This is a genomic window from Pseudomonas fontis, from assembly GCF_028656955.1.
Taxonomy (GTDB): domain Bacteria; phylum Pseudomonadota; class Gammaproteobacteria; order Pseudomonadales; family Pseudomonadaceae; genus Aquipseudomonas; species Aquipseudomonas fontis.
Genome location: NZ_JAMDGY010000020.1, coordinates 1 through 230,686, shown reverse-complemented (window position 1 = coordinate 230,686; position 230,686 = coordinate 1). Strand labels below are relative to the sequence as shown.

The window sequence follows — 230,686 nt, the reverse complement described above, 5'->3', positions numbered from 1 at the left end:
GGGGGCTAGAGCATGAACTGAGGTATGAAGCCATCACCATGCTTCGCTCCAGCAAGACCTTCACTCTGGCGGATGGGTCAAGCTTTCAAGCCAAGCCTCCGCGTGGCGGCCTTTGGCTGGAGCGTTCCGATGAGGCTCGCACAGGAGACGTGACCCCAGCTGCGACGATCTTCAAGAACCTAAATGGGGAGATCGTGCTCAAGACTTCAAGTACAAGGATCGAGGACGCCCTCAATTTCTTTGCTTGCGCCGTCGAGCAATTTTCCTTCGATGTCCAGGTCACGAAGGACATCGAAAACCCCATCGTATCGGTGGGGATGACCGTGACCATCGGTGTGGTCGAGCGAGTGATCGCGAAGATTGGCATAAATCTGCTGGCCTATTACTTGGGACGAGATTATGTGACTGATCCTGGTTTTCGGCAGGTCAAGGGCAGCATACTTACGGGGAGTCCTCGCTTGGGTGGCCACATCGTGGAGGACGCTACGATAACGGCGATACTCAACGCTGCTCCTGACAATCATCACGTGTTCTTTCTCAGTAAAGTCAACCAGCCCGGAGGACGAGCAGCAATCATCATGGTAGCGAAGCTGTACGGTGCTGCTCAAAGCATATCCTTGGCGTTGGATGCGCCAGCGCCTCACCTGCCGTTTCCGGTGTTTTTTCTGGTCGACTACGTCAATCATGAGGTGAAACAGCGATCGCTCGTCGAATACGCTGAATACCTGCTTGAAATGGGTTCTGCGGGTCAATAGTGACGTCGCGCTGCCCGCACTCGGACGACATCGCTTTCGATAGCGCACGCACGGGCGTCAACCTCGCTGGTAGTATGCGTTCAGGTTGACGCTTGAGCGTTTCGAGTGTTGTTGATCCCATTTTTATAAGAGAACTGCATGCGTTCGTTTGTTGGTTGTAGTGTGGTGCTGGCTATGGCCACGCTCACTGGTTGCACTAACTGGGGAGGCGCCGATAAAGGGCCTGTTGTCGTCGACTATTATGCTGGAACGACCGATCTTTCCGGCTATCCCGGTATGGGGACTGGGGCAGGCAATGTGCTTTACGGCATTGCTGGCGCCGCAGACGGTTATCGATACCAGCCTCTTGAAGTACGGCAATGCAATGCCCAGAAATCGGCATGTGCGTTGGGTATTGTGAACCTGGTCAGCCAGATCCAGATACTTTCGGTCGGCGATACAGTTGCGAAGCTTCGAGTCGACCTTAGCTACCAGGTTGGTGCTGAGGGGCGCCGACAGTGGCCAGGAAACACCTATATTGAAAAGCTTTCCGTGCCTGAGATCATCAACGATAAGGGCGCGGTTTCGCGTACTGCGGAGGTTCCCTATGGCGAAGTTCGGCACATCGAACTCCCTTATGGAGTGAACTTTACGTTATGTGTCTCTCCGCCAGGCGTGTCGAACATGGATACCAGGTCATGCGAAGGGCGGTTGAAAGTGAGGGATACAACCGACGTTGCGGTATTTTAAATGACGAGAGCAGCCCCGACATGTCGGGGCGGACCTAGTAAAGGGACGTGCATTTTCGCGTCCGCGAAATCGAGGGAACGAAGGTATGGGTAAAATATCCGACCCAATGAATGCTCTGATCAGTCTGTTAGCTGCGGTCGAATCGTTACATGACTGTCTCGAAGAGCATGAGGCTGCATACGAGGATGGCCGTTTAACCGCCGCCCGCGCAGTACTCCGTGCTTCATCGAATGAAGCTCGCGTCGTAGTCGAGCGTCACCGCGCTGTCATTGCAGCCCGCGAGTCGACGAAGCGTAGTAAACCTTCAAAAGCGGAGGTGCTAAAGGTGGCAATTGAGGCTCTCGAATGGCAGGCTGTTAAGCAAAGTGCTAATGGTGATGCTCATGGAGCGATTCAGTCAGCCCTGAATGCAAGGTTGCTGCGCGAGGAGGCTGGTGAGAGAAGCGTTATCGATCGCAGAAATGCCATGAAATTGGTTAGCATTGACTAGCTATGGAGAGGTTTTATGGATCTTGAGACATGCATTCGTCAGCTCGCCGACGCAGGTGTAGGTTTCACGGTGAAACATGTCAGCCCAAGCGGTGAGGTGATGGCTGAAATTGAGGCTGCGGATGTAGTGCGCTACTGCGCAGATCCCGACGCATTTTGGGGGGCGCGCTATGGAGTGACCCCGCGCCAGTACCGGCTCTGGCATGACAGCAAATATGCAGTAGTTTGTTCTGGTTATACGGTTCGTGGTGAACCCTGCAAGGCGATTGTAACCGGTGGATCGCTCGTCGATTCACCTTATAAGTGGGTAGCTCTGCAAGGCCTTTATTGTCACGTCCATGAGAATGGCCGTTAGGGAGACGACCGACCGCCTACCTCCTTTGTGCAACCAAGCTCAGCTTTTTGTGACCTCCTGAGGCCGCTTTCGACTTAGCAAAATAATCTTACCTTGGTCCCACTCCTTCTCTGCATACAAGCAGTCTAGATACCTGCCCCATAATTCCAGTGCAGCCCTTTTCTCTGGCAGATAGCTGTATCGGTCGTAGTGAACCGATTGCACATCGCTGCGTCCGTGAGACAAAAGCCAGCTGCGGATTTCTTTAGTAATCCCGAGTGAGGCCATCAATGTTTCGGTGCTGACCCGAACATTCGCGTAGCTGAAGTACTGCGTCTTACCAGCTCCACTCAGAGCTTTTCCGGCATTACTGAAGCGCTTACCTGCAGTGTCAGGGCGGATGCAGCGTCGGCCAATACAGAACGGACCTGGTCCGATTTTGCTTTCAAACAAAGGCTTCAGGATTTCTTTAACCCGGTCGGTGAGGGGCAGCAGGTGATCCCAAGCCTGAGACTTTTTTCCTTTACCGTCGGTAAGGTGCAAAAGGTCATCGGATGTATCCTCCCAGGTCACGCGGAGCAACTGTTCCATTCGTTGACCACCTAGATAAATTAGGCCCTTACAGATCGCCATTTCCCGCACAGGCAAGGTATCCAGGTAGCGCAAAAGCTCACCCAGTTCCTCTGGATTCAAGGATTCTGTCTGGCCACCGCGGGTGTTAGCTAGGGTAGGGACCTTGGTAGCCGGATTGACCCCGATGTCGAAAATTTTCGAATCGCTTACATCTCGATCCAAGGAGAGATGTGCCTTGCTGCCATAGCTGAATGCAGCCTTTAGATATCTGTGGACGCTGGCAGCTGTTGATCGCATGTCAGTATTGGCCGTTTTCGCTTTGTTACCGATACCACGACCTTTAGGCTTGCGTGCGAGTAGCGCGCTCATTACTAAATGAATGTCTTCGCCGGTGACGGACTTTGCTGGACGCGTCATCAGATCTGGGTGGTGCTGGATTACGTGTGTCTGAAATAGGCGCTCGACTTCTTTCGCCTTGACCTTGCCGCGAGCGGTCAGATCTTTGACGTATGCATTTAGCAGTTCTTCGAAGCTTCCTTGTCGGGTCGCAAGCTGCTGCGCGAGTACTACGGCCTGGCGTTGTGTTTTCTCTGCGGCTGCTCTGGCCGCCAAGTACGCCTTAACGTCGCCGTGCTCGGACGCAATCAATGCCATCTCTGCCGCTTTGTCGCGTAGTTCAGACAGCCCCAGTCCCGGGGCTCTGGCGCTCAAGCGATATTGACCCAGAGAGATCATTGTGTCCTTTGTATTGAGCCGGTAGCGGAAGTAGGCGCTGATCGCACCACTTTGGCTGCGCTTGAACAAAAGGCTACCCCGGGAACGGCCAGGCAAGCTTTCCGTCAACTTGGATGCTGGCGGCATGCCCTTGAGCTTTTGATCGTTCACGCTTTTGTCAGCAGTATTGGTGGCCAATTCTAGTCCCCACTTCGGTCCCCACTTCTCATGATGCAGAACGCTACAAGGAGAAACCTCAAGACACAAGTAGAATAGATAGGTCCTTTAAAAACAGAGGTTTGTGGGGTTTCAGGGCGCGATCGGAATCAAGCTGACTCACCAAAGCATATGCCTCCTAAGGGGAAGGTTGGCCGTTCGAACCGGCCCTGGGACACCACTTTTCTCCTCTCCAGCTTCCCTCCTTCGGCAACACTTCCTGACGATCCCTCGATTGACGCTTCCGTTTGATCCTTACGTAATACATGCAGCGCAACTCAGGCGATTTTGGCCGGGATGCCGAGACGATTGAAAGATTCAATCAATGGTTTGTCTCTTTTAGGGTACAGTCCTGCATGTATGAAGTCACTCACGTGTTGTCTGCCAATGGCGTGGATATCTATCAATCCTGGCTCGACAGCCTGCGTGACAACCGCACCAAGGCGCGGATCACCAGCCGAGTGGACCGGGCCGAGCAGGGGTATTTCGGGGTGACCGAACCTGTGGGTGACGGCGTTTTTGAAATGAAGCTCGATTTCGGTCCTGGCTACCGCATCTACCACGCGACTCACCAGCGAAGGGTGATTCTGCTGCTGGGTGGCGGGTCTAAAGACAAGCAGTGCATCGATATCGAGCAGGCCAAGTCACTCTGGAACAATCAGAAGGTGAAGCTATGACAACCCTTACGCGTCCTCATGAAGACAGCGTCCTTGAAATGCTCCGCGCCGACGAGGCGTTTGCCCTCGAGTACCTGTGCGTGGCGCTTGAAGAGATTGATCAGGAAGGTGGTGAAGCTGCGTTTCTGACGGCCGTCAGACGCGTCGCCGAAGCACGCGGGGGCATGACCTCGTTGTCCCAGGCCACCGGCCTGGCCAGGCCAAACCTCTATCGAGCGCTGGCGGCTGATGGCGACCCACGCTTGTCGACCATTCTCAAGGTGCTGCAGGCGCTGGGTGTGGGCTTGTCGAAAGTAGTCACGCATCGTCCTTGAGCGAACCCGCGCCCGCACCTACTCAGATTTCCTGCACGGGAATGGTCGAGGCGCCGGCCTTTTTGTCCCGGCGTTCACTCATCCAGTCATTGATCTGGGTGCCGAACTCAGCAGGTGCCTTGCGGCTGACCTTTCGCGCCAGGTCAAGAATCGTCTGCTGGGCAAGCGCCTCTTCCATGCGTTTCTGTGCGGTGAGCATCGCACCGTGCACAGCACAACCGCCTTCCAGTGCCCAAGCGGGCGGGGCACCTTCAAAAATCGCGCAGCGCCCGCGAATTTCCCGACAGTCAAAAATCAGCTTCTGCCCGTCGATGGCATTGACGATGTCCAGGATGCTGATTTCATCTGAAGGCCGTGCCAGGCGAAAGCCACCGCGCACACCTTCAGTGGCGGCAACCAGCTTGGCCTTGGCCAGCTTGGTGAAGATCTTCGCCAGGTAGTCCTGTGGCACCCCTTGCAGGTCGGCGAGATCACGCACGCTGGCTTCACGGCTTTCGCCGCCGTCTCCAACCAGGAAGATCAGGCAATGAATGCCGTATTCGACCCCTGCACTATAAAGTGACATCACATATCTCCGACTACATTAGTCGCAAATACTAGCAGGGATGGCAGCTATCAGCAAAGTTGTGTTGGTGTTCGCTAGGACCTTCTGTCGGCAGTATTTCTTATAATCCACCGATTTATAGCGAGATAGAGCGGTTGCTTCGATTTCGGCCGTATTGGAATTCAAAAATCACTTGCGATGAAAAACTACGATCAATATAGTCGTAGATATCGAGTCGACGTGACCTACCAAGACTCAAGGTCGATTCCCGCAGGCTATTTCTTTGGAGCGAACAAGATGAAACAGCAGATTCTGATTCTCGGCGCAGGTTTTGGTGGCCTCTGGAGTGCATTGAGCGCCACGCGTCTGCTCGACATGCACGGGCGCAGCGATATCCAGGTGACCGTACTTGCCCCGCAAGCTGAGCTGCGCATTCGTCCGCGCTTCTACGAGCCAGACGTTGAACAGATGAAGGCGCAACTGGGCGAGTTGTTCGATGCCGTCGGTGTCGAATTCATCCAGGGTGCGGCCCAGCAGATTGATGTTGCCGGCAAGCGCGTCGAGTACACCGACGCACAGGGCAATACCGTCGTACGCACCTACGACAAGCTCGTGCTCGCCACAGGCAGCCGCTTGAGCCGCCCGAGCATGGCAGGGGTTGTCGAGCACGCGTTCGATGTTGACCAGATTGAAGAGGCCGCACGCTTGGAAGCGCACCTCAAGTCGTTGGCTGATCTGCCGCCTTCCAAGGCGCGCAATACCGTCGTGGTCGCCGGTGGTGGCTTCACCGGGATCGAAACCGCGACCGAGATGCCTGCCCGCCTGCGCGCAGTACTTGGCGACGACGCGCAGGTCGAGGTGATCATCGTAGACCGAGCAGAATACGTCGGCGCATCCATGGGCCGCGAGATGGGCGAGACCATCGCCGCCGCCAGTGATGAACTGGGCGTAAGCTGGCGTCTGCAAGCCACTGTCGCATCGGTCGATGCGTGTGGCGTGACCTTGGGCGATGGCCAGCGGATTGAAGCAAGCACGGTGATCTGGACCACGGGTGTACGTGCCAGCACGCTGACTGAGCAGATCCCGGCCGAGCGGGATGCGCTGGGGCGCCTGCATGTAGAGGGCAGTTTGAAAGTCATTGGCCAGGACGACATCTTTGCCACCGGCGATGTTGCCTATGCCGCCACGGATGAGCTGGGCAACCATGCGCTGATGACCTGCCAGCATGCACTATCGCTGGGTCGCTATGCCGGGCATAACGTGGTCGCGCAGATGCTGGGGCTGGAGCTGCTGACCTATCGCCAGCTCAAGTACGTCACCTGCCTGGACCTTGGCGCCTGGGGCGCGGTGTACACCGAGGGTTGGGATCGCCAGATCAAGCTGGTGCGCGAAGAGGGCAAGCAGCTCAAGTCGCAGATCAACGGCGTCTGGATCTACCCGCCGGCAGCTGACCGTACAGCGGCCTGGGCCGCTGCAGACCCGGCGACCCTGATCGTCGCCTGATCCCTCAGGCCAGCGCCCGAGTCGCGTTTCAATAGGCGGCTCGGGCGTTGTTGCATCAACTCAGCGGGTCTTCGATCTTGTGTGGATCTTTCCATTCACCCGCTTTGCGCAGGGCTTCGCTTTCCTCCACCGAAGTCAACGATGCCGTCAGCTCTTGCGATGCCATCACCGCCTCCATGTGCGGCTGAAGATTGGCCATCGACTGTTGCTGGATCTCCTCCTTCATGCGCTGGGCAATCTTGCGGTCAACCTCGTCCTTCTTCTCTGGCGGCAGGTTGTTGTAGTCCTCTTCGGTCATGCCCAGTTCATTGAGCAATTTCAGGCGGATCTTTTCCGCCGGTGACAGGGCCATGTAGTCATGGAACTCCTGAGTTGCAGTTTTGGGCGCCGCTTGCGACTCTGCTTTCTCAATGGTCTCCGGGTTCTGCAGCGCTACCTTGAGCTTGGCGAACGCCTCGTCCTGCGCATCTTGGGAGGACTGCTGCGAGGCGTCATTGCTCGACTCGGCCTTCGATGCCGCAACCACGGCGGTCATCGGTTGCGCTAGGTAGTTTACCGAGGGTTCTGTCGCGCTAGTCGCCGGAGCAGGGCGTGGCTGGGTGATCGCCGAATGCGGCCAACCGTTGGCATTGATGATACTCACCTGATCGTTCTCCTTGATGGATGCACGGTGTTTGCCGTGAGTAAGGGGCAAATCCTGTGCCAGTCGCCTGCTACGCGGTTGTGCACCCGTAAACACAGGGCACGATGCCTCAGGTCGATTTGTCGGATGGGTCGACCATTGCCTTGAAGGGGAATTTGTTTGCCGGCTGCGGCAACGTCCTTCGTACAAACAAACAGGCCGCCCATTAGGCGGCCTGTTTGCTCAAGCGCGTATCACATCAAAGGTGCAGGGCGTGGCCCAGTGCGCGCAAGGCGGCTTCCTGCACGGCTTCACCCAGTGTCGGATGCGCGTGGATGGTGCCGGCCACGTCTTCAAGCCTGGCGCCCATTTCCAGGGATTGGGCAAAGGCGGTGGACAACTCGGAAACCCCTACACCCACCGCTTGCCAGCCAACAATCAGGTGGTTGTCGCGGCGCGCTACCACACGTACGAAGCCACTTTTCGATTCCAGGGTCATGGCCCGGCCATTGGCGGCAAACGGGAACTGCGCAACGATGCAGTCCAGCCCGTCCTGCTGCGCGCTCTCCGGAGTCTTGCCGGCCACCACCAACTCAGGGTCGGTGAAGCACACCGCCGCGATGGCGGTCGGGTTGAACTCGCGCTGTTTGCCGGCAATCAGCTCGGCAACCATTTCGCCCTGGGCCATGGCCCGGTGCGCGAGCATCGGCTCACCACTGAGGTCACCGATAGCCCAGACGTTGCGCATGCTGGTCTGGCAGCGCGCGTCGATGGCAATGGCCGAGCCGTTCATCTTCAGTTCCAGGCTTTCCAGGTTGAAGCCCGAGGTACGCGGCCGGCGACCCACGGCGACCAGCACCTGGTCGGTAGCCAGGGGCAGTTGCTCACCATTCTCGGTGCGCACCTGCAAGGTATTGCTGGCCGCATCGAAGCCTTCGACGCTGTGCTGCAGATACAGCTGGATGCCGAGTTTTTTCAGCGACTCGGCGACCGGCTGGGTCAGTTCACTGTCGTAGGTTGGCAAGATGCGCTCGCGCGCTTCGATCACGCTCACCTCAACGCCCAGCTTGCGATAGGCAATGCCCAGCTCCAGGCCGATATAGCCTGCGCCGACCACCGTCAGGTGCTTGGGCAGGCTGCGCGGTGCCAGGGCTTCGGTAGAGGAGATGATCGCACCGCCCAGTGGCAGCATCGGCAATTCGACGCTGCTGGAGCCGGTGGCGAGCAGCAGGTGCTCGCACTCGATGCGGATGTCCTGGCCGTCGATCTCCACGTGCTTGCCGTCGACGATCTTCGCCCAGCCATGGATCACCTGCACGCCATGCTTTTTCAGCAGCGCCGCAACGCCGCTGGTCAGGCGGTCGACGATGCCGTCTTTCCAGGCCACGCTCTGGCTGATGTCCAGGGTCGGTGGCTGCACCTTGATGCCCAGGTTCGACTGCTGGCTGTGCTGTTGGGTCTGGTGGAACTGCTCGGCAACGTGGATCAGCGCCTTGGACGGAATGCAGCCGATGTTCAGGCACGTGCCCCCCAGCGCCTGGCCTTCGACCAGCACGGTCGGAATGCCCAGCTGGCCTGCGCGAATGGCGGCCACATAACCGCCGGGGCCGCCACCAATGATCAGCAGGGTGGTAGTCAAATTCTGCATGGTCACTCCACAAACAGGCTGGCAGGTTGTTCGAGCAGGCCGCGAATGGCCTGGATGAAGAGCGCGGCGTCCATTCCATCGACCACACGGTGATCGAACGAGCTGGACAGGTTCATCATCTTGCGGATGACGATCTGGCCGTTGATCACCATCGGGCGCTCGACCATGCGGTTGACGCCGACGATGGCCACTTCCGGGGTGTTGACCACCGGGGTGCTGGCAATGCCGCCCAACGCGCCGAGGCTGGTCAGGGTGATGGTCGAGCCGGAAAGCTCATCACGGCTGGCCTTGTTGTTGCGGGCGGCGTTGGCCAGGCGCGAGATTTCGCTGGCGTTGGCCCACAGGCTGCCGGCTTCGGCGTGACGCAGCACCGGTACCATCAGGCCGTTGTCGCCCTGGGTGGCAATGCCGACGTGCACCGCGCCGTGGCGGGTGATCAGTTGCGCTTCATCGTCGTAGGTGGCATTGATCTGCGGGAAGTCGCGGGCGGCGACAACCATGGCGCGAACCAGGAACGGCAGCAGGGTCAGCTTGCCGCGGCTATCGCCGTGCTTCTTGTTCAGGTGAGCGCGCAGCTCTTCCAGCGCAGTCATGTCGATTTCCTCGACATAGCTGAAATGCGCGACGCGGCGTTTGGCGTCCTGCATGCGCTGGGCGATCTTGCGACGCAGGCCGATGACCGGGATCTGCTCGGCGTCGGAACGCTTGGCATAGCCGCCTGGCGCCGACTGGGTATGTGTCGTTGGCTGGGCCAGGAACACATCGAGGTCTTCATGCAGGATGCGCCCGGCCGGGCCGCTGCCATGTACGTAACGCAATTCGATACCGGCGTCCCAGGCACGCTTGCGCACGGCCGGGGACGCCAGTGGGCGCTCGTTGGCCTCGCGCGGCACGATGGCGGCAGCGCGGTGTTCGCTGGCCGTTGCCGGCGCGGCAACCACTGGCTTGGCTTCAACCTGGGGCTGTGGCGCGGGCGCGCTGGCGACTGCAGGGGCAGCTGGCGCAGCCGCTTTGCTGGCGCCTTCCTGATAGTTGCCGGCACCTTCCACTTCAATGCGGATCAGCTCGCTGCCCACGGCCATGACTTCACCGGGCTGGCCACCCAGGGCCAGCACCTTGCCGCTGACCGGGGTGGGGATTTCCACGGTGGCCTTGTCGGTCATGACATCGGCCACCACCTGATCTTCGGTGACGATATCGCCAACCTTGACGAACCATTCAACCAATTCAACCTGTGCGATGCCTTCGCCAATGTCCGGCATCTTGATGACGTGCGTGCCCATTCAGACCTCCATGACCCGTTTCAATGCCGCGCCCACTCGTGAGGGGCCGGGGAAATACGCCCATTCCTGAGCGTGCGGGTAGGGGGTGTCCCAACCGGTCACACGCTCGATCGGGGCTTCGAGGTGATGGAAGCAATGCTCCTGAATCAGCGCTACCAGCTCGGCGCCAAAGCCGCAGGTGCGGGTGGCTTCATGCACGACCACGCAGCGGCCGGTCTTCTTGACCGAGGCCACGATGGTTTCCAGGTCCAGCGGCCAGAGGCTGCGCAGGTCGATGACTTCGGCATCGACGCCGGTTTCTTCGGCAGCCACCTGGGAGACATACACGGTGGTGCCATAGGTCAGCACGGTGACGTCCTTGCCGGGGCGGGTGATCGCCGCCTTGTCCAGTGGCACGGTGTAGTAGCCGTCTGGTACGGCGCTGGCTGGGTGTTTCGACCACGGGGTTACCGGGCGGTCGTGATGGCCGTCGAACGGGCCGTTGTACAGGCGCTTGGGCTCCAGGAAGATCACCGGGTCGTCGTTCTCGATCGAGGCGATCAGCAGGCCTTTGGCATCGTACGGGTTGGACGGCATGACGGTACGCAGGCCGCAGACCTGGGTGAACATCGCCTCTGGGCTCTGGCTGTGCGTCTGGCCGCCGTAGATACCGCCACCGCAAGGCATGCGCAGGGTCAGCGGGGAGACGAACTCACCGGCCGAGCGATAACGCAGGCGGGCCATTTCCGAGACGATCTGGTCGGAGGCCGGGTAGAAGTAGTCGGCAAACTGGATTTCCACCACCGGGCGCAGGCCGTAGGCGCCCATGCCCACGGCGGTGCCGACGATGCCGCTCTCGGAGATCGGCGCATCGAACACGCGGGACTTGCCGTATTTGGTCTGCAGGCCTTCGGTGCAGCGGAATACGCCACCGAAGTAGCCCACGTCCTGGCCGTACACCACGACGTCCTCATCGCGCTCAAGCATGATGTCCATGGCCGAGCGCAGGGCCTGGATCATGGTCATGGTGGTAGTGGCCATGGCGGTTTCCAACTGGATTTGGTTGTTGTGATCGTTCATCTCAGATCCCCAGTTCCTGGCGCTGCCGACGCAAGTGCTCCGGCATTTCCTTGTACACGTCCTCGAACATCGAGGCGGGGCTTGGCATCTGTCCGCCGGCCAGGGTGCCGTACTGCTCGGCCTCTTTCAGCGCGGCGATGATCTCGGCTTCCAGCTCGGCGGTGACCGCCTGGTGCTCTTCCTCGGACCAGTGGCCGATGGCGATCAGGTGCTGCTTGAGACGGGCGATCGGGTCACCCAGCGGGAAGTGGCTCCAGTCATCGGCCGGGCGGTACTTGGACGGGTCGTCCGAGGTCGAGTGCGGGCCGGCGCGGTAGGTTACCCATTCGATCAGGCTTGGGCCCAGGCCACGGCGCGCACGTTCGGCTGCCCAGCGCGAGGCAGCGTAGACGGCGATGAAGTCGTTGCCGTCGACCCGCAGCGAGGCGATGCCGCAACCTACGCCACGGCCGGCAAAGGTAGTCGATTCACCACCGGCGATGGCCTGGAAGGTGGAGATCGCCCACTGGTTGTTGACCACGTTGAGGATCACCGGCGCGCGGTAGACGTGGGCGAAGGTGAGGGCGGTGTGGAAGTCGGATTCGGCGGTAGCGCCGTCGCCGATCCAGGCCGAGGCAATCTTGGTATCGCCCTTGATCGCTGAAGCCATGGCCCAGCCGACGGCCTGGACGAACTGGGTCGCCAGGTTGCCGCTGATGGTGAAGAAGCCGGCTTCACGTACCGAGTACATGATGGGCAGTTGACGGCCCTTGAGCGGGTCGCGCTCGTTGGACAGCAACTGGCAGATCATCTCCACCAGCGACACGTTGCGCGCCATCAGGATGCTTTGCTGGCGGTAGGTCGGGAAGCACATGTCGGTGCGGTTCAAGGCCATGGCCTGGCCGCTGCCGATGGCTTCCTCGCCCAGGCTCTGCATATAGAAGGACATCTTCTTCTGGCGCTGGGCGACCACCATGCGGCTGTCGAACAGCCGGGTCTTGAGCATGGTGCGCATGCCTTCACGGAGGATGTCCGGGCCGATGTCTTCGGCCCATGGGCCAACGGCATTGCCCTTGTCATCGAGCACACGGATCAGGCTGGAGGAGATATCCGCAGTGTCAGCGGCTTCGACATCGATAGGTGGTTTGCGTACCTGGCCGGCATCGGTAAGCCGCAGGTAGGAGAAATCAGTCTGGCAGCCTGGCCGGCCGGTAGGCTCGGGCACATGCAAACGCAGGGGGGCGTACTCGTTCATGCTTTTTTACGCTCGCTCTGTCTTGTGTTTTTGTTGAGCTTTGAAGCGGTCGCTACTGAGACCCGGCTTGTGACCAGGAAGTCAGTCTTGTCCTACATGATATGTCGCTCTTGGGAGAATATTTCTCTCATGTTGATTGCCTTTGTCGACGCATGCGGATAAATAATCTGCAAAAGAACAAGAATCAGGTGAATTTGTCTCATGCGCAAACTCGATCGCACCGATATCGGCATTCTCAACAGCCTTCAGGAAAATGCCCGTATCACCAACGCTGAGCTGGCCCGTTCAGTGAATTTGTCGCCGACCCCGTGCTTCAACCGGGTCAAGGCGCTGGAAGAGTCGGGGGTGATCCGCCAGCAGGTGACCCTGCTGGCGCCGGACGTCCTTGGCCTGGACGTCAACGTGTTCATTCATGTGAGCCTGGAGAAGCAGGTGGAGCAGTCACTGCACCGCTTCGAGGAGGAGATTGCCGAGCGCCCGGAGGTGATGGAGTGCTACCTGATGACCGGCGATCCGGACTATTTGTTGCGGGTGCTGCTGCCGAGCATCCAGGCGCTGGAGCGCTTCCTTGATTACCTGACGCGCCTGCCGGGGGTGGCCAACATCCGTTCCAGCTTTGCCCTCAAGCAGGTGCGCTACAAGACCGCGTTGCCGCTGCCGGCCAACGGGCTGACCTTGCGCGGCTGAGGCCTAGCTGCCCAGCAGGCGGATCGGTTGGCCGGCATGCCAGGCCAGGATGCTTTCAATCATCTGCGTGTAGAACATGGCGTAGTTGTTTTCAGTGACGTAGCCAATATGCGGGGTTGCAAGCACGTTGGGCAGGCTGCGCAAGGGGTGCTCGGCCGCCAGCGGTTCTTGCGCGAAGACATCCAGTGCGGCGCCGGCCAGGCGGCCGTTGACCAGCGCATCGATCAACGCGGCTTCGTCCACGATCGGCCCGCGCGCCGTATTGATCAGCCGCGCCTGCGGTTTCATCCAGGCCAGCGCCTGGGCATCGACCATGCCAAGGCTGCGTTCGCTGAGTACCAGGTGAATGGTCAGGTAGTCGGCTTCGCTGAACAACGTCTGTTTATCTACGCGGGTTACACCGACGGCAGCGGCACGTTCGTCCGTGAGATTTTCGCTCCAGGCGATCACCCGCATGCCGAACGCCTGGCCGAAACGTGCGACCTTTTCGCCGATGCTGCCCAGGCCGAGGATGGCCAGGGTCTTGCCGTGCAGGTCGCTGCCGATGCCGATCTGCCAACCGCCGCTGCGCAGGGAGTTGGCTTCGCCCAGCAGGTTGCGGCTCAGGGCCATGAGCAAGGCCCAGGTCAGCTCCGGCGCCGCGTGTTTGTAGCTGTCGGTGCCGACCACGTGGATGTTCAGGCGCGCGCAGGCGGCCAGGTCGAGGGCAGCATTGCGCATGCCGCCGGTGGCGATCAGCTTGAGATTGGGCAACCGGCGCAACAGCGCATCGTCGAATACGGTCCGCTCACGCATCACGCAGATGACGTCGAACGGGGCCAGGCGCTGGGCGAGGGTGGCCGCGTCTGCCGGGTAATCGTGAAGAAAATGCAACGTGCCGAGTGCACGTAGCGGCGTCCAGTCCACAGCCTTTGCGGCCACCCGTTGCCAGTCATCGATCACAGCTATCTGCATTGTCAGCTCCTTGGGTGTTTTCCGGAGTGGGGGCAACATCAGTACAAGTGCTTGAAATTTTAAACACCCCCAGCCTATGTTGTGGATGTCGCCGATAACGGCATGCGAAACAAAAAGGATAAGCGTCATGACGACCAATGGCCAAGGTTCACTCGCCGAGCGATTGACCGGCATTGATGAGATCGAATGTGTCACACCGGACCTCAACGGCGTGCCACGCGGCAAGGTAATGACCGCCGAGGGTTTCCTCGAAGGGCGGCGTCTGCAGATGGCGCGCGGCGTGCTGCTGCAATGCATCATGGGCGGTTATCCAGCGGCACGCTTCTATGGCAGCGACGATGGTGACCTGGCCCTGGTCGCTGAACCGCAGCAGATCCACCGCCTGCCCTGGAGCAACGAGCCCCGCGCCCTGGCCGTGTGCGATGCGGTCGAGTTGAACGGTGAAAGTTCCGGTCTCTCCAGTCGTGGCTTGCTCAAGGCGGTCATCGCCCGCTACGCAGCGCGTGGCCTGGCGCCGGTGGTTGCCACCGAGCTCGAATTCTTCGTCTTTGCGCCCAATCCCGACCCGACCCAGCCGTTCCAGCCACCGCTGGGGCTCGATGGTCGCCGCGAAGATGGCTGCTCGGCCTTCAGCGTCAGTTCCAACAACGGTCTGCGCCCTTTCTTCAGTGAGGTCTACCGTTGCATGGAGGCCCTGGGCCTGCCGCGCGATACCTTCATGCACGAGATGGGCGTCAGCCAGTTCGAAATCAACCTGCTGCACGGCGACCCACTGCTGCTGGCCGACCAGACGTTCCTGTTCAAGCACCTGCTCAAGGAGGTCGCGCTCAAGCATGGCGTGACCGTGGTGTGCATGGCCAAGCCACTAGCGAAAACCCCGGGCAGCTCGATGCATATTCACCAGAGCGTGGTGGACATCGACAGCGGACGCAATGTCTTCAGCGACAGCGAAGGCCAGCCGACTCCAACCTTCTATCACTTCATCGGTGGCCAGCAGGCCTGCATGGCCGATTTCACCGCGTTGTTCGCGCCGAACGTCAATTCCTACCAGCGCCTGTGCCACCCCTATGCCTCGCCGAACAATGCCTGCTGGTCTGAAGACAACCGCGCTGCCGGCCTGCGCATCCCCGCCAGTGCGCCGGTGGCGCGCCGGGTCGAGAACCGTTTGCCGGGTGCGGATGCAAACCCTTACCTGGCGATTGCCGCAAGCCTTGCTGCCGGCCTTTACGGGATCGAACAGCAGTTGCAGCCGACCCCGGCCATTCAGGGCGAGTTCGAGGTGCCGGACAATCTTTCCTTGCCATGTACCTTGCACGCGGCATTGGAACGTCTGAAACGCAGCCAGTTGGCCAAGGAACTGTTTGGCGCCGAATTCATCGAAGGCTACATCGCTTCCAAGACCATGGAGCTGACCAGCTTCTTCGATGAAATCACCCCATGGGAGCGCCGTGTGCTAGCCGCACAGGCGTAACCCGGCAGGGCAGGAGGCTCCAGGGCAGGTGGCAGACAATGATCAAGGTCAGGTCTGCCACCTGTTTTTTTATCCGCAAGGACAGCATCGAGGTTTTTTTCACATATGCTTTCAAGCAGATTTTCCACCTGCTCAAGGGGCCGTTAGGGACGCTGATGCGCAATATCTGGAAGTCTTTTCGCGCGTTGTATTTCGCCGCACTGATGATGTTGATCGGCTCCGGCTTGTTGAGTACCTACCTGGCCTTGCGCCTGGCTGCCGATCAGGTCGACAGCCTGTGGGTGGGTGCGTTGATGGCCGCGAACTATTTCGGCCTGGCTCTGGGCGGCAAGATCGGCCACCGGCTGATTGCCCGGGTCGGGCATATCCGCGCCTATGCCACCTGCGCCGGTATCGTCGGCGCGGCGGTGCTAGGGCACGGCCTGGTCGCCTGGCTGCCGGCATGGATCGTGCTGCGGATGATCGTCGGCCTGGGGATGATGTGCCAGTACATGGTCATCGAGAGCTGGCTGAACGAGCAGGCCGATGCCAAGCAGCGCGGGGCCGTGTTCAGCGGCTACATGATCGCCTCCTACCTCGGGCTGGTGCTGGGGCAGCTGATTCTGGTGGTGCACCCGCAACTGGGGCTTGAGCTGCTGATGCTGGTCGCCATGTGCTTTGCCTTGTGCCTGGTGCCGGTGGCGCTGACCCGACGCATTCACCCGGCGCCGCTACACCCGGCGCCGATGGAGCCCCGCTTCTTCATCAAGCGTGTGCCGCAGTCTTTGAGTACGGTGCTGGGGGCGGGGCTGATCGTCGGCTCCTTCTACGGCCTGGCGCCGCTGTATGCCACCAAACAGGGGCTGAGTACCGAGCAGGTCGGTATCTTCATGGGCTGCTGCATCTTTGCCGGGCTGCTGGTGCAGTGGCCGCTAGGCTGGCTGTCTGACCGTTATGATCGGGCCTTGCTGATCCGCAGTGTGGCGGTGGGCTTGGCGGTGGCGGCGTTGCCGCTGGCGCTGATGCCGAGCGTGCCATTGGAGGTGTTGTTTGCCGCAGGCTTTGTGGTGTCGTTGTTGCAGTTCTGCCTGTATCCGCTGGCGGTGGCGTTTTCCAACGACCACGTGGAAGGCGAGCGGCGGGTGTCGCTGACGGCGATGTTGCTGGTTACCTACGGCGTGGGGGCGAGCATTGGGCCGTTGGTGGCCGGTGTGCTGATGAAGACCCTCGGCGACCAGATGCTCTATGCCTTCTTTACCTTCTTTGCCCTGGTACTGGTGTGGCGGATCCGCCCGAAAGCCGTAACCGGCCTGCATCAGGTCGACGATGCACCGTTGCACCACGTGGCGATGCCGGCGGCCAACTCGCCGTTGGCGGCAGCGCTGGACCCTCGGGTCGACGAGCAGGTGGTGAAAGATCAGATGCAGGCGCCGGTGGGTGGCGAGGATACCGAGGCGGAAGAGAAAGAGGCGTCGCAGGAGGAGCCGGTGAAGCCGAATCAGATGTAACTGGGGCCGCTGTGCGGCCCATCGCTGGCAAGGCCAGCTCCCACAGGTGTCATGCAAGGCAATTGATGCCATGGCATCACTGTGGGAGCCGGCCTTGCCGGCGATGAGGCCCTGAAGCCGAACTCAGTAGTCGCCTTTGTCGAAGCGTCGCGTTTCACGTTGCGGCTGGTGCACAAAACTCTCTTGCCTTGGTACTGGTGTGGCGGATCCGCCCGAAAGCCGTAACCCGCCTGCATCAGGTCGACGATGCACCGTTGCACCACGTGGCGATGCCGGCGGCCAACTCGCCGTTGGCGGCAGCGCTGGATCCTCGGGTCGACGAGCAGGTGGTGAAAGATCAGATGCAGGCGCCGGTGGGTGGCGAGGATACCGAGGCGGAGAGAGCCGGTGAAGCCGAATCAGATGTAACTGGGGCCGCTGTGCGGCCCATCGCTGGCAAGGCCAGCTCCCACAGGTGTCATGCAAGGCAATTGATGCCATGGCATCACTGTGGGAGCCGGCCTTGCCGGCGATGAGGCCCTGAAGCCGAACTCAGTAGTCGTCTTTGTCGAAGCGTCGCGCTTCACGTTGCAGCTGGTACACAAAACTCTCGATCTTGCGCTGCATTTGCCCGTTCAGGTTGTGGAAGCGTATCCCGGCAAAGGTAGCGTTCAAGCGCTCTTCGAAGTGCAGGTGACGTAACTCCACCATCACATCGACCAGGCCCAGCTGTCCGCCGGCCTTGAACTTCTCGTACACCTGGCCCAGTTGCAGGCGTTCTTCTACATCGCCTTCAAAGCGCAGCTTGCAGCCGGTAGCGGAAATATCCAGCAGCTTGCCCCTGAGCGCGCCGGAGCCCTTGAGCTTTTCACCATCAAAGAACACATCCACCAGTTGGGTCAGCTTGAGCGCGGCACGGAAGGCATTGCGGCGCTGGTGGTAGGTGATGGATTGCGGCAGCACGCCACGGTAGCAACGAGTGCCATCGGCACTGGTGCTGATGGTCATCGGCTGGTCGTACTCCCAGGCGATTCTCACCCCGTCGTGGAAGCCTTCAATGCGGAACGGCTCACCGTTCTCAAGGTACTTCTCACCATCACGGGGGATCATTTCATCGAGCGCAAAGCTGTTGCTGTCACGGTCCACTTCAACCACGTAGCTCTGGAAGCGCTGGCTACGTTCATGGAAGGTGATGATCAGCGGATCATGGCTCTCTAGCAGCGTCCGCAAGTTGGCGGCAATTTCCAAAGGGGTTTCAAAAACCTTCGGAGGCTGCGGAGCTTCTACGTCATTGAACACGGTTGATGAATCTCCAGGCAAAAACGACACACGCAATTGCCAGCATTCTGCCAGCATGTTCCGTGTCTTGATAGAGGATCACGCCTGGCTGAGTGCGCGATTCTGGGCGAGCGGCGAGGTGGTGCCACGGCTGTCGTAGAGAGTGGGCGCTTCGCCACCCTGCAGGATCTTGATCTGGTTGGCCGTGGAGCTCTGCTGCAGCTGGATCAGGCGACCGTTGTGTTCATTCACGGTCTGACAGTCGGCCATCAAGGTGGCCAGGACTTCAAGCTGTTCCAGCAGTTGCGGGCCCAGGTGTGATTCGCTGGCCAATGCCTCGAAACCGCTGCGGTCCGGGCTGTAGCCAAGGCTGGCGAGCAGCTCGCTACGACGACGACCCTGTTGATCGAGCAGGACGATCAGCGATTGCTTGTGTGCCAGGATATTTTCCAGCAGAGGCAGGTCCCGGCCGTTGAGCGCGATGGACTCTTCCCGAAGCAATTCCAGCAGTTGTTGCGCTGGCGCAATATCGTGTTCGATCAGTTGCAGCAGAGTAGTGTCGTGCATGGCTGGCTCTTGGTCTCTAGCGTCCTGAAGTCAGCGCGCCAGTGGGCTAGCGCTGGTCTTCGAAATTAAGCAGTTTGCTGGCAACGCGCGCGCTATCGACCTGATAGCTGCCGTCGGCGATAGCCTGCTTCAACTCGGCCACACGGGCGCTGTTGACGACTGGCTGGTCGCGCAGCTTGTCGCTGACCTGTTGCAACTGCTGGGCCTCGTGGCTCAGGTGTACGGTTTCGCCGCTCTGGCGGGTGCCGGTCGTAGTGCTGGCAGCCTCCGGCTCGACGCTGTTGGCGCCGTCCTTGGTGCTGCCGGTGCGGACACCGCCCGTCACGGACGGGGAATTATTCAAACGACTGAAGTCGATGACCATGATCAGAAAACCTCTGGGTGTTTGGACGCTTGCCTTGTTTTCGGCCAACCCGAAAGAAACTTTAGGCGCAAATGCACCGTTGCATGCGCCGCAAGCCCAATGGCCCCAACTGGGACACAGTTTAGGAAAAGCGCCCCCTGATCGCTAGTTTTCATTGCCTTCTATTGTCACATCGCAACTTCTACCTGCCCCGGCCCGGTTACCCTGGCCTTGACCACTCGTTTGGAGTTCAGGTTGCGCACGCGGATCTGCTCGCTCAGGCCGCCCTTGCTCAGGGCCTCGCCGGGCATGCGCACGCTGAGTGTGCCGCTGCGGGCCGTGATGACCACGTGGTCGCCTTTGCGGATGACTTCGGCCTGTTCGAGGTGCGCGGGTGTCAGCACTTGGTCGATGACCGTTGGTCGGATTACTTTCTGCCCGATGGCCTGGTCCAGTGATGTCAGATAGCCCTGGTTGAGCAGGCCTACATCGCGCTCGCGCAGGCCTACGTCCTGCTCGCCGACGATGCTTTCACGCTTGAGCGGGCGGGTGACCGTGACAATATTTCGAAAAAGACGTACCTGGGCGGGCACGAACACCGTCCATGGAGAGCTGCCGTCGCAACGGACCCGCACGGTAACCCGGCCCAGAGGTTGTGCCGGACTCTCCAGCGAGGCCCCCAATTGCTGGTCGCACAGCGGCATGCGCAAGCGTGGATCGAGGCTGTTGACCTGGATCTCGTAGCGGCCTTCGGTCTGGCTGGTTGCCAGATAGTCCTCTACGGTGAATTCAAGAAACCCCTGGGTGACACCGATAAGCTGTTCAGGCAAGGTAAAAGCGTCAGCCAGTGTTCGAACGCCAGGGGCCAACAGCAGGCACAGCGCAGCAAGGAAGCCGGGTAGGCAGGTCAGGCGTCGGAAAAATGTCGTTTTCGTGTTCATACAGTTAAAAAAGCAAGGCGCGTGCCGACTGGGTACGAAGGCCCAAGCTTTGGTGAAGGAGTCTGGCATGGCTGGTGTAATGGATTCAGTGAACCAGCGCACGCAACTGGTAGGGCAAAACCGTCTCGAACTGCTGTTGTTCCGCCTCAATGGCGACCAGCTCTACGGGATCAACGTGTTCAAGGTGCGGGAGGTGCTGCAGTGCCCGAACCTGACCATCATGCCCAAGTCCAACCCTGTAGTGCGCGGTGTTGCAAATATTCGCGGGGCAACCATCCCGATCCTGGATCTGGCGATGGCGACCGGGCTACCCGGTCTGAGTGAAGACTCCAGCAAGAGTTTCGTCATCATCACCGAGTACAACACCAAGACCCAGGGTTTCCTGGTGCACTCGGTGGAGCGCATCGTCAACATGAACTGGGAGGAGATCCATCCGCCACCCAGGGGCACCGGGCGTGATCACTACCTGACGGCAGTGACCCGGGTTGACAACAAGATGGTTGAAATCATCGACGTGGAGAAAGTCCTCGCCGAAGTGGCGCCGACCTCCGAGTCGATCTCGGCCGGTGTGGTCGATGCCGAGGTGCAGGACAAGGCCGTGCTGCTGCGGGTGCTGACCGTGGATGACTCCTCGGTGGCGCGCAAGCAGGTCAGCCGTTGCCTGCAAACGGTAGGGGTCGAGGTGGTGGCGCTCAACGATGGCCGCCAGGCGCTCGAATACCTGCGCAAGCTGGTGGATGAGGGCAAGCGTCCGGAGGAAGAGTTCCTCATGATGATTTCCGACATCGAGATGCCGGAGATGGACGGCTACACCTTGACCGCAGAGATCCGCAGCGACCCGCGCATGCAAAAGCTGCACATCATCCTGCATACTTCGTTGTCCGGGGTATTCAACCAGGCGATGGTCAAAAAGGTCGGTGCAGACGACTTCCTCGCCAAGTTCAAACCGGATGACCTGGCCCAGCGGGTGGTCGACCGGATCAAGGCGACACACTAACGGCCCGGGGCTTTGCCCCTGGCGTTACACATGATTTAAGAGGCGGCATCTTTGTCTACGGGTAATTTGGATTTCGAACAGTTCCGGGTCTTCCTGGAAAAAGCCTGTGGCATCCTGCTGGGCGAAAATAAGCAGTACCTGGTTTCCAGCCGTCTCAACAAGCTGATGGAGCAGCAAGGCATCAAGTCGTTGAGCGAGTTGGTGCAGCGTATCCAGAGTCAGCCGCGCAGTGGTCTGCGCGAGATGGTCGTGGATGCCATGACTACCAACGAAACCCTGTGGTTTCGTGACACCTATCCGTTTGAGGTGCTGAAGAACAAGGTATTGCCCGAGCAGATCAAGGCCAACCCAGGCCAGCGTCTGCGCATCTGGTCGGCGGCCTGTTCGTCGGGGCAGGAACCGTATTCGATTTCGATGGCCATCGACGAGTTCGAACGCAGCAACATCGGCCAGTTGAAGATGGGCGCGCAGATCGTTGCTACTGATCTTTCGGGTTCGATGCTGGCCAACTGCAAGACCGGCGAGTACGACAGCCTGGCGATTGCCCGTGGCCTGTCGCCGGAGCGCCTGCAACGTTACTTCGACCCGAAAGGGCCGGGGCGCTGGGCGGTCAAGATGCCGATCCGTAGCCGGGTTGAATTCCGTTCGTTCAACCTGCTCGACAGCTACGCCGCCTTGGGCAAGTTCGACATCGTGTTCTGCCGCAACGTGCTGATCTACTTCTCGGCCCAGGTCAAGAAGGACATCCTGTTGCGCATTCACAGCACGCTCAAGCCCGGTGGCTATCTGTTCCTGGGCGCTTCGGAAGCGCTCAACGGTTTGCCGGACCACTACCAGATGGTCCAGTGCAGCCCAGGCATCATCTACCAGGCCAAGTAGGCTGGCAGGATGAAAAAAAGGCCGGTGTCCAAGGACACCGGCCTTTTCATTTGCGCTTTCAACTGCATCGCGGGGGAATCAAGCTATCGCGCCTGTACTCCCACAGGGGTACAGCAATCCCTGTGGGAGCGGGCTAGTCCCGCGATCGACCTACGCTCGATCAGAAGTCGTAACGGACCTTGGCCGAGAACACGTCGGCATCGAAGCCCGACTTGCCAATGTAGTCGTAGTTGACGCCCAGGGTCACTGCGCCCAGCTTGTAGTCGGCACCCACGCCGGCTTCGTAGCTGTTGCGTGCGGCCTTGGCACCGCTGGTGACGAACGGCGTGCTGCCGAGCAGGAAGGTCGAGGTGCTCTTCGCTTCATCAGCCGCGAAGTCGTGGAAGGCCATCAGCTTGGCTTGTGGTTCCAGGATGCCAGCGCCCAGCGGGAAGCTGCCTGCAACACGTACACCGGCGCCCAGCTCGATTGCTTCATAACGCTGGTCTTCAACTTTCAGCGCTGCCGAAGAACCTTTCTCGCGGTAGCCGTCGATGTTGACCAGGCTGTAGCGTGCCGCCACGCGCGGTTCGACCAGTACCTGAGGGTTGATCTGGTAGGTGTAGCCACCGATCAGGTTCAAGCCCAGCAGGTCGCTGTCATAGCTTGCCTTGGCCTGGGTGCCGGCAATGGAGCGCTTGCTGTCGTTGTCGTTGACGCCGTAAGTCAGGCTGGCATCGACGAAGTAGTTGCCTTCCTCGAACCCGCCGTACAGCGTGAACGCATGGCTGTCGACTTCAGTGTTGTTGCCGCTTTTGCCGTTGACGTCGGTGTTGATGAAGCTGTACGCCAGGCCCAGGGTCAGGTTGTCGTTGAGCTTGCCATCAGCGCCGACCGCGATGCCGCGGCTGTAGGCGTTGTAGCCGGCAACACCGTCACGCAGGTCCTGGGAGGCGTCGCTGTACAGCGTCTGTACCCATACGCCGGTTTCCGCCAGGCCTTCACCGGAGGACGCGCCACGCAGCGAGCTGGTGCGGCTGCCAGTGACATTGCTGACCAGGGTCTGGCTGGTGGTGGCTGCCTGGGTGGCGCCGCCGTTGGTTTCCGGGGTCAGTTCGCTGGCCAGTTTGGCCAGGTCGGCTTCGCCGGCATTCATGAAGGCTTGCTTGAGCGGATCGTGGTCGGCCAGTTTGCCGAGCACGTAGTCGCCGGCCAGGCTGCCCAGGGCTTTCTGGCTGTTGGCCGAACCGCCGTGCTGGCCGATGATCTGGTCAATTTCGTCCTGGCCCTTGCCGGTAACCGTTGCCACGACCTTGTTGCCGTCGACGGTGTAGCTGTCGATCTTGAGCAATGCCGAGCTGCTGACCAGGTTGAGCTTGATCGACGGATCGACGGTATCGCCGACGGCGCTGAGCATCTCGATCTCGCCGGCTTCGATCAGATTGTAGGTGCTGCCGTTGGCGGTGAAGTCCGCACCTTTGGCGGCCAGTTGCACCTGCGCGCCGTAACCGAACTGGGTAGTGCCGGTGATTTTCAGCACTGGTGTGTTGGCGTTGGTGGCGCTGCTCAGGTTCAGGGCCACTGCCGAATTGCCCGCGACGTACATATTGCCGTCGATGCTGGTGTGCGGCGCTTCAAACGTCAGCGTGGTTTTCAGGTCGTCGGTGACGCTGCCGACATCGACCCAGCCGTTGTCTTTCATGCGGATGTTGTAGCCATCGGCACGGCTGTCGGTGCCGGTGAAGGAGGTGTCACCTTCAAGCTCGATATTGCGCAGGTCGATCAGGTTGCCGACGATGACGCTGCCCTTGCGCAGGATCAGCTCGACCGGACGGTTGCTTTCCGAAGCGTCAATGGCTTCGTCTGCGGAGATGATCGTGCCGCTGTTGAAGATGTTGAAGGCACCGTGCTCTTTGAACCAAGGCTGCGTGCCTGGCATGTCGAAGTCGACGCCGCCAATGACGATGGCAGCGTCGGTGGCGCGGATGGTGCCGGTATTGAGCAGTGCGCCGGAGGTGCCGGTAAAGCTTGCACCGTCGATACGGATGCCTTCGGCGTCATCACCGGTGGCAATGATGGTGCCGTGGTTCTCGATGCCGGCCAGGTCGACCATGTCGGTGAAGCGGCCAGAGCCGCTGGAGGTGGCGTCGATGGCGGTGGCGCCACTGCCGGTGACTTCGATCAGGCCGCGGTTGATGACCTTGCCGACGATGGTGCCGCCTTCGAGGTTGATGCCCTTGGCATCTTCGCCTTTGGCGATGATCTTGCCGGTGCTGGCGTTGACCAGGTCGCCGCCAATTACCGAGGAGCCCGAGAAGTCCAGGGCGCGTGCGACATCACGGCCGCCGTCGTCGATCAGCGGGGCACCTTCGGCGTAGAGCAGGCCTTCGTTGATGACGCTGCCGCCGATTTTCGCCGGGTCGATCATCAGGGCATTGGCGCCGCCACCGATGGCGGAAATGTTGCCCTTGTTGATGACGTTGCCGCCGACGCTGTTAGGCGTCCATGGGTTGCCACCTTCCCAGACATCCATGTCGACACCGCCGGCAAAGTTGCCGGTGCTGTTGATGGTGGCATTGAGGATCAGGTCTTTCTCGATGCTGGAGCCGTTGAGCTCGATGGCGTCTTCAGCGGTACCGCCGGTGTAGGAGCCAGTGATTTCGAGATTGCCGGTGTGGGTCTGGTGTTCACTTACGTAGCCAGCATTGGTCAGCTGGACGGTTTCAGCGAAAGCGGGCAGGGCGGTGGCGGTTACGGCCAGGGCGAGCAGGGTCTTGCGGAACATCACAGGGGTCACGGTTCAATCCTTAAACAGCTTGAGAGGGCTCGTCGCTTCCATGCGTGGCTGGACCTTGCTGCGACGTTGGATGGCGGAGTGCCACGCAGAAAGCGCGGCGATGGTAAAACAGTGGCCATCAAATTGACACCAATCGTTGGCGCCAATTTTTTGCTGAATCTATCAAGGATGATCTCGGTCAAGGCGGATGCCAGCTGGCATTGCTGTGCCTGATCCTTGCCTGTTGCTTGCCGCTTTGCCGGCGCCAGGCGGAAGCCTTTTGCCGCTTTTCTGGCATTGCCGCTGCCGGCAATCGGCTAAAGTCCCCGGTTTTATTGGGTTTGGTATTTTGGCACGGACATTGCTCTATCTCCGTCAACGAACCCTCTGGTCAACCTTCAAGGTTTCCCCGACATGAGCATCAGTTTCGACAAAGCGCTCGGCATCCACGAAAAAGCCCTGGGCTTCCGCGCCCAGCGTGCCGAGGTGCTGGCCAACAACATCGCCAACGCCGACACGCCGAACTACAAGGCGCGGGACGTGGACTTCTCTTCGGTGCTTGCCGCGCAAAGCCAGAAGACCAACAACGGTCACTTCGCGCTGGACCGGACCAACAACCGGCACATCGAGGCTGAAAGCCTGGCCATGGCTGACGAGAGCCTGCAGTACCGCACGCCGATGCAGCCGTCGATGGACCAGAACACCGTCGATGCCCAGCTTGAGCAATCGAGCTATGCCGAGAACGCGGTGGGCTTCCAGGCCAGCTTCACGCTGCTCAACAGTAAATTCAAAGGGCTGGTGTCAGCCCTGCGCGGAGAGTAATCCATGTCCCTCGCCAGTGTTTTCAATATCGCCGGTAGCGGCATGAGCGCGCAGACTACCCGTCTGAACACCGTTGCCTCGAACATCGCCAACGCCGAGACGGTCTCGTCGAGCATCGACCAGACCTACCGCGCCCGCCACCCGGTGTTCGCCACGACTTTCCAGCAGGCCCAGGGCGGCATCGGCCAGTCGCTGTTCCAGGACCAGGACGCCGCCGGTCAGGGCGTCCAGGTGCTGGGTGTGGTCGAAGACCAGGGCAACCTTGAAGCACGCTACCAGCCAAGCCACCCGGCAGCGAACAAGGACGGCTACGTCTTCTACCCGAACGTCAATGTGGTCGAGGAAATGGCTGACATGATTTCCGCCAGCCGCTCGTTCCAGACCAATGCCGAGCTGATGAATACGGCCAAAACCATGATGCAGAAGGTTCTGACCCTGGGTCAGTAACAAGGAACCAAGCCAATGGCCAGTGTTAACGATCCGACCTCCGGGGTGAACCTCAACGACGTGATCAAGTCGTCCGGGGCCAAGAAGAGCTCCGATGAGAGCACCATTGCTGCGGCAACCAACAGCAAGACCGGCGCCAACAAGCAGGCGCTGGGCAAGGACGCGTTCCTGCAGCTGCTGGTAACCCAGATGAAGCACCAGAACCCGCTTGATCCACAGGACAACAGCGAGTTCGTGGCGCAGCTGGCGCAGTTCAGCAGCCTGGAAGGCATCACCAGCCTCAATGAGTCGGTGACCGCCATTTCCGGCAACTTCAAGTCGTCGCAGGCGTTGCAGGCTTCGTCGCTGGTGGGTCGCTCGGTGATCGCCCAGACCGACAAGGCGGTGGTCGACACCACCAAGAGTTTCAACGGTTCGGTCACCGTGCCGCAGTCGCTCAGCAACTGCACGGTCACCATCACCGACAAGGATGGCAAGGCCGTCAAGACCATCCAGATGGGCGAGCAAAAGGCCGGCAACGCTGCCTTCGTCTGGGATGGCACCAACGATGCCGGGCAAAAAGTCGACCCGGGCGCGTACTCGTTCAAGGCCACGACCAAGGTCGATGGCAAGGCGCTGGAGATGTACACCATGCTGCCGGCCACCGTCAGCAGCGTGACCCTGAGCAAGACGGGCGGCGAGATGATGCTCAACCTCGCCGGCCTGGGCAGCATTGCCCTGTCCAAAGTCCAAACCATCGGTATATAGAGCCGGCTAATGCGGCACAAGGAGTGAAAGATGTCATTCAATATCGGCCTTAGCGGTCTCTATGCAGCCAACAAACAACTGGACGTGACCGGCAACAACATCGCCAACGTCGCGACCACCGGCTTCAAATCGTCCCGTGCGGAATTCGAAGACGTGTACTCGGCCAGCAAACTGGGCGTCGGCAGCAAGACCATCGGCAACGGTGTGCGTCTTGCGGCGGTTTCCCAGCAGTTCGGCCAGGGTGACGTGAACAACACCGGCAACGTGCTGGACCTGGGCATCAACGGCCAGGGCTTCTTCGTCCTGAGCGACAACGGCTCGCTGAGCTACACCCGTGCCGGTGCGTTCCAGACCAACAAGGACAATTTCGTCGTGACCTCTGACGGCGTTCGCCTGCAGGGTTATGCCGCTGATGAGAACGGCAAGATCATCAAGGGTGTGCTGACCGACCTGAAGATCGACACTTCGGCGCTGGCGCCAAAGGCCACTTCGCTGATCGATCAGGGCATCAACCTGAACTCCTCTGAAAAGTCGATTCCGCTCACCAGAATCGAGGGCACGCCGCCGGCGCCTGTGCCGAACTTGCCGTTCGACCCGTCTCTAGATACCACCTACACCAAGAAATTCGAAACGCCGATCTACGATAGCCAGGGCAACCAGCATGTCGTCCAGCAGTACTACCGCAAGACGGGCGACAACCAGTGGAGCATGTATACTCTGGTGGATGGTCGCAATCCAAAAGATGCAACCCAGGCCACTCCGTTTGTCGGGACCATTTCCTTCAACGCTGACGGCAGCGTCAAGAAAATGACCGGTAGTGAGTCCTGGACTCCGCCAAGCACTGACTTCGAAGTCGCCAGCAACACCTTCACCCTCAAGGGCTGGGTGCCGTCGGTGTACAACGCTACCACCAAGACCTGGGGGCCGAACGGCTCGGAAGGCAATGCTGCAGGCATGCGCCTGAGCATGGGTTCGACGACCTCCTACAACACGGATACGACCCGCTTGTCGCAGTCGCAAGACGGCTACGCCACCGGCATCCTGTCCAACTTGAGCATCGACTCCACCGGTGTCATGTTCGCCAGCTTCAGCAACCAGCAGTCGCGCGCAATCGGCCAGGTGGCAATCGCCAGCTTCGCCAACGAGCAGGGCCTGGAGCAGATGGGCGGTACGCGCTGGAAGGAAACCTTCTCCTCGGGTATCCCGGGCATCGACGCACCGAAGACCGGTACCCTGGGTTCGATCTCGTCCAACTCCCTGGAGGCTTCGAACGTCAACCTGACCCAGGAGCTGGTCGAGCTGATCAAGGCGCAGAGCAACTACCAGGCGAACGCCAAGACCATCTCCACGCAAAGCACCATCATGCAGACCATCATTCAGATGACCTGATGGGTCGCTGAAACGGTCGTGATGCACAAACCCCTTTCTCGAAAGGGGTTTGTTGTTTGCGAGGTAGTAGCCATGTTGAAAAAACTCAGTGTCGTGGCTTTTTTGCTGTCAGTGCTGACGAGTCTGGCCTGGGCCGATATGGCGTCCTGGTACAGCTGGGAAAGCCAGGCCGATGGTCGCCTGGTATGCGCGCAGTGGTCGCCGGGTGATGGTTGGAAGCGTTTTGCGGGCCCGTTCAACAATGGCGCTTGTCGCCCTTGATGTGGCCAGGCCGTTGAGCGATGATTCGCGGGTTTTCATGCCTGCTCCCGCACGGCAGTAGTACCCCCTAAATCGCATTCCCTCGTGGTGGCCGTCCTGGTTGCTACGGGTACACGGAAGTCGTTGTTTTTCTAAGGATGGAATCAGATGAGACAGGCGAATAGCGCCCGCACTCCGGTGCTCGCGGCGCAGCTGGCTGTGGCCCTGCGCAAGGGCTTGATCGGTGCCCTGGTGTTCTCCGGGGTGATCAATCTGCTGGCCCTGATCGGTCCGCTGTTCATGCTTGAAGTCTATGACCGGGTCATCCCCAGCCGCAGCGTGCCAACGCTGGTGGCGCTGAGCCTGTTGGTGCTCGGGGTCTACGCTGTCTTCGGCTTCCTTGACATCATCCGTGCCCGGGTCATGACGCGCATCGCCGCCTCGCTCGATGCGGCCTTGTCGGCGAAGGTCTATCAGGTCATCGCCGGTGCTTCGCTGAAAACGCCGGTGACGGGCGACCCGCTCAAGCCTGCTCACGAGCTTGATCAGATCCGCAACTTCATCGGCGGCCCAGGCCTGATTGCCTTCTTCGATTTGCCATGGATGCCGGTGTACCTGGCGGTGTGTTTCTACATCCACCCGCTGCTGGGGTGGTTGGCCCTGGGCATGATCGTGGTGATGGTCGGCCTGACGTTGCTCACCGATCGCAAGACCCGCCAACTGATGCGTGACAGCGCACAAGCCTTGAGTGCACGTAACCAATTGGGCCAGCAGACGCACCTGGGGGCCGAGTCGCTGGCGGCCATGGGCATGGAAGGCCGGGCGCGAGCGCTGTGGCAGGATCAGCACGTGCGTTTCTCCACCTTGCAGCGCCAGGCCGCGGATGTCGGCAGTTTCTACGGCGGGATCACCAAGGCGCTGCGCCAGTTGATCCAGTCGGCGTCGTTGGGCCTGGGCGCCTATCTGGTGATTCGCGGTGATTTGAGCGGCGGCGCCATCATTGCCGCCTCGATCATCGTTGCGCGCACCCTGGCGCCGGCGGAGCAGATCATCGGCACCTGGCGCAGCCTGATTTCGGCGCGTCTGGCCTGGACGCAATTGCGCGAGGTGTTCGATCTGTTCCCCGAGCAACAGCCCAGGACGCGCCTTCCGGCCGCGCACCAGCGCGTGCAGGTTGAGTGCCTGTTTGCTTCACCGCCGGGTGTGCAGCGCCTGACCTTGCAGAACCTCAATTTCGCTCTTGCCGCAGGCAGCGCCCTGGGCGTTGTCGGCCCGAGTGCGTCCGGCAAATCGACGTTGGCGCGGGTGCTGGTAGGGGCCTGGCAGCCGGCGCGTGGGCAGGTCTGCCTGGACGGTGCGCCATTGGAATTGTGGGAGCAGCAGGCACGCGGCGAGCTGATCGGTTATTTGCCGCAGAGCGTCGATCTGTTCAATGCCTCGGTGGCGCAGAACATCGCCCGGCTGGACCCTGACGCCGATGATGCGGCAGTTATTGCCGCTGCGCGGCAAGCGGGTGTACACGAGTTGATCTTGCAGTTGCCGCAAGGCTACGACACGCCGGTCGGCGAGGGCGGCGTCAACCTTTCGGCGGGGCAGCGGCAACGTGTGGCCTTGGCGCGGGCGTTGTATGGCGAGCCGTTCCTGGTGGTGCTCGATGAGCCGAACTCCAACCTGGATGTCGAGGGTGAGCGCGCGCTGGCCAAGGCCATCCTGGCCATCAAGGCACGGGGTGGGGTGGCTGTGGTGATTGCTCATCGCACCGGCATCCTCTCGGTGCTCGATCAAGTGCTGGTCCTGGAAAATGGCATGCAGGTGGCATTCGGACCCAAGGAAACGGTGCTGGCACGACCGTCACCAGCGGCCAAGGTCGCGCCCATCGTGGCGGTAGCCGGAGGTGCCCAATGATGCGTCAGGACAATCCCGAAGCACTGGTCCGCTCGCTGAATGGGCATCTGCGTCTGGGCGCCGTGGCCATGGTGATACTGCTGGGTGGCGGCTTGTGGTGGGCGGCTGGCACGGACCTGGCCAGTGCCATCATTGCCCCAGGCGTGGTCGCCGTGGAGAACAGCACGCGCAAGGTGCAGCACCCAAGCGGTGGCGTGGTGGCGCAGTTGTTGGTGCGTGAAGGGCAAGAGGTTGAGGCCGGGCAAGTATTGCTGCGCCTTGATGCGACTTTGCAGCAGGCCAGCCAGTCCATCGTCAGCAAGGCTCGCGACCAGTCCATGGCGCGCCAGGCGCGCCTTGAAGCCGAGCGCGACAACCTGCGTGTGGTGGCTACGCCGGTCTTGTTGGTTACTCGCCTGGGTGAGCCGCAGGCGCAGGCGGCGATGGTCAGTGAGCGGCAGTTGTTTGTCGATCGCCAGCAGTCGCGTGAAGGCCAGAAAAAGCAGCTGCGCGAGCGCATCGAGCAGTTGAAGCAGACCATTGGTGGTCACGACCTGCAGCAGCGCACCAAGACTGAAGAGATCGTGCTGATCGAGCAGGAGTACACCGCGGTCAAGACCCTGCTTGAGAAGGGCATGATGACCATCGACCGGGTCAATGCCCTGGCCCGCGGCATCGCGCGGCTGCGGGGTGAGCGTGGTCAGTTGGTGGCCTCGATTGCCGAGGCCCGTGCGCGGATTGCCGAGACCGAGCTTGAGCTGTTGCAGGTCGACCAGAAATTCCGCGAGCAAGTGTCGCAGGAATTGCGCGACTTGCTGGTGCAGCAGGGCGAGTTGGTCGAGCGTGAGATCGCCGCCAATGACCAGCTCAAGCGCATCGACATCACTGCGCCGAGCAAGGGGCGCGTCCAGCAGTTGGTGGTGCACACGGTGGGTGGGGTGATTTCGCCGGCAGAGCCGTTGATGCAGATCGTGCCGCTGGATGAAGACCTGCTGGTAGAGGCGCGCATTGATCCGCAAGACATTGACCAGGTCGCGCTCGGCCAGGCCGTGCGGTTGCGCATGAGTGCGTTCAATCGCAGCACCACGCCGGAACTCAATGGCACCCTTTCCCGGCTGTCGGCAGACCTGGTGGTCGACCCGCAAACCGGAGTCGGTTCCTACCGTGCGGGTATTCGTATCAACAAAGACGAGCTGAGTCGATTGTCGGGATTGACGGTGCTGCCGGGCATGCCGGTGGAGTCGATGATCCAGACGGGCCAGCGCACGGTTCTTTCCTATTTGCTCAAGCCGCTAGGGGATCACGCGCAGCGCGCCTTCAGGGAAGGCTAGGCACCGACGCGGAGCGTCGTGGTGCCGGACAGGATTGTTCAACCAACCAGCAAGGAAGAAGTGCGATGGCAGTTATTCAAGGAACGGAAGGTCCTGACAATCTGGTCGGTACCGGCGCGGATGATCAGCTTTACGGGAAGGGCGGGGACGATACCCTAAGCGGTGGTGCCGGCAATGACACGCTGTATGGCGGTGCCGGTGCCGACCGCTTCTTCGGTGGTGATGGCACCGACACGGTCAGTTATGACGATGGCGCTGCAGTCACCCTGAACCTCAAGACCGGCGTGCATGTAGGTATCGCGGCGGGCGATACCTTTGACAGTATCGAGGTGTTCCGTGGCTCGAACGGCGACGATACGTTCGTCAGCAGCGTTGCCGCACAGACCCTCATCGGCAGCGGCGGCGTTGACACCCTGGACTACTCGACGTCCGCCCAGGCCGTCACCATCACTATTGATGCGACTGGCGCTGGTGTGGGGGCGGGCGGCGATGCCGAAGGTGACAAGTTCTCGCTGTTCGAGCGGGTTGTTGGTTCGTCTTATGCTGACCAATTCACCTCGTTGGCCAACGGCTACAAACTTGAGGGCGGCAGTGGCAACGATGTGTACGTGATCGGTCATGCTGGCAGTGTGGTTGTCGAGGCGGCTGGTGGTGGCATTGATGAAGTGCGTACAACGTTGACGACGCACACATTGGCAGCCGAGGTCGAAAAACTGACCTACACCGGTGTGGCGAATTTCAACGGTCAGGGCAATGCCAGCGACAACGTCTTGACGGGCAGCATCGGCAACGACCTGCTGAACGCTGGTGCTGGCAACGACATTCTCAACGGTGGTGCCGGCAATGACATGCTGTATGGCGGTGCAGGTGCCGACCAGTTCTTTGGTGGTGATGGCATCGATACGGTCAACTACGAGGACGGTGGTGCGGTCACCCTGAACCTCAAGACCGGTGTACACGTGGGCATTGCGGCAGGCGATACCTTCAACAGCATCGAAGTGTTCCGCGGCTCGAATGCTGATGACACCTTTGTCAGTGATGCCACCGCGCACACCTTTATTGGTAGTAATGGCACCGACACTCTGGATTACTCGACTTCTGCCCAGGCTGTGACCATCACTATTGATGCGACCGGCGCTGGTGTCGGTGTTGGTGGTGATGCCGAAGGCGACAAATTCTCGTTGTTCGAGCGGGTTGTTGGCTCGTCATACGACGATCAGTTCACCTCGTTGGCCAACGGCTACAAGCTTGAAGGCGGCGGTGGCAACGATGTGTACGTAATTGGTCACGCTGGCAGCGTGGTGGTTGAAGCTGCTGGTGGTGGTTATGACGAAGTGCGCACAACGCTGACAACGCATTCATTGGCAGCCGAGGTCGAAAAGCTGACCTATTCCGGCGCGGCGAACTTCAATGGCTACGGTAATGCCAGCGACAACGTCCTGACGGGTGGCATCGGCAACGATGTGCTGAATGCTGCCGGTGGTGACGACATTCTCAACGGTGGTGCAGGCAATGACATGCTGTACGGCGGTGCGGGTGCCGACCAGTTCTTTGGTGGTGATGGTACCGACACGGTCAACTATGAGGACGGTGGTGCGGTCACCCTGAACCTCAAGACCGGTGTACACGTAGGCACTGCGGCAGGCGACACCTTCAACAGCATCGAAGTGTTCCGCGGCTCGAATGCTGATGACACCTTTGTCAGTGATGCCACCGCGCATACCTTTATTGGTAGTAATGGCACCGACACCCTGGATTACTCGACTTCTGCCCAGTCTGTGACCGTCACTATTGATGCGACCGGTGCTGGTGTCGGCGTTGGTGGCGATGCCGAAGGCGACAAGTTCTCGTTGTTCGAACGGGTTGTTGGCTCGTCGTACGACGATCAGTTCACTTCGTTGGCCAACGGCTACAAGCTTGAGGGCGGCAGCGGCAACGACGTCTATGTGATCGGTCATGCCGGTAGTGTTGTGGTCGAGGCCGCTGGCGGTGGCTACGACGAGGTGCGCACGACACTGACTACGCACTCGTTGACAACTGAAGTCGAGAAACTGACCTATACCGGTGCAGCGAACTTCAACGGCTACGGCAATGCCAGCGACAACGTCCTGACGGGTGGCATCGGCAACGATGTGCTGAATGCTGCCGGTGGTGACGACATCCTCAATGGCGGCGCCGGCAATGACATGCTGTACGGCGGTGCAGGTGCCGATCAGTTCTTTGGTGGTGATGGCATCGATACGGTCAACTACGAGGACGGTGGTGCGGTCACCCTGAACCTCAAGACCGGTGTACACGTAGGCACTGCGGCAGGCGACACCTTCAACAGCATTGAAGTATTCCGCGGCTCGAATGCTGATGACACCTTTGTCAGTGATGCCACCGCGCATACCTTTATTGGTAGTAATGGCACCGACACCCTGGACTACTCGACTTCTGCCCAGTCTGTGACCGTCACTATTGATGCGGCCGGCGCTGGTGTCGGTGTTGGTGGCGATGCCGAAGGCGACAAGTTCTCGTTGTTCGAACGGGTTGTTGGCTCGTCGTACGACGATCAGTTCACTTCGTTGGCCAACGGCTACAAGCTTGAGGGCGGCAGCGGCAACGATGTGTACGTGATCGGTCACGCTGGCAGCGTAGTGGTTGAATCCGCTGGCGGTGGTTATGACGAAGTGCGCACAACGCTGACGACGCATTCATTGGCAGCCGAGGTCGAAAAGCTGACCTATTCCGGCGCGGCGAACTTCAACGGCTACGGTAATGCCAGCGACAACGTCCTGACGGGTGGCATCGGCAACGATGTGCTGAATGCTGCCGGTGGTGACGACATTCTCAACGGTGGTGCAGGCAATGACATGCTGTACGGCGGTGCGGGTGCCGACCAGTTCTTTGGTGGTGATGGTACCGACACGGTCAACTATGAGGACGGTGGTGCGGTCACCCTGAACCTCAAGACCGGTGTACACGTAGGCACTGCGGCAGGCGACACCTTCAACAGCATCGAAGTGTTCCGCGGCTCGAATGCTGATGACACCTTTGTCAGTGATGCCACCGCGCATACCTTTATTGGTAGTAATGGCACCGACACTCTGGATTACTCGACTTCTGCCCAGGCGGTGACCGTCACTATTGATGCGACCGGCGCTGGTGTCGGTGTTGGTGGCGATGCCGAAGGCGACAAATTCTCGTTGTTCGAACGCGTCATCGGTTCATCGTACGACGACCAGTTCACTTCGTTGGCCAACGGCTACAAACTTGAAGGCGGCAACGGCAACGACGTCTATGTGATCGGTCATGCCGGTAGTGTTGTGGTCGAGGCCGCTGGCGGTGGCTACGACGAGGTGCGCACGACACTGACTACGCACTCGTTGACAACTGAAGTCGAGAAACTGACCTATACCGGTGCAGCGAATTTCAACGGCTACGGCAATGCCAGCGACAACGTCCTGACGGGTGGCATCGGCAACGATGTGCTGAATGCTGCCGGTGGTGACGACATTCTCAACGGTGGTGCAGGCAATGACATGCTGTATGGCGGTGCGGGTGCCGACCAGTTCTTTGGTGGTGATGGCATCGACACGGTCAACTATGAAGACGGTGGTGCGGTCACCCTGAACCTCAAGACCGGTGTACACGTAGGCACTGCGGCAGGCGACACCTTCAACAGTATCGAAGTGTTCCGCGGCTCGAATGCTGATGACACCTTTGTCAGTGATGCCACCGCGCATACCTTTATTGGTAGTAATGGCACCGACACCCTGGATTACTCGACTTCTGCCCAGTCTGTGACCGTCACTATTGATGCGACCGGTGCTGGTGTCGGCGTTGGTGGCGATGCCGAAGGCGACAAGTTCTCGTTGTTCGAGCGCGTCATAGGTTCATCGTACGATGACCAGTTCACCTCGTTGGCCAATGGTTACAAGCTTGAAGGCGGCAACGGCAACGATGTGTATGTGATCGGTCATGCCGGCAGTGTGGTGGTTGAGGCGGCTGGCGGTGGTTATGACGAAGTGCGTACATCGTTGACGACGCACTCATTGACCTTCGAGGTCGAGAAGCTGACTTACACCGGCAGCGTGAACTTCAACGGTTACGGCAATGCCAGCGACAACATCCTAACGGGTGGCATCGGCAACGATGTGCTGAATGCTGCCGGTGGCGACGACATTCTGAACGGCGGTGCCGGCAATGACACACTGTACGGCGGTGCGGGTGCCGACCAGTTCTTTGGTGGTGATGGCATCGACACGGTCAACTATGAGGACGGTGCGGCTGTCACCCTGAACCTCAAGACCGGTGTGCACGTGGGCACTGCGGCAGGCGATACCTTCAACAGTATCGAAGTGTTCCGCGGCTCGAATGCTGATGACACCTTTGTCAGTGATGCCACCGCGCACACCTTTATTGGTAGTAATGGCACTGACACCCTGGACTACTCAACTTCTGCCCAGGCGATTTCGATCAGCCTGGATGCGACCGGCGCTGGTGTAGGTGTTGGCGGCGATGCTGAGGGGGACAAGTTCTCGCTGTTCGAACGCGTCATCGGCTCTTCGTACGATGACCAATTCACCTCGTTGGCCAATGGTTACAAGCTTGAAGGTGGCAGCGGCAACGATGTGTATGTGATCGGTCACGCAGGCAGCGTGGTGGTTGAAGCCGCTGGCGGTGGTTATGACGAAGTGCGTACATCGTTGACGACGCACTCATTGACCTTCGAGGTCGAAAAGCTGACCTACACCGGCACCGTGAACTTCAACGGCTATGGCAATGCCAGTGACAACCTCCTGACGGGTGGCGTCGGCAACGACATGCTCAGCGGTGCCGGTGGTGACGACATCCTCAACGGCGGTGCCGGTAATGACACGCTGTACGGTGGCGCCGGTGCCGATCAGTTCTTTGGTGGTGATGGCAACGATACGGTCAACTATGAAGACGGTGCTGCGGTCGCCCTGAACTTCAAGACCGGTGTGCATACTGGCACGGCGGCAGGCGATATTTTTGACAGCATCGAAGTGTTCCGTGGCTCGAACGGCGATGACACCTTCGTCAGTGATGCCACTGCGCACACCTTCATTGGCAGCGGTGGTGCCGATACCCTGGATTACTCGACGTCCGCCCAGGCCGTCACCATCACTATTGATGCAGCGGGTGCGGGTGTCGGCGTTGGCGGCGATGCCGAAGGCGACAAGTTCTCGTTGTTCGAACGTGTCGTTGGCTCATCCTACGACGACCAGTTCACCTCGTTGGCCAACGGCTACAAACTTGAAGGGGGCAACGGTAACGATGTGTACGTGATCGGTCATGCTGGCAGCGTGGTGGTCGAGGCCGCTGGCGGTGGCTACGACGAAGTACGCACATCGCTGACGACGCACTCATTGGCGTTCGAGGTCGAGAAACTGACCTACACCGGCACCGTGAACTTCAACGGCTATGGCAATGCCAGTGACAACCTCCTGACGGGTGGTGTCGGCAACGACATGCTCAGTGGTGCCGGGGGTGACGACATCCTCAATGGCGGTGCAGGCAATGACACGCTGTACGGCGGCGCCGGTGCCGACCAGCTCTTGGGTGGTGATGGCTACGACACGGTCAACTATGAGGACGGGGCTGCGGTCACCCTGAACTTCAAGACCGGTGTCCATACCGGCACGGCGGCAGGCGATACCTTTGAGAGCATCGAAGTGTTCCGCGGTTCGAATGCTGATGACACCTTCATCAGTGATGCCACGGCGCATACCTTCATCGGCAGTGGTGGTGCCGATACCCTGGACTACTCGACCTCCGCCCAGGCCGTCACCATCACTATTGATGCGGCGGGTGCGGGTGTCGGCGTTGGTGGCGATGCCGAAGGTGACAAGTTCACGCTGTTCGAACGTGTCGTTGGCTCATCCTACGCTGACCGGTTCACCTCTTCTGCCAACGGCTACAAGCTTGAAGGCGGGGCTGGCAATGATGTTTACGTCATTGCGCATCCCGGCAGCGTTGTGGTCGAGGCTGCTGGTGGCGGTGATGACGAGGTGCGCACTGCGCTGTCTACCCATTCGTTGGCGGCCCAGGTTGAGCGCTTGAGCTACACCGGTACCGGCAACTTCACCGGCTACGGCAACGCCATCGACAACATCATTGTCGCGGGCAATGGCAACGACACCTTGCTGGGCGGCGATGGTGCTGACCAGTTCTTCGGCGGGGCTGGCATCGATACGGTGTCTTACGCTGACAGTGTCGGTGTCACCCTGAACTTCAAGACGGGTATACACAGCGGCTTTGCTGCAGGTGACACCTTCGACAGCATCGAGAAGTTTGTCGGCTCCAATGCCGCTGATGTCTTCGTCGGGGATGCCGGTTCGAACACGTTCGATGGCGGTGGCGGCGTCGACCTGCTCAGTTTCGCCAGCGAGACGGCGGGCATCGTACTGAACCTGAGCGCGCCCCTGACCTCGGGGGTGGCGGCGGGCGATATCTATACCAACATCGAGAGCTTCGAGGGCAGTGCTTTCGACGACTCGCTGACCGGTAGTAGCCTCAACGAGAACTTCATTGGCGGCGCGGGCGCCGACACCATCAACGGCGGTGCGGGCAAGGATGCGGCCTGGTACGTCAATAGCGCCAGTGCGGTGCAAGTTGACCTTGCCGCCCGCACCGCAACCGGTGGTGATGCCCAGGGTGACGTGCTGAGCAATATCGAAGGCTTGGCGGGTTCTGCCTACGATGACGTGCTCACGGGTGATGCGGGCGCGAACACGATTTTTGGTGCTGAAGGCAACGACATCATCAACGGTGGGGATGGCAACGATTTCCTCTATGGCGATGGTATCTACTACCCGGATTTCGGGTCCTATATGCGCCCTGAAAGCCGTGCTTTCGCCCAGGCTGACATCATCAATGGCGGCAACGGTGACGACAACATCTATGGGGGCGGGGTCAATGACACCGGTGCCATTCTTCATGGTGATGCTGGCAACGACTTCATTCAAACGGCAAACGGCAAGGCCTATGGCGATGAGGGTAACGATCGCCTGGCGGGCAACGGTGTCGCCTACGAACTGTATGGCGGTGCAGGTGCCGATCGTATGGAGTTGATGTCGTCCGGCTTTGCTTTCGGCGGTGAGGACAGCGATGTCTACAACGTCTATTCAAGGTCAACCGTCACCATCCAGGACACCGGCACCATGGGGATCGATGTGGTGGTTCTGAAAAATATCCAGACCTTCCAGGATGTGGTCGTGCGCAATGATGGTGCGAACGCGTTCATCTTCTCCAAGGCCGACTATGACAACGGCAACCTCGGATCAGCGGTGATACTGAGCAACTGGTATGTCGGCGCGAACACCATCGAGTCGTTCCAGACCAACAACGGCGACACCTTCACTATCAGTTGATCGAGCGTGAACTGAGCAGAAGCGCGGCGGGGATTGACTCGCCGCGTTTTTGTTTACGCAAGGCGTGGCGTATTGCTGCCCGCGACGGAGTTCCATCGAGTGATGACTTGTGCAGGTGCGCTGAACCTCGGCCCAGGGCGGTCGAGTGCAGGACAGGATTGTTCAACCAAGATGCAATGAAGGAGTAGCAATGGCGATTATTCAAGGAACGGAAGGTGCCGACAACCTCGTCGGTACTGCGGATGGCGACCAGATTTATGGCAGGGGAGGCAATGATGTCCTCGATGGTGGCGCTGGCGATGACGTTCTGACTGGGGGTGCTGGGGCCGACAAGCATATTGGCGGCGCCGGCAATGACATTGCCAACTACACCGACAGCGGTGCTGGCGCCATTACCCTGAACTTCAAGACCGGCGTGCACACGGGCATTGCCGCTGGTGACACCTTCGAAAGCATTGAGCGTTATGTCGGCACCAACTATGACGACACCTTCGTCAGCGATGCCAGCGCCCACGCCTTCTTTGGCGGCGTTGGCACCGACACGCTGGACTACTCGGCGTCGGCCCAGGCGGTCAGCCTGACCATCGATTCTTCCGGCAACGGCACGGGTGCAGGCGGCGACGCCGAAGGTGACACCTTCAGCCAGTTCGAGCGGGTGATCGGCAGTGCGTTGAATGACACCTTCGTATCCTCTGCCAATAACTATCGCCTGCAAGGGGGCGCCGGTGATGACGTCTATATCGTCAACAATGCCGGCTCCCAGGTCGTGGAAGCCGTGGGCGGTGGCAACGACGAGGTGCGCACCTCCCTCGCCGGCTACTCGATGACGGCGGAAGTGGAGCGCCTGACCTTTACCGGCACCGGCAACTTCGTCGGCTACGGCAACGCCAGCAGCAACATCATTACCGGCGGCGACGGCAACGACACCCTGCTCGGTGGTGCCAGCGGTGACCAGTTCTTCGGCGGCGCCGGCACTGACGTGGTGGCCTACACCGATAGCGGCGTTGCCGTTACCCTGAACTTCAAGACCGGCGTGCACTCCGGTATTGCCGCTGGCGATACCTTCAACAGCATCGAGCGCTTCGCCGGTTCGAACTACGACGACACGTTCATCAGCGATGCCAGCGCCCAGGTCTTCATCGGCGGCGGCGGGCAGGACAGCATGGACTACTCGACGTCGGCCCAGGCAGTCAGCCTGACCATTGACAACACGGGTGCCGGTGTCGGCGTTGGCGGTGATGCTGAAGGTGACACCTTCACCCAGTTCGAGCGGGTGATTGGCAGTGCCTTCAATGACACCCTGACCTCCAACGCAGTCAGCTTCAAGTTGCAAGGCGGCGACGGCGATGACGTCTACGTGATCCAGAACGCCACTTCGCAAGTGATCGAGGCTGCCGGCGGCGGCAACGACGAAGTGCGCACGGCGTTGTCCAGCTATGCCCTGGCCAATGAAGTGGAGCGCTTGACCTACACCGGGACTGGCAACTTCCAGGGTGCCGGCAACCGTTCCGACAACATCCTTAACGGTGGTGCCGGCAACGACATACTGTCGGGTGGCGCTGGTGCGGACAAATTCATCGGTGGCGCCGGTATCGACATGGTCACCTATGTGGACTCCGGTGCCGCTGGCGTCTCGCTGAACTTCAAGACCGGCGTGCACAGCGGTATCGCTGCCGGCGACACCTTCGAGAGCATCGAGCAGTTCACCGGTTCCGGCCTGGACGACACCTTCGTCAGTGACGCGACCGCGCAGCAGTTCTTTGGCGCTGTCGGCTCCGACACCATGGACTACTCCACCTCCGCGCAGGCCATCAGCATCACCATTGATGGCGCAGGTATCGGCAGTGGTCGGGGTGGCGACGCTGAAGGCGACAGCTTCTCGCAGTTCGAGCGGGTCATCGGTACCGACGGCAATGACACCTTCGTCTCCAGCGCCACCGGCTACAAGCTGCAGGGCGGCGCGGGTGACGATGTCTACGTGATCAACAACACCGGATCGGTGGTGGTGGAAGCCGCCGGCGGTGGCAACGACGAAGTGCGCACCTCACTTGGCGGTTACCGTCTGACTGACAACATCGAGCGCCTGACCTTCACCGGTACCACCGGCTTCCAAGGCTACGGCAACGCCAGCGACAACATCATCACCGGCGGCAACAGCAACGACACCCTGTATGGCGGCGCGGGTGCTGACCGCTTGGTGGGCGGCAATGGCATCGACACAGTGTCCTACTTCGATGCCACCGGCAATGTCGGGGTAACCCTGAACCTCAAGACCGGCGTCCATACCGGTATTGCGGCAGGCGACACCTTCGACAGCATCGAGCTGTTCGTCGGCTCGGCCTTCGATGATGTGTTCGTCAGCGATGCAACCGCGCACACCCTGTACGGCAACGGCGGGGTGGATACGATGGACTACTCCAGCGGCACCCAGGCAATCAGCGTGACCATCGACGCGGCAGGTGTAGGTACCGGCAGTGCCGGTGAGGCGCAGGGCGACAGCTTCGCGCAATTCGAGCGGGTCATCGGCACGGCCTACAACGACACCTTCACCTCGGCCTCCACCAGCTATCGTCTGGAAGGCGGCGCGGGTGATGATGTCTACGTGATCACCCATGCCGGCTCGGTGGTGGTGGAAGCGCAGGACGGTGGCATCGACGAAGTGCGTACATCGCTGGCGCAACTGCGCCTGGCCGATGGTGTTGAGCGCATGACCTTTACCGGCACCGGCACCTTCGTTGGCTATGGCAACAGCCAGGACAACATCATTGTCGGCGGCAGTGGCAACGACCAGCTGTCCGGCGGTGCGGGTGCCGATCAGTTCTTCGGTGGTGCCGGCGATGACCTGGTGTCCTATTGGGATGCCAGCTTTGCCCCGATCACCCTGAACTTCAAGACCGGCGTGCATGGCGGCATTGCGGCCGGTGACACCTTCGACAGCATCGAACGGTTCGTCGGTTCGGGCCGTGACGACATTTTCGTCAGCGACGCCACCGCCCACAACTTCGACGGTGGCCAAGCCAACGACACCCTGGACTACTCGGGTTCGGCACAGGCCGTGACCCTGAACGTTTCGCTCGAAGCCAAGGGCACTGGTTCGGGTGGCGATGCTGAAGGTGACACCTTCGTGCAGTTCGAGCGTTTCATCGGCACGGCGTTCAACGACACCTTCAACATGGCCCACTCCAACGTCACCTACGTTGAAGGCGGCGCGGGCAATGACGTGTACGTCCTCAACTGGCAGACCACCCAGGTCATGGAGCTGGCAGGCGGCGGTGATGACGAAGTGCGCACCAGCGCGTCGACTTTCCGCCTGGCCAACGAAGTCGAGCGCCTGACCTATACGGGCAATGCGGCATTCACCGGCTACGGCAACAGCGGTGACAACATCCTCACCGGTGGCGCCGGCAACGACACCTTCTTCGGCGGCGCCGGGGCCGACCAGTTCTTCGGTGGTGCGGGTACCGACGCGGCGTCGTACACCGACAGCAAGGCGGTGGTCATCAACCTGCAGACCAACGTGCATGGCGGTTCGGCAGTCGGTGACAGCTTCGACAGCATTGAGAAGTTCATTGGTTCCTACGAGGGTGACCTGTTCATCGGCAATGCCGGTGCCAACATCTTCGACGGCAGTGATGGCGTGGATGCGGTGTCGTTCGTCAGTGAAACCTCGGGCATCGTGCTGGACCTGAGCAAGCCTGCCATCACCGGCATCGGCGCAGGTGATACCTACACCAGCATCGAGACCTTCGAAGGTACGGCCTTCAATGACTCGTTCGTCGGCAGCGTACAGAACGAGAACTTCATTGGCGGTGCCGGTGCCGACACCATCAATGGTGGTGGCGGGGTCAAGGATGCGGTCTGGTACATCAACAGCAGCGCAGGCGTGCGCGTTGACCTGGGTACGGCGACCGCCAGCGGTGGCGACGCCGATGGCGACGTGTTGATCAGCATCGAGGGCGTGGCGGGTTCCGCCTACGACGACGTACTGACGGCCATGGCGTTCGGCAGCACCATTTATGGTGGCGAAGGCAACGACATCATCAACGGCTCGGACGGCAACGACATCCTCTATGGCGATGGCATGTCGGACAAGGCCTTCGGTGCCTACGCGCGGGCCGAAGACGGTGTTATCCAGAGCGACATCATCAACGGCGGCAAGGGCAACGACTCGATCCTCGGTGGCACGCGCTTCGACAAGGGCTCGATCCTCCACGGCGACGATGGCAACGATACCGTCAGCACCGCCAGCGGCAAGGCCTATGGCGACCTGGGCAACGACACCTTGATCGGCACCGGTACCGGTTACGAGCTGTACGGTGGTTCGGGCTGGGACATCATGACCATGATGGGTTCCGGCGGTGCCGACGGTGGCCAGCATGGCGACACCTACAACGTCTTTTCCAAGTCGGCGGTCGTCATTCTCGACACCGGCACCGATGGGGTCGATGTGGTGGTGCTGAAAAACATCCAGAATGCTCGGGATGTGTACATCCACAATACCGGCACCGACGCCCATATCTTCTCCAAGGCGGATTGGGCGGCCGGTAACCTCGACACCGGCGTGGTACTTGCCAACTGGTATGCCGGCTCGAACACCATCGAGCAGTTCCAGACCAACAGCGGTGAGACCTTCACCATCACCTGATCCAGGGTGAGTTGAACAAAGACGCGGCCGGGGCAACCCTGCCGCGTTTTTGTTTTCGCCAGGGGCGGGTTATTGCCGCCGACGGCAGAATGCCGCCGAGTTTTTGTCTTCCTGGCGCGTGCTGTGACGCGACCTATTCGGCAAAGGCCCGCAAATAGGGCGCTTTGCCTGGTTGCTGAACACTTGGTTCGAAAATTGCTTCAGCCAGCCCAGAGCAGCGGCGGACGGCAAGTGTTCGCCAGCGCAGGGGAGAAATACAGTGGACAAGATGCTTTACGTGGCCATGACCGGCGCCAGTCAGAACGCGCTGGCGCAAAAGGCCCATGCCAACAACCTGGCGAACATTTCCACCAGCGGTTTTCAGCGTGACCTGGAGCAGGCGCGTTCGATGCCGGTGTTCGGTGACAGCTTTCCGGCGCGCGCCTATGCGATGACCGAGCGCCCGGCCACTGACTTCAGCCCCGGTGCCATGCAGGAAACCGGCCGTGACCTGGACGTGGCCATCGGCGGCGATGGTTTCATTGCCGTGCAGACACCCGATGGCGGCGAAGCCTATGTGCGCACCGCCAGCCTGAATATCGACGCCTTGGGCGTGCTGCGTGCCGGCAACGGCATGCCGGTGATGGGCAACGGTGGCCCGATTGCCGTGCCGCCTGAGCAGAAGGTCGAAGTCGGCGACGACGGCACCATCAGCATCCGCGCCATGGGCGAAGGCCCGCGGGTGATGGCCGAAGTCGACCGGATCAAGCTGGTCAACCCGGACCTGAAGAACATGACCAAGGGCCCGGACGGCATGATCCATACCCTGGATGGCCAGCCTGCGGTTGCCGATGCCAACGTCAAGGTGGTCTCCGGCTTCCTTGAGGCGAGCAACGTCAATGCCGTTGAAGAAATGACGGCGGTGCTGGCGCTGTCCCGTCAATTCGAAATGCACATCAAGATGATGACCACGGCCAAAGAAGGCGATGAAGCCATGGCGCGTGTTTTGCAAATCGGCTAATTACACAGACGTAGCGCCGTAAAACAGGCGCACGAGGAGAACAGCATGCTTCCGGCTCTTTGGGTCAGTAAAACCGGCTTGTCCGCCCAGGACACCAACCTGACCGTTATTTCCAACAACCTGGCCAACGTCTCGACCACCGGTTTCAAGCGTGATCGCGCCGAATTCCAGGATCTGCTGTACCAGATCAAGCGTCAGCCTGGCGCCCAGTCGACCCAGGACAGCGAGCTGCCTTCGGGTCTGCAGGTCGGTACCGGTGTGCGCATCGTCGGCACCCAGAAAAACTTCAGCACCGGCAGCCTGCAAACCACCGAAAACCCGCTGGACATGGCGGTCAACGGTCGTGGCTTCTTCCAGATCCTGCAGCCGGACGGCACCGTCTCCTACACCCGTGACGGTACCTTCCACCTGAACTCCGACGGCCAGATCGTCACCGCCAACGGTTTTGCCCTGGAGCCGGCTGTTGTCGTTCCGCCAGAGGCGCAGACCTTCACCGTTGGCCAGGACGGCACCGTGTCGATCACCACCGCCGGCAACCCGGCGGCACAGATCATCGGCAACATCCAGACCGCCGACTTCATCAACCCGGCCGGCCTGCAAGCCATGGGCAGCAACCTGTTCCTGGAAACCGCTGCCAGCGGCGCGCCGCAAATCGGCACCCCGGGCCTGAACGGTTTCGGCGTGGTCGCGCAGCAGACCTTGGAAAACTCCAACGTCAGCACCGTGGAAGAGCTGGTCAACATGATCACTACCCAACGTGCCTACGAGATGAACTCCAAGGTGATTTCCACCGCCGACCAGATGCTCTCGTTCGTTACCCAGAACCTGTAAGCCTGTCAGTAAAGTCTTCGAGGTCGCCGTACAGCGCCTGTTACACCGTGAGGTCAGAGTCATGAGCCGTTTGTTATCCGTATTCGCCCTGGGTGGGGTGGTGTTGCTGGCCGGTTGCGTCGCACCGACGCCCAAGCCCAACGACCCGTACTACGCGCCGGTTCTTCCGCGTACCCCTTTGCCGGCGGCGGCCAACAACGGTTCGATCTACCAGGCCGGTTTCGAGCAGAACCTGTACGCCGACCGCAAGGCTTTCCGCGTGGGTGACATCATCACCATCACGCTGAACGAGCGGACCCAGGCGAGCAAGAACGCCAACTCGCAGATCGCGAAGAACAGCAAGGCCGACATCGGCCTGACCTCGCTGTTCGGTTCAAGCCTGACCACCAACAACCCGCTCGGCAGCAATGACCTGAGCCTGAGCGCTGGCTACAGCGGCGACCGCGCCACCAAGGGCGACAGCAAGGCGGCCCAGGGCAACACCCTGACCGGTTCGATCACCGTGACGGTGGCCGATGTACTGCCCAACGGCATCATTGCCGTGCGTGGCGAGAAGTGGATGACCCTCAATACCGGTGATGAACTGGTGCGCATTGCCGGCATGGTACGTGCCGACGATATCGCCACCGACAACACCGTATCGTCGACCCGGGTGGCCGATGCGCGCATCACCTATTCGGGGACCGGATCGTTTGCCGATGCCAGCCAGCCAGGTTGGTTCGACCGCTTCTTCCTCAGCCCGCTTTGGCCTTTCTAGGTTCGGATGACCATGTTCAACTTCAAGCAGCTGATTGCCGCTACGATCCTGTTGTCCACCGCGTTCGGCGTTCAGGCCGAGCGCCTGAAGGACATCGCCAGCATTTCCGGCGTGCGTACCAACCAGCTGATCGGCTATGGCCTGGTGGTGGGCTTGAACGGCACGGGTGACCAGACCACCCAGACCCCGTTCACCTTGCAGACCTTCAACAACATGCTCTCGCAGTTCGGCATCAAGGTGCCGCCTGGGTCGGGCAACGTGCAGTTGAAGAACGTCGCCGCGGTGTCGATTCATGCCGACCTGCCGCCGTTCGCCAAGCCGGGGCAGGTAGTCGATATCACCGTGTCCTCGATCGGTAACTCCAAGAGCCTGCGCGGCGGCAGCTTGCTGATGACCCCGCTCAAGGGTATCGACGGCAACGTCTACGCCATTGCCCAGGGCAACCTGGTGGTCGGCGGTTTTGACGCCGAAGGTCGCGACGGCTCGAAAATCACTGTCAACGTGCCATCGGCCGGGCGTATCCCGGGTGGTGCGTCGGTTGAGCGTGCCGTGCCGAGTGGTTTCAACCAGGGCAACAGCCTGACGCTGAACCTCAATCGCCCTGACTTCACCACCGCCAAGCGCGTGGTCGACAAGGTCAACGAGTTGCTCGGCCCGGGTGTCGCCCAGGCCGTGGACGGTGGTTCGGTCCGCGTCACTGCGCCCCTGGACCCAAGCCAGCGTGTCGACTACCTGTCGATCCTGGAGAACCTCGAGATCGATCCGGGCCAAGCGGTGGCCAAGGTCATCATCAACTCGCGTACCGGGACTATCGTCATCGGCCAGAACGTCAAGGTGTCGCCGGCAGCGGTGACCCACGGCAGCCTGACCGTGACCATTACCGAAGACCCGATCGTCAGCCAGCCTGGGCCGTTCTCCAATGGCGAGACGGCAGTAGTGCCGCGTTCGCGGGTCAACGCCGAGCAGGAAGCCAAGCCGATGTTCAAGTTCGGCCCGGGTACCACGCTTGACGAGATCGTCCGTGCCGTCAACCAGGTGGGTGCAGCCCCCGGTGACCTGATGGCGATCCTTGAAGCCCTGAAACAGGCCGGCGCCTTGCAAGCCGACCTGATCGTGATCTGAGGCATTGGCCATGGATATGCCTAAAAGCACTTTCAATGCCGCCGACAGCGGTGCCTACACCGACCTCAATCGCCTCAACTCGCTGAAGGTCGGTGACAAGGACAGTGACGCCAACCTGCGCAAGGTCGCCCAGGAATTCGAGTCGCTGTTCCTCAACGAGATGCTCAAGTCGGCACGCTCGGCCAGCGATGTCCTGGCCAAGGACAACCCGCTCAACACCGAGACCACCAAGCAGTATCAGCAGATGTACGACCAGCAGCTGGCGGTGAGCATGTCCCGCGAGGGTGGTGGTATCGGTTTGCAGGACGTGCTGATGCGTCAGCTGTCCAAGCAGAAGGGCAGCACGGCTGGCAATACCAGCCCGTTCCCGCGCATCGACACACCGCAGCGCGCGTTGTGGGCCAGCAAGGTCGACGAGCCAGCGCGTGCCGACGCCGGTACGGCAAGCACCCGCAACGACATGGCGGCGCTCAACTCGCGGCGCCTGGCGCTGCCGGGCAAGCTTACCGACCGCCTGCTGGCCGGCATCGTGCCTCCAGCTGGTGCCGTGGCGGCAACCGCCAACACCCAGTCCATGCCGCAGCGCACCACGGCGATGACCGATGCCGTGCTCAAGGGCGACTGGCAACCGGCCCAGGCCTTTGCCGCGCCGGGCGGGATGCGCATCTACGGCCGTGCCGTGGCCCAGCCGCCGCTGGCGCCGGCCAAGCGCGCCTTCAGTTCCAGTGACGACTTTGTCGCCACCATGCTGCCGATGGCCGAACAGGCCGCCAAGCGCATTGGTGTCGACCCACGCTACCTGGTGGCCCAGGCGGCGCTGGAAACCGGTTGGGGCAAGTCGGTCATGCGTCAGGCCGATGGCAGCAGCAGTCACAACCTGTTCGGCATCAAGGCAACTGGCAACTGGCAGGGTGAGCAGGCGCGGGCGATCACCAGCGAGTTCCGCGACGGCCAGTTCGTCAAGGAAACGGCAGCGTTCCGTTCCTACGGTTCCTACCAGGACAGCTTCCATGACCTGGTCAGCCTGCTGCAAAACAACTCGCGCTATCAAGAAGCGGTGAAGTCGGCCGATAAGCCAGAACAGTTCGTGCGTGAACTACAAAAGGCGGGTTATGCGACGGATCCGGACTACGCCAGCAAGATCTCTCAGATCGCAAAACAGATGAAGTCGTACGAAAGCTATGCAGCGATCGCTACCACTACGAAACTATAAGGTTTGAACCATGGCGAGTTTGATCAATATCGGGATGTCTGGGCTTGGAGCCGCGTCGTCCGGGCTGTATACCACTGGTAACAACATTACCAACGCCGATGTAGCCGGTTATTCACGCCAGCAGAACCTCCAATCGACCAAGGGTTCAATCCGTACAGGCGACGTCTTCATCGGCACCGGGACCACCCTGGCCGACGTGCGTCGGGTGTACAACACCTTCCTTGAGAACCAGCTGCGTACCACCACCTCGCTCAACAGCGACGCGGCTGCGTACCTCAGCCAGGTCAAGCCGCTCGACGGCCTGCTGTCGGACCCCAACACCGGGATCACCGCCGCGCTCAAGAGCTTCTTCACGGCAATGCAAAGTGCCGGTGCAAAACCCAACGAAGACGCCTCGCGTCAATTGCTGCTGACCAGCGCACAGTCGCTGGGCAAGCGCTTCAACACCATCGCCTCGCAGCTCAACGAGCAGAACACCAACCTCAACGGCAACTTGAAGTCGATGACCGAGCAGGTCAACAAGTTGTCGGCGACCATTGCCCAGTTCAACGAGCAGATTTCCCGCATTGCTGCGGTGGGTGGCGCTCCCAACGACCTGCTCGACCAGCGCAACGAGACTGTGCGCCAACTGAGCGAACTGGTCGGTGCCGATGCCGTCGAGCGCAATGGCAGCGTGGATGTCTACCTGAAGAATGGCCAGGCCCTGGTGCTGGGCAATACGGTCAACACCCTGTCGACCAAGGCCAGCCCGTCCGACCCGACCCGCCTGAGCATCGTGCACAACAGCGGCCCGATGCAGACCGACATCACCAGCAGCGTGACCGGTGGCGAAATCGGTGGCCTGCTGCGTTATCGCAGTGAAGTGCTTGATCCGTCGCTGAACGAGCTGGGCCGCGTGGCCATGGTCGTTTCCGATGCCATCAACAGCCAGCTGGCGCAGGGCATCGACAAAAATGGCGAGTTCGGCGCCGCACTGTTCAACAACATCAACAGTGCCGAATTGATCAGCCAGCGCAGCATTGCCAAGCAGGGCAACAGTACCGGATCGGGCAACCTGAACGTGACCATCAAGGACACCGGCAAGCTGTCCACCAGCGATTACCAGGTGACCTTCACCAGCGCCACCGGCTACAGCGTCAAGAAGCTGCCGGAAGGTACCGACATGGGCGCGTTCGACCTGAACGACAACCCGCCCAAGGTCATTGACGGCTTCAGCCTCAGCCTCAATGGCGGGGCCATGCAGGCCGGCGACAGCTTCAAGGTGACCCCGACCCGTGGTGGCGCAGGCTCCCTGGACACCGTCCTGACCGATCCCAAGCGTATTGCCCTGGCGGCACCCCTGGGGGCTACCAGCGGGGCCAGCAACAAGGGCACCGGGGTGATCACCCAGCCGACGCTGACCTCCAAGCTGGATATCTACAATTCGGCCCAGCGCCTGGAATTGCAGACCGGCCTGAAGTACTCCACGCCGGTCAAGCTGGTGTTTGGTGATGAAGGCACCAGCCCGCAAACCTACGAAATGTACGACGCCAAGGGCACCAAGCTGAGCGCCGGCACCATCATTCCAGGTGAAGCGAACAAGTTGCAGCTCAACGTGCCGATGGTTGACGCCAGTGGTGCGCCGATCAAGGACGGTGCCGGCGTTCAGAAGACCTTTGCGTTCGAGATGACGGTGTCCGGTGCGCCGAAAAAAGGCGATAGCTATACCGTCGCGCTGACCGGTTCCGGCTCCAACGACAACCGCAACGGCCAGTCGGTGATCGACCTGCAGAGCAAGGGCACCGTCGAAGTCGGCGCCAATGGCGTCGGGATCAGCCTCACCGATGCCTACGGCAAGCTGGTCGAGAACGTTGGCGGCAAGACCGCCCAGGCGCAGATGGACAGCAGTTCGACCACCGCGTTGAACAAGTCCGCCCAAGCCGCACGCGATTCGCTGTCGGGCGTTCAGCTCGATGAAGAAGCGGGCAACCTGGTCAAATACCAGCAGTACTACACGGCCTCGTCGCAGATCATCAAGGCGGCTCAGGAAATTTTCAGCACGTTGATCAATAGTCTTTAAGGAGTCGTAGACCGTGCGTATCTCTACTGCCCAGTTCTACCAAACCAGTTCCTCCAACTATCAGACCAACTTCTCCAACGTGGTGAATACCGGTCAGCAGGCCACTGACAATATCCGTGTGCGTACTGCTGCCGACGATCCGGTTGGCGCTGCGCGCCTGTTGCAGCTGCAGCAGCAAAGCAGCCTGCTCGACCAGTACAGCGGCAACGTCACCAATGTGCGCAACAGCCTGGGTACCTCCGAGTCGACGCTCAATGGCATCACCAACATCCTGGCGCGGGTCAAGGAACTGGCGATTGGTGCAGGTAGCGGTGGTTTCACCGACACCGACCGCAAGGCCAACGCCCAGGAGCTGGCCCAACTCGAAGAGCAGCTCTACAGCCTGATGAACAGCCGTGATGAGAACGGCAAGTACCTGTTCTCCGGCTCGCGCGCCGACACCCCGCCGTATGCGAAGAACGCCGATGGCACCTACACCTACCAGGGCGACGAGGGCTCGCTGAACCTGCAGGTAGGGGACATGCTGAGTATCGCCGCCAACGAAAACGGCTACCAGGTGTTCGAGCAGGCGCTAAACACCAGCCGCAGCAAGGTCACCATGACCGCGCCAACGGTCAACGACGGTCGTCTGGCCCTGTCCAATGGCCAGGTTTCCGGCAGCACCGTGTACAACGACCGCTTCCGCAGCGGCGAGCCTTACACCATCACCTTCGTCAGCGGTACGCAGTACAAGATTACTGACGCCGGCAACAACGACGTGACCCTGGACGCGGCCGGTGGCGGCACGTTCAATGGAAAGTCTGGCACCATCAACTTCCGTGGCGTCGACATGCGTATGGATGTCACGCCCAAGCCGGGTGACACCGGTGCCGAACTGGCTGGCCACACCTTCACCCTGGCCTCCAAGCCCGACGATATCAGTGGTTCGCGCAGCCCGGGCAACCCCTCGCAAGTACAGAACACCGGTGCCCAGATTGTCGACGCCGACCTGTACCACAAGGCTTTCCCTGGGGGTGGTGCGGTGTTCAAATTCACCTCGCCGACCGACTATGAGGTCTATGCGCAGCCGATGGGCCCGAACTCGAGCCCGGTTGCCACTGGCACCATGACGGGCAACACCACCACGGTTGCCGGTGTCCAGTTCACCTTTGACAACAATGCTGCCACCAACCCGATGAAGGCCGGTGACCAGTACGCGATCAAGGTCGACGCGCACCAGACCCAGAACATCCTTGATTCCGTCTCCGAGTTCCGCAAGGCCCTGGCCATGCCGGTTGACAACGACCAAGCCTCCCGGCAGAAGTACCTGGCGGCGCTGGATTCGGCGATCGGCAACCTGGAGAGCGGCGCCAACAAGGTCGCCGAAGCCATCAGCTCGATCGGTGCCCGCGGTGCGGCGCTGGACGTGCAGGCCGAGACCAACGAAAGCCTGAAGATGGCCAACACCATCACCCAGAGTTCGATTCGCGATGCAGACCCGGCTGAAGTGCTGACTCGCCTGAGCTTGCAGAAGACCATGCTGGAGGCCTCGCAGCTGGCATTCACCAAGATCTCATCGCTGAGCCTGTTCAACCGGCTCTGATTGACCCTCACATGCTGCATCTGACCAGGTGATGCCTTTCACGGGCATCACCTGGGCTTCCCGCCAGGTTTTCCATCATGATCGAACAGCCTCTCGTCAGTATTGCCATCCCGGCCTTCAGTGCCCAGTTCTTGCGCCGTACCTTGTACAGTGCGATCTCCCAGTCTTACCCGAACCTTGAGGTGATCGTCTGCGACGACAGCAACGCCGATGAGGTCAAGGCCATCGTCGACGAGTTGATGCCGAAAGCCAACTGCACCCTGCGCTATGTGCGCAACCCGCAGACCCTGGGCTTTGCGCGCAACTTGCAAGTGTGCCTCGAGCAGTCCCGTGGCAACTTCATCAAGTTTCTCTGCGACGACGATTGGTTGATGGATGGCTGCATTGATCAGATGGCCCAAGTGCTGGTCGACTGCCCGGACGTCAGCCTGGTGGTCAACCACCGACTGATCTGTGCGGCCAACGAGATGCTGTTGCCCATGCGCCCGGCCAACTGCATTATTGCCCCTTGCAGTGCGGTCATGAATGGCGGCGACCTGCTTGAGTCGCTCGAGACCAACCTGCCGGACCTGTTTGGTGGCGTCAGCCACTCGATGATGCGCCGGGACCAGGTCGAGGCCGTCCTGGCGCAACTGGTTCAGGGCGGTGATGGCTTCCGCGCGCGTCTGGTTGAAGCGCTGTACATCTGCTTGCTGCGTCGGGGGCACCTGGCCTACCTGAACACCATGCTCAGCCTTGAGCGGGTACATGTCGGGCGCCTGAGCCACCAGTCCTGGATGCTCCTGGCGCACAAGGCCGAGACCGAATGGCTGGCGCAGATGCTCGCTTCGCGCACCAGTGAGCCGGCGCCGGCGCCAGGCTGGGTACGTTACCTGTCCATTGAAAAGTACGACGAAGGCGACGACAAGGCCTGGGAAGAGTTCGAGCTGAACCGGGTGCACGGTCGGCAGATGGCCGGGTTCGAGCGTCAGGTGGGTACGCGCAGCCTCAGCTTTGATGAAATGTACAGCGAGTGGCTGAGCTGCCGTGAGTTGTCGTCCGGGCAGCTCGGTCTGTTGTCCAAGCGCATCTCGCAGTGGCCACGGCGACCGCCGATCCTGGTCGTCGTGCTCGCCCCTCGGGAGGACGCCGCGGCGCTCAAGGCTACCCTGGCAAGCCTCGAACAGCAGTCCTACGCACCAAGCCGTGTCTGTGTGTTGGCCGACGCAGGCCTACGCCCATCGTCAAGCCTGGCGGTGGACTACCTGACGCTGCAGGGCAATGGTATTGCTCAGCTCAACGCCTGCGTGGCGCAGGCAGGGCAGGGTGACTGGGTATTCCTCGTGGAGGCGGGCGACAGCCTGCACCCGCATGCCCTGGTGGTCATGGCTGAGCGTATGGCACTGCAGGCCAACAGCCTGTGCCTGTATATCGATGAAGGCACTGACGACAACCTGCAAGCCAGCCAGCCGATCTTCAAGCCGGACTTCAATCTCGACCTGATGCGCAGCTTCCCCTTTGTCGGGCGCCTGCTGGCATTCGATTGCGCCACCCTGCTTGAGGAGGGTGGCTTTGATCCGGCATTCGACGTACTGGCCCCGCAGGACATGCTCTGGCGGATCGTCGAGCGTCAAGGCTTGCGCGCCATTGGGCATATCGCCGAATTGCTGGTGCAGTGCCGTGATGGCTACGGTGCCTGGCAGCGGGCCCCGGCCTGCGTGGAGCAGGCTCCACGCATCCTGCGTGCGCACCTGCAACGCCTGGGGGTCGAGGCCGAACTGGTCAGCGCCGAAGGATCGACCTTGTCCCGTGTGCTGTATCAGCATGCGGACACGCCCGGCGTCTCGATCATCATTGCGGCAGGGCAGGACCTCAATGCACTGCGTCGTTGCGTTGAGTCGGTGTTCGAGTTCACCGACTATGGCAACTACGAAATCCTGATCGTCGCCGACGGTCAGGAACCTGCCGATGTGCAGGGCTGGCTTGAGGCAATGCGCGGCCTGGGCAGCGATCAACTGAGAATCCTCGAGCTGCCTGGCCACTGCGGCCCGGCCCTGTACAACCAAGCCAGCCTCCAGGCGCGCGGCAGTTACCTGCTGTTCCTCAAGTCCAACAGCCTGTGCTTCGATGCCCAGTGGCTCGGTGAGTTGGTTCGCCAGGGGCTGCGTCCGGAAGTGGCAGTGGTGGCGCCAAAATTCTGCAACTCGAGCGGCGTCGTGGTTGAAGCCGGGCTGATCCTGGGCCTGCATGGTATCGCTGCCAGCCCGTTCATCGGCCATACGGCCGATTCCAATGGCTACATGAACCGCCTGGCGTCGGTGCAGAACCTGAGTGCGGTGAACGACCATTGCATGTTGGTGCGCCGCGAGCTGTTCAGTGAACTGGGCGGGCTGGATGCTGCTGCCCTGCCTGACGAGTTTGCCGATGCCGATTTCTGCCTGCGGGTCCGCGAGCAGGGCTACCTGGTGGTCTGGACGCCTTTTGCGGTGGTTGCGCAAATGGCCACACCGGCACCGGTCAAACCATCAAGCGACTCGCAGAAGCTGGAACGGGACCAGGACATTTTCTATGAGCGTTGGCTGCCAACGGTAGCCGACGACCCGGCCTACAACCGCAACCTCAGCCTGCGCATGTCCAGCTTCAATATCGAGCCGGGGCTGCGCAGTGGCTGGGACCCGTTCCTCAATCGCGTGCTGCCTTTCGTCACGGCACTGCCGCTCAATACCAGCGCCGTGGGTCACTACCGGGTCACGCAACCGCATACCGAGCTTGAGCGGGCGGGCTGGATCCAGGGGCAACTGAGCTACACCTTCCCGAACCTGATCGAGCTGGAGCGGCAAAAGCCGGATGTGATCATCCTTCAGTGTCGCTACATGGCTGAATCGCTCGACGAGTTCGAACGTCTCAAGCGCTTCTCGTCGGCCCGACGGATCTACGAGATCGATGACTACATCATCGAAGTGCCGGAGCGTAACGAGCACCGGCGTAACATGCCGGACAACATGCGTGAGCTGGTCAGTCGCGGCATCGCCATGTGTGATCGCCTGGTGGTGTCGACCCAGCCATTGGCTGATGCCTTGTCCAGCATGCACCACGACATTCGGGTCGTACCCAACATGTTGGCCCGTGAGCTCTGGGATGGCCTGAAAAGCAAGCGCCAGACCACTGCCCGGCCACGCGTTGGCTGGGCCGGGGGCTCCAGCCATCGGGGCGACCTGGAACTGTTGGTGGATGTGATCAAGACCCTGGCCGATCAGGTCGACTGGGTGTTCTTCGGCATGTGCCCGGCGTTGCTGCGCCCCTATATCAAGGAATTCCACGCCGGCGTGCCGCTGCACCTGTACCCGCAGAAGCTCGCCAGCCTCAACCTCGATCTGGCCCTGGCGCCGCTGGAGGTCAACCTGTTCAACGACTGCAAGAGCAACTTGCGGTTGTTGGAATATGGCGCCTGCGGCTTCCCGGTGATCTGCACCAATACCAAGGCCTATGGCGGGTATCTGCCGTGCACGCGGGTGGCCAGCAACGCCACGGAGCACTGGCTGGAAGCGATCCGCATGCACCTGGCTGATCCTCAGGCGAGCTATCGCCAGGGCGACGCGTTGCGCGAAGTGGTCCTGCGTGACTACGTGCTCAATACACACAATTTGCAGCAATGGGCCAACGGCTGGTTGGCTGATTGATATACGCCGGCCGGGTGCTGTCCGGCCGGATATCCAACATTAGGGTTAGGTGCTTTATGACTGAGAATGCAAGCGGGTTGCGCAAGGACGTTACGGTCGTACTGTTGGGGCATGCAGAGCCCGGTTTCCGGGCGCGTGCCGCCCACTATCACCAGGGTCTGGGTGTGGCCTGCGTAGCCCTTGACGAGGCCTTGCCGACATTGTCCGGCGAAGCATGCACGCAGCGCTTGCAGGGTGCCTTGGCCCAGGTGGCTTCGCCGTTCGTGGCGCTGGCCCTGGATGCCGACTTCCTGTTGGCGGCTGCGCTGGACGCTGCCGTCGGCTACCTGCGGGCACACCCGGATTGCCGGATGGCCCAGGGTCATGTGCTGGGTTACAACCCAGGCAACAGTGTGGTCGAGTACTACAAGGTTGGTTCGGCGCTTGAAGCGCCGCGCAGCCAAGGCGTGCGCGGGGTGCTTGAACAGTATGCCAATGCCGGGCAATCGGCCTGGCGTGCGGTGGTTCGGGTCGACGCCCTGCAAGGCGCACTGGACAGTCTGCCGGCCGGTCTTTCCTTTGATGCCTGGCTGGTCGCCCTGTCGTACGCATTGCTGGCCCAGGGCTCGGTTGCGCGCCTGGATCAAACCGACGCCGTCAGCCTCTATACACCCAGTGTGCTGACCCAGGTGGAGCGTGACGAGCGTGTGGCCTCGACGGTTCGTCTGCTGCGCCAGTGGGACGCCGAACAGTTGCGCCTGTGTGCCGACGATGACGGTTTCTCGATCATCAACGAGCTGGTACGCAACACCTTTACCGGCGGCGAAGATGCACTGCTCTTCACCTCCCAATGGGGTGGCATGACCACCGAGCCGGAACGCAATTTCGAGCCGCGCCAGTTCGTCAGCCTGCCGTACTACAACGCGCCGCTGTTCGAGTGCCTCACTGACCTCGAGTTCCTGCTGCATGCCTGGCCATCTGCACAGCGCCACCAGCATGCCGTCGAAGGTACCTGGGTCAGCCAGCTTGAGCTGTTGGGCGAACACCCCAACGACAACGCCGAGAGCCAGCAGGCGCGTTACTGGCAGGCGCTTTCACTGAGCCTGTTCAATCCTGAAGTGTGCCGTCGCCTGGCCTCTACCCTGACCGCCAAGGCCGACGCCGCCAAGGCGAGGGAGCTGCGTGAGTGGATGGCGCGTCTGGACGCATTGCCGGGCATCGACCCGCGCGCCTGGTTGAACGCCACGGCATCCGGCCAGGTGCTGCAGGCCATTGCTGCCGCCACCCCGGATGCGGCCGCGCAACAGCGTATTGCGGCGCACCTGGGCAAGCAGCCAGCGGCGCAGATCGCTTTCGTCGTTGTCGATCTGGAAGATGACGATACCGGCCTGCAAACCACCTTCGACAGTCTGCTGGCCAGTGGTCTGCGCGACTTCAAGCTGGTGGTGCTGAAAGCCGGCGAGCTGCCGGCAATCACCACGGCCCGCGATACCCTGCACTTCATTCAGGTGTCGGCGAGCAACCTGGTGTCGCACTTGAACAAAGTGGTCCAGCAACTGCCAAGCGAATGGCTGATGGTGCTGCGCGCAGGCGACATGCTGACCACGGGCGGCCTGTTGCGCTTGCAGGTGGAGCTGGCCTCGGCCCCTGGCTGCCAGGCCATTTCTGCCAACGAAGTACAGCGTGACAAGGAAGGGCGCCTGGTCAGCGTGGTTCGCGAAGGCGGCAACCTCGACCTGTTGCGCAGCCGTCCGGACCTGATGGCCCAGCACTGGCTGGTACGTCGCCAGGCGGTGCTGGATCTGGGTGGGTACAGCGATGCGCACCCTAAAGCGCTGGAATTCGACCTGCTGCTGCGACTGATCGAGCAAAGCGGTCTTGGCTGCCTGGCGCACATGGACGAGTACCTGGTGATTGGCCAGGCAATGCAGGCCGAGATGGCCAGCGATGCCTTGTCCACGCTCAACCGTCACCTGGCACTGCTGGGCTATCGTGGTCAGGTCAGCGACACCGGGGGTGGCCGCATGCAGGTCGACTTCCGTCATCAGTCCACGCCGCTGGTCAGCATTCTGGTCGCCGCCGAGGAGGACCTCGAAGACCTCAAGCTGTGCCTGGTCAGTGTCCTGCAACGCACCCGCTACCCGCGCTATGAGTTGCTGGTGGCGTGCCGCGAAGCGGCAACCGAAAAGACCGCCGCAGCCCTGCAGGGCTTCGGCACCCGGGTGAAACTGCTGAGCGGCGCGCAGGACGAGTCCCACGCTGGCTTGATCAACCTGGCTGCCGTCAATGCCAAGGGCGAGTACCTTGCGGTGCTTTCCAGCCACTCCCAGGTGGTGACACCGGCCTGGATCGAGGCACTGCTCAACCATGCGCAACGCCCTGAAGTCGGTGTGGTTGGTGCCCGCCTGATCGACCGCCAAGGTGCAAGCAGCCATGCTGGCTACGCCTTGCTGGACGGTGCGCGCGTGCAGACCCCGTGGGTCGGCTTGTCTACCCAGGCGAGCGAACGCGCGCTGTGGCCAGCGGTAGTGCGCAGCTGCGCGGCGGTATCCGCCGACTGCCTGATGGTGCGCAAGGCCGTGTTCGAGCATTGCGATGGGCTGCAGGACATCGCCGGGGCTGACATCGAGCTGTGCCTGCAGGTCGCTGAAGCAGGCCTGCTGGTGATCTGGACGCCGTTGGCGCAAGTGTTCAATGAGCACGTCGTGCAATTGCAGGCTGCCCAGGCCCAGGCCATTGCCGCGCGTTGGCCGGGTGCCTTCAGCAGTCGGGTCGAGATTGACTCGCACTCTGGGGTGGACGTCTCGCGTTCGGGTGCAGCACCGCTGCTGGAGTGGCTCGCTGATCTGAGCTGATGGCGCGGGATTTGCAAAAGCCGGGTTCTATACCCGGCTTTTTTTTGCCTGACGTTCAGCGGCGGCAGCGTTGACGGCCTGGTACCGCGAATCCGCGACCAGACAAGGCGCTGCGGGCGTCAGGATCATGCCGGAGCACGGCGGATTATTGACAGGAACAGAAGGGATCATTGCCATTGAGCCAGCGGCCGATCGCAGGGGTTACCTGAAACTGATGAATTTTGCTCGAGCCAGCGGCTCGGGTACTGGAGGCGCTATCTTGGACAAGCACGTTATCCCGTTCAACAAGCCGTTCGTGGTCGGCAAGGAGCTGTTCTACATTGCCCAGGCAGTGATGAATGGCGTGATCGCGGGTGACGGTCAGTTCACCGCATTGTGCCAGGACTGGTTGGAGCACAACCTGGGCTGCAACAAGGCCTTGCTGACGCACTCCTGTACGGCAGCGCTGGAGATGGCTGCGATTCTGGCGGACGTCGGGCCTGGCGATGAAGTGATCATGCCGTCCTTCACCTTTGTCTCCACCGCCAATGCCTTCGTGCTGCGTGGCGCGGTGCCGGTGTTCGTGGATATTCGTGATGACACCCTGAACCTGGATGAGCGCCTGGTCGAGGCAGCCATCACCGAGAAGACCAAGGCAGTGGTCGCCGTGCATTACGCCGGTCAGCCCTGTGACATGGATGCCTTGTTGAAAATCTGCGACAAGCACGGCCTGTTCCTGATTGAGGACGCCGCCCAGGCGATCCTGGCCCGGGACAAGAAACGCGCGCTGGGGACCATTGGCCACCTTGGCTGCCTGAGCTTCCACGAAACCAAGAACGTCATCAGCGGCGAAGGCGGGGCGTTGCTGATCAATGACCCACGGCTGATCGAGCGCGCCGAGATCATTTGGCAGAAGGGCACCAACCGCAAGGCCTTCGCCCGTGGTGAAGTGAGCAAGTACACCTGGGTGGACGTGGGTTCGTCTTTCCTGCCCAGCGAGCTGACGGCGGCGTTCCTTTACGCACAGCTGGAGCACGGCGAGCGCATCAACAAGCATCGCCGGACGCTGTACGAGAAGTATTTCAGCTTGCTGCGCCCGCTGGCGAATGACGGCTTCTTCGAGTTGCCGAGAACAGAAGATGACAAACCGGCCAACGCACACATCTTCTATCTGTTGATGCGCAGTACTGAGGAACGTGCAGCGTTGATCAGTTTCCTGCGTGAGCGCGGTATCTACGCGGTGTTCCATTACGTGCCACTGCACGACTCGCCGGCAGGCCTGCGTTATTCGCGCACCAGCGGTGAGCTGTCGGTGACCGAGGATGTATCGCAGCGCTTGTTGCGCCTGCCGTTGTACTCCGACATGCGCAGCCGGCAGGTCGCGCACGTGAGTGCCTGTGTTGCACGTTTTTTCCAGGCTGACCGTTCGGGCGTCTGAATTTGAGTTGCACCCCTAATTCGAGAGTGGAGTTTTACGATGTCCGACGCGTTGCAGGTCGACGAGCGGGAGCTTGAGCAGGCGATGTTTCGCCACAACCTGATGTTCGCCAAGCCTGAGAATCCCTATTACATCCTGGCTCCCGATTACCGGGAAACCTCTTCGGGGATCGTGTCGCTGCACTATCTGTGTCACATCCTCAATCTCAGTGGGCGCGAGGCCTACCTGTGCGGCGCCAAGTCGCTCAATCCGAACCTGAAGACCCCCGTGCTGGATGCGCTCATCGAAAAGCGTCACCGCGACGCTGGCAAGGTGGCGATCGCCGTCTACCCGGAGGTCGTGGTCGGCAACCCACTGGGTTGCCAGGTGGTCTCGCGCTTCCTGCTGAATTTCGAGGGCCTGATTTCGGGCAAGAGCATGGAGGCGGCCGCCACTGACCTGATGTTCTACTACGGCCCGAAACTGGCGGAACAGCGGGGTCATGCCAACCCGGACCTGCTTTGCCTGCCGGTGATCGACATCTCCCTGTTCAATCCACCGGCAAGCGATGCGCCCAGAAAGGGGCGCTACCTCTACCAGAACCGTTATCCGCTGGAGCAGATCGATCACTCGCTGTTCCCCGCCGACACGCAGATGCTCAGCATGGCCAGCGCACTGTCGCTGCAAGCGCTTGCACAGGTGCTGCGCTCGGCAGAGGTGCTGTATTCGTACGAGTGGTCGATGACCTGCATGATCGCCGTGCTGTGCGGGTGCCCGGTGGTGTTCGTGCCCGGCCACAACGTCGACCAACAGTTCCTGGAGACCAGTTTCATTGGCAGTTCCGGCTTTGCCATGCTGGATCAGCCCGATGCATTGGCTACCGCCCAGGCAGGCTTGGGCGGTGCGCTGCAGCGCTACGTGGTGGCGACGCTGGCGTTCTGGTCGCAACTGGATGTGTTCATTGCCAAGACCCAGGCTGCGGCTAATCAGGTGGCGACCGAAGACCGCCTGGGGGGGATTTCCTGGCTGCGCAATCGATACCCGGACGCGCAGCAGTTGCAGCTGATAAGTGCGCGCCTGGACAGCCCGCAGGCGCCGGTCATTGGGGTGCTGGTGCTGGACAGCGGCAGCCAGCCGCATTTGCTGGCCAGGACCCTGACCAGCCTCGAGCCGCAGCGCTGCCTATACCCGCACGTGCACATCCGTGTGCTGGCGGCGAGTGACGCATCGGCAGTGTCGGTCGATGCGCGCGTCGAGTCGGTGACGTGCGAGGTGTCGCAACGTCCCGAGATGATCAATGCACTGTTGCGTGATAGCCGCTGCGACTGGTTCATCGTCGTTGAGGCGGGCGCCGAGTTTACTGCGAGCGGCTTGCTGGTGGCGGCGCTGGACCTGATGGCCGCGCCGCAGACCTGCCTGGCGGCCTATGGTGACGAAGCGATGCGCATGGGCGATGGTGTTGTCGACCTCGCATTGCGCCCGGACCTGAACCTCGACCTGCTGCTGAGTTTCCCGGCCAGTACCTCATCGCACTGGTTGTTCCATCGTCAAAGCTGCGTACAGCTGGGTGGCTTCGACGCAGGGAGTGGTGAGGCTTTCGAGCTGGAATACCAGCTGCGCTTGATCGAGCAGCAAGGCCTGGCGAGTGTCGGGCATATTGCCGAGCCGCTGTTGATCGGCGAAGCCCCGCGTCTGCGTGATTGTGCCCAGGTGCGTGCAGTGATCGAACGGCACCTGCAAGCGCGTGGTTACCCGCAAGGGCAAGCTTTGCCGATACCTGCCTTGCCGGGGCGCTACCGGATTGACTATGGGCACGCCCAGGCGGCTGCCGTCAGCATCCTGGTCGTGCTGGAGGGGCGTCTTGGGCAATTCCAGCGTTGTGTCGAGTCGCTGCTGGAGAACACCGAGTTGCCAGGTGGCTTTGAAATCGTCTTGATTGCGCAGGGCAATTCGGATGAAGCCACCGGGCAATGGCTGGATGCCGTGGAGCAAATCGGCGGGGAGCAGATTTGTGTCTTGCGCTATGACGCCGGACACTCGCGCGCCGCGGTCTGTAACCATGCGGCGCAGCAGGCTCGGGGTGATCTCCTGCTGTGGCTGGGCGCGGGTGCCGGTATTCTCGGGCGCGGCTGGCTACAGCCACTGCTCAACCACGCCTTGCGTCCTGAGGTGGGGGCCGTAGGCGCCAAGCTGCTGACAGCCGAAGGCAAGATCCAGCATGCGGGCCTGGTGTTGGGCCTGGGCGGATCGGTCGGGCGGGCTTTCCAGGGCATGTCCCATCAAGATGGCGGCTATATGGGCCGGTTGCAGGTAGATCAGGGCTATTCAGCATTGAGCGATGAGTGCCTGATGCTGCGCCGGGAGCTGTTCCTGGAGGCGGGGGGCTTTGTCGAAGACCCGCTGCTGGCGCGTTGGGCCGACGTAGACCTGTGTCTGCGGCTGCGGGAGGCGGGCTACCTGAATGTCTGGACGCCCCATGCCCAATTGCTGATGGACCCGCGTGACACGGGCCCGGTGACGCTCGAGGATCAGGATGCCTTGTACGCCCGCTGGCTGGCGCAACTGGCCCTGGACCCGGCCTACAACGCCAATCTGTCGCTACAGGCCGGCGGCGGTTTTGCCACGGCAAGCAATGCCCTGGCCTGGCGCCCCTTGCAGAGCTGGCAGCCACTGCCGTTGGTGCTGGCTTATCCAGCCCCTCAATCGGTCGCCGGGCAGTTGCGCGTGCAGCAGCCGCTCAAGGCACTGTGCGACGCGGGTCGGGTGGAGGCGATGACTGCGCCGAGCCTGCTGACCCTGGTTGAGCTGGAGCGTCTCAAGCCAGACAGCATCGTGCTGCAACGTCCGCTTGACGATGCGCAGTTGCAGAACATGCGCCAGATGCGTGCCTTCTCTCGGGCCTTCAAGGTGTATGACCTGGACGGTTATCTGCCGGACATGCGGTTGCAAAGTGCAGATGGCCAATACACCAGCGAGGACATCCTGCAACGCCTGCAGCATGGCCTGATGCATGTTGATCGGGTGATTGTGGCGACGCCGTCGCTGGCAGAGGTGGTTGCCGGTCAACATGATGACATCCGTGTGCTGGAAAACTGCCTGCCCAGCGTGTGGTGGAGCCAGGTTAATGGTCGTCGGCAGATGGGCCGCAAGCCGCGTGTCGGTTGGAGCGGTGCGGTCGATGCGTACCTGTTGGTCGAGGTGGTCAAGGCACTGGCTGGGGAGGTCGAGTGGGTGGTGCAGGGCGACTGCCCGGACGCCCTGCGGCCTTACGTCAGCGAGCATTATGGCAACGTTCCCCTTGATCAGCGTGCGGCTGCACTGGCGGGGATGAACCTGGACCTGGCGCTGGCACCCATGGCCTCCAGCCTGCTTACGGCCTGCTCAGGCAATAGCATCCTGCTGGAAAACGCGGCGTGCGGTTACCCGGTGGTGTGCAGCAAGGTACCAGGGTTTGCCGGTATCGACGTGCTGCCGCTGACGCGGGTGGAGAACAGCGTGGCGCATTGGCTGGAAGCCATCCGCATGCACCTGGGCGATCCGCAGGCTTCTGGCAGCCTGGGCGAAGTGCTGCAAGGCACCGTGCGGCGTGACTGGATGCTTGAGGGTGTGCGCCTTGAGCAGTGGCGCAATGCCTGGCTGGCAGACTGACGAAAGGTCAGCGCAGCGACCGGTTCTTCCCGAACGGATCGCTGCGGTGCTGGTGCTGACTGCAAAGTCCTGTGTACAGGCATTGAGCGGCTTCGCGTACAATGCCGTGACTTGGCAGTCGAAACGTGCATCTCTAAGCTAATGAATCAGCGGGCGGTGCCGGTGGCCAGGAGCGGCGCTGCGTAAGATCCCTTGTCAGCAGGGGACGGGTGCCCGCGAAAATCCGTCATGTCTATCGGGAAGCCACAATGATTGGCATCAAAAGTATTGCGAGCTACGTACCTGTCGAGGGCGTGAACAATTACGCCCAGGGTGCGAAATTCGGCAAGGATCAGGATTTCATTCTCGGCAAGATCGGTTCGACCTTTCTGCCGCGCAAGGAAGCGGGTCAAGAAACCTCGGACTTGTGTGTAGAGGCTGCCAAAGCCTTGTTCGCTGCCAATCCTTCGTTGTCCCTTGAGTCAATCGATGCGCTCATCGTGGTTACCCAGAACGGTGATGCCGAGGGCCTGCCGCACACGGCGGCAATCGTCCAGCACAAGCTGGGCCTGCCCACGCACGTGGCGGCGTTCGATATCTCCCTGGGTTGCTCCGGCTACGTTTATGGCATTTATGCCATGAAGGGCTTCATGGAGGCCGCAGGGCTGAAGAATGGCCTGCTGATCACAGCTGACCCGTACTCGAAGATTGTCGACCCGGAAGACCGCAACACCACCATGCTGTTTGGTGATGCTGCCACGGTTACCTGGATGGGCGAGGATGCGCCGTGGCAGCTCGGCAAGTCGAGCTTTGGCACCGACGGTGGTGGCGCCGAGCACTTGAAGGTGAATGACGGGGTGTTCTTCATGAACGGTCGTCAGGTTTTCAACTTTGCCTTGCTCAAGGTGCCGGCGCACCTGCGTCAGTTGCTCGAGGCCAGCAGCCTGGCGGCGGACGATGTTGACCTGTTCTGTATTCACCAGGGCAGTGCAGCGATTGTCGATGCCGTGGCGCGGCGCTTTGAAGAAGACAAGACGGTGGCGGCCGACAAGTTCGTCAAGGACATGGTCGAGACGGGGAATACCGTTTCTTCGAGCATTCCGCTATTGCTGGAGAAACATGTGCTGGGCTCGGCGCACAAGCGTGTGGCCTTGAGCGGGTTTGGCGTTGGGTTGTCGTGGGGTTCTGCGATTATCGAGCGCGCGGACTGATCTGTCCGTGCTGAAAAGCAGCGCTGCCTTATGGGTGGCGCTTTTTTTTGCCTGGGTGTTTTGCGTGCGAAGGGTGAAGGGTGGCGCCAAAAGTGGACGGGCGGTTCAGGAATGCGGCTGGTTTATTGACGTCAATCCCTTGATTTCATTGGGGTGGCAGGGTGCCAGTAAAAATTTTGCAAAAACCCCTAAAGCAACCGCGCCAGACGACGATAACTATTACGAAGGTTCTCTAGGCCACACCCGGCGGTTGCCAGGGCCGGAAGCCGCAGTATCCACTAACGAGGAAATCGTCATGGCATTAACCGTAAACACCAACGTCACTTCGCTGAACGTTCAGAAAAACCTGAACCGCGCTTCCGACGCTCTGAGCACCTCGATGACTCGCCTGTCTTCCGGCACGCGTATCAACAGCGCCAAAGACGACGCTGCTGGCCTGCAGATCGCTACCCGTATGACCTCGCAGATCCGCGGTCAGACCATGGCTATCAAAAACGCCAACGACGGTATCTCGATCGCCCAGACCGCTGAAGGCGCGATGCAAGAGCAGGTCAACATCCTGCAGCGTATGCGTGAACTGGCTCTGCAATCGCGAAACGACTCGAACGACTCGAGCAACCGTACTTCCCTGGACGGTGAATTCCAGCAGATGGCTCTGGAACTGACTCGTATTGCTCAGTCCACCCAACTGAACGGCAAGAACCTGCTGGACGGTTCGGCTAGCGTCATGACCTTCCAGGTTGGCTCGAACACTGGTGCAGAAAACCAGATCACCATCGACCTGACCGGCAAGTTCACCGCTACCGACCTGGGCGTTACCGCTGGCATCACCATCTCCGGTAGCGACAGCACCGCAGCCCAGGGCAACTTCTCGGCCGCAATGAGCGCCATCGACAAGGCACTGAGCACAATCGGTAACGCCCGTGCCGACCTGGGTGCCAAGCAGAACCGTCTGAGCAGCACCATCGCCAACTTGCAGAACATCAACGAAAACGCTGATGCTGCTCGTGGTCGCGTACAAGACACCGACTTCGCTGCTGAAACTGCCCAGCTGACCAAGCAGCAGACTCTGCAACAAGCGTCGACTTCGGTTCTGGCCCAGGCCAACCAACTGCCATCCGCTGTACTGAAACTGCTTCAGTAATCAGCTCATGGTTGTCGGCGGAGGAGTGCACTCGTGGCACTTCTCCGCCTTTTGCATTGAGAGGTGGCTGACATGGATATGAGCGTAAAGCTGAACCTGTCTTACCCGACGGTGAAAGCGGTCGAACCAGTCAGCGAGCGCCCGGCAGTCAAGCCGGTTGACGCGGTTGAGTCGGTCAAGCCGGTAGAAAAGGCCGCCGATAATGGTGTGTCTGAAGCAGAAAAGGTGAAACGAGCGGTTAAGGATATCGAGACTTTTCTCGCCTCCTCGCGTCGTAACCTTGAGTTTTCCACGGATGAAGAATCCGGCAGAATTGTCGTCAAAGTCATCGCCACGGAAACCGGTGAGCTGATTCGTCAGCTGCCGTCGGAAGAGGCGCTGAAAATCGCTCACAGCCTGAGCGACGTGAACAGCCTGCTGTTCGATGCCAAAGCCTGAGGCTGGCGGTCGAGCAGAGACTTCGCTAGTCTTGATGGGCTAGGGTGGCGCGTAACCAAGAGGGAATAGCAATGGCGATTACAGCTTTACCATCGAAGGGCATCGGTTCTGGCGTGGACTTGAACGCGCTGGTTACCACGCTTGTGAAGGCGGAAACCGATCCCAAGTCGAATCAGATCAAGCGCCAAACGGCTGATAACAAGGCCATGCTGTCCGGTGTTGCGTCGCTCAAGAGCGCCCTGGCCACCTATCAGGCGGCAATGAAAAAGCTGAATGACCCAAAAGCGCCGTCCTTCAGCGCTTTCAGTGCGACATCCAGCAGCGACACCAACGTCAAGGCTACCTCGAACAACTCCGCCGTGCCGGGTAGCTACACGGTGCGGGTCAATGCGCTTGCTTCCTCGTCCAAGGTCGCCAGCCAGAACTTCCCTGCTGGTGCCAGCACCCCGATCGCTGCGGGCGACCTGACCATCGAGCAGAACGGCAAGGTCTACACCGTGAAGGTTGGGGCGGGTGCCACGCTGCAGAGCGTGCGTGACAGCATCAACTCCTCGCTTGCCGAGCAAGGTATCAGTGCCAACGTCGTCAATGGCTCGGATGGTTCGCGCCTGGTGTTCAGTTCGACCACTACAGGTGCTGGTAGCGACCTGAAGATTGGTGGTATCCCTGCGCTGACAGTGGATGGCACGCAGAAAATGGTGGGGTCGGCGGGTGGTTATATTGACAAGCCAGCGCAGAATGCCGAGCTGACGATTGACGGCCTGCCGGTCAGCAGCAAAACCAATACCGTCGATGATGCAATCAGTGGCATCAGCCTGGAGTTGGTGAAGGCTGATCCCGCCGCCGACATCAAAGTGACTGTGGGCGAGAATACCGCCGGCCTGAAAACCTCGGTTCAGGCCTACGTCGATGCTTACAACACGCTGGTGAAGACGGTAAACAGCCTCACGGCCGTGACCAAGAACGCTGATGGCAATAGCGAGTTGGGCCCGTTGACGGGTGACCCGACGTCGCGTTCGTTGCTGGGTGATCTGCGCAAGCAGCTGGCGACCCAGGGTTCTGGTGACCGCTTGACCACCTTGAGCCAGCTGGGCATCAACACCCAGAAGGACGGCACCCTGGAGTTCAACTCCACCAAGTACGATGCGGCGATGAAGGAGAAGAAGCTCGGCCCTGAAATCCAGGAGCTCTTCGTCGGCACCAATGGCGTATTCGAACGGATGAACAAGGCCATTGATCCTTACCTGCAAACCGGTGGGATCCTTGATTCGCGCAAGTCCGGCCTGGACAAGCTGCAATCGGATCTCGACAACCAGAAGCTGGCCCTGGATCGTCGTGTCGCTACCCTGACCGAGTCGCTGACCAAGCGCTATGTGGCCATGGATACCCTGGTTGGCAAGCTTGAAGCGCAGCGCAAGAACATCGTGTCGATGTTCGCCTCGATCGAGGCGCAACAGAGAAACTCCTGATCGACCGGTTCGCCAGAAGCCCGGCAGTACCCTCAACGGGGCTCCGGGCTTTTTGCTATGCACGCTAAAGTTTTTTGACGGGCAGGCGATACAACCGGTATACGAAACCTTTTTAGCGGTGACGAGGTAGAACATGAATCCGATGTTGGCCCTTCGGCAGTACCAGAAAGTCAATGGCGTAGCGCAGACCTCCGAGGCCAGCCCGCATCGATTGGTACAAATGCTGATGCAAGGTGGTCTTGATCGTATTGCCCAGGCCAAAGGTGCCATGGCGCGCAATGACATTGCCCAGAAGGGCATTCTGATCGGCAAGGCCATCGGCATTGTCGGCGGCCTGCGCGAGGGCCTCGACCTGGAGAGCCAGGCTGAGACGCTGGTCGACCTGGACAACCTGTATGCCTACATGAGCAAGCGCCTGGTAGAAGCCAACGTGCAGAACGACCCGGAAATCCTCAACGAGGTCGCGCGTTTGCTGATTACCGTCAAGGAAGGTTGGGATGCTATCGGCGATCAGCCTGCCGAGGCCTAGGAGGGTGTCATGAGTGTCGTGCTCGAACGAATCGAACAAGCCCGCGAAGCCTTGCAGGGTGCCTTGGCCAGTCGTGACTGGGAGGCCATCGGCGAGCTCGACATCAATGCCCGCCTGTGTATCGAGGATGTGCTGGCAGAAGCGTCGGTGAACGAGACCGAACTGCGTGGCAAGCTTGAGGAGCTGCTCGGTGTTTACCGGGAGTTAATTGAGGTTGCAAGTGGGGAGCGTCAATCAATAGTCGACGAGATGTCACAGATCCGCCAAGCGCAGAACGCGGCAAAGGTATACCATTTGTTCAGCTGACCCTGGGCAAAACCAACAAGCAGTGCGCCATAAATTTGACTGTGTAAGGTTTTTTGACTTAACTAGTGGCTAGTTTCTAATTTAAGACGTCCGAACACTGACCTTTCAGTTGGTAATGATGTCGAGCATGCCCTTGATGGGCGTCGAGTTGACTAGGGAAGTTGCTATTGCATGTGGCGTGAAACCAAAATTCTCCTGATCGATGACGATACCGCTCGCCGCCGTGACCTGGCGGTGGTGTTGAATTTTCTTGGCGAAGAAAATCTACCCTGCTCCAGCCATGATTGGCAGCAGGTTGTCGAATCGTTGTCGTCCAGCCGCGAAGTGCTCTGTGTCCTGATCGGGACCGTGAACGCTCCAGCAAGTCTGTTGGGCTTGCTTAAGACAGTCGCTGCCTGGGATGAGTTCCTTCCGGTTCTGCTTCTGGGCGAAATTTCTTCAGCCGAGCTGCCTGACGACCTGCGCCGTCGCGTTCTCTCCAACCTGGAAATGCCGCCCAGCTACAGCAAATTGCTGGATTCGCTGCACCGTGCCCAGGTTTATCGCGAGATGTACGACCAGGCCCGTGAGCGTGGCCGTCAGCGCGAACCCAACCTGTTCCGCAGCCTTGTCGGCACCAGCCGGGCGATCCAGCACGTACGCCAGATGATGCAGCAGGTGGCCGATACCGACGCCAGCGTGTTGATTCTTGGCGAGTCGGGCACCGGTAAGGAAGTGGTCGCGCGTAACCTGCACTACCACTCCAAGCGCCGCGAAGCGCCGTTTGTACCGGTCAATTGCGGGGCCATCCCGGCTGAGCTGCTCGAGAGCGAGCTGTTCGGTCACGAGAAGGGCGCGTTCACCGGGGCAATCACCAGCCGTGCCGGGCGTTTCGAGCTGGCCAATGGCGGCACGTTGTTCCTCGATGAGATCGGCGACATGCCGCTGCCGATGCAGGTCAAGCTGCTGCGCGTGTTGCAGGAGCGGACTTTCGAGCGGGTGGGCAGCAACAAGACCCAGAGCATCGATGTACGGATCATTGCCGCGACCCACAAGAACCTCGAAAGCATGATCGAGGTCGGGACCTTCCGCGAAGACCTGTATTACCGGCTTAACGTTTTCCCCATCGAGATGGCCCCGCTGCGCGAGCGCGTAGAGGACATCCCGTTGCTGATGAACGAGCTGATCTCGCGCATGGAGCACGAGAAGCGTGGCTCGATCCGCTTCAATTCCGCAGCGATCATGTCGCTGTGCCGACACGGCTGGCCGGGCAACGTTCGTGAGCTGGCCAACCTGGTCGAGCGTATGGCGATCATGCATCCGTATGGCGTGATTGGCGTCTCGGAGCTGCCGAAGAAGTTCCGCTATGTCGATGATGAAGACGAGCAGTTGGTCGATAGCCTGCGCTCGGACCTCGAAGAGCGGGTGGCAATCAATGGCCACACGCCGAACTTCAGCAACCACGCGATGCTCCCGCCTGAAGGCCTGGACCTCAAGGACTACCTCGGTAGCCTGGAGCAGGGCTTGATCCAGCAGGCGCTGGATGATGCCAACGGTATCGTGGCGCGGGCGGCTGAGCGTTTGCGCATTCGTCGTACCACGCTGGTTGAGAAGATGCGCAAGTACGGCATGAGCCGTCGCGATGGGGACGAACAGGCGGAGGATTGACGCCTGGTCAGTGGCGGCGAGTCGGTAAAGTGGCTCGCCGCGGCTAATTCCCTTTTCTTTTGTAAGGCTGAAACGCCTGCCCTGGCTCGATTTCCTTCCTCTCCTGCGCCGCTTGGCGCAACTCGATAAAACTATCCGGCACGCGTATTGCTATATCGCAGGCAACATACCGTTTTATGACGGTGAGCCACGCGAGAGAGCACGATGCCCCACGCCGCCCCCACCTCCAGTGTGACCGAGCTCAAGCGCCCGGACGCCATCGAACAGCAGAGCCGAGTCGGGCTTGAGCAGGCGTTCGCCTTGTTCGACCAGATGTCGACCCAGCTCAGCCAGTCCTACAGCCTGCTTGAATCCCGGGTAACCGAGCTCAAGGGCGAGTTGGCGGTGGTCAGTGCCCAGCGCATGGAGGAATTGGCCGAGAAAGAACGCCTGGCCAACCGCCTGCAGAACCTGCTGGACCTGCTGCCCGGTGGGGTGATCGTGATCGATGCCCAGGGCAAGGTGCGCGAGGCCAATCCGGCAGCGCGGGATCTGCTGGGTGAGCCGCTGGTGGGCGAGCTGTGGCGTCAGGTGATTGCCCGCAGCTTTGCGCCACGTGATGACGACGGTCATGAAGTGTCCCTGCGCGACGGTCGTCGCTTGTCCATTGCCACGCGCTCACTGGATGCCGAGCCTGGCCAATTGGTACTGCTGACCGACCTGACTGAAACCCGTCACTTGCAGGACCAGTTGGCCCGCCACGAGCGGCTTTCCAGCCTCGGGCGCATGGTTGCCTCCCTGGCTCACCAGATTCGTACACCCCTATCCGCCGCGCTGCTGTATGCCAGTCACCTGGCCGAGCAGCAGTTGCCGGTGGAAACCCAGCAGCGTTTTGCCAGTAACCTCAAGGAGCGCCTGCATGAGTTGGAGCACCAGGTGCGCGACATGCTGGTGTTCGCCCGCGGCGAGCTGCCATTGACCGATCGACTGACCCCCAAGGCGCTGTTCCAGGCCTTGCAGCAGGCGGCGCAAACCCAGGTGCAGGGTCATGCGGTGCGCTGGCAGTGCGACAGCCACCTGGGGGAGTTGCTGTGCAATCGCGACACCTTGGTCGGTGCAGTGCTCAACCTGATTGAAAATGCCCTGCAGGCCTGTGAAGGGCCGGCGCAGGTGAAGATTCATCTCTATCGTCGCGGGCAGAACCTGCGGCTGTGCATCAGCGATGCCGGCCCGGGGATCGACGCGGCCTTGCTGGTGCGCCTGGGCGAACCCTTCTTGACCACCAAAGCGACGGGCACCGGCCTGGGGTTGGCGGTAGTCCGGGCGGTGTCGCGGGCTCATCAAGGTGATTTGCTCTTGCGTTCGCGGCCTGGGCGCGGCACCTGTGCCATCGTGACATTGCCGCTGATTGGCGGGCTGCTGGAGGCGGGGGCATGAAAGGCGTCAAGGTTTTGCTGGTCGAGGATGATCGCAGCTTGCGTCAGGCGCTTGGCGACACCCTCGAGTTGGGTGGTTTCGACTACAAGGCCGTCAGTTGCGCCGAAGACGCCTTGGCGGCTGCGGCTGCCGAGGTGTTCAGCCTGGTGGTCAGTGACGTCAATATGCCGGGTATGGATGGTCACCAGTTGCTGGCTGAGTTGCGCGCGCGTCAGCCGCAGTTGCCGGTGTTGCTGATGACCGCCCATGCGGCGGTAGAGCGTGCCGTCGATGCCATGCGCCAGGGCGCCGCTGATTATCTGGTCAAGCCCTTTGAACCGCGCGCCTTGCTCGATCTGGTTGCACGCCATGCGCTGGGTGCCAGCAGCGGGGCGGATGCCAATGGCCCGGTCGCGCAGGAGCCAGCGAGCGCACAACTGCTGGAACTGGCTGCCAGGGTTGCGCGCAGCGATTCGACCGTGCTGATTTCCGGCGAGTCCGGCACCGGCAAGGAAGTGCTCGCACGCTTCATTCACCAGCAGTCGCCAAGGGCCAGTCAGCCTTTTGTCGCGATCAACTGTGCGGCCATTCCCGACAACATGCTCGAGGCGACCCTGTTCGGTCACGAGAAGGGCTCCTTCACGGGGGCCATTGCCGCGCAGGCGGGCAAGTTCGAGCAGGCGGATGGCGGCACCTTGCTGCTGGACGAGATTTCCGAAATGCCATTGGGGTTGCAGGCGAAGCTGCTGCGCGTGTTGCAGGAGCGCGAGGTCGAGCGGGTTGGCGGGCGCAAGCCCATTGCCCTGGACATCCGTGTGGTAGCGACCACCAACCGTGACCTGGCCGGTGAAGTCGCCGCCGGGCGCTTCCGTGAAGACCTGTTCTATCGTTTGTCGGTCTTCCCGCTGGCCTGGCGTCCACTGCGCGAGCGAAGCGCCGACATTCTGCCGCTGGCCGAGCGCCTGCTGGCGCGTCACGTCAATAAAATGAAGCACGCCCCCGTGCGTTTGTCGGCACAGGCGCAGGCCTGCCTGCAGGGTTACCCGTGGCCGGGTAACGTGCGCGAGCTGGACAACGCCATTCAACGGGCGTTGATCCTGCAGCAGGGCGGGGTGATCGAGGCGGCAGACTTCTGCCTGGCGGGCGTTCTGCCTGTCTTCACGGCGTCGGTGTGCGTGGCGCCGGTAGCTGTGGCACCGGTTGTAGAGGTGCAAGACGCCGGCGGCCTGGGCGATGACCTGCGCCGTCACGAGTTCCAGATGATCATCGACACCTTGCGGGCCGAGCGTGGCCGGCGCAAGGAAGCGGCCGAGCGCCTGGGCATCAGCCCGCGCACGCTGCGCTACAAGCTGGCGCAGATGCGCGATGCCGGCATGGATGTAGAGGCGAGCCTGTACGCTGCCGGGTACTGAATCGTTGCGGTTTTAGAGTTTTTGTTCGGCTGGCTGGTAGAGCTGGCACTCTTGTTGCTATGTCCTGCCTATCCGCTGCGTGAGTGTCAAAAAAATGCGGGCCGTCGGAGAGAGAAGTCCATGAGCCAAGGTGTTGAATTTAATCGATTGATGTTGGACATGCGGGCCATGCAAATGGACGCCATGTCGATGCCGAAGGCTGCCTCGGCGCCGGAGCTCGGTTCCAGCAGTTTTGCCGACATGCTTGGCCAGGCGGTGAACAAGGTCAATGACACCCAGCAGGCTTCCAGCCAACTGGCTACCGCGTTCGAAGTAGGCAAGAGCGGCGTTGATCTCACTGACGTGATGATTGCCTCGCAGAAAGCCAGCGTGTCGTTTCAGGCGCTGACCCAGGTACGTAACAAGCTAGTACAGGCGTATCAAGACATCATGCAGATGCCGGTATAAGGGCGAGATTGAGTCATGGCCGAAGCAGTCGTCGATAACGTGCCCGCCAAAGGCAGCCCGCCAGCACCCAAGCCGCCGCTGTTCGGCATGTCATTCCTGGAAAATATTTCGCAGATGCCCATGCTGCGTCAGGTCGGCCTGTTGGTTGGTCTGGCAGCGAGCGTGGCCATCGGCTTCGCCGTGGTGCTGTGGTCGCAACAGCCCGATTACCGTCCGCTGTACGGCAGCCTCGCCGGCATGGACACCAAGCAGGTCATGGAAACCCTGGCCGCTGCCGACATTCCCTATACCGTAGAACCCAATTCCGGCGCGTTGCTGGTCAAGGCCGACGATATCTCCCGTGCGCGCCTGAAACTTGCTGCCGCCGGTGTTGCGCCGGGGGACGGCAACGTCGGTTTCGAAATTCTCGACAAGGACCAGGGGCTGGGTACCAGCCAGTTCATGGAGGCCACCCGTTATCGTCGTGGCCTGGAAGGCGAGCTGGCGCGGACCATCTCCAGCCTGAACAACGTCAAGGGTGCCCGTGTGCACCTGGCCATTCCGAAAAGCTCGGTGTTCGTGCGTGACGAGCGCAAGCCAAGCGCGTCCGTACTGGTCGAGCTGTATCCGGGGCGTGCGCTGGAAGCCGGTCAGGTCATGGCCATCATCAACCTGGTGGCGACCAGTGTTCCGGAGCTGAACAAGTCCCAGGTCACCGTGGTCGACCAGAAGGGCAACCTGCTCTCCGATCAGGCGGAAAACTCCGCGCTGACCATGGCCGGCAAGCAGTTCGACTACAGCCGCCGCATGGAAGGCATGCTCACCCAGCGTGTGCACAACATCCTGCAGCCGGTTCTGGGTAACGACCGCTACAAGGCCGAGGTCTCTGCTGACCTCGACTTCAGCGCCGTCGAATCCACCTCCGAACAGTTCAACCCTGACCAACCGGCACTGCGCAGCGAGCAATCGGTCAACGAGCAGCGCTCCAGCAGCATGGGGCCACAAGGCGTACCGGGTGCCCTGAGCAACCAGCCACCTGGCCCGGCCACTGCGCCGCAAACCACGGGTGGTGCTGCAGGTGCCACGGCGGCGATCCAGCCTGGCCAACCGCTGCTTGATGCCAATGGCCAGCAAATCATGGACCCGGCCACCGGCCAGCCGATGCTTGCGCCTTACCCGGCCGACAAGCGTCAGCAGTCGACCAAGAACTTCGAACTGGACCGCTCGATCAGCCACACCCGTCAGCAGCAGGGTCGCCTGAACCGTCTTTCGGTGGCCGTGGTTGTCGATGACCAGGTCAAGCTCGACCCGGCCACTGGTGATGCGACTCGCACGCCGTGGGCGGCTGAAGACCTGGCGCGCTTTACCCGCCTGGTCCAGGACGCAGTCGGCTTCGATGCCAGCCGGGGGGACAGCGTCAGCGTGATCAACGTGCCGTTCGCAGCCGACCGTGGTGAAGTGATCGCCGACATTCCGTTCTATTCGCAACCGTGGTTCTGGGACATCGTCAAGCAAGTGCTGGGTGTGCTGTTCATCCTGGTGCTGGTGTTCGGTGTGCTGCGTCCGGTGCTCAACAACATTACCGGCCATGGCAAGCAAGGCTCCGGTACCGACCGTGACATGGAACTGGGTGGCATGCTGGGTCTGGATGGCGAACTGGCCAACGACCGTGTCAGCCTGGGTGGTCCGCAAAGCATTCTCTTGCCTAGCCCGAGCGAGGGTTACGATGCCCAGCTCAATGCAATCAAGAGTCTGGTGGCTGAAGACCCGGGTCGAGTGGCCCAGGTCGTGAAAGAGTGGATCAATGCCGATGAGTGATAATCGAGCCCTTACCGCCAAGCTCACCCGCGTCGACAAGGCCGCGATCCTGCTGCTGTCGCTGGGTGAAACCGATGCCGCGCAAGTGCTGCGCCACATGGGCCCCAAGGAAGTGCAGCGGGTCGGTGTAGCCATGGCGCAGATGGGTAACGTCCATCGCGAGCAGGTCGAACAGGTGATGAGCGAGTTCGTCGAGATCGTCGGCGACCAGACCAGCCTGGGCGTCGGTTCCGACGGATACATCCGCAAGATGCTGACCGCAGCGCTGGGCGAAGACAAGGCCAACGGCCTGATCGACCGGATCTTGCTGGGTGGCAACACCAGCGGCCTGGACAGCCTGAAATGGATGGAGCCGCGTGCAGTCGCCGACGTCATCCGTTATGAGCACCCACAGATCCAGGCGATTGTGGTGGCGTACCTGGACCCGGACCAGGCCGGCGAAGTGCTGGGCAATTTTGACCACAAGGTGCGCCTGGACATCATCCTGCGCGTGTCTTCGTTGAACACCGTGCAACCGGCGGCGCTCAAGGAGCTGAACCAGATCCTCGAGAAGCAGTTCTCCGGCAACTCCAACGCGGCGCGTACCACCCTGGGTGGTATCAAGCGGGCGGCGGACATCATGAACTTCCTCGACAGTTCGGTCGAAGGCCAGCTCATGGATGCCATTCGCGATGTCGACGGTGACCTGTCCGAGCAGATCGAAGACCTCATGTTCGTCTTCAACAACCTGGCCGACGTAGACGACCGCGGCATCCAGGCGTTGCTGCGCGAAGTGTCTTCGGACGTGTTGGTGGTCTCGCTCAAGGGCGCGGACGAGAAGGTCAAGGACAAGATCTTCAAGAACATGTCCAAGCGTGCCTCGGAGCTGTTGCGCGACGACCTGGAGGCCAAGGGCCCGGTACGTGTCAGCGACGTCGAGACAGCGCAGAAAGAAATCCTCACCATTGCCCGTCGCATGGCCGAAGCCGGCGAAATCGTGCTCGGCGGCAAGGGCGCGGAGGAGATGATCTAAGATCATCTTCCCCGGGTCGGTCGCATTACCCTCCGTGGGAGCCGGCGTTGCCGGCGATGGCTCTGTGCGCCCACGGGGCGGTTGTCTGGCTACGATGGCTAGCCAATTATTTTGAGCGTGTGGAATCATGTCGACCAACGAGCACCTGAGTGAACTGATCCGCGCCAGCGACCTTGAACAGGTCGATCGCTGGGCGCTGCCCAGTTTCGATCCAGAGCCGGAACCCGAGCCTGAACCCGAGCCGGAAATCGTCGACGAGATCGAGGAAGTACCGCTGGAAGAAGTCCAGCCGCTGACCCTCGAAGAGCTCGAGAGCATCCGTCAGGAGGCCTACAACGAGGGCTTTGCCACCGGCGAGCGCGAAGGTTTCCACAGCACCCAGCTCAAGGTCCGCCAGGAAGCCGAAGAGGCCCTGACGGCGAAGCTTGCCAGCCTTGAACAGCTCATGACCAACCTGCTCGACCCCATTGCCGAGCAGGACGGCCAGATCGAAAAATCCCTGGTGCACCTCGTCGCCCATGTCGCCCGCCAGGTCATCGGCCGCGAATTGCGCAGCGATTCCAGCCAGATTACCCACGTGCTGCGCGAAGCCTTGAAACTGCTGCCCATGGGCGCTGAAAACATCCGCATCCATATCAATCCGCAGGACTTCGAGCTGGTAAAGGCACTGCGCGAGCGCCACGAAGAAAACTGGCGCCTGCTTGAAGGTGAAGCCCTGCAGCCCGGCGGGTGCCGCATCGAAACCGCGCACAGTCGCATCGACGCAACCATGGAAACCCGTATCGAAAAGGCCGTCGCACAACTGTTTGATCAGTTGCACGACCAGGGCCTGCACGCGGCGACACCGGACATGGTTGTCGAGCTGGGCAGCCCCGATGCGCCTTGAACGCACCAGTTTCGCCAAGCGCCTGGGCACTTACGCTGAAGCCGTCGACCTGCCGGGCCAGCCGGTGGTTGAAGGCCGCCTGCTGCGCATGGTCGGTCTCACCCTGGAGGCGGAAGGCCTGCGCGCTGCCGTGGGTAGTCGCTGCCTGGTGATCAACGACGATAGCTACCACCCGGTGCAGGTCGAAGCCGAAGTCATGGGCTTTTCCGGCGACAAGGTATTCCTGATGCCGGTTGGCAGTGTCGCCGGTATTGCGCCGGGCGCGCGCGTCGTGCCTCTGGCTGACAGTGGCCGGCTGCCGATGGGCATGAGCATGCTCGGGCGCGTGCTTGATGGCGCCGGGCGAGCCCTGGATGGCAAGGGCGGGATGAAGGCCGAGGACTGGGTGCCGATGGATGGTCCAACCATCAACCCGCTCAACCGCGATCCGATCAGCCAGCCCCTGGACGTTGGTATCCGCAGCATCAATGGCCTGCTCACGGTCGGGCGCGGTCAGCGTCTGGGCCTGTTCGCCGGTACCGGCGTCGGTAAGAGTGTGCTGCTGGGCATGATGACCCGCTTCACCGAGGCCGACATCATCGTGGTGGGGCTGATCGGGGAACGGGGTCGTGAGGTGAAGGAATTCATCGAGCACATCCTTGGTACCGAAGGGCTGAAGCGTTCGGTGGTGGTGGCATCGCCCGCCGACGATGCGCCGCTCATGCGTCTGCGCGCCGCCATGTATTGCACGCGCATCGCCGAGTATTTCCGCGACAAGGGCAAGAACGTACTGTTGTTGATGGATTCGCTGACCCGTTTCGCCCAGGCCCAGCGGGAGATTGCCCTGGCCATCGGCGAGCCGCCGGCGACCAAGGGTTACCCGCCTTCGGTGTTCGCCAAGCTGCCCAAGCTGGTGGAACGGGCCGGTAATGGCGAGGCCGGCGGTGGCTCGATCACCGCGTTCTATACCGTGCTTTCCGAAGGCGATGACCAGCAGGACCCGATTGCCGACTCGGCGCGGGGCGTGCTCGACGGCCATATCGTGCTGTCCCGGCGCCTGGCCGAGGAAGGGCATTACCCGGCCATCGATATCGAAGCCTCGATCAGTCGGGTCATGCCGCAGGTGGTCAGCCCCGAGCAGATGACCCAGGCGCAGCAGTTCAAGCAGTTGTGGTCGCGCCTGTCGCAGAGCCGCGACCTGATCAGTGTGGGCGCCTATGTGGCGGGCGGCGACCGCGAGACCGACCTGGCGATTTCCCTGCAACCCAAGCTTGTGCACTTCCTGCGCCAGGGGCTGGACGACAACGTCAGCATGGAGCAGAGCCGCGAGCACCTGGCGAGCGTCTTTGCGCCCGCCGCTTCGGGCTGATAGGCCATGGCCCAGCCCAGTCGTGCAGCGCGCCTTGCGCCGGTGGTCGAGATGGCCGAGGAGGCTGAGCGCACTGCCGCCCAGCGCCTGGGGCACTTCCAGCAGCAGGTCAACCTGGCGCAGTCCAAGCTGGTGGAGCTTGACCAGTTTCGCAGCGATTATCAGCAGCAGTGGATCGACAAGGGCGGGCAGGGCGTTTCCGGCAACTGGCTGATGGGCTACCAGCGCTTTCTCAATCAGTTGGAAACTGCGGTCGGCCAGCAGCGCCAGAGCCTGAACTGGCACCAGACCAACCTCAACAACGCCCGCGGCACTTGGCAGCAGGCCTATGCGCGGGTCGAAGGTTTGCGCAAGCTGGTGCAGCGCTACATGGATGAAGCGCGCCAGCTTGAGGACAAGCGCGAGCAGAAGTTGCTGGATGAACTGTCCCAGCGCCTGCCGCGTCACGATCGCTATTGAGGCGGAGTTTGGTCGGATCAGGTTGCTGTGCAGGCTGCGGGCTGCTAAACCTTTTTTGACTGCATTCGCCATTACCGAAGGAATCGCCTACATGGCAGTTGAAATAGCGTTGTCCCAGGATGGGCAGGACCTGACGATCAAGGTCAAGGGTCGTTTCGATTTCGGCAAGCATCAGGAGTTTCGTGATGCCTACGAGCGCCAGGGCAGGACCTTCAAATCGGTAGTGGTCGACTTGAAGGATGCAACCTACCTCGACAGCTCTGCGCTCGGCATGTTGTTGCTCTTGCGTGATCACGCCGGTGGCGACAGCGCGGATGTTCGAGTGCTCAACACCAGCTCCGATGTGCGAAAGATTCTCGCCATCTCCAACTTCGACAAGTTGTTCAATATCAGTTGACCGCCCCGATGGTTGATCATCAGCCACTGACCGTGTTGATTGCCGAGGACGGGGCGGCTGACCGTCTATTGCTGGCCCGCATTGTGCGCAATCAGGGCCATGCGGTGCTGACGGCTGAAAACGGTGAAGAGGCTGTCGCGCTGTTCGCTGAAAAGCGCCCGCAATTGGTCCTGCTTGATGCGCTGATGCCGGTAATGGACGGCTTCGAGGCGGCGCGGCGGATCAAGAAGCTGGCCGGCGAGACCATGGTGCCGATCATTTTCCTGACTTCGCTGACCGAGGAAGAGGGTTTGGTCCGTTGCCTGGAGGCGGGTGGCGATGACTTTCTGGCCAAGCCCTACAGCCCGGTGATTCTCTCTGCCAAGATCAACGCCATGGACCGCTTGCGCCGCCTGCATGCCACCATGCTGCAGCAGCGCGACGAGATCGCCCGCCACCACAATCACCTGCTCAACGAGCAGCGGGTGGCCAAGGCGGTATTTGATCAGGTGGCCCATGCTGGTTGCCTGAGTGCGCCGAATATCCGCTATTTGCAGTCACCGTATGCCCTGTTCAATGGTGATCTGCTGCTGGCGGCGTTTACCCCCACCGGCGAGATGCATGTCCTGCTTGGCGACTTTACCGGTCACGGCCTGCCGGCGGCGGTTGGTGCCATGCCGCTGGCGGAAGTTTTCTATGGCATGACCGCCAAGGGGTATGGGCTGGCCGAGACCTTGCGCGAGATGAATGCCAAGCTCAAGCGCATTCTGCCGGTCGACATGTTCTGCTGCGCGCTGTTGCTCAATCTGAACTTCGAGCGCCGTATGGTCGAGGTGTGGAACGGTGGCATGCCGGATGGCTACTTGTTGTCGGCGTCCGGGGGTGAGCCGTTGCCGCTGGTTTCCCGGCACTTGCCGTTGGGGGTGCTGGACTCGGCGCAGTTCGATGAGCAGACCGAAGTCTGGCCGCTGGCACCGGACGACCGCCTGTTCCTGCTGTCCGACGGGGTTGTCGATACCTGCGATGAACACGAGCAACTGTTTGGTGTAGAGCGCCTGAAGCAGGCACTGGTCGCCAACCGGCAGCCGGAACGGCTGTTCGAGGACGTGTTGCAGGCGCTGGAAAGGTTTGGTGGGCAGTCGCGTGATGATGTCAGCCTGCTCGAGATTCGTGCGGTCGCCCCGCAAGTCCTGGCGCCACCGCCGGTGGTCTACTCCGATAGCGGGGAGTCGAGCCCGCTGGACTGGTCGCTGTCGTTCGAATTCCGGGCGCAGACCCTCAAGCGTTTCAACCCCTTGCCCTACCTGATGCAGGTATTGCAGGAGATTCATGGGTTGCGAATTCAGAGCGGGGCATTGCACAGTGTGCTGAATGAGCTTTACTCCAACGCCCTGGAGCATGGTGTGCTGGGCCTGGACTCCAGCCTCAAGCGCGACGCCTCGGGTTTTGCGGCTTACTATCAAGAGCGCAGCAGGCGTTTGCAGGGGTTGCAGGAAGGGTTCATCCGCCTGCACTTGCATGTGGAGCCGCAGGAGGGTGGTGGGCGTTTGATTATCGAGGTCGAAGACAGCGGCAAGGGCTTCGATGTCGGTAGAGTGCTGGCCAGGCCTCTGGTGGAGCAGCGTCTGTGCGGGCGAGGGTTGAGCCTGATACGGCGTTTGAGTCGGCATGCCGAGTGGGCCGACGAGGGGCGACGTGCCCGCGTGGAGTTTGCCTGGGAGGCTCTGGCATAATCCAACTTGATCAAGGAGTGAACAAGTGTCCGACAATCATATCGATCAAAAGGTGCTCGGCGAGTTGCAGGAGGTCATGGAAGATGACTACCTGCGGCTGCTGGAAACTTTTCTGGAAGACTCCGAGTTGCGCCTTGGCGAACTGCACAAGGCCAAGAGTGCGGACGAACTCGGGCATGCTGCGCACAGCTTCAAGGGCAGCTGCGGCAATATGGGCGCGGTGGTGCTGGCGGAGTTGTGCCGACAGCTGGAGGACCGGGTAAAGCAGCAGCCGCTGTATGGTATCGAAGACCTGATCAACCAGATCGACCGTGAGTACGATGCGGTTCGTCAGTTGTACCGTGACGAATGCCGGCGGGTTTCAGTCGGTTGATGGGCTTGTTGTAAGCGCCAGGGCAAACCTGGCGCGAGTTTTGCGTAAGTTTCGCTAATTGCGTTCACGTGCGTTATTAGCGGAGACCCTTTCCATGCCCGTCGCTTCCAATCCATTGCTGCAAACTGGCGCTGCGGCCAAGCCTGCGCGCGCTGTTGCCGGCACCCCGGACAAAGCGCCCCAGGCCTTCAACGACAAGGCGCCGGGCTTTTCCCAGGTGTACTCGCAGCAGTCACGGGACAAGGCCGCACCGGCCAACAACCTGCCTGCAAACGAGCGCAGCAAACCCGTGGCCGCGCCGGCAAGCAACGGCAAGGTCGACGAGGGCAAGGCCGACAAGGTTGCCGATAGCGGCAAGACTTTGCCTGATGATCAGGATGTTCCGGTTGATGACCCCGCCCAGGCGGGTGATGCGCTTGCCACCGATCCGCAGGTACTCGATCAAAGCCTGGTAGCTGGTCAAGTGACTGACGCACAGCCAGGTGCCCAGTTGATCCAGGCCCAGGCCGAGGCAGTGGCGCCGGTGGTGCAGGCCGCGGCGGCGCAGTTGCAGGCCCAGGCAGCCGTCGCCACGACAGCAGTGCCTGAAGAGCCGCCATTCGACCCGGCCAGCGATCCGCTGGCCGATCTGCCGGCCGTGCGCCTGGCCCTGGAGCAGAATGCCCAGGCCCAGGGTACGACCTCGGCACATGCCAAGGGCGCCAACACGCAGCCTGATCCGGCGGCAAGCCAGCCAGCCGTCAATACACTGGCGGCAATGCTGGGCAAGACCGATGCCGAACCGGGCCAGGACGAGCCGGGCGAGAAGGCGTTTTCCGGGTTGCTGGAGGATGGCCTCAAGGATCTCAAGGGCGCTGCCAGTGACACCCGTGTCGATGATTTCGCCAACCGCCTGAGTGCCTTGACCCAGGCGGCAACGCCCAAGACTGCCAATGCCGTGCCTGTAGCTGTGCCGACGCCGTTGGGCCAGCCGTTGGCGATGCACCAGGGTGGCTGGACCGAGGGCCTGGTCAATCGTGTGATGTACCTGTCGAGCCAGAACCTGAAGTCGGCGGATATCCAGTTGCAGCCTGCTGAGCTGGGGCGTCTGGACATCCGTGTCAATCTGTCGCCGGAGCAGCAGGCGCAGATCACCTTCACCAGTGGTCATGCTGGTGTGCGTGAGGCGCTTGAAGGGCAGGTCGGCCGGCTCAAGGAGATGTTCGTCCAACAGGGGCTGGGGCAGCCGGACGTGAACGTCGCCGACCAGCAGCGTGGCCAGCAGCAGGGGCAGCAGGATGACAGCCCACGCCTGAGCGGCGTGGCCGCGCGGCGCAACGAGGCTGGCACTGCCGGGGAGGCGGACGACGCCCAGGTAGCGGCCGCCATGCCGGTCGAGCAACAGTCGGTGGTTGGCTCCAGCGTGGTCGACTTCTACGCTTGATCCCGGCGTGAAACACCTGTGGGAGCCGGCCTTGCCGGCGATGAGGCCGGTACTGCTGGCTGCAGGCTCTCATGAGGTGACATTTCGGCCGATCGCTGGCAAGGCCAGCTCCCACAAAAGTACGTTGCTGCCTGCTTCGTACGCGCTCCAGACAAATCTGGCATAACACTTGCTCAACCCTCGCCATGTGGGACAAACCTCTTGTGAGTGACGGATTATTGGCATGGCGAAGAGCGACGCAGTGAAAGACCCCGCCGTAAAAGGCAAACTCAAGCTGATTCTGCTGCTGGTGCTGGCATTGCTGCTGGCGGTCGGTTTGTCGGTGGGCGCGACCTGGTTCTTCCTGCACCAAAGCGAGAGCAAGCCGCAAGTCGACCCGGCGCTAGCCGCCAACATCAAGCCTGTGGCCATCTACGAGCCCTTGGCGCCGGCCTTCGTGGTCAACTTCAACCAGAACGGCCGTCAGCGCTACATGCAGGTGAGCATCACCATGCAGGGGCGCGACCAGGCTGCGCTGGACGCCTTGAAGGTGCATATGCCGGTGATCCGCAACAACCTGGTCATGCTCTTCTCCGGCCAGCCGTTCGAAACCCTGGCGACTCCGGTCGGCCAGGAAATGCTGCGCCAGAAGGCCACCGCGAGTGTCCAGGAAGTGGCGCAGAAGGAAGTTGGCAAATTGGTCGTCGACCAGTTGCTGTTCACCAATTTCGTATTGCAGTAGGAGCCCGATATGGCCGTGCAGGACCTGCTGTCCCAGGATGAGATCGATGCCCTCTTGCATGGCGTCGACGACGGTTTGGTGCAAACCGAAAGCAACGCCGAGCCTGGCAGCGTCAAAAGTTATGACCTGACCAGCCAGGACCGGATCGTTCGCGGGCGGATGCCGACCCTGGAAATGATCAACGAGCGTTTCGCCCGCTATACCCGCATCAGCATGTTCAACCTGCTGCGTCGCTCTGCCGACGTGGCGGTTGGCGGCGTGCAGGTGATGAAGTTTGGCGAGTACGTGCATTCCCTGTACGTGCCGACCAGCCTCAACCTGGTGAAGATCAAGCCGCTGCGCGGTACCTCGCTGTTCATCCTTGACGCGAAGCTCGTGTTCAAGCTGGTGGACAACTTCTTCGGTGGTGATGGTCGTCACGCCAAGATCGAAGGCCGCGAATTCACCCCGACCGAACTGCGGGTCGTGCGCATGGTGCTGGAACAGGCCTTCGTCGACCTCAAGGAAGCCTGGCAGGCGATCATGCCGGTCAGCTTCGAGTACGTGAACTCGGAGGTCAACCCGGCCATGGCCAACATCGTCGGGCCAAGCGAGGCGGTGGTGGTCTCGACCTTCCACATCGAGCTTGATGGCGGTGGCGGCGACCTGCACGTGACCATGCCGTACTCGATGATCGAGCCGGTACGCGAAATGCTCGACGCCGGCTTCCAGTCCGACCTCGATGACCAGGACGAGCGCTGGATCAAGGCGCTGCGCGAAGACGTGCTGGATGTCAGCGTGCCGATCAGTGCCACGGTGGCCCGTCGGCAACTCAAGCTGCGTGACATCCTGCACATGCAGCCGGGGGATGTGATCCCGGTCGAGCTGCCGGATGAGCTGGTGCTGCGCGCCAATGGCGTGCCGTCGTTCAAGGCCAAGCTGGGCTCGCACAAGGGCACGCTGGCGCTGCAAGTGACCGAGGCGATCGAGCGCCGCTGAGCGCCGAGTGCTTTTTAATTCCCGAATTGATTGCCCCGTCGAGGACAAGATGGCTGACGAAAACAACCTCACTTCCGCAGAAGACCAGGCCCTGGCCGATGAGTGGGCCGCTGCGCTGAACGAGACTGGCGATGCCGGTCAATCCGATATCGATGCGCTGTTGGCGGCGGATGCCGGCAACAACGCCGGTGGCGCCAACCGCCTGCCGATGGAAGAGTTCGGCAGTTCGCCGCGCTCCAACGAGCCAGTGACCCTGGACGGCCCCAACCTGGATGTGATCCTCGACATCCCGGTGAGCATTTCCATGGAAGTGGGCAGCACCGAAATCAACATCCGCAACCTGCTCCAGCTCAACCAGGGCTCGGTGATCGAGCTTGATCGCCTGGCTGGCGAGCCGCTGGACGTGCTGGTCAACGGCACCCTGATTGCGCACGGCGAAGTGGTGGTGGTCAACGAGAAGTTCGGCATTCGCCTGACCGACGTGATCAGCCCAAGCGAACGCATCAAGAAGCTGCGCTGAGTGAAGCGCTCGCTCTCGGCGGTGCTGGCGGCTGCCAGTAGCCTGTGGGTTGAAGTCGCCGTTGCGGCGGCCCCGGCGGCTGCGCCGGTGGCCGCAGCGGCCGCCACTGAAAGCCCGACCGCTCAACTGACCCAGCTGGTGCTGGGTTTGTTGCTGGTGTTGGGGCTGATTTTCTTCCTGGCCTGGCTGTTGCGCCGGGTTCAGCATGCGACGCCCGGCAGCAAGCAGGTGATCGAGGTCGTCGGTGTGCGCACGGTCGGGCCACGTGACCGGCTGCTACTGGTGCAGATCGGTGACGAGCAGATCCTCATCGGCCATACCCCCGGTACGCTGACCGCCCTGCATGTGATGAAACAGCCCGTTGCCATGCCGAGCACTGTGCGCCCGGCCACGCCAGAATTCGCCCAGCGCCTCATGGAACTGCTGGGCAAGGATCAGAAGGACAAGTCGTAATGGGCGCATGGCGCATTTTGTTGACGCTGCTGCTGGTGCTGGCAGCGCCATTGGCAGTGGCAGCCGACCCGCTGTCGATCCCGGCGATCACGCTGTCCAGCGGTGCGGACGGGCAGCAGGAGTACTCGGTCAGCCTGCAGATCCTGCTGATCATGACGGCGCTGAGCTTTATTCCGGCGTTCGTCGTGCTGATGACCAGTTTCACCCGGATCATCATCGTCTTCTCCATCCTGCGCCAGGCGCTGGGCCTGCAGCAGACGCCGTCGAACCAGATCCTCAACGGCATGGCGCTGTTCTTGACGCTGTTCATCATGGCGCCGGTCTTCGAGCGGATCAACACTGACGCCGTGCAGCCCTACCTGGCCGAGAAGATGGCAGCGCCGCAGGCCTTGGAAAAGGCCCAGGTGCCGCTCAAGGAGTTCATGCTGGCGCAAACCCGGCAGAGCGACCTGGAGCTGTTCGTGCGCCTGTCCAAGCGTACCGATATCGCCACGCCTGACCAGGCGCCGCTGACCATCCTGGTGCCGGCCTTCGTCACCTCGGAGCTCAAGACCGCGTTCCAGATCGGCTTCATGATCTTCATTCCGTTCCTGATCATCGACATGGTCGTGGCCAGTGTGCTGATGGCCATGGGTATGATGATGCTGTCGCCGCTGATCATTTCGTTGCCGTTCAAGATCATGCTGTTCGTGCTGGTGGATGGCTGGGCGCTGATCATGGGCACCCTGGCGAGCAGTTTCGGCGGCGTCTAGCGCCCAGGAGAACCACATGACCCCTGAAGTTGCAGTCGATCTGTTCCGTGATGCCTTGTGGTTGACCACCCTGATCGTCGCGGTGCTGGTGATCCCGAGTTTGTTGATCGGCCTGGTGGTGGCAATGTTCCAGGCTGCCACGCAGATCAACGAACAGACCCTGAGCTTCCTGCCGCGCCTGCTGATGATGCTGGTGTCGCTGATTGTTGCCGGGCCCTGGCTGGTGCAGACGTTCATGGAATACATCCTGTCGCTGTACGGCAGTATTCCGCAGATGATCGGCTGAGCCGGCGATGCTCGAGCTGACGAATGCGCAGATCGGCACCTGGGTGGCGAGTTTCATCCTGCCGCTGTTCCGGGTGGGTGCGCTGTTGATGACCATGCCGATCTTCGGCACCACCTTGCTGCCCAAGCGTATCCGCTTGTATTTCGCCGTGGCGATCACCGTGGTGATCGCGCCCAACCTGCCGCCGATGCCGGTGGTCAATGCCCTGGACCTCACCGGGATGTTGCTGGTTGCCGAGCAGATCATGATCGGTGCGCTGTTCGGCATGGCCCTGCAGCTGTTCTTCCAGATATTCGTGGTGGCTGGCCAGGTCGTGGCGATCCAGATGGGTATGGCCTTCGCCTCGATGGTCGACCCGGCCAACGGCGTTAGCGTAGCGGTGGTCAGCCAGTTCCTGACCATGCTGGTGACCTTGCTGTTCCTCTCGATGAACGGCCATCTGGTGGTGTTCGAGGTGCTGACCGAGAGCTTCACCACGCTGCCGGTGGGTGGCGGGCTGCTGGTCAACCATTACTGGGACCTGGTCGGGCACATGGGCTGGATGCTGGCGGCGGCGCTGTTGCTGGTATTGCCGGCGATCATCGCGCTGCTGGTGGTCAACGTGGCCTTTGGTGTCATGACGCGGGCAGCGCCGCAGTTGAACATTTTCTCCATTGGTTTCCCGCTGACCCTGGTATTGGGGCTTGGCATCTTCTGGGTCGGCCTGGCCGACATTCTTTCCCATTACCAGACATTGGCCTCCGAGGCGTTGCAATGGCTGCGTGAATTGGCACGGGCGCGCTGAGCATGGCTGAGAGCGAGAGTGGTCAGGACAAAACAGAAGAACCCACGGACAAAAAGACCAAGGACTCCCGTGAGAAGGGCGAGATTGCGCGCTCCAAAGAGCTGAATACCGTGGCGGTGATGCTGGCCGGTACCGGTGCCTTGCTGGCATTCGGTGGCGCGCTGGCGGAAGTGTTGATGGAGTTGATGCGGGTCAACTTCACCCTGTCACGCGAGGTGGTGCTGGACCAGCGTTACATGGCCACCTTCCTGCTGAACTCGGGCAAATTGGCGATCTTCGCTACGCAGCCGATTCTTTTGGTCCTGCTGCTGGCGGCGCTGGTCGGGCCGATTGCCCTGGGCGGCTGGTTGTTCGCGGCGGGTTCACTGGCGCCCAAGTTCAGCCGGATGAACCCGCTGTCGGGCGTGAAACGGATGTTTTCGCTCAATGCGCTGTCCGAGCTGCTCAAGGCGTTTGCGAAGTTCTGCGTGATCCTGATCGTGGCGCTGGTGGTGTTGGCCGCAGACCGCGATGACATTTTGGCGATTGCCTATGAGCCACTGGACCAGGCGGTGGTGCATGGCTTGCAGGTGGTGGGCTGGAGTGCGCTGTGGATGGCGGCGGGTTTGCTGCTGATTGCAGCGGTGGATGTGCCCATCCAGCTGTACCAGGCCAAGCAGAAGCTGATGATGACCAAGCAGGAAGTGCGCGACGAGTACAAGAACTCCGAGGGCAAGCCCGAGGTCAAGCAGCGCGTGCGCCAGTTGCAGCGCGAGGTGTCGCAGCGGCGCATGATGGCGGCGGTGCCGGATGCCGACGTGATCATCACCAACCCGACGCACTATGCCGTGGCGCTCAAGTACGACGCGGAGAAGGGCGTGGCGCCGCTGTTGCTGGCCAAGGGCACGGACTTCATTGCCTTGAAGATTCGCGAAATTGCCAACGAGCACAAGATCCAGGTGCTGGAGTCGCCGGCGCTGGCGCGTTCGATCTACTACTCCACGGAGCTGGAGGAGGAGATCCCGCAGGGCTTGTACCTGGCGGTGGCGCAGGTGTTGGCGTATGTCTACCAGATTCGCCAGTACCGCGCGGGCAAGGGCAAGCCGCCTGACCCGCTCAAGGACTTGCCGATCCCCCCGGACCTGCGCCGGGATACCTGATTCCATAAAGCTCGGGGTCTGTGGGAGCCGGCCTTGCCGGCGATGGGCCGCAGCGCGGCCCTGATTGGCAAGGCTGGCGCCTTGCATCGCTGGCAAGGCCAGCTCCCACAGGGATCAATACAAGACAGTTGCTGCCATAGGGATTTGTGTCAGGCAGGCTCTTGAAAAAGCACATCAGCGTGTGAAATGCAAAAGTTGGAAAGCTTCTTGCAATAACAGCGCCACGCGCCTGTGTGGCGTCAAAAGTTTGCTTGAAGAGGAAAACCGGTGGATCGCTCTCAGTTAATCAACAGCGCCCGTAACAACCTGGCCGGCCTGGGCCGGGGCAACCTGGGCGTGCCGCTGTTGCTGCTGGTGATGCTGGCAATGATGATGTTGCCGATCCCGCCGTTCCTGCTCGACGTGTTCTTCACCTTCAACATCGCCCTGTCGATCGTGGTCCTGCTGGTCTGCGTGTACGCCCTGCGCCCCCTCGATTTCGCCGTGTTCCCGACCATTCTGCTGGTTGCCACGCTGTTGCGGCTCGCGCTCAACGTGGCCTCCACGCGGGTGGTCATGCTGCACGGCCATGAAGGCCATTCCGCTGCCGGTAAGGTGATCCAGGCGTTTGGTGAAGTAGTGATCGGTGGCAACTATGTCGTCGGTATCGTGGTCTTCGCCATCCTCATGATCATCAACTTCGTCGTGGTGACCAAGGGTGCCGGGCGGATTTCCGAGGTCAGCGCGCGTTTCACCCTCGACGCCATGCCCGGCAAGCAGATGGCCATCGACGCCGACCTCAACGCCGGCCTGATCGATCAGTCGCAGGCCAAGGCGCGGCGTGGCGAAGTCGCCGCCGAAGCCGAGTTCTACGGCTCCATGGACGGCGCCAGCAAGTTCGTGCGCGGTGACGCCATCGCCGGCCTGCTGATCCTGTTCATCAACCTGATCGGCGGCATGCTGGTCGGCATGTTCCAGCACGGCATGACCTTCGGCGACGCCGGCAAGGTCTACGCCCTGCTGACCATCGGTGACGGTTTGGTGGCGCAATTGCCATCGCTGCTGCTGTCCACTGCCGCCGCGATCATGGTGACCCGAGCTTCCGGCTCCGAGGAGATGGGCAAGCAGATCAACCGGCAGATGTTCGAATCGCCCAAGGCGCTGGCAGTGTCAGGCGGCATCATGATCGTCATGGGCCTGGTGCCGGGCATGCCGCACGTTGCCTTCCTCAGCCTGGGTGCGATGGCCTGTGGCGGTGCCTACCTGGTGTGGCGCAAGCAGAACGAAGTCAAGGTCAAGGCCTTGCAGGAGGTCCAGCGCCAACAGGACCTGCTGCCATCCCCGCAACGCGCTGCCGAAACCAAGGAGCTGGGCTGGGACGACGTTACCCCGATTGACATGATCGGCCTGGAAGTGGGCTATCGCCTGATCCCGCTGGTCGACCGCAACCAGGGTGGCCAGTTGCTCGCGCGGATCAAGGGGGTGCGCAAGAAGCTCTCCCAGGACCTGGGCTTCCTGATGCCCACGGTGCATATCCGCGACAACCTCGACCTCGCGCCCAGCGCCTATCGCCTGACGCTCATGGGGGTGATCCTGGCGGAAGCGGAGATCTATCCCGAGCGCGAGATGGCGATCAACCCGGGCCAGGTGTTCGGCGCCCTCAACGGTATCGCCACCCGCGACCCGGCTTTCGGCCTGGAAGCAGTGTGGATCGACGTCAATCAGCGGGCACAGGCACAGTCGCTGGGTTACACCGTAGTGGACTCCAGCACCGTGGTGGCCACCCACCTCAACCAGATTCTCTACAAGCATTGCCATGAGCTGATCGGCCACGAAGAAGTGCAGCAATTGCTGCAAGTGCTGGCCAAGGGCTCGCCAAAACTGGCTGAAGAACTGGTGCCGGGCATCCTCTCCTTGTCCGGGCTGCTCAAGGTGCTGCAGGCACTGCTGGCCGAGCAGGTGCCGGTGCGTGATATCCGCAGCATTGCCGAGTCGATCGCGAACAATGCCGGCAAGAGTCAAGATACCGCCGCGTTGGTTGCTGCAGTGCGCGTCGGATTGTGTCGCGCAATCGTGCAAAGCATTGTCGGCGTTGAGTCTGAGCTGCCTGTGATCACCCTTGAGCCAAGGTTGGAACAGATTTTGCTCAATAGTCTGCAAAGGGCCGGGCAAGGTCAGGAAGACGGTGTTCTTCTTGAACCTAGCATGGCTGAAAAGCTTCAGCGTTCGTTGATCGAAGCTGCCCAGCGTCAGGAGATGCAGGGGCAGCCGGCGATTCTGCTGGTCGCAGGACCAGTACGAGCGATGCTGTCGCGCTTCGGCCGCCTGGCTGTACCGAATTTGCATGTTTTGGCGTATCAGGAAATACCTGACAACAAGCAAGTCACCATCGTTGCCACAGTAGGCCCCAACGGCTGAGGTAGTGGGTTATGCAAGTTAAGCGTTTTTTCGCCGCCGATATGCGTCAGGCCATGAAGCTGGTTCGTGATGAGCTGGGGGCTGATGCCGCCATCATCGGCAACCGCCGGATTGCTGGCGGTGTCGAACTCACGGCAGCGCTGGACTACAAGCTGTCCGCCCTGGCGCCACGGGTACCCAACGTCGCGCTGGAAGACGAGTTGCGCAAGACTCAGTCGCGCATCGTTACCGCGCAGGCCGAGCTGAACAACCGTGCTGAGGCCGAAGAGGGCAACCGTCAACTGTTCGCCGGCTTGCCGCTGACCGCTTCCGAGCCGTTGGTTGAGCCGCTGGCCGGCGAGGCGCCTGCTGCGCCGGTCGCACCCGCTGCACCAGCGGTCGATCAGCGCATGTTCGACTCGATGCGCTCGGAGCTGTCCGGCTTGCGCGAACTGCTGGAAGTCCAGCTGGGTTCGCTGGCCTGGAGCCAGTTGCAGGGCAGCAAGCCGCAGCAGGCGAACCTCTGGCGTCGTTTGCAACGCATCGGCCTGTCCGGCCCGCTGGCCAGCGAACTGCTGGAAATGACCGCTGGCATCGAAGAACCACGTCAGGCCTGGCGCATGTTGCTGGCGCACCTGGCGCGGATGATTCACGTGCCGGAAGTCGAACCGATTGAAGAGGGTGGCGTGATTGCCATGGTCGGCCCTGCCGGCATGGGCAAGACCACCACCCTGGCCAAGCTGGCAGCCCGCTATGTGCTCAAGTACGGCGCGCACAACCTGGCGCTGGTGAGCATGGACAGCTTCCGTATTGGTGCTCAAGAGCAGCTCAAGACGCTGGGGCGCATTCTCAATGTGTCGGTGACCCACGTCGACCCGGGGCAGTCCCTGGCCCAGGCGCTGGAGCCGCTGCTGCGCAAGCGCGTGGTGCTGATCGATACCGCCGGCCTGCAGGCCAGCGACCCGGCCTTGCGCATGCAACTCGAAACATTGGCCGGTCGCGGCATCCAGGCCAAGAACTACCTGGTGCTGGCGACCACCAGCCAGAAGCAGGTGCTCACCGCTGCCTACCACAGCTACAAACGCTGCGGCCTGGCCGGGTGCATCCTGACCAAGCTCGATGAAACGGCCAGTCTCGGCGAAGTCCTGAGCCTTGCCATCAGTCATGAATTGCCAGTGGCCTACCTTACCGATGGCCCACGCATTCCTGACGACCTGCACCTGCCGCGCCGGCACCAGTTGGTCAGCCGCGCAGTCAGTGTGCAGATGCAGGACGATCCGAGCGAAGAGGCCATGGCCGATATGTTCGCCGATCTCTACCACAGCAACGGCAAGCGAGTTGGCTGAGGTGGATGTGTATCTGTTGCAAAGTACCTACATCAAGGGTCTGCCAGGCATTTTTCAGGTGTTTGAAAGCGCAGCCCAGTCATGTGGCCTCGGTCTAAGCAAGACAAGGTAAAGAACAAACATGGGTAGCATGCATCCCGTACAGGTGATCGCCGTAACTGGCGGCAAAGGTGGCGTTGGCAAGACTAACGTGTCGGTGAACTTGTCACTGGCGCTGGCCGAACTCGGCCGTCGAGTCATGCTCCTGGATGCCGACCTGGGCCTGGCGAATGTCGACGTATTGCTCGGGCTGACGCCCAAGCGCACCCTGGCTGACGTCATTGAAGGCCGTTGCGAACTGCGCGACGTGCTCTTGCAGGGGCCCGGCGGTGTGCGCATCGTCCCGGCCGCCTCGGGCACCCAGAGCATGGTGCACCTGGCGCCTGCGCAGCACGCCGGGTTGATCCAGGCGTTCAGCGAGATTGGCGACAACCTTGATGTGCTGGTCATCGACACCGCTGCGGGTATTGGCGAGTCGGTCGTCAGCTTTGTGCGCGCCGCCCAGGAAGTGCTGCTGGTGGTTTGCGACGAGCCGACCTCGATCACCGATGCCTATGCGCTGATCAAGCTGCTTAATCGCGATTACGGGATGAATCGTTTCCGCGTGCTGGCGAACATGGCGCAGAGCCCACAAGAGGGGCGCAACCTCTTCGCTAAGTTGACCAAGGTCACGGATCGCTTCCTCGATGTCGCCCTACAATACGTCGGTGCAGTGCCCTACGACGAATGTGTGCGCAAGGCGGTGCAGAAGCAGCGAGCTGTGTACGAAGCCTTCCCGCGGTCCAAGTGCGCGCTGGCCTTCAAGGCCATTGCTCAGAAGGTTGATACCTGGCCGCTGCCTGCCAACCCACGCGGACACCTGGAGTTCTTCGTTGAGCGTCTGGTGCAACCAACCAGTGCAGGGCCTGTGCTATGAGTGCAAGCGGCTACCGGATGTACAGCAAGGCTTCGCGTGACGCCCAGTACGAGTTGATTGAGCGTTACGCGCCGCTGGTCAAGCGCATCGCCTACCACCTGTTGGCGCGTCTGCCAGCCAGCGTGCAGGTCGAGGACTTGATCCAGGCCGGCATGATCGGCCTGCTTGAGGTGGCCAACAAGTATGACTCGAGCAAGGGCGCAAGTTTCGAGACCTACGCTGGCATTCGTATCCGCGGGGCAATGCTTGATGAAGTGCGCAAGGGCGATTGGGCCCCGCGTTCAGTGCACCGCAATACCCGTATGGTCAGTGACGCAATTCGTGCAATTGAAGCAAAAACCGGCCGTGACGCTAAAGATCACGAGGTTGCTGCCGAACTTCAATTGAGTCTCGATGATTACTACGGGATTTTGAACGATACCTTGGGCAGCCGCCTGTTCAGTTTCGACGACCTGTTGCAGGACGGCGAACATGAAGGCCTGCACGAGGATGGCGCCAGTGCCCAGCTCGAGCCTTCGCGCGATCTGGAAGACGAGCGCTTTCAGGCGGCCCTGGCGGATGCAATCGCCAACCTCCCTGAACGCGAGCGTCTGGTGTTGGCGCTGTACTACGACGAAGAGCTGAACCTCAAGGAAATTGGTGAGGTGCTGGGGGTCAGCGAGTCGCGTGTCAGCCAGTTGCACAGCCAGTGCGCGGCGCGTTTGCGCGGTCGCCTGGGGGAATGGCGGGCACGTTGAACGCCAGTTCGATGCAGTCGTGAAATTGCAGTGCCGAAATTGATTGAAGTGCGCGTTCTGCGCTGAACGCGTTAAAGACTGCTTGGAGGTCTAATTGAACAAAGACATGAAAATCCTCATCGTTGACGATTTTTCGACGATGCGGCGGATCATCAAGAACCTGTTGCGTGACCTGGGCTTCACCAATACCCAGGAAGCTGACGACGGCACCACCGCACTGCCTATGCTGGAAAGTGGTCATTTCGACTTCCTGGTGACTGACTGGAACATGCCTGGCATGTCCGGTATCGATCTGCTGCGCAAAGTGCGTGCAGACGAGCGCCTCAAGCACCTGCCAGTGCTGATGGTGACCGCCGAGGCCAAGCGCGAGCAGATCATTGAAGCGGCCCAGGCCGGTGTGAATGGTTATGTGGTCAAGCCGTTTACGGCCCAAGTGCTGAAAGAAAAGATCGAAAAGATCTTCGAGCGCGTCAATAGCTGAGGTACGCCACGGGGGCGCTATGGAGCATACACAATCGTCTTTGGGCGACTTCGAGTCGACGCTGAAGAAGCATGCGCATGAGCTGGTCGATAGCCTGGAAAAGGGCAAGTTCGGCGATGCGGTGCAACTGATCCATCAGCTGAACCAGACCCGTGATCGTGGCCTGTACCAGGAAGTCGGCAAACTCACCCGCGAACTGCACAGTGCGATCGTCTCGTTCCAGATCGATCCGCAAATGCCGCAGGCCGAGGAAGTTTCGCAGATTACCGATGCCACCGAACGCTTGTCCTATGTGGTCAAGCTGACCGAGGGCGCGGCGAACCGCACGATGGACCTGGTAGAGCAGGGTACGCCTGTGCTCAATCAACTGAGTGCGGACGCTCGCGACCTGCGCACCGACTGGCAGCGCTTCATGCGCCGCGAAGTCGAAGCGCCGGAGTTTCGTGAGCTGGTGCAGCGCGTGGACAAGTTCCTCGCGCGCAGCGAGGAGGAAGCCCACACGGTTTCCGGTTACCTCGGCGACATTCTTCTGGCTCAGGACTATCAAGACCTGACCGGCCAGGTGATCAAGCGTGTGACCACGCTGGTGACCGAAGTAGAAAGCAATCTGCTCAAGCTCGTGCTGATGGCCAGTCAGGTCGACCGCTTCGCCGGTATCGAACATGACCAGGAACAGCTGCGTGCTGAAAAAGATCAAGAAAAACATCCGACTCGGGGTGAAGGTCCGCAGATTCATGCCGATAAGCGTGAAGACGTCGTGTCCGGTCAGGACGATGTCGACGATCTGCTGTCCAGCCTGGGTTTTTAGGGAGCACGTTTAATGAGCTTCGGCGCCGATGAAGAAATCCTTCAGGATTTCCTGGTAGAAGCCGGCGAAATTCTTGAGCAACTGTCAGAGCAACTGGTCGAGCTGGAAAGCCGCCCGGATGACGCTGACCTGCTCAATGCCATTTTTCGCGGTTTTCACACTGTAAAAGGGGGCGCCGGCTTCCTCCAGCTCCATGAGCTGGTGGAGTGCTGCCACATCGCCGAGAACGTGTTCGACATCCTGCGCAAGGGTGAGCGACGCGTGGATGCCGAGTTGATGGACGTGGTCCTGGAAGCCCTGGACACCGTCAACAACATGTTCGGCCAGGTGCGCGAACGTACCAGCATCACCCCGGCCACCGCCGAACTGCTGGCTGCCCTGGCACGCCTGGCGGAACCTGCGAGCGCCGATGAAGTGGCGGCGCAGCCTGAGGCTGAGCCTGAGCCGGTTGCCGAAGACACCTCGGGTGATATCACCGACAGTGAATTCGAACAACTGCTTGACTCGCTGAACGCGGTCAAGGCCGAGGCAGAAGGTCAAGCCCCGGTCACGGCCGATGCTGCCAGCGACGAAATTACCGACGCCGAGTTCGAATCGCTGCTCGACCAGTTGCACGGCAAGGGCCAGTTCGCTGCCGGTAGCCTGGGCACCAGCGCCGCACCAGCGGCTGCAACGCCGGCTGCCAGTGTTGCCAGCTCAACCAGTGACGAAATCACCGACGACGAATTCGAATCGCTGCTCGATCAGTTGCACGGCAAGGGCACCTTTGCTGCCGATGCCCTGCCTGCTGCCACCGCAGCGGCTGCACCGGCTGCGGCCAGTGCCGGCGACGAGATCTCCGAGCACGAATTTGAAGCCTTGCTGGACCAACTGCATGGCAAGGGCAAGTTTGTCCCTGACAGCGTGGCCACTGCTTCCGCTCCTGCGGCGGCCAGCGCCGCAGCGGTAGAGAGCAAGCCTGCAGCCAAGCCCGTTGCCAAGCCTGCTGCTGCCCCGGCCCCGGCCAAAGCGGCTGCGCCAGCGCCGGCACGTCAGGCGGCTGCCCCGGCGGCGGAAAAACACCCGGCCAGTGAAGCCGAGACCACCGTGCGCGTTGACACCGCACGCCTGGACGAAATCATGAACATGGTCGGCGAACTGGTGCTGGTGCGAAACCGCCTGGTGCGCCTGGGCCTGAACAGCGGTGACGAGGCCATGTCCAAGGCCGTGTCGAACCTCGACGTGGTCACCGCCGACCTGCAGACCGCGGTCATGAAGACCCGCATGCAGCCGATCAAGAAGGTCTTCGGGCGCTTCCCGCGCCTGGTTCGCGACCTCGCGCGGCAGTTGAAGAAAGAGATCAACCTCGAGCTGGTCGGTGAAGAAACCGACCTCGACAAGAACCTCGTCGAGGCCCTGGCCGACCCGCTGGTGCACTTGGTGCGCAACGCGGTCGACCACGGCGTCGAAACCCCGGAAGAACGTGAAGCCTCGGGCAAGTCCCGTGGCGGCAAGGTGGTGCTGGCGGCGGAGCAGGAGGGTGACCATATCCTTCTGTCGATCTCCGACGACGGCAAGGGCATGGACCCGAACGTGTTGCGTGCCAAGGCTGTGGAAAAGGGCCTGATGGACAAGGACGCGGCCGACCGCCTGAGCGAGTCGGACTGCTACAACCTGATCTTCGCGCCGGGCTTCTCGACCAAGACCGAGATCTCCGATGTCTCGGGTCGTGGCGTGGGCATGGACGTGGTGAAAACCAAGATCGCCCAGCTCAACGGCTCGATCAACATCTACTCGGCCAAGGGCCAGGGTTCGAAGATCGTCATCAAGGTGCCGCTGACCCTGGCGATCATGCCGACGCTGATGGTCATGCTCGGCAACCAGGCCTTCGCCTTCCCGCTGGTCAACGTCAACGAGATCTTCCACCTGGACCTGTCGCGCACCAACGTGGTCGACGGTCAGGAAGTAGTGATCGTGCGTGACAAGGCGTTGCCACTGTTCTACCTCAAACGCTGGCTGGTCAGTTCCGCCGCTCATGAAGAGCAGCGTGAAGGCCATGTGGTGATCCTTTCCGTGGGTACCCAGCGCATCGGCTTCGTCGTCGATCAGCTGGTGGGCCAGGAAGAAGTGGTCATCAAGCCGCTGGGCAAGATGCTCCAGGGCACCCCGGGCATGTCGGGCGCCACCATCACGGGTGACGGGCGCATTGCGCTGATCCTCGATGTCCCGAGCATGCTCAAGCGTTACGCTGCGCGGCGTATTTGATCCCGGTGGCGCGGCCGTCCGGTCGCGCCCCCTAATGGAGTGTTTATGGCAGTCAAGGTCCTGGTGGTGGATGATTCCGGTTTCTTCCGCCGCCGCGTCTCGGAAATTCTTTCAGCGGACCCGACTATCCAGGTTGTGGGTACCGCGACCAACGGCAAGGAAGCGATCGACCAAGCACTGTCGCTCAAGCCTGATGTCATCACCATGGACTATGAAATGCCCATGATGGATGGCATCACCGCAGTCCGTCATATCATGCAGCGCTGCCCGACCCCGGTGCTGATGTTCTCCTCGCTGACCCACGAAGGCGCCCGCGTCACCCTCGACGCGCTGGATGCCGGTGCGGTGGATTACCTGCCGAAGAACTTCGAGGACATCTCGCGCAATCCCGAGAAGGTCAAGCAGATGCTGTGCGAGAAGGTGCATACCATCTCGCGCAGCAACCGTCGTTTCAGCAGCTACGCCAGTGCCCCGGCGGCAACGCCTGCGCCAACCGCGCAGCCGAGCCTGAACAGCCTGTCGACGCCAAGCCCGGCACGTACTCCGGCGCCGGCGCCTGCCCGTGCGGCGGCCCCGGTGCATTCGCCGGCGCCCAAGCGCAAATCCTACAAATTGCTCGCCATTGGCACCTCCACCGGCGGTCCTGTGGCGCTGCAGCGGGTACTGACCCAGCTACCAGCCAATTTCCCGGCGCCTATCGTGCTGATCCAGCACATGCCGGCTGCGTTCACCAAGGCCTTCGCCGAGCGCCTCGACAAGCTGTGCAAGATCAGCGTCAAGGAAGCCGAGGACGGTGACGTGCTGCGCCCTGGCCTGGCGCTGCTGGCCCCGGGTGGCAAGCAGATGATGGTCGATGCGCGCGGCACGGTGAAAATCCTCCCGGGCGATGAGCGCCTGAACTACAAGCCTTGCGTGGATATCACCTTCGGTTCGGCAGCCAAGTCCTACGGTGACAAGGTGTTGGCCGTGGTGCTGACCGGCATGGGCGCGGACGGCCGCGAAGGCGCGCGCCTGCTCAAGCAGGGCGGCAGCCAGGTGTGGGCCCAGGATGAAGCCAGCTGCGTGATCTACGGCATGCCGATGGCCATCGTCAAAGCCAACCTCGCCGACGCGGTGTACGGGCTCGATGATATCGGTCGGCACCTGGTCGAGGCGTGCGTCTGATGGATGTCTTGAGCCTTATCGGGATCATCCTGGCCTTTGTCGCGATTATCGGCGGCAATGCCCTTGAGGGTGGTCACCTGTCCGCGCTGGTCAACGGGCCTGCTGCACTGATCGTGCTCGGCGGTACCCTGGCTGCGGCATTGCTGCAATCGCCGTTGAGCTCATTCAAGCGCGCGATGCAGATCGTGCGCTGGATCCTCTTCCCGCCACGGGTTGACCTGGCCGGCGGTATCGACCGCGTCGTCAACTGGAGCCTCACCGCACGCAAGGAAGGCCTGCTGGGCCTGGAAGGCGTGGCTGATGCCGAGCCTGACCCGTACGCGCGCAAGGGCCTGCAACTGCTGGTCGACGGCGCCGAGCCGGAAGCCATCCGCAGCATCCTGGAGGTGGACTTCTACACCCAGGAAAGCCGTGATATCCAGGCGGCCAAGGTGTTCGAGAGCATGGGCGGCTACGCGCCGACCATCGGTATCATTGGTGCGGTCATGGGCCTGATTCACGTCATGGGCAACCTGGCCGACCCTTCGCAACTGGGTAACGGTATTGCCGTGGCCTTTGTCGCGACCATCTATGGCGTGGCCAGTGCCAACCTGATCCTGCTGCCGATTGCCAGCAAGCTCAAGGCGATTGCCCTGCGCCAGTCGCGCTACCGGGAGATGCTCCTGGAAGGCCTGCTGTCGATTGCCGAAGGCGAGAACCCGCGTTCGATCGAACTGAAGCTTCAGGGCTTCATGGAGTAACGCATGGCCCGTCGTCGCCCCCCTGAGGAACATGAAAATCACGAACGCTGGCTGGTGTCCTACGCGGACTTCATCACCTTGCTGTTCGCCTTTTTCGTGGTCATGTATTCGATCTCCTCGATCAACGAAGGCAAGTACAAGATCCTCTCCCAAGCCTTGATCGGGGTATTCAACGACCCCGAGAAAAGCATGCGGCCGATCCCGATCGGTGATGAGCGCCCGCTGACGGTCAAACCGGCCGAGCCCTTGATCAAGGACAGCGAGCAGGTGGATGCCGGCCTGGCGCAGACCTCGGTCGACCCGCTGAAAACCATCACCGACGATGTCCGCGATGCCTTCGGCGACCTGATCAAATCCAACCAGATGACCGTGCGTGGCAACGAGCTGTGGGTCGAGATCGAGCTCAACTCCTCGCTGCTGTTTGGCAGCGGTGATGCCATGCCCAGCGATGTCGCGTTCAACATCATCGAGAAGGTGGCGAGGATCCTCAAGCCGTTCGCCAACCCGGTGCACGTCGAAGGTTTCACCGACGACCTGCCGATCCGCACGGCGCAGTACCCGACCAACTGGGAGCTGTCTTCGGCACGCGCGGCGAGCATCGTGCGCCTGCTGGCGATGGAAGGGGTCAACCCGGCACGCATGGCCTCGGTGGGGTATGGTGAGTTCCAGCCGATCAGCGGTAATGACAGCGCCGAAGGCCGGGCGCGCAATCGTCGGGTGGTGCTGGTAATCTCGCGCAACCTTGAAGTGCGCCGCAGCCTGACCGGCACCGGCAGCGCCAATGCCACGCCAGATGCGGCACTCAAGCGCGCTGGCACACAAACTGCACCGCCAGTGGTATCACCGACGGCCGGGCGCAATCCCGTCAATTCTCCGTCGTCGACCTTTTAATCGATCCCGGCGCGGTCTACCCCGACCGGGAGGAAGCAGCGCAATGAGAGTCTGGGCAGTAGCCAATCAAAAAGGTGGCGTCGGCAAGACCACCACTTCCATCGCTCTGGCCGGTTTGCTGGCTGAGGCGGGCAAGCGCGTGGTCGTGGTCGACCTCGACCCGCACGGGTCCATGACCAGTTATTTCGGGCATAACCCCGACACCCTGGAACACAGCAGCTTCGATCTGTTCCTGCACAAGGGCACGGTGCCGGAAGGCTTGCCGGGGCAGTTGCTGCTGCCGACCAGTGACCAGAATATCTCGCTGTTGCCCTCGAGTACCGCCCTGGCCGTGCTCGAGCGCCAGTCGCCGGGGCAGAGTGGCCTGGGCCTGGTAATCGCCAAGAGTCTGGCGCAGCTGTGGCAGGACTTCGACTACGCCATCATCGACAGCCCGCCGTTGCTCGGCGTGCTGATGGTCAACGCGCTGGCGGCCAGCCAGCAGTTGGTGATCCCGGTGCAAACCGAATACCTCGCAGTCAAGGGCCTGGAGCGCATGGTCGGCACCCTGGCGATGGTCAACCGCTCGCGCAAGCAGGCGTTGCCGTACCACATCGTCCCGACCCTGTTCGACCGTCGGACCCAGGCCTCGATGGGTACCCTGCGGGTGCTGCGCGATGCCTATCCCGAGAACATCTGGCAGGGCTACATCCCGATCGACACGCGCCTGCGTGACGCCAGCCGGGCGGGCCTGACCCCTTCGCAGTTCGACGGCAAGAGCCGTGGCGTGATCGCCTACCGGGCGCTGCTCAAGCATCTGCTGACGCAGAACGCTGTCGCGCAGGTGGCCTGATGACCCCTGCACAGCACGCCGCCCTCAAGCCGCAAATGGCCCTGCAGTCTTACCTCGACAGTTTGCTGCAGGAAGCCACGCAAGAACTGGAGCCGCCGGTAGCGGTCGCCCAGGCGGTGGTGGCCGAGCCCGCTGCGGTTGTCGAAGCGCCGGCAGTGCTGGACGAGTTCCAGGCCGCCGTGCTCGAAGAGCAGGTGCGTGATGCCCAGCGCCAGCCGCACCCGGTGGCAGTGGCCAAGGCTACGACCTTTGCCGAGCCGACACGGTTGCTGATGCCTGTGGCAGCGCCCGCACTGGAGGTGGTCGCCGAGCCGGTGGTGGAAATCATCGTCGAGGCCACGGTTGCCGCGCTGGTGCCAGTCGAGCCGCTGGTGGAGGTGCACTTGCCACCGGCCGTCACGCCACCGACGCCGCCGACAAGCGTCGACGGGCGGCCATCCTGGGCTGCCGAGCCGTTCGAGTGCCTGCTGTTCGACGTGGCCGGGCTGACCCTGGCCGTGCCGCTGGTGTGCCTGGGCTCTATTTATTCGCTGGCGGGGCATGAACTGACCCCGCTGTTCGGTCAGCCGGACTGGTTCCTGGGCATCCTGCCCAGCCAGGCCGGCAACCTGAAGGTGCTCGACACGGCGCGTTGGGTCATGCCCGACCGCTACCGCGAGGATTTCCGCCAGGGCCTGCAGTACGTGATTTCGGTTCAGGGCTACGAGTGGGGGCTGGCGGTGCATCAGGTCAGCCGTTCGCTGCGCCTGGACCCGAGCGAGATCAAGTGGCGCACCCAGCGTGGCCAGCGGCCATGGTTGGCCGGTACGGTAATTGAACACATGTGTGCATTGCTCGACGTGTCCGAACTGGCCGAGTTGATCGCCAGCGGGGCGGTCAAGCAGATGCAGCACACCCATAAATGATCGGTCGCGCCTGTCGCGATCGCACTGAGCACACCGCCGACGGCGGACTTTGAGGGTTAGGGGAATGAAAAAGACATCTGCACAGGGTTCCGAAGATCCGATCCTGCAATGGGTCACCTTCAAGCTGGACAACGAGTCCTACGGCATCAACGTGATGCAGGTGCAGGAAGTACTGCGCTACACCGAGATCGCCCCGGTGCCGGGTGCGCCAAGCTATGTGCTGGGCATCATCAACCTGCGCGGTAACGTCGTGACCGTGATCGACACCCGCCAGCGCTTTGGCCTGATGTCCACCGAAATCACCGACAACACCCGTATCGTGATCATCGAGGCCGACAAGCAAGTGGTCGGTATCCTGGTCGACAGCGTGGCGGAAGTGGTTTACCTGCGCCAGTCCGAGATCGAGACCGCGCCGAACGTTGGCAACGAAGAGTCGGCCAAGTTCATCCAGGGCGTGTGCAACAAGAACAACGAACTGCTGATCCTGGTCGAGTTGGACAAGATGATGACCGAGGAAGAGTGGTCCGAGCTGGAGAACATCTGAGTTGATTCTTGAGCTTGCAGTCCTGTTTCTGGCGCTGTTGTGGGCGGTGAGCCTGTGGCTGGGCTATGGCTACGTCAAGCGCCAGCGCGAGCTGGCCTCGCAACAGGCCCAAGGGGATGCGCTGCGCGATCAGCGCCTCAAGGACTTGGGCAAGCGCCTGGACGACTATCAGAACGGTTCGGTGCGCATGGGCGAGCAGTTGCACGAGTTGCGTGCGGTGGTGGCGCCGTTGCCGGACAAAATGCTGCAACTGGAACAACGTGACCCTAACAGCCTGTCGTTTGCTCAGGCGGAGCGGTTGGTGGGGATGGGCGCCAGCGTCGATGAACTGACCCAGTCGTGTGGCTTGACCCAGGCTGAGGCGGAATTGATGAGCAAGTTGCATCGTACTTGATGGGTTGGGGCTCCTCTGGAGCCCCATCGCCGGCAAGGCCGGCTCCCACAGGGGTAGTCGCTGCCTGAATCTGCTTTGTATGGGAGCAACTGTCCGGCACCGGTCTCTGTGCTCATGGATGTTTGCTGGCCTTACCTGCTCCAACAGAGGATGCATGTGCTGCTGGCCCTGTGGGAGCTGGCCTTGCCAGCGATGAGGCCGGCATTATCTGCGCATTACCTTCCAGATCCGGGCAGCAACGGCAACACCGGCGTCACGTCCCGCTCCTGCGGCGGCTCATCGTAGAAGCCCACCGGCACCTTGCCCTTGAGTTGCCAGGCAAAGGCAATGATCTCGGCAATCGTCAGGTACAGCGCCTCAGGGATCGAATCCCCTAGCTCCAGGCGCGCCAGCAACTTCACCAATTCGGCGTTCTCGTAGATCGGCACGTCATGCTCGCGGGCAATCGCCAGGATCGCCTCGGCCAACTCGTCGTCACCCTTGGCCGTCAAGGTCGGGGCCTGTTGGCCGTCATAGTTGAGCGCAATGGCCTGGCGCGGTGTCTTCTTGCTCATGCGTTCTCGTCCACCCAGCGTTGTTCCACCTTGGTCTGCGGCCCTTGCGGCGGGGTGCCTTGGTGGCAATACAGCTCACCAACGTTCAAACCACGCTCGACAAGCCGCGTACGCAGCTCACCCAGCTGGCTTTCAATCAGTCGCGCGGTGCTTTCCAGTTCGGCCCACAGCTGGCTGCTCAAGCTGCCCTGGGTCACCTGCGCCTGCACCTGCAGCGGCCCCAGGGGGTAGAGGTCGAACGACAACTCCACCCGCCAGAGCATTTCCAGCGGGTCACGTTTCTCGCGCTCGGGATCGCTCTGCTGCTCCGGGGTTTCCTCGCGCTGCACCTTTACCTGCAACGGCATGAAGTCTTGCCCATTGCGCAGCGGTATCTCCAATTGCCAGGTGGTTTGCAGGTTGCCGTCGGCAGTGGTGCCGGTCTGCTCCAGGCTGGCCAGCTGATGGCTTTGCAGGCGCGAAATGGCCGCCGCCGCCAGGCGTAGAAGGTGTTGCAGGTCGCTCTCACCCTCCATGCTTTGCAGCAAACGCGAGGGCAGGGGGAAGCCACCGGGGCTCGGCCGGGTACTGACCTGGCCGAGCATGCCCATGGCTGCGCGGACCAAGCCCGGCAACGCCTGCGGTACCACGCCGGCAACGCTGGGGCTGAATGTTGGTACGTTGGGCAGCAGTTGCGCCACCAGGCGCGTGACCTGCGCCTTGAGATCCGGTACCAGGCCGGCCGCACCGCCACCCAGCAATTTCGCTTCGAGGAACGCACCGCTGTTGCTCAAGGCCAGGGCGAGGCGCTTGGCGTCGCCCATCTGGCGGATGTCCGGCAGGCTCGCCAGCAGCTTGTCGACCGTGACGCGGAGCTGCGCTGGTTGGCTGTCATCCGTGGCAAGGTTTTTCAGGCTACTCAGCAGCCCCTGCAAGGAGGCCTGGCGCGATTGCTGGGTGCCGAGATTCTGGGAGATGGCCAACTGGTCCTGGCGGCCGGTCAGCGGTACGAACGACAGTTGCTGTTCGCCCTTGACCACGGCGCTCAGCAGGCTGCCCAGCGCCAGCGGGCGGGGGCTGTCGATGCTCAGCGTGGCGCCGGCCTGAAGCGTGTTGAGCAGGGTCACCATCGAGCGGTATTGCAGCGGTTGGCCGGGTGGCTGCGCCAATACCTGGCTGGTGATCACCTTGCCCTGCAGCAGGGTACCGACCGGCAGTTGGCGGGTGTCCAGTTGCGTCAAGGTGGCGACATTGTTGCGGGCCAGTTGCTGCAAGGTGATGCTCAGGTTGCCCGGGGATGGCTGAATCACGGTCAGCTGGCTGCCTTGTGGCAAGGGCAGGGTAGTGTTGGTCTGCACCGTGACCTGCCGGCCGTTTTCCTGGGTCAGCTTGAGCAGCATCTGGAAGTCCTGGCCGATCTGGCGCAGGGAAAGTACTTCGGCGCGCGCCGACTCGCCCGGTGCGAGCAACCCTGGCTGCGGTTGCAGCAGGCGCAGCAGTTCACCCGTGGCGGCGGCGCTGCGCAGCTGCGCATTGAGCGGGGCCTGTGGGCCAAGGCTGTTGATTTCACCTGTCATCGCGTCACAACCTGTTGAAATAGCCCTCTTTGCAGTAGGACATGCCATGTATAATGCGGCCCGATCTTTCGGGGCGCCTCGCGGCGCTGCGGCACCCCGATCAGAGCGGCCAGGCGCGTTTCCGTTTCCAGTATAACGGCCGCTCCGGGACTGACTTGAGACTGTCATCCGAACCATAAGGCGAACCTGTGACCCCTCAACTCGAAGCTGTGGGCCTGGCCTGCGAGCGTGACTGGCGAATGCTCTTCGAAAACCTCGATTTGCAGCTCAGCGCTGGCGACATGCTGCAGATCAGCGGGCCCAACGGCAGCGGCAAGACCAGCCTGCTGCGCCTGCTGTGCGGGCTGATGCGCCCGACCCACGGCGAGATCCGCCTCAATGGCAAGCCGCTGGCCGAGCAAGGCAGCGAGCTGGCCAAGGTGTTGCTGTGGATCGGCCATGCTGCGGGGATCAAGGACCTGCTCAGCCCCGAAGAGAACCTCGCCTGGCTTTGCGCCCTGCATCAGCCAGCCGAGCGCCCGGCCATCTGGCAGGCCCTGGACGCGGTTGGCCTGCGTGGTTTCGAGGACGTTGCCTGCCACACGCTGTCCGCTGGCCAGCAGCGCCGCGTCGCGCTGGCCCGGCTGTACCTGGACAGCCCACCGCTGTGGATTCTTGACGAGCCGTTCACTGCGCTCGACAAGGAAGGCGTGGCCCAGCTTGAGGCGCACCTGGCGGCCCATTGCGAGCAGGGCGGCATGGTCGTGCTGACCACCCACCACAGCCTTGGGCACAAGCCCGGCGGCTACCGCGAAATCAACCTGGGGCGGTGGGCGGCATGAGTGTCTTTGTACTGTTGCTGCGCCGTGAGGCGCGTTTGCTCTGCCGACGTCCGGCAGAGCTGGCCAACCCGCTGGTTTTCTTCGCCATCGTCATCGCATTGTTCCCGCTGGCGGTCGGCCCCGAGACTCAACTGTTGCAAAACTTGTCTCCTGGGTTAGTCTGGGTGGCCGCACTTTTGTCCGTCCTGCTCTCGCTAGACGGCCTGTTTCGCAGTGATTTCGAGGATGGATCACTCGAACAGTGGGTCCTTTCGCCGCACCCCCTGCCGCTTCTGGTCCTGGCCAAAGTGCTGGCACACTGGGCCTTTTCCGGCCTGGCACTGGTATTGTTGTCACCGCTGCTGGCACTGATGCTCGGTTTGCCGGTGGAATGCCTGCCCGTGCTGCTGGCATCGCTGTTGCTCGGTACTCCGGTGCTGAGCCTGTTGGGCGCTGTGGGAGCGGCCCTGACGGTTGGCTTGAAACGCGGTGGCCTGCTGCTGGCACTGCTGATTTTGCCGTTATATATCCCGGTATTGATCTTGGGCAGTGGCGCCATGCAGGCGGCACTGCAAGCTATGCCGGCGACCGGTTACCTGCTCTGGCTTGGCAGCCTGACCGCCCTGGCAGTAACCCTGGCACCCTTTGCAATAGCCGCTGGCCTGAAGATCAGCGTCGGCGAATAATGAGGTCTGGGCATCGCCCAGCAAAGACCCTGGATGTACCGTGATGAAGAGCAGCGCAATTAGCTGGACGTGGTTTCACAAGCTGGGTTCTCCGAAATGGTTCTATGCCATCAGCGGCCGCATGTTGCCGTGGCTGACCATCGCTTCGATTCTGCTGTTGACCGTTGGCGTGGTCTGGGGCTTGGCCTTTGCACCGCAGGACTACCAGCAGGGCAACAGTTTCCGCATCATCTACATTCACGTGCCGGCGGCCATGCTGGCCCAGTCCTGCTACGTGATGCTGGCGGTGGCCGGGGTGGTCGGGCTGGTGTGGAAGATGAAAATCGCCGACGTCGCGCTGCAATGCGCCGCGCCCATTGGCGCCTGGATGACTGCGGTGGCGCTGGTCACCGGGGCCATCTGGGGCAAGCCGACCTGGGGTAGCTGGTGGGTCTGGGATGCCCGCCTGACGTCGATGCTTATCCTGCTTTTCCTGTACTTCGGTCTCATTGCCCTGGGCCAGGCAATCAGTAATCGTGAGAGCGCGGCCAAGGCCTGCGCGGTGCTGGCCATCGTCGGGGTGATCAACATCCCGATCATCAAGTACTCGGTGGAGTGGTGGAACACCCTGCACCAGGGCGCCACCTTCACCCTCACCGAAAAGCCGGCGATGCCGGTGGAAATGTGGCTGCCGCTGCTGCTCACCGTGTTGGGTTTCTACTGCTTCTTTGGCGCCGTGCTGTTGCTGCGCATGCGCCTTGAAGTGCTTAAGCGCGAGGCCCGCAGCAGTTGGGTGCGCGAAGAGGTGATGAACAGCCTGGGCCGGGAGGTTGCACGATGAGTTTTGCGTCTTTCAGCGATTTCCTCGCCATGGGCCATCACGGTCTTTACGTCTGGTCAGCCTATGGCATCTGCCTGCTGGTGCTGGCTGTCAACGTCGCCTCGCCCTTGCTGGCCAAGCGTCGTTACCTGCAAGAAGAGGCGCGCCGTCTGCGCCGGGAGAGCTCCAAGTGAATCCGCAACGCAAGAAGCGCCTGTTCATCATCCTCGGCCTGCTGGTTGGCCTGGGCGTTGCCGTGGGCCTGGCCCTGAGCGCCCTGCAACAGAACATCAACCTGTTCTACACCCCGACCCAGATCGCCAATGGCGAAGCACCGCTGGATACGCGCATTCGCGCCGGCGGCATGGTCGAGAAAGGTTCGCTGCAACGCTCCGGCGACTCGCTGGACGTGCGTTTCGTGGTCACCGATTTCAACAAGTCGGTGCCGATCACCTACCGCGGCATCCTGCCCGACCTGTTCCGCGAAGGGCAGGGCATCGTTGCCCTGGGCAAGCTGAATGCCGAGGGCGTGGTGGTCGCCGACGAAGTGCTGGCCAAACACGATGAGAAATACATGCCGCCTGAAGTGACCAAGGCTTTGCAGGAAGCCGGCCAAGCTGACGCTGGGGTGAAAAAACCATGAACGCAGCATTGATCATTCCCGAACTCGGCCAGCTGTCGATGATCCTGGCGATCTGCTTCGCCTGTGTGCAGGCCAGTGTCCCGCTGCTGGGTGCCTGGCGCGGCGACAGCCTGTGGATGAGCCTGGCACGCCCGGCGGCCTGGGGGCAGTTCGCCTTCCTGGCATTCGCCTTTGCCTGCCTGACCCACGCCTTCATGACCGACAACTTCTCGGTCGCCTATGTCGCCAGCAACTCCAACAGCGCCTTGCCCTGGTACTACAAGTTCAGCGCCGTGTGGGGTGCCCACGAAGGCTCGCTGCTGCTCTGGGCATTGATCCTCGGTGGCTGGACCTTTGCTGTTTCGATCTTCTCGCGGCAATTGCCGCAAGTGATGCTGGCCCGTGTGCTGGCGATCATGGGGATGATCAGTGTCGGCTTCCTGTCGTTCCTGATCGTCACCTCCAACCCGTTCCAGCGCCTGCTGCCGCAGATGCCCACCGACGGGCGCGACCTCAACCCACTGTTGCAGGACATCGGCCTGATCGTTCACCCGCCGATGCTGTACATGGGCTATGTGGGCTTCTCGGTGGCCTTCGCCTTCGCCATCGCCGCCTTGCTCGGCGGTCGCCTGGATGCCGCCTGGGCGCGCTGGTCGCGGCCATGGACCATCGTCGCCTGGGCCTTCCTCGGCATTGGCATCACCCTGGGTTCCTGGTGGGCCTACTACGAACTTGGCTGGGGTGGCTGGTGGTTCTGGGACCCGGTCGAGAACGCCTCGTTCATGCCATGGCTGGTCGGCACGGCGCTGATCCACTCGCTGGCGGTCACCGAAAAACGCGGCGTGTTCAAGAGCTGGACCGTGCTGCTGGCGATTGCCGCCTTCTCCCTGAGCCTGCTGGGTACCTTCCTGGTACGTTCCGGCGTGCTGACCTCGGTGCACGCGTTCGCCTCCGACCCGGAGCGTGGCGTGTTCATCCTGATTTTCCTGCTGTTTGTGGTCGGCGGTTCGTTGACCCTGTTCGCCCTGCGTGCGCCGGTGGTCAAGAGCCAGGTCGGCTTTGCCCTGTGGTCGCGCGAGACGCTGTTGCTGGCCAACAACCTGATACTGGTGGTGGCAGCCTCGATGATCCTGCTGGGTACCTTGTACCCGCTGATCCTGGATGCCCTGACCGGCGCCAAGCTGTCGGTGGGCCCGCCGTACTTCGATGCCTTGTTCATTCCGCTGATTGCGCTGCTGATGGTGGTGCTGGCGGTGGGTGTGCTGGTGCGCTGGAAAGACACCCCCGGCAAGTGGCTGGTGAACATGTTGACCCCGGTGCTGATCGGCAGCGCGATCCTGGCGCCGATTGGCGGGCTGATCGTCGACGACTTCGACTGGCAGGTGCTGACCACCTTCGCCCTGGCGGCGTGGGTCGTACTGGCCGGTGCGCGCGACTTGCTCGACAAGACCCGGCACAAGGGCCTGCTCAAAGGTATCCGCGGCCAGAGCCGCAGCTACTGGGGCATGCACCTGGCGCACCTGGGCCTGGCGGTCTGCGCGCTGGGCGTGGTGCTGTCGAGCAACAACAGCGCCGAACGCGACCTGCGCCTGGCGCCGGGCGAGTCGGTGGAGCTGGCCGGTTATCACTTCATCTTCGAAGGCGCCAAGCACTTCGAGGGGCCGAACTTCACCTCCGACAAGGGCACTGTGCGGGTGGTCAAGGACGGTCGCGAGATCAGCGTGTTGCACCCGGAAAAACGCCTGTACACCGTGCAGCAGTCGGTCATGACTGAAGCCGGCATCGACGCAGGTTTCACCCGTGACCTCTATGTCGCACTCGGTGAACCGCTGGAAGACGGCGCCTGGGCGGTGCGTGTACACGTCAAGCCGTTCGTGCGCTGGATCTGGCTAGGCGGTCTGCTGACCGGCCTGGGCGGTTTGCTGGCAGCACTGGATCGTCGTTATCGGGTCAAGGTCAAAAGCCGGGTACGGGATGTACTGGGCATGGAAGGAGCAACTGCATGAAGCGTTTGGTCATGATACTGCCACTGCTGGTGTTCCTGATGGTGGCGGTGGTCCTCTATCGCGGGTTGTTCCTCGACCCCACCGAGTTGCCCTCGGCAATGATCGGCAAGCCGTTCCCGGCCTTCTCGCTGCCGGATGTGCAGGGCGAACGCACCCTGACCCAGGCCGACCTTGAAGGCCGGCCGGCGCTGGTCAACGTCTGGGGCACCTGGTGCGTGTCGTGCCGGGTCGAGCACCCGGTGTTGAACAAGCTGGCCGAGCAGGGCGTGCTGATCTACGGGGTCAACTACAAGGACGACAATGCTGCCGCGCTCAAGTGGCTGGCTGAGTTCCACAACCCCTACACCCTGGATGTGCGCGACGAGCAGGGCACCCTGGGCCTGGACCTGGGTGTGTATGGCGCGCCGGAAACCTTCTTTATCGATGCCAAGGGCGTGATCCGTCACAAGTACGTCGGGGTGATCGACGAAACGGTCTGGCGCGAGCAGTTGGCGCCGATCTACCAGGGGCTGGTGGACGAGGCCCGTCCATGAAGCGCTGGCTGGCAGCCGCCGTACTTGGCCTGAGCCTGGGCGGCATGGCCCAGGCGGCCATCGACACCTACCAGTTTGCCAATGACGCGGAGCGTGAGCGCTACCACGACCTGACCAAGGAACTGCGCTGCCCCAAGTGCCAGAACCAGGACATCGCCGACTCCAACGCGCCGATTGCCACCGACCTGCGCCGGGAAATCTTCCGCATGCTTGGCGAGGGCAAGAGCAACCAGCAGATCATCGACTTCATGGTTGATCGCTACGGTGACTTCGTCCGCTACAAGCCGGCGCTGACTGCGCGCACCTGGCTGCTCTGGTTCGGCCCGGGCGTATTGCTGGTGGGTGGTTTCGCGGTGCTGGCGTTGATCGTGCGCAAACGCCGCACGCCGGTACCGGGCACTTCGGCCGACCTTTCCCCCGAGGAGCGTGAGCGCCTCGCCAAATTGCTGGACAAAGAACAGACCCATGACTGATTTCTGGCTCTCTGCAGGCCTGCTGCTTCTGGTAGCCCTGAGTTTTCTGCTGATCCCGGTGTTGCGTGGCCGTCGCGCGCAACAGGAAGAAGACCGCACCGCGTTGAACGTGGCCCTCTACCAGGAGCGTGTGGCCGAGCTGCAAGCCCAGGGCGAGGCGGGTGTACTCACCGCCGAACAACTGACGCGCGGGCGTGGCGAGGCAGCTCGCGAGCTGCTCGACGATACCGAAAATGCCGAGCCGGAGCGTTTTGCGCGTCTGGGCAAACCACTGCCCTTGCTGGCGGCGGTGCTGGTGCCGCTGATGGCGCTGGGGCTGTACCTGCATTATGGCGCCAGCGACAAGATCGCCCTGACCCAGGAGTTCGCCCAGGCGCCACAGTCGATGGAAGAGATGGTCACCCGTCTTGAGCGTGCCGTTGCCGCCCAGCCGGATTCCGCCGAAGGCCTGTACTTCCTCGGTCGTGCCTACATGGCCCAGGAACGCTCGGCCGATGCGGCCAAGGTGTTCGAGCGCGCCGCCGGGTTGGCTGGGCGCCAGCCGGAGCTGCTCGGGCAGTGGGCGCAGGCCTTGTACTTCGCCAACAACAAGCAGTGGACCGGGCAAGTGCAGGCCCTGACCGACGAAGCGCTCAAGGCAGATCCGAAGGAAGTCACCAGCCTCGGCCTGCTCGGCATTGCCGCCTTCGAGGGCGAGCGCTACGAGGAGGCCATCGACTACTGGAACCGCCTGCTGGCGCAGTTGCCGCAAGGTGACGCCTCGCGTTCGGCGCTGGAAGGCGGGATCGAGCGTGCCACTGAAAAACTCAAGTCTGGCGCAGGCAAGCCAGCCCCGGCCCAGGCGGGTACGGCCCGGCTCAAGGTGCGGGTAGAGCTGGCGGCAGCACTCAAGGACAAGGTCAAGCCGGACGACAGCGTGTTCATCTTTGCTCGCGCCAGTTCCGGCCCGCCGATGCCGCTGGCGGCCAAGCGGGTGACCGTGGCCGAGCTGCCGGTCGAGGTCGAGCTGAGCGATGCCGATGCAATGATGCCGAACATGAAACTGTCGAGCTTTCCTGAAGTCCAACTGGTTGCGCGCGTCTCCCGCGCTGGCCAGCCGACCCAGGGTGAGTGGATCGGCCGTAGTTCGCCGCTGGCCAGCACGACCCAGGCGGCGCAGCACCTGACCATCGACAGCCCGGACCGGTAAGAGAACGCCACCATGAACAAGCTTGCACGCCTCACCCTGATTTCCCTGGTCGTAGGGCTGAGCGCGTGTACGGTGCATCGACCGGTGGAGCAGCCTGCACCGCCGATCGAAACGTTGCCGCCGTCGGGGCCGGTGACCAAGCCGGCACCGGTGCCGAATGTGCCGAGCAAGCCGGTCATTACTCCAGCGCCCAAGCCGATGCCGCGCACTTCTGCGAGCTTTGCGCCGCCGCCCGGCGGTGCCAGCCACTGGGACCCGCGCATGGGCGTGTATGTGCTGGAAGGGCAGACCAACACCTTCTATCGCCAACGTACCTACTACCGCTGGAACAACGGCTGGAGCTGGTCGACCAACCTGCAGGGCCCTTGGCAGGAAACCGACAGCAGTGGCGTACCGGGCGGTCTGGGCCGGGCTTTCGCGCAGTAGCCTGAAGTCCGCATAATGCCCCTTCGCACACAGCTGGAGGGGGCGGTATGACAAAGACGGTATTGGTGCTGGTCGAAACGGTCGACGATTATCTGCCGCTGCTGGAAGCCGAGGGCTATCGCCTGATTCGTGCGCAGACGCCGGTGTTGCGAGCAGAAGCAATTGCCCGGCATGGCGCTGAAATCGATGCGGTGCTGACCCGTGGCCCGCTGGGGCTGTACGCCGATGAAATCGCCGTGCTGCCTGCCTTGAAAATCATCTGTGTGATTGGTGCCGGCTACGAGCAGGTCGACCTGGTGGCGGCCCGTGCGCGGGGCATTGTCGTGACCAACGGAGCCGGGGCGAATGCCTCGACGGTGGCCGATCACGCCATGGCGTTGCTGTTTGCCGTGGTGCGCAATATTCCCCATGCAGATGCCTCGACCCGGCGCGGCGAGTGGAACCGGGTGATCAGCCCGTCCCTGGCCGGCAAGCGTCTGGGTGTTCTCGGGCTCGGCGCAGTAGGGCTGGCGATTGCCAGGCGGGGAGCGCAGGGTTTTGATATGCAAGTCAGCTATCACAATCGTCGGCCGCGTACGGATGTGCCCTATGCCTATTGCGACAGCCCATTGGCGCTGGCGCGGGCCTCGGATTTTCTGTTGGTGGCGACACCAGGTGGTGCCGGAACCCAGCAGCTGATTGGCAGGGCCGAGCTGCAGGCGTTGGGCGCGGAGGGTTACCTGGTGAATATTGCGCGGGCCAGCGTGGTGTCGACGCAGGCGTTGGTCGAGGCGCTGCGCACCCGGACAATCGCTGGGGCGGGGCTGGATGTATTTGATGACGAGCCGCAGGTGCCGGACGAGCTGAAAGGCTTGGCCAATGTGGTGCTGACGCCGCATGTTGCCGGGCAGTCGCCGGAGGCGGCGCGGGATACGGTGACCTTGGTACTGCGCAACCTGCAGGCGTTTTTTGCGGGGCAGGCGGTGTTGACGCCTGTTGCCGGGTAAGGCGTTCTGGCCTTATCGCCGGCAAGGCCGGCTCCCACAGTGGCCAGTGTGAAGCTGAACCCTGTGGGAGCCGGCCTTGCCGGCGATAGCGCCCTCAGCATCACTGCTACACTTCCCGGCTACCTTCAACAGCAAGGAGCCCCTCATGTCCCTCAAAAAAGAAAAACACGGCAGTTGCCTGTGCGGCGCCGTCACCCTCGCTGTCACGGTCGAAAACGCTTCCGTTGGCGCCTGCCATTGCGGCATGTGCCGCAAATGGGCGGGTGGCCCGTCGCTGATGGTGGAAACCAAGCAGCCGGTGCGGATCACCGCTGGCGTCCCCAAGGTCTACAACTCCTCGGATTGGGCCGAACGGGCTTTCTGCGAGCAGTGTGGTACGCACTTGTATTACCGGCTCAAGGCTGGCGGCTTCGAATCAGTGCCGGTCGGGGTATTGGATGGTGATGATGACTGGACCTTCGACCTGCAGGTCTATGTCGACAGCAAGCCCAAGTATTACTGCTTCGCCAACCAGACCAAGGAAATGACCGGGGCCGAGGTCGAGGCCATGTTCACCGGCCAGCCTTAGCCGTTGGCCAGCAGCCAGGCCTCGAACACCTGCGCTGCTGGCGAGCACAGGGCCTGGCGCTCGCGTACCAGAAAATCGGCCTGGCCCGTGTGCACGGCAAAATCGCAGACCTGGCGAATCAGCCCGCTGTCGATCCGTTCGCGGGCCATGAAGTCCCAGCCCAGCCCCACGCCCATCCCCTGCATCACGGCATCGAACACCAGGTTGACCTGGTTGAAGGTCACCGCATCGGCGGGGGGCTTGTAGCGCACGCCCTGATGGGCGAACCAGTCCTGCCAGTCCAGGCAGTTCCAGGCCGAGGCATCCAGCTGGATCAGCGCCAAGCCCTGCAGTTCGGCGAGCGAGGTGACCGGCGGCAACGCCCGGCGGGTGCTGACAATTGGGTAGATACATTCATCGAACAGCTTGCTGGCCTGCAGCGAACTCCAGTGGCCGTGGCCATAGAGGATGCCGAAGTCATAGTCTGCAATCACGCTCTCGCTGATCGCATTGCTGGCATGGATGTTCACGGTCAGTTCGGGGTGCTGCTCGTTGAAGCGCAGCAGGCGCGGGAACAGCCAGTATTGCGCCACGGCATGGGTGCAGATGACGCTGACATTGCGGCTGCCGTGGCCGTTCTTCAGGCGCAGCACATTGCCCAGCAAACTCTCCAGCATCGGTTCGACAAAGGCATTGAAGCCGCTGCCGGCGGACGTCAGGGCGATGCCACGGGCGCGCCGTTCGAACAGGGCGACACCGAGGTGGTCTTCCAGCACGCGGATCTGTTTGCTCACCGCGCTTTGCGTCAGGTACAGCTCGCTGGCCGCCCGGGTGAAACTGCCGGTGCGCACCACCGCCTCAAAGGCAATCAGGGTGTCCAGCGGGGGCAGGTGGCGGTTGTAGCGGCTCATGCACAGCTCCGTGCTCAGGGAATGGCTCGATCTTAAGCTTGCGTGTTGCAGGGTGAAAGGTATTCCCATGGGGAATGCCTGCATGCCGAATCATCTTTTGTCCAATCATCGCGACTTGGCTAGCCTGCGCGCATCAACGAACGAGGAGCAGGGCAGGTGAAACGGGGTGTGGCGTATGCCGGGGTAGCCGGCGCAATGTGGGGCATGGTGCTGATGGTGCCGCAGCTGTTGCCGGAGTTCAGCCCGGTGCTGCTCAGCTGTGCGCGATTCGTGTTGTTCGGCTTGGTGTCGTTGGCCTTGGCGCTGCCGATGCGCAAGGCCCTGCGCGGGCTGAGGCGCAGCGATGTGTGGATGTTGGTGCGCCTGGCGGTGATCGGCAACGTGCTGTATTTCATCTGCCTGGTGGCTGCGATCCAGCGCCTGGGCGTGGCACCGGCCTCGTTGATTGTCGGGGTGTTGCCGCTGACCATCACGCTGTACGGGCGCAATGACAGCGGCTCGATTGCCTTGTCGCGCCTGGCCGGCCCCCTGGCCCTGATTCTGCTGGGCATGCTCTGCATCAACCTGCAGACCTTTGCGGTCGAGCGCGGGCCGGTGGGCGACAAGCTGGCCGGGCTGCTGTTTGCCCTGGCTGCGCTGGCCTGCTGGACCTGGTATGCGACCCACAACAGCCGTTATCTCAAGCAATGCGGGCATTTCGACAGCCATCAATGGTCCGTACTGTGCGGCGTGATGACCGGGGTATGCAGTGTGTTGATGGTTGCGCTGATCTGGCTGGGGTGGCCGCAGTTGTTGCAAGTGCAGGCGCCACTGGAGCGCTGGCAGCTGTTCTGGGTCTACAGCCTGGGCTGCGCCTTGGGGGGGTCGTGGCTGGCGGGGGTGCTGTGGAATGCAGCGTCCAAGCGCATGCCGTTGACCCTGAGCGGCCAGTTGATCGTGTTCGAGACCTTGTTTGCGCTGCTGTATGCGTTTATCTGGCGCCAGAGTGGGCCGAATCTGCTGGAAGGTGCGGCGATTGTGCTGGTGATCGGCGGGGTGTGCTGGTCGATGCGCCAGCATGAAGTGGTCAGTGAAACCTGTGGGAGCCGGCGTTGCCGGCGATCGCCGGCAACGCCGGCTCCCACAGGGATTCACTCAGGCTGAAGGGCGGGTTCAGGCGAAATCGAAGGGTGCCAACTGGAACCCTTGCTCATCCACCTGCAACGCCCAGCCCTGGTGGTCCCAGTCGCCCAGGACGATGCGCCGCGCGGGGGTTTCACCCAACATCAGCTTGTGAATCGCCGGTCGATGGGTATGCCCGTGCACCAGGGTCTTCACGCCAAACTGCTGCATGATCCGCGGTATTTCTTCAGGGGTGACATCGACGATGTCATTGGCCTTCATCCGCGTCTGCGCCTTGCTTTCACTGCGCAGCTTGCGCGCCAGTTTGTGCCGGGTGCTCAACGGCAGGTTGCGCAGTATCCACAAGCTGACTGGGTTGCGCAGGTAACGGCGCAGCTTCATGTAGGCTTCGTCGCGGGTGCACAGGCTGTCGCCATGCATCAGCAACACCGGCTCGCCGCCCATCTCGACCACGCAGGGGTCTGCCAGCAGCGTACAACCCGCCGCCTTGCAGAACGCCTTGCCGATCAGGAAGTCGCGGTTGCCATGCATCAGGAACACCTGGGTGCCACTGTCACTCAGGTCGCGCAAGGCCTGGCAGATCGACGCCTGGAACGGCGTCATGGCGTCATCGCCAATCCAGGCCTCGAAGAAATCTCCAAGGATATATAACGCCTCGGCGTGCCGCGCACGGCCGCCGAGCAGATCAAGAAACGCCCGGGTAATGTCCGGGCGTTCTTCTTGCAGGTGCAGATCGGAGATCAGCAGTATCACTCAATGATCTCGGCTTTCTCGATGACCACGTCTTCGGCTGGCACGTCCTGGTGACCGGATTTGGAACCGGTGCGAACGCCTTTGATCGCGTCGACGACGTCAGTGCCTTCGGTCACTTTGCCGAATACCGCGTAGCCCCAGCCCTGCACGTTCTTGCCGCTGTGGTTGAGGAAGCTGTTGTCGGCAACGTTGATGAAGAACTGCGCCGAGGCCGAATGCGGCTCCATGGTACGGGCCATGGCGACGGTGTACTTGTCGTTGCTCAGGCCGTTGTCGGCTTCGTTCTGAATGCTTGGGCGCTTGTCTTTCTTCTCTTTCATGCCTGGCTCGAAACCGCCGCCCTGGATCATGAAGTTGCCGATGACGCGGTGGAATACGGTGTTGCTGTAGTGGCCAGCGTTTACGTATTCGATGAAGTTGGCCACGGTGATCGGGGCTTTTTCGGCATTCAGTTCAATGACGATGTCGCCGTGGTTGGTAGTCAGTTTGACTTTGGACATGCTGAAATTCGCTCTTTTCAGGAAATTCGGATGGGTAGCGCAAGATCGCGTTATAACCCAGACGCACAGTCTACAGGCGACGATACGCGGCTTGCGGCTGTTTTTTTGCGCTGCGGGGCGATTATCCCGCCAGTTTGTCGGCGCTGACCTGTCGGCAGCTCGACCGCTTCGGCTATGATAAGCGCTTTGATTCAGTCGGCCTACCCGGGCCGTGTACCCGTATTCAAGGATCCTATGAGCAAGCCCACTGCCGACACCGCTCCCAACGCCGCTGCCAAAGGCGCGCCCGCCGTCCCTGCGAACTTCCTGCGCCCAATCGTGCAGGCCGACCTGGACGCCGGCAAGCACAGCAGTATCGTCACTCGCTTCCCGCCAGAGCCCAATGGTTACCTGCACATCGGCCACGCCAAGTCGATCTGCGTGAACTTCGGCCTGGCTCAGGAATTCGGCGGTGCCTGTCACCTGCGCTTCGATGACACCAACCCGGCCAAAGAGGACCAGGAGTACATCGATGCCATCCAGAGCGACGTGAAGTGGCTGGGCTTCGAGTGGACCGGCCCGGTGCGCTATGCCTCGCAATACTTCGACCAGTTGCACGACTGGGCAGTGGACCTGATCAAGTCGGGCAACGCCTATGTCTGCGACCTGACCCCGGAGCAGTCCAAGGAATACCGCGGCAACCTGACCGAGCCTGGCAAGAACAGCCCGTTCCGTGAGCGCAGCGTCGAGGAAAGCCTGGACCTGTTCGCCCGCATGAAAGCCGGCGAGTTCAAGGACGGTGAGCGCGTACTGCGCGCCAAGATCGACATGGCCTCGCCGAACATGAACCTGCGCGACCCGATCCTCTACCGTATTCGTCATGCCCATCACCACCAGACCGGTGACAAATGGTGCATCTACCCGAACTACGACTTCACCCACGGTCAGTCGGACGCCATCGAAGGCATCACCCACTCCATCTGCACCCTGGAGTTCGAAGGCCATCGTCCGCTGTACGAGTGGTTCCTGGACCACCTGCCGGTGCCGGCCAAACCGCGCCAGTACGAATTCAGCCGCCTCAACCTGAACTACACCATCACCAGCAAGCGCAAGCTCAAGCAGCTGGTTGACGAGAAGCACGTGCAGGGCTGGGACGACCCGCGCATGTCGACCCTGTCGGGCTTCCGCCGTCGCGGCTACACCCCGGCGTCGATCCGCAACTTCTGCGACATGATCGGCACCAACCGCTCCGACGGCGTGGTCGACGTGGCCATGCTCGAGTTCAGCATCCGTGACGACCTCGACCGCACCGCGCCACGCGCCATGTGCGTGCTGCGTCCGCTGAAAGTGGTCATCACCAACTACCCGGAAGGCCAGGTCGAGAACCTCGAACTGCCGCGTCATCCGAAGGAAGACATGGGCGTGCGCGCCTTGCCGTTCGCCCGCGAGATCTACATCGACCGCGACGACTTCATGGAAGAGCCGCCAAAGGGCTACAAGCGCCTGGAGCCAGCGGGTGAAGTGCGTCTGCGTGGCAGCTACGTGATCCGCGCCGACGAAGCGATCAAGGACGCCGACGGCAATATCGTCGAGCTGCGTTGCTCGTACGACCCCGACACCCTGGGCAAGAACCCGGAAGGTCGCAAGGTCAAGGGCGTGATCCACTGGGTACCGGCTGCGGCCAGCGTTGAGTGCGAAGTACGCCTGTACGATCGCCTGTTCCGCTCGGCCAACCCGGAGAAGACCGACGAGGGCGGCACCTTCCTGGACAACATCAATCCCGATTCGCTGCAGGTGCTGAGCGGTTGTCGTGCGGAACCTTCGCTGGGCCAGGCCCAGCCAGAAGACCGCTTCCAGTTCGAGCGCGAAGGCTACTTCTGCGCCGACCTGAAAGACTCCCAGCCGGGTCGTCCGGTGTTCAACCGCACCGTGACCCTGCGCGATTCGTGGGGCAGCTAAGGAATCCTCGTGCTTAACATCTACAACACGCTGAGCAAGACCAAGGAAGTCTTCACGCCACTGGAAGGCAACAAGGTGCGCATGTACGTCTGCGGCATGACCGTGTACGACTACTGCCACCTGGGCCATGGCCGCAGCATGGTCGCGTTCGACCTGGTCACCCGCTGGCTGCGTTTCAGCGGCTATGACCTGACCTACGTGCGCAACATCACTGACATCGACGACAAGATCATCAACCGGGCCAACCAGAACGGCGAGTCGTTCGACGCGCTGACCGCCCGCATGATCGACGCGATGCACGAAGACGAGCGCCGCCTGAACATCCTGCCGCCGGACCAGGAGCCGCGTGCCACCGACCATATCGCTGGCATGCACGCAATGATCCAGACCCTGATCGACAAGGGCTATGCCTACGCGCCGGGCAACGGCGACGTGTACTACCGGGTCGGCAAGTTCGTGGGCTACGGCAAGCTGTCGCGCAAGAAGATCGAAGACCTGCGCATCGGTGCGCGGATCGAGGTCGACGAGGCCAAGCAGGACCCGCTCGACTTCGTCCTGTGGAAGGGCGTCAAGCCGGGCGAGCCGAGCTGGGAGTCGCCGTGGGGCCCGGGCCGTCCGGGCTGGCACATCGAGTGCTCGGTGATGTCGACCTGCTGCCTGGGCGAGAGCTTCGACATCCACGGTGGTGGCAATGACCTGGAGTTCCCGCACCACGAGAACGAGATCGCCCAAAGCGAAGCCGCGACCGGCAAGCAGTACGCCAAGTCGTGGATGCACTGCGGGATGATCCGGATCAACGGCGAGAAGATGTCCAAGTCATTGAACAACTTCTTCACCATTCGCGATGTGCTCGACAAGTATCACCCGGAGGTGGTGCGCTACCTGCTGGTGTCGAGCCACTACCGTAGCTCGATCAACTACTCCGAAGACAGCCTGCGCGAGTCGAAGGGTGCGCTGGAACGCTTCTACCACGCGCTGCGCGGCTTGCCACGGGTGGCAGCGCAAGGTGGCGAGGGGTATGTCGAGCGCTTCACCGCTGCAATGAATGACGACTTCGGTACGCCGGAAGCCTGCGCGGTGCTGTTCGACCTGGTGCGCGAGATCAACCGCGTGCGTGAGAGCGAGCCTGAGGTTGCGGCGGGCCTGGCTGGGCGTTTGCGTGAGCTGGGCGAATTGCTTGGCGTGCTGCAGCTGGATGCCGATGACTTCCTGCGTGCTGGTGCGGAAGGCAAGGTGGATGCGGCTGAAGTTGAAGCGTTGATTCAGGCGCGCCTACAGGCGCGGGCTGACAAGAACTGGGCTGAGTCCGACCGGATCCGCGACCAGATCACCGCCATGGGTGTGGTGCTGGAAGACGGCAAGGGCGGCACTACCTGGCGTCTGGCTGACTGATCAGCGTTGACTTCATCGCCGGCAATGCCGGCTCCCACAGGGTTCTGCATCATGCGGAACTCTTGTAGCCGCTGCGCGGCTACGTGGGAGCTGGCCTTGCCAGCGATGAGGCCCTAGGCGGCGACCCTGCTCCGGCAGTGCAACACCAGCCTCGCCCCACCCAATTCCCCGCTCCCCACCTCAAGCTCGAAGCCATGCAGGTCAACGATCGCCGCGACGATCGACAACCCCAGCCCGAACCCGGCATGCCGATGGCCTTCCTCACTGCGGTAGAAACGACGTAGTACCGCCTCGCGTTCCGACTCGGGAATTCCCGCCCCGCTGTCCTGTACCTCGATATGCAAGCCTTGCGCATCTTCCGTCGCACGCATCAGCACCTGGCCGCCAGCCGGGGTGAACTTGATCGCATTGCCCAGCAGATTGGCCAGCGCCTCGAACAGCAACTCACGGTCGCCATGCAGCGACGGCAGGCTCTGCGGCAATTTCAGGTGCAGGTGGATCTCGCCATCCTCGGCCAGCGGCAGGTAGAAATCATGCAGTTCTTCCAGCAAGGCCCGTGGGTCCAGCTCGACAAAGCCTGCACGGCGCTGGCGGTCCTCCAGCTCGCTGATGCGCAGCAAGCCGCGAAAACGTGCCATGAGCGTATCGGTTTCGCTGATCGCCTGGTCCAGGTGTTCGGCCTGCGGCGAGCCGTCCCCGGCCTGCTGGCGGATCCGGTAGAGCTGCGCGCGCAACCGCGTCAGCGGCGTTCGCAGGTCATGGGCAATGTTGTCGCACACGCCTTTGACCTCGTGCATCAGGTGTTCGATACGGTCGAGCATGGCGTTGACGATGGTCGCCAGCATATCCAGTTCATCACGCCGCTGGGCAATGGGCAGGCGGTGGGTCAGGTCGCCGGCGACGATCAGCTCGGCACTCGCCTGAATCGCCCGGATACGCTTGAGCGGCCTGCGCCGCAACAAATACCAGCCGGCGATGCCGGGGATGATCGTCAGCGACAGCCCCCAGAGCAGGGCATGCAGGATGATCCGGGTCACCACGAACAGCGAGCCGTTGTCGCGCACCAGCACCAGCCAGCGCCCGTCGGCCACCTTCAGGGCCACGGCGTCACAGCTGTCGCGGGGCATGCGCGGGTCTTCGGCATCCAGGCAGCGGCTCAATTCGTGGATCTTGCCGTCCAGGCCCAGCTCGGCGGGCACCTGGCGGATCTGTCCGCCCAGCGGGTTGAACTGCGCATCGAACAAACCATAGGCATCGAAACTGCGCTCTTCGAAGGCCTGGCTGGCAATCAGCGCGTCATCGAGCTGCTTGCCGCTCATGTGTGCGAACAGGTGCTGGCGTTGCAGCAGGGAGTGGCGGGTGAGCTTGTTCAGGTAGCCGGAGACCTCGAAGTACAGCACCCCCATGAGGATGCTGCTCCAGGCCACGAACAGGAAGCTGTACAGCGCCAGCAGGCGGCTGGTGGACGAACTCCAGCCCTTAGACGGGTTCGGCAATGGCATAGCCGGAGCCTCGCACAGTGCGAATCAGCGGCGTCTGGCCAGCGGCGTCGATCTTCTTGCGCAAGCGTCCGATGTGCACGTCGATCAGGTTGGTACCGGGGTCGAAGTGATAGCCCCAGACTTCCTCGAAGATCATCATCCGGGTGATGACCTGGCCGGCATGGCGCATAAGGAACTCCAGCAGCTTGTACTCGGTGGGCAACAGGCTGAGGGGTTGCTCGCCACGCTTGGCTTCGTGGCTGATCAGGTCCAACTCCAGGTCGGCGACTTGCAGGCGGGTTTGCGCCATTGGCACGCTGTTGCGGCGCAGCAGCACTTCGACGCGGGCGGCCATTTCGTCGGAGGCGAAGGGCTTGGTCAGGTAGTCGTCGCCACCGGCACGCAGGCCTCGCACCCGTTCGTCGACGTCGGAGAGGGCGCTGATCATCAGGATCGGGGTGGCGATCTTGAGGTTGCGCAGGGTAGTGACGATGGTCAGGCCGTCCACTTCGGGCAGCATGCGGTCGAGGGTGATCAGGTCGTAGCCGCCGGCAATGGCCTTGGACAGGCCCTCGCGACCGTTGTCGACCCAGTCCACGTCGAGGCCGTGGCTGGAAAGTTCGGCGACGATTTCCTGGCCGGTGACGGCATCATCTTCGATAGTCAGTACGCGGAGCATGCTTTTACCTGGGCGGCGGGTTAGAACTCGATTGTGCCAAAGAATAGGCGGTGCCCGGGTTAAAGAAAAATTCATGTAGAAGAAACTGTATCGAGCCGTGCCCTGGTGGGAGCCGGCATTGCCGGCGATGCAAGGCGTAGCCTTGCCAAACGGGCCCGCTTCGCGGTCCATCGCCGGCAAGGCCGGCTCCCACAGGGGTCGAGGGTGGCTCGTGATCAGGCGACCTTGACGATCCAACCTGCTGGCGCTTCAACATCGCCGCTCTGGATACCGGTCAGCTCGTTGTAGAGCTTCTGGGTCACCGGGCCCACTTCGGTTTCGCTGTGGAATACATGCAGCTCGCCGTTGTACTGGATACCGCCGATCGGCGTAATTACCGCTGCTGTGCCACAGGCACCGGCTTCGCTGAAACGAGCCAGATTGTTGATCTCCACGTCACCCTCGATCACCTTCAGGCCCAGACGCGATTCGGCCAGCTCCATCAGTGACAGGCGAGTAATACCAGGCAGCACCGAGGCCGACTTCGGCGTCACGAATTCTTTGTTGGCGGTAATACCAAAGAAGTTGGCCGAGCCTACTTCCTCGATTTTGCTGTGGGTCAGCGGGTCGAGGTAGATGCAGTCGGCGAAGCCAGCTTTCTTGGCTTCATAGCCTGGCTGCAGGCTGGCGGCATAGTTGCCACCGACCTTGGCTGCGCCTGTGCCCTGCGGGGCGGCGCGGTCGAAGTCGGAGATGAGGAATTTGTGCGGGGTCATGCCACCCTTGAAGTACGAGCCAACCGGAATCGCGAAGATCGAGAAGATGAACTCCGGGGCAGTGCGCACGCCAATGTTGTCACCCACGCCGATCACGAACGGACGCAGGTACAGGGCACCCTTGCCGTGTGGCGGAACGAAGCGCTCGTTGGCCTTGACCACTTGCTTGCAGGCTTCGATGAACTGTTCGGTCGGCACGCGCGGCATCAGCAGGCGGTCGCAGCTGCGCTGCATGCGCAGGGCGTTCTGGTCTGGGCGGAACAGGTTGATCGAGCCGTCCTTGCAACGGTAGGCCTTCATGCCTTCGAAGCACTGCTGGCCGTAGTGCAGCGCGGTGGAGCCTTCGCTGATGTGCAGGACGTTGTCTTCGGTCAGGGTGCCTTGGTCCCACTGGCCATCGCGGAAGTAGGAGAGGTAGCGCTTGTCGGTCTTGATGTAGTCGAAGCCCAGCTTGTCCCAGTTAATGCTTTCGTTACTCATGGCACCCTCGATCGGTTGGCAAATGCCTGTAGGTTCAGGCCACGCATCTTGCGCAAGCAGCCACGATAATACATCCCGTGCGGATCGGAAATGCCCCCATGCACTTTGCCCGACCATGTGCCCGCGCAGGCCCGTGGAAAGCGGTGTTATATATAGTCGGGATACCACGGAAGTGTTGATGGTTAAGGCGTAAGTTCTATTGCTTATTTGAAATTTTAAATGCCCAGGTGGCTGGATAGTCTTGAAGTCCGATTACACGGATAAAGGACCTATCCATGCCCGCTGCAAGCACCCATTTCAATACTCTGCAGGAACGAGTTCCTGCCTGGATGATCGGCGCCCCGGCGCCGATCATCCAGGCCTTGCGCCAAACGGCCAGCCAGCCAATGCCATGGCTTGAACAGGCCCGCTTGAATCACCCCGACGTGCTGCTGCAAGTGCAGCAGATCTACACCCGCCATCGCCTCGACGAGCAGCAGGTGCAGGAAGTGCTGGCGCATCTGCCAGCCCCGGATGTGTTTGCCGAGCCTTTGCTCAAGGCGGTAATCAAGGCGCGTTTCGATCTGGATATCGATGTGCGCACGGCCTGCCTGTTCCATGCCCGCCTGCTGGAGGGCAATCGTCCCTACGAGTTCGCATTACAGACGCTGTTGGCTGCCGCCCTGCAGAACGTTGAAGAGTGGCAAGCCAAACCTGGCGCCATGGACCTGTGGCGCATGAACCGGCCGGGTTACAAGGCTGCGGTACTGGCCCGTGTCCCTGTGGACTCGGCCGAGACAGAAGAGCACCTGGCCATCGAGCCGCACCAGTTCGCGGCGCTGTGCCGCGAGCTGGACCTGGGCGGGCAGTACCAGCGGTTGATCGACGCAGTGTTCAATCCGGCATCTGAGCCCGGAGATGCCCCTGACGCAGCCGCGTTCAATTTGCGCGGCCGGTTTATCCAGTACGAGCAATCGGCACTGTTGCTGCACAGCCACCTGGCGTATTTGCAGCAGTACATCCAGCAGCCGCTGCATGCGGCCTTGCAGCAGCTGGCGCGCAATCAGCCGGCGCAATGGCAGGGGAGTGCGCTGACCTGCCACAGCGTTCAACTGTTTGATGTTGCACTCAATGGCATTGTGGTGCTGCGCGGCGGAGCGAATGCAGCGGGTGTGGAACGGGTGGCGGTGTATATCCCGGATGACCCGCAGTGCCCGTTGCGGGAATACGACAGCACTGTGCACTTTGCCGACAGCCTGCGTGACCGCTTGCTGCAGCCGGCTTACCGGCAGTTCTTCGCACGCTTTGTTCCGGCGCGTCATCGTCAGCAGCTGTTCGCTCGGCTCGAGCAGGTGTTCAGTCTTCAGGTGTGGAACAGCGGCGGCTGGTACGAGCAACAGCAAGACCCGCGGGCGAAGTTGCAACTGAGTGACGAGCCAATACCCACGCCGTTACTCCATGCCCTCTACTGGCACAAAATAGCCGTGCTCAAGGACGATGGTCTGTTCCACGCGGTGCCTACGGCTGTGGAAGACCAGAAGTCATTCGACGACAAGCTGCTGTACTTCGCCGAAACCGCGCTGACACTGCTCAATGTTGCCGGCTTCGTGGTGCCCGCGCTGGGCCAGGTAATGCTCGTGGTTGCCGCGGTGCAATTGACGTACGAGGTGTACGAAGGGTTCGAGAGCCTGGCCAGTGGTGAGCAAGCACAGGCCTGGGGCTATCTGATGGATGTGGTGGAAAACCTCGCGTTGATGGCGGCCTTGGGCGGCGCAGCAGCCAGCGCGGGAGCGGTGCCGGCACTGGAAGCACCGCCGTTGTTGGAACAGATGCGCACCGTGCAACTTGATGATGGCAGCGCCCGGCTATGGAAGCCGGACCTGACTCCTTTTAGCCACGACATCGTTCTGCCAGCCGGGCTGACGCCCAATGCATTGGGTTTGTATGACTACCAGGGCAAGCAGTGGCTGGCGCTGGATGGGCAGACTTTCGCGGTGCAGCCAGCAACCGAAGCAGCGCCGTATCGCTTGCAGCACCCACGTCGCAGCGATGCCTACGCACCACCCTTGCGCCATAACGGCGCGGGGGCCTGGCTACATGAACTGGATGCACCCTTGAGCTGGGAACTACCCACCCTGTTCAAGCGGCTGGGGCCGATCGCTGACGGGGTCAGCGAAGCGCTGGGCCGGCAGGTGCTTAAGGTCAGCGGCATCGACGAAAACCAGCTGCGTCGGGTGCTGGTAGAGGGCGAACGCGCGCCGGCTCTGCTGATCGACACCTTGCAGCGTTTCAAGCTTGATCAGGCGCTGGAACAGTTCATTGCCCAGATGCAGGCCGGTGATTTGCGCGCCGACCCGGCCTTGCAGGCGCAACTTTTGAGTGAGCAGCCCGGTTGGCCGGCAGGTCGGGAGGTGACGGTGACGGCGGCTGAAAGCGATGTGCTTGCCAGCGCGTTGCAGGCGCTGGATGAAGCACAGATCAAGACCTTGCTGGGTGAAGAGCCCGGGGTGGGGCAACTGGCTTTCGAGGTGCGTCTGCGGCGTCTGCGCGAGCAGTTGCTGGACAGCGCGCGGGCGCAACAAGGCCAGTTGTTTGCCACGCGCTACGCGGCCTCGCAGGTGTCCGAGCAGCCGGGTGTCGCATTGATACAGCGCACGTTCAGCGGGGTGCCGAGGGCGATTGGCGAAGAGCTGCTGGCGCACGCGACCCCGGCAGAGCAGGAGCAACTCAACGCCGGTCAGCGCCTGCCGGCTCGGCTTGGCGAAGAAGCGCGGTTTTTTCAGCAGCAGGTACGTTTGGCCCGCAGCCGCGAGGGGATGTTTCTGCATACGGTCAACAACCCAGACACCGATACGCTGGTTTTGCACAGCCTGTCGATGTTGCCGGGTTGGTCACCTGAGCTTCATCTGGAAATACGCATCGGATCGTCGCAAGGCCGGTTGCTCGACAGTATTGGCCCCGTTGATGCGCCGATCCGCAAAGTGTTGGTGAAGGAGGGCGACACCTACCAGGCCCGCGACGGTGACGACGGTCAGTTGCACGGCAGGGACAATCTGTACGCCGCCGTACTGCATGCGTTGCCCGACACGCAGCGTTCGGCGCTGGGTATTGCCGATGTGTGGCAAGGGGCTGAACTGCAACGTGTGCTGCAAGAACAGCCGATGTTGTCCAGCAGCGCCTTGCGCGAGGCCCTGAACATGCAGCCGATCAAACCGGAGTATCGCTCGCCGATGCGCCTGGCCGATGATCGTGTCGGCTACCCGTTGAGCGGTCGGGGGGCCATGAGTGAGTACGTGAGCAATGAGGTGTTGCTGGAACAGATCCGCGCGCTTGGACTCACATTGATGACCGAGCAGGGTCTACTGGATATGCTCAAGGCTGTTGGCTTGTCGCGTATTGAGATACGCAACTTCCTTGCCAGTGTGCAAGGCCAGCTTAGCCAGATGAATGCAAGTTTGGCGTCGACGCTGGAGATGCTGACAGCCTTGGTTGATCAGGACCCTGTACGCAGTCACAGTGGCCAGCAAATGATCACTCAATTACTGAGTCAGTGGGAGGCGGGTGTCTTCAAGACGATTGGCCTGCCGGGCGCGCCGCTACGCTTGGAAGGTGCCTTACTGGCCGATTTTCCGCAGCACCTGCCGGAGTGGTTCTACTCGCGGATCGATGAGTTAGTGCTCATCGATGTGCATATGTCCCTGACAATGGCACCCGAGTCGGTGCACTTGATGGTCGATTCGCAGGCACTTCACGTGTTCCTGTCACGCTTCCAATCCGTTAAAAAACTCGAGATTCGCAACACGCAGGCTACCTACCCTAAGTTACCTGCACTTGCGGCTATTCTGGATGCAACCCTTGCGCAGTTACAGGACTTGAGCCTGATTGATTTGGGCCTGGAACTCTCAAGCCAGGACCTGCAGGTACTCAGCCGCAACCATCGCCAATTCGTCCTGAAGCCGATGCAGCGGCTGGACCTGAGTGGCAACTGGATCGTGAACGGCTGGGAATGGGACCTTGCGAGCCTCAACCTGAAGTACCTCGGATTGAATCGGATGGGGTTACCCAATGGATCGACATGGCCCAATTTCAATGGGGTGCGCTCGGTTGATGAGTTGCACCTGAACGGCAACCACTTCACCGAATTTCCTTTTGACCCAGCACGTAGCACAACGTACCCAGCATCGACGGTTCGCGTATCGCTGTTAGAAAGCTCCCTATCCGTGGATGACTTTGTTCAGGCGCGGCTGCTTGAGTGGGAAAGCGCTGGGTACACATTTGCACTGTCGGATGTTCCGGCATTTGAAGGCAGAATTGCAGCATTGAGGCCCACCTACTCGCAGTGGTATTCATCGGTTCAGCGCTGGGCCTCGCAACCAGAGAGTTCGGGGCATCAGGCGCTGGCGGAGCAGATTCACGCATTCTGTCGGCGATGGGTAACGGTGCAGGTCTTCGCCTCTCAGTTTGCCAATGAATTGCCCCTCGAGAGCAAAGCGGTGTTGACGCTGAGCCGGGCTGACATTGCAAGCTTTCCTGCACACTTGCCCGCGACGTTCTATCAGTCTGTGCAACGTCTGGAGTTGGAGGCGTCGACGTTCACCAGCGAAGCGCTGGAGATATTGCTGGGTCGCTTTACCCAGCTTGGGGAACTTCGTCTTAACGCCAATGCACCGCTGGAACAGCTACCACTGACTCTGTTTCAACTAAGTCAGCTAGAAGTGTTGAGTTTGCCGCGTATGGGGCGGCTGGTCGACCAGGCGAGCATGGAGTTTTTTGGCCGTCTACCCAACTTGAAACGCCTGGTACTGGATGAGAACTCGTTTGACACAATTCATGCCGTCCCGTCTTTGGCCACTAGCCCCCTGCAGGCCTTGAGCCTGGAACGGACGAATCTGCAGGCCTGGCCCCAGTGGGTAGAGCCGTTACTAAGGCCCCCGTTGGAGCATTTGTCGCTGCAAGGCAATCGCATTGTCGAATTGCCGGGAGCTTTGCCGGTTGTCGCCACGGACTACCCGATCACCATCGGGTTGTTGAATAACCCGTTGAGCCCTGGTGCATTGGAAAATGTACACGAGATCAACGTAATCCAGGACGAGTATGAGCTACTGGTAGATGAGCCTGCGGCAAGTAGTGCAGGCGCTCAAGCGGTAGTGGTAGCTGAAGATGAAGAGGAGGCCTCTGTGTGGGATGGCTCGTGGCAGCCGCCAGAGGGAGGGCCGATTCTGCCGTTTGCCTTGCGGTATTCCGGGCATGCCGAAAAATTCAAACTGACCATCAGTTCATGGACGACGCGCAACCCGTTTTATCCATTCGCCTATGAAGATGGGCAGAAAGCATTTTATACCGGCCTACAGGAGCAAGCTCCTGAACTTCTGCGAGCGCCTAACAATGCCGACAATATGGCAGAAAAAATAGCCATCTACCGTGGTTGGGGGATGAAGCTGGATGTGTTCGGTTTGCAGTTTTTCAAATCCCCAGGGAGTATCGCGTCGGAAGTGATCGAGGCCTGTGGTGGTTTGATTGCCGATATTGTCACTGAGCCACTGTCTGCGCAAGGTGGCATTCGGCGTGTGATAGAGCCGATGTCCGGGTCAGGTTATTACAGTAACTATGTCAGGGCGCTCGGGTTTCAAGGCGAGGTCGTGATGAATGATCTAAATCCGCTGGTTTCGTGGTCGCAGCGGGGCATTGTGGAACAGCCTGATCGCGTGTCAGAGCTTATAAAAGTCATAAAGAGCGACCTGTGTAAGCTGGCGCAAAACCATAACCTCAGGGCGAGCGACGAGCGCTTGGCAATAAAGTTTGAGAGTGAAGCCAAAGCGAGGGGTTTCAGCGCGTCTGCTGAAGGTAAGACGCTCCGAGAGGAGATAAAGGATTACTTTGATGAAATTGTCGACGTCGTCATCAGGACCGACGGCGACAACATAACGATTGACAGCCTGCCACCCGGTCGGGTGAGGCTGGAGGGTGAAGTCCGCGAGGGCGAGGTCGTGATCGATGCACCACCGGATGATCCGCAAGGGCGCGCGCTCCTCGCGTCTGCGTTCTATCTCGCGCAGAACTCGACAGGCATGTACAAAAATACCATCGAGCTTAAAAAGCTACCCGCAGGGTATTCACTTCACCTGCCCCTTTCGCTCATGGTTGCGGATGGGAAAACGGTGAAAATGCTCGAGCGAATGCCAGCAGAGAACCTGCATTTCGTGAGCAGTATTCACAGCACAGCACAGACCCCTACGCGCTTTTTGAACCAAGACGGATGGGTATTGCTGGAGAACTTGCAGGCGTCAGCAAATTTACATGATTTAATTATATTAAGCGGTCACTTTAGTGATGTGTTTCACGATGAGGAGGCGTTCATGTCAATGGTTGGGAAGCATGTGCAACCCTTGATTCCGAAGGGTGTCAAGATTGTCATCACGAATGCCTATTCGAAAAAAAAGGAGGCAGCGTATAAGTTGCTAGGCTTTGAAGTGTTCAGGAAATCACGGGTTAAGAGTCATGAAGGTGATTATCTTTTGGCCGTAAGCCCCGCAGCACTGCGCACCTCGCAGCGGGTGGCGGCCAGTCGTATGACTTAACATTTTTCTGTCTTCGCAGGCGATACGTTACGGTGCGGCGTATCGTCTTGAGTTAAGGTGGTATATGTAGTCTTTATGTCACCGAAGTTCTGATGATTTACAGGGTTGTTCTATTGGTAATTTGAAATTTTAAATGCCCAGGTGGCTGGATAGTCTGGATGTCCGATTACACGGATAAAGGATCTGTCCATGCCCGCTGCAAACACCCATTTCAATACCCTGCTGGAACGAGTTCCTGCCTGGATGATCGGCGCCCCGGCGCCGACTCGCCAAGCCTTGCGCCAGGCTGCCAGCCAGTCGCTGCCCTGGCTTGAACAGGCCCGCTTGAATCACCCCGACGTGCTGCTGCAAGTGCAGCAGATCTACACCCGCCATCGCCTCGACGAGCAGCAGGTGCAGGAAGTGCTGGCGCATCTGCCGGCCCCGGATGTGTTCGCCGAACCTTTGCTCAAGGCGGCAATCAAGGCGCGTTTCGACCTGGATATCGATGTACGCACGGGGTGCCTGTTCCATGCGCGCCTGTTGGAGGGCAACCGCCCCTATGAGTTCGCCTTGCAGACGCTACTGGCAGCGGCCCTGCAGAACTTCGAAGAATGGCAAGCCAAACCCGGCGCCATGGACCTGTGGCACATGAACCGGCTGGGTTACAAGGCTGCGGTGCTGGCCCAAGTCCCCGTGGACTCTGCCGAAACGGACGAGCACCTGGCCATCGAGCCGCACCAGTTCGCGGCGCTGTGCCGCGAACTGGACCTGGGCTGGCAGTACCAGCGGTTGATCGACGCGGTATTCCACCCGACGTCTGAACCTGGAGATGCTCCTGATGCCGCCGCGTTCAATTTGCGCGGCCGGTTTATCCAGTACGAACAATCGGCACTGTTGCTGCACAGCCACCTGGCGTATTTGCAGCAGCATATCCAGCAGCCGCTGCATGCGGCCTTGCAGCAGCTGGCGCGCAATCAGCCGGCGCAATGGCAGGGGAGTGCGCTGACCTGCCACAGCGTTCAACTGTTTGATGTTGCGCTCAACGGCATTGTAGTTCTGCGTGGTGGCGCCAATGAGGCGGGTGTGGAACGGGTGGCGGTGTATATCCCGGATGACCCGCAGTGCCCGTTGCGGGAATACGACAGCACTGTGCACTTTGCCGACAGCCTGCGTGACCGCTTGCTGCAGCCGGCTTACCGGCAGTTCTTCGCACGCTTTGTTCCGGCGCGTCATCGTCAGCAGTTGTTCGCTCGGCTCGAGCAGGTGTTCAGCCTTCAGGTGTGGAACAGCGGCGGCTGGTTCGAGCAACAGCAAGACCCGCGGGCGAAGTTGCAACTGAGTGACGAGCCAATACCCACGCCGTTACTCCATGCCCTCTACTGGCACAAAATAGCCGTGCTCAAGGACGATGGTCTGTTCCACGCGGTGCCTACGGCTGTGGAAGACCAGAAGTCATTCGACGACAAGCTGCTGTACTTCGCCGAAACCGCGCTGACACTGCTCAATGTTGCCGGCTTCGTGGTGCCCGCGTTGGGCCAGGTAATGCTCGTGGTTGCCGCGGTGCAATTGACGTACGAGGTGTACGAAGGGTTCGAGAGCCTGGCCAGTGGTGAGCAAGCACAGGCTTGGGGCTACCTGATGGACGTGGTGGAAAACCTCGCGTTGATGGCGGCCTTGGGCGGCGCAGCAGCCAGCGCGGGAGCGGTGCCGGCACTGGAAGCACCGCCGTTGTTGGAACAGATGCGCACCGTGCAACTTGGTGATGGCAGTACCCGCTTGTGGAAGCCGGATCTGACCCCCTTCGGCCACGACATCGTCCTGCCAGCCGGGCTGACGCCCAATGCACTGGGTTTGTATGACTACCAGGGCAAGCAGTGGCTGGCGCTGGATGGGCAGACATTCGCGGTGCAGCCAGCAACCGAAGCAGCGCCGTATCGCTTGCAGCACCCACGTCGCAGCGATGCCTACCCGCCACCCTTGCGCCACAACGGCGCGGGGGCTTGGCTGCATGAGCTGGATGCGCCCTTGAGCTGGGAACTGCCGACCCTGTTCAAACGCCTGGGGCCGATCGCTGACGGGGTCGGCGAAGCGCTGGGCCGACAGGTGCTTAAGGTCAGCGGCATCGACGAAAACCAGTTGCGTCGGGTGCTGGTAGAGGGTGAACGCGCTCCGGCCTTGTTGATCGATACGTTGCAGCGTTTCAAGCTTGATCAGGCGCTGGAGCAGTTCATTGCACAGATGCAGGCCGGTGATTTTCGCGCCGACCCAGCCTTGCAAGCGCAACTGTTGAGCGAACAGCCCGGCTGGCCGGCAGGCCGGGAGGTGACGGTGACGGCGGCTGAAAGCGATGTACTCGCCAGCGCGTTGCAGGCGCTGGATGAAGTGCAGATCAAGACCTTGCTGGGTGAAGAACCCGGCGTCGGGCAACTGGCTTTCGAGGTGCGTCTGCGGCGTCTGCGCGAGCAGTTGCTGGACAGCGTGCGGGCGCAACAAGGCCAGTTGTTTGCCACGCGCTACGCGGCCTCGCAGGTGTCCGAGCAGCCGGGTGTCGCATTGATACAACGCACGTTCAGCGGCGTGCCGAGGGCGATTGGCGAAGAGCTGCTGGCGCACGCGACCCCGGCAGAGCAGGAGCAACTCAACGCCGGTCAGCGCCTGCCGGCTCGGCTTGGCGAAGAAGCGCGGATCTACCAGCAGCAGGTACGCCTGGCCCGCGCCAGGGAGGGGCTGTACCTGAAGTCGGTACAGGGCGACGACATAGACAAACTGATCCTGCACAGCCTGGCCAACCTGCCTGGCTGGTCTGCGCAGGTGCGTCTGGAGGTGCGCCTGGGCTCAATCAGCGGCCGCTTACTCGACAGCGTCGGCCTGCCGGAAGCGCCGATCCGCAAAGTGCTGGTGAAGGAGGGCGACACCTACCAGGCTCGCGACAGCGACGATGGTCACCTGCACGGAAATGATGATCTGCTGGCTTCGGTGCTGCACGCCCTGCCTGATGCGCAACGCTCATCACTGGGCTTTCCCGACGTTGGCCAGGGCGCACAGCTCGAACGAGCGTTGCAGGAACTGCCAATGCTGGCGGATGAGGCCCTGCGCGAGGCCCTGAACATGCAACCGATCGACCCGGCGTTCCGCGCACCGATGCGACTGGCTGACAACCGCGTCGGTTATCCACTGAGTGGTCGAGGTGCCATGGCGGGCTACGTTACCGAGGATTCGCTGCGCGACAAGCTGCGTGTGCTTGATTTTGGGCTGAGCGAAGGGGGAATTGATGGGATGCTTCGCACGCTATACAGCAGAGGCACGAGCCGTGTGGAAGTCGATACCCTGCTGAACCGCCTATTGGACGAACGCCAAACGCTGCGCGCAAGCCTGGATCATTGGGCCCTGGACACTGCTGCACTGACTGACCCGCTAGGTACACGGGCACTCGCTCGCGAACATATCGCGCGGCAGTTGCAGCATCATTGGCGCGTCAACAGCGTGCCCGAGTTGGGTAGGGCTTATCAGCCACTACGCTTTTGGCGCGCGTCTCTCGCCGACTTTCCTGAACAGTTGCCCGCCTGGTTCTACGCGCAGGTGCAGGGGCTTGAACTGATTGAAGTGGAATTGTTCCGGATGGTCGAAGCGGGTGTGCCTTATTCGGCGCAGCATTTTCTGGCCGGGGTTGCCGACCTGGCCGAACTTACCCGGTTTTTCCAACGCTTCCCGAATGTTTCGGCCTTGCAGATCCAAAGTGTGCAGGGTGCCAGGCCGTCGTTGGTGAATCTGGCGTTAGCGGTGGTCACGGCTTTCCCCAATCTGCTGGATCTGCAACTGACTGACCTGGGTTTGGAGCTGTCGCAGGCAGCCCTGGACATCCTCTGCCCCAGTGGGCGTCTATCACTGATTACCCCGCGCTCTGCGCGGGGGCTGGCACAGTTGCAACGGTTGGACCTGAGTGGCAACCGCTTGAGCTTGACCAATGTCAGTTTGAATCTGGGGCATTTTGCCAACGCGCAATTGCAATACCTGGGGTTGGAGCGACTTTACCTCACGCGCTGGCCGGCCATGCTCAATAGCAATGCGTTGGGGCACTTTGCCGAAGTGTCCCTGGCAGACAACCATATCAACCAGTTGCCGATGTTCATGTTGCAGTCCGCCAACGACGATCAGGCGCTGACCCATATTTCATTGCGGGGCAACGCCTTGTCTCGTACTGCGCTGACGCAGGCCCGCACCAGTGAATGGAGAGGGGGGCGATACAGGTTCACACTGGATATCCCCGCAGACCTTCAGGTCAGGTTTGACGGCATGCGCGAGGGGTACAGGGCGCTGCTGGCAAGCATCGATGCCTGGGTTGAGCAGCCAGGCCTGGCGGCTGAGCTCCGGCAAGCCCACCAGCGCGCACGCGATGAAGTCGTGATGTACTGGCAGGCAGAGGTTGAAGGCGACCCATGCTCGCTGTTGTCATTTAGCAGGATCAACGTCGACGATTTCTCTCGGACGTTGCCCGCATTCTTCTATCAAACCGTAACCCGCTTGGAGCTGGATTCGCCGCTTACCAGCAGCGATGGGCTCAATGCATTCTTGCGCTTGTTTCCCCAAACGCAGGAATTGACCCTTCAGGGTCATGCTCAGCCCAACCTGCCTTCTCAGGTGTTGGCAGGGATGCAGAATGTGGAGGTGCTGAGGTTTATCGACCAGGGCGTGGTCATCGATCAGGCGCAGATCGACTTTTTTGCCAGCTTGCCGAACCTGAATCACTTGGCGCTGGACAGTAACACCATCGGCGCCATAACCCAGGCAAACGCCTTGAACCACAATCGCTTGAAGTTGTTGAGCCTGAATAGGATGGGTATCACAGCATGGCCGACCTGGGCGGAAGAATTACTGCATGATCCGCTGGAACTGCTGAGTTTGCGTGGTAATCAGATCTCGGAACTACCGGCGTCTCTGCCGAATCTTTCGCGTACTTTTGACGCATTCATAGAAATTGATCTACGCAATAACAGCTTCACCGATGCTGGGTATACACAAGCTCATGAACTGTTCAGGCATCAACGTGGCTATGCGTTGCACCTGGAGCGTGCAAGGTTCGCAGAGGCGTCTGGCGAGGAGTCGGAAGGTGAGGATTCTGACACCGCGTCACATTCCTCGGAACACACTTTGGCATCCAGTGAAGAAGAGGTCAGGCCGGCGCAGGAGTACTGGCTGGCAGAAGATGTCACAGAGCAAGAGCGTCAGCGAGCGCTCTGGCAGCAGGTCGAAAGTAGCAACCAAGCTACTCAGTTGCTGGCCCTGGTAGGGCGCTTGCGCGAAACCGCTGATTACCGGCCACGGACCCGGCCGGAGTTGATTGAGCGGGTGTGGCGGGTGCTGGAGGCGGCGCAGGATGAAGAACTGCGCGTGTTGACCAACGCCATTGCCGAAGGTGCGCTGATGAACGAGACCTGCGGGGATGGCATCCGCATGGAGTTCAATCAGATCGAAACGCTGGTCTTCACCCATCAGGCCTTGGCTCATGTACCAGAGCAACAGCGAGGGGCGTCGCTATACCGTTTGCTGCAGCAACTCTACCGCTCTGACGAGCTCGACCGAATAGCCCGAGCTCAAACCGGCGAGCGTGATGAAGCGGAGGTGCGTCTGGCCTACCGGCTACGTTGGGCGCAAGAGCTGGACCTGCCGTGGCCACCCAACCAGATGCTGTACCGTTCGTTTGCTGATCTTCGCCCACGGGAATTGGATGAGGCCCTGGCTGAGGTGCGTCAGGGTGAGCAGGGGGATTCGTTTCGGGACTTTGCAGCCAGACAGGAATTCTGGGTGGCGTATCTGCGCGAAGCAAACGCTGATCGATTCACCCAGATCGATGAGGTCTACAAGGCCCAGGTGTTGCACGTCAGCGACCTGTACCCGGGCGATACGCCGGATCAGAGCGGTGCGCGAATCCAGGCAATGGTGGTGGAGCGAGATCAACGCGAGCGTGACTTGATCGACGAACTGACCAACCATGCCGGTGGCGCTGGCGCATAGCAATACGGCCCCTTCTCATGACTCGCGCTATGATAGGCGGGTCATGAAACCCAGAGCCAGTCGCGCGATGCCCAGTATCACCCTGTTTCACACCCCGCCCCCCGAAACCATCAAGGCCCAGGTCCAGCAGATGGTCATCGACTACCTGACGGATGTCAGCCAGGTAGCCATTGCGCCGAGCAATCCGCTGTATCAGCTGTACCAATACGGTGTGGGTTTCGAGGTGCACCTTTATCTACAAGCGATGGACGGCACGCGCAACCTGCCGGTCGAGCTGATCGTTGCACTGGATGAGCACGACCCAGAAACCGTGCTCGGGTTTGTGCTGTACCAGCCAGTGATCGACGATGCCCAGGCCTGCGCCGTGGTCTACATGGCCGTGCGTGCGGCTCACCGGCGACAGGGTATTGCCCGCTCGATGCTGCAGCAGTTGACCGCGCGCTACCCGCATGTCGAGTTGGCCTGCACAGTGAACAAGGTGGCGTATTTCGAAGCCATGGGCTTGCAGGTATTGGCTGCGCGAGGGCCGCAGGTGCTGATGAATACCCGCGACTACCGCACCGACGGGTTGCTCCCCGTGCTGGATGTGGCGCCCATCTACAGCTCCCTGGAAGTGCGCCAGATCCACGCCTACCTGCTTGCCCAGCATGGCAAGAAGGTCATGACCGAGGCCGAGAAGAAGCGCGACCGGCACCTCGATCAACTGACCTATCAAGCCCGGCTGTTCGTTGACGAACGCCTTGGCGGCTGAGGCTTACGGCGTGCCGAACATCGCCGTCCAGTAGATACCGGCATCGCTTTTCGGGTCGATCGCATAGGCGGCGCCCAGTTCGCGAAATTGCGGGTTCATCAAGTTGGCGCAATGGCCGGGGCTGGCCAGCCAGCCATCCACCACTTTACGCACGCTGTCCTGGCCGGCGGCAATGTTCTCGCCGATGGACTGGTAGCTGTAGCCGGCCAGTTCGGCGCGGTCACCGGGGGTGCTGCCGTCGGGGTCCTTGTGGTCGAAGTAATTTTTGTTCGCCATGGACCGCGAATGGTCTTGCGCAGCACCGGCCAAGGTGACGTTCCAGGCCAGTGGTGTCACCGCGCCAAACGGCTGCCCGCCGCATTGGCGCGGGGTGGCACGGGCGCTATTGATCGCTTCGAGCAGTTTCTGCCCTTCACTCTGCGAATCACCGAGGCGCCCCGCCAGCAGCGGCCGGGCCAGGACGATTCGCCATTCGCGGCCTTCGCGGCTGACACCGATGTCGACGAACTGCGGGTCAAGCACGACCTGGCAGAAGCTCTCGCGCACGGCGTTCATCGCCGCTTGCGCATCCCGAGGCCCGGAGAGGCTGATGGCCTGCACATTGACCATCGGATAGCTGGCGCGTGCCAAGGCCTGCTGCAAGTCACCAATATTGCTGGCCGAAAGCACCAGGCGTGGGTCGCTGGCCAGCGGTGGCAGTTCCATGGTGCCTTGGCCAGCGCAGGGTTGAGTCTGGTTGCGGTAGCTGTTGATCGAGTCGACCAGTTGCGTCTCTTCCGTGGCCAGGGCCGTGGCGCTGAATGCCAGGCCCAGCGACAACAAGGTGATACGCAGGGTAGATGACAGGACGCGCATGAAACTCTCCCTTGAGCTGAGTGCCGCCATGATGCGTGATTTTCTGCTGTTTTTCAGCCCGGGTGCGCAGCACCGTGCTTTTGTTGCCAGGCACGAAGGCTATTTGGCTTTGCCATCGCGAGGCCGGTAGAACACGAACTTCTGCGTTTCAGCGGTCTTGAGGTATTCCTTGGCCCAGGCGGGATGGACATTGCGGTCGTGGAAGTACAGGGCCCCGGCGGTACGGTCGGTAAGCTGCTGGTTGAGAGCCTTGCGGGCGATTTCCTTGGCCACGGTATAGCGGGTTTCTTCCTGTACCTGGTCGGTACGGCCATCGCACCACCAGGAGAACTGGCAGGCCTTCTTGTCCGCGCCTTGCTTGACCACGGCGCAGATGGTCGCAGGAAAACCGTCCTTGCCGACCCGGTTGAGCACCACATTGGCAACGCCTTCCATGTCGGCGGCGCCTTCGCCCTTGGCTTCCCAGTAGATCGTGCGCGACAGGCAGGTGATGGCATCGTCCACGGCAGCCGTGCCGGCCGGGTCGACCGCCTGCACTTCGCTACGGGTGATGGCTGCGGCGGCCGGGGCTGCACTGACCGGGGCATTGTTGGCGGCTTTCTGTTCCAGGACCTCGGCCTTGTCTTCGGCGACGGCCGCCGTGGCGGTTTTGGGCGGTTCTTGCGCGATGGCGTGAACACTCAAAAGAACGGCGATCAGGCAGGTTGTCAGGCGTGTGAGGTCCATGGTCGAGCCCTTTGAGGAATGGCGCGGTGATCCGGCCTTGCCATGCGCCGGGTAACGACTGATCGTTGGCGACGATGGTGTTACTAAAATCGACCTCCCTGAAGTTCAAACATTCCGTGCTGAATCGCGACAGCCGGCAACTTGTCAAAGACACTTTGTGTCATGTATTTTGGTAAGTGTCATTTGCTTGGAAGGAACGTTGTGATGCATTTGCATTTTGTGGTCCATGAAGTCTTCGAGGGGCCGGGTGCATTGCTCGGCTGGGCTACATCGCGCGGCTGTAGCACGGGCTTCTCGCGGGTGTACGCTGGCGATGCGTTGCCGCAGTCGGTGGACGGCATCGATCTGCTGATCGTCCTGGGAGGGCCGCAGGGGCCCGGTACCACCCTGGCGCAATGTGCGCATTTTGATGGTCAGGCTGAAATGGCCTTGATCAGGCGTTGCATCGAGGCAGGGAAGGGCGTTTTGGGCGTATGCCTTGGCGCGCAGCTGATTGGCGAGGCCCTGGGCGCGCCGGTTGAGCGCAGCCCGGAAAAGGAAATCGGCAGTTTCCCGATCACCTTTACGGATCACGGCCGCCGGCATGACAAGTTCGCGCATTTTGGCGAGCAGGCGCTGGTTGGGCATTGGCACAACGATATGCCTGGGCTCACGCCTGAAGCGATCGTGTTGGCCAGCAGTGAAGGCTGCCCGCGCCAGATCATCGAGTACAGCGACAGGGTCTACGGCTTCCAGTGCCATATGGAATTCACCCCGGCGCTGGTCGAGTTGCTGATCGCGCATTCCGAGCACGAATTGCGCACGCTGACAGCGCAGCGCTTTGTGCAGCAACCCGAGCGGCTCAGGTTCAATCGGTACGAGGAGATGAACCAGCAGCTGTTCGTGTTTCTCGACAAGCTGGCTGCGACGTTGCAAGAGGGCTGACGGTTAGGAGGGCTGACGGGTAAGAGGGCTGACGGATCTCGCGTATGATGGGCGCTTTGCACCACACAGCAGGCGAGCCTCCCCGATGTCGATGAACAAACGCGAACAGGCGCATACCGAGCGCGACCTGATAGCGGCGCTGACCACCGCCTGTGAAACCGCCAAGGCGCAAATCCCCGGGTTTCAATGGCTGACCCACCAGCTGGATTTTGCCGCGTTTCCCGCCAGCCTGGTGGTGGTCTGGGTATTCGATACCCAGGCCAGCAAAGACCGTGCACTGGCCCAGGGCCTGAGTGCGCGGATGGTCGAGCTGACGGCCGAGGCCCTGGCCGAGACCGCAATCAGCCTCGACGCCGTAGCGCGGCATGTGCATTTCGACTCCGAAGAACAGTGCGCACGCATCAATGCCGGCAACTGGCTGCAACGCCTGGCGCGCTTGCGTCCATCGCGGGGTTGAGCCATGGCCAAGGACATCGACAATCCCTGTATCGCCGTGTGCCAGCTGAGCGGCGAGCTCTGTGTGAGTTGCGGGCGTAGCAAGGACGATATCCGCAAATGGAAGAAGATGAAGCGCCCGGAGAAAATGGCAGCGGTCCAGCGGGCAAGCGCGCAGATGAAACGCTTGCAGAAAAAGGGCGGGTGAATACCCGCCTGTGCAGTGCCTGAAATGTTCGATGACGGTTTTGCGATGTTCCCACCCTTGCTACCCGCGTAGCCTCCCTTTGGCTTGCTTGGCTGCGTTCGCATGCCGGCAGAGCACCGTTACAAATTCGCCACTGGAAATCACAATAGATTGGTACGATACTCCTCGTACCAAGGGGCCAATATGGAAAGAGGCTTCAAGCAGGCCAGATACGATGTGATGTCTGCCCTGGAAGCGGGCGACTATCAACACGCTATTCGCGGCGAGATCGATGTAAAAAACCAGCTCGCTACCGGCGAGGTGTCAGCCACGGAAGTGATCGAGATCATCCGGCATTGCAACGGTATGCATCATTGCAGCAGCCCGCATCACAACGTTCCCGACATCGAGGTTCATGTGCTCAAGCGGGTGGGGTGGTACATCAAGTTCTATTTTATCGAGCCAGACGTCTGGTTCATCAGCGTCCATCGGTGAGTACAGGTTATGAAGCTCTATCTGGAAGGTGATCGTGGCAAAGCGCTTTGTGAGCATTGCCAGCAACTGGTTGCAACGGTGTATGCCCGGCGTGACGTGCCGTTTAGCGACGGGCACGGCGAGGCGAAGGACATCCTGGTCGGGGTGTGCGAAAGCTGTGAGGCGGTGGTAGCCGTTCCGCCGCAGTCGACGCCTGCGATCAAGGCGTCGCGCAAGCAGCAACTGATCTCGATCGAGGCACGCTTGCCGGCGGTCTACCTTGATGTGCTGGATGCTGCAATGCACCTGCTGGCGCAGGAAGCCGGGCTGCAGCTACGCAAGTTGGTACTGAGTTATTATTTCCGCGTGCTGGCCGAACATGAAGCTGGCGCCGCGAACCTGAACACCACCCATCAGTCGTTTATCCAGGCGCTTGCGCAACAGCGATTGGCCAGGCAGTTGCCGCTGTCGCGATCAATGAAGCGTCTTTCCATGAAAGTGAACCATTTTGTCGCCGAGGATTTCGAGGTGCTGCTGCAGGCCACCCGCCTGAGCCAGACCGACCTGCTCAAATCGGTGATCGCACAGATTCAGCAGGATGTTCTGGAGCAGGGCAACCCTTCGATCATCGAAGACCTGCAACGCCTGACGCGCGTTGCGCTGTAGACGCACACACCTCCCTTGCACTTTTCAGCACCCCTCGCCCAGAGGGGTGTTTGCCTTACGAAGGACCCTTCCATGCAAAACCAACCGCTCAACGCCATCGACTTCGCATTTATTGAAGAAACCCTGCTCAAATACGGTGATGACCACTCCGTACTCAACCTTGCCGAGCTTGACGGGTATTTCACCGCGCTGGTGTCCGGCCCGCTGCAGGTCGACATCGCCGAATGGTTCCCGGCCATCTGGGGTGGTCAGAACCCGGAGTGGGAGCTGCCCGAGGAGTGCAAGCGCTTCATCGAGCTGAGCGTGCGTCACCTCAATGCGCTGGCCACCCAGCTGGCTTCAGACCCGCAAGGTTTCCAGGCACGTTTTGAGCAAACCGAACACCAGGGCGAAATGCTTACGCTGGCCGAAGAGTGGTGCTTTGGCTATCTGCGCGGTGTTGCCGTGGGCAACTGGCCTGAGCTGTCAGGGGCGCATGCGCAGCAACTGCAGGCCATCGTCGAGTGCGCCGAGCAGGACAACTTCGAGCTGCCGGCCGACCTGAATGTCGCCGAGCACCGCCAGCGCGTTGCGGCCATAGAACCGGCGGCTCGTGAGCTGCATGACTATTGGGCGGCCAAGCGTCAGGCCTGATTCAGTTTTTTTGCCGCGCCCCGGCGCGCAGCTCGATCTGCGCGCACAAGCCCCCACCTTCGCGATTGCACAAGGTGAGGTGGCCGCCAATCGCGTGGGTCAGTTGCTGGGCAATGGCGAGCCCCAGGCCGGTGCCACCGGTGCTGCGGTTACGTGAGTTTTCCACGCGGTAAAACGGCTTGAGCACTTCGTCCAGCTCTGCGTGGGGGATGCCCGGGCCGTTGTCCAGTACGCGGATCAAGGTTGTGCCGGCAACACCGCTACTGACCTCCAGTTGCGCCGCCCCGGCGAACTTCAGTGCGTTGTCGACCAGGTTCACCAGCACTCGCTTGAGCGCATGTGGGCGTGTGTCTATCACTGCGCCGTTCTTCTCATTCAGCGCCACCTGCTGGCCACTGTCCTGGTAGTCGAATACCAGGCTGTCGAGGAAGGCATCCAGATCAACCCGGCAACTCGCCTCGGTGTTGCCATCAATGCTGCGCGCATAGGCCACGCCCTCGCGTACAAGGTGTTCCATGGCATTGAGGTCGGCGGCCAGTTTGTCCTTCTCAGCCGTCGCCTCCATGAACTCGACCCGCAGCTTCATGCGGGTGATGGGGGTTTGCAGATCGTGGGAAATCGCCGCCAGCAGTTGCATGCGCTCCTTGAGATAGGCCGCGATGCGCGCCTGCATGGTGTTGAAGGCCTTCGCGGCGTAAACCACTTCCCGTGGCCCGGTTTCGCTCAGGCTGGGGCCGGGGGCGTTGGGGTCGAGGTAGTCCACGGCTTGCGCCAGGCGAGTCAGCGGGCGGATCGCGGTTTTTACCGCCAGCCAGGTGCAGAACAGTAGCAAGGCCAATTGAATCAGCAGCACGACCGGCAACCATGACGACAAGGGCACCATGGCCGGGGTGACATCAACGATCAGCGGCTTGCCGTCGGCCAGGCGCAGGTGAACCTGGAAATGTACCGTTGGCCCAGGAATGTTCTGGAAGTCCAGCGTGTACTGGCTGCCGATGGCCTTCTGGATGGACAGCGCGGCCATGGGGGCGTTGTCCATTGCCAAGGGCTCGCCCGCCAGGCCCGAGTCCAGGTGAAATCGGAAGTTGCGCCGTGCCAGCCGAGGCAGCCACGCTTCACGTTCTGCGGCCGGCAGGCGATCAAGGATGGCAATCGATGTGGCGATGTCTTGCTCAAGGTTGCCCAGCATCATGGTGCGCGCGCTCTGGAAGCGCTCATAGAACTGAAAGCTGAAAGACAACCCGTACGCCAGCACCAACCCGGTGAAGAAAATCAGCGCCAGGCGTGAGGCCAGGGTCCGCGGCCAGCGCAGCAGGCCGTTCATGATGGCGTTCCGGGCAGTTGTACCGGCAGAGAGAATACATAGCCTTCGCTGCGCACTGTCTTGATGTAGGCAGGTTCCCGCGCGTCGTCCTGCAAGCGCTGGCGCAGGCGGCTGACCAGCAGGTCGATGGAGCGGTCGAAGATATCCGCCTCGCGGCCCTGGGTCAGGTTGAGCAGTTGTTCGCGGCTCAGTACTTGTTGTGGGTGGTCCAGGAACACGCGTAGCAAGCGGTATTCGGCACCGCTCAAGGCAATCAGCGTGCCGTCGGCATCCAGCAGATGGCGCGCTGTGGTGTCCAGGCGCCAGTGGCCAAAACCGATCAGCCGGCTGCTTTCACTGATACTCAGGTTGGGCGGCAGCATGCGCGTACGGCGCAGCACAGCGTTGATGCGGGCGAGCAGTTCGCGGGCCGAGAAGGGTTTGCTCAGGTAGTCGTCGGCGCCCATCTCCAGGCCGACAATGCGGTCGGTTTCATCATTGCGTGCCGTCAGCATCAACACCGGCGTGGCCTTGTGCTTGCCGGCACGCAGCTCGCGGCACAGCACCAGGCCATCATCGCCTGGCAGCATGATGTCGAGCACGATCAGGTCGACCACGTTGGCGTCGAGAAAGGCGCGCATCTGCCGGCCATCGGCGACGATGGTGCTGCGTAGCCCGTTCTTCTTCAGGTAATTGCCCACCAGCTCCCTGATTTCGCGATCGTCGTCGACGATCAGGATGTGATCGACATGATCCATCGGCCAGGCCTCCGTTCGGTTGAATGCAGCGCAGTGTACTGAGCTGCGCGGCGCTTGCCTGCTGCCCTTTGTATTGCAGTGTATCTGCCGGCCTGGCAGATACATGGCGAGGTGCACGACCGGTGCGGCGGACACACCCCAGATACCTTCAGGGCCCGAAATGTGTAGCAACGGGAGAGGGCACCTCCTCTCCCAGCCAAGCAACACATTCGCTCAGGAGACACCTCATGAACTGCAAATCACTGATGACTGCCGGGCTGTTCGCACTCTTCGGTTCTATGGCCCTTGCCGCCCAGGCGGACACAAGCGTGCCGGTAGAAACCTACCACTACGGCACGCACCTGGATGTGAGCCGCGTGCTTTCAATCCAGCAGGCCGACAGCCACACCTGTGGCGTGACCCGCTCGCAGATGAACTATCTTGACTCCAACGGTAAGGAGCACCGTCTGCAATATCAGAGCTTTGCCAACGATTGCCATGAGGGCAATTGAGCACGGCGCTCCTCGTGGCGCCCGGCAATTCGGGTGCTTCAATTTTCCGATAGCCCCGAGGTCAGATGATGTTGATGCTTGTGTTCGTTACTGTGATGTTGGCCCTGTTGAGCCCTTTGGCTTTGTTGTTGCTGACGCGCGCGGGGGTGCTGCGCAGTTCCCCGCGCATGCGTGCCTGGGCCCCTCGCGGTGTGGCCGTTGCTGCGCTGCTGGCGGTGGGGTTGAGCGTCTCGGGGCCGGGGGGGCGCCCGTTGATTGACACGGTCTTCGCCAGTAGCGGCGGCGGGCTCCAGTCGTATGGCGAGATGCCCTCGCTCAGCGGTGCCGAGCAATGGTTGAACTCGCCACCACTGGATCGCCAGGCCCTCAAGGGCAAGGTGGTGCTGGTGGATTTCTGGACCTTCGACTGCATCAATTGCCAACGCAGCCTGCCGTACGTCAACCAATGGGCCAAGCGCTATGCCGACCAGGGGCTGGTGGTAATTGGTGTGCACACGCCGGAATATCCCTTCGAGAAAGTCGTTGCGAGTGTGCGTGAACAGGTGAAGAAGCTGGGCATTGAATACCCGGTAGCCATCGATAACGACTACCGGATCTGGAATGCCTTCTCCAACCAGTTCTGGCCTGCGCATTACTTTATCGATGCCAAGGGGCAGGTGCGTTTCGTGCACTTCGGCGAGGGTGCCTATGACACCCAGGAACAGGTGATTCGCGAGCTGCTCAAGGCCAGCAAGGAAACCTGAGGCGTGCTTACGGGTGCTGGCGCAGCAGCTTTTCGAGTTGCGCCAGTTCCCAGGTGCTGAGCAGGCTTACCGGGTCGGTGCCGTAGCGTTGCCAGGTGTCGAGCGAGCCTTGGCGGCCGTCCGGGCAGCGGCAGTGCTGGCAGTGGTGCAATTGCTCGCCGCTGAAATCGAGAGTCAGTTGCCAGCCTTCGATGTCGACCACCACGTGCCCGGGCGGGCACCGCAGATCGAGGCGCTGCAGGGTGTGCGTGCCCATCGCGGCGTCGCGTAGGCACTGGTAGGTTTCGCGGGCGCTGAGTGGCGACAGTGGAATCATGGGCGCATTGTGCCTGAATTGCCGACACCTCGTGTAGCCGCTGCCGCGAGGCTGCGCTGGAGCCCGCAGGGCTCCCAACAGCGGCACCTGCGTTGCAGGTGAGCGCAGCCTGGCGGCAGCGAGGGGATACCCAGGCCCTCACAAAACCCCAGCCAACTTCCCCGGATAGTTCATCACGAACTGCACATGCGCCTTCACCCCGGTCGCCAGCGTGGCATCGTCTGCAGTGAAATACGGGCTGTGGTTGTTCGGCGCCTTCTGCATGTCCTGCCCTTCAGGCGTGGCCCCAAGGAACACAAACAACCCCGGCACTTTTTGCGCATAGAACGAGAAATCCTCGCTCGGCGACAGTGACGCGTCCAGCCGCTCGACCTTGCCCGGCGCGGCCAGCTCCAACGCTGGCACCATGGCTTCGGTGAGCTGCGGATGGTTGGTGGTGACCGGCGCATGATTGACCAGCAGCAAGTCTGCCTGGGTCTCGTAGGCGCTGGCGATCCCGTTCACCAGTGGTGGCATTTTCTGCAGGATGGTCTCGCGAATCGAGGCGTCGTTGGTGCGGATGGTGCCTGTCAGCTCGACGGTTTCCGGGATGATATTCCCGGCTGACCCACCGTTGATGGTGCCAACGCTGATCACCCCCATGCCCTTGGTCAGGTCAATCCTGCGGCTGACCAGGGTTTGCAGCCCGCTGATGATGCCCTCGCTGGCGACAATCGGGTCGATTCCGCTCCAGGGCGCAGAACCGTGGGTCTGTTGGCCCTTGATGGTGATGCGAAAGCCATCGCTGCTGTTGAGCACGGTACCGGCTTTGTAATACAGGTGGCCGGTCGGGTAACCGGCCATCACGTGCACGGCAAAGATCGCCTCGACTTTCGGGCTCTCCAGCGCGCCGTCGCGAATCATCGCCTGGGCGCCCACCAAGGTGTCGGTCTGGAAGTCGTCGACATCGGCCGCCCCTTCTTCAGCGGGTTGGAACAGGAACACCACGGTGCCGGCGACCTGCTCGCGGTGTTCGGCCAGTACGCGCGCCGCGCCCAGCAGCATGGCGGTATGGGTGTCGTGGCCGCAGGCGTGCATCACCGGCACGCTTTTGCCCAGGCGAACACCCATGGCGCTGCTGGCGAAGGGCAGGCCGGTCATCTCCTTGACCGGCAGGGCGTCCATGTCGGCCCGCAGGGCAACAACGGGGCCGGGTTTGCCGCCTTTGAGCACGCCGACCACACCGGTCTTGCCCACTTGGGTGCGCACCTCGATACCCAGCGCCTTCAGGTGATCGGCCACCAGCTTGGCGGTCTTCACCTCCATGTTGCCCAGTTCCGGGTGTTGGTGAATGGTGTGGCGCAGGTCGATGACCTGCTGGTTGACCGAGGCAACGGCTGGGTCGACCCAGGCCAGGTCGGCGGCGTGGGCGAAGCTGGTCGAGAGGGCGCCAAGCAGGGCCAGGCACAGCGGGGCAGGTGCAAATCGCATGAAAGGGTTCCACTGGATTATTGTTTGAGCGGCGCACGCAAGCAGCCGTGACCTAGGGTAGGGCGGGACGGGCGGGGGGACAAACGCAGATGGCCGGTAATCGCACGGCTTTGCCATGCAAGCGGTGATCGGGGGTATTGGGAAATGCGCCCTCCCTGGCGGGGAGGGCGCACCCGTTCAGCTGTGGGTGATGTCCCGGTCCTTGGTTTCCGGCATGAAGCAGATACCGAGGATGGCCGTCATCACGGCGATGACAATGGGGTACCAGAGCCCGTAGTAGATATCGCCGGTCGCCGCCACCATGGCGAACGCCACCGTGGGCAGGAAACCACCGAACCAGCCATTGCCGATGTGGTAGGGCAGCGACATCGAGGTGTAGCGGATACGCGCCGGGAACAACTCCACCAGCCAGGCGGCAATCGGGCCATACACCATGGTCACGTAGATCACCAGGATGGTCAGCAGCAATAGCACCATGGGGTAGTGGATCTTGGCCGGGTCGGCTTTTTCCGGGTAGCCGGCGTCCTTGAGGGCGGCGCCCAGCGTGGCGACAAAGGCGTCGTTCTGCGCCTTGAAGTCAGCAGCAGGCAGGCCGGTGCCTTCGAAGCTCTGTAGCACCTTGTCGCCGATGCGGATCTGCGCGACGGCGCCTGCGGCGGCTTTTTCGTTCTCGTAGGGCGTGGCCCGCTTGGCCAGTACGCTCTTGGCCAGGTCGCAGGAGCTGGTGAATTTGGCCTTGCCCACCGGGTCGAACTGGAACGAGCACTGGGCCGGGTCGGCGATCACCGTGACCGGGTTCTTTTCCTGGGCGAGGAACACGTCCGGGTTGCCGTATTCAGTGAGCGCCTTGAAGATCGGGAAGTAGGTCAGTGCCGCGATGATGCAGCCGGCCATGATGATTTTCTTGCGCCCGATACGGTCGGACAGGCTGCCGAAAATCACGAAGAACGGCGTGCCGATCAGCAACGAGCCGGCAATCAGCAGGTTGGCGGTTTGCGGGTCGATTTTCAGCGTCTGCAACAGGAAGAACAGGGCATAGAACTGTCCGGTGTACCAGACCACTGCTTGGCCGGCAGTGCCGCCGAGCAGCGCCATGATGACGATCTTGAGGTTGTCCCAGCGGGCGAAGGATTCGGTCAAGGGTGCCTTCGACGCCTTGCCTTCGGCCTTCATTTTCTCGAATACCGGTGACTCGCTCAGTTGCAGGCGGATGTACACCGAGACGATCAGCAGCAGGATCGACAGCAGGAACGGAATCCGCCAGCCCCAGGCCTCGAACGCTTCAGTGCCTAGTATGGTGCGGCAGGCGAGGATCACCAGCAGCGACAGGAACAGGCCAAGTGTCGCGGTGGTTTGTATCCAGGAGGTAAAAAACCCGCGTTTGCCCGGTGGCGCATGCTCGGCCACGTAGGTGGCGGCGCCGCCATATTCACCGCCCAGTGCCAGGCCTTGCAGCAGGCGCAGGGTGATCAGGATGACCGGCGCCGCCACGCCGATGCTCGCGTAGCTGGGCAGTATGCCGACGATGGCAGTGGACACGCCCATGATCACGATGGTGATCAGGAAGGTGTGCTTGCGCCCGATCATGTCGCCCAGGCGCCCGAACACGATGGCGCCGAAGGGGCGTACGGCGAAGCCGGCGGCAAAGGCGAGGAGGGCGAAGATGAAGGCGGTGGTTTCGTTTACGCCGGCGAAGAAATGCTTGGCGATGATCGCGGCGAGGGAACCGTAGAGGTAGAAGTCGTACCACTCGAATACGGTGCCCAGTGAGGAGGCGAAAATGACCTTGCGCTCCTCCTTGGTGATCCCGCGTCTGGGAGCGCTGTCGCTGGGTGAACTGTCGATTGCCGCCATGAGTCTTCTCCGTCCTGTTCTTGTCGCTGACCGGAGCACTTCACTTCCATTGCCGCACCCAGGCCCGGGGGCTGATGTTGTCGGAAAACGGATTGCGCAAAACCTGAACACAGGTTGACGGCCCTACATTGCTGCAAGGTCTCTGAAAGCATAATTATTATTTGGCAGATATCCACTCGCCATCATGCAAAGGCAGGTTGCCTTGCAGATGGCTATGGCAAGTTCAGTCGATTTCGGCGAGGGCGTTGTAGTACTTGCTCTGTTCCGGGGTGAAGGTGACCACCATCCCGGTCCTGGCGCAGTTCAAGGTGACTTCCGACTGCGTGTCGACGCTCAGGTCTTCGCCGCGCAAGCCTTGCCATTGGGCCAGGTACTTGAGCGAGCCGAATTTTTCGACTTTTTTCAGGGTGCGATCAGAGCCGCCTTTCCAGCCCAGCACCGGCAGCTCGCCATTGAGGCAGCGCTGCGCCATCTCCGGGGCTTTCAGTGCGCGTTCGCGGCCTATCTCCCAGCAGCGGATCAGGCCGTTGTCAGGGCCTTCCCAGGTTTCCTGCCAACTGAGCGTGGGGCGGATGGGGCTTTGGATTGATCGGTGAACACGTTTGGTCATGCAGCCTCCCTGGCCGACGGATCCTTGTGGTATGGCACACAGCGATATCACGATGCTACTAATTGGCTATTAGCGTGTCTACTCGCAACAGACCCTGGTTTTGGCGAGTGGTTCACAACGCTGACGCGACCTTGTTGCCGATGTCTTCCGCCAGCCAGGCCTTCCAGATGGCCGGGTTGGCCCGCATGAATGCCAGGGCGGCGTCCTTGGGTGCCTGATGGCTCTCGCTCATCTTGGCCAGCGCTGCGTTGAGGGTCTGGATGGGCAGGTCGACCTTGGCGAAGAATGCCACCAGCTCCGGGTACTGCTGGCGGAACGGGGCGGAGACGCCGATCGACAGTTTTGCCGGTAGCGAACGGCTGCCGATGGGGTTGGGGTTGTTGGCGTCTGTCAGGGTTTCCCAGGCCTTGGCATCGAAGGCGGGTTCCTCCAGGCGGACCAACGGGAAGCGCCCCATCAGCGGGGTGGGCGTCCAGTAGTAGAACAGCACCGGTTTGCCACGGCGAATGGCCGAAGTGACCTCGGCGTCCAGCGCAGCGCCCGAACCGCTGCGAAAGTTCACATAGGTGCTGTCCAGCCCGTATGCCTTGAGCTTCTGGGTGTTGACGGTTTCCGAGGTCCAGCCGCTTGGGCTGTTGAGGAAGCGGCCCTTTTTCGGGTCTTCGGGGTCGCTGAACACGGCGGCGTAGCGCTTGAGGTCTTCCACCGAACGCAGGTCGGGCGCCATGGGCTTGATGTCGCGTGCCGGGTCGCCCTTGATCACGTATTCGGGCACCCACCAGCCTTCGTCGGCGTTCTTCACCGTGTCGCCGATGCTGAACACCTGGCCGGCCTGCTCGGCCTTGACCCACGCGGGGCTGCGACCGGCCCATTCTTCGGCGATCACCTGGATGTCATTGCGTGCCAGGGCGACTTCCATGCTCACCGTGCTGCCGGGGAGGGTGTCGGTGGGGTAGCCATAGCCCTTTTCGACGATAAGACGCAGGATTTCCGTGGTCAGGCTGCCGCTTTCCCAGGTGATTTCGCCGAAATGGATCGGGGGGGCGCATCCGCAGCGGTTACCGCCTGGGTCAGGCCCAGGGTGAGCAGTGCACAGGCCAGCCAGTGGGGGAGTCGGTTCATCTTGCCTCGCTTGTCGGGGTGTCTGGGCCAAAGGGGTACGGGGCAGTGTAGTAGCCCTAATTTGTTTGCAACTTCGTTCGTTCCCTAGATAGCTTCCGTGCGCCCCGACGCCACGAGCCTCATTCAACGAAGGAGACAGGCAATGACATCCGTTTTTGATCGCGACGACATCGTGTTCCAGGTAGTGGTCAACCACGAGGAACAATATTCCATCTGGCCTGACTACAAGGCCATCCCGACCGGCTGGCGCACCGTCGGCAAAAGCGGCCTGAAGAAGGACTGCCTGGCCTACATCGACGAGGTCTGGACCGACATGCGTCCGCTGAGCCTGCGCCAGAAGATGGCCGAAAACGCTTCCGCTCAGTAAGGGGGCAGCCGTGTCCTCATTGACCCTGCTGTGCCTGCCGTATTCCGGTGCCAGCGCCATGGTCTACAGCCGCTGGCGACGCAAGTTGCCAGCCTGGCTGAATATTCGCCCGGTGGAATTGCCCGGTCGCGGCGCGCGCCTGGGCGAGACGCTGCACACCGACATGCAGGTGCTGGCCCGGCAGTTGGCGCAGGAGCAGCGCCTGGCGGCCAACCAGCCTTACGCGCTGCTTGGCCACAGCCTCGGCGCCTTGCTCGCATTCGAGCTGGCCCATGAGCTGCAAGCCCTGGGTTGCCCGGCGCCGGTGGCCTTGTTTGCCTGTGGCACCGCGGCCCCCACGCGGCGTGAAGACTACGATGGCGGCAACTGGCGCGAGCCCAAGAGCGATGCCACGCTGATCGACGAGCTGCGCACCTTGCAAGGAACGCCCGAGGAGGTGCTGGCCAATCAGGAGCTGATGAGCCTGACGCTGCCGGTGCTGCGCGCCGATTTTCTGCTGTGCGGGCGTTACCAGTACCGCCAGCGTTCGCCGTTGCGCTGCCCGCTGCATGTACTGGGTGGGGAGGATGATCGGGCGAGTGAAGAACAGTTGCTGGCCTGGCGCCAGGAAAGCCTTGGCGATTTTGCCCTGGAGATCTTCCCGGGCGGCCATTTCTTTATCCACGAGCATGAAGACCGTGTGCTGGGCGTGCTTGCCGCGTCGCTGGAGCCGCTGCGCCTGACCGCCTGAAACCCGCCAATGCCCCCCCGCTGCGCGCGCATTGGTTGCGCCGAGGGGCTGTGGCTTGCATAGTCGTGCCCCGGGACCGTCCCTTTATCGACGCCGGAGGCGCAGCATGCTGATCGACCCAACCCAGTCCACCCTGCTGGTCATTGATGTCCAGGAGAAGCTTATCGGTGCGGTCAGCGACCCGGCCGGCACCTTGGCACGGACCCGCTGGCTGCTTGGCGCAACGGCCGAGCTTGGCCTGCCGTGCGTGTTCTCCGAGCAGTATCCCAAGGGCCTCGGGCCAACCGTCGCTGAACTCAAAGAGGCGGCGCGGGGCGCTGAAGTCGTCGAAAAGCTGCACTTTTCCTGTGTCGCCGCTAACTGCCTGCCATCTTCGCTGATGGCGCGTAAACAGGTGATCGTCTGCGGCATGGAAACCCATGTGTGCGTGCTGCAGACCGTACTGGGGCTGCTGGCGCTGAACAAGCAGGTATTCGTGGTCGAAGACGCCTGTGACAGCCGTACGGCCTACAGCAAGGCCACTGGCATCCAGCGCATGCGTGACGCCGGGGCGCAGATCGTCACCCGCGAGATGGTGCTGTTCGAGCTGCTGGGCAGTGCCAGCCACGAAAAATTCCGCACCCTGAGCAAGACCTTCCTGGTGGGTGAGCAACCCTGATGAAGGGCAGGCATGCGCTGCTTGGCGTTGCAGCGATGCTGTTGCTGGCCGGTTGTGCCGGCCAGCGGGGGACGCAATCGGCGTCCCCGGAGCAGATACAAGCGTTGATCGTGCGCTTGTTGCCGGCCAATACCGCAGACCGCCAGGGTTGGGCCAGGGACATTCAGGTCGCCTTCACTGCCCAGAGGCTCGACCCCAGCCAGTCCAACCTGTGCGCCGTACTCGCCGTTACCGAGCAGGAATCCACCTTCCAGGCGGACCCGCAGGTGCCTGGCCTGGGGCGTATCGCCCGGCAGGAAATCGACCGCCGCGCCGCCCGAGTGCATGTGCCACAACTACTGGTCAACGCGGCCCTGAAAACCCCATCGCCGAATGGCAAAAGCTATAGCGAGCGGCTGGATGCGGCGCGCAGCGAAAAGCAGCTCAGTGCCATTTTCGATGACCTGATCGGTTCCGTGCCGTTGGGGCGAACCTTGCTGGGTGACCTGAATCCGGTGCGTACCGGTGGGCCGATGCAGGTCAGCATCGCGTTTGCCGAGCGTCATGCGCAGGGTTATCCGTACACCTACAGCGGGACGATTCGCCAGGAGGTGTTCAGCCGGCGCGGCGGCATGTATTTCGGTATCGCGCACCTGATGGGCTACCCGACGCACTATGACCAGCCGCTGTACCGCTTTGCCGACTTCAATGCGGGTTGGTATGCCAGTCGCAATGCGGCGTTTCAGGCGGCGCTCAGCCGTGTTTCCGGCGTCGACCTCGCGCTGGATGGGGACCTGATTGCGCCGGGGGCGATCTTCCCCGGCAGTACCGAGAAGGCGGTGCGGCTGTTGGGCGCGAAGCTGGATTTGCGCAACCCGAGTATTCGCAGCCAGCTGGAGGAGGGCGATAGCCTGGATTTCGAGGAGACGCCGCTGTACGAGCGTCTGTATGTGTTGGCGGACAAGTCGGCCGGTAAGGCGCTGCCTCGGGCGATTCTGCCGGGTATCGAGCTCAAGAGCCCGAAGATTACCCGCAAGCTGACCACCGCGTGGTTTGCCAAGCGGGTGGATGAGCGCTATTTGCGCTGCATGAAACGCTGATTTATTTGTAGCCGCTGCCGAGAGGCTGCGCTGGAGCCCGTGAGGGCTCCCAAAGGCGGCGCCCGCTACGCAGGCGAGCGCAGCCTGACGGCAGCGGCTGCGCGGGATCTGATTCAGCTATTGAGCGCTAACAGCCAGGCATAAAAAAGCCCCGCCAGAGGCGGGGCTTTTTCAACACCTGATCAGCTTAGGCTTGAACAACCGGGATCTTGGCGTTCGCAGCGGCTTCGCGGAAATCGGCGATCTGGTCGAAGCTCAGGTAGCGATAAACGTCGGCAGCCATGCTGTCGATGCTCTTCGCGTACTCCATGTACTCCTCGACGGTCGGCAGCTTGCCGATGATCGACGCCACGGCAGCCAGTTCGGCCGATGCCAGGTAGACGTTCGCGCCATCACCCAGACGGTTCGGGAAGTTACGGGTCGACGTCGACACAACGGTCGAGTTCGCCGCAACGCGTGCCTGGTTACCCATGCACAGCGAGCAACCCGGCATTTCCATGCGCGCGCCAGCCTTGCCGTAGATGCCGTAGTAGCCTTCTTCGGTTAGTTGGTGAGCGTCCATCTTGGTTGGCGGCGACAGCCACAGGCGGGTAGGGATCGAACCCTTGACCTTGTCCAGCAGCTTGCCGGCAGCGCGGAAGTGACCAATGTTGGTCATGCACGAACCGATGAACACTTCGTCGATCTTCTCGCCCTGAACGGTCGACAGCAGACGCGCGTCGTCCGGGTCGTTCGGCGCGCAGAGCACAGGCTCCTTGACGTCGGCCAGGTCGATTTCGATGATTTCGGCGTATTCGGCATCTGCGTCGGCAGACAGCAGTTCCGGGTTGGCCAGCCAGGCTTCCATCGCCTGGGCACGACGCTCCATGGTGCGCGCATCGCCGTAGCCTTCGCTGATCATCCAGCGCAGCAGGGTGATGTTCGACGTCAGGTACTCGGCGATGGCTTTCTCTGGCAGCTTGATGGTGCAGCCGGCAGCAGAACGCTCAGCCGAGGCGTCGGACAACTCGAATGCCTGCTCGACAGTCAGCTCGTCGAGGCCTTCGATTTCCAGGATGCGGCCGGAGAAGGCGTTGATCTTGCCCTTCTTCTCGACGGTCAGCAGGCCTTTCTGGATGGCGTAGTAAGGGATCGCATGGACCAGGTCACGCAGGGTGATGCCTGGGTTCAGTTTGCCCTTGAAGCGCACCAGGATCGACTCTGGCATGTCCAGCGGCATGACGCCGGTGGCTGCGGCGAACGCAACCAGGCCGGAACCGGCCGGGAACGAAATGCCGATCGGGAAGCGGGTGTGCGAGTCACCACCGGTACCGACGGTGTCCGGCAGCAGCATGCGGTTCAGCCAGCTGTGGATGATGCCGTCGCCTGGACGCAGCGACACGCCGCCACGGGTGCGGATGAAGTCTGGCAGGGTGTGGTGGGTGGTGACGTCGATCGGCTTTGGATAGGCCGCGGTGTGGCAGAAGGACTGCATCACCAGGTCAGCCGAGAAGCCCAGGCACGCCAGGTCTTTCAGCTCGTCACGGGTCATCGGGCCAGTGGTGTCCTGGGAGCCGACGGTAGTCATCTTCGGTTCGCAGTAGGTGCCTGGACGCACACCTTGGTTTTCTGGCAGGCCGCACGCCTTGCCGACCATCTTCTGGGCCAGGGTGAAGCCCTTGCCGGTGTCGACTGGCGCTTCTGGCAGCTTGAACAGGTCGGTTGGGCCCAGGCCCAGCTCGGCACGGGCTTTTTCGGTCAGGCCACGGCCGACGATCAGCGGAATACGGCCGCCAGCGCGGACTTCGTCGAGCAGCACCGGGGTCTTCATTTCGAAGGTGGTGAGGACTTCGTCAGTACCGTGCTTGCAGACTTTGCCTGCGTGCGGGTACAGGTCGATCACGTCGCCCATGTGCATGTTCGACACGTCGAACTCGATTGGCAGGGCGCCGGCGTCTTCCATGGTGTTGTAGAAGATCGGGGCGATTTTCGAACCGAAGCAGAAACCACCGCCGCGCTTGTTCGGCACGTACGGGATGTCGTCGCCGAAGAACCACAGCACCGAGTTGGTTGCCGATTTACGCGAGGAACCGGTACCGACCACGTCACCGACGTAGGCGATAGGGAAGCCCTGGCCGCGCATTTCTTCGATCTGCTTCATCGGGCCGATGGAGCCTTGCACGTCCGGCACGATACCTTCACGGGCCATTTTCAGCATGGCCAGGGCGTGCAGCGGGATGTCAGGACGCGACCAGGCGTCTGGAGCTGGCGACAGGTCGTCGGTGTTGGTTTCGCCGGTGACCTTGAAGACGCGCAGGCTGATCTTGTCGGCCAGGGTCGGACGCTTCTTGAACCACTCGCCGTCGGCCCAGGATTGCAGCACGGCCTGGGCGTGAGCGTTGCCGGCCTTGGCTTTTTCAGCCACGTCGTGGAAGGCATCGAACATCAGCAGGGTGTGCTTCAGTTGCTCGGCTGCGACGCCTGCCAGTTCGGCATCGTCCAGCAGCTCGACCATGGTGGCGATGTTGTAGCCGCCCTGCATGGTGCCCAGCAGTTCGACAGCGCGTTTCTTGTCGATCAGTGGCGAGTTGGCTTCGCCCTTGGCGATAGCGGAAAGGAAGCCGGCCTTGACGTAGGCAGCTTCGTCCACGCCCGGTGGAATGCGATTGGTGATCAGGTCGACGAGGACTGCTTCTTCGCCAGCAGGGGGATTCTTCAGCAGCTCGACCAGGCCTGCGGTTTGTTCGGCGTTAAGCGGCTGGGGCACGATACCCTGGGCGGCACGCTCTTCGATGTGTTTGCGGTAGGCTTCAAGCACAGTTATTACCCTCATCAGTGGTCCCAAATGGGTGTCCGGGACGCTCATCCAGAATATCCGGTACCCATGCGCAATACGGCTTTTTGGGCCGCTTAGCCAGGGTTACAGGAAATCCTTACAGAAGCTGCTTTCAAAGTTTTACGCCTGTAGAACGGAGGCTGATGAGGGCTGGCGCGAGATATTCGGAGGGCGAATACCCCGTGCCAACGCCGTTCTACCGGATTAACTGTGCTCGTGACGCTTTGAAAACAGCTTCTAACGGACATTTGGCGCCTTAAAAAGGCCGGGTGATTCTACGGTAAAAACTTGATAAAGGTAAGGTAAGCGCGATGACTTTAGCGGGTGACCCCCGTTAGACAAAGGGCTAACATGGCCACCTGTTCCGTCGCCATGCTGTTGATTCCTCCATGTCCAATCAGTCCATCAAGACGCCTTGTGTCGGCCTCTGCTCCACGGTTTACGGGGATCTGGTGTGCCGTGGCTGCAAGCGTTTCCACCATGAAGTGATCCACTGGAACGGCTACAACGAAGACGAGAAGCGTGCCGTCTGGCTGCGCCTGGAGATCCTTCTGGTACAGGTGATGGCGGCCAAGCTTGAGGTGTTCGACAAGACGCGCCTGCGCGAGCAACTGGAGCAGCGCAAGATCCGTTTCGTGGCGCACCAGTCTGAATATTGCTGGGCATATCAACTGATTGCGCGGGGTGCGCGGGTGATCCGCGAGCTCGAGGCGTATGGCTTGGTGCTGCTGCCAGAATTTCGTGACTGGGAGTTACCGCAGCTGCGCGATGCCATTGATCGGGAGTTTTTCCTTCTGTCTGAAGCGCATTACCAGCGGTATATCGCGCCGGGCTTCCTGCAGGATGCGTTGGGCTGACAATGGGCCCGCTGTGCGGTCCATCGCCGGCAAGGCCAGCTCCCACAGAAATCGCACTATTTGTGGGAGCCGGCCTTGCCGGCGATGCGGCCCTCAGCCGCGCGCCAATTCTCCCAGGTGCTGCATCGCTTCCTCACTTTTGAGCACCAATACATCGCTTTCCAGCGAATCGAGCACCACTTCGGCGGTATTGCCGATCAGCGCCCCGGAAATCCCGGTACGCGCCACGGTGCCGATTACCGTCACCACCGCGTCGTACTTTTTCGCCGTGAAGGGAATCAATACATCCGCAGGGCCCTCGGCGACATGCAAGCGTTCATCGCTGATATCGAATTCAGCCTGGAACGCCGCGCATTCCTCGCGATAACGCTGCTCGATGGTTTCCTTGAGCTGGTACACCGGGTCCGCCGCCGACAGCATGGGTGACGGGTGGGCGCTGATCACGTGCAGGTCGCCCTTGGCCAGGCTGGCAATGTCGTAGCCGTGGTCGATGATGTTGGTGTGTAGCAGGCGATGCGCTTCATCATGATTGCCCACGTCCACGGCCGCGAGGATCACGCCGCCAGTCCAGGGCCGTTCGGTCTTGACCATCAACACCGCACATGGGCACTGGCGCAGCAGCTTCCAGTCCGATGGCGTCAGCAGGGCCTTTTTCAGCGGGTTGTCCGGGCGATGCTCCTTGATCACCAATTCACAGCCTTCGGCCTGCTGCACATCGACGATGGATTCGTGCAGGGTGTCGTGCCAGGCCTGCTCGAAGGTGACGTTGTCGTAGCCATCATCATGCAGCTGGCTGGTGAGCAGGCTGAGCAGGGCGCTGTGGTCCTGCTTTTTGTCGCACATCAACAGGTGCATACGGGCACCTATGGCGCCCGCGATGAGCTTGGCCCGGGTCAATGCCCGACTGTGGGCGTGCTCGGGGTCGAGTACCACCAGGATGCTGCGTACTTCTAGCATGAGCGTGAACTCCCTTGAAAATGGCGACCAGTGACTGACTATAGACGGCGCCAACCGCTACGGGGGTTGATACATATCAGCATAGTCACTGGTGATCGCCACCGCCGCCGGTATAATCGCCGGTCTTGTCGCCGCCCTGCCTGTTTGTGAGCCTATGCACCCTATCCCCGAAATCGATGCGTTCCTTGGTTGCCGTACCCCAGATGCCTGGGTCGAAGCGGCGCTGGATGACCAGGAAACCCTGCTGATCGACCACAAGAACTGCGAGTTCAAGGCGGCCAGCACGGCGTTGAGCCTGATGGCCAAGTACAACACCCATGCCGACCTGATCAACATGATGTCGCGCCTGGCCCGTGAAGAGCTGGTGCATCACGAGCAGGTCATGCGCCTGATGAAGCGCCGTGGCGTGCCACTGCGCCCGCTGTCGGCCGGGCGCTATGCCTCGGGGCTGCGCAAGGTGGTACGTTCGCACGAGCCGGTCAAGCTGGTGGACACCTTGGTAGTGGGGGCATTTATCGAGGCGCGCAGTTGCGAACGCTTTGCCGCGATTGCACCGCACCTGGATGAAGAGCTGGGCAAGTTCTACAACGGTCTGCTCAAGAGCGAAGCGCGGCACTATCAGGGCTACCTGAAGCTGGCCCTGGAGTACGGCGATGCCGCCGACGTCCAGCGCACGGTGGACAAAGTCCGCGAAGTCGAGGCCGAGCTGATCAGTACACCAGATGTCGAGATGCGCTTTCACAGCGGCATACCGGTCTACGGGCCGCACCAGCCGCGCTGACGCCGCTGGCACTTGGCCAAAGCTCTGCTAGATTTTTATCTGCTGCACACCGCAAACCTTCATCAAGCAGTTGGGCTTGCGCTTCTCGCGTACCACTACTTGAGGACTGACAGATGTCGATGCCCCTTGGCAAACGCATGGGTGCTGAATTGATTGGCACGTTCTGGCTGGTATTGGGAGGTTGCGGTAGCGCGGTACTTGCCGCGTCATTTCCGACGGGTATCGGTCTGGTCGGGGTTGCCCTGGCGTTCGGCTTGACCGTGTTGACGATGGCGTTCGCCATCGGCCATATCTCCGGTTGCCACCTCAACCCTGCCGTGTCTGTCGGGCTGGTGGTGGGCGGGCGCTTCCCGGTCAAGGACCTGGTGCCCTACATCATTGCCCAGGTAGTCGGCGCCATACTCGCCGCCGCCGTGATCTACTTCATTGCCAGCGGCAAGGCCGGGTTCGAGGTGGCGAGTGGAATGGCCTCCAACGGCTATGCCGAACACTCACCGGATGGCTACTCATTGGCGGCAGGCTTTGCCAGTGAAGTGGTGATGACCGCAATGTTCATCCTGATCATCATGGGCGCCACCGACTCGCGAGCCCCGGCAGGCTTTGCACCGATTGCCATCGGCCTGGCCTTGACGCTGATCCACCTGATCTCGATCCCGATCACCAATACCTCGGTCAACCCGGCGCGTAGCACCGGGCCGGCATTGTTCGTGGGTGGATGGGCCCTGCAACAGCTGTGGCTGTTCTGGGTGGCGCCGCTGATCGGGGCAGTGATCGGCGGCGCGTTGTACAAGGGCCTGGCGCGCGAACCTTAGCGCTGGTGTACGCAGCGACCGGCCGCGTAGGTTTCACGGATGGTCCGGTCGTCACCCAGGGTGGTCAGCACGAACAGCGTCTCTTCGATGTTGTTCGACTGCTGGATGCGGTAGTCCAGCAGCGGCGTGGCCTTGTAGTCGAGGACGATGAAGTCGGCGTCGGTGCCCGGTTCCAGGGTGCCGATGCGGTCGTCCAGGCTCAGCGCGCGGGCGCCGCCCAGGGTGGCCAGGTACAACGACTTGAACGGGCTCAGGCGTGCGCCTTGCAGCTGCATGACCTTGTAGGCTTCGTTCAGCGTGTTCAGCAGCGAGAAGCTGGTGCCGGCGCCCACGTCGGTACCCAGGCCTACCTTGACCTTGAATTTCTCGGCCTGTGGCAGGTTGAACAGGCCGCTGCCCAGGAACAGGTTGGAGGTCGGGCAGAAGGCCACGGCTGATTCGGTCTCGTGCAGGCGCTCGCACTCGCTGTCGCACAGGTGCACGCCGTGGGCGAACACCGAACGCTTGCCCAGCAGCTTGAAGTGGTCGTACACGTCCAGGTAGCCGCTGCGCTCCGGGAACAGTGCCTTGACCCACTCGATTTCCTTGAGGTTCTCGCTCAGGTGGGTGTGCATGTACACATCCGGGTGCTCTTCGAGCAGTTGCCCGGCCAGGGCCAGTTGCTCCGGGGTACTGGTCGGGGCGAAGCGCGGGGTGACGGCGTAGTGCAGGCGGCCCTTGCCGTGCCAGCGTTGGATCAGCGCCTTGCTTTCGGTGTATCCGGTCTCTGCGGTGTCGACCAGGTAGTCCGGGGCGTTGCGGTCCATCATCACCTTGCCGGCGATCATGCGCAGGTCCAGGCGCTCGGCTTCTTCAAAGAAGGCATTGACCGACTCGGGGTGCACGCTGCCGAACACCAGCGCGGTGGTGGTGCCGTTGCGCAGCAGCTCTTCGACGAAGATCTTCGCCACTTTGTCGGCGTGGTCCTTGTCGGCGAACTGCTTCTCGCACGGGAAGGTGTAGGTGTTCAGCCAGTCCAGCAGTTGCTCGCCGTAGGAGCCGATCATGCCGGTCTGCGGGAAGTGGATATGGGTGTCGATGAAGCCAGGGGTGATCAGTGCGTCCTGGTAATGCACGACTTCGATGTCGGCGGCCAGGGTTGGCAGCAGGTCGCCGGCATGGCCCAGGGCGCTGATCTTGCCGTTGTCGACGACCAGCAGGCCGTCTTCGAAATACTGATAGGACTGTTCCACGCCAACGTCGGCGGGGTCGGCGACGCTGTGCAGGAGGGCGGCACGGTAGGCTTTGCGGGTTGCGCTCATAAGGCTCTCGTCAAATGGCTTGGCTGCGCCGAGACGGCGGCAGCAATTGGGCAATGGGTTCAGCGTTGGCGGCCGGGTTGTGCTGGCCGAAGCTGGCGTTGTAGGTGGCGATGATCTCGGCGGCGATCGACACGGCAATCTCGATCGGCAACTTGCCTTTCACCTCGGCAATGCCCATCGGGCAGCGCATGCGCTGCAGGCGCTCCGCGGTGAAGCCGCGCTCAAGCAGGCGATGCTCGAACTTGACCCGTTTGGTTTTCGAGCCGATCAGGCCGAACCAGGTGAAGTCATTGCGCTTGAGCAGGGCGGCGGTCAGTTCCAGGTCCAGCTGATGATTGTGGGTCATGACGATGCAGTAGCTGCCCACGGGCAGCTCGTCGATCTCATCGACCGGTTCTTCACTGACGATCTTGATGACCCCGGCGGGAATGACCTCGGGGAATTCCTGTTCGCGGGAGTCGATCCAGCGCACCCGGCAGGGCAGCGCGGCGAGCAAGGGTACCAGAGCGCGGCCGACATGGCCTGCGCCGAATACCGCGATTTGCGCCTGGACGCCGCCCATGGGCTCGAACAGCAGCACGGTGGCGCCACCGCAGCACTGGCCGAGGCTCGCGCCGAGGCTGAAGCGCTCCAGGTGGGTGTTCTGGCTGCCTTCAGCGAGCATTTTGCGGGCGATGTGCATGGCCTTGTATTCAAGGTGGCCGCCGCCGATGGTGTCGAACAGCTGGGTGGCGCTGACGACCATTTTCGAGCCGGCATTGCGCGGGGTAGAGCCGCGCTCCTCGATGATGGTGACCAGTACGCACGGTTCACCGCGAACATTCAGGTCGGCGAGGGCGTTGATCCAGGTGTGCATGTTCAGTTACCTCTTGGGTGCCTGTTGCGGCCCTATCGCTGGCAAGGCCAGCTCCCACAGTGTTCCAGTTGGCAGCCAACCTTGTGGGAGCCGGCCTTGCCGGCGATAGCGGCACTCACGGTGCTGCTGTTTCAACCTCGGCCGCCGCCGTGCGGGCCGCCACCAGCTTGCGCATCTGCTCACAGCCCCAGAGCACCCGCTCCGGAGTGGCTGGGGCATCGATCAGCGGTTGTTCGCTGTAGTCCGCCAGGCTCGCCACGGCATCCTTGATCGCACACCATGGCGCAATCCCCAGCATGAACGGCGGCTCGCCCACGGCCTTGGAATGGAACACCGTGTCTTCCGGGTTCTTGCGGTTTTCCACCAACTTCACCCGCAGGTCGATCGGCATGTCTGCCACCGCCGGGATCTTGTAGCTGGCCGGGCCGTTGGTCATCAACTTGCCCTTGGCGTTCCACACCAGTTCCTCGGTGGTCAGCCAGCCCATGCCCTGGATATAGCCGCCTTCCACCTGGCCAATGTCGATGGCCGGGTTCAGCGATGCGCCCACGTCATGCAGGATGTCGGTGCGCAGCATCTTGTATTCGCCGGTCAGGGTGTCGACGATCACCTCGGCGCAGGCCGCGCCAAAGGCGAAGTAGTAGAACGGCCGACCGCGTGCCTGGCTGCGGTCGTAGTAGATCTTCGGCGTGCGGTAGAAGCCGGTGCTCGACAGCGACACCTGGTTGAAATACGCCTGCTGGATCAGCGCTTCGAAGGTCATGATCTCGTCACGCACGCGCACATGGCCGTTGCGGAACTCGACGTCTTCCTCGGTCACCTTCCACTGCCGCGCGGCAAACTCGACCAGGCGCTGCTTGATGATCTCTGCTGCGTTTTGTGCCGCCTTGCCATTCAGGTCGGCGCCGCTGGAGGCTGCCGTTGGCGAGGTGTTGGGCACCTTGTCGGTGTTGGTGGCGGTGATCTGGATACGCTCGAAATCAACCTGGAACACTTCGGCGACCACCTGGGCAACCTTGGTGTTCAGGCCCTGGCCCATTTCGGTGCCACCGTGGTTCAGGTGGATACTGCCGTCGGTGTAGATGTGCACCAGCGCGCCGGCCTGGTTGAGGAAGCTGGCGGTGAACGAGATGCCGAACTTCACCGGGGTCAGCGCCAGGCCCTTCTTGAGGATCGGGCTGTTGGCGTTGAAGCGGCGGATCGACTCGCGACGCTGCTTGTAGTCACTGCTGGCTTCCAGGTCCGCAGTCATTTCCTCGAGCATGTTGTGCTCGACGGTCTGGTAGTAGTGGGTGACGTTGCGCTCGGTCTTGCCGTAGTAGTTGACCTTGCGCACATCGAGCGGGTCGAGCACCAGGTGGCGGGCAATGCGGTCCATCACTTCTTCGATGGCAACCATGCCCTGCGGGCCGCCGAAACCACGGTAGGCAGTGTTCGACGCGGTGTTGGTCTTGCAGCGGTGGCCGTTGACCGTGGCGTCACCGAGGTAATAGGCGTTGTCGGAGTGGAACATCGCGCGGTCGACAATCGACGCCGAGAGGTCCGGCGAGCAGCCGCAGTTGCCTGCCAGCTCGAGGTTGATGCCATGCAGGCGGCCGGTGTCATCGAAGCCGACGTCGTACTCGATGTAGAACGGATGGCGCTTGCCGGTCATCAGCATGTCTTCGACGCGCGGCAAGCGCATCTTGGTCGGCTGGCCGGTCAGGCGGGCAACCACTGCGCACAGGCACGCCGGGCTGGCAGCCTGGGTTTCCTTGCCGCCGAAACCACCGCCCATGCGGCGCATGTCGACGACGATCTTGTGCATCGGCACATCGAGCACTTCAGCGACCAGTTTCTGTACTTCGGTCGGGTTCTGCGTGGAGCAGAAGACGATCATCCCGCCATCTTCGGTAGGCATTACCGAGGAAATCTGGGTTTCCAGGTAGAAGTGTTCCTGGCCGCCGATGTGCAGGGTGCCCTGCACGCGGTGCGGTGCGTTGGCCAGGGCGGTGACCGAGTCACCACGCTTGTGGGTGTGGCTGTCGAGTACGAAGTGCTTCTTGCGCAGCGCCTCGACCACGTCCATCACCGGCTCGAGGTCTTCGTACTCGATGATCGCGGCCATGGCCGCACGGCGGGCGGTGTCCAGGTCGCGGGCAGCGACAGCGAGCACCGGCTGGCCGACGAACTCGACGATGTCGATGGCCAGCAGCGGGTCACCGGGCATGATCGGGCCGATGTCCTTGAGGCCGGGAATGTCCTCGTGGGTGATCGCGATACGCACGCCTTCGAAGGCGTAGCACGGGCTGGTGTCGATCTTCAGGATGCGCGCATGAGCGCGGTCGGACATGCGTGCATAGACGTGCAACTGGTTGGGGAATTCCAGGCGGTCGTCGATGTACACGGCCTCGCCCGACACCTGTTTGTCGGCGCTGTCGTGTTTGATGCTGCGACCGACCCCGGTGGTCAGCTCCTGGCTGAACAGCTCGGCGAGTTCCGCCTGGGTCTTGGCGACGTGATGATGGTTAGACATAAGCGGTCACCCGAGTCTCGATGTGCGGCGTTTGCAGTTCGATGAAGTATTTGCGCAGCAGGTTCTGCGCACCGAGCAGGCGGTATTCCTTGCTCGCGCGGAAGTCCGAGAGCGGCGTGAAATCTTCGGCCAGGGCCTGGCAGGCGCGCTCGACGGCCGCGTGGTTCCACGGTTTGCCGCGCAGCGAGGCTTCGCAGGCATGGGCGCGTTTGGGGATTGCCGCCATGCCGCCGAAGGCCAAGCGCGCATCGCTGACCACACCGTTTTCCAGCTTCACGTTGAACGCGGCGCAAACGGCAGAGATGTCGTCGTCCAGGCGCTTGGACACCTTGTAGGCGCGGAACGTCCAGTCGGCGGGGGCACGCGGCACGATGATCTTCTCGATGAACTCGCTTTCCTGACGCGCGGTGATCCGGTAGTCGATGAAGTAGTCTTCCAGGTTCAGCGTGCGCGTAGCGTCGCCTTTGCGCAGGACGATCTGCGCGCCCAGGGCGATCAGCAGGGGTGGCGAGTCGCCGATTGGCGAGGCGTTGCCGATATTGCCGCCCAGGGTGCCCTGGTTGCGGATCTGCAACGAGGCGAAGCGGTGCAGCAGTTCGCCGAAGTCCGGGTACTCGCTGGTCAGCGCTTCGTAGCAGTCGGTAAGCGGGGTGGCCGCGCCGATCTCGATGCGGTCGTCGAAATGCTCGACGCGCTTGAGCTCGGCAACGTTGCCGACATAGATCATCACCGGCAGGGTCTTGTGGAACTGCGTCACTTCCAGCGCCAGGTCGGTGCCGCCAGCCAGCAGGCGGGCTTCCGGGTGGGAGCCGTAGAGGTCGGCCAGGTCGGCGACGGTCAGCGGCACCAGGCAACGCTTGTCGCCACTGTTGAGCTCGCCGGTTTCGGTCGGGGCAATCGCCTTGAGGCGGGCAATGGTCTGCGCCTGGGCGTTGTCGAACTGGTCGGGCTGGGCCTGGCAGCAAGCTTGTTCAGCGGCCGCGAGGATCGGGCGGTAACCGGTGCAGCGGCACAGGTTGCCGGCCAGGGCTTCCTGGGCCTTGTGCAGGTCGGGCGCGTCGATGTTCTTTTGCAGGGCGAACAGCGACATCACGAAGCCTGGGGTGCAGAAGCCGCATTGCGAACCATGGCAGTCGGCCATGGCTTGCTGCACGCTGTGCAGTTTGCCCTGGTGCTTGAGGCCTTCGACGCTGATCAGCTGTTTGCCGTGCAACGAAGAGACGAAGGTCAGGCAGGAGTTGAGGCTGCGGTAGCGAATGCTTTCGCTGCCGTCATCGGCGATGTCCAATTCGCCGACCACGACGGTACAGGCACCACAATCGCCGCTAGCGCAGCCTTCCTTGGTACCGGGTTTGCCCAAATGCTCACGCAGATAGTCGAGCACTGTCACGTTAGGGTCCAGGGCATGCTCACTGCGCAGCTCCTGGTTAAAGAGAAACTGGATCACGGAAGGCCTCACAAGCGAATTATTGTTGTTGAGCGGACTGGGGCAGACTTTATGCACCCCTGACTTTTCGGTCAATGATTTTCTGACCTAAGGGTCAAGTATTTGTACATATAGACGCCGGCCTCAGTGACAACCTCTTCCTAAAGCATAGATCGCGTGGTGCACCTCGATTGAATAGCTGCAATCGTGCCAACTTCTGGCACACAGCCACTGCGCGGCTGTAGGGCAAGTGCGCTACAATCCGCGCTTGTGCACAGTTCAATGATTTTGAAGGAAAACCATGACGTTCAAGGCGCCGGACAGCCTCTCCGAGCAAATTGCCCATTACCTGGCCGAACGGATCATCCGCGGTGAGCTCAAGCCTGCCGAGCGGATCCAGGAGCAGAAGGTTACCCAGGCGCTCAATGTCAGCCGTGGTTCAGTGCGCGAAGCCCTGCTGATCCTCGAACGCCGCCACCTGGTGACCATCCTGCCGCGTCGCGGTGCCCACGTGACCGAGCTCAACGAGCACAACGTGCGCAGCCTTTGCACCCTGATGAGCGAGCTGTACATCCTGCTGGGCAATGCCGTGGCCGCTGGCCGGCGCAGCGATGCCGACCTGCTGCCATTCCTCGAGATCCAGCAGCGCCTGCAAGCAGCCTGCGAACGCCAGGACATCCGCGCCTTTGTCGAAGACAGCTTCGCGGTCATGCGGGCAGCCTATCCGTTCGCCGATAACCCGTACCTGCAAGAGACCGTCGAGAACCTGCAGCCGGCGATGAGCCGCAACTATTACTTTGCGCTGGACCAGCGCAAGGCCGAGATGAACGAGTTTCTCGAGTTGTTCGCCAACCTGCTCGCAGCCGTAGTGGCCAATGACCAGCCGCGTATTCGCCAGGTGCTCACCGCCTACTGCGAGCGCAGCTGCCTGGTGGTGCTGGGCGCCCTGGTGACCGACTAAGCATGCGCCTCAAGTGCATTCGCCTGGCGGGGTTCAAGTCGTTCGTCGACCCGACCACCGTCAATTTCCCCAGCAACATGGCGGCCGTGGTCGGCCCCAATGGCTGCGGCAAATCCAACATCATCGACGCCGTGCGCTGGGTGATGGGCGAAAGTTCGGCTAAAAACCTGCGTGGCGAGTCGATGACCGACGTCATCTTCAACGGCTCCACCAGCCGCAAGCCGGTCAGCCAGGCGAGCATCGAGCTGGTGTTCGACAACAGCGACAGCACCCTGGTGGGCGAATACGCCGCCTACGCCGAGATCTCGATCCGGCGCAAGGTGACCCGCGACGCGCAAAACACCTATTACCTCAACGGCACCAAGTGCCGGCGCCGGGATATCACCGATATCTTCCTCGGCACCGGCTTGGGCCCGCGCAGCTATTCGATCATCGAGCAGGGGATGATCTCCAAGCTGATCGAGGCCAAGCCTGAAGAGCTGCGCAATTTCATCGAGGAAGCGGCCGGGATCTCCAAGTACAAGGAGCGCCGCCGGGAAACCGAGAACCGCATCCGCCGCACCCACGAGAATCTTGAGCGCCTGACCGACCTGCGCGAAGAGCTGGAGCGGCAGCTCGAACGCCTGCACCGCCAGGCCCAGGCAGCAGAGAAATACAAGGAATACAAAGCCGAGGAGCGCCAGCTCAAGGCGCAACTGGCAGCCCTGCGCTGGCAGGCGTTGCACGACCAGGTCGGCCAGCGCGAAGCGATCATCGGCGACCAGGAAGTGGCCTTCGAAGCCCTGGTGGCCGAACAGCGCAACGCCGATGCGAGCATCGAGCGGCTGCGTGACGGGCACCATGAACTGTCAGAGCGCTTCAATCTGGTGCAGGGGCGCTTCTATTCGGTGGGTGGCGATATCGCCCGGGTCGAGCAGAACATCCAGCATGGCCAGCAGCGCCTGCGTCAGTTGCAGGACGACTTCAAGGAGGCCGAGCGTTCGCGCCTGGAGACCGAGTCGCACCTGGGCCACGACCGCACCTTGCTGGCAACCCTGGGCGAAGAGCTGCAGATGCTTGAGCCCGAGCAGGAAACGACCCTCGCGGCCGCCGAAGAAGCTGCCGCTACGCTGGAAGAAGCCGAAGGCACCATGCACGGCTGGCAGGAGCAGTGGGACACCTTCAATACCCGCTCCGCCGAACCGCGTCGGCAGGCCGAGGTGCAGCAGTCGCGGATCCAGCAGTTGGAGCAAAGCCTGGAGCGGGTGTCCGAGCGTCAGCGCAAGCTGGGCGAAGAACGTGACCAGCTCAGCGCTGATCCGGAAGACGCTGCGATCCTTGAGTTGAGTGAACAGTTGGCCAGCAGCGAATTGCTGCTTGAAGACCTGCAAGTCGAAGAATTGCAGGCGGGCGAGCGCCTGGACGCATTGCGCGAGCAGCTGCAGCACGCCACCCAGGCCCAGCAGCAGGCGCAAGGTGAGTTGCAGCGCCTGGGCGGTCGCCTGGCCTCGCTGGAAGCTTTGCAACAAGCCGCACTCGACCCGGGTGCCGGTACGGCGCAGTGGTTGCGTGAGCAGGGGCTTGAGCAGCGCCCACGCCTGGCTGAAGGGCTGCGGGTGGACGCGGGTTGGGAACTGGCGGTGGAAACCGTGCTGGGCGCCGACCTGCAAGCAGTGCTGGTGGATGACCTGGGCGGCCTCGACCTGAGCGACTTCACCCAGGGTGAGTTGCGCTTGCTGGATGCTTCAAGCAACGCCCCGCGCATTGCCGGCAGCCTGCTCGACAAGGTCCAGGGCAAGATCGACCTGGCGCCGTGGCTTGGCAAGGTCAAGCCGGTGGAGTCGCTGGAAGCGGCCTTGGCATTGCGCGCGCAGTTGGCGGATGGCGAGAGCCTGATCAGTCGTGATGGCTACTGGGTTGGCCGGCACTTCCTGCGGGTAAGCCGGGCTGGCGATGCGCAGGGCGGCGTGCTGGCGCGTGGTCAGGAGCTGGAGCAGCTTGGCCTGGAGCGACTGGAGCTGGAAGCCAGCCAGGAACTGCTCGATGAGCAGTTGCTCAGCCTGCGTGAACAGCAGCGCGAGCTGGAAGATGGCCGTGAGCAACTGCGCCGGCGTACCCAGGATGAAGCGCGCCAGCAGGGTGAGCTCAAGGCGCGTTTGTCTGCCGGCAAGGCCCGCGCCGAGCAGTTGACCTTGCGTCGCCAGCGTTTGGAAGAAGAACTGGCGGAGATGCTTGAGCAGCGCGCCATCGAACACGAAAACCTCGGTGAGTCGCGCCTGCAATTGCAGGAAGCACTGGACCTGATGGCCCACGACACCGAGCAACGCGAGCTGCTGCTGGCCCAGCGCGACAACCTGCGTGAGCGGCTCGACCGCGTGCGCCAGGAGGCGCGCCAGCACAAGGACCACTCGCACCAGTTGGCCGTGCGCCTGGGATCCTTGCGCGCCCAGCATGATTCCACCCGCCAGGCCCTGGAGCGCCTTGAGCAGCAGTCCGAGCGCCTGACGGAAAAACGCGAACAGCTCAGCCTCAACCTGGAAGAGGGCGAGGCGCCGCTGGAAGAGCTGCGCATGAAGCTCGAAGAGCTGCTGGAAAAGCGCATGAGCGTCGACGAGGAAATGCGTCAGGCCCGCCTGCACATGGACGAGGCCGACCGCGAGCTGCGTGAGGCGGAAAAACGCCGCAGCCAGGCCGAGCAGCAATCGCAGCTGTTACGCAGCCAGCTGGAGCAGCACCGCATGGAATGGCAGGGGCTCAGCGTGCGCCGCAAGACCCTGCAGGAACAACTGCACGCCGACGGCTATGACCTGGATGGCGTGCTGGCCACCCTGGTCGAGGGCGCCAGCGAGCAGGAAGCCGAACTTGAGCTGGAGCGCATCGATGCGCGGATCCAGCGCCTGGGCGCGATCAACCTGGCGGCCATCGACGAGTACCAGCAGCAGTCCGAGCGCAAGCGCTACCTGGACGCTCAGAATGCCGACCTGGTCGAGGCCCTGGAGACCCTGGAAAACGTCATTCGCAAGATCGACAAGGAAACCCGTAACCGTTTCAAAGATACCTTTGATCAGATAAATGCCGGATTACAGGCACTTTTCCCAAAAGTTTTCGGTGGCGGCAGCGCTTATCTGGAACTGACGGGCGAAGATTTACTCGATACAGGGGTGTCGATCATGGCGCGGCCTCCGGGCAAGAAGAACAGCACCATTCATTTGCTCTCGGGCGGTGAAAAAGCGCTGACTGCCCTGGCCCTGGTATTTGCCATCTTCAAATTGAACCCGGCGCCGTTCTGCATGCTCGACGAAGTCGATGCGCCGTTGGACGACGCCAACGTGGGTCGCTATGCGCGGTTGGTGAAAGAGATGAGCCAGACGGTCCAGTTCATTTATATCACCCACAACAAGATCGCCATGGAAATGGCTGACCAGTTGATGGGGGTGACGATGCACGAGCCAGGCTGCTCTCGCCTTGTGGCGGTGGATGTGGAGGAGGCGATGGCCATGGTCGAGGCCTGAATCCAGCCTCGAAAGGGGATCTAACGCACGAACTTGCAGCAAATGGCCGTGTCAGTTGCGACAGACGGTGTAAAGTTATCTTTGGTCGTGCTAGCTTAATGTCAATTTATCTATGCGTGGGTAAAACGCCTGTCAGAACATAGAGTTGGCGCCACGTTTTAAAGGGGTTTAAACCCTTTATTTTTCAGCATTTTTTACAGAGGCACGGGATTACATGGAAATCGGTCTGCGCGAGTGGCTGATCGTCATCGGCATTATTGTCATTGCCGGTATTCTTTTTGACGGCTGGCGCCGGATGCGCGGCGGCAAGGGCAAGTTGAAATTCCGTCTGGATCGCAATCTGTCCAACCAGCAGGACGAAGAGGGCGGCGCCGAGGTACTGGGCCCGCCGCGCGTGTTGGACAACCACAAGGAGCCGCAACTTGATGAGCATGACCTGCCATCGATGAGCGTGCCGCTGCGTGAGCAACGTGAACCCAAGGTGGGCAAGGGCAAGCGCAACAAGCGTGGCGGCGAGCCACAGCAGGGTGACTTGAACCTTGCGGCCGAGCCACGTGAGCCGGACCTGTTCGGCAATGCCGACGATGACTTCCCGGACGAGAGCCCGAAAACCACAGGCTTTGGCACCAGCGAAGGCAAGGACCTGCCGCCGGTTGAGGAAGTGCTGGTGATCAGTGTCATCTCCCGCGACGAGAGCGGCTTCAAGGGCCCGGCGCTGTTGCAGAACATTCTGGAAAGTGGCCTGCGCTTCGGCGAGATGGACATCTTCCACCGTCACGAGAGCATGGCTGGCAACGGTGAAGTGTTGTTCTCGATGGCGAACGCGGTGAAGCCTGGGGTATTTGACCTGGACGATATCGACCACTTCAGCACCCGCGCGGTGAGCTTCTTCCTGGGCCTGCCGGGCCCGCGTCATCCGAAGCAGGCCTTCGATGTGATGGTGGCGGCGGCGCGCAAGCTGGCGGCTGAACTCAACGGCGAGTTGAAGGATGACCAGCGCAGCGTGATGACTGCGCAGACGATCGAGCATTACCGTCAGCGGATTGTTGAATTTGAACGCCGGGCGTTGACCCAGAAGCGTTAACAGCATCGCCGGCAAGGCCGGCTCCCACAGGTTATCGCTGCCTGGACACTGTGGGAGCCGGCCTTGCCGGCGATGAAGACACTATCGATGGAAGAAATACACGCAAGAGCAGCCAAGGCTGCTCTTTTGCTTTGCAAGAGATTACCGCCATGACCGCCGAAACCCGCATCCTTGAACTGCGCGCCGAACTCGACCAGCACAACTACCGTTATTACGTCCTTGATGAGCCGAGCGTTCCGGACGCCGAGTACGACCGGCTGTTCCGTGAGCTGCAAGCGCTGGAAGCCGAGCATCCGGAACTGGTAAGCGAAGACTCGCCAACCCAGCGGGTCGGCGGGGCCGCGCTGTCGGCCTTTACCCAGGTGCGTCACGAAGTGCCGATGCTCAGCCTGGGTAACGCCTTCGAGGAGACCGACCTGCGTGAGTTCGACCGCCGCGTCGTGGAAGGCCTGGACCTGCCGGCCGGCGACCTGTTCGGCGGTGGCTCGGCGGTCGACTACAGCTGCGAACCCAAGCTCGATGGCCTGGCGGTCAGCCTGCTGTACCGCGACGGCCAGTTGGTGCAGGGCGCCACCCGTGGCGACGGCACCACCGGCGAGGACATCAGTGTCAACGTGCGCACCGTGCGCAATATCCCGCTCAAGCTGCAGGGCACTGGCTGGCCAGCGGTGCTGGAAGTGCGGGGCGAAGTGTTCATGAGCAAGGCCGGTTTCGAGCGGCTCAACGAGGCCCAGGCGGCAGTTGGCGGCAAGACCTTTGCCAACCCGCGCAATGCGGCAGCGGGTAGCCTGCGCCAGCTGGATTCGAAGATCACCGCCAGCCGTCCGCTGGAGTTCTGCTGCTACGGCCTGGGGCAGGTGTCCGAGCAGATCGCCGACACCCATATCGGCATTCTCGAAACCCTGAAGACCTGGGGTATGCCGATCAGTCGCGAGCTCAAGCACGCCGCTGGCATCGATGAGTGCCTGGCCTACTACCGCGATATCGGTGAGCGGCGCAACGAGCTGCCGTACGAGATCGACGGTGTGGTGTTCAAGGTCAACAACCTGGCCTCCCAGCGTGAGCTGGGCTTCCGTGCCCGCGAGCCGCGCTGGGCCATCGCCCACAAGTTCCCGGCCATGGAAGAGCTGACCGAGGTGCTCGACGTCGAGTTCCAGGTGGGCCGTACCGGGGCGGTCACGCCAGTGGCGCGGCTCAAGCCGGTCAAGGTGGCGGGGGTTACCGTGGCCAACGCCACCCTGCACAACATGGACGAGGTCGCCCGATTGGGCGTGATGATCGGCGACACGGTGATCATTCGTCGTGCCGGCGACGTGATCCCGCAGGTGATGCAGGTGGTGCTCGAACGTCGCCCGGACGATGCGCGGCCGGTGCATATTCCAACACAGTGCCCGGTGTGCGGCTCGCAGGTTGATCGCACCTTGTTGGTCAAGCGCAGCAAGGGCAAGGAAACCGTCAGCGAGGGCGCGGTGTACCGCTGCGTCGGCCGCCTGGCCTGTGCGGCGCAACTCAAGCAGGCGATCATTCATTACGTGTCGCGGCGCGCCATGGACATCGAAGGCCTGGGCGAGAAGAGCGTCGAGCAGTTGGTGGACGAGGGCTTGATTACCTCGCCAGCCGACCTGTATCGCCTGACCTTCGAGCAGATCGTCGACCTGGAAGGCTTTGCCGAAGTTTCCAGCAACAAGCTGCTCAAGGCCATCGACGACAGCAAGCGGCCGAGCCTGGCGCGGTTCATCTATGCCCTGGGCATTCCGGACGTGGGTGAAGAAACGGCCAAGGTATTGGCGCGTTCGCTCGGGTCCTTGCAGCGGGTGCAGGTCGCCTTGCCGCAGGTGCTGACCTACCTGCCGGATATTGGTCTGGAAGTCGCCCACGAGATCCACAACTTCTTTGAAGACGAGCACAACCGCACCGTCATCGCGCAGTTGCTTGAACGTGGCATGCAGTTGCAGGAAGAGGGTGAGCTGGGCGCCGAGTTTGCCGCCAGCACCACCCTGGCCGGCTTGATTGCGAAGCTCGACATCAGCTCGGTCGGCCCGACCGGTGCCGAAAAGCTGGTGGCCAAGCTGGGCACGTTGGACAAGATCATCGAGGCGGACGGCATCGACCTGCGTCAGGCCCTGAGCACCAAGCAGGCGGATGCGGTGCGCGAGTTCTTCCGTGATGAAGCCAACCAGCAGCTGGCGCGGGCAGTCGAGGCGCAGTTGCGTGAGTTCGGCATGCATTGGGAGAGCGAGAAGAAAGTCGCTGAAGGCTTGCCGCTGGCTGGGCAGACCTGGGTCCTGACCGGTTCGCTGGAGCGTATGAACCGCGACATCGCCAAGGAAAAGCTGGAAGGCCTGGGTGCCAAGGTGGCAGGTTCGGTTTCCGCCAAGACCTACTGCGTGGTCGCGGGCCCTGGTGCTGGCTCCAAGTTGGCCAAGGCCACCGAGCTGGGGGTGAAGGTGCTGGACGAAGACGCCTTCGTCGACTTCCTCGCCACCCATGGCATCGAGGTATAACCCGGCAACGAAGCGGGGCGTGGATGGTCTAGTCTTGGCAGCAGCCAGGAGTAACCATCATGTACCGATTGTTCGAGCAGCTTGTGGCGCGCCTTGCCGCGCCTTTCGCCGGGCGTGAGCGGCGCAGCAGCCGGGTGTGGCCTTGCCAGTGCGGGCAGTCGGTGTTCTTTCGCAACAGCCAGTGCCTGGCTTGTCATTCTTCACTGGGCTATTGGCCGGACAGCCACCGGGTCGGCACCTTGTTGCCGGGGCCGCATGCCGGTGAGTGGTGGCTGGATGGCGAGCCCGAGGCGGGCGCGCTCAAGCGTTGCGCCAACCTTGATACGCCGGCGGCCTGCAACTGGTTGCTGGCGGCGGATGACCCCCAGGCGTTTTGCCTGGCTTGCCGGTTGAACTGGACCATTCCTGATCTTTCCATCGCCGAGAACCCATTGCGCTGGCGCAAGGTGGAGACGGCCAAGCGGCGCCTGATTGCCCAGTTGCTCAGCCTTGGTTTGCCGGTGCAGCCCAAGGCCACGGCGGATGGCGAGGGGTTGGCGTTCAACTTCATCGGCATCGACCTGGCGGGCAATGCGCCGACCACGGGCCACTTTCATGGCCTGATCACCCTGGATATCCGCGAGGCCGATGACGACTGGCGCGAGCAGATGCGTGTGCAGTTGCATGAGCCGTACCGGACTTTGCTTGGGCATTTGCGGCATGAGGTGGGGCATTACTACTGGGATCGGTTGGTAGCTAATACGGGGTGGCTTGAGGCGTTCCGTCAGCTGTTCGGTGATGAACGCAGCAGTTATGCTGAGGCGCTGCAGCGGCATTACCAGCAGGGTGCGCCGGTCGATTGGGCGATGGCGCATGTGAGTGCCTACGCGACCATGCACCCTTGGGAGGATTGGGCGGAAAGCTGGGCGCATTACCTGCACATGACCGATGCGGTGGACACGGCGTTGGCCTTGGGGATGGATGCGTCGGCGATGGACCTGGATTTTCCGCCGTTCGTGCAGGGTAGCCTGTACCGGCCGGAGCATCCGGGGGCGGTGGGGTTTCTGGCGTTCGTGAATGCCTGGGTGGAGTTGTCGGCGATGCTCAATGAGCTGTCGTGCAGCATGGGGCAGGCGGATTTTTACCCCTTCGTGCTGAGTGCGCCGGTGGTGGCGAAGCTGCACTTTATTCATCTGGTGGTGCAGGGGGCGGGGCAGGGGGATGGCTCAAGTCCTTGAGCTAGGTTGGTTTTTTCTTGGTTTGAGGTTGTATCTTGGCGTCAGACCGGTACAATGGCCCCGCTCGCTGCCAGGCGAGCGTCGTTATGGTGACCCCATCGGTCCCTCCGCAACGATTACCCGTTAACCTGGTCAGGCCCGGAAGGGAGCAGCCACAGCGGGAACATTGTGTGCCGGGGTGTGGCTGGTGGGGTTGCCTCCATTCTCTAAACTCTTGATTTTAAAAGAGTTTTCGCGTCAAAAATCTTTAAGTGGACCAGTGCCGTAGTACACCTAAGTGGTGCACTGTGCTGCCGGTATTACCTTGCTTATTTTCAGTCCGCCATCGACGCTAGTCAGCACTTCGCATGTCTGTCAGCAAGCTTCTTCGAAGCGTCTAGTGCGAATTTGAGTATATTTGCTGCTTCTGAGAACGCGTCTGGGTCATTGGTCCCTTCGTAAAGTATTCCGCCTGCCGTTACGTCTTGTACAACACTGTCAATGTACTGGTAGAAGCTGACTACCAATTGGGCGTCTTCCGGTGAGAGGTAGCCCAGTTTCCCGAGGTTGGCGAGGTAAACTCTGCAATAGTGCTCCGGGATTCGTACCTGCAATGATGCTGGTGGGCGCTGTTCTTCCGGTATTCCACGTAGCGCCTCCGCCATCTCGAACAGTCCAGAAAGGTAGTTTCGCTCCTCGGCGATTTTCCTCAGTGCCAGTACCTCGGCCACGATAGCTACACGTACGCTTGTGCGTTCCTGCCAGCGTTGCCAGAGCCAGCCGCCAGCGGCAACCGTAGCGGGGACTAGAAGGCCGACCGTGCTGATGATTTCACCGATTTCCATTACAACTTCTTCCTTGTGTGGCGGTTACTAAGCGAGCGGCAGGGGGAGAATGGCATCGCTACAGCCGATACTTGCCTGATGGCTTTAAGCTGCATTTTCAAGTTTTTACTAGCGGCTTCCGAACGTGACAAATGGCAAAGCATCTTGCGCTGCCGAGTTGAAACGTTGACGCCTTGAGCGCCGCACCTATACCGATTTTTTCAAACCGCTCTAGCAACTGCCCGGCGAGGTTATCGCAGTATTTAAGCATCTTATTGGCAAACATTTCGGCTTTGTCACTTGAGGCGTATACCAGTGCTGTGTTGTTTGGCAGCAAATGATCCGCGTAGTACGGTAGTCTGCGAGCATTGATGTCTATGTGCTTGCCCAGTTCACTGTCTACAACCATTCCCACGCGCTTTGATTGTAGGAAGGGGGTATCGGTGTGTCTGGTTAGAGCTAGATGCCAGCCCAGTGGCTCGGTCTTTATGTCATCGCCGGAATCCAGAATGAGGTAGGATGCCAGCGGCTTAATTTGGATTTCCGTGCCCCACTCCTGCAACGGCTCACTGATCACTACGACCGTACATGCACTAGCGGTGTAGCCATTAAATCGTACTGGTCCGTTAGCATCTCGTATCGTGTTGGTATCTACCGCTAGCATGAAGTCAAACTTTGTCTTCAGATGCTCAATGGGGTTGAGAGACACTCCAAAGTCATCAGCCGGTGCTGAATACAGCACTTTGTCGTCCTTGTTCTTCCTGGCATGCGTTATCTGGCGACGAATGCTTGAAGGGTCAAGCTCAGGGATGAAGATGCGACCGGATGGGTCAACTGTGATAGTGAGTTGTGAGGTCTTCTTTGAGGCGTGGCCGTAAACATAGTCGTCACGTGGAATCTCAGGCGCACCTTTGTGTTTCTTTGCCATCTGTCATATCCCTCTGGAAGAACAGCGTCTTTCAGCTAGGCATTGCTGTCGATTGGAATATAAACGATTTGACTGGCTGTGCTACGGACTGGCAACCCCGAGAGCTAAATGTAGTTCTACCTATCGATCCCGGTCAGGGAGCGAGGTAAGCTGCTGTGCATCTGTTTTAGCTTTCAGCTCTAGCTCTAGCTCTAGCTTTTGATTTTCGTACGCAATAGTTCAGGCAACGCGGATCGTCCCTTCAGGAGGCCGAGTGGAGCGCCTGCGGAGTGGGGTAAGGGCCATGGATGGCCCGCAAGCGCCGATGGGCCAGGGACGGCCCGTCGGCGCGGCCCCACGGAGCAGGTGCGGAGGGAGGGAACCCGGAGCGAAGCGTAGGGCCGTATGCTGGGACGAGGGGTTTTGGTTACTTTTGCCCCGACAAAAGTGACCCGCCATAAGGGCGGAATGGGGGGTTGGCGTCGCCATCGTCAATGGATATGTTCACCGGGCTGAGCGCCATCGTGATTGTGTGAGCTTATCCATTTGCAATGGCGCCTCCATAGGCCCCTTCCGCTCTTACAGCGGGTCACTTTTGAAAGGCACAACAGTAACCAAAACGCCCCGGCCCATCATCCGGCCCTGCGCTTCGCTCCGGGTTCCTTCCTTCCGCCCACGCTCCGTGGGGCCGCGCCGAAGGGCCGTCCCTGGCCCATCGGCGCTTTCGGGCCATCCATGGCCCTCACCCCACTACGCGTGGGCTCCACTCAGCCTCCTGGGGGGCCGGAAGTCCGAGTTGTTTGAACGGTCGCGCACAAAGATCTAAAGCTAAGATCAAAGCCAAAGCCAAAGCCAAAGCCAAAGCCAAAGCCAAAGCCAAAGCCAACGGCTTCGCGATTATTTGTTTGAGGACTTCCCCTGAAACCGATCAACCCCAACCGTCGACAACTCCTGCGCTTCGCCGCAGCCGTACCCGCCCTGGCCCTCCTGGCCAGCCTCCCCGGTTGCAGCCGCCACCCACGCATCGACGCAACCTTCCTCCAGCTGTGGAAAAGCCACTTCCAACTCAGCCGCCAGCAATGGACCGAACGCATGGCCGCCATGCGCGAACTCGGCTGCAAGGAAGTGCTCCTGCAATGGGTAGGCCTGATCAACGGCAATGAACCCGACTGGCTACTGCCCGACGCCGTGATGCAAACCATCCTCGACACCGCCGACGAACAAGGCATGCACGTACGCATCGGCCTGCCCTACGACAACGGCTGGTGGCAGGCCCTCTCGGCCCAGGACGAACCCACCCAGGCCGCCTTCTTCACCCGCTCGCTGCAAGGCGCAACCCGCTACATGCAGGAGGCCCGCTGGTCCCGGCACAAGCGCTTCAGCGGCTGGTACATCCCCTACGAACTCGAGCAGTACCACTGGGCCGACACCGCCCGCCAGCAACGCCTCGGCGACTGGCTCGCGGCGCTGTCCGAAGCCTCGCAACAGGCCGGCCACGGCACCCCGGCAATCTCCACCTACTTCAGCAAGCTGGAAACCCAAGGCACGCTGGTCCAGCTCTGGCAAACCCTGCTCGACCGCACACAACTGCGGCCCATGGTCCAGGACGGGGTAGGGGTGGCCGGTTGGCCAAATATTCAGGCGATCGAACCGCTGCTGCTTTACCTGCGCCAACGCCAGGTGAAGTTCGATGTGGTGGTCGAGCTGTTCGAGCAACTGCCCTCGGAGAAGAACGACGGCACCGACTTCAAGGCCCGCTCCGCCGACTACCGACGCGTCAATCGCCAGCTGGAATGGGCCGAGACCACCGGCGCCGATCAGGTCGTGGCCTTCGCCGTCGACCCCTGGGCGCTGGGCAGCGACCCGCAAGCCAAGAGCCTGCGCCGCGAATGGCTGAAGTCGCGAGGCTAGGGCCTAGAGCGCACGCCCGATGATCTCGCGCATGATCTCGCTGGTTCCACCAAAGATGCGCAACGCCCGCGCATCGGCCCAGGCCCGGCCGATGCCGTACTCACTGGTGTAGCCATAGCCACCAAACAGCTGAAGCAGGTCATCAAGGATCTGCCCCTGCATCTCGGTAGCATTGAGCTTGGCCATGGCGGCAACCACCGGGTCCAGCTCGCCTGCAATCAACTGGCGCACGCAGTCATCGAGGAACACCCGCAACATGGTCAGCTTCGCCTGGGCATCGGCCAGGATGAAGCGGCTGTTCTGGAAGTCGATGACCCGCTTGCCGAACACCTTGCGCCCACGGGTGTAGTCCTTGGCCTGTGCCAGCATGCCCTCGGTGTGCGCCGCCGCGCGCAAGGCAATCGCCAGGCGCTCGCGGGACAGCTCACGGCCCAGGTATTCAAAGCCGGCATTCTCTTCACCCAGCAGGCAGTCGGCTGGCACCCGCACGTCATCGAAGAACAGCTCGCAAGTGTCCTGCGCATGCTGGCCGACTTTACGGAGCGCCGGGCCCTTGTTGAACCCGGCCAGGCCTTCCTCGACGCAGAACAGCGACAAGCCCCGGGCACCGAGGTCGGGCTCGGTGCTGGCAACCACGATCACCAGCCCGGCGTTCACGCCGTTGGTGATGAAGGTTTTCTGCCCGCTCAGTACATAGTGATCGCCATCGCGCACGGCACGGGTGCGGATCGCCTTGAGATCGCTGCCAGCCCCCGGCTCGGTCATGGCGATGGCGCCGATCACCTCGCCACTGGCCATGGCCGGCAGCCAGCGGGCCTTTTGCGCGTCACTGCCAAGCCCGAGGATGTACGGCGCGACCATGTCCGAATGGATCGAGAAGCCGATCCCCAGGCAGTTGGCCCGCGCCAGTTCCTCGATCACCACCACGGCATGGCCGAAGTCACCGTCCGCGCCATAGGGCGCCGGCAAGGCCGAGTTCAACAGGCCCTGCGCACCGGCTTCACGCCACAACTCGCGCGGCGTTGTGCCGGCCGCTTCCCATGCCTCGTAGTGCGGCAGGATGCGTTCGCTGATGAAGCGCTGTACCTGATCGCGAAACAGCAGGTGGTCGTCGCGGAAGATCGTGCGCATGGCGGGCCTATTGAGTGTAGGTATCGGTGCGGCTCATCTCGCCGCGCAACACGGGCTTGGCCGCGCTGCCGGTCAGGAACAGCACGTAGTGATCGCCCGGCTGCAACTGCGGCAACGGCCATGCCTTGGCTTGTGCAGTGCCGCAGCCGGCACTGAGCGAGGCGGTGACCGGGTTGATCGAACGGGCAACGGTGCTGGCCGGTTTTACGTCAGCGAACAGCACCGGGCCGTCGGCGGCGACTTTCAGCTGGCCCAGGGCGCAACCGCTGGCCAGGTTGTAGAAGCGCAGCTCGGCCTTGAGTGCATCCTCGTTGCTCGCGCCTTCCTTGATCAGCACCAGTTTGTCAGCCTGGGCCAGCACCGTGTTGAAGCTGTCCGGCACCACGCTGAGCTGGCCGATGGGTTGGCCATTCACGCTGATGGCAAAGCTCTCGCCGCCTTTGACGATGGCGTAGCTGCTGGCCACTTTCGACGGGCCAAGGGTCTGCACGCTGCCGTCGGCAACCTGCACCTTGATCGGTTTTGCATCCGGGTTCAGCACCCGCACAAAGGCCGAGCCGGCCGGTGGGCGCGGCGCATAGAGTTGCGCCAGGACGCCTTCGGCCTGGGCGCCGCCAGACAGGCAGGCCCCCAGCAACAGGGCGGCACGCAGGATTGGGGTGGGTTTCATGCAGTCTCCTTGGTGCGCTGTTTGCGCGCGTCGAAATACAGCGCTTCCAGGCGCTTGCGATCGATCTTATCGGATGCGGTGGTGGGGAACAGCCCGCAGGCGAGCAGTTCCGACGGAATCATGTAGCTCGGCACCTGGGTTGCCAACTGCTGTTTCCAGTCGGCAAGGCTGGCCGGTAGCGGACCAAGGATAGCGGGGGGCAGCGAATTTGCTGTTTCGACAAAGCCGATCATGCGCACCAGGGTGCCGTCCGGTCGGCGCAGCGCCACGCTTGCCGCCGCGCGGATACCCGGCAGGCTGGCCAGCGCGGCGTCCACTTCGCCCAGCTCGATACGGTAGCCATGCAGCTTGATCTGGTCGTCGCGCCGGCCATGGAAGTACACCAGGCCATCGGCGTCGATTGCGGCCAGGTCGCCGCTGCGGTAGGCGCGTTTGCCGTTGTGCAGGAACAGGCTCTGCGCGGTCAGGTCCGGGCGGTTCAGGTAGCCGCGCATGACATGGTCGCCGGCGATGCACAGCTCGCCGTCCTCAAGAAACAGCTCGGCATACGGCTTGGCGCGGCCGATGGACAGCGGGCGCGCGCTGCCGTCCAGTGGCGGCAGGATCTCTACCCAGGTGGTCGAGCAGGTGGCTTCGGTCGGGCCGTAGGAGTTGATGATGCGCGCCTCGGGGAAGCGCGCCCACAACTGCTCGGCCATCTGCGCCGACAGCGACTCGGCGCCGAACACGAATACCCGCAGGTCAGGCAGGTGGGCCTGGTCGAAGGTGTCGTTGAGGAACTGCTGGCGGACGAACGAGGGGGTCGAGGCCCAGACCTGGACGCGGCTGTCGGCCAGGTAGCGGACAAAATCGTCAGGGGCGGCGATGGTCTCGCGCGGGCACAGTACGCATTGCCCACCCAGGGCCAAGGCGCCGCACAGGTCGAACAGCGAGAAGTCGAAGCTGAACAGCATCTGGTTCATGAACACCGGGCGTTCGCCCAGGCCCAGGCAATCGCCAATCCAGCCGGCGAACAAGGCCACGCTGTCGCGGCCGATCTGCACGCCTTTCGGCTCGCCGGTGCTGCCGGAGGTGAACATGACATAGGCCAGGTCTGCCTCGGCCAGCGGCTCGGGCGACGCCGCACCTGCGCTGAAGGCGTCCTGCGCGGCGTCGTAGCAGCAGCGGGCGCGTACCAGGTCGGTGATGCGCTGCAGGCGCTCTGCCGGGTTGATGCTGTCCACCGGCACATAGGCCACGCCCAGTTCCAGGCAGCCGAGCATCGCCACGACGAATTCGATCTGCTTGTGCCCGCTGATCACCAGCGCGTCACCTGCGCTGATGCCAGCAGCCTGTGCGCGCAGCTTCCACGCTGCCGTGGCATCACGCAGCGCGGCCCAGCTGATCTGGCGTTGGGCATCGCGCAGGGCCGGGGCCTCGGGGGCTTGATCGAGGTCGGCAAAGGTGGCGTGGGCAAAATCGAAATACATGGCGATTACCTCGGCAAACGGTGGCCTCAGGCGGCCTGATGAGCCGCGACGAAGTCGGCCAAGGCTTTCAGCGATTCCAGGTGCTCGTCGATCTCGGTCGGCGGCACTTTGCAGCCGAACTCTCGCTGCACGGCCAGTACGATATCGACGGCGGTCAACGAGTCGATCAGGCCGGACTCGATCAGCAGGTCATCTTCGCCGACGGGGGTGAGGATGACGCTTTCGATGATCTCGGCCAGCTTGTTTTTGAGGGCTTGATTGCTCACGGTAGTTGCTCCGGTAATAGGTCAGAACTGGAAGTAGAGGAAGCGCGCTTCCTTGTGCAGGTTCATCAGGCACAGCAGCAACAGCAGCACCATGATCACCAGCCATTTCAATGTCGGTGCCCAGCGCAGCAGCGCCGGGCCGGTCAGTTGTGCCCGTGCCAGTGCTGGCGAAAACGCGCCCATTATCTGGTGCGAGTTGGGCAGGCACCAGGCCACGGCAAGCACGGCCAGCACATGGAAGGTTTCCAGGTGGCGGCCCATGAACAGGCGCCAGGCGTCGGCCCAGGCTATGTCGGCCGGGTAGAGGATGGTCGGCAGCGGGCCCAGGCCGCGCAAGCCGAACATGCCTTCGACCAGCAGCAGCGCTTCCTGGGTATTCGCCGCGCGGAAGAACGCCTGGGCGACGATCACTGCCGCGAACGTCAGCAGCACATAGCCGGCTTTTTTCAGCCAGTGCGGCTGCTGCTTGGCACCGGCCGTGCGGCCGACCACGAAGATGCGCCAGGTATGGTTGATCGACAGGTACGCGGCATGCAGCAGGCCGAAGATCAGGAACTGCAACCCGGCGCCGTGCCAGATACCGGCCAGGCCCATGGTGAAGGCGGTCGGCAGCATGATGGTGGCGGCGAACCCGCCCGGGCTCGACACGCCCTGGGTGCCCACCGGCAGGTTGCGTTTGCTGCGCCAGTTGGACACGGCCATGGCCACCGGGTAATAGAGGTAGGCGGTCAGGTAGCGGGTCAGGGTAATGTGCCAGCGCGCCCAGAAGTCGATGATGCTGCTGGCCTTGTATGGCGAGTTGAAGTTCAGCGGGAAGCGGATACCGAACATCTTCGCCAGGCCCAAGGCCATGTCCGAGTAGCCGGAGAAGTCGAAGTACAGTTGCAGCGCATAGGCGATGCCGGTTCCCCAGGCCGCCCAGAAGCCCAGCTCACCGGGTTGCGCGAAGCCGGCATCGGCGTAGCCGGCGATCGGGTCGGCCAGCAGCACTTTCTTCGCCAGGCCGATGACGAACAGCATGCCGCCGACACTGAGGTTTTCCGCGCGGAAGCGGTAGTTATCGCGCTGGGCGAACTGCGGCATCATTTCCTTGTGATGCAGGATCGGCCCGGCGATCAGGTGCGGGAAGAAGGTCACGAACAGCACATAGCTGAGCAGGCTGCGCTCCTTGACGATGCCGGCGCGGCAGTCCAGCAGGTAGCCGATCTGGGTGAAGGTGAAGAACGAGATGCCCAGCGGCAGCAGGATATCGTCCACCCGGCCGCTGCCCAGGCCCCAGTCGTGGGCAAAGTTCACCAGGGTCACGAAGTACTTGTAGTGGAACAGCAGCGCCAGGTCTGCCGCCACCCCTAAGGTGGCCACCAGCAACTGCAGGCGTGCGCGCCCGGACAGGTTGAGGATGATCTGGCTGATCACGTAGTTGAAGGCAATCGAGCCCACCAGCAACAGTACGAACTGCGGGTTCCACCAGCCATAGAACACCAGCGAGGTGACGCACAGCCACACGGCCGCCAGGCGCAGGCTGGTGGCCGCGATCAGGTAATGCGCCGCCAGGGTCAGCGGCAGGAACAGCAGCAGGAACAGATAGGAGTTAAAGAGCATGGTCGGCCTGCTTGTCAGGGAGCGTGGCCAGCACGGCCTGTTCGTCGGCGGTCAGCGGCAGGGACAGGGCCATTTCGGAGAACTCCCAGATCACCAGCTTGAGCGTGGCAGGCCAGCGTTCGCGCTTGTTCAATGCGCCGACCAGTGCACCGGAGAACTGCCCGCCATCCAGGCTCTGGTTCCATACCTGCTGGCCGAGGTTACGGCCCAGGCGTTCGGCGAATTCACTGCGTCGACCGTTGGAGCTGCCGGCGAGCAGCACTTGCACGGCGGGGGTGTCGTCCAGCAGGCCGCCGCTGCGGATCGGTTCGATCTGCACCGGGGCGGCAGTGTCCAGCGCCGGGCGCCAGGCAGCGGGCGCATGTTCGAGGCCGGCGAGGCTGATCAGGTCACCCAGGCGCGGCTCAACCGGGCCAGGCGCAGATTCGCTATAGGCTTGGCTGCCTTTGCCGCCCAATAGCTCCAGCGCGCGGCTGGCGACGGCAGCGGCCGCCGCCTGTGCGCCGACCGCCGTCATGTGCACATCGGTGTGGAAGAAGCGCGGCGCCTCGCCCTGGGCCAGCACCGGCGCAAGGTCGACGTAAGGCACGTTGGCCTGGCGCAGCGCGGCCTGCCAGTGGTCAAGCCGGGCACTCAGCTGCGCGCTCTGTTGCAGGCCACACAGGGCCTGGCCCTGAATGCGCGACTTGTCCGGCACCGCTACCAGCAACACTTGCAGGCCATCGCCACGCAGCGCCTCGACCCAATGCTGCATCAGGCGCAGGCGCGCCTCGTAGGCACCGTGCACGCCCGGCTGGGCGCGCAAGCCGTCGCGGTAGAACAGCCAGCCCGGGCAACCCTGCACCACCTGCGTACCGAGGTCGCCAAACAGGCGATAACGCAGCGCTGCGCTGAGGGTGTCGGCGTCGCCTTGCAGCGCCGGTTGCAGGGCCGCGCCCAGCACCTTGCCAGCCTGGCCATCGAGCCACGCTTCAGGCTTGAGCTGCGCCGGTTCGACCTTCGAGCGCAGCAGCATCCACACACCGCACGCCTGGGCGATCAGCAACAGGGCGATCACCACGGCGGCGTAGGTGCGGTGCGACGGGCTGGGCGGCTGTTCCACGTTGGCCATCGATCAGTGTCCGATGGCGTTGCGCAGGCGTGTGCGCCAGGCGTCTGCGCTCATGATCGAGGCGTTGTCCCACAGGCCGGTGGCTTGCGGGCCCTGGGCGTAGGTTGGCTCGAACATCTGCCACACCAGCACCTGCGGCGGGTTCTGCTTGAAGTCGGCCGACTCGAGGTATTCCAGCAGCATGATCCACTGGCCGACGTTGCCTGGCTTCCAGTTCACCGATACCGGGCGGTCCAGGGCGTTGGAGAGTTTTTGCGGGTAGCCGAAGTACGGCTGCACCATGCTGTGCCCGGTCACGTGGACAGGTGCCGGAGCGGCATCGAGCAGGCCGCCGGCTGCGGCCTGGCGGCGCACGGTAAAGGTTTCGCGGCCGGTCTGCTTGCGTTGCTCAGGGGTGAGGAAGCGTTCGGCCAGGTCGCCGAAACGGCGTTCCTTGAACTCGCTGCCCAGCGTCATGCCGCTGCCGGCAGTGCCCTTGAGCGACGGTACGTCGCGCTTGATCTGCTCGGCGGTGGCCACGGCGGTGGCGTCGGCGGCCGGCTGGGTCCAGTGCTGGTCGGTGCGGTAGAACACTTCTTGCCCGGCCTTCTTCACCTGGGCGAGTACGGCGGCATCGTCGAACGCCGGGATGCCGGCCTTGCGCAGCGAACCGAGGATTGTCTGGTAGCGTTGCTGCACCTGCGGGCTGAGGCTTTTGCCGGCTGGCAGCTTGTCCTGGTAGAACAGGGTCTTGTCCGGCAGCACCAGCACTTGCAGCTGCACTTGGCGCGCGGCCAGTGCCTGCTGGGCATCCTTGATCAGTTGGGTGGAAGCCTCGATGCCGCGGCTGTCGACCTCGGTCAGGCTGCCCCAACCCGGGAACAGCCAGCCGTCGTTGCCGCGGATCACGATCGACGAATCGTCGGCCTGCGCGGCCGTGAACGACAAGCCCAGCGAGGCGATCAGCAAGGCCGTGCCCAGGCGCTTGAAGGTCGGTACAAACAGGGTTGATAAGGTCATGGTGAAAGTCCTTTTAGTACGACAGCGTCAGGTTCATGAACAGCCCCTTGGCCCGCTCGGTGGCGCCGCCACCAATCGGGAAGCGGTACTGTACAGACCAGTCGAGGTAGGAGCGCGGTGTGTTGTAGTGGTCTTCGCGAAACCAGTAGCGCAGGTTCACGCCGGGGCCGACGCCCATGGACCAGGAAGTGGCATCACGCGTGAGCGACCACTGGTCGATGCCGCTGAGGTCGATCAGGTCGGTCTTGGCGAAATCAAGATCAGTCGCCCGGTCTTTCTGGCGGATCCAGTCCGCTGCGCCGACGACGTACGGGTAAACCACCAGGTTAGGGCTCAATGCGTCGATACGGAAGCTGCGGCCCACGCGCAGCTCACCACTGAGGAAGGTTTGCTGGCGCTTGAGGCGACCGTTGGATTCGGCCAGTTCACGTGTCGGTTTGCTGCCGTTGACGTCGTAGGCGGTAAATTTCGCGGCGTTGTCTTCCCAGGCGTAGCCGAGCTGGGTGTAGCCTTCCATGGTGAACCAGCTGCGCTCATCGCGGCGCAGCTCGGTGCCCTTGTAGAAACCGTAGGTGATGTACGACAGCCAGCCGCCGGCGCTGCTACCCAGCTTGTAGCGGGTGAGCATGCCGTTGATGTCCGGGTCCCTGGCCGAGTTGGCGGCCTGGATGCGTTGCTGGATTTCGCATTGATCGTTGCGTGAAGCGGGATACACCGTGCCTTCACGGGTGCCCGAGCCGAGGAAGAAGCGTCTTTCCAGGCCGAAGCTGAAGCCGGTGTCGGAGAGCATGTAGCGCACGCCCAGCGCGCCGATGGTGCTCGGTACCCCGGCTACCGAGCTGGAGCCGTTGGTGCGGTCGTCCTTGGCACGGGTGTCGGCAATCGAGGAGCCGCTGCACGGGTCGATGACGTTCTGCGATTCGAACTCGCCGCCTTCGTCATACAGCGTATTGGTCAGGCGTCCGTAGACCTCAAGCATGCCGCGCTGATTGTTGAGCTGGGTCGGCCGCCAGAACAGTTCGGCCGTGCTGAACACCGCATCCCCCGAGGTACTCAGGCCAGCACCGGCAACCGTAGTGGTCGGCCGCGCGCCCCGGTAACCCAGGGACATCGTCGCGCCCCATTCGCGGTCCAGCCCGGCAATGGCGTTGCGTGTGTTGTAGCGTTGCTGGTCGTCGAGGTCGAGCGTGCCGGCATCATCCATGTCGATGGCATGGCGCAGTTGACGCACGGCCGCCGGGTTGTCACCCATGGCCGACAGCGCATAGGCCTCGTCGAGGATCGCCGTGGGCGGCGCGTTGCCGGTATCGCGGGCCGCGCGAAAATCCTGGCGGGCGCGGGCCGGCTGGCCGGTGCGCTGGCGCAGGTAGCCGCGCTGCATCAGCAGGTTGGCATCGCTGGGCGAGCGGGCGATGGCATCGGACAGGCGCTGCTCGGCCTCGGCGGCCTGCTGGCTGTTGCCGGCGGCCAGTGCGGTGGTCAGCAGGCGCTGGAAATCGAGGTTGTCCGGCGCCTGTTCGACCGCCGTGCGGGCTTGGCGGATGGCTTCCTGGTAGTCCTGCCGGGCATAGGCGGCATAGGCTTCGGTCGCAGGGCCGGCCGGGCCCGACGCGGCGTCGGCGGGCAGCAGTTCGCACTGGGTGCCGTAGGGCGTGTCCTGGCAGGACTGCTGCGGCGCCGGGTAGCTGCTCAGGGTCAGCGCGGCGCTCGGGCGGCTGGCTTTCTTGGCTGCCGCCAGGCGCTGGAGCACGGCCGTGTCGGCCACATCCATCGGCGCCAACAGCTCATTGGCGCGGGCCTTGTCGCCGCGTGCCAGCGCCGCATCCACGGCGATCAGGCGCACGTTGCGCAGTTGTTCTTCGTCAAGCCAATCCTGGGCCAGGGCCGTGTCGAAGTCGGCGCGGGCGCTGTTGGACTTGCCCTGGAACTCACGCAGGTAGCCGCGCATCACCCACATCACGGTGCTTTCGTCGTCCTGCTCCAGCGCCGCGCTGGCGGCCTGTTCGGCCATGCCCGGCTGGTTGTCGAGCAGCAGCGAGGTGACCAGCAGCAGGCGATGGCTGGCGATGTCCGGGGCCAGGCCGACGGCTTCGCGGGCAAGCACCACGGCGTCGCCTGGGCGGTTGGCGATCAGCGCCTGGTAGGCCAGTTCGGCCGGACGCACGGCCATGCGCCGTTTCAGGGTCTGGCGACGCGCATCGAGGTCATTGCCATTGGGCGCGCCGAGGGCCATGGCGGTGCCGGCTGCGCGTTCGGCCTCGGCCCATTTTTGCTGGGCTTCAAGGGCGTCCAGCCAGAGCAGGGCCCATGGCCCCTGGCTCGGGTCGGCGCGAAAAGCCTTTTCGGCATCGCGCTCGGCCGCCGGCATATCACCTGCGTTGTACGCCGCATAGCCTTTGGTGGCCAACGGGAAACCACGGCGATACGCCGCCGAGGTGGTGGCTGCGGCGCTGCTGCGCGGGGTGCTTTGCAGGTTGCTAACGGCGGCGCGCAGGCCCGGATCGTTGACGCCGCGCTTGAGCGCCGTTTGCGCGGCTTGGCGGGCTTCGCTGGTGCGCCCGAGCTTCTGCAAGGTATAGACCTTGAGCAGGTTCAGCCGGGCAACCTCGGGGCGCAGCTTCAACGCCGCATTCACCTGGCTCAGGGCATCCCGATAGCGGCCGTTTTCGTAGCTGCGGTAGGCCTGGTCCGCTTGCTGCCAGGCTTCGCCTTCCAGTGCGGCTTCGGCCGCAACGGCCTGTACCGGCAGGGCCAGTAACGAGGTGCTGCAGCAAAGGGCGGCGGTGAGCAGGAGGGCGTGGGTATTCGTCGTCATGACAGGGCAGGGGACCGTTGTTCAGTTTCAGCGAGCGGCGCGGGGGCGTTGTCCTTCTGGAAGGAGATCGCTTCGTTCAGGGTGGCTTCGTCCAGGTAGCCGTGCTCGAGCAGGATCTGCCCCAGTGGCTTGTGTTCCACGGCTTGCGCTTCCAGGGCCTTGGCCAGCGAGGCCTCGTCGATGGCGCGCCAGGACATCAGCAGGTCGCCCAGGCGCAGGCGCTGCTGGGTGAGCTGATCGGCCGAGGGGAAGTCGTGCATGGTCTTGTCCCACACCAGTTGCTTGCCGAGGAACAGGTAGCCCAGGTACAGGCGCCAGGCGCGGGCGGCGGCCATGGCGTTGATGAAGTTGCCGATGATCATCCGTGGCGCCGACAGCAGCGCATGTTCCCAGCCATACAGGCGGCCGACGAAATAACCCCGCTGGAGGATGCGCAGGCTCAGCAGCACGGTGTTCGCCCACATCAGGTCGAGCAGGCCGTTGCTCGGCTTGAAGGCCGACGGGAAGAAGGTGGTCCACAGGCCGCTCGCGCTCAAGACCATGAACACCAGGTGCTGGAACAGCAGCACGTAGGCCAGGATCGCGATAAAGGAGGTAATCAGGCCCTTGCGGTCACGGAACAGCAGGTACTTGGTGGCCAGCGAACCGGCCCAGCCGACCTGGCTCCAGCCCTGCAAGCCGATGCCCAGGGTCCAGCGGGCCTTCTGCCGGTAGGCGGTGCGGAAGGTGTCGGGGAAGTATTCGCGCACGCCCAGCGGCATGTGCACGGCGACCATCTTCTCCTGGCCGTGACCGAACCAGGTGGTACGGCGCGCTACATAGTCCACCGGGAACTTGCCGAAGATCTGCTTCATGCCGCGCCGCGCCAGGCGCGTGCCGATGTCGTAGTCCTCGGTGAGGGTGTCGGTGTTGAACGGCTGGTTGTCGGTTTCGGCCGACAGCTCCAGCAGGGCATGACGCGAGAAACAGGTGCCGACGCCGGCCGAGGGGACCATGCGCGACATGCTTTCGCGCACCACCAGGTCCTTGGTGTGCCATTCGGCGAACTCGTCCATGTAGGTGCCGGCCACCAGTTCGTACCAGTCCCGTTCCAGCGAGGTCACCGGTAACTGGATGAAGTCGATGCGCGGCAGCAGGTAGTTGAAGTAGTGCAGTTCCAGGTGGTGCAGCACGTCTTCGCTGTCGTGCAGGATGGCCCCGGCGAAGGGCTCGGGCTGGCTCTTCTCGTGGGCGAAGATCGCCTGGATGATCCAGTTCAGGCAGTCGGCCTTGCAGGTCGGGCCGTCGTGGGGCACTTCGACGCGAATCAGCTGCTTGTAGCGCCGACGCATGCGCTCGACTTCGTCGATGGTGCGCGCATCGTTGCAGTAGGTGCCGACGAAGATGAAGTAGTTCTTGTACTCCAGCGAGCCGACCATGTTCTCCAGCATTGGCGCGATCACGTCGTATTCCAGCCAGGCCGGGATCATGATCGCCAGCGGCTGCTCGCGTTTGGCGCGCAACTGTTCGGCGGTCAGCGGCTGGTAGCGCCGGCGCTTGACCAGCAGGCGCCGGTAGAGCTGGCGCACCCAGTACCAGGCGTCGATGAACAGGTCATCCAGGCTCGACAGCAGGATCAACACGCCCACAACCGCAGTCACGATCTCGAGACCGCGGTAGTAGTCCGCCAGCAGGTAGGGCAGGTAGAGCGAGGACATGATCGGTTCGCCTGCGCCCTACTTGCCTTTGTGCTTGAGGCGGCTGCGGCGGGCCAACACACCCAGTACCAACAGCAGCAAGAGGACGGCCGCGAACACCGGCAGCGCCCACACCAGGTAGGTGCGCCATTGGTGGAACGGCGTCGCGCCCAGGTTCAGCTCGGGGTCAGTGGTGTCGACCCAGGTCAGCGGGCCGGCAGCGCCCAGCACCACGGCGTTGCCGCGGGTCAGCACGAAGGCGTCCTGTGGAACTACCGGCTGTTCGCCCAGGGCGTACCAGAGCACGCCCTGCTGGCCAGCGGACTCGACTACCGAGATGGCGCTGAGGCCTTGCGGGCCTTGCACGTCGACGGCGATCTTGTCGTCGCCATGTGCGCGCAGGCGCTCGGCGGCTTCGACGTCGATCAGCGGCTTGGCGCCTTGCAGCGGCACTTGCAGGGCCAGGAACGGCTTGGAAGGTTTATAGGTTTGCGTGCCATCGGTCAGGGTCAGCTCGGCGTTCACCGGCGAGATCGACGCGGCGGTGGCCAGGCGGATGATCTGGCGCAGGTTGGCGGCGGGTTGCTCCAGTGCCACGTTGGCCACGATCACCTGGGCATTGCCGGCCAGCAGCGGCAGCAAGCCGACGAAGGTGCCGTCGGGTTCGGCGCTGGCGGCTTGCAGGTAGCTGCTCGGTAGTACGTTCACCGGGTAGCCCTGGGGGATTTCAGCGCAGTCCGGCGACACCGGCTGGCGCTGGAAGCGCACTTGCAGGGTGTTGCTCACGCCCAGGGCATAGCCGGGGACGCGGGCGCTGAGGCGTTCAGCCTGGCCGTTGGCGTCGAGTTGCTTGGCGTTGAGCAGCACACCGTTCCAGATCACCGAGGCCACCGGGCGGGTGGCCGAGGCGCCGGGGGCGGCGGACAGGTCAAACACCACTTCACCCGGCATGCGCCCGTTCACCGACACCGCGCTGAGCGGGAAGGTGGCGGTCCACTCGCCACGGGTCACCACGTCGAAGGTGGTGTGGCTGCCGCCCAGCGTGCTCAGGCGCAGGTGGTCTTTATTGCTCAGTGCGCCGCCGGAGGCGTGCACGATGGCCTGGCGCGAGGTCAGCACATTGCGCCACTGCGTGTCGAGCAGGCCGGAGGCCTTGGCACCCGCGTCGCCGGCCAGGGCGATGACGGCCCGGTGACCGAGGCTGGCCAGTTGCACCTGCTGGCTGAGCAGGGGCTTGCCGGCCAGCGATGCATGGCGGCTGCGCCAGTCGGCAAATGCCTTGAGCGCTTCAGGGTCGTCGCGCAGCTGCTCGGCCAGGGCATCCAGTGCGCTGTTGATCTGCCCGGTCAGGGCGCTGTCGGCAATGGCCAGATCGGCGCGCGTGGCAGGGGCATCGAGCACCAGCAAGGCGCCCAGTTCGGCGGCGTTGCTCAGGGTGTAGCTGCCTTCGCCAGCCAGCGCGGCAAAGGCCGGCACACTGTTGAGGCCAGTAGGCACGCTGAAACCGCTGCGCTTGATGGCGTCACCAACCGCAGGCAGTGCACGTACCTGGGTGCGTTTACCTGCGCGCTCCAGGGCTACGCCCAGGCGCCAGGCGCTGTCAAAACTGCTGCTGTCGAGCTTGCCCGCGGCGATCAGGATCACCGGCTTGCCTGGCAGGGTGTTCCAGGCATCGCTCAGCTGGGTAAGCGCCGCCAGCGGGTAGCGGTAGCTCAGTTGGGTGCTCGGCAGCAGGGTGAAGATGTTCGCCGTCTGGCGATTCGGCTCGCACAGGCGCTGCTGGCCGTTCGGCGAGCTCCAGTCGAGGCTGAAGTGCACAAAGCCGTTGGCGTGCCCACGGGCCTCAACCGGCAGCGTGCGGCTGATCTTGCCGGCCTCGTCGCTGACCCGTTGGGCGAGCAGGGGGCGGCCGTCGACGGCCATCTTCAGGGTAGGTGCGATGGCTTCGCCCCTGATGAAGTCGCCGCGCACCTCGATCACTGCCTCGCTCAACGCCACGCCCTTGGGCACCGGCAGGAAGAACGCCTGGTGGTTGTCGCTCTGGTCGAGCACCACCGGGTTGGTAATGCCCAGCTCTGCCAGCGATACGCTGCGCGTCACCCAGTCGTCCTGAGCCAGCGTACGCAAGGCGTCGCTGCTAGGCGAGGCGTGGGCCGTCAATGGCAGGGCGAACGGGGCGAGCAGCAGCGCGTGCTGGAAAAGGCGAGTGCAGTGCATACGAGTCAAAAATCTGTCCAGTGAGTTGGAAAAGTGACGGCAGCAGTCATTCACCACCTCGATTTATCGAGATGCTATGAGAGGAAGCCTTTTTATCTAAGGAAAAATCGGCGGCGAGCGTAGCGGGTTGACACAAATTCCGTGTGAATACCCAGCCATCGCGTGGCGACGGGGCGGACTGTGTAGTATTAGTACGCCACGTGTCAAGATTTGGTCGCTATTAAACGCATTGACGCGACATTTGGCCGCGTATGGTTTTTTGGTGACGTTTTTTTGACTTATCGTATTTCCTACACGTTTCGACGTGTTTAATCTGGCCTCGGTCACGCCTCGCAGGGCGAACTCGACAGGCGGGCGGCCTTGTCGGGCAGTGCTGTTTGAGTGCTGGCCTACCTTTATTGGCAGGTAAGGCAGGCCTTGGAGCGTATGCAGGTTGCCTGTGGCCGGATTGCCAGCCTCGCCACGTGCGCGGCGGATGCAATTTGTGCCCCGCTCCGCTAGGATTAGCGGTCTTTGGTCAATCTATTCGACGGTTTTCGATGAGTTATCAGGTTCTTGCACGTAAATGGCGTCCGCGCTCGTTCCGCGAAATGGTCGGCCAGACCCATGTGCTCAAGGCCCTGATCAACGCGCTGGACAACCAGCGCCTGCACCATGCCTATCTATTCACCGGTACCCGCGGCGTGGGCAAGACCACCATCGCGCGGATCATCGCCAAGTGCGTCAACTGCGAAACCGGTATCACCTCGACACCCTGCGGCACCTGTTCGGTGTGCCGGGAGATCGACGAAGGCCGCTTCGTCGACCTGATCGAGATCGACGCCGCGAGCCGCACCAAGGTCGAAGACACCCGCGAACTGCTCGACAACGTGCAGTACGCCCCGAGCCGCGGGCGCTTCAAGGTCTACCTGATCGACGAAGTGCACATGCTCTCCAGCCACTCGTTCAACGCCCTGTTGAAGACCCTGGAAGAACCGCCGCCCTACGTGAAGTTCATTCTCGCGACGACCGATCCGCAGAAACTTCCTGCAACTATTTTGTCGCGCTGCCTGCAGTTCTCGCTGAAGAACATGACCCCGGAGCGGGTAGTCGAGCACCTGAGCCATGTACTCGGGGTCGAGAACGTGCCGTTCGAAGACGATGCGCTGTGGCTGCTGGGCCGCGCTGCTGATGGTTCGATGCGCGATGCCATGAGCCTGACCGACCAGGCGATCGCCTTCGGTGAAGGCAAGGTGCTGGCGGCGGATGTGCGGGCAATGCTCGGCACGCTCGACCACGGCCAGGTCTACGGCGTACTTCAGGCGTTGCTTGAAGGTGATGCGCGGGCCTTGCTTGAAGCGGTGCGCCACCTGGCCGAGCAGGGCCCGGACTGGAACGGCGTGCTCTCGGAAATACTCAACGTGCTGCACCGTGTGGCCATTGCTCAGGCCCTGCCTGAGGCAGTCGACAACGGCCAAGGCGATCGTGACCGAGTGCTGGCGCTGGCCCAGGCGTTGCCGGCCGAAGACGTGCAGTTCTATTACCAGATGGGCCTGATCGGCCGCCGCGACCTGCCGCTGGCACCGGAGCCGCGCGGCGGCTTCGAGATGGTTCTGCTGCGGATGCTGGCGTTCCGCCCGGCGGACACCAGCAACGCACCGATACCGGCGCTAAAGCCAGTGGGGATCAGCCAGGCCACAGCTGATTCCCCGGCAGCGGTGGCCCCGGTCACCGTCGCTGCGCCAGTGGTTGCGCCCGCGCCCGTTGTTGAGTCTGAGCCCGAGCCCGAGCCCGTATCGGTGGTTGTGCCTGAGCCCGAACCCGCGCCGGTACAGCAGCGTGCTCCTGAGCCTGAGCCCGTGGTGGCCGAGCCGGAAGTTGACCTGCCGTGGAACGAGCCCAGTGCACCGCTTGCGGCAGATCCTGAGCCCGAGCCAGTGGCAGCACCTGAGGTGGTTGCCCCTGTTGCCGTTGAGGCGCCAGCGATCCCGCATCACGAGGAGCCGCCAGCTGAAGACATCAGCTACAGCCCGGCCGGTATGGATCGCGACGACGAACCACCGCTGGACGAAGACTATTACGATGCTGAAATCGACCCGGTCGGTTACAGCTACCTGGATGAGCTGGCCAGCGAGAGCGTGGCGGAGCCTGTCGCCGAACCTGAGCCGGAGCCTGCCGCGCAGCCGGCCACGGGGCTGGCCCTGCAATGGCTGGAATTGTTCCCGCAGTTGTCGATTTCCGGGATGACCGGCAATATCGCGGCCAACTGTACCCTGATGGCGGTTGAAGGGGACCACTGGCTGCTGCACCTGGACCCGAACCACAGTGCCTTGTTCAACGCCACCCAGCAGCGGCGCCTGAATGACGCGCTGAACCAGGCCGTAGGGCGTACCCTGAGCCTGACCATCGAGCTGATTCGCCCGGAGCAGGAAACCCCGGCCCAGGCGGCGTCACGCAAGCGTGCCAACCGTCAGCGTGAAGCGGAAGCGTCGATTGAAAACGATCCGTTCATCCAGCAGATGATCAAGCAGTTCGGCGCCACCGTGCGCCACGATAGTATTGAACCTGTGGATGCCCTGGTCAGCCAGGGCGAATAACCGAATACCCTTGCGCCGGGCTTGAGCCGTGGCGCACCCCGTAACGTGATACCGAGGTGATTCCCATGATGAAAGGTGGCATGGCCGGCCTGATGAAGCAGGCACAGCAGATGCAGGAAAAAATGGCCAAGATGCAGGAAGAGCTGGCCAACGCCGAAGTGACCGGCCAATCCGGCGCCGGCCTGGTCAGCGTGGTCATGACCGGTCGTCATGACGTCAAGCGCATCAGCCTGGACGACAGCCTGATGCAGGAAGACAAGGAAGTACTGGAAGACCTGATCGCCGCTGCCGTCAACGACGCCGTGCGCAAGGTCGAGGCGAACAGCCAGGATAAAATGGGCGGCATGACCGCTGGCATGCAGCTGCCACCAGGCTTCAAGATGCCGTTCTAAGACGACACCTGTTTGACCTACGGTGGGAGCGCAGCTGTGAAGCTGTTTGCTCCCATCGTCGTTTCTTGTCCAACATTTGCAATTTCAGGCCTTTGACCATGAGCTTCAGCCCACTGATTCGCCAACTGATCGACGCCTTGCGCATTTTGCCCGGTGTCGGCCAGAAAACCGCCCAGCGCATGGCCTTGCAACTGCTTGAGCGCGACCGCAGCGGGGGTGTGCGCCTGGCCCAGGCCCTGACCCAGGCCATGGAAGGGGTTGGCCATTGCCGCCAGTGCCGTACGCTGACCGAGCAGGAACTCTGCCCGCAGTGCTCCGACCCGCGCCGTGACGACACCTTGCTGTGTGTGGTCGAGGGGCCGATGGATGTGTATGCGGTGGAGCAGACCGGTTATCGCGGGCGCTACTTTGTGCTCAAGGGGCACTTGTCGCCGCTGGATGGTCTGGGGCCTGAGGCGATTGGCATTCCGCAATTGATGACGCGGATTGCCGAGCAGGGCAGTTTTACCGAGGTGATCCTGGCGACCAACCCTACCGTGGAAGGGGAGGCGACGGCGCACTATATCGCCCAGTTGTTGGTCGACAAGGGTCTGGTGGCTTCGCGGATCGCCCATGGCGTGCCGCTGGGTGGTGAGCTGGAGCTGGTCGATGGCGGGACGCTGGCGCATTCCTTTGCCGGGCGCAGGCCGATCTCGCTGTGACCTGAGAGCTTCTGTAGCCGCTGCCGTCAGGCTGTGCTGGAGCCCGAGAGGGCTCCCAAAGGCGGCGCCTGCTATGCAGGCGAGCGCAGCCTCACGGCAGCGGCTACCCTCGCCAGCAATGGGGTGCGAAGCACCCCTGGCTTCAAGTTCAACGCTCGCTGAGCGAGAACTCGGTCAGGCAGAACGTAGGAATCCTGGCGTCCTGCAACTTCTGCGAACCCCCCAGCTCCGGCAGATCAATGATCGCCGCCGCCTCAAACACCTCAGCCCCCATGCGACGCACCAGGTTGGCCGCTGCCAGCAGCGTACCGCCGGTGGCAATCAGGTCATCGAAGATCAGGATCGCATCGCCTTCACACAGGCTGTCGGCGTGCACTTCCAGGAAGGCCTCGCCGTACTCGGTCTGGTAACCCTCGGACAGCACGTCAGCTGGCAGCTTGCCCTGCTTGCGGAACAGGATCAGCGGCTTGTTCAGTTGGTGGGCCACGATCGAGCCGATCAGGAAGCCGCGCGCATCCATCGCGCCGATATGGCTGAATTCAGCCTCGACATAGCGTTCGATGAATTGGTCGGCGACATAGCGCAGGCCCCGTGGCGACTGGAACAACGGGGTGATGTCACGGAAGATCACGCCTGGCTTGGGGAAGTCCGGTACCGGGCGGATCAGGGATTTGAGGTCGAAGCTGTCGCTATGCATGGGGCGGGTATCCTGAAGAACAAACGTCGGCAGTATACCCGCTGTCAGCGATTTCAGCTCTCCGCCGAACCACCCGCCAGGGCGCACAGCTGGATCGGATCGATGATCCGCACTTCCTTGCCTTCCGCCTCGATCAAGCCGTTCTGCTGGAAGCGGGTGAACACCCGCGACACGGTTTCCACCGCCAGGCCCAGGTAGTTGCCGATCTCGTTGCGCGACATGCTCAGGCGGAACTGGTTGGCCGAATAACCCCGGGCACGGAAGCGCGCCGACAGGTTGACCAGGAAGGTGGCAATACGCTCGTCGGCGGTCTTCTTCGACAACAACAGCATCATTTGCTGGTCGTCACGGATCTCCCGGCTCATCACGCGCATCAGCTGGCGACGCAGCTGTGGCAGCTGTACCGACAGCTCGTCCAGGCGCTCGAAGGGGATTTCGCAAACGGAAGTTGTTTCCTGCGCCTGCGCCGAAACCGGGTAGGCCTCGGTGTCCATGCCGGACAGGCCGACCAGCTCGCTGGGCAGGTGGAAGCCGGTGATCTGCTCTTCACCGCTGTCGCTCAGGCTGAAGGTTTTCAGGGCGCCGGAACGCACCGCGTAAACGGAGCCGAAATTGTCACCCTGCCGGAAGAGGAACTCGCCTTTTTTCAGCGGTCGCCCGCGTTTGACGATGTCATCCAGTGCATCCATGTCTTCTAGGTTCAGTGACAGAGGCAGGCACAGTGGCGCCAGGCTGCAATCCTTGCAGTGGGCCTGGTTGTGAGGGCGCAGTTTAACTGGCTCGGACATTTCTTCGATCCTTGTGGGAAAGCACACATAAGCCGTAAGGGTACAGCAGTCACCCCGGCCTAGGCTAGTTTGGCCAATTTGCTGGCCATTTTGTATGCATTCCGCGTCTGGATCGTTCAGATAACCCGAGAAAACCGCTGGCGATTGTGCAAGTCCAGGTAGCCATCGAACACCATGCACACCGAGCGCACCAGCAGCCGGCCCGCCGGCAGCACTTCGATGCGGTCCTTTTCCAGCTTGATCAGGCCGTCATTGGCCATGGCTTCGAGGGCAGGCCACTGCTCGCTGAAGTAGCCGCGAAAGTCGAGGGTGAAGGCTTGCTCGATGGTTTCGAAGTCCAGCTCGAAATGGCAGATCAGTTGCTGGATGACGGCGCGGCGCACGCGGTCGTCCTGGTTGCAGATCAGCCCGCGATGTGTCGCCAATTGCGCGGCATCCAGGGCGTTCTGGTATTCGTTGAGGTCGCTGCTGTTCTGGCAGTACAGGTCGCCGATCTGGCTGATCGAAGACACCCCCAGGCCAATCAGGTCGCAATGCCCGTGGGTGGTGTAGCCCTGGAAGTTGCGCTGCAGGGTCGACTCTTCCTGGGCAATCGCCAGTTCGTCGTCGGGCAGGGCAAAGTGGTCCATGCCGATGTAGCGGTAGCCGGCGCCGGTCAGCTGTTCGATGGTGCGTTCGAGCATTTCCAGCTTGGCCGCCGGCGAGGGTAGATCGCTGGCGTCGATGCGGCGCTGGGGCATGAAGCGTTCCGGCAGGTGGGCGTAGTTGAACACCGACAAGCGATCGGGCTGCAGCTTGATCACTTCTTCGACGCTGCGGGCAAAGCCTTCCGGGGTCTGTTTGGGTAGGCCGTAGATCAGGTCCAGGTTGATCGAGCGAAACTGCAGGGTGCGCGCGGCCTCGATGATGGCGCGGGTCTGTTCCAGGCTTTGCAGGCGGTTGATCGCCCGCTGCACCACCGGGTCGAGGTCCTGCACGCCCAGGCTCACCCGGTTGAAGCCCAGTTCGCGCAGCAGGCCCATGGTCGACCAGTCGGCCTCGCGCGGGTCGATCTCGATGCCGTAGTCGCCGGAGTCGTCATCCAGCAGGTTGAAGTGCTGGCGCAGGTGGGCCATCAGCTGGCGCAGTTCGACATGGCTGAGAAAGGTCGGTGTGCCGCCGCCCAGGTGCAGTTGCTCGACGGTCTGCTTGGGGTCCAGGTGGCAGGCGATCAGTTGGATCTCGTGCTCCAGGCGTTGCAGGTAGGGTTGGGCGCGGCCGCGGTCCTTGGTGATGACCTTGTTGCAGGCGCAGTAGTAGCAGATGTTCGCGCAGAACGGCACGTGCACATACAGTGACAGCGGGCGGGCGACCCGGCGGCTGTCACGCAGCGCGTGCAGCAGGTCGAACGAGCCGACCTGGTTATGCAATTGCACGGCGGTTGGGTAGGAGGTGTAGCGCGGGCCGGCCAGATCGTAACGACGAATCAGGTCAGGGTCCCAGCGGAGGGCTTCGATCATGGCGGCAGTCCCTGGAATGGAGGCAGTGTCCGGAGTCTAGGGAGTGCGTCACCAGGGCGTGTTGACTTGTATCAAAAGCCCTTCAGTGGCCCATAAGCCAGTGCTGGTGCGGGCCCGGCAGGGTCCAGAGGCCAAACAGGATCACCAGCAGGCCACCGGTAATGCGCACGCCACGCTTGCGCAGCAGGGCGGTGGTGCGCTCGGCGGCCAGCCCTGTAGCCAGTAAAACCGGCCAGGTGCCCAGGCCGAAGGCGAGCATCAGCAGCGCGCTGTTGGCCGCATTGCCCTGGCTGGCAGCCCACAGCAGGGTGCTGTAGACCAGCCCGCATGGCAGCCAACCCCAGAGGGCGCCCAACAGCAGCGCACGCGGCAGGCTGGAAACTGGCAGCAGGCGCGTGGCGACCGGCTGGATATGCCGCCACAGGCCGCGCCCCAGGCTTTCGATGCGGGTCAGGCCGCTCCACCAGCCGGCCAGGTACAACCCCATGGTGATCAACAGCAGCGCCGCCACCACGCGCATGCCACTGGCCAGCGGGCTGTCGGCCAGCGCCCAGCCCGCCAGGCCGAGCAGCAGGCCGGCGGTGGCATAACTGAGGATGCGCCCAAGGTTGTAGGCCAGCAGCAGGCGAAAGCGGCGGCTGCGCTGCTCCTTGGGGATGGCCAGGGTCAGGGCGCCCATCAGGCCGCCGCACATGCCCAGGCAATGGCCGCCGCCGAGCAGGCCGAGGATCAGCGCGGAACTGAGCAGGGGCAGCAATTCAAGCACGGGGCGGCGGGCCTTGGTCGTCGGGTGGGGTCGGCTTGCCTTCGTTCAGCGCGGCCTGGTGGTTCGGGTCCTGGTCGTCGAACAGGATGCTGTGGGCTGGGCCGTCGAGGTCGTCGTACTGGCCGCTGTCCACCGCCCAGAAGAAGATGTATACGGCGATGGCGACGATCAGCAGTGCGGCCGGGATCATGACGTAGAGCGCGGGCATGGTGTCTCCTGGTCAGGCCGTGGCAGGGTGGCTGGCGGTGTGTGGGCTGGCGGCACTGGCCGGTCCGCGGATGCGGGTCAGGCGCAGGGCGTTGAGCACCACGATCAATGAGCTCACCGACATGCCGACCGCCGCCCAGATCGGAGTGATCCAGCCCAGCGCGGCGAACGGCAACATGAGGCCATTATACAAGCCTGCCCACAGCAGGTTCTCGATAATGATCCGGCGTGTGCGCCGGGCCAGGCTGAAGGCTTGTATCAGTGCGTCCAGGCGGTTGGACAGCAGTACCGCGTCGGCGCTGGTCTTGGCCAGGTCGGTGGCCGAGCCCATGGCGATGCTGATGTCGGCAGCGGCCAGCACCGGTACGTCGTTGACCCCGTCGCCGAGCATCAGCACTTTGCGCCCTTGCTGTTGCAGGGCCTTGAGGCGCTGCAGCTTGTCGTCCGGGCGCAGGCCGCCGATGGCCTGGTCGATCTGCAGCTCGGCGGCAACGCTGGCGACCATTGGCGAGCTGTCGCCAGACAGCAGCAGGGTTTGCCAGCCGCGTGCACGGCAGGCGGCGAGCAGGTCGGCGGCATCCGCGCGCAGGCGGTCGTCGAGGACGAACCAGGCCAGCGGGCCCTGGTCGTCGCCCAGCAGCAGCCACTGGCCGGGTTCGTCGGGCATGTCGGGCATGGCGGCCTGGCTCAGGGCGCAGACGAACGCCGGCTGGCCGATGCGCAGCGAGTGGCCTTCAACCTGGCCTTTAAGGCCCAGCCCGGGGCTGGTCTGTACGTTCTCGGCAATCGCCACGGTGCGCCCGAATGCCCGGGCAATCGGGTGCTCGGAGCGGTTTTCCAGGGCGGCGGCCAGGCGCAGGCATTGATCGGCGTCCAGCCTGCCCAGGGGGCGGATGGCGCGCAGGGTCAAGCGGCCTTCGGTGAGGGTGCCGGTCTTGTCGAAAATCACTGTGTCAATCTGGTTCAGGCCTTCGAGCACGTGGCCTCGGGTCAGCAGCAGGCCGAGTTTGTGCAGCGTGCCGGTGGCAGCGGTCAGTGCGGTCGGGGTCGCCAGCGACAGGGCGCACGGGCAGGTGGCGACGAGCATGGCCAGGACGATCCAGAACGCTCGCGATGGGTCCAGCTGCCACCACAGCAGGCCGATGGCGGCGGCCGCGACCAGCGAGAACAGCAGGAACCACTGCGAGGCGCGGTCGGCGATTTCTGCCAGGCGTGGTTTTTCCGACTGTGCGCGTTCGAGCAGGCGAACGATGGCTGACAGGCGGGTGTCGTGGCCCAGCGCCTGGACTTCGACGGTCAGTGGGCTTTCCACGTTCAGCGTGCCGGCGGTGACGGCATCGCCGCGTTGGCGGGCCTGGGGCAGGTATTCACCGGTCAGCAGCGACTCGTCGATGCTCGACTGGCCTTCGACGATGCGCCCGTCTGCCGGGAGCACGGCGCCCGGGTGGACCAGCACGCGGTCACCCAGTTGCAGCTCGCGCAGCAGGATGCGCTCGTTGCTGCCGTCGGCATTCAGGCGCAGGCACGAGGCGGGCAGCAGGTTGACCAACTGGGCTGTGGCCGCGGCAGTGCGCTCGCGGGCGCGGCGCTCCAGGTAGCGGCCGGCCAGCAGGAACAGGGCAAACATGCCGACGGCATCGAAATACAGTTCGCCACTACCGGTGATCGCGGTCCAGATCCCGGCGAAATAGGCCAGGCCGATGGCCAACGAAACCGAGACGTCCATGGTCAGGTGGCGAGTGCGGATGTCGCGGGCGGCACCACGGAAAAACGGCGCACAGCTGTAGAACACAATGGGCGTGGTGAGGAACAGCGCGACCCAGCGCAGGATGGTGTGCAGCTCAGGGCTCAGGTCGATATTGAATTCGGGCCAGGTGGCCATGGTCGCCATCATCGCCTGGAACCACAGCAGGCCGGCGACCCCGAGCTGGCGCAGGGCGGTGCGGTTTTCGCTGGCCAGTTGCTCGGCTGCGCGGTCAGCCTGGTAGGGGTGGGCGGCGTAGCCGATCTGGCGCAACTCGGCGAGCAGGCGTGAGAGCGGCAGTTGGCTGTCGCTCCAGTTCACGTACAGGCGGTGGTTGGACAGGTTCAGCCGCGCTTCGCTGACGCCGGGTACGTTGCGCAGGTGTTTCTCGATCAGCCAGCCGCAGGCGGCGCAACTGATGCCCTCGATCAGCAAGGTTGTTTCGGCCAGTTCACCCGTGTGACGCACGAAGGGCTTTTGCACATCGGCGCGGTCGTACAGGGCCAGCTCGTCGACCAGTTGCTGGGGCAGGGCCTCGGGGTTGGCGCTGGCTTCGCTGCGGTGCTGGTAGTAGCTCTCCAGGTTGCCGGCGACGATGGCCTCGGCCACCGCCTGGCAGCCGGGGCAGCAGAACGGGCGCGACTCGCCCAGCACCACGGCGGTGAAGTGGCTGCCGGCCGGGACGGGCAGGGCGCAGTGGTAGCAAGGCGTTGGGCTGGTCATGGAGTTCTGTCGTTATTCGGTGGTGAGCTTATCGCCGGCAAGGCCGGCTCCCACAGGGGTGTAAGGGTACTCTGTGGGAGCCGGCCTTGCCGGCGATGGGGGCAACTCATTTGTCGAGGTGTTCAGCCCCTTGCAGCGCTTCATCACCGAGCACCAGGTTCTTGTCATGGCCAACCAGTTCTTCCTCGAACAAACGCCATACCTGGCCCTCCTGGCTGCCCAGCAGTTCGACGAAGCGCCGTCCTTCAACCTTGTCATTCAACTGGCCCAGGTAACGGCCCGCTTCGCTTGGGCTCTGGGCCAGGGCGATCTTGCGGTCCTTTTCCGGCTGGGTCGGCGAGATCAGGTTCAGCTCCAGGGTTTGCGGCAGGCTGCTACCGCTCAGGCGCAGCTCGACTTCACCGGTCAGCTCATCCAGGTGAATGTTCGCCTTGAGCTTGAGGGTCTGCGCCAGCAACTCGCGGTCCAGCGAACGGTTGATGCCCTTGCCGGCCTCGTAATAGTTGTCGTTGACCAGGTTGTCCGGGTTGTTCACGGCAATGGTCACCATGGTCAGGCTCAGGGTCACCGAGGTGGCCAGTACGCCGATGATGATCCAGGGCCAGAGGTGCTTGTACCAGGGGCTGGTGGCGGTAGCTGCAGGCATGTAAGTGCTCTCTTAACGAATTTGTGGGCCGATGAACCGGCTCTTGGCTTGGACCTCGGTGCCGCTGTCGTCGGCATCCTTGAGGGTGAAGGTGACGTCGTTGGTGGTCGATGGCAGTTGTTCCGGGGCCATCGACAGTTGTACCGGCAGGCTGACGATGTCGCCGGCCTCGACGCGGATCTCCCGCGCGCCTTCCAGCTTCAGGCCCGGCAGGCCGCTGGCATCGAGCACGTAGACGTGGTCGCGTTGATCCTTGTTCATGACTTTCAGGCTGTAGACGTTCTCGATCCGGCCCTGGGCGTTCTCGCGGTACAACACGCGGTCCTTGCTGACGTCGAAGCCGACCAGCGAGCGCATGAAGAACGCCGTGGCGAGCAAGCCGATCATCACCAGCAGGACGATGAAGTAACCGATCAGGCGCGGTCGCGCCATGTGGGTCTTCTGTCCGGAGAGGTTGTGTTCGGTGGTATAGCTGATCAGCCCGCGTGGGTAGTTCATCTTGTCCATGATGCTGTCGCAGGCGTCGATGCAAGCGGCGCAGCCGATGCATTCGATCTGCAGGCCGTCACGGATGTCGATGCCGGTCGGGCAGACCTGTACACACATGGTGCAGTCGATGCAGTCGCCCAGGCCCTTGGCCTTGTAGTCGACGTCTTTCTTGCGCGGGCCGCGCACTTCGCCGCGGCGCGGGTCGTAGGAGACGATCAGCGTGTCCTTGTCGAACATCACGCTCTGGAAACGCGCATACGGGCACATGTAGATGCACACCTGCTCGCGCAGCCAGCCGGCATTGCCGTAGGTGGCCAGGGTGAAGAAGCCAACCCAGAAATACGCCCAGCCGTCGGCCTGGCCGGTGAAGAATTCGATGCTCAGTTCGCGGATCGGCGCGAAATAGCCGACGAAGGTCATGCCGGTGGCGAAGCCGATCAGCAGCCACAGGCTGTGCTTGGCGAGCTTGCGCAGGAGCTTGTTGCCGCTCATGGGCGCCTTGTCCAGCTTGATGCGCTGGTTGCGGTCGCCTTCGGTGACCTTTTCGCACCACATGTAGATCCAGGTCCAGACGCTTTGCGGGCAGGTGTAGCCGCACCAGACGCGCCCGGCGAATACAGTGATGAAGAACAGGCCGAAGGCGGCGACGATCAGGATGCCAGAGAGGAGGATGAAGTCCTGTGGCCAGATGGTGGTGCCGAAGATGTAGAACTTGCGCTCCGGCAGGTTCCACCAGACGGCCTGGTGGCCACCCCAATTCAACCATACGGTGCCGAAGTACAACAGGAAGAGGAGTGCACCGCCTGCCATGCGCAGGTTGCGGAACAGGCCGGTGAAGGCACGGGTGTAGATTTTGTCGCGAGAGGCGTAGAGGTCCACGCTGGTATCGTGCTTGGCAGGCGGGGTTACATCATGTACCGGAATCTGCTTGCTCATCATTGAGTCCCACGGCAGTGGAAGTATGCCGCGATCAGTGCGTGCCGACCGCAGTCAGAAGTTGTGTGCTGCTCTGGTCCGCATGATACGCCTGTGGTGGCTGTCTGGGGCATGGGTGCGACCTTAGGTCGCGTTGGGTTTGCCTGATTAATAGTGTAATGGGTTGTGTCAATTGATCTGGGTCAACGGCATGCGCCGGCCCACCGTGGGAGCCGGCCTTGCCGGCGATCGGGCGCAACGCCTTCAGTAAAAAAGAAGCCCCGCCAGCCTTCACTGACAGGGCCCTTTTCCAGCCAGGCGAATTACTCCGCCTCAGCCGCCTTTTCACCCTGGTGCGACAGGCTGTACACATACGCCGCCAGCAGGTGAACCTTGTCGTTGCCCTGGATTTCCTGTTGCGCAGGCATCTGGCCCTGACGGCCGTAACGGATGGTCTGCTGCAACTGGGCGAAGCTCGAACCGTAGATGAACGCCTGTGGGTGGGTCAGGTTCGGCGCGCCCATCGCTGGGGTGCCTTTGCCTTCCGGCCCGTGGCACGCCACGCAGTTGGTGGCAAAAAGCTTCTGACCATTGGCCGGGTCGGCTTTCGCGCCTTCCGGCAGGCTGCGGCCATCCAGGTTGGTCAGGATGTACGCGGCCACATCGGCCACGCCCTGCTCGCCAATCACCTCCGACCAGGCCGGCATCACGCCGTGACGGCCGCCCATGATGGTGGTCTTGATGGTCGCCGGGTCACCGCCCCAACGCCAGTCGTTGTCGGTGAGGTTGGGGAAGCCGTACGAGCCCTTGGCGTCGGAGCCGTGGCACACCGAACAGTTGGAGGCGAACAGACGGCCACCCATCTTCAGTGCTTGCGGATCCTTGGCTACTTCTTCGATTGGCATCGCTGCGAATTTGGCGAAGATCGGCCCGAACTTGGCGTCCGCGCGGGCCATTTCCTTCTCCCACTCGTGCACCCCGGTCCAGCCTTGCTGGCCGTTGGCGAACTCGCTCTTCTTGTCGTTATCCAGGTAGGCATAACCCGGCAGCAGGCCTTTCCAGTTGCCCAGGCCCGGGTACAGCACCAGGTAGCCCAGGGCAAAGATGATGGTGCCGACAAACAGCATGAACCACCATTTCGGCAGTGGGTTGTCGTACTCCTCGATACCATCGAAGGAGTGGCCCACGGTTTCATCGGTGGCTTCGCTGCGCTGGCCCTTGCGGGTGGACAGCAGCAGCCAGGTCAGGGCAAAGATGGTGCCCAGACTCAAAACGGTGACGTACAGACTCCAAAAGGTAGTCATTCGTTGTTACTCCTAGACGCTTTCGCTTGCGCTTGCTCGACATGCTTGCTGGCTTCGGGATCATCCGCGAAGGGCAGCAGGGTGGCTTCGTCGAACTCGGACTTGCGCCGCGAGCTGAATACCCATAACGCCAGGCCGATAAAGGCCACCATCACCACGACGGTGCCCAGACCACGAATCATCCCGATATCCATCAAGGTCACCGTTTGCTTTTGATGATGGTGCCCAGGCCTTGCAGGTAGGCAACCAGGGCGTCCATTTCAGTCTTGCCCTTGACCGCGTCGCGGGCACCGGCGATGTCTTCGTCGGTGTACGGCGTGCCGAGGGTGCGCAGGACTTCCATCTTCTTGGCGGTTTCCTTGCCGTCGAGCTTGTTCTCTACCAGCCAAGGGTAGGAAGGCATCTTCGACTCGGGCACGACGTTGCGCGGGTTGTACAGGTGGGCGCGGTGCCAGTCGTCGGAGTAACGACCGCCGACCCGGGCCAGGTCCGGCCCGGTACGCTTGGAGCCCCACAGGAACGGGTGGTCCCAGACGCTTTCACCGGCGACCGAGTAGTGGCCGTAGCGTTCGGTTTCGGCGCGGAACGGACGGATCATCTGCGAGTGGCAGCCGACACAGCCGTTGGCGATGTACACGTCACGGCCTTCCAGTTCCAGCGCGGTGCGTGGCTTCATGCCTTCGACCGGCTTGTTGGTGACGTCCTGGAAGAACAGCGGAACGATCTGGGTCAGGCCGCCGATACTCACGGCGATGACCATGAAGAAGGCCATCAGGCCGATATTCTTCTCGACTACTTCGTGCTTCATCAGTGAGCTCCCACGACAACGATCTGGGCAGCGGCTTCAGCTTCCGCTGGCTGCGAGGCACGCACGGTGCGGTACACGTTGTAGGCCATGAGCAACATGCCGGAGGCGAAGAACGCCCCGCCCAGGGCACGCACGATGTAGCCAGGGTGGCTGGCCACCAGGGCTTCGACGAAGGAGTAGGTGAGGGTGCCGTCATCGTTGATTGCACGCCACATCAGGCCTTGGGTGATGCCGTTGACCCACATCGAGGCGATGTAGAGCACGGTACCGATGGTGGCCAGCCAGAAGTGGGCGTTGATCAGGCCGATGCTGTGCATCTGCGCGCGGCCGTAGATTTTCGGGATCATGTGGTACAGCGCGCCGATCGAGATCATCGCTACCCAGCCAAGAGCACCGGCGTGTACGTGGCCGATGGTCCAGTCGGTGTAGTGCGACAGCGAGTTGACCGTCTTGATCGCCATCATCGGCCCTTCGAAGGTCGACATGCCGTAGAACGCCAGCGATACCACGAGGAAGCGCAGGATCGGGTCGGTGCGCAATTTATGCCAGGCGCCCGAGAGGGTCATCATGCCGTTGATCATGCCGCCCCAGCTTGGTGCCAGGAGGATGATCGACATGGCCATGCCCAGCGACTGCGCCCAGTCTGGCAGGGCGGTGTAGTGCAGGTGGTGCGGGCCGGCCCAGATGTACAGGGTGATCAGCGCCCAGAAGTGCACGATCGACAGGCGATAGGAGTAGATCGGGCGTTCGGCTTGCTTGGGCACGAAGTAATACATCATGCCGAGGAAGCCGGTGGTCAGGAAGAAGCCCACCGCGTTGTGCCCGTACCACCACTGGATCATGGCGTCGGTAGCACCGCTGTACAGCGAGTAGGACTTGAACAGGCTGACCGGCAGCGACATGTGGTTGACGATGTGCAGCATCGCGGTCACCACGATGAAGGCACCGTAGAACCAGTTGCCGACATAGATGTGCTTGGTCTTGCGCTTGACGATGGTGCCGAAGAACACCAAACCGTAGGTTACCCAGACAATGGCCAGCAAAATGGCTATCGGCCATTCCAGTTCGGCGTATTCCTTGGTCGTCGTGTATCCCATCGGCAAGGTGATCAGTGCACCGACGATCACCGCTTGCCATCCCCAGAAGGTGAAGGCGGCGAGGCTGTCGGAGATCAGTCGCGTCTGGCAGGTTCGCTGCACGACATAGTAGGAAGTGGCGAACAGTGCACAACCACCGAAGGCGAAAATCACCAGGTTGGTGTGCAATGGGCGAAGGCGGCCAAAGGTCGTCCAGGGCAAGTCAAGGTTCAGCTGAGGCCAGACCAGTTGCGAGGCGATGAAGACGCCGAGCCCCATGCCAAGGATCCCCCAGACCACCGTCATGATGGCGAACTGGCGGACGACCTTATAGTTATAAGCAGTCGGACTGATTGCTGTGCTCATTCTAAGGTTCCACGGTTTTTGGGTGTTTTTGTTGGTTAAAAAATCGGCGCAAGTATCTATAAATAGTGTGGGTATTGCAACGCGATGGACCTCGCGCTACCCCTTGCCAAAGCCGATTTTACGGCGGTTCCAGCCGATTGACGGGAAAGATTGTACACAATCATAAGTGCTTGATGTACACCAAAATTGCCTTTCTTTAGCCGGCTGGAAACGCTGCCTTTTGTCTTCATTTTTGTGGGTGAATTGGCGCTGATGGCGAGATGGGCCGGTCCCGGTCAGCCTTTGCGGCGGGTCGATGGCCATCGCTGCGCCATGACGCTGCGCACGCGAGCCAAGTTCAAGCCGCTGTGGCAACAAGCTTAGTCTTGATCAGAGGGGGTGCAAGGAGGGGGGTGCAGTGGGGTGCGACACTTTGTCGCAAGTGCCGGGGAGGAGCGCCGCACCCCGATGAGGTGCGGCGAATTGCGTCAAGGCTCAGTTACGCCATTGTTTTACTTGGCAGAAACCTTCTCGCCTTCCTGGGACAGGCTGTAGACGTAGGCCGCCAGCAGGTGGACCTTGTCGTTGCCCTGGATTTCCTGCTGCGCCGGCATCTGGCCCTGACGGCCATAACGGATGGTCTGTTGCAGCTGGGCGAAGCTCGAACCGTAGATGAACGCTTGCGGGTGAGTCAGGTCCGGTGCGCCCATGGCCGGGGTGCCTTTGCCTTCAGGGCCGTGGCAAGCCACGCAACTGCTGGCAAACAGCTTCTGGCCATTGACCGGGTCGGCCTTGGCGCCTTCCGGCAGGCTGCGGCCATCGAGGTTGGTCAGCACGAACGCGGCCACATCGGCCACGCCTTGCTCGCCAATCACTTCGGCCCAGGCCGGCATCACGCCGTGACGACCGTTCATGATCGACGCCTTGATGGTTTGCGGGTCACCGCCCCAGCGCCAGTCCCTGTCGGTCAGGTTGGGGAAGCCGTAGGCGCCCTTGGCGTCGGAACCGTGGCACACGGCGCAGTTGGAGGCGAACAGGCGGCCGCCCATTTTCAGCGCTTGTGGGTCCTTGGCGACTTCCTCGACCGGCATGGCGGCGAACTTGGCGAAGATCGGTCCGAACTTGGCGTCAGCCTTGTCCATTTCTTTCTGCCATTCGTTGACGCCGGTCCAGCCGTCCTGATAGCCCGGCAGGATGCCTTTCCAGTTGCCCAGGCCCGGGTAGAGGATCAGGTAGCCGACCGAAAACACCAGGGTGCCGACGAACAGCCAGAACCACCACTTGGGCAGCGGGTTGTCATATTCCTCGATGCCATCGAAGCTGTGGCCCATGGTCTGGTCGGTCGTGCCCGGCTTTTCGCCCTTGCGCGTGCCGAGCAACAGCCAGGTCAGGCCGATCAGGCTGCCAATGGTCAGTACGCTGATATACGTACTCCAGAAGGTGGTCATTGCCGGGTACTCCTCAGGGCGGTTTCTTCTTTGGCTGCGTTAGGCAGGTGCTCGTCGGCAAAGGGCAGCAGGCTCGCCTCGGCAAACTCTCGGTTGCGCCGGCCGCTGAACACCCAGAGCGACAGGCCGATGAAGGCGATGGCGACGATCAGGGTGCCCAGGCCGCGCAACTGGCCAATATCCACGGTGAAGTCCATGGCGCTTACCTCTTGTTCTTGATCGCGGTGCCAAGCACCTGCAGGTAGGCGACCAGCGCGTCCATCTCGGTCTTGCCGTTGACCGAGGCCACGGCACCGGCGATGTCCTCGTCGGTGTACGGCACGCCCAGGGTGCGCATGGTGCGCAGCTTGGTCTCGGTGTGGCTGCTGTCGACCGGGTTGGCAACCAGCCACGGGTAGGCCGGCATCTTCGACTCGGGCACCACGTTGCGCGGGTTGTACAAGTGCGCGCGGTGCCAGTCATCGGAGTAGCGTGCGCCGACCCGGGCCAGGTCCGGACCGGTACGCTTGGAGCCCCACAGGAACGGGTGGTCCCAGACGCTTTCACCGGCGACCGAGTAGTGGCCGTAACGTTCAGTTTCAGCACGGAACGGACGGATCATCTGCGAGTGGCACTGGACGCAGCCTTCACGGATGTAGATGTCGCGACCTTCCAGTTGCAGCGCGGTGTAGGGCTTCATGCCCTCGACCGGCTTGTTGGTGACGTCCTGGAAGAACAGCGGGACGATCTGCGTCAGGCCGCCGATGCTCACGGCAAACACCATCAGCAGCACCAGCAGGAAGACGTTCTTCTCGATAGCTTCGTGTTTCATCAGGTTCTCCTCAAACCAGCTGCGCGGCAGGTGCAGGGGCGATCGCCGGCGCCGGGGCACGCACGGTGCGCCAGGTGTTCCAGGCCATCAGCAACATGCCGGCGAGGAAGATCGCACCGCCGACAAAGCGCACGATGAAGCCTGGGTGGCTGGCCACCAGGGTTTCGACGAAGGAGTAGGTCAGCGTGCCGTCGGCGTTGACTGCGCGCCACATCAGGCCCTGGGCAATGCCGTTGACCCACATCGAGGCGATGTAGAGCACGGTGCCGATGGTGGCCAGCCAGAAGTGCGCGTTGATCAGGCCGATGCTGTGCATCTGCTCGCGACCGAAGACTTTCGGGATCATGTGGTACAGCGCGCCGATGGAGATCATCGCTACCCAGCCGAGGGCGCCGGCGTGTACGTGGCCGATGGTCCAGTCGGTGTAGTGGGAGAGGGCGTTGACGGTCTTGATCGCCATCATCGGGCCTTCGAAGGTCGACATGCCGTAGAACGCCAGCGATACCACCAGGAAGCGCAGGATCGGGTCGCTGCGCAGCTTATGCCAGGCGCCCGAGAGGGTCATCATGCCGTTGATCATGCCGCCCCAGCTTGGCGCGAGCAGTACCAGGGACATGACCATGCCCAGCGACTGTGCCCAGTCTGGCAGGGCGGTGTAGTGCAGGTGGTGCGGGCCGGCCCAGATGTACAGGGTGATCAGCGCCCAGAAGTGCACGATCGACAGGCGATAGGAATACACCGGCCGTTCAGCTTGCTTGGGCACGAAGTAGTACATCATGCCGAGGAAGCCTGCGGTCAGGAAGAAGCCCACGGCGTTGTGGCCGTACCACCACTGGACCATGGCGTCGGTGGCGCCGCTGTACAGCGAGTAGGACTTGGTCAGGCTGACCGGGATTTCCAGGTTGTTGACGATGTGCAGGATCGCCACGGTGATGATGAACGCACCGAAGAACCAGTTGCCCACATAGATGTGCTTGGTGGTGCGCTTCATCAGGGTGCCGAAGAACACCACGGCGTAGGCGACCCAGACAATGGTGATCAGGATATCGATCGGCCACTCCAGTTCGGCATACTCCTTGGAACTGGTGTAACCCAGTGGCAGAGATATCGCGGCGAGCACGATCACCAGTTGCCAGGCCCAGAAGGTAAACGCCGCCAGGCGCGGCGAGAACAGCGTGGTCTGGCAGGTTCGCTGCACGGAGTAGTAGGAGCTGGCGAACAGTGCGCAGCCCCCGAAGGCGAAGATCACCGCATTGGTGTGCAAGGGTCGCAGGCGACCGAAGCTGGTCCACGGGAGGTCGAAGTTGAGCGAAGGCCAGACGAGTTGCGCGGCGAGAAAAACGCCGAGCCCCATCCCGACGATTCCCCACACCACCGTCATAATGGCGAATTGGCGGACCACCTTGTAGTTGTAGGTGGTACTGCTGGTTGTGTTCATGTATGGGTTCCCATCCACGGTTATAGGCAGGCTAAATAGCGAGGCAAGCATGAGTAATGGGCAGCACGCGGGTATTGACGGGGATCAATGCGCGCAGTGGGCAAAGGAACATGGCTGGCTATGGAATGCCCCGCAAAATCAGGGGGATGGGGGTGCTTTGGGCACCTTGATCCTGGCCCATGGGGCAGGCGCACCGATGGACAGCGCATTCATGCAGGACATGGCGCAAAGGCTGGCGGCGCAAGGGCTTGGGGTGCTGCGCTTCGAGTTCCCCTACATGGCGCAACGCCGGCTGGATGGTGGCAAACGGCCGCCAAACCCGCAGGCCAAGCTGCTGGAGTGCTGGCGCGAGGTGTACAACGAGGTGCGACCATTGGTCGCTGGGCCTTTGCTGGTGGGCGGCAAGTCCATGGGCGGGCGCATGGCCAGTTTGCTCGCGGACGAGCTGGGTGCCGATGGCCTGGTGTGCCTGGGGTATCCGTTTTATGCGGCGGGTAAACCCGAGAAGCCACGGGTGGCGCATCTGGCTGAACTGCAGACGCCGACGCTGATCGTTCAAGGCGAACGGGATGCGTTGGGCAATCGCCAGACGGTGGAGGGGTATGTGTTGTCGCCGGCCATCGAGGTGTTATGGCTGGTGGCGGGGGATCACGACCTGAAGCCGTTGAAAGCGTCTGGTTTTACCCAGGCGCAGCACCTGGATGCGGCGGTCAGTGCGATTGTGGGAGCGGTGGTGCGGGGTGTTTCGTAGCCGCTGCCGTGAGGCTGCGCTGGAGCCCGTAAGGGCTCCCCCAGGCGCGGCGCCTGCGTTGCAGGCGAGCGCAGCCTGGCGGCAGCGGCTACAACAGCGGTGTTAGCCGCGGTACTCGCACAGGTAAGCCGTGTCGACCGCCACCTTCAACTGGAACTTGCTGTTGGCCGGCACGTTGAACTGGCTACCCGCCGAGAAGGTTTCCCAGTTGTCGCTGTCCGGCAGTTTTACCGTCAGTGCACCCGAGACCACGTGCATGATTTCACGCTGGGCCGTGCCGAACTCGTATTCGCCCGGAGCCATTACCCCAATGGTGGCCGGACCTTCAGCGGTGCCGAAGGCGATGGACTTGACCGTGCCATCAAAGTACTCGTTGACTTTAAACATGGGCGACTCCTGAAAAAGGACAAAAAAGGCTGGCCAGTATGCCCAAGCCTCCAGGCCTCGTCATCCGCTTTCAGGCACCGTTTACCGGCAGTGTCAGGGGCAGCAAACGCGCGGTATTGCGCGCATCTTCCAGTGCCCGGTGCTGCTGGCCATTGAACTGCAAGCCGGCCAGTTGCAGCGCACTGTTCAGCCCGAGCGGGCGCTGCAACTGGCGGGCCTTGGCAAAGCGTTGCTTGAGGTTGATGTGGGCGACGTTCGCCAGCAGGCTGTCGACCTGATGCTGCTGCCACTCCTGCAACAATTGCTTGCGGTCGTAGTCACCCCAACTGACCCAGCCCTCCAGCCGTGCCTGATGATGGCCAAGCCAGCGCTCGAACTGCGCCCAAACCTCGGTAAAGGAAGCCGCCGCGTCGATGTTGCCCTGGCTGATGTGGGTCAACTCGCGGCAGAACGGTGTAAGTTGCGGGCGCCGCCGTGGCCGCACGAAACGCTGGAAGTGATCCACTTCACGGCCGTCGCGGTTGACCAGGCTGGCGCCGATTTCGATGATTTCCATATCCGTGATCGGCCAGCCACCATCGTCTGTAGTGGCTTCCAGGTCGATCACCAGCCAATGGCCCATAGCAGGCTCCCATGCAAGATGCTGGCTAGAGCGTAGCCAAACTCGCGGCTTCGCGGTATCCCGTGGCCATTTGCCTTCTGCTCGATATTGGCATAACAAGCGGTTGTGCTAGTACTGGAAAACGCCTAGCTTAGGCGGGATGCACGTCTGCCTCCGTGAGAGAGTGTCGCCTTGATTCCAGTGCCAATGCCCTCGGTATTGTCCTCGTTGTTGCTGTTGAGCCTGACGTGTCTGGCTCCAGCGGCGTGGGCGCTTGAGGACGTCGAGGTCAAGGTGGGTGCGGCGCATTTCCCGCCCTATACCGTACGCCCGGAGCAGGGCGCCGACACCGGGTTGCTGCCGCAACTGGTCGAGGCGCTCAACCAGTCCCAGAGCCAATACCGTTTCGTCCTGGTGCCCACTTCGATTCCACGACGTTTCCGCGATTTCGAGCAGGGGCGCGTCGACATGGCGATTTTCGAAAATCCCGACTGGGGTTGGCAGACCATTCCCCACGTCAGCGTCGACATGGGCCTGGAGGACGCGGAGATTTTCGTCACTCACCGGGTCAACCAGCGTGACGAAAACTACTTTGCCGACCTCAAGGGCAAGCGCCTGGCGTTGTTCAGCGGCTATCACTATGCCTTTGCCGACTTCAATTCCGACCCGCAGTACCTGATCAACAAATACAATGCCACGCTGACCTATTCGCATGACAGCAACCTGCTGATGGTGCAGCGTGACCGCGCCGACGTTGCCCTGGTCACCCGCTCCTACCTCAGTGACTACCTGGTGCGTAACCCGGCGAGTGCCGGTGAGTTGCTGGCCTCGCGGCGGGTCGACCAGATCTACCATCACTACGCACTGCTCAGCCCCAAGGCGCCCATCAGCGGTGAAGCCTTTGCCCGGTTGCTGCAAAACCTGCGCGACAGTGGCGAGATGGTGAAAATCTTCAAGCCCTACAACATCAGCATCAGTACCCCGAAGGCGCCTTAAATTTATCGCGCTGGATCACGTTCTCTGGGTGAGCCTTTTTTCACTTTCGTGAGCCCCAGACCATGTCGTCCGATACTGCTTCGCGCACGTTGTCCTTGCCCCGCTGGCGTAGCCTCAGCGCTGATGAAACCGATTGCCGGCTGAGCCTGGTGCTGGAGGACCTGCCCCTGGTTCGCCTGCGCCTGGAACGCGGCGATGACCTGAATATCCACTTGGAATACCTGTGCAGCGAGCGCCCGGAGCAGGCGCTGTGGGCCGCCTGTTACTGGTTGTTTGCCCGCGATCCGGGCTGTCAGCGCCTGCATTGGCATTTGGTTGAAGAGCCTGTGGCAGCGCTGGCCAGCGGGTTGCTGGTCAGGGCAGAGCAGGTGGGCCGCTATCGCTGCGAGCGCAGCCTGTTCTGGCAGTTGCCGCAGCCTTGGCTGGGCGACGCCCTTGCAGCGGTGTATCCGCAGCAGATGCAGATAACCGCCGGCAAGCGCCACCCGCTGCGCGCGCCGAAAGCTCGTGGTGAGGTATATCGGCGTTTCGATGCGCGGGTGGGGGCGTGGATCTCCTTGCGCACGCTGGAGATCGATCACGACCTGGAGCGTTTCAACCGCTGGCAGAACAACCCACGGGTGCTGAATTTCTGGCAGGAAGGGGGCAGCCTGGAGCAGCACCGCGACTACCTCAGCAAGCTGGAGGTTGACCCGCATGCCTTGACCCTGATCGGTTGTTTCGACGATGAGCCGTTCGCCTATTTCGAGGCGTACTGGGCAAAAGAGGATCGCATTGCGCCGTTCTACCCGGTCGACGACTACGACCGAGGCGTGCACATGCTGGTGGGGGAGGAGACGCATCGTGGGCCGCACAAGGTGGCCAGCTGGTTATCGGCGCTGGTGCATTACCTGTTCCTCGACGACCCGCGCACGCAGCGGGTGGTGGCCGAGCCTCGGGCCGACAACGCCAAGATGATCGGCTACATGCAGGATCAGTGCTTCTACTGTGAGAAGGAATTCGATTTCCCGCACAAGCGTGCGGCTTTGATGATGCTGGGGCGCGAGCAGTTCTTCGAACGCTGCAAGCTGGTCTAGATGCGCGGTATGCACACATTGCTGTAGCCGCTGCCGTCAGGCTGCGCTGGAGTCCGCAAGGGCTCCCGAAAGCGGCGCCTGCGGTGCAGGCGAGCGCAGCCTGACGGCAGCGGCTACAGCAAATGTTGGGTCGGGTGATCAGCCTGCGCGGGTTTCACCGCGTGCGCTCGACACCTTGCGACAGTGCACCAGGGCATCACGGATCATGAAGTTCACCAGGGTCGGCGACACACCGAGCTCCTTGGCGATGTCCTTCTGCGGTACCCCGTGCAAACGGTACATCTCGAAGGCATAACGGGTGCGCTGCGGCAGTTCGGTCAACGCGTCAGCGATGTGCTCCAGCGTGGCGAAATTGATATGCGTGTTTTCGGGCGAAGCGCCGTGAATGACCACATTCATGCCCTCTTCTTCAGTACCGGAGTACTTCAGTTCCATCGCCTGCTTGCGGTAGTGGTCGATGGCCAGGTTGCGCACGATCTGGAACAGGTAACTCAACTGTGCCTTGAACGATGAAGTGATCTGCGGTGCCGAATTGAGCCGAAAAAACGCATCCTGCACGACATCTTCGGCCCGCGAGCGGCAGCCGGTGATGCGTGCGGCAATCTTGACGAGGATGCTGCGGTTGTCGACGAACGCTTGGAGTAACGGTGAATCGCACTTACTTGTGGATAGTTGTTCCGCCATGGAAATCACCTTGTCTCGAAGAGGGAAGCGAAGCACTCCGTTGATGGGGGAGGCTTCCTGCGACGTGCGACAAACTATTCTTAATGATAATTATTGTCAAATGCGAAAAGTAATGAGTCTGTATATTTTTCGATATAAGTGACAGCCGTGTGAACACCATCAAAAAACCCCTGCCAGCCCCTGCGACCGCCCGCCTAATTATTTGCCCCGGTTATCCGTTCCCCTGTGTAGATCCTCGGTCCATGCGCGGTGCCAGGCGGTGAACATGCCTCGTCAGTGCTGCCCCCCGAGCCCCCGAATTCATGTACAGACTCTGGCAGGAACTCCCCATGACGGACGCCTTCGAACTCCCGGTTACGCTGGTCCAGGCACTGGCGCAACGCGCCGTGCAGACCCCCGAGCGGGTCGCCTTGCGCTTTCTTGCCGAAAACGCGCGCGATGAAGCCGTGCTCAGCTACCGGGACCTCGACTTGCGTGCGCGTACCATTGCCGCGGCGTTGCAGGCCCAGACCTCCTTTGGCGACCGGGCCATCCTGCTGTTCCCCAGTGGCCCGGATTACGTCGCGGCGTTTTTCGGTTGCCTGTACGCCGGGGTCATCGCTGTGCCGGCCTATCCGCCGGAGTCCTCGCGCACCCATCACCAGGAACGCCTGCTGTCGATCATCGACGATGCCGAGCCGCGCCTGCTGCTGACCAACAGCGCCTTGTCGGCAAGCTTGCGCAGCCTTGACGCGCTGGCCAGCGCGAATGCGCCGCAGTTGCTCGCTGTCGACGAGCTTGACCCGGCGCTTGCTGCGCGGTGGTCGCAGCCGGCGCTGCTGGCCGATGACATCGCCTTCCTGCAATACACCTCCGGCTCCACCGCCTTGCCCAAAGGCGTGCAGGTCAGCCATGGCAACCTGGTGGCCAACGAAGTGCTGATTCGTCACGGCTTCGGCATCGACCTCAATCCGGACGACGTGATCGTCAGCTGGCTGCCGCTGTACCACGACATGGGCCTGATCGGCGGCCTGCTGCAACCGATCTTCAGCGGCGTGCCGTGCGTGCTGATGGCACCGGGGTATTTCCTGGCGCGTCCGCAACGCTGGTTGCAGGCGATCAGCGACCATGGCGGCACCATCAGTGGCGGCCCGGACTTCGCCTACCGCCTGTGCAGCGAACGGGTCAGCGACGCGGCATTGGCCAAGCTCGACCTGAGCAAATGGCGCGTGGCGTTCTCCGGCTCCGAGCCGATCCGCCAGGACAGCCTGGAGACCTTCGCCGAACGCTTTGCCGCAGCAGGCTTCGAGGCCGGCAGCTTCTTCGCCAGCTATGGCCTGGCCGAAGCCACCCTGTTCGTCAGCGGCGGCGTGCGCGGCCAAGGCATCCCGCCGCTGTCGCTGGATGCCGGCGCGCTGGCGCAGAACCGCGCCGAGCCGGGTGCAGGCAGCGTGCAGATGAGCTGTGGCCGCAGCCAGCCGTTGCACGCGGTGCAGGTGGTGGATGCGCAAACGCTGGAAGCCTTGGCGGACAACCGCATCGGCGAAATCTGGGCCGCTGGCCCGAGCATCGCCCACGGCTACTGGCGCAACCCTGAGGCCTCGGCGCGTACCTTCGTCGAGCAGGGCGGGCGTACCTGGCTGCGCACCGGTGACCTGGGCTTCCTGCGTGACGGCGAGCTGTTCGTCACCGGGCGCCTGAAAGACATGCTGATCGTGCGCGGGCACAACCTCTACCCGCAGGATCTCGAGAAAACCCTGGAGCGCGAAGTCGATGTGCTGCGCAAGGGCCGTGTCGCGGTGTTCGCCGTCGACAACCTGGGGGAGGAGGGCATTGGCGTCGCGGTGGAAATCAGCCGCAATGTGCAAAAAATCGTCGCGCCTGGGCAATTGATCAAGACCCTGCGTCAGGTGATCGCCGATGCCTGCCAGCAGGCCCCGGCCGTGGTCCTGTTGCTCAACCCCGGGGCCTTGCCGAAGACCTCCAGCGGCAAGTTGCAGCGTTCTGCCTGCCGTCTGCGCATGGACGATGGCAGCCTGGATTGCTACGCGCGCTTCCCGGATACCCAGGCGGCGAGTGCACCGGCGCAGGCCGCGGCGCAAGGCGACCTGCAAGCGCTGATCGCCGGCCTGTGGTGCGAGCAGTTGAACCTGGCGGCAGTGGCCGCAGACGATCACTTCTTCCTGCTCGGCGGCAACTCCATCGCCGCGACCCAGGTCATGGCGCGCCTGCGTGATGTGCTGGGGGTGGAACTCGGCCTGCGGGTGCTGTTCGAGGCGCCGACGCTGGAAGCCTTCGCCGCTGAAGTCGCGCGCCTGCAAAGCGACGGTGGCGTGGCACAAGGCGCGATCAGCCTGCTGTCGCGCGAGCAATCATTGCCGCAATCGCTGGCGCAGAATCGACTTTGGCTGCAATGGCAGTTGGAGCCGCAAAGTGCCGCTTACAACATTCCCGGTGCCTTGCGGTTGCGCGGCGAGTTGGACGAAGCCGCCCTGCGCAGCAGCTTCCAGGCATTGGTGGCGCGGCATGAAGCGCTGCGCACGGTGTTTGCCGAAAGCAACGAGCAGGCGGTTCAGCGCATCCTGCCGGTTCTGCAATTGGACGTACAAACACTGAACCTCGCTGGCGCCACTCAGGCGCAGGTGCAACAACGTCGCGAGGCTGAAGCACGCGAACCGTTCGACCTGGAAAAAGGCCCGCTGCTGCGCGTGAGCCTGGTTCGCCTGGACAGTGAAGAGCATCAACTGTGGGTGACCGTACACCACATCATCGCCGACGGCTGGTCGATGAACATCCTCATCGACGAGTTCTCGCGCTTGTATGCGGCGGCCTGCCAGGGTCAGGTCGCGGCGCTCTCCAACTTGCCTGTGCAGTACGCCGACTACGGTAGCTGGCAGCGCCAGTGGCTGGCCCAGGGTGAGTCGCAGCGCCAGCTTGACTACTGGAAGCAGCAACTGGGTGAGGACACCCCGGTGCTGGACCTGGCCAGTGATTTCCCGCGTTCAACCCAGGTGCGCAAGTCGGCATCGCGCCTGACGCTGCGCCTGGATGCCGCCCTCGGCACGGCCTTGCGCCAGGCAGCTCAAACCCACGAAGCGACGTTGTTCATGGTGTTGCTCGCAGGCTTCCAGACCCTGCTGCACCGCTACAGCGGCCAGTCCGACATCCGCGTCGGCGTGCCCAATGCCAACCGTCCGCGCCTGGAAACCCAGGGGCTGGTCGGCTTCTTTATCAACACCCAGGTCCTGCGCGCGCAGCTGCACAGCCAGATGCCGTTTGGCGAATTGCTGGCGCAGGTGCGTCGGGCCACCCTCGATGCCCAGGCGCATCAGGACCTGCCGTTCGAGCAACTGGTCGAAGCCTACCCGGCGGCTCGCGAGCAGGGCCTGTTCCAGGTCATGTTCAACCATCAGCAACGCGACCTCAGCGCCTTGCGTCGCTTGCCTGGCCTGCTTGCCGACGAACTGGCGTGGCACAGCCGCGAAGCCAAGTTCGACTTGCAGCTGCACAGCGAGGAAGACCATCAGGGGCGTATCAGCCTGTCGTTCGACTATGCCGATGAACTGTTCGAGGCGCAGACCATCGAGCGCCTGGCCGGGCAACTGGTCGAGCTGTTGCAACAGGTCAGCACCTCGGCGCAGGTCGCGCTGGGTGACGTGCAACTGCTGGACGAGAAATCCCGCGCACTGCTGCAAGGCTGGAGCCAATCGCCCAATGCGCCGGCCAGCCACTGGGTGGTCGAGCAGCTCAACGAGCAGGCACGCCTGCACCCGCAGCGCACGGCGCTGATCTGGGAGGGCGGCAGCTATGACTACGCCACCCTGCACAGCCAGGCCAACCGCCTGGCCCATTACCTGCGCGACAAGGGCGTCGGCCCGGATGTGTGCGTGGCGATTGCCGCCGAGCGTTCGCCGCAACTGCTGGTCGGTTTGCTGGCGATTCTAAAGGCCGGTGGCGCGTACGTGCCGCTGGACGTCGACTACCCGGCCGAGCGCCTGGCCTACATGCTCGCCGACTGTGGCGCGAGCCTGCTGCTGAGCCACACCGATGTGCTGGAGCGCTTGCCGCAGGTGGACGGTGTCAGCGTGATCGCCATGGACAGCCTCAAGCTCGACACCTGGCCTTGCCAGGCGCCGGGCCTGCATCTGCATGGCGACAACCTGGCCTACGTGATCTACACCTCCGGCTCCACCGGCCAGCCGAAGGGCGTGGGCAACACCCATGCGGCGCTGGCCGAGCGCCTGCAATGGATGCAGGCCACTTATGCGCTGGACGACAGCGATGTGCTGCTGCAAAAGGCGCCCATCAGCTTCGACGTATCGGTCTGGGAGTGCTTCTGGACCCTCACCCAGGGCTGCCCCCTGGTGCTGGCTGGGCCAGGCGAACACCGAGACCCGCAACGGATCGCCCAGTTGGTCCAGCAACACGGCGTGACCACGCTGCACTTCGTCCCGGCGCTGTTGCAGGTGTTCGTCCAGGAGCCGCTGGCGGCCCGGTGCAGCAGCCTGCGCCGGGTGTTCTCCGGTGGCGAGGCCTTGCCTGCCGCGTTGCGTGACCGGCTGCTGCAACTGCTGCCGCAGGCGGCGCTGCACAACCGTTACGGTCCGACCGAAACCGCCATCAACGTCACCCATTGGCAATGCCGCGCCGAAGACGGCCCGCGTTCGCCGATTGGCCGGCCGCTGGGCAACGTGCGCTGCGTCGTGCTGGATGGCGAGCTGGCGCAGACGCCCATCGGTGTTCCCGGTGAGCTGTGCCTGGGTGGCGCAGGGTTGGCCCGTGGTTACCTGGGGCGCCCGGGGCTGACGGCAGAGCGCTTCATTCCCGCTGATGGCGGCGAGCGTCTGTACCGCAGTGGTGACCGGGCGCGCTGGCTGGGTGATTTGCAGGCGCTGGAATATCTCGGCCGACTCGACCACCAGGTGAAGCTGCGCGGCTTCCGCGTCGAGCCGGAAGAAGTGCAGGCCAGCCTGCTGGCACAACCTGGTGTTGAGCAGGCGCTGGTACTGGTACGCGACACCGTCGCCGGCCCGCAGCTGGTCGGTTACTACACCAGTGCAGAAGACCAGAGCGAACAACTGCTGGTCGCCTTGAGCGAGCAATTACCGGCTTATATGGTGCCGTCGCAACTGGTGCATCTGCAGCAGATGCCACTGGGCCCGAGCGGCAAGGTCGACCGCAAGGCGCTGCCCGAGCCGGTCTGGCAAACCCGTGTGCACATCGAGCCGAGCACGCCCCTGCAACAGCAGATCGCCGCGATCTGGCGGGATGTGCTGGGGCTGGCGCGGGTCGGCCTGCAGGACGACTTCTTTGCCTTGGGCGGCCACTCGTTGCTGGCGACCCAGATCATCTCCCGTACCCGTCAGGCCTGCGATGTCGAGCTGCCGTTGCGGGTGCTGTTCGAAGCCAGCGAGTTGGGCGCCTTCGTGGCGCAGGTCGAACGCATCCAGCTGTCCGGCCAGCACAACCTGCAAGGCGAAATTACCCGTATCGACCGCAGCCAGTCGGTGCCGCTGTCCTACTCGCAGCAGCGCATGTGGTTCCTCTGGCAGATGGAGCCGGACAGCCCGGCCTACAACGTCGGCGGCATGGCGCGCCTGAGCGGCATGCTTGATGTCGGGCGTTTCGAGCAGGCCCTGCAAGCCCTGATCGTGCGCCACGAAACCCTGCGCACGACCTTCCCGAGCATCGACGGCGTGGCCTGCCAGAAGGTTGCGCCAGACAGCACCCTGGCGATGAACTGGCTGGACTTCTCCGCCGACAGCTCTGAGCAACGCCAACAACGCTTGCAGGCCCTGGCCGATGAGCAGGCGCACCAGCCATTCGATCTGGAGCGTGGCCCGTTGCTGCGCGCCTGCCTGGTCAAGGCGGCGGAGCGTGAGCACTACTTCGTCCTGACCCTGCACCATATCGTCACCGAAGGCTGGGCCATGGACATCTTTGCCCGCGAGTTGGGCGAGTTGTACGAGGCCTTCCTCGACGAGCGCGAATCGCCGCTCGAACCGCTGCCGGTGCAGTACCTCGATTACTCGGTATGGCAGCGCCAGTGGATGGAGGCCGGCGAGCGCCAGCGTCAGCTGGACTACTGGACCGCCAAGCTGGGCGACGAACACCCGGTACTTGAGCTGCCTAGCGACCGCCCGCGCCCATCGGTGCAAAGCCACCGTGGCGAACTGTTCCGTTTTGACCTGAGTGATGAACTGGCCGCCCGCGTGCAGGCTTTCAATGCGGCCCACGGTTTGACCCTGTTCATGACCATGACCGCGACCCTGGCCGCATTGCTCTTCCGCTACAGCGGGCAGAACGACCTGCGCATCGGCGCGCCGGTGGCCAACCGCATCCGCCCGGAGAGCGAAGGGCTGATCGGTGCCTTCCTCAACACCCAGGTACTGCGCTGCCAGTTGGATGGGCAGATGCGCGTCAGCGAACTGATCGAGCAGGTGCGCCAGACCGTGATTGACGGCCAGTCGCATCAGGACCTGCCGTTCGATCACCTGGTCGAAGCCCTGCAACCTCCGCGCAGCGCCGCCTACAATCCGCTGTTCCAGGTGATGTGCAACGTACAGCGTTGGGAGTTCCAGCAGAGCCGCCAGTTGGCCGGCATGACGGTTGAATACCTGGTCAACGATGCCCGTGCGACCAAGTTCGACCTGAACCTGGAAGTCACCGACCTTGACCGTCGCCTGGGCTGCTGCTTGACCTACAGCCGCGACCTGTTCGACGAGCCGCGTATCGCGCGCATGGCCGCCCATTGGCAAAGCCTGCTCGAAGCCCTGGTTGCCGACCCGCAGCAGCGCGTGTGCGAACTGCCGTTGCTCGATGCCCACGAGCAGCAGGCGCTGTTCGCCAACCTTGGTGGCCAGCCCGATGCGCCGGGGCTGGATCGCTGCATCCACGAACTGTTCAGCGAACAAGCGCAACGTACGCCTGAAGCCTTGGCACTGACCTTCGCCGGGGAGCACCTGAGCTATGCCGAGCTGGACGCCCAGGCGAACCAGTTGGCGCGGGTACTGCGTGAACGCGGGGTTGGCCCGCAGGTGCGCGTGGGGCTGGCGCTGGAGCGCTCGCAAGCCCTGGTGATCGGCCTGCTGGCCATCCTCAAGGCTGGCGGCGCCTATGTGCCGCTGGACCCGGAGTACCCGCTGGAACGTCTGCAATACATGATCGAAGACAGCGGCATCGGCCTGCTGCTCGGCCAGCGTGCGCTGTTCGATGCACTTGGCGAGTTGCCCGCAGGCGTGGCCCGCTGGTGCCTGGAAGACGACCGTGCAGCCTTGGCTGAAGTCAGTGCCCAGGCCCTGCCATCGCTGAACTTGCCGGCGCACCAGGCCTACCTCATCTACACCTCCGGTTCCACCGGCAATCCCAAAGGCGTGGTGGTCAGCCATGGCGAGATCGCCATGCATTGCCAGGCAGTGATCGAAGCCTTCGCCATGCGCAGCGACGACTGCGAGCTGCACTTCTATTCGATCAACTTCGATGCCGCCACCGAGCGCCTGCTGGTGCCGCTGCTCAGCGGTGCCCGCGTGGTGTTGCGTGCCCAGGGCCAGTGGGGCGCCGAGGAAATCTGCGGGCTGATCCGCGAGCAGAACGTCAGCGTGCTCGGCTTCACCCCAAGCTATGGCAGCCAGTTGGCGCAATGGCTGGCGAGCCGTCAGGAAAGCCTGCCGGTACGCCTGTGCATCACCGGCGGGGAAGCGCTGACCGGTGAACACCTGCAACGCATCCGCGAGGCCTTCCAGCCTGCGCAGTTCTTCAATGCCTACGGCCCGACCGAAACCGTGGTGATGCCATTGGCCTGCCTGGCACCAGCGAAGCTCGAAGAGGGCGCCGCCAGTGTGCCGATCGGGCGGGTGATTGGCGCGCGGGTCGCCTACGTGCTCGACGCCGACCTGGCCTTGCTGCCGCAAGGGGCGATTGGCGAATTGTTCGTCGGCGGCGCCGGGCTTGCTCAGGGCTATCACCAGCGTCCGGGGTTGAGCGCCGAGCGCTTTGTGGCCGACCCGTTCAGTGACCAGGGCGGTCGCCTGTATCGCACCGGTGACCTGGTCCGCCAGCGCGCCGATGGCTTGATCGAGTACATGGGCCGGATCGACCATCAGGTGAAGATTCGCGGCTTCCGTATCGAGCTGGGTGAAATCGAAAGTCGCCTGCTGGAGCATCCTGCCGTTCACGAAGCGGTGGTGTTGGCGCTGGACATGGCGGGCGGCAAGCAGTTGGCCGCATACCTGGTGTGCGACGCGCCAAGCGCTTCGGTCGAGGCGCAAGCAGCCCTGCGTGACAGCCTCAAGGCCCAGCTGCGAGTGAACCTGCCGGACTACATGGTCCCGGCGCACCTGGTGCTGCTGGCGCAGATGCCCCTGACCGGCAACGGCAAGCTGGACCGCCGTGCCTTGCCGCTGCCGGACCTCGAGCAGGGCCGCCAGCACTACGAAGCTCCGCGCAGCGAGCTGGAGCAGCAATTGGCGGGGATCTGGCGCGACGTGCTCAACGTCGAGCGGGTCGGCCTGCAGGACAACTTCTTCGAGCTGGGCGGCGATTCGATCCTGTCGATCCAGGTGGTCAGCCGTGCCCGCCAACTGGGCCTGCACTTCACCGCCAAGGACCTGTTCCAGCAGCAGACCGTGCAAACCCTGGCCACTGTCGTCAGCCGCAGCGAGCAGACCACGGTTGACCAGGGGCCCTTGAGTGGCGCGGCGGCACTGACGCCGATCCAGCATTGGTTCTTCGACAGCGACATCCCGCAGCGCCAGCACTGGAACCAGGCGGTGCTGTTGCAGCCGCAGGAGCGGCTGCTCGGCAAGACCCTGGAGCAGGCCTTGCAGGCGTTGGTGCAACACCACGACAGCCTGCGCCTGCGCTATAGCGAACACGCCGCACAGTGGCAGGCGGCCTATGCCCCTGCGGACGAGCGCGAGTTGCTGTGGCAGGTCACGGTGGGCGACCTGGACGATTGCCAGGCGCTGTACAGCGATGTGCAACGCAGCCTCGACGTGAACAACGGGCCGCTGCTGCGCGCCTTGCTGGTCGATGATGCGCAGGGCAGCCAGCGCCTGTTGCTGGCGGTGCATCACCTGGTGGTCGATGGTGTGTCGTGGCGTGTGCTGCTGGAGGATGTGCAGGCCCTGTACCGCGGTCAGGCCCTGGCGGCCAAGACCAGCGCCATGGGTGATTGGGCAGCGCGCTTGCAGGCCTATGCCGGCAGCGATTCGCTGCGTGACGAGCAGCCGTGGTGGCAGGGGCAGCTCAGCGCGACCAGCCGCGAGCTGCCGTGCGACCATCCGCAAGGCGCCAACCTGCACCGTCAGGCGCAGACCGTCAGCGTGCAGTTGAGCCAGGCGCAAACCCGTCGCCTGCTGCAAGATGCACCGGCGGCCTACCGCACCCAGGTCAACGACCTGCTGCTGACCGCGCTGGCCCGCGTGCTATGCCGCTGGAGCGGTGATAGCTCGGTGCTGGTGCAGCTTGAAGGGCACGGCCGGGAAACCCTGTTCGACGACATCGACCTGACCCGCAGCCTGGGCTGGTTCACCAGTGCCTATCCATTGCGTCTGGCTCCGGTGAACATCGAGGAAGCAGCCGGCCAGGCCGCATCGATCAAGAGCATCAAGGAACAACTGCGCGCGGTGCCGCACAAAGGCCTGGGTTATGGCGTGCTGCGCTACCTGGCCGATGAGCAGACCCGTGGAGACATGGCGGCGTTGCCGCAAGCGCGGATCACCTTCAACTACCTGGGGCAGTTCGACCAGCAGTTCAGCAGTGAAGCGTTGTATCAGCCGGTGGATGCGCCATATGGCCTGACCCACGACCTCGATGCGCCACTGCCGAACTGGCTGAGCGTGGATGGCCAGGTGTATGGCGGCCAACTGCAACTGCGCTGGACCTTCAGCGCCGAGCGCTACGCCAGCGACACCATCGACGAACTGTCGCGTGCCTATATCGGCGAGCTGAACAGCCTGATCGAGCATTGCCTGAGCGCCGGCAACGGCAGCTTCACCCCGTCGGACTTCCCGCTGGCGCACCTGAGCCAGGAGCAGATCGACGCCTTGCCGGTGCCAGCCGAGCAGATCGAAGACGTCTACCCGCTGACGCCGATGCAGGAAGGCCTGCTGCTGCATACCCTGCTGGAGCCGGGTACCGGCATCTACTACATGCAGGACCGCTACCGCATCAACAGCGACATCGACCCGCAGCGTTTCGCCCAGGCATGGCAGGCCGTGGTGGCGCGGCATGAGGCGCTGCGTGCCTCGTTCTGCTGGAATGCTGGCGAAGCCATGTTGCAGATCATCCACAAGCCGGGCAGCACCACGGTCGACTTCCTCGACTGGAGCGCAGACCCGGAAGACCAGCAGGAGGCCCGCCTGCAAGCGCTGCACAAGCAGGAGCGTGAAGCCGGCTTCGATCTGCTGCAGCAGGCGCCGTTCCACCTGCGCCTGATCCGCGTGGGCGAGGCGCGCTACTGGTTCATGATGAGCAACCACCACATCCTGATCGATGCCTGGTGCCGTGGCTTGCTGATGAACGACTTCTTCGAGATCTACCTGGCCCTGGGCGAGGGGCGCGAGGCGCAGTTGGCGGTGCCGCCGCGCTATCGCGACTACATTGGCTGGCTGCAACACCAGAACCTCGATGAGGCACGCCTCTGGTGGCAGCAGAACCTTGAAGGCTTCGAGCACACTACGGCCATCCCGAGTGATCGCCCGCTGATGCGCGAGCATGCCGGTGATCATGGCGGCATGCTGGTGGGCGACTGCTATACCCGCCTCGACAGTCAGGACGGTGCCCGCCTGCGAGAGCTGGCCCAGGCCCATCAACTGACCGTCAACACCTTTGCCCAGGCGGCCTGGGCGCTGGTGCTCAGCCGCTACAGCGGCGAGCGGGACGTGGTCTTTGGGGTCACGGTGGCCGGGCGGCCGGTGAGCTTGCCGCAGATGCAACGTACGGTCGGGCTGTTCATCAACAGCATCGCGCTGCGGGTCAAGCTGCCGGCAGCCGGCGAGCGCTGCTCGGTGCGCCAGTGGCTGCAAGGCCTGCTGGAGCGCAACATGGATGTGCGCGAGTACGAATACCTGCCGCTGGTGAGCATCCAGGAATGCAGCGAGCTGCCCAAAGGCCAGCCGCTGTTCGACAGCCTGTTCGTGTTCGAGAACGCGCCGGTGGAAGTCGGTGTGCTCGATCACGCGCAAAGCCTGAATGCCAGCTCCGATTCCGGTCGCACCCACACCAACTTCCCGCTGACGGCGGTGTGCTATCCGGGCGATGACCTGGGCCTGCACCTGTCGTTCGACCAGCGTTACTTCGACACCGCGACGGTCGAGCGCCTGTTGGCCGAGTTCAAGCGCCTGCTGCTGGCGCTGGCCGAGGGCTTCCATGGTGAGGTGGCCGAGTTGCCGCTGCTGGGCGAGCAGGAGCGCCGCTTCCTGATCGAAGACTGCAACCGCAGCGAACACGCCTATACCCTGGAACAGAGCTATGCCGAGCTGTTCGAGGCGCGGGTTGCCGCGCACCCGTTGCGCACGGTGGCGCGTTGCCTGGAGCAGCATTGGAGCTACACCGAGCTGAACAGCAAGGCCAACCGCCTGGGCCATGCACTGGTGGCGGCGGGGGTGGTTATCGACCAGCCGGTGGCCTTGCTGGCCGAGCGTGACCTGTCGTTGCTGGGCATGATCGTCGGCAGCTTCAAGGCCGGGGCGGGGTATCTGCCGCTTGATCCGGGCCTGCCGGCGTCGCGTCTGCAACGCATCGTCGAGCTCAGCCGCACGCCGGTGCTGGTGTGCACCCAGGTGTGCGCCGAGCAGGCCGCGAGCCTGCTGGAGTCGGTCGAAGCTGCACGTCGACCGACGCTGCTGGTGTGGGAAGAGGTACTGGCCGGTGCATTTGCAGACAGCAATCCAGGCATTTACAACGGGCCGGACAACCTTGCCTACGTGATCTACACCTCCGGTTCCACCGGCTTGCCCAAGGGCGTGATGGTCGAGCAGCGCGGCATGCTCAACAACCAGCTGAGCAAGGTGCCTTACCTTGAGCTGGACGAACAGGACGTGATTGCCCAGACCGCTTCGCAGAGTTTCGATATTTCGGTCTGGCAGTTCCTTGCCGCGCCGTTGTTTGGCGCGCAGGTGGCGATTGTGCCGAACGCCCTGGCGCATGATCCGCAAGGGTTGCTGGAGCACGTGCAGGCGACGGGCATCACCGTGCTGGAGAGCGTGCCGTCGTTGATCCAGGGCATGCTGGCCAACGAGCGTCAGCACCTGACTGGCCTGCGCTGGATGCTGCCGACCGGCGAGGCGATGCCGCCTGAGCTGGCCTGGCAGTGGCTGGAACGTTACCCGCAGATCGGTTTGGTCAACGCCTACGGGCCAGCCGAGTGTTCGGATGATGTGGCGTTCTTCCGTGTGGATGCGGCGTCGACCCAGGGCAGCTATCTGCCGATTGGTACGCCGACCGACAACAACCGCCTGTACCTGTTTGGCGAGGACCAGGAGCTGGTGCCGCTGGGCGCTGTGGGTGAGTTGTGCGTTGCCGGTACCGGGGTTGGCCGGGGGTATGTGGGGGACCCGCTGCGGACGGCGCAGGCGTTTATTCCACATCCGTTCGGCGCGCCGGGTGAGCGCTTGTACCGCACGGGTGACCTGGCGCGTCGGCGTCCGGATGGGGTGCTGGAGTATGTCGGGCGAATCGACCATCAGGTGAAGATCCGTGGTTACCGGATCGAGCTGGGCGAGATCGAGGCGCGGCTGCATGAGCAGGCCGAGGTGCGTGATGCCGCCGTTGGCGTGCAGGAGGGGGTGAACGGCAAGCACTTGGTGGGCTACCTGGTGGCGGCGGATGCCCAGGCGGACACCGGGGTGTTGCTGGACCTGGTCAAGCAGCGCTTGCGAGCGGAGTTGCCGGAGTACATGGTGCCGTTGCACTGGGCCTGGTTGCAGGCATTGCCACACAACGCCAACGGCAAGATGGACCGCAAGGCGCTGCCGGCCATCGAGATCGGCCAGTTGCAGAGCCAGGCGTACCTGGCGCCGCGTAGTGAGCTGGAGGAGACCCTGGCGGGGATCTGGGCGGATGTGCTCAAGGCTGAGCGGGTGGGGGTGCGGGACAACTTCTTCGAGTTGGGTGGGCATTCGTTGCTGGCCACGCAGATTGCCTCGCGGGTGCAGAAGGTGTTGCAGTTGAATGTGCCGTTGCGGGCGATGTTCGAGTGCAGCACGGTCGAGGAGCTGGCGCTGTATGTGGAGGGGCTCAAGGCCAGTGAATTGAGTGAGGAGAAGGTGGATCGGCTGAGTGACCTGATGGCGGAGTTGGAGGCGTTGTAGGGGGTCACGCTATACGGGGGTGTCAGAAAT

General features: G+C 62.1%; 183 protein-coding genes, 1 other RNA gene and 4 pseudogenes (1 of these 188 cut by a window edge). 121 read left to right on the top strand and 67 right to left on the bottom strand.

The window, feature by feature from the left end:
* From M5G11_RS08315 to M5G11_RS08300, 4 genes are all read left to right on the top strand, one after another.
* Positions 1 to 755 carry the 3' portion of a hypothetical protein gene (locus M5G11_RS08315; protein ID WP_273909001.1) on the top strand. The gene continues 478 nt to the left of window position 1, outside the view, so only the last 755 of its 1,233 coding nucleotides appear in the window; its start codon lies beyond the left edge, outside the window; it ends in the stop codon at positions 753 to 755.
* A gap of 138 nt (positions 756 to 893) precedes the next feature.
* Positions 894 to 1,484, top strand: a complete 591-nt coding sequence (locus M5G11_RS08310; protein WP_273909002.1) for a hypothetical protein — start codon at positions 894 to 896, stop codon at positions 1,482 to 1,484.
* A gap of 85 nt (positions 1,485 to 1,569) precedes the next feature.
* Positions 1,570 to 1,974, top strand: coding sequence for a hypothetical protein (locus M5G11_RS08305; RefSeq protein WP_273909003.1), 405 nt, complete (start codon positions 1,570 to 1,572; stop codon positions 1,972 to 1,974).
* 15 nt (positions 1,975 to 1,989) lie between these two features.
* Positions 1,990 to 2,328, top strand: a complete 339-nt coding sequence (locus tag M5G11_RS08300; RefSeq protein ID WP_273909004.1) for a hypothetical protein — start codon at positions 1,990 to 1,992, stop codon at positions 2,326 to 2,328.
* 39 nt (positions 2,329 to 2,367) lie between these two features.
* Here the strand turns inward: M5G11_RS08300 and M5G11_RS08295 are convergent, their stop codons facing one another.
* Positions 2,368 to 3,792, bottom strand: coding sequence for a site-specific integrase (locus tag M5G11_RS08295; protein WP_273909005.1), 1,425 nt, complete (start codon positions 3,790 to 3,792; stop codon positions 2,368 to 2,370).
* 374 nt (positions 3,793 to 4,166) lie between these two features.
* Here M5G11_RS08295 and M5G11_RS08290 point away from each other — a divergent pair, with 374 nt between their 5' ends.
* Together M5G11_RS08290 and M5G11_RS08285 are read left to right on the top strand one after the other, a co-directional pair.
* Positions 4,167 to 4,487 (top strand): type II toxin-antitoxin system RelE/ParE family toxin, encoded by a 321-nt coding sequence (locus M5G11_RS08290; protein ID WP_273909006.1) that lies wholly within the window; start codon positions 4,167 to 4,169, stop codon positions 4,485 to 4,487.
* Positions 4,484 to 4,801 (top strand): addiction module antidote protein, encoded by a 318-nt coding sequence (locus M5G11_RS08285; protein ID WP_420793777.1) that lies wholly within the window; start codon positions 4,484 to 4,486, stop codon positions 4,799 to 4,801. The genes M5G11_RS08290 and M5G11_RS08285 overlap by 4 nt, the downstream gene beginning before the upstream one ends.
* 22 nt (positions 4,802 to 4,823) lie before the next feature.
* Here M5G11_RS08285 and M5G11_RS08280 read toward each other — a convergent pair whose 3' ends face one another.
* Positions 4,824 to 5,366 carry an RrF2 family transcriptional regulator gene (locus tag M5G11_RS08280; RefSeq protein ID WP_273909007.1) on the bottom strand — a complete coding sequence of 181 codons (543 nt, stop codon included), beginning with the start codon at positions 5,364 to 5,366 and terminating at the stop codon, positions 4,824 to 4,826.
* Positions 5,367 to 5,642: 276 nt separating this feature from the next.
* On the opposite strand from M5G11_RS08280, the gene M5G11_RS08275 reads away from it, so the two are divergent.
* Complete coding sequence (locus M5G11_RS08275; RefSeq protein ID WP_273909008.1) at positions 5,643 to 6,848, top strand: NAD(P)/FAD-dependent oxidoreductase; 1,206 nt, start codon at positions 5,643 to 5,645, stop codon at positions 6,846 to 6,848.
* A 55-nt stretch (positions 6,849 to 6,903) separates the two neighbouring features.
* On the opposite strand, the gene M5G11_RS08270 is transcribed toward M5G11_RS08275, so the two are convergent.
* The 5 genes from M5G11_RS08270 to M5G11_RS08250 all read right to left on the bottom strand — a co-directional run bounded on the left by M5G11_RS08270 (position 6,904) and on the right by M5G11_RS08250 (position 12,694).
* Positions 6,904 to 7,491: a hypothetical protein gene (locus M5G11_RS08270; protein WP_273909009.1), complete on the bottom strand. Its 588-nt coding sequence runs from the start codon at positions 7,489 to 7,491 to the stop codon at positions 6,904 to 6,906.
* 238 nt (positions 7,492 to 7,729) lie between these two features.
* Positions 7,730 to 9,118: a dihydrolipoyl dehydrogenase gene (gene lpdA, locus M5G11_RS08265; RefSeq protein WP_273909010.1), complete on the bottom strand. Its 1,389-nt coding sequence runs from the start codon at positions 9,116 to 9,118 to the stop codon at positions 7,730 to 7,732.
* A 2-nt stretch (positions 9,119 to 9,120) separates the two neighbouring features.
* On the bottom strand, positions 9,121 to 10,401 hold the full coding sequence (locus M5G11_RS08260; protein WP_273909011.1) for a dihydrolipoamide acetyltransferase family protein: 1,281 nt from the start codon (positions 10,399 to 10,401) through the stop codon (positions 9,121 to 9,123).
* On the bottom strand, positions 10,402 to 11,460 hold the full coding sequence (locus M5G11_RS08255; RefSeq protein WP_273909012.1) for an alpha-ketoacid dehydrogenase subunit beta: 1,059 nt from the start codon (positions 11,458 to 11,460) through the stop codon (positions 10,402 to 10,404).
* Position 11,461: 1 nt separating this feature from the next.
* Positions 11,462 to 12,694 carry a 3-methyl-2-oxobutanoate dehydrogenase (2-methylpropanoyl-transferring) subunit alpha gene (locus M5G11_RS08250; protein WP_273909013.1) on the bottom strand — a complete coding sequence of 411 codons (1,233 nt, stop codon included), beginning with the start codon at positions 12,692 to 12,694 and terminating at the stop codon, positions 11,462 to 11,464.
* A gap of 201 nt (positions 12,695 to 12,895) precedes the next feature.
* On the opposite strand from M5G11_RS08250, the gene bkdR reads away from it, so the two are divergent.
* Complete coding sequence (gene bkdR, locus M5G11_RS08245) at positions 12,896 to 13,381, top strand: Bkd operon transcriptional regulator BkdR (protein WP_273909014.1); 486 nt, start codon at positions 12,896 to 12,898, stop codon at positions 13,379 to 13,381.
* Positions 13,382 to 13,384: 3 nt separating this feature from the next.
* On the opposite strand, the gene M5G11_RS08240 is transcribed toward bkdR, so the two are convergent.
* The gene (locus tag M5G11_RS08240) at positions 13,385 to 14,341 is read right to left on the bottom strand and encodes a D-2-hydroxyacid dehydrogenase family protein (protein WP_273909033.1); all 957 of its coding nucleotides are present in this window, start codon (positions 14,339 to 14,341) and stop codon (positions 13,385 to 13,387) included.
* Between the two features lie 223 nt (positions 14,342 to 14,564).
* Here M5G11_RS08240 and M5G11_RS08235 point away from each other — a divergent pair, with 223 nt between their 5' ends.
* The 3 genes and pseudogenes from M5G11_RS08235 to M5G11_RS08225 all read left to right on the top strand — a co-directional run.
* Positions 14,565 to 15,806 carry a glutamine synthetase family protein gene (locus M5G11_RS08235; RefSeq protein WP_273909034.1) on the top strand — a complete coding sequence of 414 codons (1,242 nt, stop codon included), beginning with the start codon at positions 14,565 to 14,567 and terminating at the stop codon, positions 15,804 to 15,806.
* Between the two features lie 155 nt (positions 15,807 to 15,961).
* Complete coding sequence (locus M5G11_RS08230; RefSeq protein WP_273909015.1) at positions 15,962 to 17,293, top strand: MFS transporter; 1,332 nt, start codon at positions 15,962 to 15,964, stop codon at positions 17,291 to 17,293.
* A 185-nt stretch (positions 17,294 to 17,478) separates the two neighbouring features.
* A pseudogene (locus tag M5G11_RS08225) lies at positions 17,479 to 17,808 on the top strand (hypothetical protein); the annotation flags it as partial.
* A gap of 16 nt (positions 17,809 to 17,824) precedes the next feature.
* On the opposite strand, the gene M5G11_RS08220 reads toward M5G11_RS08225, so the two are convergent.
* The 4 genes from M5G11_RS08220 to flgA all read right to left on the bottom strand — a co-directional run bounded on the left by M5G11_RS08220 (position 17,825) and on the right by flgA (position 20,401).
* Positions 17,825 to 18,571 carry a flagellar brake protein gene (locus M5G11_RS08220; RefSeq protein ID WP_273909016.1) on the bottom strand — a complete coding sequence of 249 codons (747 nt, stop codon included), beginning with the start codon at positions 18,569 to 18,571 and terminating at the stop codon, positions 17,825 to 17,827.
* 78 nt (positions 18,572 to 18,649) lie between these two features.
* A complete protein-coding gene (locus M5G11_RS08215; RefSeq protein WP_273909017.1) occupies positions 18,650 to 19,117 on the bottom strand; it encodes a flagella synthesis protein FlgN in 468 nt (155 codons plus the stop codon).
* Between the two features lie 46 nt (positions 19,118 to 19,163).
* Positions 19,164 to 19,481 carry a flagellar biosynthesis anti-sigma factor FlgM gene (flgM, locus tag M5G11_RS08210; protein ID WP_273909018.1) on the bottom strand — a complete coding sequence of 106 codons (318 nt, stop codon included), beginning with the start codon at positions 19,479 to 19,481 and terminating at the stop codon, positions 19,164 to 19,166.
* A 167-nt stretch (positions 19,482 to 19,648) separates the two neighbouring features.
* Complete coding sequence (flgA, locus tag M5G11_RS08205; protein ID WP_273909019.1) at positions 19,649 to 20,401, bottom strand: flagellar basal body P-ring formation chaperone FlgA; 753 nt, start codon at positions 20,399 to 20,401, stop codon at positions 19,649 to 19,651.
* A 67-nt stretch (positions 20,402 to 20,468) separates the two neighbouring features.
* Here flgA and M5G11_RS08200 point away from each other — a divergent pair, with 67 nt between their 5' ends.
* Both M5G11_RS08200 and cheR read left to right on the top strand, forming a co-directional pair.
* A complete protein-coding gene (locus M5G11_RS08200; RefSeq protein WP_273909020.1) occupies positions 20,469 to 21,398 on the top strand; it encodes a chemotaxis protein CheV in 930 nt (309 codons plus the stop codon).
* 51 nt (positions 21,399 to 21,449) lie between these two features.
* Positions 21,450 to 22,277: a protein-glutamate O-methyltransferase CheR gene (gene cheR / locus M5G11_RS08195; RefSeq protein WP_273909021.1), complete on the top strand. Its 828-nt coding sequence runs from the start codon at positions 21,450 to 21,452 to the stop codon at positions 22,275 to 22,277.
* 160 nt (positions 22,278 to 22,437) lie between these two features.
* On the opposite strand, the gene M5G11_RS08190 is transcribed toward cheR, so the two are convergent.
* On the bottom strand, positions 22,438 to 25,053 hold the full coding sequence (locus tag M5G11_RS08190) for an autotransporter family protein (protein ID WP_420793885.1): 2,616 nt from the start codon (positions 25,051 to 25,053) through the stop codon (positions 22,438 to 22,440).
* 393 nt (positions 25,054 to 25,446) lie between these two features.
* On the opposite strand from M5G11_RS08190, the gene flgB reads away from it, so the two are divergent.
* The 61 genes from flgB to M5G11_RS07885 all read left to right on the top strand — a co-directional run bounded on the left by flgB (position 25,447) and on the right by M5G11_RS07885 (position 103,451).
* Entirely contained in the window at positions 25,447 to 25,854 is a 408-nt protein-coding gene (gene flgB, locus M5G11_RS08185) for a flagellar basal body rod protein FlgB (protein ID WP_273909022.1), read from the top strand.
* A 3-nt stretch (positions 25,855 to 25,857) separates the two neighbouring features.
* A complete protein-coding gene (gene flgC, locus M5G11_RS08180) occupies positions 25,858 to 26,301 on the top strand; it encodes a flagellar basal body rod protein FlgC (protein WP_273909023.1) in 444 nt (147 codons plus the stop codon).
* Positions 26,302 to 26,316: 15 nt separating this feature from the next.
* Positions 26,317 to 27,048 (top strand): flagellar hook assembly protein FlgD, encoded by a 732-nt coding sequence (flgD, locus tag M5G11_RS08175; RefSeq protein ID WP_273909024.1) that lies wholly within the window; start codon positions 26,317 to 26,319, stop codon positions 27,046 to 27,048.
* Positions 27,049 to 27,078: 30 nt separating this feature from the next.
* Positions 27,079 to 28,437, top strand: a complete 1,359-nt coding sequence (flgE, locus tag M5G11_RS08170; RefSeq protein ID WP_273909025.1) for a flagellar hook protein FlgE — start codon at positions 27,079 to 27,081, stop codon at positions 28,435 to 28,437.
* Between the two features lie 72 nt (positions 28,438 to 28,509).
* Positions 28,510 to 28,698, top strand: a complete 189-nt coding sequence (locus tag M5G11_RS08165) for a hypothetical protein (protein WP_273909036.1) — start codon at positions 28,510 to 28,512, stop codon at positions 28,696 to 28,698.
* Between the two features lie 147 nt (positions 28,699 to 28,845).
* Positions 28,846 to 30,582, top strand: a complete 1,737-nt coding sequence (locus M5G11_RS08160; RefSeq protein WP_273909026.1) for a type I secretion system permease/ATPase — start codon at positions 28,846 to 28,848, stop codon at positions 30,580 to 30,582.
* Positions 30,582 to 31,892 (top strand): HlyD family type I secretion periplasmic adaptor subunit, encoded by a 1,311-nt coding sequence (locus M5G11_RS08155; protein ID WP_273909027.1) that lies wholly within the window; start codon positions 30,582 to 30,584, stop codon positions 31,890 to 31,892. Before M5G11_RS08160 ends, M5G11_RS08155 begins: the two co-directional genes overlap by 1 nt.
* 65 nt (positions 31,893 to 31,957) lie before the next feature.
* The gene (locus M5G11_RS08150) at positions 31,958 to 39,271 is read left to right on the top strand and encodes a hypothetical protein (RefSeq protein ID WP_273925258.1); all 7,314 of its coding nucleotides are present in this window, start codon (positions 31,958 to 31,960) and stop codon (positions 39,269 to 39,271) included.
* Positions 39,272 to 39,461: 190 nt separating this feature from the next.
* Positions 39,462 to 43,916 (top strand): beta strand repeat-containing protein, encoded by a 4,455-nt coding sequence (locus tag M5G11_RS08145; RefSeq protein ID WP_273911018.1) that lies wholly within the window; start codon positions 39,462 to 39,464, stop codon positions 43,914 to 43,916.
* A 259-nt stretch (positions 43,917 to 44,175) separates the two neighbouring features.
* Positions 44,176 to 44,916: a flagellar basal body rod protein FlgF gene (locus M5G11_RS08140; RefSeq protein WP_273911019.1), complete on the top strand. Its 741-nt coding sequence runs from the start codon at positions 44,176 to 44,178 to the stop codon at positions 44,914 to 44,916.
* 45 nt (positions 44,917 to 44,961) lie between these two features.
* Positions 44,962 to 45,747 (top strand): flagellar basal-body rod protein FlgG, encoded by a 786-nt coding sequence (flgG, locus tag M5G11_RS08135; protein WP_273911020.1) that lies wholly within the window; start codon positions 44,962 to 44,964, stop codon positions 45,745 to 45,747.
* A gap of 61 nt (positions 45,748 to 45,808) precedes the next feature.
* On the top strand, positions 45,809 to 46,504 hold the full coding sequence (flgH, locus tag M5G11_RS08130) for a flagellar basal body L-ring protein FlgH (protein WP_273911021.1): 696 nt from the start codon (positions 45,809 to 45,811) through the stop codon (positions 46,502 to 46,504).
* A 12-nt stretch (positions 46,505 to 46,516) separates the two neighbouring features.
* Positions 46,517 to 47,626, top strand: coding sequence for a flagellar basal body P-ring protein FlgI (locus tag M5G11_RS08125; protein WP_273911022.1), 1,110 nt, complete (start codon positions 46,517 to 46,519; stop codon positions 47,624 to 47,626).
* 10 nt (positions 47,627 to 47,636) lie between these two features.
* Positions 47,637 to 48,839: a flagellar assembly peptidoglycan hydrolase FlgJ gene (gene flgJ / locus M5G11_RS08120; protein ID WP_273911023.1), complete on the top strand. Its 1,203-nt coding sequence runs from the start codon at positions 47,637 to 47,639 to the stop codon at positions 48,837 to 48,839.
* A gap of 10 nt (positions 48,840 to 48,849) precedes the next feature.
* Positions 48,850 to 50,898 carry a flagellar hook-associated protein FlgK gene (flgK, locus tag M5G11_RS08115; RefSeq protein WP_273911024.1) on the top strand — a complete coding sequence of 683 codons (2,049 nt, stop codon included), beginning with the start codon at positions 48,850 to 48,852 and terminating at the stop codon, positions 50,896 to 50,898.
* Positions 50,899 to 50,911: 13 nt separating this feature from the next.
* The gene (locus M5G11_RS08110; RefSeq protein ID WP_273911025.1) at positions 50,912 to 52,480 is read left to right on the top strand and encodes a flagellar hook-associated protein 3; all 1,569 of its coding nucleotides are present in this window, start codon (positions 50,912 to 50,914) and stop codon (positions 52,478 to 52,480) included.
* A gap of 77 nt (positions 52,481 to 52,557) precedes the next feature.
* Complete coding sequence (locus tag M5G11_RS08105) at positions 52,558 to 56,139, top strand: glycosyltransferase (RefSeq protein ID WP_273911026.1); 3,582 nt, start codon at positions 52,558 to 52,560, stop codon at positions 56,137 to 56,139.
* A 56-nt stretch (positions 56,140 to 56,195) separates the two neighbouring features.
* Positions 56,196 to 58,973: a glycosyltransferase family 2 protein gene (locus tag M5G11_RS08100; protein WP_273911027.1), complete on the top strand. Its 2,778-nt coding sequence runs from the start codon at positions 56,196 to 56,198 to the stop codon at positions 58,971 to 58,973.
* A gap of 259 nt (positions 58,974 to 59,232) precedes the next feature.
* Positions 59,233 to 60,390, top strand: coding sequence for a dTDP-4-amino-4,6-dideoxygalactose transaminase (gene rffA / locus M5G11_RS08095; RefSeq protein WP_273911028.1), 1,158 nt, complete (start codon positions 59,233 to 59,235; stop codon positions 60,388 to 60,390).
* 39 nt (positions 60,391 to 60,429) lie between these two features.
* Positions 60,430 to 64,017 carry a glycosyltransferase gene (locus M5G11_RS08090; RefSeq protein WP_273911029.1) on the top strand — a complete coding sequence of 1,196 codons (3,588 nt, stop codon included), beginning with the start codon at positions 60,430 to 60,432 and terminating at the stop codon, positions 64,015 to 64,017.
* 248 nt (positions 64,018 to 64,265) lie between these two features.
* The gene (locus tag M5G11_RS08085) at positions 64,266 to 65,207 is read left to right on the top strand and encodes a ketoacyl-ACP synthase III (protein ID WP_273911030.1); all 942 of its coding nucleotides are present in this window, start codon (positions 64,266 to 64,268) and stop codon (positions 65,205 to 65,207) included.
* Between the two features lie 295 nt (positions 65,208 to 65,502).
* Entirely contained in the window at positions 65,503 to 66,351 is an 849-nt protein-coding gene (locus tag M5G11_RS08080; protein WP_273911031.1) for a flagellin domain-containing protein, read from the top strand.
* A 72-nt stretch (positions 66,352 to 66,423) separates the two neighbouring features.
* Positions 66,424 to 66,789 (top strand): flagellar protein FlaG, encoded by a 366-nt coding sequence (locus M5G11_RS08075; RefSeq protein WP_273911032.1) that lies wholly within the window; start codon positions 66,424 to 66,426, stop codon positions 66,787 to 66,789.
* Between the two features lie 71 nt (positions 66,790 to 66,860).
* A complete protein-coding gene (gene fliD, locus M5G11_RS08070) occupies positions 66,861 to 68,258 on the top strand; it encodes a flagellar filament capping protein FliD (protein ID WP_273911033.1) in 1,398 nt (465 codons plus the stop codon).
* Between the two features lie 133 nt (positions 68,259 to 68,391).
* Positions 68,392 to 68,787 carry a flagellar export chaperone FliS gene (fliS, locus tag M5G11_RS08065; protein WP_273911034.1) on the top strand — a complete coding sequence of 132 codons (396 nt, stop codon included), beginning with the start codon at positions 68,392 to 68,394 and terminating at the stop codon, positions 68,785 to 68,787.
* A gap of 9 nt (positions 68,788 to 68,796) precedes the next feature.
* Positions 68,797 to 69,093: a flagellar protein FliT gene (gene fliT / locus M5G11_RS08060; RefSeq protein WP_273911035.1), complete on the top strand. Its 297-nt coding sequence runs from the start codon at positions 68,797 to 68,799 to the stop codon at positions 69,091 to 69,093.
* Between the two features lie 171 nt (positions 69,094 to 69,264).
* Positions 69,265 to 70,740: a transcriptional regulator FleQ gene (gene fleQ, locus M5G11_RS08055; RefSeq protein WP_273911036.1), complete on the top strand. Its 1,476-nt coding sequence runs from the start codon at positions 69,265 to 69,267 to the stop codon at positions 70,738 to 70,740.
* A 204-nt stretch (positions 70,741 to 70,944) separates the two neighbouring features.
* Entirely contained in the window at positions 70,945 to 72,156 is a 1,212-nt protein-coding gene (locus tag M5G11_RS08050; RefSeq protein ID WP_273911037.1) for a sensor histidine kinase, read from the top strand.
* Positions 72,153 to 73,547, top strand: coding sequence for a sigma-54-dependent transcriptional regulator (locus M5G11_RS08045; RefSeq protein WP_273911038.1), 1,395 nt, complete (start codon positions 72,153 to 72,155; stop codon positions 73,545 to 73,547). Before M5G11_RS08050 ends, M5G11_RS08045 begins: the two co-directional genes overlap by 4 nt.
* A 120-nt stretch (positions 73,548 to 73,667) precedes the next feature.
* On the top strand, positions 73,668 to 73,994 hold the full coding sequence (fliE, locus tag M5G11_RS08040; protein WP_273911039.1) for a flagellar hook-basal body complex protein FliE: 327 nt from the start codon (positions 73,668 to 73,670) through the stop codon (positions 73,992 to 73,994).
* Between the two features lie 15 nt (positions 73,995 to 74,009).
* Entirely contained in the window at positions 74,010 to 75,791 is a 1,782-nt protein-coding gene (fliF, locus tag M5G11_RS08035; protein WP_273911040.1) for a flagellar basal-body MS-ring/collar protein FliF, read from the top strand.
* Entirely contained in the window at positions 75,784 to 76,803 is a 1,020-nt protein-coding gene (gene fliG / locus M5G11_RS08030; RefSeq protein ID WP_273911041.1) for a flagellar motor switch protein FliG, read from the top strand. Before fliF ends, fliG begins: the two co-directional genes overlap by 8 nt.
* A 127-nt stretch (positions 76,804 to 76,930) precedes the next feature.
* Positions 76,931 to 77,689 carry a flagellar assembly protein FliH gene (gene fliH, locus M5G11_RS08025; RefSeq protein ID WP_273911042.1) on the top strand — a complete coding sequence of 253 codons (759 nt, stop codon included), beginning with the start codon at positions 76,931 to 76,933 and terminating at the stop codon, positions 77,687 to 77,689.
* On the top strand, positions 77,679 to 79,037 hold the full coding sequence (gene fliI, locus M5G11_RS08020; RefSeq protein ID WP_273911043.1) for a flagellar protein export ATPase FliI: 1,359 nt from the start codon (positions 77,679 to 77,681) through the stop codon (positions 79,035 to 79,037). The genes fliH and fliI overlap by 11 nt, the downstream gene beginning before the upstream one ends.
* A 6-nt stretch (positions 79,038 to 79,043) precedes the next feature.
* Positions 79,044 to 79,496, top strand: a complete 453-nt coding sequence (fliJ, locus tag M5G11_RS08015) for a flagellar export protein FliJ (RefSeq protein WP_273911044.1) — start codon at positions 79,044 to 79,046, stop codon at positions 79,494 to 79,496.
* Between the two features lie 91 nt (positions 79,497 to 79,587).
* The gene (locus M5G11_RS08010; protein WP_273911045.1) at positions 79,588 to 79,893 is read left to right on the top strand and encodes an STAS domain-containing protein; all 306 of its coding nucleotides are present in this window, start codon (positions 79,588 to 79,590) and stop codon (positions 79,891 to 79,893) included.
* A gap of 8 nt (positions 79,894 to 79,901) precedes the next feature.
* A complete protein-coding gene (locus M5G11_RS08005) occupies positions 79,902 to 81,605 on the top strand; it encodes an ATP-binding SpoIIE family protein phosphatase (RefSeq protein ID WP_273911046.1) in 1,704 nt (567 codons plus the stop codon).
* A 25-nt stretch (positions 81,606 to 81,630) separates the two neighbouring features.
* Positions 81,631 to 81,978 carry an Hpt domain-containing protein gene (locus tag M5G11_RS08000; protein ID WP_273911047.1) on the top strand — a complete coding sequence of 116 codons (348 nt, stop codon included), beginning with the start codon at positions 81,631 to 81,633 and terminating at the stop codon, positions 81,976 to 81,978.
* A gap of 94 nt (positions 81,979 to 82,072) precedes the next feature.
* Entirely contained in the window at positions 82,073 to 83,401 is a 1,329-nt protein-coding gene (locus M5G11_RS07995) for a flagellar hook-length control protein FliK (RefSeq protein ID WP_273911048.1), read from the top strand.
* Positions 83,402 to 83,624: 223 nt separating this feature from the next.
* Positions 83,625 to 84,122 carry a flagellar basal body-associated protein FliL gene (fliL, locus tag M5G11_RS07990; protein ID WP_273911049.1) on the top strand — a complete coding sequence of 166 codons (498 nt, stop codon included), beginning with the start codon at positions 83,625 to 83,627 and terminating at the stop codon, positions 84,120 to 84,122.
* A 9-nt stretch (positions 84,123 to 84,131) separates the two neighbouring features.
* Positions 84,132 to 85,100 (top strand): flagellar motor switch protein FliM, encoded by a 969-nt coding sequence (fliM, locus tag M5G11_RS07985; RefSeq protein ID WP_273911050.1) that lies wholly within the window; start codon positions 84,132 to 84,134, stop codon positions 85,098 to 85,100.
* A gap of 49 nt (positions 85,101 to 85,149) precedes the next feature.
* Entirely contained in the window at positions 85,150 to 85,620 is a 471-nt protein-coding gene (gene fliN, locus M5G11_RS07980; RefSeq protein WP_273911051.1) for a flagellar motor switch protein FliN, read from the top strand.
* Positions 85,621 to 86,073, top strand: coding sequence for a flagellar biosynthetic protein FliO (fliO, locus tag M5G11_RS07975; protein ID WP_273911052.1), 453 nt, complete (start codon positions 85,621 to 85,623; stop codon positions 86,071 to 86,073).
* A complete protein-coding gene (fliP, locus tag M5G11_RS07970; RefSeq protein WP_273911053.1) occupies positions 86,073 to 86,825 on the top strand; it encodes a flagellar type III secretion system pore protein FliP in 753 nt (250 codons plus the stop codon). Before fliO ends, fliP begins: the two co-directional genes overlap by 1 nt.
* A 16-nt stretch (positions 86,826 to 86,841) precedes the next feature.
* Positions 86,842 to 87,111 (top strand): flagellar biosynthesis protein FliQ, encoded by a 270-nt coding sequence (gene fliQ / locus M5G11_RS07965; RefSeq protein ID WP_273911054.1) that lies wholly within the window; start codon positions 86,842 to 86,844, stop codon positions 87,109 to 87,111.
* Positions 87,112 to 87,118: 7 nt separating this feature from the next.
* Positions 87,119 to 87,895: a flagellar biosynthetic protein FliR gene (gene fliR, locus M5G11_RS07960; protein WP_273911055.1), complete on the top strand. Its 777-nt coding sequence runs from the start codon at positions 87,119 to 87,121 to the stop codon at positions 87,893 to 87,895.
* Between the two features lie 2 nt (positions 87,896 to 87,897).
* Positions 87,898 to 89,034: a flagellar biosynthesis protein FlhB gene (flhB, locus tag M5G11_RS07955; RefSeq protein WP_273911056.1), complete on the top strand. Its 1,137-nt coding sequence runs from the start codon at positions 87,898 to 87,900 to the stop codon at positions 89,032 to 89,034.
* Positions 89,035 to 89,301: 267 nt separating this feature from the next.
* Positions 89,302 to 91,431 carry a flagellar biosynthesis protein FlhA gene (gene flhA, locus M5G11_RS07950; protein WP_273911057.1) on the top strand — a complete coding sequence of 710 codons (2,130 nt, stop codon included), beginning with the start codon at positions 89,302 to 89,304 and terminating at the stop codon, positions 91,429 to 91,431.
* Positions 91,432 to 91,442: 11 nt separating this feature from the next.
* On the top strand, positions 91,443 to 92,756 hold the full coding sequence (gene flhF / locus M5G11_RS07945; protein ID WP_273911058.1) for a flagellar biosynthesis GTPase FlhF: 1,314 nt from the start codon (positions 91,443 to 91,445) through the stop codon (positions 92,754 to 92,756).
* 121 nt (positions 92,757 to 92,877) lie between these two features.
* Positions 92,878 to 93,711, top strand: coding sequence for a flagellar synthesis regulator FleN (gene fleN / locus M5G11_RS07940; protein WP_273911059.1), 834 nt, complete (start codon positions 92,878 to 92,880; stop codon positions 93,709 to 93,711).
* Positions 93,708 to 94,448 carry an RNA polymerase sigma factor FliA gene (gene fliA, locus M5G11_RS07935; protein WP_116550416.1) on the top strand — a complete coding sequence of 247 codons (741 nt, stop codon included), beginning with the start codon at positions 93,708 to 93,710 and terminating at the stop codon, positions 94,446 to 94,448. The genes fleN and fliA overlap by 4 nt, the downstream gene beginning before the upstream one ends.
* 106 nt (positions 94,449 to 94,554) lie before the next feature.
* On the top strand, positions 94,555 to 94,929 hold the full coding sequence (locus M5G11_RS07930) for a chemotaxis response regulator CheY (RefSeq protein WP_038996366.1): 375 nt from the start codon (positions 94,555 to 94,557) through the stop codon (positions 94,927 to 94,929).
* A 19-nt stretch (positions 94,930 to 94,948) separates the two neighbouring features.
* Entirely contained in the window at positions 94,949 to 95,737 is a 789-nt protein-coding gene (locus M5G11_RS07925) for a protein phosphatase CheZ (protein ID WP_273911060.1), read from the top strand.
* Between the two features lie 12 nt (positions 95,738 to 95,749).
* Positions 95,750 to 97,981 carry a chemotaxis protein CheA gene (locus M5G11_RS07920; protein WP_273911061.1) on the top strand — a complete coding sequence of 744 codons (2,232 nt, stop codon included), beginning with the start codon at positions 95,750 to 95,752 and terminating at the stop codon, positions 97,979 to 97,981.
* A 45-nt stretch (positions 97,982 to 98,026) separates the two neighbouring features.
* Positions 98,027 to 99,145, top strand: a complete 1,119-nt coding sequence (locus M5G11_RS07915; protein ID WP_273911062.1) for a protein-glutamate methylesterase/protein-glutamine glutaminase — start codon at positions 98,027 to 98,029, stop codon at positions 99,143 to 99,145.
* Positions 99,145 to 99,885, top strand: a complete 741-nt coding sequence (locus tag M5G11_RS07910) for a flagellar motor protein (protein ID WP_273911063.1) — start codon at positions 99,145 to 99,147, stop codon at positions 99,883 to 99,885. The genes M5G11_RS07915 and M5G11_RS07910 overlap by 1 nt, the downstream gene beginning before the upstream one ends.
* A gap of 3 nt (positions 99,886 to 99,888) precedes the next feature.
* On the top strand, positions 99,889 to 100,776 hold the full coding sequence (gene motD / locus M5G11_RS07905) for a flagellar motor protein MotD (protein ID WP_273911064.1): 888 nt from the start codon (positions 99,889 to 99,891) through the stop codon (positions 100,774 to 100,776).
* 43 nt (positions 100,777 to 100,819) lie between these two features.
* Entirely contained in the window at positions 100,820 to 101,608 is a 789-nt protein-coding gene (locus tag M5G11_RS07900) for a ParA family protein (RefSeq protein WP_273911065.1), read from the top strand.
* Positions 101,608 to 102,513, top strand: coding sequence for a CheW domain-containing protein (locus M5G11_RS07895; protein ID WP_273911066.1), 906 nt, complete (start codon positions 101,608 to 101,610; stop codon positions 102,511 to 102,513). The genes M5G11_RS07900 and M5G11_RS07895 overlap by 1 nt, the downstream gene beginning before the upstream one ends.
* 64 nt (positions 102,514 to 102,577) lie before the next feature.
* Positions 102,578 to 103,057 carry a chemotaxis protein CheW gene (locus tag M5G11_RS07890; RefSeq protein WP_273911067.1) on the top strand — a complete coding sequence of 160 codons (480 nt, stop codon included), beginning with the start codon at positions 102,578 to 102,580 and terminating at the stop codon, positions 103,055 to 103,057.
* Position 103,058: 1 nt separating this feature from the next.
* A complete protein-coding gene (locus M5G11_RS07885) occupies positions 103,059 to 103,451 on the top strand; it encodes a DUF2802 domain-containing protein (RefSeq protein WP_273911068.1) in 393 nt (130 codons plus the stop codon).
* Between the two features lie 215 nt (positions 103,452 to 103,666).
* On the opposite strand, the gene M5G11_RS07880 is transcribed toward M5G11_RS07885, so the two are convergent.
* Both M5G11_RS07880 and fliK read right to left on the bottom strand, forming a co-directional pair.
* Positions 103,667 to 104,005: an EscU/YscU/HrcU family type III secretion system export apparatus switch protein gene (locus tag M5G11_RS07880; protein ID WP_273911069.1), complete on the bottom strand. Its 339-nt coding sequence runs from the start codon at positions 104,003 to 104,005 to the stop codon at positions 103,667 to 103,669.
* Positions 104,002 to 105,561 (bottom strand): flagellar hook-length control protein FliK, encoded by a 1,560-nt coding sequence (fliK, locus tag M5G11_RS07875; RefSeq protein WP_273911070.1) that lies wholly within the window; start codon positions 105,559 to 105,561, stop codon positions 104,002 to 104,004. Before fliK ends, M5G11_RS07880 begins: the two co-directional genes overlap by 4 nt.
* 188 nt (positions 105,562 to 105,749) lie before the next feature.
* On the opposite strand from fliK, the gene ccmA reads away from it, so the two are divergent.
* The 12 genes from ccmA to M5G11_RS07815 all read left to right on the top strand — a co-directional run bounded on the left by ccmA (position 105,750) and on the right by M5G11_RS07815 (position 114,649).
* Complete coding sequence (gene ccmA / locus M5G11_RS07870) at positions 105,750 to 106,382, top strand: cytochrome c biogenesis heme-transporting ATPase CcmA (RefSeq protein WP_273911071.1); 633 nt, start codon at positions 105,750 to 105,752, stop codon at positions 106,380 to 106,382.
* Positions 106,379 to 107,047 (top strand): heme exporter protein CcmB, encoded by a 669-nt coding sequence (gene ccmB, locus M5G11_RS07865; protein WP_273911072.1) that lies wholly within the window; start codon positions 106,379 to 106,381, stop codon positions 107,045 to 107,047. The genes ccmA and ccmB overlap by 4 nt, the downstream gene beginning before the upstream one ends.
* A 43-nt stretch (positions 107,048 to 107,090) precedes the next feature.
* Positions 107,091 to 107,867: a heme ABC transporter permease gene (locus M5G11_RS07860; protein ID WP_273911073.1), complete on the top strand. Its 777-nt coding sequence runs from the start codon at positions 107,091 to 107,093 to the stop codon at positions 107,865 to 107,867.
* Entirely contained in the window at positions 107,864 to 108,040 is a 177-nt protein-coding gene (gene ccmD / locus M5G11_RS07855; RefSeq protein WP_273911074.1) for a heme exporter protein CcmD, read from the top strand. Before M5G11_RS07860 ends, ccmD begins: the two co-directional genes overlap by 4 nt.
* Entirely contained in the window at positions 108,037 to 108,489 is a 453-nt protein-coding gene (gene ccmE / locus M5G11_RS07850; protein WP_273911075.1) for a cytochrome c maturation protein CcmE, read from the top strand. Before ccmD ends, ccmE begins: the two co-directional genes overlap by 4 nt.
* 11 nt (positions 108,490 to 108,500) lie before the next feature.
* Positions 108,501 to 110,474, top strand: a complete 1,974-nt coding sequence (locus tag M5G11_RS07845; protein ID WP_273911160.1) for a heme lyase CcmF/NrfE family subunit — start codon at positions 108,501 to 108,503, stop codon at positions 110,472 to 110,474.
* Positions 110,471 to 111,007, top strand: coding sequence for a DsbE family thiol:disulfide interchange protein (locus tag M5G11_RS07840; protein ID WP_273911076.1), 537 nt, complete (start codon positions 110,471 to 110,473; stop codon positions 111,005 to 111,007). The genes M5G11_RS07845 and M5G11_RS07840 overlap by 4 nt, the downstream gene beginning before the upstream one ends.
* Positions 111,004 to 111,480, top strand: coding sequence for a cytochrome c-type biogenesis protein (locus M5G11_RS07835; protein ID WP_273911077.1), 477 nt, complete (start codon positions 111,004 to 111,006; stop codon positions 111,478 to 111,480). The genes M5G11_RS07840 and M5G11_RS07835 overlap by 4 nt, the downstream gene beginning before the upstream one ends.
* Positions 111,473 to 112,669: a c-type cytochrome biogenesis protein CcmI gene (ccmI, locus tag M5G11_RS07830; RefSeq protein WP_273911078.1), complete on the top strand. Its 1,197-nt coding sequence runs from the start codon at positions 111,473 to 111,475 to the stop codon at positions 112,667 to 112,669. The genes M5G11_RS07835 and ccmI overlap by 8 nt, the downstream gene beginning before the upstream one ends.
* 12 nt (positions 112,670 to 112,681) lie before the next feature.
* Positions 112,682 to 113,095 carry a hypothetical protein gene (locus M5G11_RS07825; protein ID WP_273911079.1) on the top strand — a complete coding sequence of 138 codons (414 nt, stop codon included), beginning with the start codon at positions 112,682 to 112,684 and terminating at the stop codon, positions 113,093 to 113,095.
* A 47-nt stretch (positions 113,096 to 113,142) separates the two neighbouring features.
* Positions 113,143 to 114,081, top strand: coding sequence for a 2-hydroxyacid dehydrogenase (locus tag M5G11_RS07820; protein ID WP_273911080.1), 939 nt, complete (start codon positions 113,143 to 113,145; stop codon positions 114,079 to 114,081).
* A 145-nt stretch (positions 114,082 to 114,226) separates the two neighbouring features.
* Positions 114,227 to 114,649: a GFA family protein gene (locus M5G11_RS07815; protein ID WP_273911081.1), complete on the top strand. Its 423-nt coding sequence runs from the start codon at positions 114,227 to 114,229 to the stop codon at positions 114,647 to 114,649.
* Here the strand turns inward: M5G11_RS07815 and M5G11_RS07810 are convergent.
* A complete protein-coding gene (locus tag M5G11_RS07810) occupies positions 114,646 to 115,539 on the bottom strand; it encodes a LysR substrate-binding domain-containing protein (RefSeq protein WP_273911082.1) in 894 nt (297 codons plus the stop codon). The two genes, M5G11_RS07815 and M5G11_RS07810, sit on opposite strands and share 4 nt — an antisense overlap.
* A gap of 156 nt (positions 115,540 to 115,695) precedes the next feature.
* Between M5G11_RS07810 and M5G11_RS07805 the strand changes: the two genes are divergently transcribed.
* A complete protein-coding gene (locus tag M5G11_RS07805) occupies positions 115,696 to 116,682 on the top strand; it encodes a DMT family transporter (protein WP_273911083.1) in 987 nt (328 codons plus the stop codon).
* A 9-nt stretch (positions 116,683 to 116,691) separates the two neighbouring features.
* Here M5G11_RS07805 and M5G11_RS07800 read toward each other — a convergent pair whose 3' ends face one another.
* Both M5G11_RS07800 and M5G11_RS07795 read right to left on the bottom strand, forming a co-directional pair.
* Positions 116,692 to 117,414 carry a UDP-2,3-diacylglucosamine diphosphatase gene (locus M5G11_RS07800; RefSeq protein WP_273911084.1) on the bottom strand — a complete coding sequence of 241 codons (723 nt, stop codon included), beginning with the start codon at positions 117,412 to 117,414 and terminating at the stop codon, positions 116,692 to 116,694.
* Positions 117,411 to 117,914 (bottom strand): peptidylprolyl isomerase, encoded by a 504-nt coding sequence (locus M5G11_RS07795; RefSeq protein ID WP_273911085.1) that lies wholly within the window; start codon positions 117,912 to 117,914, stop codon positions 117,411 to 117,413. Before M5G11_RS07795 ends, M5G11_RS07800 begins: the two co-directional genes overlap by 4 nt.
* A 234-nt stretch (positions 117,915 to 118,148) precedes the next feature.
* Here M5G11_RS07795 and M5G11_RS07790 point away from each other — a divergent pair, with 234 nt between their 5' ends.
* Positions 118,149 to 119,852: a glutamine--tRNA ligase/YqeY domain fusion protein gene (locus M5G11_RS07790; RefSeq protein WP_273911086.1), complete on the top strand. Its 1,704-nt coding sequence runs from the start codon at positions 118,149 to 118,151 to the stop codon at positions 119,850 to 119,852.
* A gap of 9 nt (positions 119,853 to 119,861) precedes the next feature.
* Complete coding sequence (cysS, locus tag M5G11_RS07785; RefSeq protein ID WP_273911087.1) at positions 119,862 to 121,244, top strand: cysteine--tRNA ligase; 1,383 nt, start codon at positions 119,862 to 119,864, stop codon at positions 121,242 to 121,244.
* 113 nt (positions 121,245 to 121,357) lie between these two features.
* Here cysS and M5G11_RS07780 read toward each other — a convergent pair whose 3' ends face one another.
* The 3 genes from M5G11_RS07780 to M5G11_RS07770 all read right to left on the bottom strand — a co-directional run bounded on the left by M5G11_RS07780 (position 121,358) and on the right by M5G11_RS07770 (position 124,639).
* Positions 121,358 to 122,746, bottom strand: coding sequence for a sensor histidine kinase (locus M5G11_RS07780; protein ID WP_273911088.1), 1,389 nt, complete (start codon positions 122,744 to 122,746; stop codon positions 121,358 to 121,360).
* Complete coding sequence (locus M5G11_RS07775; protein ID WP_273911089.1) at positions 122,724 to 123,404, bottom strand: response regulator transcription factor; 681 nt, start codon at positions 123,402 to 123,404, stop codon at positions 122,724 to 122,726. The genes M5G11_RS07780 and M5G11_RS07775 overlap by 23 nt, the downstream gene beginning before the upstream one ends.
* A gap of 215 nt (positions 123,405 to 123,619) precedes the next feature.
* On the bottom strand, positions 123,620 to 124,639 hold the full coding sequence (locus M5G11_RS07770) for a branched-chain amino acid aminotransferase (RefSeq protein ID WP_273911090.1): 1,020 nt from the start codon (positions 124,637 to 124,639) through the stop codon (positions 123,620 to 123,622).
* Positions 124,640 to 124,914: 275 nt separating this feature from the next.
* Between M5G11_RS07770 and M5G11_RS07765 the strand changes: the two genes are divergently transcribed.
* The 3 genes from M5G11_RS07765 (at position 124,915) to M5G11_RS07755 (ending at position 137,941) form a co-directional block, all read left to right on the top strand.
* Entirely contained in the window at positions 124,915 to 131,196 is a 6,282-nt protein-coding gene (locus tag M5G11_RS07765; RefSeq protein ID WP_273911091.1) for a dermonecrotic toxin domain-containing protein, read from the top strand.
* A gap of 189 nt (positions 131,197 to 131,385) precedes the next feature.
* On the top strand, positions 131,386 to 137,190 hold the full coding sequence (locus M5G11_RS07760; protein ID WP_273911092.1) for an NEL-type E3 ubiquitin ligase domain-containing protein: 5,805 nt from the start codon (positions 131,386 to 131,388) through the stop codon (positions 137,188 to 137,190).
* A 67-nt stretch (positions 137,191 to 137,257) separates the two neighbouring features.
* Complete coding sequence (locus M5G11_RS07755) at positions 137,258 to 137,941, top strand: GNAT family N-acetyltransferase (protein ID WP_273911093.1); 684 nt, start codon at positions 137,258 to 137,260, stop codon at positions 137,939 to 137,941.
* A gap of 3 nt (positions 137,942 to 137,944) precedes the next feature.
* Here M5G11_RS07755 and M5G11_RS07750 read toward each other — a convergent pair whose 3' ends face one another.
* Both M5G11_RS07750 and M5G11_RS07745 read right to left on the bottom strand, forming a co-directional pair.
* Positions 137,945 to 138,796, bottom strand: coding sequence for a CAP domain-containing protein (locus tag M5G11_RS07750; RefSeq protein WP_273911094.1), 852 nt, complete (start codon positions 138,794 to 138,796; stop codon positions 137,945 to 137,947).
* Positions 138,797 to 138,895: 99 nt separating this feature from the next.
* A complete protein-coding gene (locus M5G11_RS07745) occupies positions 138,896 to 139,522 on the bottom strand; it encodes a cell wall hydrolase (protein ID WP_273911095.1) in 627 nt (208 codons plus the stop codon).
* Positions 139,523 to 139,663: 141 nt separating this feature from the next.
* Between M5G11_RS07745 and M5G11_RS07740 the strand changes: the two genes are divergently transcribed.
* The 6 genes from M5G11_RS07740 to M5G11_RS07715 all read left to right on the top strand — a co-directional run bounded on the left by M5G11_RS07740 (position 139,664) and on the right by M5G11_RS07715 (position 142,841).
* On the top strand, positions 139,664 to 140,446 hold the full coding sequence (locus tag M5G11_RS07740; protein ID WP_273925256.1) for a type 1 glutamine amidotransferase: 783 nt from the start codon (positions 139,664 to 139,666) through the stop codon (positions 140,444 to 140,446).
* A gap of 85 nt (positions 140,447 to 140,531) precedes the next feature.
* Positions 140,532 to 140,903, top strand: coding sequence for a hypothetical protein (locus tag M5G11_RS07735; protein WP_273911097.1), 372 nt, complete (start codon positions 140,532 to 140,534; stop codon positions 140,901 to 140,903).
* 3 nt (positions 140,904 to 140,906) lie between these two features.
* A complete protein-coding gene (locus M5G11_RS07730; protein WP_273911098.1) occupies positions 140,907 to 141,089 on the top strand; it encodes a DUF1289 domain-containing protein in 183 nt (60 codons plus the stop codon).
* A gap of 183 nt (positions 141,090 to 141,272) precedes the next feature.
* Positions 141,273 to 141,563, top strand: a complete 291-nt coding sequence (locus M5G11_RS07725) for a hypothetical protein (RefSeq protein WP_273911099.1) — start codon at positions 141,273 to 141,275, stop codon at positions 141,561 to 141,563.
* Between the two features lie 9 nt (positions 141,564 to 141,572).
* Entirely contained in the window at positions 141,573 to 142,208 is a 636-nt protein-coding gene (locus M5G11_RS07720; RefSeq protein ID WP_273911100.1) for a hypothetical protein, read from the top strand.
* Positions 142,209 to 142,280: 72 nt separating this feature from the next.
* Positions 142,281 to 142,841, top strand: coding sequence for a UPF0149 family protein (locus M5G11_RS07715; protein ID WP_273911101.1), 561 nt, complete (start codon positions 142,281 to 142,283; stop codon positions 142,839 to 142,841).
* A gap of 1 nt (position 142,842) precedes the next feature.
* Here M5G11_RS07715 and M5G11_RS07710 read toward each other — a convergent pair whose 3' ends face one another.
* Both M5G11_RS07710 and M5G11_RS07705 read right to left on the bottom strand, forming a co-directional pair.
* Positions 142,843 to 144,153: an ATP-binding protein gene (locus M5G11_RS07710; RefSeq protein WP_273911161.1), complete on the bottom strand. Its 1,311-nt coding sequence runs from the start codon at positions 144,151 to 144,153 to the stop codon at positions 142,843 to 142,845.
* 8 nt (positions 144,154 to 144,161) lie between these two features.
* Positions 144,162 to 144,902, bottom strand: a complete 741-nt coding sequence (locus M5G11_RS07705; RefSeq protein WP_273911102.1) for a response regulator — start codon at positions 144,900 to 144,902, stop codon at positions 144,162 to 144,164.
* Positions 144,903 to 145,129: 227 nt separating this feature from the next.
* On the opposite strand from M5G11_RS07705, the gene M5G11_RS07700 reads away from it, so the two are divergent.
* Together M5G11_RS07700 and M5G11_RS07695 are read left to right on the top strand one after the other, a co-directional pair.
* On the top strand, positions 145,130 to 145,393 hold the full coding sequence (locus M5G11_RS07700; protein WP_273911103.1) for a DUF2790 domain-containing protein: 264 nt from the start codon (positions 145,130 to 145,132) through the stop codon (positions 145,391 to 145,393).
* A gap of 299 nt (positions 145,394 to 145,692) precedes the next feature.
* A pseudogene (locus tag M5G11_RS07695) lies at positions 145,693 to 146,136 on the top strand (thioredoxin family protein); the annotation flags it as partial.
* A gap of 7 nt (positions 146,137 to 146,143) precedes the next feature.
* Here the strand turns inward: M5G11_RS07695 and M5G11_RS07690 are convergent.
* The 5 genes and pseudogenes from M5G11_RS07690 to M5G11_RS07670 form a co-directional block, all read right to left on the bottom strand.
* Positions 146,144 to 146,443: a DUF7693 family protein gene (locus M5G11_RS07690; RefSeq protein WP_273911162.1), complete on the bottom strand. Its 300-nt coding sequence runs from the start codon at positions 146,441 to 146,443 to the stop codon at positions 146,144 to 146,146.
* Positions 146,444 to 146,590: 147 nt separating this feature from the next.
* Positions 146,591 to 147,922 (bottom strand): amidohydrolase, encoded by a 1,332-nt coding sequence (locus M5G11_RS07685; protein ID WP_273911104.1) that lies wholly within the window; start codon positions 147,920 to 147,922, stop codon positions 146,591 to 146,593.
* Positions 147,923 to 148,099: 177 nt separating this feature from the next.
* Entirely contained in the window at positions 148,100 to 149,776 is a 1,677-nt protein-coding gene (locus tag M5G11_RS07680) for an MFS transporter (protein WP_273911105.1), read from the bottom strand.
* 223 nt (positions 149,777 to 149,999) lie between these two features.
* Positions 150,000 to 150,386: a hypothetical protein gene (locus tag M5G11_RS07675; RefSeq protein WP_273911106.1), complete on the bottom strand. Its 387-nt coding sequence runs from the start codon at positions 150,384 to 150,386 to the stop codon at positions 150,000 to 150,002.
* A gap of 112 nt (positions 150,387 to 150,498) precedes the next feature.
* Positions 150,499 to 151,508: pseudogene (locus M5G11_RS07670) on the bottom strand (ABC transporter substrate-binding protein).
* A 142-nt stretch (positions 151,509 to 151,650) separates the two neighbouring features.
* Between M5G11_RS07670 and M5G11_RS07665 the strand changes: the two are divergent.
* From M5G11_RS07665 to M5G11_RS07650, 4 genes are all read left to right on the top strand, one after another.
* Positions 151,651 to 151,875, top strand: a complete 225-nt coding sequence (locus tag M5G11_RS07665) for an MbtH family protein (protein ID WP_273911107.1) — start codon at positions 151,651 to 151,653, stop codon at positions 151,873 to 151,875.
* Positions 151,876 to 151,885: 10 nt separating this feature from the next.
* A complete protein-coding gene (locus tag M5G11_RS07660) occupies positions 151,886 to 152,605 on the top strand; it encodes a thioesterase II family protein (protein ID WP_273911108.1) in 720 nt (239 codons plus the stop codon).
* A gap of 106 nt (positions 152,606 to 152,711) precedes the next feature.
* Complete coding sequence (locus tag M5G11_RS07655) at positions 152,712 to 153,263, top strand: hydrolase (RefSeq protein WP_273911109.1); 552 nt, start codon at positions 152,712 to 152,714, stop codon at positions 153,261 to 153,263.
* On the top strand, positions 153,263 to 154,342 hold the full coding sequence (locus tag M5G11_RS07650) for a DUF1615 domain-containing protein (protein ID WP_273911110.1): 1,080 nt from the start codon (positions 153,263 to 153,265) through the stop codon (positions 154,340 to 154,342). Before M5G11_RS07655 ends, M5G11_RS07650 begins: the two co-directional genes overlap by 1 nt.
* 187 nt (positions 154,343 to 154,529) lie before the next feature.
* Here the strand turns inward: M5G11_RS07650 and acnB are convergent, their stop codons facing one another.
* A complete protein-coding gene (acnB, locus tag M5G11_RS07645) occupies positions 154,530 to 157,139 on the bottom strand; it encodes a bifunctional aconitate hydratase 2/2-methylisocitrate dehydratase (RefSeq protein WP_273911163.1) in 2,610 nt (869 codons plus the stop codon).
* A gap of 407 nt (positions 157,140 to 157,546) precedes the next feature.
* On the opposite strand from acnB, the gene M5G11_RS07640 reads away from it, so the two are divergent.
* Complete coding sequence (locus M5G11_RS07640) at positions 157,547 to 158,014, top strand: DUF1289 domain-containing protein (protein WP_273911111.1); 468 nt, start codon at positions 157,547 to 157,549, stop codon at positions 158,012 to 158,014.
* 93 nt (positions 158,015 to 158,107) lie between these two features.
* Here M5G11_RS07640 and M5G11_RS07635 read toward each other — a convergent pair whose 3' ends face one another.
* A complete protein-coding gene (locus tag M5G11_RS07635) occupies positions 158,108 to 158,971 on the bottom strand; it encodes a universal stress protein (protein ID WP_273911112.1) in 864 nt (287 codons plus the stop codon).
* A gap of 154 nt (positions 158,972 to 159,125) precedes the next feature.
* Here M5G11_RS07635 and M5G11_RS07630 point away from each other — a divergent pair, with 154 nt between their 5' ends.
* The gene (locus M5G11_RS07630; protein WP_273911113.1) at positions 159,126 to 159,752 is read left to right on the top strand and encodes a MiaE family protein; all 627 of its coding nucleotides are present in this window, start codon (positions 159,126 to 159,128) and stop codon (positions 159,750 to 159,752) included.
* A gap of 113 nt (positions 159,753 to 159,865) precedes the next feature.
* Positions 159,866 to 160,564: an aquaporin Z gene (gene aqpZ / locus M5G11_RS07625; RefSeq protein WP_273911114.1), complete on the top strand. Its 699-nt coding sequence runs from the start codon at positions 159,866 to 159,868 to the stop codon at positions 160,562 to 160,564.
* Here the strand turns inward: aqpZ and guaD are convergent.
* From guaD to xdhA, 4 genes are all read right to left on the bottom strand, one after another.
* On the bottom strand, positions 160,561 to 161,865 hold the full coding sequence (gene guaD, locus M5G11_RS07620) for a guanine deaminase (RefSeq protein WP_273911115.1): 1,305 nt from the start codon (positions 161,863 to 161,865) through the stop codon (positions 160,561 to 160,563). The two genes, aqpZ and guaD, sit on opposite strands and share 4 nt — an antisense overlap.
* Before the next feature lie 10 nt (positions 161,866 to 161,875).
* Positions 161,876 to 162,721: a xanthine dehydrogenase accessory protein XdhC gene (gene xdhC / locus M5G11_RS07615; RefSeq protein WP_273911116.1), complete on the bottom strand. Its 846-nt coding sequence runs from the start codon at positions 162,719 to 162,721 to the stop codon at positions 161,876 to 161,878.
* A gap of 115 nt (positions 162,722 to 162,836) precedes the next feature.
* The gene (xdhB, locus tag M5G11_RS07610) at positions 162,837 to 165,236 is read right to left on the bottom strand and encodes a xanthine dehydrogenase molybdopterin binding subunit (RefSeq protein ID WP_273911117.1); all 2,400 of its coding nucleotides are present in this window, start codon (positions 165,234 to 165,236) and stop codon (positions 162,837 to 162,839) included.
* Entirely contained in the window at positions 165,229 to 166,683 is a 1,455-nt protein-coding gene (gene xdhA / locus M5G11_RS07605) for a xanthine dehydrogenase small subunit (RefSeq protein WP_273911118.1), read from the bottom strand. Before xdhA ends, xdhB begins: the two co-directional genes overlap by 8 nt.
* Before the next feature lie 280 nt (positions 166,684 to 166,963).
* Between xdhA and M5G11_RS07600 the strand changes: the two genes are divergently transcribed.
* The 6 genes from M5G11_RS07600 (at position 166,964) to ffs (ending at position 176,112) form a co-directional block, all read left to right on the top strand.
* A complete protein-coding gene (locus tag M5G11_RS07600; protein WP_273911119.1) occupies positions 166,964 to 167,623 on the top strand; it encodes a GntR family transcriptional regulator in 660 nt (219 codons plus the stop codon).
* 2 nt (positions 167,624 to 167,625) lie between these two features.
* Positions 167,626 to 171,114 carry a chromosome segregation protein SMC gene (gene smc / locus M5G11_RS07595; protein ID WP_273911120.1) on the top strand — a complete coding sequence of 1,163 codons (3,489 nt, stop codon included), beginning with the start codon at positions 167,626 to 167,628 and terminating at the stop codon, positions 171,112 to 171,114.
* A 214-nt stretch (positions 171,115 to 171,328) separates the two neighbouring features.
* A complete protein-coding gene (gene zipA / locus M5G11_RS07590) occupies positions 171,329 to 172,198 on the top strand; it encodes a cell division protein ZipA (RefSeq protein WP_273911121.1) in 870 nt (289 codons plus the stop codon).
* Between the two features lie 149 nt (positions 172,199 to 172,347).
* Positions 172,348 to 174,702 (top strand): NAD-dependent DNA ligase LigA, encoded by a 2,355-nt coding sequence (gene ligA / locus M5G11_RS07585; protein WP_273911122.1) that lies wholly within the window; start codon positions 172,348 to 172,350, stop codon positions 174,700 to 174,702.
* A gap of 59 nt (positions 174,703 to 174,761) precedes the next feature.
* Positions 174,762 to 175,919: a zinc-binding metallopeptidase family protein gene (locus M5G11_RS07580; RefSeq protein ID WP_273911123.1), complete on the top strand. Its 1,158-nt coding sequence runs from the start codon at positions 174,762 to 174,764 to the stop codon at positions 175,917 to 175,919.
* Between the two features lie 96 nt (positions 175,920 to 176,015).
* Positions 176,016 to 176,112, top strand: an RNA gene (gene ffs, locus M5G11_RS07575) — signal recognition particle sRNA small type.
* A 142-nt stretch (positions 176,113 to 176,254) separates the two neighbouring features.
* Here ffs and M5G11_RS07570 read toward each other — a convergent pair.
* The gene (locus M5G11_RS07570; RefSeq protein ID WP_273911124.1) at positions 176,255 to 176,743 is read right to left on the bottom strand and encodes a hypothetical protein; all 489 of its coding nucleotides are present in this window, start codon (positions 176,741 to 176,743) and stop codon (positions 176,255 to 176,257) included.
* Between the two features lie 97 nt (positions 176,744 to 176,840).
* Complete coding sequence (locus M5G11_RS07565) at positions 176,841 to 177,650, bottom strand: hypothetical protein (protein ID WP_273911125.1); 810 nt, start codon at positions 177,648 to 177,650, stop codon at positions 176,841 to 176,843.
* A gap of 897 nt (positions 177,651 to 178,547) precedes the next feature.
* Between M5G11_RS07565 and M5G11_RS07560 the strand changes: the two genes are divergently transcribed.
* Positions 178,548 to 179,540 carry a DUF4434 domain-containing protein gene (locus tag M5G11_RS07560; RefSeq protein ID WP_337994921.1) on the top strand — a complete coding sequence of 331 codons (993 nt, stop codon included), beginning with the start codon at positions 178,548 to 178,550 and terminating at the stop codon, positions 179,538 to 179,540.
* A gap of 3 nt (positions 179,541 to 179,543) precedes the next feature.
* Here M5G11_RS07560 and M5G11_RS07555 read toward each other — a convergent pair whose 3' ends face one another.
* From M5G11_RS07555 to M5G11_RS07510, 10 genes and pseudogenes are all read right to left on the bottom strand, one after another.
* Positions 179,544 to 180,671: an acyl-CoA dehydrogenase family protein gene (locus M5G11_RS07555; RefSeq protein ID WP_273911126.1), complete on the bottom strand. Its 1,128-nt coding sequence runs from the start codon at positions 180,669 to 180,671 to the stop codon at positions 179,544 to 179,546.
* A gap of 7 nt (positions 180,672 to 180,678) precedes the next feature.
* Positions 180,679 to 181,341 (bottom strand): alginate O-acetyltransferase AlgF, encoded by a 663-nt coding sequence (locus tag M5G11_RS07550; RefSeq protein ID WP_273911127.1) that lies wholly within the window; start codon positions 181,339 to 181,341, stop codon positions 180,679 to 180,681.
* A complete protein-coding gene (locus tag M5G11_RS07545; RefSeq protein WP_273911128.1) occupies positions 181,338 to 182,810 on the bottom strand; it encodes an AMP-binding protein in 1,473 nt (490 codons plus the stop codon). The genes M5G11_RS07550 and M5G11_RS07545 overlap by 4 nt, the downstream gene beginning before the upstream one ends.
* Before the next feature lie 26 nt (positions 182,811 to 182,836).
* The gene (locus tag M5G11_RS07540) at positions 182,837 to 183,076 is read right to left on the bottom strand and encodes an acyl carrier protein (protein WP_273911129.1); all 240 of its coding nucleotides are present in this window, start codon (positions 183,074 to 183,076) and stop codon (positions 182,837 to 182,839) included.
* Positions 183,077 to 183,097: 21 nt separating this feature from the next.
* Positions 183,098 to 184,678: an MBOAT family O-acyltransferase gene (locus M5G11_RS07535; RefSeq protein ID WP_273911130.1), complete on the bottom strand. Its 1,581-nt coding sequence runs from the start codon at positions 184,676 to 184,678 to the stop codon at positions 183,098 to 183,100.
* Entirely contained in the window at positions 184,668 to 185,789 is a 1,122-nt protein-coding gene (locus M5G11_RS07530) for an alginate O-acetyltransferase AlgX-related protein (protein ID WP_273911131.1), read from the bottom strand. Before M5G11_RS07530 ends, M5G11_RS07535 begins: the two co-directional genes overlap by 11 nt.
* Before the next feature lie 3 nt (positions 185,790 to 185,792).
* Positions 185,793 to 186,788, bottom strand: coding sequence for an alginate O-acetyltransferase AlgX-related protein (locus tag M5G11_RS07525; RefSeq protein ID WP_273911132.1), 996 nt, complete (start codon positions 186,786 to 186,788; stop codon positions 185,793 to 185,795).
* A gap of 13 nt (positions 186,789 to 186,801) precedes the next feature.
* A complete protein-coding gene (locus tag M5G11_RS07520; protein ID WP_273911133.1) occupies positions 186,802 to 189,603 on the bottom strand; it encodes an NfrA family protein in 2,802 nt (933 codons plus the stop codon).
* A gap of 50 nt (positions 189,604 to 189,653) precedes the next feature.
* Positions 189,654 to 191,300: pseudogene (locus M5G11_RS07515) on the bottom strand (glycosyl transferase family protein); the annotation flags it as partial.
* 18 nt (positions 191,301 to 191,318) lie between these two features.
* Positions 191,319 to 193,505, bottom strand: coding sequence for a hypothetical protein (locus M5G11_RS07510; protein ID WP_273911134.1), 2,187 nt, complete (start codon positions 193,503 to 193,505; stop codon positions 191,319 to 191,321).
* Positions 193,506 to 194,035: 530 nt separating this feature from the next.
* On the opposite strand from M5G11_RS07510, the gene dnaX reads away from it, so the two are divergent.
* The 3 genes from dnaX to recR all read left to right on the top strand — a co-directional run bounded on the left by dnaX (position 194,036) and on the right by recR (position 197,165).
* Positions 194,036 to 196,072, top strand: a complete 2,037-nt coding sequence (dnaX, locus tag M5G11_RS07505; RefSeq protein WP_273911135.1) for a DNA polymerase III subunit gamma/tau — start codon at positions 194,036 to 194,038, stop codon at positions 196,070 to 196,072.
* Positions 196,073 to 196,137: 65 nt separating this feature from the next.
* Complete coding sequence (locus M5G11_RS07500; protein WP_273911136.1) at positions 196,138 to 196,464, top strand: YbaB/EbfC family nucleoid-associated protein; 327 nt, start codon at positions 196,138 to 196,140, stop codon at positions 196,462 to 196,464.
* A 98-nt stretch (positions 196,465 to 196,562) separates the two neighbouring features.
* On the top strand, positions 196,563 to 197,165 hold the full coding sequence (gene recR / locus M5G11_RS07495) for a recombination mediator RecR (protein WP_273911137.1): 603 nt from the start codon (positions 196,563 to 196,565) through the stop codon (positions 197,163 to 197,165).
* A gap of 148 nt (positions 197,166 to 197,313) precedes the next feature.
* Here the strand turns inward: recR and M5G11_RS07490 are convergent, their stop codons facing one another.
* The 16 genes from M5G11_RS07490 to ccoN (M5G11_RS07415) all read right to left on the bottom strand — a co-directional run bounded on the left by M5G11_RS07490 (position 197,314) and on the right by ccoN (M5G11_RS07415) (position 212,869).
* Positions 197,314 to 197,862, bottom strand: a complete 549-nt coding sequence (locus M5G11_RS07490; protein ID WP_273911138.1) for an adenine phosphoribosyltransferase — start codon at positions 197,860 to 197,862, stop codon at positions 197,314 to 197,316.
* 53 nt (positions 197,863 to 197,915) lie between these two features.
* The gene (gene fnrA / locus M5G11_RS07485; protein ID WP_273911139.1) at positions 197,916 to 198,650 is read right to left on the bottom strand and encodes a Crp/Fnr family transcriptional regulator FnrA; all 735 of its coding nucleotides are present in this window, start codon (positions 198,648 to 198,650) and stop codon (positions 197,916 to 197,918) included.
* Positions 198,651 to 198,766: 116 nt separating this feature from the next.
* Entirely contained in the window at positions 198,767 to 200,149 is a 1,383-nt protein-coding gene (hemN, locus tag M5G11_RS07480; protein ID WP_273911140.1) for an oxygen-independent coproporphyrinogen III oxidase, read from the bottom strand.
* Between the two features lie 82 nt (positions 200,150 to 200,231).
* Positions 200,232 to 200,915, bottom strand: coding sequence for a sulfite exporter TauE/SafE family protein (locus M5G11_RS07475; protein ID WP_273911141.1), 684 nt, complete (start codon positions 200,913 to 200,915; stop codon positions 200,232 to 200,234).
* Positions 200,908 to 201,123 (bottom strand): cbb3-type cytochrome oxidase assembly protein CcoS, encoded by a 216-nt coding sequence (gene ccoS, locus M5G11_RS07470; RefSeq protein WP_273911142.1) that lies wholly within the window; start codon positions 201,121 to 201,123, stop codon positions 200,908 to 200,910. The genes M5G11_RS07475 and ccoS overlap by 8 nt, the downstream gene beginning before the upstream one ends.
* 12 nt (positions 201,124 to 201,135) lie before the next feature.
* A complete protein-coding gene (locus tag M5G11_RS07465; protein ID WP_273911143.1) occupies positions 201,136 to 203,589 on the bottom strand; it encodes a heavy metal translocating P-type ATPase in 2,454 nt (817 codons plus the stop codon).
* A 106-nt stretch (positions 203,590 to 203,695) separates the two neighbouring features.
* Positions 203,696 to 204,235 (bottom strand): FixH family protein, encoded by a 540-nt coding sequence (locus M5G11_RS07460; RefSeq protein ID WP_273911144.1) that lies wholly within the window; start codon positions 204,233 to 204,235, stop codon positions 203,696 to 203,698.
* A 12-nt stretch (positions 204,236 to 204,247) separates the two neighbouring features.
* A complete protein-coding gene (gene ccoG, locus M5G11_RS07455) occupies positions 204,248 to 205,660 on the bottom strand; it encodes a cytochrome c oxidase accessory protein CcoG (protein ID WP_273911145.1) in 1,413 nt (470 codons plus the stop codon).
* A 302-nt stretch (positions 205,661 to 205,962) separates the two neighbouring features.
* Positions 205,963 to 206,943 carry a cytochrome-c oxidase, cbb3-type subunit III gene (gene ccoP / locus M5G11_RS07450; RefSeq protein WP_273911146.1) on the bottom strand — a complete coding sequence of 327 codons (981 nt, stop codon included), beginning with the start codon at positions 206,941 to 206,943 and terminating at the stop codon, positions 205,963 to 205,965.
* Complete coding sequence (locus tag M5G11_RS07445; RefSeq protein WP_273911147.1) at positions 206,940 to 207,137, bottom strand: cbb3-type cytochrome oxidase subunit 3; 198 nt, start codon at positions 207,135 to 207,137, stop codon at positions 206,940 to 206,942. Before M5G11_RS07445 ends, ccoP (M5G11_RS07450) begins: the two co-directional genes overlap by 4 nt.
* Before the next feature lie 5 nt (positions 207,138 to 207,142).
* Positions 207,143 to 207,751 carry a cytochrome-c oxidase, cbb3-type subunit II gene (gene ccoO, locus M5G11_RS07440; protein ID WP_273911148.1) on the bottom strand — a complete coding sequence of 203 codons (609 nt, stop codon included), beginning with the start codon at positions 207,749 to 207,751 and terminating at the stop codon, positions 207,143 to 207,145.
* Positions 207,751 to 209,193 (bottom strand): cytochrome-c oxidase, cbb3-type subunit I, encoded by a 1,443-nt coding sequence (gene ccoN, locus M5G11_RS07435; protein WP_273911149.1) that lies wholly within the window; start codon positions 209,191 to 209,193, stop codon positions 207,751 to 207,753. Before ccoN (M5G11_RS07435) ends, ccoO (M5G11_RS07440) begins: the two co-directional genes overlap by 1 nt.
* A gap of 491 nt (positions 209,194 to 209,684) precedes the next feature.
* Complete coding sequence (ccoP, locus tag M5G11_RS07430) at positions 209,685 to 210,620, bottom strand: cytochrome-c oxidase, cbb3-type subunit III (protein WP_273911150.1); 936 nt, start codon at positions 210,618 to 210,620, stop codon at positions 209,685 to 209,687.
* Positions 210,617 to 210,817, bottom strand: a complete 201-nt coding sequence (locus tag M5G11_RS07425; protein ID WP_273911151.1) for a cbb3-type cytochrome oxidase subunit 3 — start codon at positions 210,815 to 210,817, stop codon at positions 210,617 to 210,619. Before M5G11_RS07425 ends, ccoP (M5G11_RS07430) begins: the two co-directional genes overlap by 4 nt.
* 5 nt (positions 210,818 to 210,822) lie before the next feature.
* Positions 210,823 to 211,431, bottom strand: coding sequence for a cytochrome-c oxidase, cbb3-type subunit II (ccoO, locus tag M5G11_RS07420; protein ID WP_273911152.1), 609 nt, complete (start codon positions 211,429 to 211,431; stop codon positions 210,823 to 210,825).
* A 10-nt stretch (positions 211,432 to 211,441) separates the two neighbouring features.
* Complete coding sequence (gene ccoN / locus M5G11_RS07415; RefSeq protein ID WP_273911153.1) at positions 211,442 to 212,869, bottom strand: cytochrome-c oxidase, cbb3-type subunit I; 1,428 nt, start codon at positions 212,867 to 212,869, stop codon at positions 211,442 to 211,444.
* Between the two features lie 49 nt (positions 212,870 to 212,918).
* Here ccoN (M5G11_RS07415) and M5G11_RS07410 point away from each other — a divergent pair, with 49 nt between their 5' ends.
* Positions 212,919 to 213,620: an alpha/beta family hydrolase gene (locus tag M5G11_RS07410; RefSeq protein ID WP_273911154.1), complete on the top strand. Its 702-nt coding sequence runs from the start codon at positions 212,919 to 212,921 to the stop codon at positions 213,618 to 213,620.
* A gap of 102 nt (positions 213,621 to 213,722) precedes the next feature.
* Here the strand turns inward: M5G11_RS07410 and ppnP are convergent, their stop codons facing one another.
* The gene (gene ppnP, locus M5G11_RS07405; RefSeq protein WP_273911155.1) at positions 213,723 to 214,007 is read right to left on the bottom strand and encodes a pyrimidine/purine nucleoside phosphorylase; all 285 of its coding nucleotides are present in this window, start codon (positions 214,005 to 214,007) and stop codon (positions 213,723 to 213,725) included.
* 70 nt (positions 214,008 to 214,077) lie between these two features.
* Positions 214,078 to 214,629 (bottom strand): 3'-5' exonuclease, encoded by a 552-nt coding sequence (locus tag M5G11_RS07400; RefSeq protein ID WP_273911156.1) that lies wholly within the window; start codon positions 214,627 to 214,629, stop codon positions 214,078 to 214,080.
* A gap of 171 nt (positions 214,630 to 214,800) precedes the next feature.
* Here M5G11_RS07400 and M5G11_RS07395 point away from each other — a divergent pair, with 171 nt between their 5' ends.
* A complete protein-coding gene (locus tag M5G11_RS07395; RefSeq protein ID WP_420793815.1) occupies positions 214,801 to 215,604 on the top strand; it encodes a substrate-binding periplasmic protein in 804 nt (267 codons plus the stop codon).
* A gap of 62 nt (positions 215,605 to 215,666) precedes the next feature.
* Positions 215,667 to 216,680: a GNAT family N-acetyltransferase gene (locus tag M5G11_RS07390; protein WP_273911157.1), complete on the top strand. Its 1,014-nt coding sequence runs from the start codon at positions 215,667 to 215,669 to the stop codon at positions 216,678 to 216,680.
* Positions 216,681 to 216,818: 138 nt separating this feature from the next.
* Here M5G11_RS07390 and M5G11_RS07385 read toward each other — a convergent pair whose 3' ends face one another.
* Positions 216,819 to 217,364 (bottom strand): RNA polymerase factor sigma-70, encoded by a 546-nt coding sequence (locus tag M5G11_RS07385; RefSeq protein ID WP_273911158.1) that lies wholly within the window; start codon positions 217,362 to 217,364, stop codon positions 216,819 to 216,821.
* A gap of 329 nt (positions 217,365 to 217,693) precedes the next feature.
* Here M5G11_RS07385 and M5G11_RS07380 point away from each other — a divergent pair, with 329 nt between their 5' ends.
* Positions 217,694 to 230,656, top strand: a complete 12,963-nt coding sequence (locus M5G11_RS07380; RefSeq protein ID WP_273911159.1) for a non-ribosomal peptide synthetase — start codon at positions 217,694 to 217,696, stop codon at positions 230,654 to 230,656.
* The last annotated feature ends 30 nt before the right edge of the window (positions 230,657 to 230,686 follow it).

Coding starts and splice junctions, on each gene's coding strand:
- M5G11_RS07530 (WP_273911131.1), bottom strand. CDS start 185,789: ATGGCCAACGTGGAACAGCCGCCCAGCCCGTCGCACCGCACCTACGCC.
- M5G11_RS08215 (WP_273909017.1), bottom strand. CDS start 19,117: ATGCACGACACTACTCTGCTGCAACTGATCGAACACGATATTGCGCCA.
- M5G11_RS07460 (WP_273911144.1), bottom strand. CDS start 204,235: ATGCCTGCAGCTACCGCCACCAGCCCCTGGTACAAGCACCTCTGGCCC.
- M5G11_RS07410 (WP_273911154.1), top strand. CDS start 212,919: ATGAGTAATGGGCAGCACGCGGGTATTGACGGGGATCAATGCGCGCAG.
- M5G11_RS07725 (WP_273911099.1), top strand. CDS start 141,273: ATGGAAAGAGGCTTCAAGCAGGCCAGATACGATGTGATGTCTGCCCTG.
- M5G11_RS08285 (WP_420793777.1), top strand. CDS start 4,484: ATGACAACCCTTACGCGTCCTCATGAAGACAGCGTCCTTGAAATGCTC.
- M5G11_RS07880 (WP_273911069.1), bottom strand. CDS start 104,005: ATGAGCAAGAAGACACCGCGCCAGGCCATTGCGCTCAACTATGACGGC.
- ccoP (WP_273911146.1), bottom strand. CDS start 206,943: ATGACTACCTTTTGGAGTCTGTACGTCACCGTTTTGAGTCTGGGCACC.
- fliS (WP_273911034.1), top strand. CDS start 68,392: ATGAATCCGATGTTGGCCCTTCGGCAGTACCAGAAAGTCAATGGCGTA.
- ccoN (WP_273911149.1), bottom strand. CDS start 209,193: ATGAGCACAGCAATCAGTCCGACTGCTTATAACTATAAGGTCGTCCGC.
- M5G11_RS08260 (WP_273909011.1), bottom strand. CDS start 10,401: ATGGGCACGCACGTCATCAAGATGCCGGACATTGGCGAAGGCATCGCA.
- M5G11_RS08075 (WP_273911032.1), top strand. CDS start 66,424: ATGGATATGAGCGTAAAGCTGAACCTGTCTTACCCGACGGTGAAAGCG.
- M5G11_RS07520 (WP_273911133.1), bottom strand. CDS start 189,603: ATGACGACGAATACCCACGCCCTCCTGCTCACCGCCGCCCTTTGCTGC.
- fliK (WP_273911070.1), bottom strand. CDS start 105,561: ATGACAGGTGAAATCAACAGCCTTGGCCCACAGGCCCCGCTCAATGCG.
- dnaX (WP_273911135.1), top strand. CDS start 194,036: ATGAGTTATCAGGTTCTTGCACGTAAATGGCGTCCGCGCTCGTTCCGC.
- recR (WP_273911137.1), top strand. CDS start 196,563: ATGAGCTTCAGCCCACTGATTCGCCAACTGATCGACGCCTTGCGCATT.
- M5G11_RS07890 (WP_273911067.1), top strand. CDS start 102,578: ATGAAAAAGACATCTGCACAGGGTTCCGAAGATCCGATCCTGCAATGG.
- M5G11_RS08165 (WP_273909036.1), top strand. CDS start 28,510: ATGTTGAAAAAACTCAGTGTCGTGGCTTTTTTGCTGTCAGTGCTGACG.
- M5G11_RS07750 (WP_273911094.1), bottom strand. CDS start 138,796: ATGCGCGTCCTGTCATCTACCCTGCGTATCACCTTGTTGTCGCTGGGC.
- M5G11_RS07900 (WP_273911065.1), top strand. CDS start 100,820: ATGAGAGTCTGGGCAGTAGCCAATCAAAAAGGTGGCGTCGGCAAGACC.
- M5G11_RS08275 (WP_273909008.1), top strand. CDS start 5,643: ATGAAACAGCAGATTCTGATTCTCGGCGCAGGTTTTGGTGGCCTCTGG.
- M5G11_RS07925 (WP_273911060.1), top strand. CDS start 94,949: ATGGAGCATACACAATCGTCTTTGGGCGACTTCGAGTCGACGCTGAAG.
- M5G11_RS07840 (WP_273911076.1), top strand. CDS start 110,471: ATGAAGCGTTTGGTCATGATACTGCCACTGCTGGTGTTCCTGATGGTG.
- M5G11_RS07635 (WP_273911112.1), bottom strand. CDS start 158,971: ATGCTAGAAGTACGCAGCATCCTGGTGGTACTCGACCCCGAGCACGCC.
- flgE (WP_273909025.1), top strand. CDS start 27,079: ATGTCATTCAATATCGGCCTTAGCGGTCTCTATGCAGCCAACAAACAA.
- M5G11_RS08090 (WP_273911029.1), top strand. CDS start 60,430: ATGTCCGACGCGTTGCAGGTCGACGAGCGGGAGCTTGAGCAGGCGATG.
- fleQ (WP_273911036.1), top strand. CDS start 69,265: ATGTGGCGTGAAACCAAAATTCTCCTGATCGATGACGATACCGCTCGC.
- xdhB (WP_273911117.1), bottom strand. CDS start 165,236: ATGTCTAACCATCATCACGTCGCCAAGACCCAGGCGGAACTCGCCGAG.
- M5G11_RS07745 (WP_273911095.1), bottom strand. CDS start 139,522: ATGGACCTCACACGCCTGACAACCTGCCTGATCGCCGTTCTTTTGAGT.
- M5G11_RS07790 (WP_273911086.1), top strand. CDS start 118,149: ATGAGCAAGCCCACTGCCGACACCGCTCCCAACGCCGCTGCCAAAGGC.
- M5G11_RS08050 (WP_273911037.1), top strand. CDS start 70,945: ATGCCCCACGCCGCCCCCACCTCCAGTGTGACCGAGCTCAAGCGCCCG.
- ccoO (WP_273911148.1), bottom strand. CDS start 207,751: ATGAAGCACGAAGTAGTCGAGAAGAATATCGGCCTGATGGCCTTCTTC.
- M5G11_RS07380 (WP_273911159.1), top strand. CDS start 217,694: ATGACGGACGCCTTCGAACTCCCGGTTACGCTGGTCCAGGCACTGGCG.
- M5G11_RS07730 (WP_273911098.1), top strand. CDS start 140,907: ATGGCCAAGGACATCGACAATCCCTGTATCGCCGTGTGCCAGCTGAGC.
- fliM (WP_273911050.1), top strand. CDS start 84,132: ATGGCCGTGCAGGACCTGCTGTCCCAGGATGAGATCGATGCCCTCTTG.
- fliG (WP_273911041.1), top strand. CDS start 75,784: ATGAGTGATAATCGAGCCCTTACCGCCAAGCTCACCCGCGTCGACAAG.
- ligA (WP_273911122.1), top strand. CDS start 172,348: ATGACCGCCGAAACCCGCATCCTTGAACTGCGCGCCGAACTCGACCAG.
- flhF (WP_273911058.1), top strand. CDS start 91,443: ATGCAAGTTAAGCGTTTTTTCGCCGCCGATATGCGTCAGGCCATGAAG.
- zipA (WP_273911121.1), top strand. CDS start 171,329: ATGGAAATCGGTCTGCGCGAGTGGCTGATCGTCATCGGCATTATTGTC.
- M5G11_RS07425 (WP_273911151.1), bottom strand. CDS start 210,817: ATGGACTTCACCGTGGATATTGGCCAGTTGCGCGGCCTGGGCACCCTG.
- fnrA (WP_273911139.1), bottom strand. CDS start 198,650: ATGTCCGAGCCAGTTAAACTGCGCCCTCACAACCAGGCCCACTGCAAG.
- fliF (WP_273911040.1), top strand. CDS start 74,010: ATGGCCGAAGCAGTCGTCGATAACGTGCCCGCCAAAGGCAGCCCGCCA.
- M5G11_RS08310 (WP_273909002.1), top strand. CDS start 894: ATGCGTTCGTTTGTTGGTTGTAGTGTGGTGCTGGCTATGGCCACGCTC.
- M5G11_RS07445 (WP_273911147.1), bottom strand. CDS start 207,137: ATGGATATCGGGATGATTCGTGGTCTGGGCACCGTCGTGGTGATGGTG.
- M5G11_RS07765 (WP_273911091.1), top strand. CDS start 124,915: ATGCCCGCTGCAAGCACCCATTTCAATACTCTGCAGGAACGAGTTCCT.
- M5G11_RS07720 (WP_273911100.1), top strand. CDS start 141,573: ATGAAGCTCTATCTGGAAGGTGATCGTGGCAAAGCGCTTTGTGAGCAT.
- lpdA (WP_273909010.1), bottom strand. CDS start 9,118: ATGCAGAATTTGACTACCACCCTGCTGATCATTGGTGGCGGCCCCGGC.
- M5G11_RS08250 (WP_273909013.1), bottom strand. CDS start 12,694: ATGAACGAGTACGCCCCCCTGCGTTTGCATGTGCCCGAGCCTACCGGC.
- M5G11_RS07815 (WP_273911081.1), top strand. CDS start 114,227: ATGTCCCTCAAAAAAGAAAAACACGGCAGTTGCCTGTGCGGCGCCGTC.
- M5G11_RS07795 (WP_273911085.1), bottom strand. CDS start 117,914: ATGTCCAAAGTCAAACTGACTACCAACCACGGCGACATCGTCATTGAA.
- M5G11_RS07500 (WP_273911136.1), top strand. CDS start 196,138: ATGATGAAAGGTGGCATGGCCGGCCTGATGAAGCAGGCACAGCAGATG.
- flgM (WP_273909018.1), bottom strand. CDS start 19,481: ATGGTCATCGACTTCAGTCGTTTGAATAATTCCCCGTCCGTGACGGGC.
- M5G11_RS07930 (WP_038996366.1), top strand. CDS start 94,555: ATGAAAATCCTCATCGTTGACGATTTTTCGACGATGCGGCGGATCATC.
- M5G11_RS07995 (WP_273911048.1), top strand. CDS start 82,073: ATGCCCGTCGCTTCCAATCCATTGCTGCAAACTGGCGCTGCGGCCAAG.
- M5G11_RS07920 (WP_273911061.1), top strand. CDS start 95,750: ATGAGCTTCGGCGCCGATGAAGAAATCCTTCAGGATTTCCTGGTAGAA.
- fleN (WP_273911059.1), top strand. CDS start 92,878: ATGGGTAGCATGCATCCCGTACAGGTGATCGCCGTAACTGGCGGCAAA.
- M5G11_RS07490 (WP_273911138.1), bottom strand. CDS start 197,862: ATGCATAGCGACAGCTTCGACCTCAAATCCCTGATCCGCCCGGTACCG.
- fliH (WP_273911042.1), top strand. CDS start 76,931: ATGTCGACCAACGAGCACCTGAGTGAACTGATCCGCGCCAGCGACCTT.
- flgC (WP_273909023.1), top strand. CDS start 25,858: ATGTCCCTCGCCAGTGTTTTCAATATCGCCGGTAGCGGCATGAGCGCG.
- M5G11_RS08255 (WP_273909012.1), bottom strand. CDS start 11,460: ATGAACGATCACAACAACCAAATCCAGTTGGAAACCGCCATGGCCACT.
- M5G11_RS08100 (WP_273911027.1), top strand. CDS start 56,196: ATGACTGAGAATGCAAGCGGGTTGCGCAAGGACGTTACGGTCGTACTG.
- M5G11_RS08280 (WP_273909007.1), bottom strand. CDS start 5,366: ATGTCACTTTATAGTGCAGGGGTCGAATACGGCATTCATTGCCTGATC.
- fliT (WP_273911035.1), top strand. CDS start 68,797: ATGAGTGTCGTGCTCGAACGAATCGAACAAGCCCGCGAAGCCTTGCAG.
- M5G11_RS08300 (WP_273909004.1), top strand. CDS start 1,990: ATGGATCTTGAGACATGCATTCGTCAGCTCGCCGACGCAGGTGTAGGT.
- M5G11_RS08230 (WP_273909015.1), top strand. CDS start 15,962: ATGCGCAATATCTGGAAGTCTTTTCGCGCGTTGTATTTCGCCGCACTG.
- M5G11_RS07910 (WP_273911063.1), top strand. CDS start 99,145: ATGGATGTCTTGAGCCTTATCGGGATCATCCTGGCCTTTGTCGCGATT.
- M5G11_RS07700 (WP_273911103.1), top strand. CDS start 145,130: ATGAACTGCAAATCACTGATGACTGCCGGGCTGTTCGCACTCTTCGGT.
- fliI (WP_273911043.1), top strand. CDS start 77,679: ATGCGCCTTGAACGCACCAGTTTCGCCAAGCGCCTGGGCACTTACGCT.
- M5G11_RS07915 (WP_273911062.1), top strand. CDS start 98,027: ATGGCAGTCAAGGTCCTGGTGGTGGATGATTCCGGTTTCTTCCGCCGC.
- ppnP (WP_273911155.1), bottom strand. CDS start 214,007: ATGTTTAAAGTCAACGAGTACTTTGATGGCACGGTCAAGTCCATCGCC.
- M5G11_RS07780 (WP_273911088.1), bottom strand. CDS start 122,746: ATGCCATTGCCGAACCCGTCTAAGGGCTGGAGTTCGTCCACCAGCCGC.
- fliA (WP_116550416.1), top strand. CDS start 93,708: ATGAGTGCAAGCGGCTACCGGATGTACAGCAAGGCTTCGCGTGACGCC.
- M5G11_RS08290 (WP_273909006.1), top strand. CDS start 4,167: ATGTATGAAGTCACTCACGTGTTGTCTGCCAATGGCGTGGATATCTAT.
- M5G11_RS08145 (WP_273911018.1), top strand. CDS start 39,462: ATGGCGATTATTCAAGGAACGGAAGGTGCCGACAACCTCGTCGGTACT.
- M5G11_RS07835 (WP_273911077.1), top strand. CDS start 111,004: ATGAAGCGCTGGCTGGCAGCCGCCGTACTTGGCCTGAGCCTGGGCGGC.
- M5G11_RS07545 (WP_273911128.1), bottom strand. CDS start 182,810: ATGTATTTCGATTTTGCCCACGCCACCTTTGCCGACCTCGATCAAGCC.
- guaD (WP_273911115.1), bottom strand. CDS start 161,865: ATGAGCGCAACCCGCAAAGCCTACCGTGCCGCCCTCCTGCACAGCGTC.
- M5G11_RS08235 (WP_273909034.1), top strand. CDS start 14,565: ATGACCGCCGAGGGTTTCCTCGAAGGGCGGCGTCTGCAGATGGCGCGC.
- M5G11_RS07630 (WP_273911113.1), top strand. CDS start 159,126: ATGCACCCTATCCCCGAAATCGATGCGTTCCTTGGTTGCCGTACCCCA.
- M5G11_RS07555 (WP_273911126.1), bottom strand. CDS start 180,671: ATGCGCACGATCTTCCGCGACGACCACCTGCTGTTTCGCGATCAGGTA.
- M5G11_RS07755 (WP_273911093.1), top strand. CDS start 137,258: ATGCCCAGTATCACCCTGTTTCACACCCCGCCCCCCGAAACCATCAAG.
- flgD (WP_273909024.1), top strand. CDS start 26,317: ATGGCCAGTGTTAACGATCCGACCTCCGGGGTGAACCTCAACGACGTG.
- M5G11_RS07735 (WP_273911097.1), top strand. CDS start 140,532: ATGTCGATGAACAAACGCGAACAGGCGCATACCGAGCGCGACCTGATA.
- smc (WP_273911120.1), top strand. CDS start 167,626: ATGCGCCTCAAGTGCATTCGCCTGGCGGGGTTCAAGTCGTTCGTCGAC.
- flgJ (WP_273911023.1), top strand. CDS start 47,637: ATGGATATGCCTAAAAGCACTTTCAATGCCGCCGACAGCGGTGCCTAC.
- M5G11_RS08155 (WP_273909027.1), top strand. CDS start 30,582: ATGCGTCAGGACAATCCCGAAGCACTGGTCCGCTCGCTGAATGGGCAT.
- ccmB (WP_273911072.1), top strand. CDS start 106,379: ATGAGTGTCTTTGTACTGTTGCTGCGCCGTGAGGCGCGTTTGCTCTGC.
- ccoN (WP_273911153.1), bottom strand. CDS start 212,869: ATGAACACAACCAGCAGTACCACCTACAACTACAAGGTGGTCCGCCAA.
- M5G11_RS07565 (WP_273911125.1), bottom strand. CDS start 177,650: ATGGCAAAGAAACACAAAGGTGCGCCTGAGATTCCACGTGACGACTAT.
- M5G11_RS07385 (WP_273911158.1), bottom strand. CDS start 217,364: ATGGCGGAACAACTATCCACAAGTAAGTGCGATTCACCGTTACTCCAA.
- M5G11_RS07465 (WP_273911143.1), bottom strand. CDS start 203,589: ATGACCAGCCCAACGCCTTGCTACCACTGCGCCCTGCCCGTCCCGGCC.
- M5G11_RS08085 (WP_273911030.1), top strand. CDS start 64,266: ATGATTGGCATCAAAAGTATTGCGAGCTACGTACCTGTCGAGGGCGTG.
- flgK (WP_273911024.1), top strand. CDS start 48,850: ATGGCGAGTTTGATCAATATCGGGATGTCTGGGCTTGGAGCCGCGTCG.
- xdhC (WP_273911116.1), bottom strand. CDS start 162,721: ATGCACACCTGGATCAACGCCCTCGCCGACCTGAATGTTCGCGGTGAA.
- M5G11_RS07600 (WP_273911119.1), top strand. CDS start 166,964: ATGACGTTCAAGGCGCCGGACAGCCTCTCCGAGCAAATTGCCCATTAC.
- fliE (WP_273911039.1), top strand. CDS start 73,668: ATGAGCCAAGGTGTTGAATTTAATCGATTGATGTTGGACATGCGGGCC.
- fliR (WP_273911055.1), top strand. CDS start 87,119: ATGCTCGAGCTGACGAATGCGCAGATCGGCACCTGGGTGGCGAGTTTC.
- ccoS (WP_273911142.1), bottom strand. CDS start 201,123: ATGCCCGCGCTCTACGTCATGATCCCGGCCGCACTGCTGATCGTCGCC.
- M5G11_RS07550 (WP_273911127.1), bottom strand. CDS start 181,341: ATGAAACCCACCCCAATCCTGCGTGCCGCCCTGTTGCTGGGGGCCTGC.
- M5G11_RS07825 (WP_273911079.1), top strand. CDS start 112,682: ATGAACAAGCTTGCACGCCTCACCCTGATTTCCCTGGTCGTAGGGCTG.
- M5G11_RS07810 (WP_273911082.1), bottom strand. CDS start 115,539: ATGAGCCGCTACAACCGCCACCTGCCCCCGCTGGACACCCTGATTGCC.
- M5G11_RS07535 (WP_273911130.1), bottom strand. CDS start 184,678: ATGCTCTTTAACTCCTATCTGTTCCTGCTGCTGTTCCTGCCGCTGACC.
- M5G11_RS07895 (WP_273911066.1), top strand. CDS start 101,608: ATGACCCCTGCACAGCACGCCGCCCTCAAGCCGCAAATGGCCCTGCAG.
- M5G11_RS08160 (WP_273909026.1), top strand. CDS start 28,846: ATGAGACAGGCGAATAGCGCCCGCACTCCGGTGCTCGCGGCGCAGCTG.
- fliN (WP_273911051.1), top strand. CDS start 85,150: ATGGCTGACGAAAACAACCTCACTTCCGCAGAAGACCAGGCCCTGGCC.
- M5G11_RS07680 (WP_273911105.1), bottom strand. CDS start 149,776: ATGGCGGCAATCGACAGTTCACCCAGCGACAGCGCTCCCAGACGCGGG.
- M5G11_RS07705 (WP_273911102.1), bottom strand. CDS start 144,902: ATGGATCATGTCGATCACATCCTGATCGTCGACGACGATCGCGAAATC.
- M5G11_RS07525 (WP_273911132.1), bottom strand. CDS start 186,788: ATGACCTTATCAACCCTGTTTGTACCGACCTTCAAGCGCCTGGGCACG.
- M5G11_RS07665 (WP_273911107.1), top strand. CDS start 151,651: ATGACATCCGTTTTTGATCGCGACGACATCGTGTTCCAGGTAGTGGTC.
- M5G11_RS07655 (WP_273911109.1), top strand. CDS start 152,712: ATGCTGATCGACCCAACCCAGTCCACCCTGCTGGTCATTGATGTCCAG.
- M5G11_RS07770 (WP_273911090.1), bottom strand. CDS start 124,639: ATGAGTAACGAAAGCATTAACTGGGACAAGCTGGGCTTCGACTACATC.
- fliP (WP_273911053.1), top strand. CDS start 86,073: ATGGGCGCATGGCGCATTTTGTTGACGCTGCTGCTGGTGCTGGCAGCG.
- aqpZ (WP_273911114.1), top strand. CDS start 159,866: ATGTCGATGCCCCTTGGCAAACGCATGGGTGCTGAATTGATTGGCACG.
- M5G11_RS07760 (WP_273911092.1), top strand. CDS start 131,386: ATGCCCGCTGCAAACACCCATTTCAATACCCTGCTGGAACGAGTTCCT.
- M5G11_RS08045 (WP_273911038.1), top strand. CDS start 72,153: ATGAAAGGCGTCAAGGTTTTGCTGGTCGAGGATGATCGCAGCTTGCGT.
- M5G11_RS07685 (WP_273911104.1), bottom strand. CDS start 147,922: ATGCGATTTGCACCTGCCCCGCTGTGCCTGGCCCTGCTTGGCGCCCTC.
- fliD (WP_273911033.1), top strand. CDS start 66,861: ATGGCGATTACAGCTTTACCATCGAAGGGCATCGGTTCTGGCGTGGAC.
- M5G11_RS07820 (WP_273911080.1), top strand. CDS start 113,143: ATGACAAAGACGGTATTGGTGCTGGTCGAAACGGTCGACGATTATCTG.
- ccoO (WP_273911152.1), bottom strand. CDS start 211,431: ATGAAACACGAAGCTATCGAGAAGAACGTCTTCCTGCTGGTGCTGCTG.
- M5G11_RS08105 (WP_273911026.1), top strand. CDS start 52,558: ATGATCGAACAGCCTCTCGTCAGTATTGCCATCCCGGCCTTCAGTGCC.
- M5G11_RS08150 (WP_273925258.1), top strand. CDS start 31,958: ATGGCAGTTATTCAAGGAACGGAAGGTCCTGACAATCTGGTCGGTACC.
- ccmD (WP_273911074.1), top strand. CDS start 107,864: ATGAGTTTTGCGTCTTTCAGCGATTTCCTCGCCATGGGCCATCACGGT.
- ccoG (WP_273911145.1), bottom strand. CDS start 205,660: ATGAGCAAGCAGATTCCGGTACATGATGTAACCCCGCCTGCCAAGCAC.
- M5G11_RS07775 (WP_273911089.1), bottom strand. CDS start 123,404: ATGCTCCGCGTACTGACTATCGAAGATGATGCCGTCACCGGCCAGGAA.
- M5G11_RS08200 (WP_273909020.1), top strand. CDS start 20,469: ATGGCTGGTGTAATGGATTCAGTGAACCAGCGCACGCAACTGGTAGGG.
- M5G11_RS08125 (WP_273911022.1), top strand. CDS start 46,517: ATGTTCAACTTCAAGCAGCTGATTGCCGCTACGATCCTGTTGTCCACC.
- M5G11_RS07400 (WP_273911156.1), bottom strand. CDS start 214,629: ATGGGCCATTGGCTGGTGATCGACCTGGAAGCCACTACAGACGATGGT.
- motD (WP_273911064.1), top strand. CDS start 99,889: ATGGCCCGTCGTCGCCCCCCTGAGGAACATGAAAATCACGAACGCTGG.
- hemN (WP_273911140.1), bottom strand. CDS start 200,149: ATGATCGAAGCCCTCCGCTGGGACCCTGACCTGATTCGTCGTTACGAT.
- M5G11_RS07390 (WP_273911157.1), top strand. CDS start 215,667: ATGTCGTCCGATACTGCTTCGCGCACGTTGTCCTTGCCCCGCTGGCGT.
- fliQ (WP_273911054.1), top strand. CDS start 86,842: ATGACCCCTGAAGTTGCAGTCGATCTGTTCCGTGATGCCTTGTGGTTG.
- M5G11_RS08005 (WP_273911046.1), top strand. CDS start 79,902: ATGGTTGATCATCAGCCACTGACCGTGTTGATTGCCGAGGACGGGGCG.
- flgH (WP_273911021.1), top strand. CDS start 45,809: ATGAGCCGTTTGTTATCCGTATTCGCCCTGGGTGGGGTGGTGTTGCTG.
- M5G11_RS07715 (WP_273911101.1), top strand. CDS start 142,281: ATGCAAAACCAACCGCTCAACGCCATCGACTTCGCATTTATTGAAGAA.
- M5G11_RS08010 (WP_273911045.1), top strand. CDS start 79,588: ATGGCAGTTGAAATAGCGTTGTCCCAGGATGGGCAGGACCTGACGATC.
- M5G11_RS08305 (WP_273909003.1), top strand. CDS start 1,570: ATGGGTAAAATATCCGACCCAATGAATGCTCTGATCAGTCTGTTAGCT.
- flgG (WP_273911020.1), top strand. CDS start 44,962: ATGCTTCCGGCTCTTTGGGTCAGTAAAACCGGCTTGTCCGCCCAGGAC.
- flhB (WP_273911056.1), top strand. CDS start 87,898: ATGGCTGAGAGCGAGAGTGGTCAGGACAAAACAGAAGAACCCACGGAC.
- M5G11_RS07640 (WP_273911111.1), top strand. CDS start 157,547: ATGTCCAATCAGTCCATCAAGACGCCTTGTGTCGGCCTCTGCTCCACG.
- flgB (WP_273909022.1), top strand. CDS start 25,447: ATGAGCATCAGTTTCGACAAAGCGCTCGGCATCCACGAAAAAGCCCTG.
- ccoP (WP_273911150.1), bottom strand. CDS start 210,620: ATGACCACCTTCTGGAGTACGTATATCAGCGTACTGACCATTGGCAGC.
- M5G11_RS07675 (WP_273911106.1), bottom strand. CDS start 150,386: ATGACCAAACGTGTTCACCGATCAATCCAAAGCCCCATCCGCCCCACG.
- M5G11_RS07570 (WP_273911124.1), bottom strand. CDS start 176,743: ATGGAAATCGGTGAAATCATCAGCACGGTCGGCCTTCTAGTCCCCGCT.
- M5G11_RS07860 (WP_273911073.1), top strand. CDS start 107,091: ATGAAGAGCAGCGCAATTAGCTGGACGTGGTTTCACAAGCTGGGTTCT.
- flgA (WP_273909019.1), bottom strand. CDS start 20,401: ATGAACACGAAAACGACATTTTTCCGACGCCTGACCTGCCTACCCGGC.
- fliL (WP_273911049.1), top strand. CDS start 83,625: ATGGCGAAGAGCGACGCAGTGAAAGACCCCGCCGTAAAAGGCAAACTC.
- ccmI (WP_273911078.1), top strand. CDS start 111,473: ATGACTGATTTCTGGCTCTCTGCAGGCCTGCTGCTTCTGGTAGCCCTG.
- M5G11_RS08080 (WP_273911031.1), top strand. CDS start 65,503: ATGGCATTAACCGTAAACACCAACGTCACTTCGCTGAACGTTCAGAAA.
- bkdR (WP_273909014.1), top strand. CDS start 12,896: ATGCGCAAACTCGATCGCACCGATATCGGCATTCTCAACAGCCTTCAG.
- fliJ (WP_273911044.1), top strand. CDS start 79,044: ATGGCCCAGCCCAGTCGTGCAGCGCGCCTTGCGCCGGTGGTCGAGATG.
- M5G11_RS07650 (WP_273911110.1), top strand. CDS start 153,263: ATGAAGGGCAGGCATGCGCTGCTTGGCGTTGCAGCGATGCTGTTGCTG.
- M5G11_RS07580 (WP_273911123.1), top strand. CDS start 174,762: ATGTACCGATTGTTCGAGCAGCTTGTGGCGCGCCTTGCCGCGCCTTTC.